The organism is Ramlibacter montanisoli (assembly GCF_013087525.1).
In the GTDB taxonomy this organism is placed as follows: Bacteria; Pseudomonadota; Gammaproteobacteria; order Burkholderiales; family Burkholderiaceae_C; genus Ramlibacter; species Ramlibacter montanisoli.
The window spans coordinates 1,682,953-1,912,485 of the sequence record NZ_JABFCS010000001.1; the positions used below are offsets into that span (position 1 = coordinate 1,682,953).

170 protein-coding genes, 3 tRNA genes, 1 other RNA gene and 49 pseudogenes (2 of these 223 cut by a window edge) are annotated in these 229,533 nt (G+C 69.5%); 92 read left to right on the forward strand and 131 right to left on the reverse strand.

Annotation, left to right across the window (positions count from 1 at the left end):
• The 12 genes and pseudogenes from HK415_RS08435 to glgA all read left to right on the forward strand — a co-directional run.
• Positions 1 to 496 (forward strand): annotated as a pseudogene (locus tag HK415_RS08435) (branched-chain amino acid ABC transporter permease); it begins 367 nt to the left of the window's first position.
• Positions 493 to 1,490, forward strand: a pseudogene (locus HK415_RS08440) (branched-chain amino acid ABC transporter permease). The pseudogenes HK415_RS08435 and HK415_RS08440 overlap by 4 nt, the downstream one beginning before the upstream one ends.
• Complete coding sequence (locus HK415_RS08445) at positions 1,483 to 2,235, forward strand: ABC transporter ATP-binding protein (RefSeq protein ID WP_171558121.1); 753 nt, start codon at positions 1,483 to 1,485, stop codon at positions 2,233 to 2,235. The pseudogene HK415_RS08440 and the gene HK415_RS08445 overlap by 8 nt, the downstream one beginning before the upstream one ends.
• A complete protein-coding gene (locus tag HK415_RS08450) occupies positions 2,228 to 2,941 on the forward strand; it encodes an ABC transporter ATP-binding protein (protein ID WP_171558124.1) in 714 nt (237 codons plus the stop codon). The genes HK415_RS08445 and HK415_RS08450 overlap by 8 nt, the downstream gene beginning before the upstream one ends.
• Positions 2,942 to 3,115: 174 nt before the next feature.
• Positions 3,116 to 5,065, forward strand: coding sequence for a 1,4-alpha-glucan branching protein GlgB (gene glgB, locus HK415_RS08455; RefSeq protein ID WP_171558126.1), 1,950 nt, complete (start codon positions 3,116 to 3,118; stop codon positions 5,063 to 5,065).
• A complete protein-coding gene (locus HK415_RS08460; RefSeq protein ID WP_171558128.1) occupies positions 5,052 to 6,353 on the forward strand; it encodes a glucose-1-phosphate adenylyltransferase in 1,302 nt (433 codons plus the stop codon). Before glgB ends, HK415_RS08460 begins: the two co-directional genes overlap by 14 nt.
• Positions 6,354 to 6,474: 121 nt before the next feature.
• Positions 6,475 to 7,997, forward strand: a pseudogene (gene glgX, locus HK415_RS08465) (glycogen debranching protein GlgX).
• On the forward strand, positions 7,994 to 8,527 hold the full coding sequence (locus HK415_RS24805) for a GlgX family protein (protein WP_253261819.1): 534 nt from the start codon (positions 7,994 to 7,996) through the stop codon (positions 8,525 to 8,527). Before glgX ends, HK415_RS24805 begins: the two are co-directional and overlap by 4 nt.
• Positions 8,524 to 10,353 (forward strand): malto-oligosyltrehalose trehalohydrolase, encoded by a 1,830-nt coding sequence (treZ, locus tag HK415_RS08470; RefSeq protein ID WP_309246628.1) that lies wholly within the window; start codon positions 8,524 to 8,526, stop codon positions 10,351 to 10,353. Before HK415_RS24805 ends, treZ begins: the two co-directional genes overlap by 4 nt.
• Before the next feature lie 134 nt (positions 10,354 to 10,487).
• Positions 10,488 to 12,773: pseudogene (gene malQ, locus HK415_RS24810) on the forward strand (4-alpha-glucanotransferase); the annotation flags it as partial.
• Between the two features lie 857 nt (positions 12,774 to 13,630).
• Positions 13,631 to 15,418 carry a malto-oligosyltrehalose synthase gene (treY, locus tag HK415_RS24815; RefSeq protein WP_309246629.1) on the forward strand — a complete coding sequence of 596 codons (1,788 nt, stop codon included), beginning with the start codon at positions 13,631 to 13,633 and terminating at the stop codon, positions 15,416 to 15,418.
• Positions 15,415 to 16,946: pseudogene (gene glgA / locus HK415_RS08480) on the forward strand (glycogen synthase GlgA). The gene treY and the pseudogene glgA overlap by 4 nt, the downstream one beginning before the upstream one ends.
• On the opposite strand, the gene HK415_RS08485 reads toward glgA, so the two are convergent.
• Positions 16,943 to 17,863: a LysR substrate-binding domain-containing protein gene (locus tag HK415_RS08485; protein WP_171558132.1), complete on the reverse strand. Its 921-nt coding sequence runs from the start codon at positions 17,861 to 17,863 to the stop codon at positions 16,943 to 16,945. The pseudogene glgA and the gene HK415_RS08485 overlap by 4 nt on opposite strands.
• A 114-nt stretch (positions 17,864 to 17,977) precedes the next feature.
• On the opposite strand from HK415_RS08485, the gene HK415_RS08490 reads away from it, so the two are divergent.
• Positions 17,978 to 18,628: an FMN-dependent NADH-azoreductase gene (locus HK415_RS08490; protein ID WP_171558135.1), complete on the forward strand. Its 651-nt coding sequence runs from the start codon at positions 17,978 to 17,980 to the stop codon at positions 18,626 to 18,628.
• Between the two features lie 49 nt (positions 18,629 to 18,677).
• Here the strand turns inward: HK415_RS08490 and HK415_RS08495 are convergent, their stop codons facing one another.
• A complete protein-coding gene (locus tag HK415_RS08495; RefSeq protein ID WP_171558137.1) occupies positions 18,678 to 19,712 on the reverse strand; it encodes a sulfate ABC transporter substrate-binding protein in 1,035 nt (344 codons plus the stop codon).
• Positions 19,713 to 19,832: 120 nt separating this feature from the next.
• On the opposite strand from HK415_RS08495, the gene HK415_RS08500 reads away from it, so the two are divergent.
• On the forward strand, positions 19,833 to 20,105 hold the full coding sequence (locus tag HK415_RS08500) for an oxidative damage protection protein (protein WP_171558139.1): 273 nt from the start codon (positions 19,833 to 19,835) through the stop codon (positions 20,103 to 20,105).
• Between the two features lie 4 nt (positions 20,106 to 20,109).
• On the forward strand, positions 20,110 to 21,861 hold the full coding sequence (gene mnmC1, locus HK415_RS08505) for an FAD-dependent 5-carboxymethylaminomethyl-2-thiouridine(34) oxidoreductase MnmC1 (RefSeq protein WP_171558142.1): 1,752 nt from the start codon (positions 20,110 to 20,112) through the stop codon (positions 21,859 to 21,861).
• On the opposite strand, the gene HK415_RS08510 is transcribed toward mnmC1, so the two are convergent.
• Complete coding sequence (locus tag HK415_RS08510) at positions 21,830 to 22,561, reverse strand: response regulator (protein ID WP_171558144.1); 732 nt, start codon at positions 22,559 to 22,561, stop codon at positions 21,830 to 21,832. The genes mnmC1 and HK415_RS08510 overlap by 32 nt on opposite strands.
• Before the next feature lie 209 nt (positions 22,562 to 22,770).
• Between HK415_RS08510 and HK415_RS08515 the strand changes: the two genes are divergently transcribed.
• The 9 genes from HK415_RS08515 to HK415_RS08555 all read left to right on the forward strand — a co-directional run bounded on the left by HK415_RS08515 (position 22,771) and on the right by HK415_RS08555 (position 29,977).
• A complete protein-coding gene (locus HK415_RS08515; RefSeq protein WP_171558146.1) occupies positions 22,771 to 24,600 on the forward strand; it encodes a nitrite/sulfite reductase in 1,830 nt (609 codons plus the stop codon).
• Between the two features lie 5 nt (positions 24,601 to 24,605).
• The gene (locus tag HK415_RS08520) at positions 24,606 to 24,980 is read left to right on the forward strand and encodes a DUF934 domain-containing protein (protein WP_373684638.1); all 375 of its coding nucleotides are present in this window, start codon (positions 24,606 to 24,608) and stop codon (positions 24,978 to 24,980) included.
• A gap of 1 nt (position 24,981) precedes the next feature.
• Positions 24,982 to 25,710 carry a phosphoadenylyl-sulfate reductase gene (locus HK415_RS08525; protein ID WP_171558151.1) on the forward strand — a complete coding sequence of 243 codons (729 nt, stop codon included), beginning with the start codon at positions 24,982 to 24,984 and terminating at the stop codon, positions 25,708 to 25,710.
• Positions 25,707 to 26,639, forward strand: a complete 933-nt coding sequence (cysD, locus tag HK415_RS08530) for a sulfate adenylyltransferase subunit CysD (protein ID WP_171558153.1) — start codon at positions 25,707 to 25,709, stop codon at positions 26,637 to 26,639. The genes HK415_RS08525 and cysD overlap by 4 nt, the downstream gene beginning before the upstream one ends.
• Positions 26,639 to 27,922, forward strand: coding sequence for a sulfate adenylyltransferase subunit 1 (locus HK415_RS08535; protein ID WP_171558156.1), 1,284 nt, complete (start codon positions 26,639 to 26,641; stop codon positions 27,920 to 27,922). Before cysD ends, HK415_RS08535 begins: the two co-directional genes overlap by 1 nt.
• A 95-nt stretch (positions 27,923 to 28,017) precedes the next feature.
• Positions 28,018 to 28,347 (forward strand): ferredoxin FdxA, encoded by a 330-nt coding sequence (fdxA, locus tag HK415_RS08540; RefSeq protein WP_171558159.1) that lies wholly within the window; start codon positions 28,018 to 28,020, stop codon positions 28,345 to 28,347.
• A 6-nt stretch (positions 28,348 to 28,353) separates the two neighbouring features.
• A complete protein-coding gene (locus HK415_RS08545) occupies positions 28,354 to 29,469 on the forward strand; it encodes an NAD(P)/FAD-dependent oxidoreductase (protein WP_171558161.1) in 1,116 nt (371 codons plus the stop codon).
• A 66-nt stretch (positions 29,470 to 29,535) separates the two neighbouring features.
• A tRNA-Asn gene (locus HK415_RS08550) sits at positions 29,536 to 29,611 on the forward strand.
• Between the two features lie 159 nt (positions 29,612 to 29,770).
• The gene (locus tag HK415_RS08555) at positions 29,771 to 29,977 is read left to right on the forward strand and encodes a hypothetical protein (RefSeq protein ID WP_171558164.1); all 207 of its coding nucleotides are present in this window, start codon (positions 29,771 to 29,773) and stop codon (positions 29,975 to 29,977) included.
• A 6-nt stretch (positions 29,978 to 29,983) separates the two neighbouring features.
• Here HK415_RS08555 and HK415_RS08560 read toward each other — a convergent pair whose 3' ends face one another.
• The 4 genes from HK415_RS08560 to HK415_RS08570 form a co-directional block, all read right to left on the reverse strand.
• Positions 29,984 to 30,154, reverse strand: coding sequence for a hypothetical protein (locus HK415_RS08560; RefSeq protein ID WP_171558167.1), 171 nt, complete (start codon positions 30,152 to 30,154; stop codon positions 29,984 to 29,986).
• Between the two features lie 38 nt (positions 30,155 to 30,192).
• Positions 30,193 to 31,053 carry an ABC transporter substrate-binding protein gene (locus HK415_RS08565; protein ID WP_171558169.1) on the reverse strand — a complete coding sequence of 287 codons (861 nt, stop codon included), beginning with the start codon at positions 31,051 to 31,053 and terminating at the stop codon, positions 30,193 to 30,195.
• Positions 31,054 to 31,320: 267 nt separating this feature from the next.
• Positions 31,321 to 31,446: a hypothetical protein gene (locus HK415_RS25885; RefSeq protein ID WP_256373045.1), complete on the reverse strand. Its 126-nt coding sequence runs from the start codon at positions 31,444 to 31,446 to the stop codon at positions 31,321 to 31,323.
• 189 nt (positions 31,447 to 31,635) lie between these two features.
• On the reverse strand, positions 31,636 to 31,806 hold the full coding sequence (locus tag HK415_RS08570) for a hypothetical protein (protein ID WP_171558171.1): 171 nt from the start codon (positions 31,804 to 31,806) through the stop codon (positions 31,636 to 31,638).
• A 304-nt stretch (positions 31,807 to 32,110) separates the two neighbouring features.
• On the opposite strand from HK415_RS08570, the gene aat reads away from it, so the two are divergent.
• From aat to HK415_RS08585, 3 genes and pseudogenes are all read left to right on the forward strand, one after another.
• Entirely contained in the window at positions 32,111 to 32,857 is a 747-nt protein-coding gene (gene aat / locus HK415_RS08575) for a leucyl/phenylalanyl-tRNA--protein transferase (RefSeq protein WP_171558174.1), read from the forward strand.
• Entirely contained in the window at positions 32,854 to 33,600 is a 747-nt protein-coding gene (locus HK415_RS08580) for an arginyltransferase (RefSeq protein ID WP_171558177.1), read from the forward strand. Before aat ends, HK415_RS08580 begins: the two co-directional genes overlap by 4 nt.
• A gap of 122 nt (positions 33,601 to 33,722) precedes the next feature.
• Positions 33,723 to 34,461, forward strand: a pseudogene (locus tag HK415_RS08585) (IclR family transcriptional regulator).
• Positions 34,462 to 34,503: 42 nt separating this feature from the next.
• Here HK415_RS08585 and HK415_RS08590 read toward each other — a convergent pair.
• The 7 genes and pseudogenes from HK415_RS08590 to HK415_RS08620 all read right to left on the reverse strand — a co-directional run bounded on the left by HK415_RS08590 (position 34,504) and on the right by HK415_RS08620 (position 43,440).
• Positions 34,504 to 35,562, reverse strand: a complete 1,059-nt coding sequence (locus tag HK415_RS08590) for a serine hydrolase (protein ID WP_171558179.1) — start codon at positions 35,560 to 35,562, stop codon at positions 34,504 to 34,506.
• Positions 35,563 to 35,702: 140 nt separating this feature from the next.
• A pseudogene (locus tag HK415_RS08595) lies at positions 35,703 to 37,252 on the reverse strand (2-isopropylmalate synthase).
• Positions 37,237 to 38,931: a 2-isopropylmalate synthase gene (gene leuA / locus HK415_RS08600; RefSeq protein ID WP_171563254.1), complete on the reverse strand. Its 1,695-nt coding sequence runs from the start codon at positions 38,929 to 38,931 to the stop codon at positions 37,237 to 37,239. The pseudogene HK415_RS08595 and the gene leuA overlap by 16 nt, the downstream one beginning before the upstream one ends.
• Positions 38,932 to 39,113: 182 nt before the next feature.
• Positions 39,114 to 39,929 (reverse strand): CDP-diacylglycerol--serine O-phosphatidyltransferase, encoded by an 816-nt coding sequence (gene pssA, locus HK415_RS08605; RefSeq protein WP_171558182.1) that lies wholly within the window; start codon positions 39,927 to 39,929, stop codon positions 39,114 to 39,116.
• Positions 39,930 to 40,000: 71 nt separating this feature from the next.
• Positions 40,001 to 41,017, reverse strand: coding sequence for a ketol-acid reductoisomerase (ilvC, locus tag HK415_RS08610; RefSeq protein ID WP_171558184.1), 1,017 nt, complete (start codon positions 41,015 to 41,017; stop codon positions 40,001 to 40,003).
• Between the two features lie 46 nt (positions 41,018 to 41,063).
• Positions 41,064 to 41,555, reverse strand: coding sequence for an acetolactate synthase small subunit (gene ilvN, locus HK415_RS08615; protein ID WP_171558187.1), 492 nt, complete (start codon positions 41,553 to 41,555; stop codon positions 41,064 to 41,066).
• A gap of 109 nt (positions 41,556 to 41,664) precedes the next feature.
• Positions 41,665 to 43,440 carry an acetolactate synthase 3 catalytic subunit gene (locus HK415_RS08620; protein ID WP_171558189.1) on the reverse strand — a complete coding sequence of 592 codons (1,776 nt, stop codon included), beginning with the start codon at positions 43,438 to 43,440 and terminating at the stop codon, positions 41,665 to 41,667.
• Positions 43,441 to 43,737: 297 nt separating this feature from the next.
• Here HK415_RS08620 and HK415_RS08625 point away from each other — a divergent pair, with 297 nt between their 5' ends.
• The 6 genes and pseudogenes from HK415_RS08625 (at position 43,738) to HK415_RS08650 (ending at position 46,922) form a co-directional block, all read left to right on the forward strand.
• Positions 43,738 to 44,304, forward strand: a complete 567-nt coding sequence (locus HK415_RS08625; RefSeq protein WP_171558192.1) for an RNA polymerase sigma factor — start codon at positions 43,738 to 43,740, stop codon at positions 44,302 to 44,304.
• Positions 44,301 to 44,717: a DUF3619 family protein gene (locus tag HK415_RS08630; RefSeq protein WP_171558194.1), complete on the forward strand. Its 417-nt coding sequence runs from the start codon at positions 44,301 to 44,303 to the stop codon at positions 44,715 to 44,717. Before HK415_RS08625 ends, HK415_RS08630 begins: the two co-directional genes overlap by 4 nt.
• A 184-nt stretch (positions 44,718 to 44,901) precedes the next feature.
• Positions 44,902 to 45,423 carry a DUF3106 domain-containing protein gene (locus HK415_RS08635; RefSeq protein ID WP_309246631.1) on the forward strand — a complete coding sequence of 174 codons (522 nt, stop codon included), beginning with the start codon at positions 44,902 to 44,904 and terminating at the stop codon, positions 45,421 to 45,423.
• Entirely contained in the window at positions 45,420 to 45,917 is a 498-nt protein-coding gene (locus HK415_RS08640) for an RDD family protein (RefSeq protein WP_256373046.1), read from the forward strand. Before HK415_RS08635 ends, HK415_RS08640 begins: the two co-directional genes overlap by 4 nt.
• Before the next feature lie 15 nt (positions 45,918 to 45,932).
• Positions 45,933 to 46,340: a diacylglycerol kinase gene (locus HK415_RS08645; protein ID WP_171558196.1), complete on the forward strand. Its 408-nt coding sequence runs from the start codon at positions 45,933 to 45,935 to the stop codon at positions 46,338 to 46,340.
• Positions 46,337 to 46,922 (forward strand): annotated as a pseudogene (locus HK415_RS08650) (LOG family protein). Before HK415_RS08645 ends, HK415_RS08650 begins: the two are co-directional and overlap by 4 nt.
• A gap of 1 nt (position 46,923) precedes the next feature.
• Here HK415_RS08650 and HK415_RS08655 read toward each other — a convergent pair.
• Complete coding sequence (locus HK415_RS08655; RefSeq protein WP_171558199.1) at positions 46,924 to 47,262, reverse strand: P-II family nitrogen regulator; 339 nt, start codon at positions 47,260 to 47,262, stop codon at positions 46,924 to 46,926.
• A gap of 36 nt (positions 47,263 to 47,298) precedes the next feature.
• The gene (locus HK415_RS08660) at positions 47,299 to 48,849 is read right to left on the reverse strand and encodes an NAD+ synthase (protein ID WP_373684549.1); all 1,551 of its coding nucleotides are present in this window, start codon (positions 48,847 to 48,849) and stop codon (positions 47,299 to 47,301) included.
• A gap of 152 nt (positions 48,850 to 49,001) precedes the next feature.
• On the opposite strand from HK415_RS08660, the gene HK415_RS08665 reads away from it, so the two are divergent.
• Positions 49,002 to 50,117, forward strand: a complete 1,116-nt coding sequence (locus HK415_RS08665; RefSeq protein ID WP_373684550.1) for a GNAT family N-acetyltransferase — start codon at positions 49,002 to 49,004, stop codon at positions 50,115 to 50,117.
• Positions 50,118 to 50,120: 3 nt separating this feature from the next.
• Here HK415_RS08665 and ppa read toward each other — a convergent pair whose 3' ends face one another.
• The gene (ppa, locus tag HK415_RS08670; RefSeq protein ID WP_171558204.1) at positions 50,121 to 50,663 is read right to left on the reverse strand and encodes an inorganic diphosphatase; all 543 of its coding nucleotides are present in this window, start codon (positions 50,661 to 50,663) and stop codon (positions 50,121 to 50,123) included.
• Positions 50,664 to 50,893: 230 nt separating this feature from the next.
• Here ppa and HK415_RS08675 point away from each other — a divergent pair.
• The 3 genes and pseudogenes from HK415_RS08675 (at position 50,894) to HK415_RS08685 (ending at position 55,529) form a co-directional block, all read left to right on the forward strand.
• Positions 50,894 to 53,127 (forward strand): annotated as a pseudogene (locus tag HK415_RS08675) (sodium-translocating pyrophosphatase).
• 124 nt (positions 53,128 to 53,251) lie between these two features.
• Positions 53,252 to 54,070 (forward strand): metal-dependent hydrolase, encoded by an 819-nt coding sequence (locus tag HK415_RS08680; protein WP_171558206.1) that lies wholly within the window; start codon positions 53,252 to 53,254, stop codon positions 54,068 to 54,070.
• 25 nt (positions 54,071 to 54,095) lie between these two features.
• Positions 54,096 to 55,529 (forward strand): aldehyde dehydrogenase family protein, encoded by a 1,434-nt coding sequence (locus tag HK415_RS08685; protein WP_171558209.1) that lies wholly within the window; start codon positions 54,096 to 54,098, stop codon positions 55,527 to 55,529.
• 30 nt (positions 55,530 to 55,559) lie between these two features.
• Here HK415_RS08685 and HK415_RS08690 read toward each other — a convergent pair whose 3' ends face one another.
• The 6 genes from HK415_RS08690 to HK415_RS08715 form a co-directional block, all read right to left on the reverse strand.
• A complete protein-coding gene (locus HK415_RS08690) occupies positions 55,560 to 56,135 on the reverse strand; it encodes a hypothetical protein (protein WP_171558211.1) in 576 nt (191 codons plus the stop codon).
• A 2-nt stretch (positions 56,136 to 56,137) separates the two neighbouring features.
• Positions 56,138 to 57,325: a M48 family metalloprotease gene (locus HK415_RS08695; RefSeq protein WP_171558214.1), complete on the reverse strand. Its 1,188-nt coding sequence runs from the start codon at positions 57,323 to 57,325 to the stop codon at positions 56,138 to 56,140.
• The gene (locus tag HK415_RS08700) at positions 57,322 to 58,053 is read right to left on the reverse strand and encodes a hypothetical protein (protein ID WP_171558217.1); all 732 of its coding nucleotides are present in this window, start codon (positions 58,051 to 58,053) and stop codon (positions 57,322 to 57,324) included. Before HK415_RS08700 ends, HK415_RS08695 begins: the two co-directional genes overlap by 4 nt.
• A gap of 41 nt (positions 58,054 to 58,094) precedes the next feature.
• On the reverse strand, positions 58,095 to 58,715 hold the full coding sequence (locus HK415_RS08705) for a hypothetical protein (protein WP_171558219.1): 621 nt from the start codon (positions 58,713 to 58,715) through the stop codon (positions 58,095 to 58,097).
• A complete protein-coding gene (locus HK415_RS08710) occupies positions 58,715 to 59,524 on the reverse strand; it encodes a M48 family metalloprotease (protein ID WP_171558221.1) in 810 nt (269 codons plus the stop codon). The genes HK415_RS08705 and HK415_RS08710 overlap by 1 nt, the downstream gene beginning before the upstream one ends.
• Positions 59,525 to 59,904: 380 nt before the next feature.
• Positions 59,905 to 60,630 (reverse strand): hypothetical protein, encoded by a 726-nt coding sequence (locus HK415_RS08715; protein WP_171558224.1) that lies wholly within the window; start codon positions 60,628 to 60,630, stop codon positions 59,905 to 59,907.
• A gap of 187 nt (positions 60,631 to 60,817) precedes the next feature.
• On the opposite strand from HK415_RS08715, the gene HK415_RS08720 reads away from it, so the two are divergent.
• The 4 genes from HK415_RS08720 to moeA all read left to right on the forward strand — a co-directional run bounded on the left by HK415_RS08720 (position 60,818) and on the right by moeA (position 64,653).
• Positions 60,818 to 61,576 (forward strand): SDR family oxidoreductase, encoded by a 759-nt coding sequence (locus tag HK415_RS08720; protein ID WP_171558226.1) that lies wholly within the window; start codon positions 60,818 to 60,820, stop codon positions 61,574 to 61,576.
• A gap of 74 nt (positions 61,577 to 61,650) precedes the next feature.
• The gene (moaA, locus tag HK415_RS08725; protein WP_171558229.1) at positions 61,651 to 62,766 is read left to right on the forward strand and encodes a GTP 3',8-cyclase MoaA; all 1,116 of its coding nucleotides are present in this window, start codon (positions 61,651 to 61,653) and stop codon (positions 62,764 to 62,766) included.
• Positions 62,767 to 62,773: 7 nt separating this feature from the next.
• Positions 62,774 to 63,388 carry a molybdenum cofactor guanylyltransferase MobA gene (gene mobA / locus HK415_RS08730; RefSeq protein WP_171558232.1) on the forward strand — a complete coding sequence of 205 codons (615 nt, stop codon included), beginning with the start codon at positions 62,774 to 62,776 and terminating at the stop codon, positions 63,386 to 63,388.
• Positions 63,385 to 64,653 (forward strand): molybdopterin molybdotransferase MoeA, encoded by a 1,269-nt coding sequence (moeA, locus tag HK415_RS08735; protein ID WP_171558234.1) that lies wholly within the window; start codon positions 63,385 to 63,387, stop codon positions 64,651 to 64,653. Before mobA ends, moeA begins: the two co-directional genes overlap by 4 nt.
• Positions 64,654 to 64,724: 71 nt before the next feature.
• Here the strand turns inward: moeA and HK415_RS08740 are convergent.
• The 6 genes and pseudogenes from HK415_RS08740 to HK415_RS08765 form a co-directional block, all read right to left on the reverse strand.
• Positions 64,725 to 65,811: pseudogene (locus HK415_RS08740) on the reverse strand (WD40/YVTN/BNR-like repeat-containing protein).
• A gap of 1 nt (position 65,812) precedes the next feature.
• Entirely contained in the window at positions 65,813 to 66,082 is a 270-nt protein-coding gene (locus tag HK415_RS08745; protein ID WP_171558237.1) for a MoaD/ThiS family protein, read from the reverse strand.
• A gap of 52 nt (positions 66,083 to 66,134) precedes the next feature.
• Positions 66,135 to 69,279: pseudogene (locus HK415_RS08750) on the reverse strand (efflux RND transporter permease subunit).
• 16 nt (positions 69,280 to 69,295) lie between these two features.
• On the reverse strand, positions 69,296 to 70,609 hold the full coding sequence (locus tag HK415_RS08755; RefSeq protein WP_171558239.1) for an efflux RND transporter periplasmic adaptor subunit: 1,314 nt from the start codon (positions 70,607 to 70,609) through the stop codon (positions 69,296 to 69,298).
• A 172-nt stretch (positions 70,610 to 70,781) separates the two neighbouring features.
• Positions 70,782 to 71,227 (reverse strand): annotated as a pseudogene (rnhA, locus tag HK415_RS08760) (ribonuclease HI).
• A pseudogene (locus tag HK415_RS08765) lies at positions 71,224 to 71,990 on the reverse strand (class I SAM-dependent methyltransferase). Before HK415_RS08765 ends, rnhA begins: the two co-directional pseudogenes overlap by 4 nt.
• A gap of 19 nt (positions 71,991 to 72,009) precedes the next feature.
• On the opposite strand from HK415_RS08765, the pseudogene gloB reads away from it, so the two are divergent.
• The 5 genes and pseudogenes from gloB to HK415_RS24830 all read left to right on the forward strand — a co-directional run bounded on the left by gloB (position 72,010) and on the right by HK415_RS24830 (position 75,547).
• Positions 72,010 to 72,785, forward strand: a pseudogene (gloB, locus tag HK415_RS08770) (hydroxyacylglutathione hydrolase).
• Complete coding sequence (locus HK415_RS08775; protein WP_171558241.1) at positions 72,782 to 74,317, forward strand: transglycosylase SLT domain-containing protein; 1,536 nt, start codon at positions 72,782 to 72,784, stop codon at positions 74,315 to 74,317. The pseudogene gloB and the gene HK415_RS08775 overlap by 4 nt, the downstream one beginning before the upstream one ends.
• A 154-nt stretch (positions 74,318 to 74,471) precedes the next feature.
• Positions 74,472 to 74,804 carry a YXWGXW repeat-containing protein gene (locus HK415_RS24820; protein ID WP_171558243.1) on the forward strand — a complete coding sequence of 111 codons (333 nt, stop codon included), beginning with the start codon at positions 74,472 to 74,474 and terminating at the stop codon, positions 74,802 to 74,804.
• A gap of 7 nt (positions 74,805 to 74,811) precedes the next feature.
• Positions 74,812 to 74,931 carry a thrombospondin type 3 repeat-containing protein gene (locus HK415_RS24825; RefSeq protein WP_171558246.1) on the forward strand — a complete coding sequence of 40 codons (120 nt, stop codon included), beginning with the start codon at positions 74,812 to 74,814 and terminating at the stop codon, positions 74,929 to 74,931.
• A gap of 157 nt (positions 74,932 to 75,088) precedes the next feature.
• Positions 75,089 to 75,547 (forward strand): thrombospondin type 3 repeat-containing protein, encoded by a 459-nt coding sequence (locus tag HK415_RS24830; RefSeq protein ID WP_171558248.1) that lies wholly within the window; start codon positions 75,089 to 75,091, stop codon positions 75,545 to 75,547.
• Positions 75,548 to 75,612: 65 nt separating this feature from the next.
• Here HK415_RS24830 and HK415_RS08795 read toward each other — a convergent pair whose 3' ends face one another.
• From HK415_RS08795 to dnaX, 7 genes and pseudogenes are all read right to left on the reverse strand, one after another.
• The gene (locus HK415_RS08795; RefSeq protein ID WP_171558252.1) at positions 75,613 to 76,446 is read right to left on the reverse strand and encodes an ABC transporter permease; all 834 of its coding nucleotides are present in this window, start codon (positions 76,444 to 76,446) and stop codon (positions 75,613 to 75,615) included.
• A gap of 1 nt (position 76,447) precedes the next feature.
• Positions 76,448 to 77,259 (reverse strand): annotated as a pseudogene (locus HK415_RS08800) (ABC transporter ATP-binding protein).
• Positions 77,260 to 77,267: 8 nt separating this feature from the next.
• Positions 77,268 to 78,313 (reverse strand): annotated as a pseudogene (locus HK415_RS08805) (ABC transporter substrate-binding protein).
• A 116-nt stretch (positions 78,314 to 78,429) separates the two neighbouring features.
• Entirely contained in the window at positions 78,430 to 78,849 is a 420-nt protein-coding gene (locus HK415_RS08810) for an MAPEG family protein (RefSeq protein WP_171558255.1), read from the reverse strand.
• Positions 78,846 to 79,439, reverse strand: a complete 594-nt coding sequence (gene recR / locus HK415_RS08815) for a recombination mediator RecR (RefSeq protein ID WP_171558257.1) — start codon at positions 79,437 to 79,439, stop codon at positions 78,846 to 78,848. The genes HK415_RS08810 and recR overlap by 4 nt, the downstream gene beginning before the upstream one ends.
• Positions 79,440 to 79,443: 4 nt before the next feature.
• Positions 79,444 to 79,767, reverse strand: a complete 324-nt coding sequence (locus tag HK415_RS08820; protein ID WP_171558260.1) for a YbaB/EbfC family nucleoid-associated protein — start codon at positions 79,765 to 79,767, stop codon at positions 79,444 to 79,446.
• An 11-nt stretch (positions 79,768 to 79,778) separates the two neighbouring features.
• Positions 79,779 to 81,560 (reverse strand): annotated as a pseudogene (dnaX, locus tag HK415_RS08825) (DNA polymerase III subunit gamma/tau).
• Between the two features lie 65 nt (positions 81,561 to 81,625).
• On the opposite strand from dnaX, the gene ffs reads away from it, so the two are divergent.
• The 3 genes from ffs to HK415_RS08840 all read left to right on the forward strand — a co-directional run bounded on the left by ffs (position 81,626) and on the right by HK415_RS08840 (position 83,165).
• Positions 81,626 to 81,722, forward strand: an RNA gene (ffs, locus tag HK415_RS08830) — signal recognition particle sRNA small type.
• Positions 81,723 to 81,909: 187 nt separating this feature from the next.
• Positions 81,910 to 82,380 carry a hypothetical protein gene (locus HK415_RS08835; RefSeq protein ID WP_171558262.1) on the forward strand — a complete coding sequence of 157 codons (471 nt, stop codon included), beginning with the start codon at positions 81,910 to 81,912 and terminating at the stop codon, positions 82,378 to 82,380.
• A 497-nt stretch (positions 82,381 to 82,877) separates the two neighbouring features.
• A complete protein-coding gene (locus HK415_RS08840) occupies positions 82,878 to 83,165 on the forward strand; it encodes a hypothetical protein (RefSeq protein WP_171558265.1) in 288 nt (95 codons plus the stop codon).
• Between the two features lie 63 nt (positions 83,166 to 83,228).
• On the opposite strand, the pseudogene HK415_RS08845 reads toward HK415_RS08840, so the two are convergent.
• The 3 genes and pseudogenes from HK415_RS08845 to HK415_RS24835 all read right to left on the reverse strand — a co-directional run bounded on the left by HK415_RS08845 (position 83,229) and on the right by HK415_RS24835 (position 88,942).
• Positions 83,229 to 86,464, reverse strand: a pseudogene (locus HK415_RS08845) (UvrD-helicase domain-containing protein).
• A 1-nt stretch (position 86,465) separates the two neighbouring features.
• Positions 86,466 to 88,550 carry a PD-(D/E)XK nuclease family protein gene (locus HK415_RS08850; protein ID WP_253261820.1) on the reverse strand — a complete coding sequence of 695 codons (2,085 nt, stop codon included), beginning with the start codon at positions 88,548 to 88,550 and terminating at the stop codon, positions 86,466 to 86,468.
• On the reverse strand, positions 88,445 to 88,942 hold the full coding sequence (locus HK415_RS24835) for a hypothetical protein (RefSeq protein ID WP_253261821.1): 498 nt from the start codon (positions 88,940 to 88,942) through the stop codon (positions 88,445 to 88,447). Before HK415_RS24835 ends, HK415_RS08850 begins: the two co-directional genes overlap by 106 nt.
• 154 nt (positions 88,943 to 89,096) lie before the next feature.
• Between HK415_RS24835 and trxA the strand changes: the two genes are divergently transcribed.
• The 5 genes and pseudogenes from trxA (at position 89,097) to HK415_RS08875 (ending at position 94,430) form a co-directional block, all read left to right on the forward strand.
• A complete protein-coding gene (gene trxA, locus HK415_RS08855) occupies positions 89,097 to 89,429 on the forward strand; it encodes a thioredoxin TrxA (RefSeq protein WP_171558267.1) in 333 nt (110 codons plus the stop codon).
• Positions 89,430 to 89,614: 185 nt separating this feature from the next.
• Positions 89,615 to 90,879: pseudogene (gene rho / locus HK415_RS08860) on the forward strand (transcription termination factor Rho).
• 177 nt (positions 90,880 to 91,056) lie between these two features.
• Positions 91,057 to 91,314: a type B 50S ribosomal protein L31 gene (locus HK415_RS08865; protein WP_171558270.1), complete on the forward strand. Its 258-nt coding sequence runs from the start codon at positions 91,057 to 91,059 to the stop codon at positions 91,312 to 91,314.
• An 85-nt stretch (positions 91,315 to 91,399) separates the two neighbouring features.
• Positions 91,400 to 93,082 (forward strand): hypothetical protein, encoded by a 1,683-nt coding sequence (locus tag HK415_RS08870; RefSeq protein ID WP_171558273.1) that lies wholly within the window; start codon positions 91,400 to 91,402, stop codon positions 93,080 to 93,082.
• A gap of 4 nt (positions 93,083 to 93,086) precedes the next feature.
• Positions 93,087 to 94,430, forward strand: a complete 1,344-nt coding sequence (locus HK415_RS08875; RefSeq protein WP_171558275.1) for an MATE family efflux transporter — start codon at positions 93,087 to 93,089, stop codon at positions 94,428 to 94,430.
• Here HK415_RS08875 and phoR read toward each other — a convergent pair.
• The 8 genes and pseudogenes from phoR to pstS (HK415_RS08915) all read right to left on the reverse strand — a co-directional run bounded on the left by phoR (position 94,378) and on the right by pstS (HK415_RS08915) (position 102,099).
• A pseudogene (phoR, locus tag HK415_RS08880) lies at positions 94,378 to 95,737 on the reverse strand (phosphate regulon sensor histidine kinase PhoR). The gene HK415_RS08875 and the pseudogene phoR overlap by 53 nt on opposite strands.
• 10 nt (positions 95,738 to 95,747) lie before the next feature.
• Positions 95,748 to 96,449 carry a phosphate regulon transcriptional regulator PhoB gene (phoB, locus tag HK415_RS08885; RefSeq protein WP_171558277.1) on the reverse strand — a complete coding sequence of 234 codons (702 nt, stop codon included), beginning with the start codon at positions 96,447 to 96,449 and terminating at the stop codon, positions 95,748 to 95,750.
• 7 nt (positions 96,450 to 96,456) lie between these two features.
• Positions 96,457 to 97,161 (reverse strand): phosphate signaling complex protein PhoU, encoded by a 705-nt coding sequence (phoU, locus tag HK415_RS08890; RefSeq protein ID WP_171558280.1) that lies wholly within the window; start codon positions 97,159 to 97,161, stop codon positions 96,457 to 96,459.
• Positions 97,162 to 97,175: 14 nt separating this feature from the next.
• Positions 97,176 to 97,960: pseudogene (gene pstB, locus HK415_RS08895) on the reverse strand (phosphate ABC transporter ATP-binding protein PstB).
• Positions 97,961 to 97,969: 9 nt separating this feature from the next.
• Positions 97,970 to 98,814: pseudogene (gene pstA, locus HK415_RS08900) on the reverse strand (phosphate ABC transporter permease PstA).
• Complete coding sequence (gene pstC / locus HK415_RS08905) at positions 98,811 to 99,734, reverse strand: phosphate ABC transporter permease subunit PstC (RefSeq protein ID WP_309246819.1); 924 nt, start codon at positions 99,732 to 99,734, stop codon at positions 98,811 to 98,813. The pseudogene pstA and the gene pstC overlap by 4 nt, the downstream one beginning before the upstream one ends.
• A 130-nt stretch (positions 99,735 to 99,864) precedes the next feature.
• Positions 99,865 to 100,959 carry a phosphate ABC transporter substrate-binding protein PstS gene (pstS, locus tag HK415_RS08910; RefSeq protein ID WP_171558282.1) on the reverse strand — a complete coding sequence of 365 codons (1,095 nt, stop codon included), beginning with the start codon at positions 100,957 to 100,959 and terminating at the stop codon, positions 99,865 to 99,867.
• Positions 100,960 to 101,061: 102 nt separating this feature from the next.
• Complete coding sequence (gene pstS, locus HK415_RS08915) at positions 101,062 to 102,099, reverse strand: phosphate ABC transporter substrate-binding protein PstS (protein WP_171558285.1); 1,038 nt, start codon at positions 102,097 to 102,099, stop codon at positions 101,062 to 101,064.
• Positions 102,100 to 102,434: 335 nt separating this feature from the next.
• On the opposite strand from pstS (HK415_RS08915), the gene HK415_RS08920 reads away from it, so the two are divergent.
• The 4 genes from HK415_RS08920 to HK415_RS08930 all read left to right on the forward strand — a co-directional run bounded on the left by HK415_RS08920 (position 102,435) and on the right by HK415_RS08930 (position 105,431).
• On the forward strand, positions 102,435 to 103,037 hold the full coding sequence (locus HK415_RS08920) for an ABC transporter substrate-binding protein (RefSeq protein ID WP_309246633.1): 603 nt from the start codon (positions 102,435 to 102,437) through the stop codon (positions 103,035 to 103,037).
• Positions 102,989 to 103,414, forward strand: a complete 426-nt coding sequence (locus HK415_RS24840) for a type 1 periplasmic-binding domain-containing protein (protein ID WP_253261823.1) — start codon at positions 102,989 to 102,991, stop codon at positions 103,412 to 103,414. The genes HK415_RS08920 and HK415_RS24840 overlap by 49 nt, the downstream gene beginning before the upstream one ends.
• A gap of 51 nt (positions 103,415 to 103,465) precedes the next feature.
• A complete protein-coding gene (locus HK415_RS08925; protein WP_171558288.1) occupies positions 103,466 to 104,950 on the forward strand; it encodes a Ppx/GppA phosphatase family protein in 1,485 nt (494 codons plus the stop codon).
• Positions 104,951 to 105,041: 91 nt separating this feature from the next.
• Positions 105,042 to 105,431, forward strand: a complete 390-nt coding sequence (locus HK415_RS08930) for a hypothetical protein (protein ID WP_171558290.1) — start codon at positions 105,042 to 105,044, stop codon at positions 105,429 to 105,431.
• Between the two features lie 3 nt (positions 105,432 to 105,434).
• Here the strand turns inward: HK415_RS08930 and HK415_RS08935 are convergent, their stop codons facing one another.
• The 5 genes and pseudogenes from HK415_RS08935 to HK415_RS08955 all read right to left on the reverse strand — a co-directional run bounded on the left by HK415_RS08935 (position 105,435) and on the right by HK415_RS08955 (position 110,796).
• Positions 105,435 to 105,896, reverse strand: coding sequence for a SixA phosphatase family protein (locus HK415_RS08935; protein ID WP_171558293.1), 462 nt, complete (start codon positions 105,894 to 105,896; stop codon positions 105,435 to 105,437).
• Positions 105,887 to 107,977: a polyphosphate kinase 1 gene (ppk1, locus tag HK415_RS08940; RefSeq protein WP_253261824.1), complete on the reverse strand. Its 2,091-nt coding sequence runs from the start codon at positions 107,975 to 107,977 to the stop codon at positions 105,887 to 105,889. Before ppk1 ends, HK415_RS08935 begins: the two co-directional genes overlap by 10 nt.
• Positions 107,978 to 108,024: 47 nt before the next feature.
• The gene (locus HK415_RS08945; protein ID WP_171558297.1) at positions 108,025 to 109,107 is read right to left on the reverse strand and encodes a glycosyltransferase family 4 protein; all 1,083 of its coding nucleotides are present in this window, start codon (positions 109,105 to 109,107) and stop codon (positions 108,025 to 108,027) included.
• Positions 109,104 to 109,966: pseudogene (locus HK415_RS08950) on the reverse strand (UDP-2,3-diacylglucosamine diphosphatase). Before HK415_RS08950 ends, HK415_RS08945 begins: the two are co-directional and overlap by 4 nt.
• Positions 109,966 to 110,796, reverse strand: a complete 831-nt coding sequence (locus HK415_RS08955; protein WP_171558300.1) for a GNAT family N-acetyltransferase — start codon at positions 110,794 to 110,796, stop codon at positions 109,966 to 109,968. The pseudogene HK415_RS08950 and the gene HK415_RS08955 overlap by 1 nt, the downstream one beginning before the upstream one ends.
• Before the next feature lie 130 nt (positions 110,797 to 110,926).
• Between HK415_RS08955 and HK415_RS08960 the strand changes: the two genes are divergently transcribed.
• Entirely contained in the window at positions 110,927 to 111,427 is a 501-nt protein-coding gene (locus HK415_RS08960) for an arsenate reductase ArsC (RefSeq protein ID WP_171558302.1), read from the forward strand.
• 128 nt (positions 111,428 to 111,555) lie between these two features.
• Positions 111,556 to 113,841: a PhoX family protein gene (locus HK415_RS08965; RefSeq protein ID WP_171558304.1), complete on the forward strand. Its 2,286-nt coding sequence runs from the start codon at positions 111,556 to 111,558 to the stop codon at positions 113,839 to 113,841.
• 6 nt (positions 113,842 to 113,847) lie between these two features.
• Here HK415_RS08965 and HK415_RS08970 read toward each other — a convergent pair whose 3' ends face one another.
• The 5 genes and pseudogenes from HK415_RS08970 to ftsH form a co-directional block, all read right to left on the reverse strand.
• Entirely contained in the window at positions 113,848 to 114,339 is a 492-nt protein-coding gene (locus HK415_RS08970) for a hypothetical protein (RefSeq protein ID WP_171558307.1), read from the reverse strand.
• 88 nt (positions 114,340 to 114,427) lie between these two features.
• Positions 114,428 to 114,970 carry an MOSC domain-containing protein gene (locus HK415_RS08975; protein ID WP_171558309.1) on the reverse strand — a complete coding sequence of 181 codons (543 nt, stop codon included), beginning with the start codon at positions 114,968 to 114,970 and terminating at the stop codon, positions 114,428 to 114,430.
• Positions 114,967 to 116,301 (reverse strand): annotated as a pseudogene (gene glmM / locus HK415_RS08980) (phosphoglucosamine mutase). Before glmM ends, HK415_RS08975 begins: the two are co-directional and overlap by 4 nt.
• Positions 116,298 to 117,155, reverse strand: a complete 858-nt coding sequence (gene folP, locus HK415_RS08985; protein ID WP_171563263.1) for a dihydropteroate synthase — start codon at positions 117,153 to 117,155, stop codon at positions 116,298 to 116,300. The pseudogene glmM and the gene folP overlap by 4 nt, the downstream one beginning before the upstream one ends.
• A gap of 77 nt (positions 117,156 to 117,232) precedes the next feature.
• A pseudogene (gene ftsH / locus HK415_RS08990) lies at positions 117,233 to 119,136 on the reverse strand (ATP-dependent zinc metalloprotease FtsH).
• Positions 119,137 to 120,092: 956 nt separating this feature from the next.
• On the opposite strand from ftsH, the gene HK415_RS25890 reads away from it, so the two are divergent.
• The 9 genes from HK415_RS25890 (at position 120,093) to HK415_RS09035 (ending at position 141,193) form a co-directional block, all read left to right on the forward strand.
• Positions 120,093 to 125,063 (forward strand): hypothetical protein, encoded by a 4,971-nt coding sequence (locus HK415_RS25890; protein ID WP_171556293.1) that lies wholly within the window; start codon positions 120,093 to 120,095, stop codon positions 125,061 to 125,063.
• Positions 125,008 to 127,194 carry a peroxidase family protein gene (locus HK415_RS09000; protein ID WP_171556294.1) on the forward strand — a complete coding sequence of 729 codons (2,187 nt, stop codon included), beginning with the start codon at positions 125,008 to 125,010 and terminating at the stop codon, positions 127,192 to 127,194. The genes HK415_RS25890 and HK415_RS09000 overlap by 56 nt, the downstream gene beginning before the upstream one ends.
• Positions 127,086 to 132,638, forward strand: coding sequence for a peroxidase family protein (locus HK415_RS09005; RefSeq protein ID WP_373684639.1), 5,553 nt, complete (start codon positions 127,086 to 127,088; stop codon positions 132,636 to 132,638). Before HK415_RS09000 ends, HK415_RS09005 begins: the two co-directional genes overlap by 109 nt.
• A 13-nt stretch (positions 132,639 to 132,651) precedes the next feature.
• Positions 132,652 to 135,219: a M10 family metallopeptidase C-terminal domain-containing protein gene (locus HK415_RS09010; RefSeq protein ID WP_171556296.1), complete on the forward strand. Its 2,568-nt coding sequence runs from the start codon at positions 132,652 to 132,654 to the stop codon at positions 135,217 to 135,219.
• Between the two features lie 75 nt (positions 135,220 to 135,294).
• Positions 135,295 to 136,452, forward strand: coding sequence for an ABC transporter transmembrane domain-containing protein (locus HK415_RS09015; RefSeq protein WP_171558311.1), 1,158 nt, complete (start codon positions 135,295 to 135,297; stop codon positions 136,450 to 136,452).
• Positions 136,449 to 137,342 carry a type I secretion system permease/ATPase gene (locus HK415_RS09020; protein ID WP_171558313.1) on the forward strand — a complete coding sequence of 298 codons (894 nt, stop codon included), beginning with the start codon at positions 136,449 to 136,451 and terminating at the stop codon, positions 137,340 to 137,342. Before HK415_RS09015 ends, HK415_RS09020 begins: the two co-directional genes overlap by 4 nt.
• A gap of 16 nt (positions 137,343 to 137,358) precedes the next feature.
• Positions 137,359 to 138,696 (forward strand): HlyD family type I secretion periplasmic adaptor subunit, encoded by a 1,338-nt coding sequence (locus HK415_RS09025; RefSeq protein ID WP_171558315.1) that lies wholly within the window; start codon positions 137,359 to 137,361, stop codon positions 138,694 to 138,696.
• A 186-nt stretch (positions 138,697 to 138,882) separates the two neighbouring features.
• A complete protein-coding gene (locus HK415_RS26260) occupies positions 138,883 to 140,535 on the forward strand; it encodes a multicopper oxidase family protein (protein WP_309246634.1) in 1,653 nt (550 codons plus the stop codon).
• A 25-nt stretch (positions 140,536 to 140,560) separates the two neighbouring features.
• Complete coding sequence (locus HK415_RS09035) at positions 140,561 to 141,193, forward strand: SCO family protein (RefSeq protein WP_171558317.1); 633 nt, start codon at positions 140,561 to 140,563, stop codon at positions 141,191 to 141,193.
• Here the strand turns inward: HK415_RS09035 and HK415_RS09040 are convergent, their stop codons facing one another.
• Positions 141,194 to 141,853: an RlmE family RNA methyltransferase gene (locus HK415_RS09040; RefSeq protein ID WP_171558320.1), complete on the reverse strand. Its 660-nt coding sequence runs from the start codon at positions 141,851 to 141,853 to the stop codon at positions 141,194 to 141,196.
• Positions 141,854 to 141,885: 32 nt separating this feature from the next.
• Here HK415_RS09040 and HK415_RS09045 point away from each other — a divergent pair, with 32 nt between their 5' ends.
• Entirely contained in the window at positions 141,886 to 142,359 is a 474-nt protein-coding gene (locus HK415_RS09045; RefSeq protein WP_171558322.1) for a YhbY family RNA-binding protein, read from the forward strand.
• Here the strand turns inward: HK415_RS09045 and HK415_RS09050 are convergent.
• The 5 genes and pseudogenes from HK415_RS09050 to HK415_RS09070 all read right to left on the reverse strand — a co-directional run bounded on the left by HK415_RS09050 (position 142,337) and on the right by HK415_RS09070 (position 148,300).
• Complete coding sequence (locus HK415_RS09050; protein WP_309246635.1) at positions 142,337 to 142,768, reverse strand: DUF4149 domain-containing protein; 432 nt, start codon at positions 142,766 to 142,768, stop codon at positions 142,337 to 142,339. The two genes, HK415_RS09045 and HK415_RS09050, sit on opposite strands and share 23 nt — an antisense overlap.
• A 2-nt stretch (positions 142,769 to 142,770) precedes the next feature.
• Complete coding sequence (gene greA / locus HK415_RS09055; RefSeq protein ID WP_171558324.1) at positions 142,771 to 143,250, reverse strand: transcription elongation factor GreA; 480 nt, start codon at positions 143,248 to 143,250, stop codon at positions 142,771 to 142,773.
• A gap of 74 nt (positions 143,251 to 143,324) precedes the next feature.
• Positions 143,325 to 146,593, reverse strand: a pseudogene (carB, locus tag HK415_RS09060) (carbamoyl-phosphate synthase large subunit).
• 2 nt (positions 146,594 to 146,595) lie between these two features.
• Positions 146,596 to 147,764 (reverse strand): annotated as a pseudogene (carA, locus tag HK415_RS09065) (glutamine-hydrolyzing carbamoyl-phosphate synthase small subunit).
• 158 nt (positions 147,765 to 147,922) lie between these two features.
• Positions 147,923 to 148,300 carry a hypothetical protein gene (locus HK415_RS09070; RefSeq protein ID WP_309246636.1) on the reverse strand — a complete coding sequence of 126 codons (378 nt, stop codon included), beginning with the start codon at positions 148,298 to 148,300 and terminating at the stop codon, positions 147,923 to 147,925.
• Positions 148,301 to 148,644: 344 nt separating this feature from the next.
• Between HK415_RS09070 and HK415_RS09075 the strand changes: the two genes are divergently transcribed.
• Positions 148,645 to 148,995: a hypothetical protein gene (locus HK415_RS09075; RefSeq protein WP_171558329.1), complete on the forward strand. Its 351-nt coding sequence runs from the start codon at positions 148,645 to 148,647 to the stop codon at positions 148,993 to 148,995.
• Here HK415_RS09075 and HK415_RS23875 read toward each other — a convergent pair.
• From HK415_RS23875 to HK415_RS09095, 5 genes are all read right to left on the reverse strand, one after another.
• Positions 148,953 to 150,368, reverse strand: coding sequence for a YDG domain-containing protein (locus HK415_RS23875; RefSeq protein WP_216369756.1), 1,416 nt, complete (start codon positions 150,366 to 150,368; stop codon positions 148,953 to 148,955). The two genes, HK415_RS09075 and HK415_RS23875, sit on opposite strands and share 43 nt — an antisense overlap.
• Positions 150,302 to 151,276, reverse strand: a complete 975-nt coding sequence (locus HK415_RS23880; RefSeq protein WP_216369757.1) for a filamentous hemagglutinin N-terminal domain-containing protein — start codon at positions 151,274 to 151,276, stop codon at positions 150,302 to 150,304. Before HK415_RS23880 ends, HK415_RS23875 begins: the two co-directional genes overlap by 67 nt.
• 12 nt (positions 151,277 to 151,288) lie before the next feature.
• Positions 151,289 to 152,683, reverse strand: a complete 1,395-nt coding sequence (locus HK415_RS09085) for a ShlB/FhaC/HecB family hemolysin secretion/activation protein (protein ID WP_253261826.1) — start codon at positions 152,681 to 152,683, stop codon at positions 151,289 to 151,291.
• A gap of 259 nt (positions 152,684 to 152,942) precedes the next feature.
• Positions 152,943 to 153,254, reverse strand: a complete 312-nt coding sequence (locus tag HK415_RS09090) for a BON domain-containing protein (RefSeq protein ID WP_171558332.1) — start codon at positions 153,252 to 153,254, stop codon at positions 152,943 to 152,945.
• A gap of 44 nt (positions 153,255 to 153,298) precedes the next feature.
• Positions 153,299 to 154,123, reverse strand: coding sequence for a beta/gamma crystallin-related protein (locus HK415_RS09095; RefSeq protein WP_171558334.1), 825 nt, complete (start codon positions 154,121 to 154,123; stop codon positions 153,299 to 153,301).
• 144 nt (positions 154,124 to 154,267) lie between these two features.
• On the opposite strand from HK415_RS09095, the pseudogene HK415_RS09100 reads away from it, so the two are divergent.
• Both HK415_RS09100 and HK415_RS09105 read left to right on the forward strand, forming a co-directional pair.
• Positions 154,268 to 154,986: pseudogene (locus tag HK415_RS09100) on the forward strand (Crp/Fnr family transcriptional regulator).
• 59 nt (positions 154,987 to 155,045) lie between these two features.
• Positions 155,046 to 156,308 (forward strand): sensor histidine kinase, encoded by a 1,263-nt coding sequence (locus HK415_RS09105; RefSeq protein WP_171558336.1) that lies wholly within the window; start codon positions 155,046 to 155,048, stop codon positions 156,306 to 156,308.
• On the opposite strand, the gene HK415_RS09110 is transcribed toward HK415_RS09105, so the two are convergent.
• The 16 genes and pseudogenes from HK415_RS09110 to rpsB form a co-directional block, all read right to left on the reverse strand.
• On the reverse strand, positions 156,305 to 157,084 hold the full coding sequence (locus HK415_RS09110) for a TrmH family RNA methyltransferase (protein WP_171558339.1): 780 nt from the start codon (positions 157,082 to 157,084) through the stop codon (positions 156,305 to 156,307). The genes HK415_RS09105 and HK415_RS09110 overlap by 4 nt on opposite strands.
• Positions 157,081 to 157,671 (reverse strand): ribonuclease HII, encoded by a 591-nt coding sequence (rnhB, locus tag HK415_RS09115; protein WP_216369936.1) that lies wholly within the window; start codon positions 157,669 to 157,671, stop codon positions 157,081 to 157,083. The genes HK415_RS09110 and rnhB overlap by 4 nt, the downstream gene beginning before the upstream one ends.
• A gap of 94 nt (positions 157,672 to 157,765) precedes the next feature.
• Positions 157,766 to 158,910, reverse strand: a pseudogene (gene lpxB, locus HK415_RS09120) (lipid-A-disaccharide synthase).
• A gap of 2 nt (positions 158,911 to 158,912) precedes the next feature.
• Complete coding sequence (gene lpxA, locus HK415_RS09125) at positions 158,913 to 159,701, reverse strand: acyl-ACP--UDP-N-acetylglucosamine O-acyltransferase (protein ID WP_171558341.1); 789 nt, start codon at positions 159,699 to 159,701, stop codon at positions 158,913 to 158,915.
• A gap of 17 nt (positions 159,702 to 159,718) precedes the next feature.
• Entirely contained in the window at positions 159,719 to 160,156 is a 438-nt protein-coding gene (fabZ, locus tag HK415_RS09130; RefSeq protein WP_171558343.1) for a 3-hydroxyacyl-ACP dehydratase FabZ, read from the reverse strand.
• A gap of 9 nt (positions 160,157 to 160,165) precedes the next feature.
• Positions 160,166 to 161,134 (reverse strand): UDP-3-O-(3-hydroxymyristoyl)glucosamine N-acyltransferase, encoded by a 969-nt coding sequence (gene lpxD / locus HK415_RS09135; RefSeq protein ID WP_171558346.1) that lies wholly within the window; start codon positions 161,132 to 161,134, stop codon positions 160,166 to 160,168.
• A 13-nt stretch (positions 161,135 to 161,147) separates the two neighbouring features.
• Complete coding sequence (locus HK415_RS09140; protein ID WP_171558348.1) at positions 161,148 to 161,660, reverse strand: OmpH/Skp family outer membrane protein; 513 nt, start codon at positions 161,658 to 161,660, stop codon at positions 161,148 to 161,150.
• On the reverse strand, positions 161,660 to 163,954 hold the full coding sequence (bamA, locus tag HK415_RS09145; protein ID WP_171558351.1) for an outer membrane protein assembly factor BamA: 2,295 nt from the start codon (positions 163,952 to 163,954) through the stop codon (positions 161,660 to 161,662). The genes HK415_RS09140 and bamA overlap by 1 nt, the downstream gene beginning before the upstream one ends.
• Positions 163,955 to 164,002: 48 nt before the next feature.
• Positions 164,003 to 165,377 (reverse strand): annotated as a pseudogene (rseP, locus tag HK415_RS09150) (RIP metalloprotease RseP).
• Between the two features lie 10 nt (positions 165,378 to 165,387).
• Positions 165,388 to 166,577: pseudogene (gene ispC / locus HK415_RS09155) on the reverse strand (1-deoxy-D-xylulose-5-phosphate reductoisomerase).
• Positions 166,574 to 167,427, reverse strand: a pseudogene (locus tag HK415_RS09160) (phosphatidate cytidylyltransferase). The pseudogenes ispC and HK415_RS09160 overlap by 4 nt, the downstream one beginning before the upstream one ends.
• 13 nt (positions 167,428 to 167,440) lie before the next feature.
• The gene (uppS, locus tag HK415_RS09165; protein WP_373684553.1) at positions 167,441 to 168,187 is read right to left on the reverse strand and encodes a polyprenyl diphosphate synthase; all 747 of its coding nucleotides are present in this window, start codon (positions 168,185 to 168,187) and stop codon (positions 167,441 to 167,443) included.
• Positions 168,188 to 168,194: 7 nt separating this feature from the next.
• Positions 168,195 to 168,760: pseudogene (frr, locus tag HK415_RS09170) on the reverse strand (ribosome recycling factor).
• A gap of 16 nt (positions 168,761 to 168,776) precedes the next feature.
• A complete protein-coding gene (gene pyrH, locus HK415_RS09175) occupies positions 168,777 to 169,499 on the reverse strand; it encodes a UMP kinase (protein ID WP_171558353.1) in 723 nt (240 codons plus the stop codon).
• Positions 169,500 to 169,569: 70 nt separating this feature from the next.
• Positions 169,570 to 170,493, reverse strand: a complete 924-nt coding sequence (gene tsf, locus HK415_RS09180; RefSeq protein ID WP_171558355.1) for a translation elongation factor Ts — start codon at positions 170,491 to 170,493, stop codon at positions 169,570 to 169,572.
• 87 nt (positions 170,494 to 170,580) lie between these two features.
• A pseudogene (rpsB, locus tag HK415_RS09185) lies at positions 170,581 to 171,332 on the reverse strand (30S ribosomal protein S2).
• A 208-nt stretch (positions 171,333 to 171,540) separates the two neighbouring features.
• Here rpsB and HK415_RS09190 point away from each other — a divergent pair.
• The 3 genes and pseudogenes from HK415_RS09190 to HK415_RS09200 all read left to right on the forward strand — a co-directional run bounded on the left by HK415_RS09190 (position 171,541) and on the right by HK415_RS09200 (position 175,633).
• Complete coding sequence (locus tag HK415_RS09190; protein WP_171558357.1) at positions 171,541 to 172,884, forward strand: amidase; 1,344 nt, start codon at positions 171,541 to 171,543, stop codon at positions 172,882 to 172,884.
• Positions 172,884 to 174,159 (forward strand): annotated as a pseudogene (locus tag HK415_RS09195) (D-amino acid dehydrogenase). The gene HK415_RS09190 and the pseudogene HK415_RS09195 overlap by 1 nt, the downstream one beginning before the upstream one ends.
• A gap of 51 nt (positions 174,160 to 174,210) precedes the next feature.
• A pseudogene (locus HK415_RS09200) lies at positions 174,211 to 175,633 on the forward strand (NAD(P)H-hydrate dehydratase).
• Between the two features lie 80 nt (positions 175,634 to 175,713).
• On the opposite strand, the gene HK415_RS09205 reads toward HK415_RS09200, so the two are convergent.
• On the reverse strand, positions 175,714 to 176,475 hold the full coding sequence (locus HK415_RS09205) for an SDR family oxidoreductase (RefSeq protein ID WP_171558359.1): 762 nt from the start codon (positions 176,473 to 176,475) through the stop codon (positions 175,714 to 175,716).
• A 21-nt stretch (positions 176,476 to 176,496) separates the two neighbouring features.
• A pseudogene (rnr, locus tag HK415_RS09210) lies at positions 176,497 to 178,763 on the reverse strand (ribonuclease R).
• 18 nt (positions 178,764 to 178,781) lie between these two features.
• Between rnr and HK415_RS09215 the strand changes: the two are divergent.
• Positions 178,782 to 178,866 (forward strand) — tRNA-Leu (locus tag HK415_RS09215).
• A 117-nt stretch (positions 178,867 to 178,983) separates the two neighbouring features.
• Here the strand turns inward: HK415_RS09215 and rimO are convergent.
• The 5 genes and pseudogenes from rimO to HK415_RS09240 form a co-directional block, all read right to left on the reverse strand.
• Positions 178,984 to 180,375: a 30S ribosomal protein S12 methylthiotransferase RimO gene (rimO, locus tag HK415_RS09220; RefSeq protein ID WP_171558364.1), complete on the reverse strand. Its 1,392-nt coding sequence runs from the start codon at positions 180,373 to 180,375 to the stop codon at positions 178,984 to 178,986.
• Positions 180,376 to 180,403: 28 nt separating this feature from the next.
• Positions 180,404 to 180,891, reverse strand: a pseudogene (phaR, locus tag HK415_RS09225) (polyhydroxyalkanoate synthesis repressor PhaR).
• A 155-nt stretch (positions 180,892 to 181,046) separates the two neighbouring features.
• Positions 181,047 to 181,123: transfer RNA gene (locus HK415_RS09230), tRNA-Val, on the reverse strand.
• A 33-nt stretch (positions 181,124 to 181,156) separates the two neighbouring features.
• Positions 181,157 to 183,358 (reverse strand): RelA/SpoT family protein, encoded by a 2,202-nt coding sequence (locus HK415_RS09235; protein WP_171558366.1) that lies wholly within the window; start codon positions 183,356 to 183,358, stop codon positions 181,157 to 181,159.
• The gene (locus HK415_RS09240) at positions 183,330 to 184,274 is read right to left on the reverse strand and encodes an alpha/beta fold hydrolase (protein WP_171563276.1); all 945 of its coding nucleotides are present in this window, start codon (positions 184,272 to 184,274) and stop codon (positions 183,330 to 183,332) included. The genes HK415_RS09235 and HK415_RS09240 overlap by 29 nt, the downstream gene beginning before the upstream one ends.
• Positions 184,275 to 184,351: 77 nt before the next feature.
• On the opposite strand from HK415_RS09240, the gene HK415_RS09245 reads away from it, so the two are divergent.
• Positions 184,352 to 185,122, forward strand: a complete 771-nt coding sequence (locus HK415_RS09245) for a 3-hydroxybutyrate dehydrogenase (RefSeq protein ID WP_171558368.1) — start codon at positions 184,352 to 184,354, stop codon at positions 185,120 to 185,122.
• Between the two features lie 4 nt (positions 185,123 to 185,126).
• On the opposite strand, the pseudogene HK415_RS26945 reads toward HK415_RS09245, so the two are convergent.
• From HK415_RS26945 to HK415_RS09270, 4 genes and pseudogenes are all read right to left on the reverse strand, one after another.
• A pseudogene (locus HK415_RS26945) lies at positions 185,127 to 185,941 on the reverse strand (metallophosphoesterase family protein).
• Entirely contained in the window at positions 185,938 to 186,933 is a 996-nt protein-coding gene (locus tag HK415_RS09255) for a diacylglycerol/lipid kinase family protein (protein WP_171558371.1), read from the reverse strand. The pseudogene HK415_RS26945 and the gene HK415_RS09255 overlap by 4 nt, the downstream one beginning before the upstream one ends.
• Before the next feature lie 63 nt (positions 186,934 to 186,996).
• Positions 186,997 to 187,696: pseudogene (locus HK415_RS09260) on the reverse strand (SIMPL domain-containing protein).
• A 19-nt stretch (positions 187,697 to 187,715) separates the two neighbouring features.
• Positions 187,716 to 187,934, reverse strand: coding sequence for a hypothetical protein (locus HK415_RS09270; RefSeq protein WP_171558376.1), 219 nt, complete (start codon positions 187,932 to 187,934; stop codon positions 187,716 to 187,718).
• Positions 187,935 to 188,097: 163 nt separating this feature from the next.
• Here HK415_RS09270 and ompR point away from each other — a divergent pair.
• Together ompR and HK415_RS09280 are read left to right on the forward strand one after the other, a co-directional pair.
• Positions 188,098 to 188,828: pseudogene (gene ompR / locus HK415_RS09275) on the forward strand (osmolarity response regulator transcription factor OmpR).
• Positions 188,829 to 188,892: 64 nt separating this feature from the next.
• Positions 188,893 to 190,364 (forward strand): annotated as a pseudogene (locus HK415_RS09280) (sensor histidine kinase family protein).
• Between the two features lies 1 nt (position 190,365).
• On the opposite strand, the pseudogene ispF reads toward HK415_RS09280, so the two are convergent.
• Positions 190,366 to 190,846: pseudogene (ispF, locus tag HK415_RS09285) on the reverse strand (2-C-methyl-D-erythritol 2,4-cyclodiphosphate synthase).
• The gene (gene ispD / locus HK415_RS09290) at positions 190,843 to 191,538 is read right to left on the reverse strand and encodes a 2-C-methyl-D-erythritol 4-phosphate cytidylyltransferase (protein WP_171563278.1); all 696 of its coding nucleotides are present in this window, start codon (positions 191,536 to 191,538) and stop codon (positions 190,843 to 190,845) included. The pseudogene ispF and the gene ispD overlap by 4 nt, the downstream one beginning before the upstream one ends.
• A 94-nt stretch (positions 191,539 to 191,632) precedes the next feature.
• Here ispD and mfd point away from each other — a divergent pair.
• Together mfd and serB are read left to right on the forward strand one after the other, a co-directional pair.
• A pseudogene (gene mfd, locus HK415_RS09295) lies at positions 191,633 to 195,080 on the forward strand (transcription-repair coupling factor).
• A 117-nt stretch (positions 195,081 to 195,197) separates the two neighbouring features.
• Positions 195,198 to 195,905: a phosphoserine phosphatase SerB gene (gene serB, locus HK415_RS09300; protein ID WP_171563279.1), complete on the forward strand. Its 708-nt coding sequence runs from the start codon at positions 195,198 to 195,200 to the stop codon at positions 195,903 to 195,905.
• Here the strand turns inward: serB and HK415_RS09305 are convergent.
• The 3 genes and pseudogenes from HK415_RS09305 to HK415_RS09320 form a co-directional block, all read right to left on the reverse strand.
• Positions 195,862 to 197,523 carry a sensor histidine kinase gene (locus HK415_RS09305; protein ID WP_171558378.1) on the reverse strand — a complete coding sequence of 554 codons (1,662 nt, stop codon included), beginning with the start codon at positions 197,521 to 197,523 and terminating at the stop codon, positions 195,862 to 195,864. The genes serB and HK415_RS09305 overlap by 44 nt on opposite strands.
• Positions 197,484 to 198,598: pseudogene (locus HK415_RS09315) on the reverse strand (7TMR-DISM family protein). Before HK415_RS09315 ends, HK415_RS09305 begins: the two are co-directional and overlap by 40 nt.
• A gap of 17 nt (positions 198,599 to 198,615) precedes the next feature.
• Entirely contained in the window at positions 198,616 to 199,836 is a 1,221-nt protein-coding gene (locus HK415_RS09320; protein ID WP_171558385.1) for an MFS transporter, read from the reverse strand.
• 224 nt (positions 199,837 to 200,060) lie between these two features.
• Between HK415_RS09320 and HK415_RS09325 the strand changes: the two genes are divergently transcribed.
• Positions 200,061 to 200,690, forward strand: a complete 630-nt coding sequence (locus HK415_RS09325) for a CDP-alcohol phosphatidyltransferase family protein (protein ID WP_171558387.1) — start codon at positions 200,061 to 200,063, stop codon at positions 200,688 to 200,690.
• On the opposite strand, the gene HK415_RS09330 is transcribed toward HK415_RS09325, so the two are convergent.
• The 3 genes from HK415_RS09330 to HK415_RS09340 are packed head-to-tail and all read right to left on the reverse strand — an operon-like array spanning position 200,687 to position 201,595.
• Positions 200,687 to 200,950 carry a DUF5985 family protein gene (locus HK415_RS09330; RefSeq protein WP_171558392.1) on the reverse strand — a complete coding sequence of 88 codons (264 nt, stop codon included), beginning with the start codon at positions 200,948 to 200,950 and terminating at the stop codon, positions 200,687 to 200,689. The genes HK415_RS09325 and HK415_RS09330 overlap by 4 nt on opposite strands.
• A 1-nt stretch (position 200,951) precedes the next feature.
• On the reverse strand, positions 200,952 to 201,224 hold the full coding sequence (locus tag HK415_RS09335) for a DUF5985 family protein (protein ID WP_309246639.1): 273 nt from the start codon (positions 201,222 to 201,224) through the stop codon (positions 200,952 to 200,954).
• Positions 201,221 to 201,595: a hypothetical protein gene (locus tag HK415_RS09340; protein ID WP_171558394.1), complete on the reverse strand. Its 375-nt coding sequence runs from the start codon at positions 201,593 to 201,595 to the stop codon at positions 201,221 to 201,223. Before HK415_RS09340 ends, HK415_RS09335 begins: the two co-directional genes overlap by 4 nt.
• A 65-nt stretch (positions 201,596 to 201,660) precedes the next feature.
• Between HK415_RS09340 and thpR the strand changes: the two genes are divergently transcribed.
• Entirely contained in the window at positions 201,661 to 202,182 is a 522-nt protein-coding gene (thpR, locus tag HK415_RS09345; protein WP_171558396.1) for an RNA 2',3'-cyclic phosphodiesterase, read from the forward strand.
• On the opposite strand, the gene HK415_RS09350 is transcribed toward thpR, so the two are convergent.
• The 6 genes from HK415_RS09350 to HK415_RS09375 all read right to left on the reverse strand — a co-directional run bounded on the left by HK415_RS09350 (position 202,167) and on the right by HK415_RS09375 (position 206,392).
• A complete protein-coding gene (locus tag HK415_RS09350; protein WP_171558399.1) occupies positions 202,167 to 202,487 on the reverse strand; it encodes a hypothetical protein in 321 nt (106 codons plus the stop codon). The genes thpR and HK415_RS09350 overlap by 16 nt on opposite strands.
• A 102-nt stretch (positions 202,488 to 202,589) precedes the next feature.
• Positions 202,590 to 203,804, reverse strand: a complete 1,215-nt coding sequence (locus HK415_RS09355; RefSeq protein WP_171558401.1) for a DUF4382 domain-containing protein — start codon at positions 203,802 to 203,804, stop codon at positions 202,590 to 202,592.
• 184 nt (positions 203,805 to 203,988) lie between these two features.
• Positions 203,989 to 204,645, reverse strand: a complete 657-nt coding sequence (locus HK415_RS09360) for a hypothetical protein (RefSeq protein ID WP_171558403.1) — start codon at positions 204,643 to 204,645, stop codon at positions 203,989 to 203,991.
• A gap of 110 nt (positions 204,646 to 204,755) precedes the next feature.
• On the reverse strand, positions 204,756 to 205,271 hold the full coding sequence (locus HK415_RS09365) for an FHA domain-containing protein (protein ID WP_253261829.1): 516 nt from the start codon (positions 205,269 to 205,271) through the stop codon (positions 204,756 to 204,758).
• Between the two features lie 36 nt (positions 205,272 to 205,307).
• Complete coding sequence (locus HK415_RS09370) at positions 205,308 to 205,796, reverse strand: DUF2721 domain-containing protein (RefSeq protein ID WP_171558405.1); 489 nt, start codon at positions 205,794 to 205,796, stop codon at positions 205,308 to 205,310.
• Positions 205,797 to 205,843: 47 nt separating this feature from the next.
• Complete coding sequence (locus HK415_RS09375; RefSeq protein ID WP_171558408.1) at positions 205,844 to 206,392, reverse strand: hemerythrin domain-containing protein; 549 nt, start codon at positions 206,390 to 206,392, stop codon at positions 205,844 to 205,846.
• A gap of 125 nt (positions 206,393 to 206,517) precedes the next feature.
• Here HK415_RS09375 and HK415_RS09380 point away from each other — a divergent pair, with 125 nt between their 5' ends.
• A complete protein-coding gene (locus tag HK415_RS09380) occupies positions 206,518 to 206,955 on the forward strand; it encodes a universal stress protein (protein WP_171558410.1) in 438 nt (145 codons plus the stop codon).
• A gap of 9 nt (positions 206,956 to 206,964) precedes the next feature.
• Here HK415_RS09380 and HK415_RS09385 read toward each other — a convergent pair whose 3' ends face one another.
• Together HK415_RS09385 and HK415_RS09390 are read right to left on the reverse strand one after the other, a co-directional pair.
• Entirely contained in the window at positions 206,965 to 207,516 is a 552-nt protein-coding gene (locus HK415_RS09385; protein WP_171558413.1) for a hypothetical protein, read from the reverse strand.
• A complete protein-coding gene (locus HK415_RS09390; RefSeq protein WP_171558415.1) occupies positions 207,489 to 207,869 on the reverse strand; it encodes a hypothetical protein in 381 nt (126 codons plus the stop codon). The genes HK415_RS09385 and HK415_RS09390 overlap by 28 nt, the downstream gene beginning before the upstream one ends.
• Positions 207,870 to 207,940: 71 nt before the next feature.
• Here HK415_RS09390 and HK415_RS09395 point away from each other — a divergent pair.
• Positions 207,941 to 209,178 (forward strand): annotated as a pseudogene (locus HK415_RS09395) (YbfB/YjiJ family MFS transporter).
• Between the two features lie 3 nt (positions 209,179 to 209,181).
• Here HK415_RS09395 and HK415_RS09400 read toward each other — a convergent pair.
• The 8 genes from HK415_RS09400 to HK415_RS09435 all read right to left on the reverse strand — a co-directional run bounded on the left by HK415_RS09400 (position 209,182) and on the right by HK415_RS09435 (position 216,652).
• Entirely contained in the window at positions 209,182 to 210,183 is a 1,002-nt protein-coding gene (locus tag HK415_RS09400) for a M23 family metallopeptidase (protein WP_253261830.1), read from the reverse strand.
• Positions 210,180 to 211,241, reverse strand: a complete 1,062-nt coding sequence (locus HK415_RS09405; RefSeq protein WP_171558418.1) for a L,D-transpeptidase family protein — start codon at positions 211,239 to 211,241, stop codon at positions 210,180 to 210,182. The genes HK415_RS09400 and HK415_RS09405 overlap by 4 nt, the downstream gene beginning before the upstream one ends.
• Positions 211,242 to 211,361: 120 nt before the next feature.
• Positions 211,362 to 212,147: a 2-keto-4-pentenoate hydratase gene (locus HK415_RS09410; protein WP_171558420.1), complete on the reverse strand. Its 786-nt coding sequence runs from the start codon at positions 212,145 to 212,147 to the stop codon at positions 211,362 to 211,364.
• 10 nt (positions 212,148 to 212,157) lie between these two features.
• Positions 212,158 to 212,940, reverse strand: a complete 783-nt coding sequence (locus HK415_RS09415) for an SDR family NAD(P)-dependent oxidoreductase (RefSeq protein ID WP_171558422.1) — start codon at positions 212,938 to 212,940, stop codon at positions 212,158 to 212,160.
• Positions 212,937 to 213,584 carry a glutathione S-transferase family protein gene (locus tag HK415_RS09420; RefSeq protein ID WP_171558425.1) on the reverse strand — a complete coding sequence of 216 codons (648 nt, stop codon included), beginning with the start codon at positions 213,582 to 213,584 and terminating at the stop codon, positions 212,937 to 212,939. The genes HK415_RS09415 and HK415_RS09420 overlap by 4 nt, the downstream gene beginning before the upstream one ends.
• 13 nt (positions 213,585 to 213,597) lie before the next feature.
• The gene (locus tag HK415_RS09425; RefSeq protein WP_253261831.1) at positions 213,598 to 214,617 is read right to left on the reverse strand and encodes a Bug family tripartite tricarboxylate transporter substrate binding protein; all 1,020 of its coding nucleotides are present in this window, start codon (positions 214,615 to 214,617) and stop codon (positions 213,598 to 213,600) included.
• Positions 214,618 to 214,706: 89 nt separating this feature from the next.
• Positions 214,707 to 215,435, reverse strand: coding sequence for a pilus assembly protein (locus HK415_RS09430; RefSeq protein ID WP_171558427.1), 729 nt, complete (start codon positions 215,433 to 215,435; stop codon positions 214,707 to 214,709).
• Positions 215,423 to 216,652: a pilus assembly protein gene (locus HK415_RS09435; protein WP_171558429.1), complete on the reverse strand. Its 1,230-nt coding sequence runs from the start codon at positions 216,650 to 216,652 to the stop codon at positions 215,423 to 215,425. Before HK415_RS09435 ends, HK415_RS09430 begins: the two co-directional genes overlap by 13 nt.
• Before the next feature lie 242 nt (positions 216,653 to 216,894).
• Here HK415_RS09435 and HK415_RS09440 point away from each other — a divergent pair, with 242 nt between their 5' ends.
• The 3 genes from HK415_RS09440 to HK415_RS09450 all read left to right on the forward strand — a co-directional run bounded on the left by HK415_RS09440 (position 216,895) and on the right by HK415_RS09450 (position 217,755).
• Positions 216,895 to 217,149: a hypothetical protein gene (locus HK415_RS09440; protein ID WP_171558432.1), complete on the forward strand. Its 255-nt coding sequence runs from the start codon at positions 216,895 to 216,897 to the stop codon at positions 217,147 to 217,149.
• A gap of 21 nt (positions 217,150 to 217,170) precedes the next feature.
• Positions 217,171 to 217,311: a hypothetical protein gene (locus HK415_RS09445; protein ID WP_171558434.1), complete on the forward strand. Its 141-nt coding sequence runs from the start codon at positions 217,171 to 217,173 to the stop codon at positions 217,309 to 217,311.
• A gap of 279 nt (positions 217,312 to 217,590) precedes the next feature.
• Positions 217,591 to 217,755: a hypothetical protein gene (locus HK415_RS09450; RefSeq protein ID WP_171558436.1), complete on the forward strand. Its 165-nt coding sequence runs from the start codon at positions 217,591 to 217,593 to the stop codon at positions 217,753 to 217,755.
• Between the two features lie 231 nt (positions 217,756 to 217,986).
• Here HK415_RS09450 and HK415_RS09455 read toward each other — a convergent pair whose 3' ends face one another.
• The 5 genes from HK415_RS09455 to HK415_RS09475 all read right to left on the reverse strand — a co-directional run bounded on the left by HK415_RS09455 (position 217,987) and on the right by HK415_RS09475 (position 221,146).
• Positions 217,987 to 218,577, reverse strand: coding sequence for a hypothetical protein (locus tag HK415_RS09455; protein ID WP_171558439.1), 591 nt, complete (start codon positions 218,575 to 218,577; stop codon positions 217,987 to 217,989).
• Positions 218,578 to 218,683: 106 nt separating this feature from the next.
• A complete protein-coding gene (locus tag HK415_RS09460; protein WP_171558442.1) occupies positions 218,684 to 219,787 on the reverse strand; it encodes a PilW family protein in 1,104 nt (367 codons plus the stop codon).
• On the reverse strand, positions 219,784 to 220,236 hold the full coding sequence (pilV, locus tag HK415_RS09465; RefSeq protein WP_171558443.1) for a type IV pilus modification protein PilV: 453 nt from the start codon (positions 220,234 to 220,236) through the stop codon (positions 219,784 to 219,786). Before pilV ends, HK415_RS09460 begins: the two co-directional genes overlap by 4 nt.
• On the reverse strand, positions 220,236 to 220,727 hold the full coding sequence (locus HK415_RS09470; RefSeq protein WP_171563287.1) for a GspH/FimT family pseudopilin: 492 nt from the start codon (positions 220,725 to 220,727) through the stop codon (positions 220,236 to 220,238). Before HK415_RS09470 ends, pilV begins: the two co-directional genes overlap by 1 nt.
• A complete protein-coding gene (locus HK415_RS09475; protein WP_290427340.1) occupies positions 220,721 to 221,146 on the reverse strand; it encodes a type IV pilin protein in 426 nt (141 codons plus the stop codon). Before HK415_RS09475 ends, HK415_RS09470 begins: the two co-directional genes overlap by 7 nt.
• Before the next feature lie 403 nt (positions 221,147 to 221,549).
• On the opposite strand from HK415_RS09475, the gene HK415_RS09480 reads away from it, so the two are divergent.
• Positions 221,550 to 221,939, forward strand: a complete 390-nt coding sequence (locus HK415_RS09480; RefSeq protein ID WP_309246640.1) for a 3'-5' exonuclease — start codon at positions 221,550 to 221,552, stop codon at positions 221,937 to 221,939.
• Here HK415_RS09480 and HK415_RS09485 read toward each other — a convergent pair.
• From HK415_RS09485 to HK415_RS09515, 7 genes and pseudogenes are all read right to left on the reverse strand, one after another.
• A complete protein-coding gene (locus HK415_RS09485) occupies positions 221,929 to 222,147 on the reverse strand; it encodes a hypothetical protein (protein WP_171558448.1) in 219 nt (72 codons plus the stop codon). The two genes, HK415_RS09480 and HK415_RS09485, sit on opposite strands and share 11 nt — an antisense overlap.
• Before the next feature lie 38 nt (positions 222,148 to 222,185).
• Positions 222,186 to 223,007 carry an ATP-binding protein gene (locus HK415_RS09490; RefSeq protein ID WP_171558450.1) on the reverse strand — a complete coding sequence of 274 codons (822 nt, stop codon included), beginning with the start codon at positions 223,005 to 223,007 and terminating at the stop codon, positions 222,186 to 222,188.
• Positions 222,947 to 224,014, reverse strand: coding sequence for a PAS domain-containing sensor histidine kinase (locus tag HK415_RS23885; RefSeq protein WP_216369758.1), 1,068 nt, complete (start codon positions 224,012 to 224,014; stop codon positions 222,947 to 222,949). The genes HK415_RS09490 and HK415_RS23885 overlap by 61 nt, the downstream gene beginning before the upstream one ends.
• A gap of 9 nt (positions 224,015 to 224,023) precedes the next feature.
• Positions 224,024 to 226,259: pseudogene (locus tag HK415_RS09500) on the reverse strand (penicillin-binding protein 1A); the annotation flags it as partial.
• 91 nt (positions 226,260 to 226,350) lie between these two features.
• Positions 226,351 to 226,705, reverse strand: a pseudogene (locus tag HK415_RS09505) (translation initiation factor Sui1).
• 35 nt (positions 226,706 to 226,740) lie between these two features.
• Positions 226,741 to 226,890 (reverse strand): hypothetical protein, encoded by a 150-nt coding sequence (locus tag HK415_RS09510; RefSeq protein WP_171558453.1) that lies wholly within the window; start codon positions 226,888 to 226,890, stop codon positions 226,741 to 226,743.
• A gap of 68 nt (positions 226,891 to 226,958) precedes the next feature.
• The gene (locus HK415_RS09515) at positions 226,959 to 227,147 is read right to left on the reverse strand and encodes a hypothetical protein (RefSeq protein ID WP_171558456.1); all 189 of its coding nucleotides are present in this window, start codon (positions 227,145 to 227,147) and stop codon (positions 226,959 to 226,961) included.
• Between the two features lie 164 nt (positions 227,148 to 227,311).
• Here HK415_RS09515 and HK415_RS09520 point away from each other — a divergent pair, with 164 nt between their 5' ends.
• Positions 227,312 to 228,418: a chitosanase gene (locus HK415_RS09520; protein WP_216369759.1), complete on the forward strand. Its 1,107-nt coding sequence runs from the start codon at positions 227,312 to 227,314 to the stop codon at positions 228,416 to 228,418.
• Positions 228,419 to 228,557: 139 nt separating this feature from the next.
• A pseudogene (locus tag HK415_RS09525) lies at positions 228,558 to 229,533 on the forward strand (tripartite tricarboxylate transporter substrate binding protein); it runs 7 nt beyond the window's last position.

Sequence of the window (229,533 nt, forward strand, 5' to 3'; positions counted from 1 at the left end):
CATCCCGCAGGTGCTGTCAGCCTCGCTGCCGCTGACCGACAACCTGTCCTACCCGGTCTACCGGCTGTTCATGTCGGGGCTGTGCATCGTGCTGGCCGTGGCGCTCTACCTGCTGATCTCGAAGACGCGCCTGGGGATGAAGATCCGCGCCGGCGCCTTCAACCACGAGATGACCGAGGCGCTGGGCGTCAACGTCAAGCTGATCCACATGGTGGTGTTCGCCTTGGGCGTGGGCCTGGCCAGCATCGCGGGGATGATCGCCTCGCCGATCTCGAGCGTGTACCCGAACATGGGCTCGCAGGTGCTGATCATGTGTTTCGTGGTGGTGGTGATCGGCGGCATCGGCTCGGTGCGCGGCGCCCTGATCTCCGCGCTGCTGGTCGGCCTGGTGGACACCTTCGGCAAGGTGCTGCTGCCGCAGGTGGCGGGCATGCTGGTGTACATGCTGATGGCGGCGGTGCTGCTGTGGAAGCCGGAAGGGCTGTTCCGGCAATGAGCGCGCCCGGCACCCACCTCGAACGCCTGCCGCGCGGCCTGCAGGTCGCGCTGGCCCTGGGGCTGGTCGCGCTGCTCGCCTTCCCCTTCTTCGGCACCGACTTCTACACGCAGATGGTCGCGCGGATGATGATCCTCGCGATCTTCGCCATGAGCCTCGACCTGCTGCAGGGCGTGACCGGCCTGGTGTCGCTGGGCCACGCCGCCTTCTTCGGCCTGGCGGGCTACGCGCTCGCCTTCCTCACGCCCGAGGGCCAGGCGGTGAGCGTCTGGTGGACGCTGCCGGCGGCGATGGCCGCTTCGGGGCTGGCGGCGCTGGTCATCGGCTTCTTCGTGGTGCGCACGCGCGGCATCTACTTCATCATGGTCACCATGGCCTTCGCGCAGATGGTGTTCTTCCTGTTCTTCGACAACAAGGCGCTGGGCGGCTCCGACGGCGTGTACATCAACTTCAAGCCTTCCGCCGGCCTGTTCGACCTGGAGAACAAGCGCGTCTTCTACTACTTCACGCTGGCGGTGCTGGTGCTGGTCTACTTCTTCCTGCGGCGCCTCCTCTTCAGCCCCTTCGGCCGCGCGCTCGCCGGCATCCGCGTGAACGAGCACCGCATGCGGGCGATGGGCTTCGGCACCTTCGGCTACAAGCTGGCCGCCTTCACGCTCGCCGGCGCGCTGGCGGGGCTGGCGGGCTACCTTTGGGGGCGCAGACCGGCTTCGTCAACCCCGAGCTCATGGGCTTCCACATGAGCGCGCACGCGATCATGATGGTGATCCTCGGCGGCATGGGCAACTTCGCCGGTGCCATCCTCGGTGCCTTCGCCTTCGAGTTCCTGCTGGACGAATTCAAGGGCCTGCCGGCGATCGGCAAGTTCGAGACCGGCAAGCACTGGCAGCTGTGGATGGGCCTGTTCATCGTGCTGGTGGTGGCGTTCGCGCCGCGCGGGCTGCTCGGCCTGCTGGAACGCGTGCTTCGGCGCAAGGAGCCGCACCGTGACTGAGGCCCTGCTCTCCGCGCACAAGGTCACCCGGCGCTTCGGCGGGCTGGCCGCCGTGAACGACGTGACGCTGGACCTCTGGCGCGACCGCATCCACGCCGTGATCGGCCCCAATGGCGCCGGCAAGTCCACGCTGACCAACCTGCTCTCGGGCGACCTGGCGCCCAGCGCCGGGACCATCACGCTCGCCGGGCGCGAGGTCACGGGCTGGAGCCCGGAACGCATCTCGCGCGCCGGTCTCGGGCGCAGCTACCAGAAGACCAACATCTTCCTGCCCTTCACCGTGTGGGAGAACATCCGGCTGGCCGCGCAGTCGCGAACGCCGCACGCGGCCGGCTGGCTGCGCCGTGCCGACGGCATCGCCGCGGCCAACGAACGCGCCGAACGCGCGCTCGAACTCGCCGGCCTGCAGGCGCGCCGCCATCACGTCGCCGGCGCGGCCAGCCACGGCGAGCAGCGGCAGCTCGAGATCGCGATGACGCTGGCCACGGATCCACAGGTGCTGCTGCTCGACGAGCCGCTCGCCGGCATGGGCACGGCCGAAGCCGAGCGCATGGTCGAACTGCTGCTGCGCCTGAAGAAGGACCACGCGATGATGCTGGTGGAACACGACATGGACGCCGTGTTCACGCTGGCCGACCACCTGACGGTGATGGTCAACGGGCAGGTGATCGCCAGCGGCACGCCGCCGCAGGTGCGCGCCGACGCCAACGTGCAATCGGCCTACCTCGGGGAAGAGCATGTCTGAAAGGCTGGTCGACGCGCGCGGCGTCCACAGCTACTACGGCTCCAGCCACGTGCTGCGCGGCATCGACTTCCACGTGGACCGCGGCGAGACCATCGGCCTGATGGGACGCAACGGCATGGGCAAGAGCACGCTGCTCAAGACGCTCATGGGGCTGGTGCAGCCGCGCGAAGGAACCGTCGAGGTGAAGGGCCGCAACATGGTGGGCCGGCCGTCCTACGAGGTCGCGCAGCTCGGCATCGCCTACGTTCCCGAAGGCCGGGGCATCTTCGGCAACCTGAGCGTGAAGGAAAACCTGGTGATGGCGGCGCGGCCGGGCACGCGGGGCCAGCGTGACTGGACGTACGAGCGCGTGCTCGACACTTTCCCGCGGCTGCAGGAACGCCTGGGCCACGGCGGCCAGCAGCTGTCCGGCGGCGAGCAGCAGATGCTCACCATTGGCCGTGCACTGATGACCAACCCCGACGTGCTCATCCTCGATGAAGCCACGGAAGGACTGGCACCCCTGATCGCGCGCGAGATCTGGCGCATCTGCGGCGTCATCCGTGACAGCGGCATCTCGAGCGTGATCGTCGACAAGAACTGGAAGCACGTGACGCAGGTGAGCGACCGCAACGTGATACTCGTCAAGGGCGAAGTCGTGTTCCAGGGAAGCTCTGCCGAGCTGCGCGCGCAGCCTCATCTGCTGGACCAGCACCTCGGCGTGTAGCGCACTGCTCGTCGTCTGATGCATTCCATCTCGGCGTCGGCACCGTGACTACGGGCGCCTGACCGCGCGCGCCCCGCGCGAATGTAGGTTCCGGCCTACGCCGCTTGATCTGCGCTTCCTTCACGCCTTCATTCGGGGCGCCAACACAATGGCCCGCTCACGAACACGAAGGCCATGAAGCCCCATCTGCCCGACGAGGAGAAAAGTTCTGCATTGGAGGCGCGGCCGCAAGTGCAGCCCCGGCGACTCGCCAGCCACCACCACCGCCAGTTCGAAGTGATGGGCGCGCATCCCGCGGAGCGCGGCACGTGGTTCACCGTGTGGGCGCCGAATGCGCGCAGCGTGGGCGTGATGGGCAACTTCAACGACTGGCAATGCGTGCCGCTGCAGCGCGTGGACGACGGCAGCGGCCGCTGGAGCGGTTTCGTCGAGGGCGCGCGCGCCGGCCACTGCTACAAGTTCCGCATCCAGGACGCCTGGGGCCACTGGATGGACAAGGCGGATCCCTATGCCTTCCGCATGGAGCATCCGCCCGGCACGGCCTCGCAGATCTGGGACCTGTCGCACGAGTGGGGCGACGGCGAGTGGATGCGCACGCGCTGGCAACGCCAGTCGCACCGTTCCCCGATCTCCATCTACGAAGTGCACCTGGGCTCCTGGCAGCGCGAGGAGGACGGGCGCTTCCTCAACTACCGCGACATCGCGCAGCGGCTCGCGGTGCACTGCCACAACCTCGGCTTCACCCACGTGGAGCTGATGCCGGTGACGGAACACCCGTTCTACGGCTCCTGGGGTTACCAGACCACGGGCTACTTCGCCGCGACCTCGCGCTACGGCACGCCGCAGGACCTGATGGCCTTCGTCGACACGCTGCACCAGCAGGGCATCGGCGTGTTCCTCGACTGGGTTCCATCGCACTTCCCGGCCGACCCGCACGCGCTGGCGCGCTTCGACGGCACGGCGCTGTACGAGCACGAGGATCCGCGCCTGGGCTTCCACCCGGAGTGGAACAGCCTGATCTTCAACTACGGCCGCTACGAGGTGCGCGACTTCCTGATCAGCAACGCGCTGTTCTGGCTGGAGAAGTACCACTTCGACGGCCTGCGCGTGGACGCGGTCGCATCGATGCTGTACCTCGATTACGGCCGGCGCCACGGCGAGTGGATCCCCAACGCGCAGGGCGGCAATCAGAACCACGACGCGGTGCGCTTCCTGCAGGACCTCAACACCTCGGTCTACGCGCAGTTCCCCGACGTGCACATGATCGCCGAGGAATCGACGGCATGGCCGGCGGTGTCGCGCCCCGTGGACTGGGGCGGCCTGGGCTTCGGCATGAAGTGGAACATGGGCTGGATGAACGACACGCTGCGCTATTTCTCGCGGCCGCACTTCTACCGGCACTGGCACGGCGACGACATCCGCTTTTCCGCGGTGTACGCGTTCCACGAGAACTTCATCCTGCCGCTGTCGCATGACGAGGTCGTCTACGGCAAGGGCAGCCTGCTGGGGCGGCAGCCCGGGGACGAGTGGCAGCGTTTCGCCGGCCTGCGCAACCTGTACGGCGCGATGTGGACGCACCCGGGCAAGAAGTTGCTGTTCATGGGCGGCGAGTTCGGGCAGGCCGAGGAGTGGCACCACGAGCGAACGCTGGACTGGCACCTGTGGGCGCGGCCCTACCACGCCGGCCTCGCGCGCTGGGTCTCGGACCTGAACGCGCTGTACCGGTGCCTGCCCGCGCTGCACGCCAACGATTTCGACGCCGAGGGCTTCAGCTGGCTGCCCTGCGAACGCCACGAGAACACCATCCTGAGTCTTCTGCGGCGCGGCGGCCCGGACGATGCGCTGGTCGTCGCCATCTGCAACATGACCCCGGAACCGCGCACTGCCCTGCGGGTGGCGATGCCCGAGGCGGGGACCTGGCATGAACTCCTCAACAGCGACGCCGCCTTCTATGGCGGAAGCGGGGTCGGCAACCTCGGGCGCGTGCAGGCCACGGCCCACCCGGTGGGCGGCTGGCCGGCCAGCGCTCTCGTCGCCGTGCCGCCCCTGGGCACCGTGATCCTCTCGAACCGCCCGATTCCAACGACAGCCCTGACCCTGGGAGATTCTCATGCCCGCCAATAGGAACGTTCTGGCCTTCGTGATGGCCGGCGGCGAAGGCGCGCGACTGCATCCGCTCACCGCCAACCGCTGCAAGCCAGCCGTGCCCTTCAACGGCAAGCACCGCATCGTGGACTTCGTGCTGTCCAACCTGGTGAACTCGGAGATCTATTCGACCTACCTGCTGGTGCAGTACAAGTCGCAGTCGCTGATCGAGCACGTGCGCCAGACCTGGACCATGGCGCGCTTCATGCCGCAGCACTTCATCACGGTGGTGCCGCCCCAGATGCGCCACGGCCCGGCCTGGTTCCAGGGCACCGCGGACGCGGTGTACCAGAACATCCACCTCATCGAGAGCATGCAGCCGGACATCGTGGCGGTGTTCGGGGCGGACCACATCTACCGCATGGACGTGCGGCAGATGATCGATTTCCACGTCAAGAGCAACGCGCATGCGAGCGTGGCGACCATCCCGGTGGAACTGGGCGAGTGCGACCAGTTCGGCATCGTGGACATCGACGAGCGCCACCGCATCACGGACTTCCGCGAGAAGCCGAAGAGCACGCGACCCATGCCGGGCAGCCGCACCCATGCGCTCGCGTCGATGGGCAACTACATCTTCAACGCCGACGTGCTGCTGGCGCAGTTGAAGCGCATGCACGAAAGCGGCGAGACCGACTTCGGCAAGCACATCCTGCCTTCGATGGTGAAGAGCCACAAGCTGGTGGCCTATGATTTCGCCACCAACATCATCGACGGCACCGAGCCCTACGAGGAGCACGCCTACTGGCGCGACGTCGGCACCATCGACGCGTACTACCAGGCGCACTTCGACACGCTGGGCGCGCAGCCGAAGTTCCGCATGACCAACAGGCACTGGCCGATCTACGCCAGCCCGGACCAGGCCGAATCCGCGCAGATCGAGAACGGCGTGATCAACCGCTCCGTCGTCGGCTCCGGCAGCATCGTCGACGGCGCCACGCTCGACCACGCGATGTTGCGGCGTTCCGTGCTGGTGGAACGCGGCGCGAGGCTGGAACACTGCATCGTGATGGAGCGCTCGCGCATCGGCCGCGGCGCCCAGGTGCGGCGCGCGATCATCGACCAGGACAACGACATTCCGGCGGACGAGCGCATCGGCTTCGACTTGGAGCAGGACCGCAGGCGCTTCCCGGTCACCGCCTCCGGCATCGTGGTCGTGCCGGCCGGCGCGTTCCCGGCGCGCAAGGCCGCGAGTTCGCCCATCCCCGGAACCGTGCCGGGCACTTCGCGGCTGGAGGAGGCGGTGTCCCGGATGGAGATGCTTGCATGACGGCGCAAGCCGTCAGCAAGACCCACGCGCATCGCATCAGCAGCCTTCCGGCGCGCGCCGGTTCGGCAGCCTGCCCCGCCGGCAGGCCCTGGCCCCTGGGGGCGACCCCTGCGACGGCGGCGTGAACTTCGCCGTCTTCGCGAGCAACGCCGACCGCGTCGAGGTCTGCATCTTCGACGCCGGCGGCTCCCGCGAGGAACGCCGCATCCCCTGCCGGCGCGCACGGACGACATCTGGCACGGCTTCGTCCCGGACCTGGCCCCCGGCACGCGCTACGGACTGCGCGTGCACGGCCCCTACGACCCGCAGCACGGCTGGCGCTGCAACCCGCACAAGCTGCTGCTGGATCCCTACGCGAAGGCGATCGACCGGCCGCTGCGGGGCGCGGCGTGGCAGTACGCCTACCCGCTCGGCCACGACCGGCGCGACCTGCACATGGACCTCGAGGACAACGCGGAGCATGCCGCCAAGTGCATCGTGGTGGACCCGGCGTTCGACTGGGACGGCGACCGGCACCCCGCCATTCCCATGGAGGACAGCGTCTTCTACGAGGTGCACGTGCGCGGCTTCACGAGGCAGATGCCCGAGGTGCCCGAACACCTGCGCGGCACCTTCCTGGGCCTGGCGAGCGAGCCCGCGATCGCGCACCTGAAGCAGCTGGGCGTGACCTCCGTGGAACTGCTCCCCGTGCAGGCCTACAACGACGAGCGCCGGCTGGTCGACCTGGGCTTGGGGAACTACTGGGGCTACAACACCATCGGCTTCTTCGCTCCCGAACCCCGCTACCTGAGCGGGGGCGACCCGAACGAGTTCCGCCAGATGGTCAAGGCCCTGCACGCCGCGGGCCTCGAGGTGATCCTCGACGTGGTCTACAACCACACCTGCGAAGGCAACCACCTGGGCCCGACGCTGTCCTTCAAGGGCATCGACAACCGCAGCTACTACCGCCTCACCGAGGACCACCGGCACTACCTGGACTTCACCGGAACCGGCAACACGCTCAACGCCAGCAGCCCGGCGATGCTGCGCCTGATCATGGACAGCCTGCGCTTCTGGGTCGAGGAGATGCACGTCGATGGCTTCCGCTTCGACCTGGCGCCAGCCATCGCGCGCAACGGCCATGGCGCCTTCGACCACCGCGGGCCCTTCCTCTCCGCGGTGGCGCAGGACCCGGTGCTCAAGCGCGTGAAGCTGGTCGCCGAGCCCTGGGACCTGGGCGACCACGGCTACCAGGTCGGCGGCTTCCCGCAGGGATGGAGCGAGTGGAACGGCCAGTACCGCGACCGGGTGCGCGACTACTGGCGCGGCATCGAGGGCAGCCTGGGGGACTTCGCCGCGGCGCTGTGCGGCTCGCACGACATCTACGGCCCCTCGCGGCGGGGCCCACGCGCCAGCGTCAACCTGGTCACGGTGCACGACGGTTTCACCTTGCACGACCTGGTGAGCTACAACGACAAACACAACGAAGCGAACGCGGAGGACAACCGCGACGGCGAGAGCCACAACCGCAGCTGGAACTGCGGGGCCGAAGGCCCGACCGACGACGCGAAGGTGCTCGCCTTCCGCGAACGGCAGAAGCGCAACTTCCTGACGACCCTGTTCTGCTCGCGCGGCGTGCCCTTGCTGCTGGGGGCGACGAGATGAGCCGCACCCAGGGCGGCAACAACAACGCCTACTGCCAGGACAACGCGGTCAGCTGGTTCGACTGGTCCGAGGCGCGGCGCGACGACCCGATCCTGTCCTTCACCCAGTCGCTCGTCCGATTGCGGCGCGAACTGCCCGTGCTGCGCCACAATGCCTGGCTCACCGGCAAGCCCGACGAGGACAGCCGGCGCGACATCGTCTGGTACAGCGTCTGGGGACTGGAGATGACATCGGAGGAATGGACGAATCCCGCGGTGCGCTGCGTGGCCGCCGTGCTCGACGCCCGCTTCGCACCCGCGGGCGCGGACCCTGCCGCGACCCGCTCGGTGATGCTGGTGTTCAACGCCACCGGTGAGGACGTGACCTTCACCTTGCCCGTGGTCGCCAGCCACACCGGCGAGTGGGCGCTGCGGATCTACACCCCCGAGGGCTGTTTCGAGGAAGCCGGGGCGCCCACCTACGCGCCGCCGGGCAAGCTGCAACTGGTGTCGCATTCCATGGCCCTGCTGACGCAGGCGCCCGAGGAGTGAAGGTGCATTGCCAGCACGACATGCCTTTCGGCACCCGCCTCGAAGCGGGTGGCGGCGTCACCTTCCGCCTGTGGGCACCGGCGGCACAGCAGGCACAGCTGGCGATCGAGACCGGCAGCGCGGCCCCCGAACTGCACCCCGCGGAAGCGGACGCGCAAGGCTGGTGGGAATGCACGGTGGCACATGCGACCGCCGGCACCCTGTACCGCTGGCAGATCGACGGCAAGCTGCTGGTACCGGATCCCGCCTCGCGCCAGAATCCCGAGGGGCCGCACGGCCCGAGCTGCGTGGTCGACCCGAAGCAATTCGCATGGGAAGTCAGCTGGAGCGGCCGGCCCTGGCACGAGGCCGTGCTGTACGAACTGCACGTGGGCAGCTTCACGCCGGAGGGGACCTTCGCGGCCGCGGCCGAGCGGCTGCACGCGCTGGCCGACACCGGCATCACTGCGATCGAGCTGATGCCGGTGGCCAGCTTCGGGGGCCGCTTCGGCTGGGGCTACGACGGCGTGCTGCCGTACGCGCCGCACCATGCCTACGGCACGCCGGACGACCTCAAGCGCCTCGTGCAGCAGGCGCACCGGCTGGGCCTCATGGTCTTCCTCGACGTGGTCCACAACCATTTCGGGCCGGAGGGCAACTTCCTGCATGCCTACGCGCCGGAGTTCTTCTCCAGGACCAAGGACAGCCCCTGGGGCAAGGCGCTCAACTTCGACGGGCCTGACAGCCGCACGGTGCGTGATTTCTTCATCGAGAACGCCGTGTACTGGGTGCAGGAGTACCGCTTCGACGGGCTGCGGCTGGACGCGGTGCACGCGATCCGGGACGACAGCCCGGTGCACCTGCTGCAGGAACTGTCCGAGCGCGTGCGCGGCGCCACCCACGGGCGGCACGTGCACCTGGTGCTGGAGAACGAGGACAACGGCCACGATCTCCTGGCGGCCACGCCGCAGCCAGGACGCTACGACGCGCAGTGGAACGACGATTTCCACCACGCGCTGCACGTGGTGATGACCGGCGAGACGCAGCGCTACTACCACGACTATGGCGATGCACCCATGGACCTGCTGGCGCGGTCCTTCACGCACGGCATGGTGTTCGAAGGATCCAAGCGCAAGGAAGGCGGCGCGCGCCAGGTGGTGCGGCCGGCGCCGGCGCAGGTCCTGACGACGCTGGTGAACTTCGCGCACAACCACGACCAGGTGGGCAACCGCGCGCGCGGCGAACGCCTGCGGCAGCTGGTGCCGGCCGAAGCGGCCATGCTGCCGACGCTGCTGGCCCTGCTGACCCCCGCCATCCCCATGCTGTTCTTCGGCGAGGAATGGGGCGCGACCGAACCCTTCCTCTACTTCGCGGACTGGAAGGGCGAACTGCGCGAGGCGGTGCGCGCCGGCCGCCGCCGCGAGTTCGGCCACGGTAACGCGACCGACCTGCCCGATCCCTGCAGCGAGAAGACCTTCGCGGCCAGCCGGCCGGACCTGGCCCATGCCAAGGCCGACGCGGCGCGTGCGTGGCGCGAGGAAGTGCACGCCGCGCTGGTGGCGCGCAAGCGCTGGATCACGCCGCGCCAGCCGCAGTTGCTGACCGGCCGCCACTCCGCCCAGCGCGTGGCGGAGCGCGGCATCGCGGTGCAATGGCGCTACGAGGACGGCAAGATGCTGAGCCTCGAGCTGAACCTGGGACCCGACCTGCTGCAGGTGGAACCGCAGCACCTGGGGCCGGTGGAGGCGCAAGCGGTGTTCAGCCATCGCTGTCCGGCGGAAACGCCGCGCGGCACCTGGCCGGCCTGGAGCGCGCGCTGGACGCTGGGCGAGGAAATCACACAATGAACGCGCCCGGGGAACGCGGCTCGCTGTCGATCGCCGAGCAGGCGCGCCGGCTGGGCGTGGCCGACCGCTATCACGGCTTCTGGGGCAAGGAGGAAATCGTTTCCGAAGCCGTGCTGGAGCGGGCGGTGCAGGCGATGTCCGGGGACGGCCATGGCGCCCCGCCGCAGCACTTCGGCCTGCCGGTGGTGCAAGTTGCGCGTGAAGGCGAAAGCGCCGTGGTGCGCTGGTCCAGCCACGACAGCGGCGGCGCGCGCTGGCGGCTGGTGGTGGAGGACAAGGGTTTCGAGGTCGCGAGCGGCGAGCTGCAGCGCAGCTACCAGGAAGCTGCCATCGTGCTGCCGCCGGCCCTCGCCGCCGGCTACTACCGCCTCACGCTGGAAGGCGCCCCGGCCCACGAACACTGCCGGCTGATCGTGGCGCCCCGGCACTGCCACGTCGCGCCTGCCCTGCAGCAGGGCGAACGCTGGTGGGGTTGCACCATCCAGCTCTATGCGCTGCGCTCCTCGCGCGACTGGGGCATCGGCGATTTCGGCGACCTGCGGCGCCTGTGCGACGCAGCGGCGCACCAGGGCGCGTCCTTCATCGGCCTGAGCCCGCTGCACGCGCTGTTTCCGCACAACCCGGCGGCCGCCAGCCCCTACAGCCCTTCCAGCCGCAAGGCGCTGAACCCGATCTACCTGGACGTGCAGACCCTGGTGGACCTGGGCGGCTGCGAGGAAGCCGTGCAGAAGGTGCAGTCCGAGGGCTTCCAGGAAAGGCTGCAGGCGCTGCGCGAAGCCGAGATGGTGGACTACGAAGGCGTGGCGCAAGCCAAGCTGGAAGTGCTGCGCATCCTGTGGCGGCACTTCGAGCAGCACGAGCTGGACAAGGACCGCTCGCGGGGCGCGCACTTCCTCGCGTACATGCGCGAGCGCGAGCAGACCATAGGCCGCCACGCGCTGTTCGAGGCGCTGCAGGACCACCTGTTCGCGCAGGACCCGAACGTCTGGGGCTGGCCGGCCTGGCCCGAGGAATACCGCGACCCCTCGGGGCCGGCCGTGAAAGCCTTCCAGGAACGCAGTACCTCCGCCGTGCGCTTCCGCTTCTGGTTGCAGTGGCTGTCGGAGGTGCAGCTGGAGTCCTGCCAGCGCTACGCGCGCACCCGCGGCATGGGAATCGGCCTGTACTGCGACCTCGCCGTCGGCGTGAACGGCGGCGGCGCCGAGACCTGGGTGGAACACGAGCTGTTCGCCCTGGGCATGCACGCAGGCGCGCCGCCCGATCCGCTCGCGCCCACCGGGCAGGACTGGGGCCTGCCGCCCTGGAGTCCGCAGCGGCTGCGGCAGGCTCGCTACCAGCCCTTCATCGACACGCTGCGCGCCAACATGCGGCACTGCGGCGCGCTGCGGCTGGACCACGTGATGGCGCTCATGCGGCTGTACTGGACCGGTCCCGACGGCGGCACCTACGTCGAATACCCGCTGGAGGAACTGATGGGGGTGCTGGCGCTGGAGAGCCAGCGCCACCAGTGCATGGTGATCGGTGAGGACCTGGGCAACGTCGCCCCGCGCATGCGCGATGCAATGCGCGAGGGCAACCTGCTGTCCTACCGCCCGCTGCTGTTCGAACGCGAGGAGGACGGCGGCTTCCGGCGGCCCTCCCAGTGGCAGCCCAAGGCGCTGGCGGTGGTCAGCACGCACGACCTGCCGACGCTGCGCGGCTTCTGGATGGGCGAGGACATCGAACTGGCCGGCAAGCTGGAGCTGTACCCCGACCAGGCCGCGCACGAGGGCCAGGTGCTGAACCGCGCGCAGGACCGCGCGCGCCTGCTGCTGGCGCTGCAGCGCGAGGACCTGCTGCCCGAGGGCACCACGGTGCAGCCCACCTCCCTGCCCGACGCCACCCAGCCGCTGGTGGACGCGGTCTATGCCTTCCTCGCGCGCACGCCATGCTGGCTGGTGGGCGTGCAGCTGGAGGATGTCACCGGCCAGATGCTGCAGGTGAACGTGCCCGGCACCACCGAGGACCGCTTCCCCAACTGGCGGCGCAAGCTCTCGGTGACGGTGGAAGGCCTGGGCAGCGATGCGCGCTGGGCCTCGCTGGCGGCAGTGCTGCGCGCCGAACGCAGCGGGCCGAAGCCACTGGCGACGGCGCCGCTGGAACTCCCTGCCCTGGCCACCGCCAACGTGCCCTGCGCCACCTACCGCGTGCAGTTCCACGAGGGCTGCACCTTCGAGCACATCACGCAGGCGATTCCCTACCTGAAGGCGCTGGGCGTGAGCCACCTGTACAGCTCGCCCTACCTGCGCGCGCGTCCCGGCAGCACGCACGGCTACGACATCATCGACCACGGCCAGCTGAACCCCGAAGTCGGCGACGAACTTGCGCATTCGAAGATGTGCCAGGCGCTGCGCCGCAACGGCATGGGGCAGATCCTCGACATCGTCCCCAACCACATGGGCGTGCTCGAAGCCGACAACGCCTGGTGGCTCGACGTGCTGGAACACGGGCGTGCGTCCAGCCATGCCGAGACCTTCGACATCGAGTGGACACCGGCGCAACCGGAAATGGCCGGCCGCGTGCTGCTGCCCGTGCTGGGCGACCACTTCGGCAAGGTGCTGGAAGCGGGCGAACTGCAGCTGCACTTCGACCCGGAGCCTGGCGAGTTCGTGCTGCGCTACTGGGACCACCGCTTCCCGGTCGATCCGCGCAGCTATCCCGAGATCCTGTCCGCGCTGCCGGCGCCGCCCGCGCGCGACGACAGCGAAGGGGACAGCCACGCGGTGGTCGCGGCCCTGCTCGATGCCTTCGGCCGCCTGCCCGCACGCGACGACGCCGGCGAGGATGCGCGGCGCTCGCGCGTGCGCGACAGCACCGTGTACAAGCGCCAGCTGGCCCGCCTGGCTTCGCGCCACGAATGGCTGTCCCGCTGGATCGAGGCCTGCGTGCAGCGCTTGAACGGCCAGCCCGGCGAGCCCGCGAGCTTCGACGCGCTGGAGCAGCTGGTCTCGACGCAGGCCTACCGCCTCGCTGACTGGCGGGTGGCCAGCGACGACGTCAACTACCGGCGCTTCTTCGACGTCAACACGCTGGCCGGCCTGCGCATGGAGCGCCAGGAGGTGTTCGAGGCGACGCACCGCAAGGTGCTGCACTGGCTGCAGGACGGCCTGCTCACCGGCCTGCGCATCGACCACCCCGACGGCCTGAGCGATCCGCTGGCCTACTTCGAGCAGCTCAGTCCCGCCATGCGTCGCAGGCGGAAGTGGTCGGGCACCAGCCGCGCGCCCTGTACCTGGTGGTGGAGAAGATCCTCGCCGAGCACGAGGCGCTGCCCGAGGACTGGCCGGTGCACGGCGACACCGGCTACCGCTTCGGCAGCCTGGTCAACGGCCTCTTCGTGGAGACGGCGAACGAGGAAGCGCTGCTGGCCGCCTGGCAGGCCTTCACCGGCGACACGACCGACTTCGACGAGCTGCTGTACCAGTGCAAGAAGCTGATCATCGAGACCTCGCTGTACTCGGAGCTGAACTGGCTGGCGCACACGCTGCACCGGCTCACGCGCGGCAACCGGCGCCGCTGCGACTTCACCCGCAACCGGCTGCGCTGGGCGCTGGCGGAGGTGGCCGCCGCCTTCCCCGTCTACCGTACCTATCTCCGTGTCGGCGAACCGGCCAGCGCCATGGACCGGCGCCACATCGACTGGGCGATCGCGGCGGCGGAACGGCGCCTGGGCAAGTCGGAAGCGACGGTGCTGGAACACCTGCGCGAGGTGCTGCTGGGTGAAGGCGAAGCGGCGCACCTGCCGCAGGACGCCCGCAAGCGCTTCCTGGCGCGCTGGCAGCAGTTCACTGCCCCGGTGACGGCCAAGGCGATGGAAGACACGGCCTTCTACCGCTACATCCCGCTGCTGTCGCTCAACGAGGTGGGCGCAGACCCGCGCAGCTTCGGCATGTCGGTGTCGGCCTTCCACTTCGCCAACCTCACGCGGCAGCGGCACCGGCCGCACTGCCTGCTGGGCACCTCCACGCACGACAGCAAGCGCGGCGAGGACCTGCGCGCGCGCCTCAACGTGCTGTCGGAACTGCCGGCGCAGTGGGAGGACTGCCTGCTGCGCCTTTCGGGCTGGGCCCAGCTTTACCTCACGCGCACGCCCAAGGAAAGTTGGCCGATCCACAACGACATCTGGCTGCTGTTCCAGACGCTGGTGGGCCTGTGGCCCGCGCTTCCGCCCGACGACGCGGCGCGCGAGGACCTGCGCACGCGCGTGCAGGCCTACATGCGCAAGGCGATCCGCGAGGCGAAGACGAAGACGACCTGGGTGTGCCCGGAGAGCGACTACGAGGGCGCGGTGGAACGCTACGTCGACGGCGTGCTGCGCCTGGGGCCCAGTCCCTTCGCCGACGAACTGCAGAAGGTGACGGCGCGCATCGCCCCCTTCGGCTTCCGCAACAGCCTGGCGCAGCTGGTGCTCAAGTTCACGGTCCCGGGCGTGCCGGACCTGTACCAGGGCTGCGAGCAATGGAACTTCAGCCTGGTCGATCCGGACAACCGCCGGCCCGTCGACTATGCGGCGCTGGCGCGCGAGCTCGAAGGGCTGGAGGCCGTTTGCCGCCAGGGCTATCCGATGCGGGAGCACTGGCAGGCCTTGAACCGCAACGCCGCCGACGGCCGCATCAAGCAGCTGGTCACCTGGCGGCTGCTTCGCCTGCGGCGCGAACGCAGCACGCTGTTCCGCAACGCGAACTACGTCGCGCTCGGCGTGGACGGGCCCGCTGCCGACCATGCGGTCGCCTTCGCGCGCGTGCACGAGCGGGAAGCGGTGCTGGTGGTGGCGGCCCGCCTCACCTGCACGCTCTGCGGCGGCGAAGACGAGGCCTGGAGTCCGGAGCTCTGGAAGGGCACGAGCGTGCGCTGCGGCGGCGAAGGCGGCGTGCGCCGCTTCCGGCGCTGGCGCAACTGGCTCACCGGCGAGGAAACAACCTTGTCGCAGAGTGAGGAAACCGTGATGGACCTGCAGGCGCTGTTCGGCGCGGCGGGCGGCCTGCCCTTCGCCGTGCTGGTGGCGGACGCGGAGGCCGCCGCATGAAGATCCTGTTCGCCACGCCCGAGTGCGCACCCTTCGTGAAGACCGGCGGCCTGGGCGACGTCAGCGCGTCGCTGCCGGCGACGCTGGCCGGGCTCGGGCACGACGTCCACCTGCTGATGCCCGCCTACCGCGGCATGAAGGTCAGCGGCGAGATCGGCGACGGCGTCGAACTGCCGCCCTGGGGACCGTGGCCCGCCGCGCAGCTGGTGCCGGTGAAGATCGACTCGGGAGTGACGCTGCTGCTGCTCGCGTGCCCCAGCCTCTACCAGCGGCCTGGCGGGCCCTACGTCGATGCCAGCGGCCGCGATTACCACGACAACGCGTTGCGCTTCGGCCTGCTGGCGCGCGTGGCCGCGCAACTGGGCACCGTGCATTCGCCCCTGAAGGGCTGGACCGCGGACGTCGTGCACGCGAACGACTGGCCCTGCGGCCTGGCGCCGCTGTACCTGGCGCAGTCGCGCATGATCTCCCCGCAGGAGCCGACCGCCGCGAGCGTGCTCACCATCCACAACCTCGCCTTCCAGGGCGTGTTCCCCATGGACAGCGCGGAGGTGCTCGGCATCCCGCACCACTGGCGCGGCATGGAGGGCGTGGAGTTCTGGGGGCAGCTCTCGATGCTCAAGGCGGGCATCCAGTACGCCGACGCGATCACCACCGTGAGCCCGACCTATGCGCGGGAGATCCAGACCCCGGCGCACGGCGTCGGCTTCGACGGCATCCTCCGGGCGCGGTCTTCGCGCCTGCGCGGCATCCTCAACGGCATCGATACCAGGCTGTGGGATCCGGCCAGCGACCCGCTGCTGCCCTACCACTTCTCGCGCGACGAGTTGCAGGGCAAGGCTTCCTGCAAGACCGCGCTGCAGGCACGCGTGGGCCTGCCGACGGACCGCAACGCGATGCTGCTGGCCGTGGTCAGCCGGCTCACGCCGCAGAAGGGGATCGACCTGGTGCTGGGGCGCTGCCGCGCATCCTGGCCTCGGGCATGCAGCTCGTGGTGCTGGGACAGGGCGAGCCGGGCCTGCAGCAGGCGCTGAAGGACGCGGCGCAGAAGAACCCGAAGCAGGTGTCGGTCACGCTGGGCTTCGACGAGGGCCTGGCCCACCTGGTCGAAGCCGGCGCAGACCTGTTCCTGATGCCTTCGCGCTTCGAGCCCTGCGGCCTGAACCAGATGTACAGCCAGGCCTACGGCACCCCGCCGATCGTTGCGCCCGTGGGCGGGCTGCTGGACTCGGTCACCGACGCGAGCGCGGATCCCGTGCACGGCACCGGTTTCGTGATGACGGGCTGCGACCCGGCGGGCTTCGACGATGCGATGGCGCGCGCACTGCGCATGTGGCGCGAGCAGCAGCGCTGGCGCCGCATCCAGGCCAACGGCATGGCGCGGCATTTCGGCTGGGAAGACAGCGCGATGCAGTACGTGGAGGTGTACGAGCGCGCCGCGATGCAGGCCAGCGGCGGCACGCCCGAAGGACCAGTGAGCGGCGCCGGCACGGGGACCGTGCAGCGCGACGCGGGCCTGCGCGGCTAAGCGACGACGGCCGGCACGATCCGCTCGCCGACCACGTTGGCGCCCAGGAAGTCCAGCAGGCGCCGCACCGCCGGCACCATGCCGCGGCGCGATGCATACACGGCCAGCACCATGGCCACGCGCGGCTCCCATCCGGGCAGCACGGTCACCAGTTCGCCCCGCCGCAACTCGTCGCTGCAAAGGTAGTCCGGCAGGACGCACATGCCGGTGCCCTGCAGCACCGCGTACTTCAGCGTCAACAGGTCGTCCGCCGTGTACACCGGACGGTGCTGCAGGTCGAACTCCGCTGCGCGCGGGCCGTGCAGGTGCCAGCTGGCGCGGCCATCGGCGGCCGACATCGCCACCGTCGGCAGGTTGCGCAGCGACTCCACGTCGTGAGGCGCGCCAAAACGCTGCAGCAGCTGGGGGCTGGCCACCAGCACGCCCTTGGTCTCGCCCAGGTTCTTGGCGACCAGGCTGCCGCTGTCGTCCAGGTTGGAGCGCACGCGCAGCGCGACGTCCACGCCTTCCTGCACCAGGTCGATCACGCGGTTGGTGACCAGCATCTCGATGCGCACCTGCGGATGGGCCGCGAGGAAGCGCGGCAGCACCGGGCCGATCGTGGTCTGCGCCAGCGTCAGCGGACAGGACACGCGCACCGTGCCGCGCGGCTCCGTCTGCACCATCGCGACCGCCTCGTCGGCGGCCTCGGCCTGCTCGCGCATCGCCACGCAGTGCCGATGGTAGATCTCGCCGGCCTGCGTCAGCGAGAGCTTGCGCGTGGTCCGCTGCAGCAGGCGAACGCCCAGGCGCGCTTCGAGGTCGGCCACCCGGCGCGACAGCTTCGACTTCGGCACGTTGAGCGTCCGCCCCGCCTCGGCGAAGCTGCCGCGGTCGACGACCTCGGCAAAGAAGAGCATGTCGTTGAGATCCTGCATGATTGTCCTACTGGCGCAACAATCTATCCCGGAATTGCCGACTTATCAAGGATTCGCTTCATTCGCACAATCTTCCCCATGGCTGCACCGCGGCCGACCCACAGGAGAAGAGCCTTGAAACTGCTGCACATCGATTCCAGCCCGCTGGGCACCCAGTCCGTCTCCCGCGAGCTCACCCGCCGCACCGTGGCCCAGTGGCAGGCCAGCCACCCCGGCACGGTCGTCGAGTACCTGGACCTGGCCGCCAACGCGCCATCCCACCTGGACATGGATTCGCTGGGCTTCCGCCTCGGCCTCGACGCCGGCAGCCTGACCGAAGCGCAGAAGCGAGAGAACGCGCTGACCGAGCAGCTGCTCACGCAGTTCCTCGCCGCCGACGTGGTGGTGGTGGGCGCGCCCATGTACAACTTCAGCATCCCCAGCCAGCTGAAGGCCTGGATCGACCGCATCGCGCAGGCCGGTCGCACCTTCAAGTACACCGAGACCGGCCCCGTGGGCCTGGCCGGCGGCAAGACGGTGATCGTCGCCTCCACCCGCGGCGGAGCGTATGCAGGCAACCCCTCGCTGGCCTTCCTGGACCACCAGGAAAGCTACCTGAAGGCGGTGCTGGGCTTCCTGGGCGTGACCGACGTGCGCTTCGTCCGCGCCGAGGGCATGGCCATGGGTGATGCCGCCAAGGCGAACGGCATCGCCGCCGCCGAAACCGACATCCAGGCGCACGCTTCCGAAGCCGCCAACGAGGGCAAGGCCGCCCTGCGCGCCTGAGCGTGGATGCGCAAACGGCGGCCCTCGGGCTGCCGTATTTCGTGGGGCCTCAGCGGCTTCCCATCCTGCGCGTGTAGATCTGGTCGAAGCTGCCGCCGTCGGCGAAGTGCTCGCGGTCGGCCTGCGACCAGCCGCCGAAGGCCTGGTCTATGGTGAACAGGTTCAGCTTCGGGAACTGCTTCGCGTACTTCGCCTGCGCCTTCTGCGAGACGGCGGGCCGGTAGAAGTTCTTGCCGATGATGTCCTGGCCTTCTTCGGTGTAGAGGTACTTCAGGTATTCCTCGGCCACCGCGCGCGTGCCCTTGCGCTCCACGTTGCGGTCCACCACCGCCACCGGCGGCTCGGCCAGGATGGACAGCGAGGGATAGACCACGTCCACCTTGCTGCCGAATTCCTTTTCCAGCAGGTAGGCCTCGTTCTCCCAGGAGATGAACACGTCGCCCTGGTTGCGCTGGGCGAAGGTGATCGAGGAGCCGCGCGCGCCCGTGTCGAGCACCGGCACGTTGGCGTACAGCTTCGCGACGAATTCCTTGGCCTTCGCCTCGCTGCCGAACTTGCGCTTGCCGTATTCCCACGCGGCCAGGTAGTTCCAGCGTGCGCCGCCCGAGGTCTTCGGGTTGGGCGTGATGACGCTCACGCCCGGCTTCACCAGGTCGTCCCAGTCCCGGATGCCTTTCGGGTTGCCCTGGCGCACCACCAGCACGATCGTGGAGGTGTAGGGCGCGGCGTTCTGCGGCAGGCGCTTCTGCCAGTCCTTGGCCACCCAGCCGCCATGCGTGGCCAGCGCGTCGATGTCGCCGCCCAGGGCCAGCGTCACCACATCCGCCTGCAGCCCGTCGATGACCGAGCGCGCCTGCTTGCCCGAGCCGCCATGCGACTGCTTGATGGCGATGTCCTGCCCGGTCTTGCCCTTCCAGTACTTCGCGAAGGCCTGGTTCAACTCGACGTAGAGCTCGCGCGTCGGGTCGTAGGAGACGTTGAGCAGCTGCACCTGCTGCGCGATCGAAGGCAGCCCGGTCAGGCCCAGGGCCGCCGCCGCGGCGATGGCCAGGGGAATCTTGATAAAGTCGCGGCGAAGGCTCATGGATGCGTCCGGTGTGTTCGGCGCATTCTGGAAGCCGGCGAGCTGAACGCGAACGACAGAGTTTTCAGTTCCTTATCCGCATAAGCTAATCCAACGTCCCCGTCCCCCTGAAGGCGCTCCATGGCACGCACCGTCCAATGCATCAAACTCGGCCGCGAAGCCGAAGGTCTCGACTTCCCTCCCTATCCCGGCGAGCTGGGCAAGCGCATCTACGACAGCGTCAGCAAGGAAGCCTGGCAGCAGTGGCTCAAGCAGCAGACCATGCTGGTGAACGAGAACCGCCTGAACCTGGCCGACCAGCGCGCCCGCGAATACCTCAAGCGCCAGATGGAGAACCACTTCTTCGGCAGCGGCGCCGACACCGCGGCGGGCTACGTTCCGCCCACGAATTGAGCGCATGAACCCGGGCGGCCTCGAGCAGGCCGGCCACGTCTTCCTGCAAGGCTGCGGACTGCCGGGACGCTGGGCGGGGCGCGCGCGATGGTGCGTCCTGGAAACCGGCTTCGGCGCCGGCATGAACTTCCTGGCGACCTGGCACGCCTGGCGCAGCGACCCGCAGCGGCCGCGGATGCTGCACTACGCCGCCGTCGAAGGCAGCCCGGTGACGCTCGACGAGCTGCTGGGCGCCGCAGGGACCTATCCCGCGCTGCAGCCGCTGGCGGACGCGCTTGCGAGCCAGTGGTCCGGTCTCGTGCCCGGCTTCCACCGGCTCTCCTTCGAGCGGGGACGCGTGCTGCTGACGCTGTGCGTCGGCGAGCTGCAGGCCGCGCTGCGCGAACAGTCTCTGCGCGCCGACAGCGTCTACCTCGATGGCCCGGCCCCGAACCTCGACACCGTGAAGGCGGTGACCCGCCTGTGCCGCCGCGACGCGGGACTGGCCACGTGGACGACCTCCCCGGAGGTGCAACGCGACCTGCAGTCCTGCGGCTGGCGCGTGGAGAAGCGCCCCGGGCCCGGCGCGCAGCGGGAGTGCCTGGCCGGCGTCCATGCGCCCGCGTGGGAGGTGAAGGGCCTCGACGGGGAGCAGGCCGTCGAACCGGGTGAATGCGTCGTGGTCGGGGCCGGCCTGGCCGGCGCGGCCGCCGCCGCCAGCCTGGCCCGGCGCGGTTGGCGCGTGCGCGTCTTCGACACGGCCGCGGGCCCCGCCACCGGTGCGTCCGACCTGCCTGCCGGCCTGCTCGCCCCGCACCAGTCGCCCGACGACAACCTGCTGTCGCGGCTGTCGCGTGCGGGTGTGCGCGTGACGCTGCAGGAGGCGGAGCAGCACCTCGCGCGCGGCCTCGAATGGGACCGCACCGGCGTGCTCGAGTGGCGTGGCGAGGACCACCGGCCGCTGCCGGAACTGGGCGAGGCCTTCGCGGTGTGGAGCCGCGAGGCCACGGACGCGCAGAAGCGCGCGGCGGGCCTGCCTGCGGGCGACGCTGCGTGGTGGCACGAGCACGCCGCCTGGATCGAACCGGCGGCCCTGGTGCGCCTGTGGCTGCGCGAGCCCGGCGTGCGCTTCGCCGGCGGCCGCAAGGTGGCGCACCTGCGGCGCGAGCAGGAGGAGTGGGTGCTGGAGGATGCCGCCGGAACCCGCATGGGTTCGGCCCGCCTGGTCGTCCTCGCCGCCGCCCTCGGCACGGCCGCCCTGCTCGACGAACAGGTTCAGCTGCACGCGGTGCGTGGACAGGTGACCTGGGCGCCGCGCGACGGGGACGCCGCTGCCCTGCCGCCCTTCCCCGTGAACGGCCATGGCCACTTCCTGCCGCGCGTGCCCCTGGTGGACCGCGACGCCTGGATCACCGGTTCGACCTACGGGCGCGGCGACGCGGACGAGACGCTGCGCCGGGCGGACAACACAGCCAACCTCGAGCGCGTGCGCGAAGTCATGCCACGCGCAGCGCAGGTCATGGACGGGGCGTTCGCGCGCCGCGAGGTGCAGTGCTGGAGCGGCGTGCGTTGCGCATCCAGCGATCGCCGGCCGCTGGTGGGCGAATTCGCGCCCGGCCTGTGGGTGAGCACGGCGATGGGATCACGCGGCCTGACCTTCGCCGCGCTTTGCGGGGAGCTGGTCGCCGCCCGGCTGCACCGCGAGCCCCTGCCGCTGGAAGCGCGCCTCGCGCAGGCGCTGGATGTCAGGCGGCAGGCCCGAGCTCGATCCGGCTGAGCCAGGCGTCCAGCCGCTCCGCATCGGGCGGATGTTCCAGCAGCGCCGTGCCTCCCACCCAGGCGCGCATGCGCTCCGACACCGAACGCGCCGCCTTGGTCAGCGCGATGTGGCGGATCGGCTTGCGACCGTTCTTCAGCTGGCGCAGCAGCGCCCAGGCATCCATGTCGCCCAGGCCGGAGTCGACCAGGGCCACGTCGTACTGCTTGCCGCGCGCGAGTTCCACGGCCTGCGAGCCGCTTTCGGCCTCGTCGGCGAAGGTCAGGCGCGCCAGGGCCAGGCGCGCGCGCAGGTAGAGGCGCTCGTCACGGTCGCTGCTCACGATCAGCGCGTGCCTCTGCGACATGGGGGAATCGTCCTCCTTGGCCACCCCGACCTCAGTGCCTTCGCCGAACAAGGCGTCCAGCCCCTCGATCACCTCCGGCCAATGGATCGGCCGCTGCAAGGCACGGCACGCGTTGGCAGGAGCGTTGGGTCCAACCCACAAAAAGGGCAGTTGGCGGTGCAGCGGCGACTCCGCCTCCACCCGCGCCTCCCAGCTCAGGCCGTCCAGCAGGGCCACCCGGGCCGGCTCTGCCGCCTGGGTCGTCCACAGTTGGTACATGGTGCGGCACTGCTCGGACAGGCGGAACACGGTGTTCAGCGCGTGCCTCTCCTCGTCGGAGAAGCCCACGACCTTGATGTAGACCCGTTGCGCCATGCCTTGTCTCTGCCCTCCCAACTGTTGAGGGGAATGCGCCGCAAACCGCCCTTATCCGGCTTGCCGCCGGAATGGCCGGCGGGGGCGCTTCCCGCTTCGTGCATAAGCTTATCCGCATAAGGCCCGAATTAAAAAATAGTTTGGATCCATATGGGCCCTCCCTACAGTCTCGGCTCCGGCCCTCTTTGGGGGCCACCACGCCCGCTTCCATGTACCAATATTCAGAATTCGACCGGCAGTTCGTGCGTGCGCGCGCGGCGCAGTTCCGCGACCAGCTCGAACGCTGGCAGGCCGGCACCCTCGGCGACGACGAACTGCGCCCGTTGCGGCTGCAGAACGGCTGGTACATCCAGCGCTACGCCCCCATGGCGCGCATCTCCGTGCCCTACGGCGAGCTCTCCAGCGCGCAGCTGCGCGTGCTGGCCAAGGTGGCGCGCGAATACGACAAGCCCGACGCCGCCCTGCTGCAGGAAGCGCAGGACAAGCAGCTGGCCCTGGGGCCGGTGCCAGTTCCCGGGACCAACCGCCAGGTCGTCACCAAGCTGACCTGGGGCTACGGCCACTTCACGACCCGCACCAACGTGCAGTTCAACTGGATCCCGATCACCAAGGCCGCCGACGTGATGGAGCTGCTGGCCGACGTGAACATGCACGGCATCCAGACCAGCGGCAACGCGATCCGCAACATCACCACCGACGAACTCGCCGGCATCGCCGTGGACGAGATCGCCGATCCGCGCCCGTTCGCCGAGATCCTGCGCCAGTGGGGTGCCCTGCACCCCGAATTCGCCTTCCTGCCCCGCAAGTTCAAGATCGCCCTCAACGGCGCGAAGGAAGACCGGGCGGCGTTGGGCTGGTACGACATCAGCCTGCAGCTGCTGCGCAACGACACGGGCGAGCTGGGCTTCAAGGTGATGGTCGGCGGCGGCATGGGCCGCACCCCCATCATCGCCACCGTGGTGCGCGAGTTCCTGGAGTGGAAGCACCTCCTGAACTACCTGGAAGCCTGCATCCGCGTCTACAACCGCTACGGCCGCCGCGACAACGTCTGGAAGGCGCGCATCAAGATCCTGGTGAAGTCCGAGGGCCAGCGCTACATCGACCAGGTCGAGGAAGAGTTCCGCCAGATCGTCGAAGTCGACGGTGCCCAGCACACGCTGACGCAGGCCGAGCTCGATCGCGTGTCGGCCTTCTTCGTGGAACCGGAGCTGAAGCCGCGCCGCCGCGACGCTGCCGAAGCGCGCGTGCACGAGATCATCCGCGCCGACGCCGAAGCCGATCCGCTGTACGACCGCTGGCTGCAGCGCAACGTGGCGCCGCACCGCAATCCGCAGCTGCGCGCCGTGACGCTGTCCTTCAAGCGCCTGGGCCACAACCCGGGCGACTGCACCGCCGACCAGTTCGACGCCTGCGCCGACCTCGCCGAGCGCTTCTCCGCCGGCGAAGCGCGCGTGACCCACGAGCAGAACCTGCTGCTGCCCTGGGTGCACCAGGACGACCTGCCCGAGCTGTGGGCCGCTGCCCGCAAGCTGGGCCTGGCACGCCCGAACATCGGCCTGATCACCGACATGATCGCCTGCCCCGGCGGCGACTTCTGCTCGCTGGCCAATGCGCGTTCGCTGCCGATCGCCGAGGCCATCACCGAGCGCTTCCAGGACCTCGACGAGGAATGGGACATCGGCGAGATCGACCTGAACTTCTCGGGCTGCATCAACTCCTGCGGCCACCACCACGCAGGCCACATCGGCATCCTCGGCGTCGACAAGGACGGCAAGGAGTGGTACCAGATCACGCTGGGCGGCTCCAACGGCTCCGACCTGTCCGGCCCCGCGGGCCCGGGCAAGATCATCGGCCCTTCCTTCGCCAAGGAGGAAGTGCCGGCCGTGATCGAAGCCATCGTCGACACCTATCGCCAGCTGCGCCAGCCGGTGGCCGGCGGCAAGTACGAAACCTTCATCGCGACCTTGCGCCGCACCGGCCCCGACGCGTTCAAGGCGGCGGCCAATGCCTGCCGCCTGGCCGAAAAGGAAACCGCATGATCCCGCTGCAACTGATCGCCGCCGGCAGCGCGGCACCCGAAGACGACCCCCGCGTCCTGGTGCTGGCCAACGACGCCGACCCGATGGAAGCCTCGCTGGAGGGTGTGGAGCGCATCGAGCTGAACTTCCCCAAGTTCACCGACGGCCGCGCATTCAGCCAGGCCTACCTGCTGCGCCGCCGCCGCAAGTTCACGGGCGACATCCGCGCCACCGGCGACGTGCTGATCGACCAGCTGGTACAGATGTACCGCACAGGCTTTTCCAGCGCGGTCCTCAAGGAAGGCAAGGACCCGGTGGAGGCCGAGCGCCAGTTCACCCGCTACGCCGCGTTCTACCAGGCCGATGCGCGGGTGCCGCAACCTCACTTCGCGCGGGGCTGAGATGGGCGCGATCGACCTGAACGCGCGTCCTTCGAAGGACTACGAAGCCAAGCTGGCGGAAACGCAGAAGCTGCTGATCCAGGCCGCTTCCGAATTCACGCCGCTGAAGCAGGCGTCCAGCCTGGGCGCCGAGGACGTCGTCATCACGCACCTGATCAACAGCCTGGAGCTGGCCATCCCGGTGTTCGTGCTCGAGACCGGCGCCCTGCATCCGGAGACCCTGCAGCTGCTGGAACGCACGCAGGCGGATTCGCGCGCACCGGTGGAGGTCTACCGGCCGGTGAACGAAGCCGTGGTGCAGTTCGTGGCGCGCGAAGGCCAGGACGCGATGTACCGCAGCATCGAGCTGCGCAAGGCCTGCTGCGGCATCCGCAAGATGGAGCCGCTGGAACGCGCGCTCGCCGGCCAGAAAGCCTGGATCACGGGCCTGCGGCGCGAGCAGTCGAATGCCCGCGCCGAGGTGCCGCTGGTGGACACGGCGGACGCCAGGCGCGTGAAGCTGAATCCCCTGGCCAACTGGACCTGGGGCGACGTCTGGCACTACATCGCCGCCAACGGCGTGGACTACAACCCGCTGCACGACCAGTTCTTCCCCAGCATCGGCTGTGCGCCCTGCACGCGGGCAATCAGCCTGGGCGAGGACTTCCGCGCCGGGCGCTGGTGGTGGGAGGACGAGGCCGCGAAAGAGTGCGGCCTGCACGTGAAGAACGAAGAGAAGGCTGCCGCATGAACGCCCGCACGGAACCGCAACTGCTGACCCGCATCAGCAACCGCCACCTCGACGCGCTGGAGGAAGAAGCGATCTTCGTCCTGCGCGAAGTGGCCGGCGCCTTCGAGCGCCCGACGCTGCTGTTCTCCGGCGGCAAGGATTCGCTGGTGCTCCTGAAATGCGCGGAGAAGGCTTTCGGCAGCGGGCGCATCCCCTACCCGCTGCTGATGATCGACACCGGCCACAACTTCCCCGAGGTGACGGACTTCCGCGACTTCCGGGCGAAGGAGCTGGGCGCCGAGCTGGTGGTGCGCAGCGTGGAAGACTCGATGAAGCGCGGTACCGTGCGGCTGGCGCATCCGGGCGAGAGCCGCAACGCGCACCAGTCGGTGACGCTGCTGGAGGCGATCGAGGAGTTCCGCTTCGACGCGCTGATCGGCGGCGCGCGCCGCGACGAGGAGAAGGCGCGCGCCAAGGAGCGCATCTTCTCCCACCGCGACAGCTTCGGCCAGTGGCAGCCCAAGGCGCAGCGCCCCGAGCTGTGGACGCTGTTCAACACGCGCCTGCAGCCCGGCGAGCACTTCCGGGTGTTCCCCATCTCCAACTGGACCGAGCTGGACGTGTGGCAGTACATCGAGCGCGAGCGGATCGCGCTGCCCTCGATCTACTACGCGCACCAGCGCCAGGTGGTCGAACGCCGCGGCCTGCTGGTGCCGGTCACCGAGATCACCCCGCCCAAGGACGGCGAGGAGGTCGTGACCCGCACTGTGCGCTTCCGCACGGTGGGCGACATCACCTGCACCTGCCCCGTGGAAAGCCCCGCGGCCAACGCCGCCCAGGTGGTCGCCGAGACCCTGCTGGCCGACGTGAGCGAGCGCGGTGCCACCCGCATGGACGACAAGACCTCCGACGCCTCGATGGAAAAGCGCAAGAAGGACGGGTATTTCTGATGGACACGACCGCCACCGCCACCGCCACCGACCACGACGCCGCCCTGCGCTTCATCACCTGCGGCTCCGTCGACGACGGCAAGAGCACGCTGATCGGCCGCCTGCTGGTGGACAGCCGCGCCGTGCTGCAGGACCAGCTGGCCTCCGTCTCGCGTTCCGGCGAGACCGACCTGGCGCTGCTGACCGACGGCCTGTCCGCCGAGCGTGAACAGGGCATCACGATCGACGTCGCCTACCGCTATTTCGCCACGCCGGCGCGCAAGTTCATCATCGGCGACGCGCCCGGCCACGAGCAGTACACGCGCAACATGGTGACGGCCGCCTCGAGCGCCGACGCCGCCGTGGTGCTGGTGGACGCCACCAAGCTGAAGTGGCAGGAACCGGGCCTGGAGCTGCTGCCGCAGACCCGCCGCCACACGCTGCTGGCCAAGCTGCTGCGCGTGCCCTCCATCGTGTTCGCGGTGAACAAGCTGGACGCGGTGGAGGACCCCGCGCTCGCCTTCGCCAACATCCTCGGCGCCCTCGAGACATTCACCCAGGCCGCCGGCATCGCGCCGCGCGCCGTGGTGCCGATCTCCGCGCTCAAGGGCTTCAACGTGGTCGAAGCCAGGCCGGGCTGGTGCGGCTACCAGGGCCTGTCGCTGCTGGCGCTGCTGGAGCAGCTCGATGTCACGCCGGCCGAAGCGGCGGAAGCCTTCGCCTTCCCCGTGCAATGGGTCGAGAAGTTCTCGGGCTCCGCCGACACGTCGCAGGGCCGCCGCGTGTTCTGGGGCCGCGTGGCCACCGGCCACGTGCAGCAGGGCCAGGAAGTCACCGTGCTGCCCAGCGGCCAGACGGCGAAGGTCGCCCAGGTCCTGGACCACGTGCGGGAACCGGGCGCCGTGGCCGCGCGCCACAGCGCCGGCATCATCCTGGACCGCGAGGTGGACGTGTCCCGCGGCGACTGGCTGCTGGCGCCGGGCGCTTTCACGCCCTCGCGCGAGGTGTCCGCCACCATCGCCTGGATGGACGACGAACCGCTGGTCGCCGGCCGCGTGTACTGGGCGCTGCATGGCCATCGCTGGGTCAAGGCGAAGGTCAGGCGCATCGTCCACAAGCTGGACGTGAACACCCTGGCAGAGGAGGATGCGGACCACCTGGAGCCCAATGGCATCGGCCACGTGGAGCTTGCGCTGCAGGAGCCGCTGGCCACTTTGCCCTATGAACGGTCGCGCGCGCTGGGCGCTCTGGTGCTGGTGGACACGGCCAGCCACAAGACGTCCGGGGCCGTGCTGGTTCGTTGACGAAGCTCAAACCCTGCAGGCCGTACGGCCACGTTCGCAGGTGCAGTTTGAAAACCCAATAAAATCGAGGGTTTCCCCGATCCCTCGGCACAACAATGACCCACGTCGTCACCGAAACCTGTATCCGCTGCAAGTACACCGACTGCGTGGATGTCTGCCCCGTGGACTGCTTCCGCGAGGGCCCGAACATGCTCGTGATCGACCCGGACGAATGCATCGACTGCGCGGTCTGCATCCCCGAGTGCCCGGTCAATGCGATCTACGCGGAGGAGGACGTGCCCGCCGACCAGGTCGCTTTCACCAAGCTGAACGCCGACCTCTCGCACGCCCCCGGCTGGAAGAGCATCACCAAGCGCAAGCCGGCCCTGCCCGACGCGGAGGAATGGAAGGACAAGCCGGGCAAGTTGTCCGAGCTGGTCAAGTAAGTGACTATGGAACCTCAACTGAACCAAGAAGTGATCAAGACCGCAGCCGCCCACGACGGCCCGATCGAGACCGACGCGGTCATCGTTGGCGCGGGCCCGGTGGGCCTGTTCCAGGTGTTCGAGCTCGGGCTGCTGGAGATCAAGGCGCACGTGATCGACTCGCTCGCCTATCCCGGCGGCCAGCCGATCGAGCTGTACCCGGACAAGCCGATCTACGACATCCCGGCCATCCCGGTGTGCACCGGCAAGGAACTGACCGACGCACTCCTCAAGCAGATCGAGCCCTTCGGCGCGACCTTCCACCTGGGACAGACGGTCACCGTGGTGCAGAAGCAGGACGACGGCCGCTTCTACGTGGAAACGTCCAAGGGCACGCGCTTCCTGACCAAGACCATCTTCATCGCCGCCGGCGTGGGGGCCTTCGAGCCGCGCACGCTGAAGGTCGACGGCCTGGACAAGTTCGACGGCTCGCAGCTGTTCTACCGGGTGAGGAACCCGGCCGACTTCGCCGGCAAGAACCTGGTGGTGGTGGGCGGAGGCGACTCCGCGCTGGACTGGGCACTGAACTTCACGGCCGGCAACGTGGACGGCAACCCGCACAAGGCGGAGAGCGTGATCCTGATCCACCGCCGCGACGGCTTCCGCGCCGCGCCCTCGTCTGTGGCGCGGATGCACGAGCTGTGCGAGCAGATGGAGATGCAGTTCATCGTCGGCCAAGTGAGCGGCTACGAGGAACAGGACGGCAAGCTGGTCGGCGCCAAGGTCACGGGCTCGGACGGCGTGACGCGCGTCGTGCCGCTGGACGTGCTGCTGGTGTTCTTCGGCCTGTCGCCCAAGCTCGGCCCGATCGCCGACTGGGGCCTGGACATCGAGCGCAAGCAGCTGAAGGTGGACACCGAGAAGTTCTCCACCAACGTGCCGGGCATCTTCGCGGTGGGCGACATCAACACCTACCCGGGCAAGAAGAAGCTGATCCTCTCGGGCTTCCACGAGTGCGCGCTGGCGGCCTTCGGCGCCGCGCCCATCATCTTCCCCGAGAAGGGCAAGATCCACCTGCAGTACACGACCACCAGCCCCAAGCTGCACAAGGTGCTGGGCGTCGAGACGCCGGTGTTCGACTGACGATTTGCTGAAGCATGGCAGAGCTGCCGGAACGGCGCGAAAGCCACGCTATAATCTAAGGCTTGTTCCCCGATAGCTCAGTCGGTAGAGCGCCGGACTGTTAATCCGTAGGTCCCTGGTTCGAGCCCAGGTCGGGGAGCCAAGACATCGAGAGGCACCTGTCGCAAGGCAGGTGCCTTTTTCGTTGGCGCGCGGGCCCGGGTCCCGGACAAACCCGGATAGGCCCCGGCATCAGCGCCGTCCTACACACGCGGCCGCGGATCCGGCCTCAACATTCCCCCAGCCAAGCCATGGAGCCGCCATGCGAGCCGACGAGGGCATCGATCCGTCGAACGCCGAAGACGCACTGCAGCCGCCGGTGTGGCGCAACTTGCGCCTGAGCCCTTGCGAGTGCAGACCGCGCGACCTCGTTCGCCTGCGGCGTCCCGAGTGGCTGCGCTGGCTGGTCCCCTCGCGCAGGCTGTACCGCTGCCGGCACTGCGGCAGCACCGTGTTCTACGGTCGCTAGCGCCCTTTACTTCGACGCGTCGGCGGTCTGCTTGCGGCGGATGATGCTGGCACGGCGCTCGTCTTCCTTGTAGAAGTAGGCGCGCTCCTGGTTGCGCCAGGTGCCCAGCCACAGCATGTTCGCCGAGATGGCGTCGTGGTCGGTCGGCGAGAACGCCCGGTCGTAGGTGGTGACCACGCCGCGGTAGATGCCGGAGGGATTTTCCAGCGCCTTCTTCAGCGCGGGTCCGCTGAGGTCGCCCTTGAGTCGAACATGGCGCGCAACAACAGGTACACGCTGTCATAGGTCTGGGCGCCCGACATCATGGAGCCGATCGGCGTTTCCTTGCTCAGCTTCGTGTAGTTGCGCAGGAAGGCGCTGTTGCGTTCCAGGAAGACGTTGGGCAGCACCGTCTGCACCATCAGCGCGCCGTCCACCTTGCCCTGCGACACGGCATAGGCGGAGGCATGCGACAGCCCCCAGGGGCCGAACTGCGGCACCTTCCAGCCGATGGTTGCGCGCGCGGCGGAGATCACGCCCTCCTCCGGGCCGACGGTCCACCCGATCAGGGCGTCGGCGCCCGAATCGCGCAGCTGCTTCATCTCCGCTTCGAGGTTCTGAACGCCCACCTTGAAGCGCACCACGGCGGCCGCCTTCAGGCCCGCGCGCCCCAGGGCGGCCTCCAGGTCCTTCAGCCCGGCGTCGCCGTAGCCGGAGGTGTCCACCAGCAGGGCCACCTTGCCGAGGCCGCGCTTGGCGATCTCGTCCACCAGGAACTGCGTCTGCAGCTGGTCGCGCGCCGAGGTGCGGAAGATGTAGCTCTCCGCGGGCGGGTACTTGGCGGTGATCGCGGTGCCGGTGGCGCAGGTCACGATCAGCACGCTCTTGCGGGTCTGGAACACGTCCAGGGCCTTCATGGCCACGCCGGTGTTGCAGTAGCCGATGCTGGCGATGACCTTCTCCTTCTCGACCAGCTCCTTCGCGTGTGCCAGGCCGGTGTCGGGGTCCGCCTTGTCGTCGCGGATCACCAGTTCGAGCGGCCGTCCGAGGTAGCCGCCCACCTGGTTGATCTCCTGCACGGCGACCTGGGCGCCCACGCGCGCTGTTGCCCATGTCCGCGGAGCCTCCGCTCAGGGGAAGATCAGGCCGATGCGGATCGGCTGGGGCACTCCCTGCGCCGGGGCGAGGCCAGGCAGGGACACGGCGGCGGCAAGGAGAGCCGACGCGAGGACAGCACGCTTCATGGGAATCCCCTCCAAGTAGTAACATGAAGTTACATCGAAAGGGTTCTTGTCGCAATGGACGAGCTCACGCCCCCGGGATTTTTCGTCCCGGCGGTCAGTTTCGCTTCGAAATGGAACCCTTCAGTTCCCTTGGCGCAACGCCCGCAGGGCATCCGCCATGGAGGGGAAAACCGGGTTGCGGATGGTCCCCACCATGTCGTCCTCGGTGCCCGGACGCGACTGCAGCGCCATCGTCAGGTAGGGCACCAGCGTGTGCGCGCCGAATCCCCAGCGCCGGCCTTCGGGCAGGAGGCGTGCCTGGTGTTCGGGGGGCGGGGCGCGCGCATCATGGGAGGATGGCACCCAGTGTCGCACAGCGTCCGCGCCGGAACCACGGTTTTTGGAGGGTGCGCCGCGCTGGCGCGGGAATAAATCCGCCCCGGGGGCGCGGCGCCTTCAGGCGGTCGTGAGCAGCAGCGCGATCGCCGTCCACAGCAGCAGCGACGCACCGCCGGTCAGCCACAGCGTGGCACCTCCGGGCAGGCCTTCGCGCATGTCCGACTGCATGTCCCAGGGCAGGAACGAGGGGGCGGCTTCGGCGCGTGCTTCGCGGGTCTGGTTCTGCATGGTGGCTCCTTCACCAAGGAACGGCGATGCTAGGAAACGCCGCCCGGGCCGGGTTGTGGGAGAAATCCTTCGCCTCGCGTAGTCGCGCCTCTGCCGGGCAAGCCCGCCGGCCGCGTCCGACGCACCGGCTGGCACGACGCCTACATGCACGCACCGCGTCGGCCATGTGGTGCGAGGCTCGACGCGAAGAAGCGATGGCTGGCGAAGTGCTCACGATTGCGGGTCCCCTGCACACCCGGCCGAAGAGGTCCGCTGCCACCCCGCAGTCGCTTCGCGGGCCGCGGCGACGGCACAATGGTCCCCGATGCACCTGCCCTGGCTCCAACCCGGCGACCCCTTTCCCGATCCTTCCCAGGCATGGGACCTCCAGCAGCCGGCGCCCGGCCTGCTCGCCGCCGGCGGCGCGCTCGACGTCGACAGCCTGCAGCGCGCCTACGCCAGCGGCATCTTCCCCTGGTTCAGCGAGGGGCAGCCCGTCCTCTGGTGGAGCACCGACCCGCGCATGGTGCTGTTCACCGAGGAGTTCCGGCTGCACCGTTCGCTGCGCAAGACCGTCGCGCGCTTCGCGACCGGCGCGCGCTGCGAAATCCGCTTCGACGGCGACTTCGACGCCGTGATCCGGGCCTGCGCCACCAGCCAGCGGCCGGGCCAGTCGGGCACCTGGATCGTCCCGCAGATGGTCGCGGCCTACCAGGCTTTCCACCGCGCCGGCTTCGCCCACAGCGTCGAGACCTGGATCGACGGCCGCCTGGCCGGCGGCCTGTACTGCGTGGTGATGGGCCGCGCGGTGTTCGGCGAATCCATGTTCACCCACGTGCCCGATGCGTCGAAGATCGCGCTGGCTGCGCTCGTGGCATGGGGCCGCCACGCGCAGGTGCGGATGATCGACTGCCAGCAGAACACGCGGCACCTCGCGTCGCTCGGCGCGCGCGAGATCCCGCGGGCGGATTTTGTGCAACAAGTCGCCCTCGAGTCGCGCAAGCCCCCTGCCCCGTGGCAATTCGAGCCCGTATACTGGAACGCACTCCCGCTGCATCCGACACCCGCGTGACGCATCTCAAGGACCTTCCGCTCCAGACGCTGCAGTTCTACGCGACGGCGCCGTATCCTTGCAGCTACCTGCCCGGCAAGCAGGCCCGCTCGCAGGTCGCGACGCCGAGCCACCTGATCCACAACGACGCGTATTCGGACCTGGTCACCAGCGGCTTCCGCCGCAGCGGCATGTTCACGTACCGCCCCTATTGCGACGGCTGCCGCGCCTGCGTGCCGCTGCGCGTGGCGGTGGACGCCTTCCGCCCCACCCGCAGCCAGCGCCGCGCCTGGAAGCAGCACGCCAACCTGCAGGCGCGCGTGCTCAAGCTCTGCTTCGTGCCGGAGCACTACCACTTGTACCTGCGCTACCAGACCGGCCGCCACGCGGGCGGCGGCATGGACCACGACAGCATCGACCAGTACACGCAGTTCCTGCTGCAAAGCCGCGTGAACTCGCGGCTGGTGGAGTTCCGCGAGAAGATGCCCGATGGCAGCGCCGGGCCGCTGCGCATGGTGTCCATCCTCGACGTGCTGAACGACGGCATCTCCGCGGTCTATACGTTCTACGAACCCGATGCCACCTCCAGCTACGGCACCTACTCGGTGCTCTGGCAGGTGGACCAGGCACGGCGCCTGAAGCTTCCGCACGTGTACCTGGGCTACTGGATCGCCGAGAGCCCGAAGATGAACTACAAGTCACGCTTCCACCCCCACGAGGTGCTGGTGGACGGCGAATGGCGGCCGGGGCAGGCCGAAAACTGATTTGGAGCGGCGCACCCAACGCGCCCGCTTTTCACAAGATAAAATGGGCTGGAGGACACCGCCCATGCGACAAAAAAGACTCCCAAGGCCCCGCCACCCCCACCATCCAGGTGATCGAGCGCATGTTCGCGCTGATCGACGTGCTGGCTTCGAGGGAAGACGCGATCTCGCTCAAGGAGATCAGCGAGAAGACCGGCCTGCACCCCTCCACCACCCACCGGATCCTCAACGACCTGGCGACCGGCCGCTTCGTGGACCGGCCGGAGGCGGGCAGCTACCGGCTCGGCATGCGCCTGCTGGAACTGGGCAACCTGGTGAAGGCCCGCCTGAACGTGCGCGACGCCGCGCTGGTCCCCATGCGCGAGCTGCACAAGCAGATCCAGCAGCCGGTGAACCTCAGCGTGCGCCAGGGCGACGAGATCGTCTACGTGGAGCGCGCGTACAGAGCGTTCCGGCATGCAGGTGGTGCGCGCCATCGGCGGCCGCGCGCCGCTGCACCTGACGTCCACCGGCAAGCTGTTCCTGGCGGCGGACGATCCGCAGCGCGTGCGCGCGTACGCCACGCGCACCGGCCTGGCGGGCCACACGAAGAACAGCATCACGCAGCTGCCGGTGCTGGAGCGCGAGCTGGGCAAGGCCAGGCAGTACGGCATCGCCCGCGACAACGAGGAGCTGGAACTGGGCGTGCGCTGCATGGCCGCCGGCATCTACGACGACCAGTCCAAGCTGGTGGCGGGCCTGTCGATCTCAGCGCCGGCCGATCGGCTGGACGAGAACTGGCTGCAGAAGCTGCAGTCCACCGCGGAAGAGATCTCCGCGGCGCTGGGCTACAAGTCGTCCACGCAGCGCCTGGCTGCATGAAAAAGGGCCCCGAGGGGCCCTTTTCGTTTCCGCGCAGGGAACTTAGCTGTTCACCTGCCGGATCAGGACGTTGCCGTTCGGCATCGGCACGCCGGTCGGCGAATTCGTTTCCACCCAGCGGCGCACGCGCTCGGCGTCGCCGATGCGGCTCAGCTTGCCGGCGGAATCCAGGAACACCATGATCAGCTTGCGGCCCGCCACCTTGGCCTGCATCACGAGGCACTGGCCGGCTTCGGAGATGTAGCCCGTCTTCTGCAGGCCGATGTCCCAGGCCGGGTTCTTGACCAGGCGGTTGGTGTTGCCGAAGCGCACGGTGCGGCGGCCGACTTCGACGTCGTGGCCGGTCGAGGTCGACAGCTCGCTGAGCATCTTGTCGTTGGAGGCGGTGGCCACCAGGCGCGCCAGGTCCTGGGCGCTCGACTGGTTGCGGCTGGACAGGCCGGTGGGCTCGACGTACCTGGTGTCGCCCATGCCCAGGATCTGCGCCTTCTGGTTCATCGCTTCCACGAAGGCGTTCATGCCGCCCGGATAGGTGCGGCCCAGCGCGTGGGCGGCGCGGTTCTCGCTGGACATCAGCGACAGGTGCATCAGCTCGCCGCGGGTGAGCGTGGTGCCCACGCGCAGGCGCGAGCTGCTGCCTTTCTCGGTGTCCACGTCGTCCTGCGTGATGGTGATCGTCTCGTCCATCGGCAGCTTGGCCTCGCTGATGATCAGGCCGGTCATCAGCTTGGTGATGGAGGCGATCGGCAGCACGGCCGAGTCGTTCTTGCGCAGCAGGATCTGGCCGTTGTCCTGGTCGATCACCAGGGCCACGCTGGACTTCAGGTCCAGCTCGTCCTCGGTGGAGTGCAGGCCGGCGAGCTTGCCGAAGGAAGGACGAGCGGGAGCCAGCCGGACCACGGAGCGCGCCTGGCGCGCCGACAGCTGGCGGCCCACGGCGTAGCTCTTCGCCACCCGGGAGCGCTTGACCACGCTGGTGGCTTCCTTCTTCGTCACGCGCTTGACCTGCGCAGCTTCCACGGCTGCGGGGGTCAACGCCAGAGCCAAGACACTCAGGGCGATGGTGTGAACGAATCGAATCAAGTTCGGTACTCCTGGCAACGACGTCCTGGGATGTAGGAGACTGCTTACACCCCTAACGCAGAGTGTACTTCGGCCGTGTACTTGGGGGTGCAAAAGTTACACAAATCAATGACTTAGCAGACTAAGCTCACAGCTGAGCTTCGGAATAGGTACTAACCCTAGACGTTACCCCCTCCCTGCGCCGCCACCCGCTCCACCTTGCTGCGCAGCTTGTTGAGCGCGCTCAGGTAGGCCTTGGCCGAAGCCACCACGATGTCCGGGTCGGCCCCGACGCCGTTGACCACGCGGCCGGAGTTCTGCAGCCGGACCGTCACCTCCCCTGGCTCTCGGTGGAGCCGCTGATGGCGTTGACCGAGTACAGGACCATTTCCGCCCCGCTCTGCACTTGCGTCTCGATGGCCTTGAGCGACGCATCGACCGGGCCGTTGCCGTCCGACTCGCCCCGCACTTCCTTGCCGTTGGCCGTGAAAACCACCTCGGCGTGCGGGCGCTCGCCCGTTTCGCTGTGTTGCCGAAGCGAGACAAGCCGGTAGCTTTCCTCCTCCTTGGTCACCGACTCGTCGCTCACCAGGGCCAGGATGTCCTCGTCGAAGATCTCGCTCTTGCGGTCGGCCAGCTCCTTGAACCTGGCGAAGGCCGCGTTGATCTCGACCTCGCTGTCGAGCGCCACTCCGAGCTCCTGCAGGCGCTGCTTGAAGGCATTCCTGCCCGACAGCTTGCCCAGCACGATCTTGTTGGCCGACCAGCCCACGTCCTCGGCCCGCATGATCTCGTAGGTGTCGCGCGCCTTGAGCACGCCGTCCTGGTGGATGCCGCTGGCGTGCGCGAAGGCGTTGGCGCCGACGACCGCCTTGTTCGGCTGCACCACGAAGCCGGTGGTCTGGCTGACCATGCGGCTGGCCGCGACGATGTGCTTGGTGTCGATGTTCAGCTCGAGGCCGAAGTAGTCCTTGCGCGTCTTCACGGCCATGACGATCTCTTCGAGCGAGCAGTTGCCGGCCCGCTCGCCGAGCCCGTTGATCGTGCACTCGACCTGGCGCGCGCCACCGATCTTCACGCCGGCCAGCGAGTTGGCCACCGCCATGCCCAGGTCGTTGTGGCAGTGCACCGACCAGACCGCCTTGTCGGAGTTGGGCACCCGCTCGCGCAGCGTGCGGATGAAGTTGCCGTACAGCTCGGGCACGGCGTAGCCGACGGTGTCGGGCACGTTGATGGTGGTGGCGCCTTCCCTGATCACCGCTTCCAGCACGCGGCACAGGAAGTCCACCTCGCTGCGGTAGCCGTCCTCCGGCGAGAACTCGATGTCGCCGCACAGGTTGCGCGCGAAGCGCACCGACTGCGTGGCCTGCTCCAGCACCTGCTCGGGCGTCATGCGCAGCTTCTTCTCCATGTGCAGCGGCGACGTGGCGATGAAGGTGTGGATGCGGGCGCGGCCGGCTCCCTTGAGCGCCTCGGCCGCGCGCGAGATGTCGCGGTCGTTGGCGCGCGACAGCGAGCACACCGTCGAGTCCTTGATGGCGTTGGCGATGGCCTGCACCGCCTCGAAGTCGCCGTTGGAGCTGGCGGCGAAGCCGGCCTCGATGACGTCCACGCGCAGGCGCTCGAGCTGGCGCGCGATGCGCAGCTTCTCGTCCTTGGTCATGGAGGCGCCGGGCGATTGCTCGCCGTCGCGCAGCGTGGTGTCGAAGATGATCAGTTGCTCTGCCATGTGGATTCCTCTTGTTCGCAAGCGAGTCCGGCGCGCTCCAGGCCCGAGACGATGGCCTTGAGCGATGCCGACACGATGTTCGCGTCCATGCCGACGCCGAACAGCGTCCGGTCGCCGACGCGCAGCTCCAGGTAGGCCACGGCACGGGCGTCGGCCCCGGAGGCGATCGCGTGCTCATGGTAGTCGAGCACGCGGATGGATTCGGCGGTCGCCTGGGCGATGCCCTCGACGAAGGCGTCGATCGGGCCGTTGCCCGCCCCTCGCACCGCGATCTCGCGCTCGCCGATGCGCACGTCGGCCGCCAGCCGCACGAGCTCGCTGGAGGCCCCCGCTTCGGAGGCCAGCACCTGGTGCGCCACGCTCGCATGGCCGAGGCGGTATTCCCGCTCGAACAGCGCCCACAGGTCGCGCGCGCCCAGCTCCTTGCCGCTGGCATCCATCACGGCCTGCACGACGCGGCTGAATTCGATCTGCAGCCGCCGCGGCAGCTCCAGCCCGTACTCCGCCTCCAGCAGGTAGGAGATGCCGCCCTTGCCGGACTGGCTGTTCACGCGGATCACGGCTTCGTAGCTGCGGCCCAGGTCCTTCGGGTCGATCGGCAGGTAGGGCATGTCCCAGAGGTCCCCGTCCTTGCGGGCGGCGAAGGCTTTCTTGATCGCGTCCTGGTGCGAGCCGGAAAACGAGGTGTAGACCAGGTCGCCGACGTAGGGATGGCGCGGATGCACCGGCAGCTGGTTGCAGTGCTCCACGGTGCGGCGGATCTCGTCGATGTCGGAGAAGTCCAGGCCCGGGTGCACGCCCTGGCTGTACAGGTTGAGCGCCACGTTCACCAGGTCGAGGTTGCCGGTGCGCTCGCCGTTGCCGAACAGGCAGCCTTCCAGGCGATCGGCGCCCGCCATCACGGCGAATTCGCCGGCGGCCGTGCCGGTGCCGCGGTCGTTGTGGGGATGCACCGAGAGGACGATGCTGTCGCGGCGCGCCAGGTGCCGGTGCATCCACTCGATCATGTCCGCGAAGATGTTGGGCGTGGAATGTTCCACCGTGGACGGCAGGTTGACGATGCACTTGCGCGCCGGCGTGGGCTGCCAGACCTCGGTGACCGCATCCACCACGCGCTTGGCGAAGGCGAGCTCGGTGCCGGAGAACATCTCGGGCGAATACTGGAACACCCAGTCGGTGCCCGGGTGCTGCGCCGCCAGCTCCTGGAACAGCCGCGCCTGCGAAGTCGCGAGCTTCACGATGCCGTCCTCGTCGAGGCCCAGCACCACCTTGCGCATCACCGGCGCGGTCGCGTTGTACAGGTGCACGACGACGCGGCGGGCGCCCTGCAGCGCCTCGAAGGTGCGGCGGATCAGTTCCTCGCGCGCCTGTGTCAGCACCTGGATGGTGACGTCGGGCGGGATCAGGTCCTCGTCGATCAGCTTGCGCACGAAGTCGAATTCCACCTGCGAGGCCGAAGGGAAGCCCACCTCGATCTCCTTGAAGCCGATGGCCACCAGCGCCTGGAACATGCGCAGCTTGCGGGGAATGTCCATGGGCTCGATCAAGGCCTGGTTGCCGTCGCGCAGGTCCACGCTGCACCACACCGGCGGCTGCGTGATCACGGCATCGGGCCAGGTGCGGTCCGCCAGGCGCACGGGCGCGAAGGGGCGGTACTTGCTGGCGGGGTTCTTCAACATCGGCATGGTCGGGTCTCTCGAGGGGGTGAACCAGCAGCCCCAAAAGCAAACGGCCCGCTGCTGGTGCAAACGGGCCGTCTACGGGAATTTAAAGCGCGCGCGCTACCGTCTCCGCCCGTGGGGGATTAGCAGTAGGGCAAGCGCAATGCGGTTCATGGAGCCGACTCTAGCACATCGCCCCGTCACCGGTGCAAGCCGGACTCTTCGGGCTCGTCGGTGGAGGTGCTGATCATGCTGGCGCGCTGCCCGCGCGCCTTGCGCCAGCCGTACACGGCGTAGCCGGACAGGCCGTACACCACGAACACCGCGAACAGCACGAAGGGCGGGTGGATGTTGATGACGGCGATGCCCAGCGCGATCAGCACGATCACGGCGAAGGGCACGCTCTTCTTCATCTGGATGTCCTTGAAGCTGTAGAAGGGCACGTTGGTCACCATCGTCAGCCCCGCATAGAGCGCCACGCCGAACATCACCCAGGCCACCTCGTAGGGCTTGTAGGTGCTCTGCTCCGTCATGATCCAGATGAAGCCGGTGACCAGCGCCGCGGCGGCAGGGGACGGCAGGCCCTGGAAGTAGCGCTTGTCGACCACGCCGGTGTTCACGTTGAAGCGCGCCAGGCGCAGCGCCGCGCAGGCGCAGTAGACGAAGGCGGCGATCCAGCCCCAGCGCCCCAGGCCCTTGAGCGCCCACTCGTAGGCGATCAGCGCGGGCGCGGCGCCGAAGGACACCATGTCGGACAGCGAATCCATCTGCTCGCCGAAGGCGCTCTGCGTGTTGGTCATGCGGGCCACCCGCCCGTCCAGGCTGTCCAGCACCATGGCGCTGAACACGCCGATGGCCGCCAGGTCGAAGCGGCCGTTCATGGCCATCACCATGCCGTAGAACCCGCCGAACAGCGCGGCCAGGGTGAAGAGGTTGGGCAGGATGTAGATGCCCTTGCGGCGCTTGCGCACCACCAGTCCCTCGGCAGGCATCTCGTCTTCGTGTCCGTCGTGCATGGGCAGAGTGTAAGGGGTCGCGCAAGAATGAAAAAGCCGCCCGCAGGCGGCTTTCGCGGTGCACGCGCGCTTCAGTTGCGCGTCTGGTCCACCAGCTTGTTCTTCTTGATCCAGGGCATCATGGCGCGCAGCTGCTCGCCCACCACCTCGATCGAGCTTTCCGCGTTCAGGCGGCGGCGCGACTGCAGCGTCGGGGCGCCGGCGCGGTTCTCGATGATGAAGCTCTTGGCGTATTCGCCGGTCTGGATGTCCTTCAGGACCTGCTTCATCACCTTCTTGGTCTCCTCGGTGATGATGCGCGGGCCCGTGACGTACTCGCCGTACTCCGCGTTGTTGGAGATCGAGTAGTTCATGTTCGCGATGCCGCCTTCGTAGATCAGGTCGACGATCAGCTTGAGTTCGTGCAGGCACTCGAAGTAGGCCATCTCGGGCGCGTAGCCGGCTTCCACCAGCGTTTCGTAGCCGGCCTTGATCAGCTCCACGGTGCCGCCGCACAGCACGGCCTGCTCGCCGAACAGGTCGGTCTCGGTCTCCTCGCGGAAGTTGGTCTCGATGATGCCGGCCTTGCCGCCGCCGTTGGCCATCGCGTACGACAGCGCCAGGTCGCGGGCGCGGCCGGACTTGTCGGCATGCACCGCCACCAGGTGGGGCACTCCGCCGCCCTGGGTGTAGGTGTTGCGCACGGTGTGGCCGGGGGCCTTGGGCGCGACCATCCACACGTCGAGGTCGGCGCGGGGCACGACCTGGCCGTAGTGCACGTTGAAGCCGTGGGCGAAGGCGAGCGAGGCGCCCTGCTTGATGTTCGGCTCGACGTCGTTCTTGTAGACGGTGGCGATCTGCTCGTCGGGCAGCAGGATCATCACGACGTCGGCGGACTTCACGGCCTCGCCCACTTCGGCGACCTTCAGGCCGGCCTTCTCCACCTTCGGCCAGCTGGCGCCGCCCTTGCGCAGGCCGACGATGACCTTGACGCCGCTGTCGTTGAGGTTCTGCGCGTGCGCATGGCCTTGCGAGCCGTAGCCGATGATGGCAACCGTCTTGCCCTTGATCAGGCTCAGGTCACAGTCCTTGTCGTAATAAACCTTCATGAGTCTCTCCAGAAAAATTCGTTGGGGCGGGGGTGGATGGGGTGGGTCACACCCTCAGGATTCTTTCGCCGCGGCCGATGCCGCTGGCGCCGGTGCGCACCGTCTCGAGGATGGCGCTGCGGTCGATGGCCTGCAGGAAGGCGTCGTTCTTCGCCTGGTCGCCGGTCAGCTCGATGGTGTAGCTCTTGTCGGTGACGTCGATGACGCGGCCGCGGAAGATGTCCGCCATGCGCTTCATCTCCTCGCGCTCCTTGCCCACCGCGCGCACCTTCACCATCATGAGCTCGCGCTCGGTGTAGCTGCCCTCGGTGAGGTCGACCACCTTCACCACCTCGATCAGGCGGTTCAGGTGCTTGGTGATCTGCTCGATCACGTCGTCGGAACCTGCGGTGGTGATCGTCATGCGCGACAGCGACGGGTCTTCCGTCGGCGCCACGGTGAGCGACTCGATGTTGTAGCCGCGCGCGGAGAACAGGGCCACCACGCGGGACAGGGCACCGGGCTCGTTCTCGAGCAGCACGGCAATGATGTGCTTCATGTCTGATTCCTCTTTTCGGTGCCCTCCCCGGCCGGCGGTAACCGGTCGGCTTGGCAGCCAATAGATTCGTCCTGGGGGATGTGCGGCGGGCGCGCCCGCCGCGTCGTTCTTAGAGGTCCTCGCTCCCGAGGAGCATCTGCGTGATGCCCTGCCCGGCCTTCACCATCGGCCAGACGTTCTCCGTCGGGTCGGTGCGGAAGTCCATGAACACGGTGCGGTCCTTCAGCTTGCGGGCTTCCCGCAGCGCCGGTTCCACGTCCGCCGGCCGCTCGATCAGCATGCCGACGTGGCCATAGGCCTCGGCCAGCTTCACGAAGTTGGGCAGCGCGTCCATGTAGCTGTGGCTGTAGCGGCCCTCGTAATCGAGTTCCTGCCACTGGCGCACCATGCCCAGGTAGCGGTTGTTCAGCGCCAGGATCTTGATCGGCGTGTTGTACTGCAGGCAGGTGGAAAGCTCCTGGATGCACATCTGCACCGAGCCTTCGCCGGTGACGCAGTACACCTCCGACTCCGGCTTGGCCAGCTTGATGCCCATGGCGTAGGGGATGCCCACGCCCATCGTGCCCAGGCCACCGGAGTTGATCCAGCGGCGCGGCTCGGGGAACTTGTAGAACTGGGCCGCCCACATCTGGTGCTGGCCGACGTCGGAGGTCACGTAGGCCTCGACATCCTTGGTCATGTTCCACAGCGTCTCGATCACGTGCTGCGGCTTGATCACGTCGCGGTTGTTGCGGTCGTAGCGCAGGCAGTCCTTGCCGCGCCAGCCCTGGATGGTTTCCCACCAGGCGCCCAGCGCCGACGCGTCGGGCTTCATGCCCGATTCGCGGATCTGCGCGATCAGTTCGGCCAGCACGTCCTTCACGTCGCCCACGATCGGGATGTCGACCTTCACGCGCTTGGAGATGCTGGAAGGATCCACGTCGATGTGGATGATCTTGCGGTCGCTGGAGGCGAAGTGCTTGGGGTTGCCGATCACGCGGTCGTCGAAGCGCGCGCCCACGGCCAGCAGCACGTCGCAATTCTGCATCGCGTTGTTGGCCTCGATCGTGCCGTGCATGCCCAGCATGCCCAGGAACTTCGGGTCGGTGCCGGGAATGGCGCCCAGCCCCATCAGCGTGTTGGTGCAGGGGTAGCCCAGCAGGTTGGCCAGGGTGCGCAGTTCGTCGCTGGCATTGCCCAGGACCACGCCGCCGCCGGAGTAGATATAGGGCCGCTTGGCCGTCATCAGCAGCTGCAGCGCCTTGCGGATCTGGCCGCTGTGGCCCTTGCGCACCGGGTTGTAGGAGCGCATCTCCACCTTGTCCGGGTAGCCGGTCCAGGGCGTCTTGTTGAAGGACACGTCCTTCGGGATGTCCACCACCACGGGGCCGGGGCGGCCGCTGCGGGCGATGTGGAAGGCCTTCTTCATCACCATGGCCAGGTCGCGCACGTCCTTGACCAGGAAGTTGTGCTTGACGATCGGGCGCGTGATGCCGACGGTGTCGCATTCCTGGAAAGCGTCGAGGCCGATCGCCGCCGTCGGCACCTGGCCGGTGACGATCACCATCGGGATCGAGTCCATGTACGCGGTGGCGATGCCGGTGACCGCGTTGGTCACGCCGGGGCCGGAGGTCACCAGGGCGACGCCGACGTCGCCGGTGGCGCGCGCATAGCCGTCGGCCGCGTGCACGGCCGCCTGCTCGTGGCGCACCAGCACGTGCTGGATGGTGTCCTGCTTGTAGAACGCGTCGTAGATGTGCAGCACCGCGCCGCCCGGGTAGCCCCAGACGTACTTCACGTTCTCGGCCTGGAGGGCCTTGACGAGGATTTCGGCGCCGCGGAATTCGGTGGTCTGGCCGGCCGAGACGGCGGCCGCGGAGCTGAGCTCCGTGCGGGAGATTTCCATGATCAACCTTTCGGGTTTCGAACAACGAACCTTGGGGTGCCCCTTCGCCCGCCCTCGTGAGGCTGCGTCGGGACTTAGAGCACCGGGCCATGGGCGGGCGCGTCGCACCGCCGGATCCGGACTCGTTTGCCTTTTGACTTGCAGCGCGCATTATCGCACTGCAACACGACCGTTCCAAAGCCCGACCGCGGCGATGCCATAATTTCCGGCTGCCCATTCCCCGCCGCATGCGGAGGGCGGGCCCTTCCGCCGCTTCGGCGCGACCCAGAACAAAGCTGCACTCAGCCGCACGGACACTTGGCCACCGAACGCGAACTCTCGGATTTCCTGCTCAGCGTCGAGAAGCGCGCCTTCAAGCGCACCGTTTATCACGTACGCGAGGAGGAGTCGGCCCTCGACATCGTGCAGGACAGCATGATGAAGCTGGCGGAGCACTACAGCGACAAGCCGCCGAACGAGCTGCCCATGCTGTTCCAGCGGATCCTGTCCAACTGCACCCTGGACTGGTTCCGGCGGCAAAAGACGCGAAATGCGCTCTTTTCCAACCTGAGCGACTTCGAATCCGCCTCCGACGACGGAGATTTCGACCTCCTGGAAACTTACACGTCGCCCGAGAACTCCCAGCAGGTCGAGAGTGCCGAGGACGCCACCCGTCGGGCGCAGGTCCTGCGCGAGATCGAAACCGAGATCATGGAACTGCCCGCCCGTCAACGCGAAGCGTTTCTGATGCGTTACTGGGAGGACATGGACGTGGCCGAAACTGCGGCCGCCATGGGCTGCTCCGAAGGCAGTGTCAAGACCCACTGTTCAAGAGCGGTCGCAGCCCTGAGCAAGGCGCTGCGGGCAAAGGGAATACAACTATGACCACAACGGATCCACTGCGCGCCCGGCAGGCTGACCAGTTCGGCCGCCGTGTGGCGATGCGCCTCGACGCGGCCACGCGCGAGATGCCCTATGAAGTGAACGAGCGCCTGCGCGCCGCACGGGTGCGCGCGCTGCAGGTGCGCAGGCAACATGAAGTTGCACCGGTCATCGTTGGCCGTGGCGGAGCCGCCACACTTGGTTTCGGCCAGCGCAGCTGGTTCAACCGCCTGGCTTCCGTGCTGCCGCTGGTGCTGCTGGCCGCCGGCCTGGTGCTGATCCACATCGCCCAGAGCGACCGCCGCGCCACCGAGCTGGCCGAGGTCGATGCCGCCCTGCTGACCGACGACCTGCCCCCGGCCGCCTACGCCGACCCCGGCTTCGTCCAGTACCTGAAATCCGGCGGCGGCGACTGAACGGGGCGCCCAGCATGACGCCGCCCCGCCGCCGCGCTTTCGCTGCCGGCCTGCTGGCCGCGGGTCTCGCCGTCCAGGTGTCCTGGGCTGCCGACCCCGTGCCACCGCCCCTGCCCGCCGGCACCCGCTGGCGCAGGCCACCAAGCCCTCCGTCTCCACCCAGGCGCCGATCCGCCCCGCCCAGGTGCGCACCGCGCCGGCGACGCGGGCCGAAAGCAAGCCTACCTGGGCCGAACTCACGCCGCCGCAACAGCAGGCGCTGGTCCCGCTCACCGGCACCTGGCGGGTGCTGGGCGAGGCGCACAAGCGCAAGTGGCTGGCCCTGTCCGAGAACTTCGCGACCATGCCGCCGGCCGAACAGTCCCGCCTGCACAGCCGCATGACGGAATGGGCGGCCCTGTCGCCGCAGCAGCGCACGCTGGCCCGCCTGAACTTCGCGGAAGCGCAGAAGGTCGACCCGGCGACCGACAAGCGCGCCAAGTGGGAGGCCTACCAGGCCCTGCCCGCCGAGGAAAAGCGCAAGCTGGCGGCCGCCGCCGCCAAGACGCCGGCGCCGCCCACTGCCGCGGCCGTCAAGCCGGTGCCGCAGCAGAAGCTGGCCAAGATCCCGAAGAAGAAGGCCGAGAGCGCCAAGATCGCCGTGCTGCCCGGCCAGGTGGACAACAACACCCTGCTGCCGCAGCCGCTGGCTCCCATCCTGCCTTGACCGTTCCGGATCCCCTGGCCGCACCCAGCGTGCGGCGCCGCATGGCCGCGTGGTTCTACGAAGCCGTGCTCCTGTTCGCGATCGGCCTGATCGCCACCCTGCTGTTCTCCGTGCTGGTCCAGATGCGCAGCGGCATCGACACGCGGCGCTGGCTGCTGCAAGGCTTCCTGGCCGTCGTGTTCGCGATCTACTTCTCCTACCTGTGGACGCGCGGGCAGACGCTGCCGATGAAGACCTGGCGCATCCGCGTCGTCGATCGGCACGGCCGGCGGCTCACGCAGGGGCGCGCCCTGCTGCGCTACCTGTTCTGCTCGGTCTGGTTCGCCGCCCCGCTGGCCGCCTACAACTCGGGCCGCTTCAGCCTGCCGCAACTGGGCTTCATCGCCGCCGGCTGGGTCGCCTTGTGGGCCATGCTCAGCCACCTGCACCCGCAGCGCCAGTTCTGGCACGACGCCTTCGCCGGCACGCGCCTGGTCGATGCGCCGGAGCGGTAGGAGACAATCCCGCGCATGTCGACTCCCGACGAACGCCTCTCCGAAGTCGTCAATCCGCAGAAGGGCCGCACCGGGTTCAGCCGCATGTGGCATGCCACGGGCTATTCGCTCGCCGGCCTGCGCGCCGGCTGGGACGAAGCGGCCTTCCGGCTGGAGGCCTGCCTGGCCTTCGTGATGCTGCCGCTGTCCCTCTGGATCGGCCGCAACTGGGTCGAGGTGGCGCTGCTCGCCGGCTCCATCCTGCTGGTGCTGATGGTGGAACTGCTCAACACCGGCATCGAGGCGGCCATCGACCGCGTCGGGCTGGAACGCCATCCCCTGTCCAAGCGCGCCAAGGACATGGGCAGCGCCGCCGTCTTCCTCTCCCTGCTGCTCGCGGGCGGCATCTGGGCCGCCGGGCTCTGGCAACTCTTCTTCGCATGACCCCCAATTTCTCGCTGTGCGTCTACTGCGGCTCGCGCCCGGGCGCGGATCCCCGCTTCGCCGAGGTGGCCACCGAGGTGGGCCGCTGGATCGGCCGCTACGGCGGCCAGCTGGTCTACGGCGGCGGCAACAACGGCCTGATGGGCATCCTGGCGGATGCGGCGCTGCAATCCGGCGCGCGTGGTGGGCGTGATCCCGCACTCGATGGTCGAACGCGAATGGGCCAAGCGCGAATGCACCGAGCTGCACGTCGTGGAGAACATGCACCAGCGCAAGATGCTGATGGCCGAACGGGCCGACGCCTTCCTCGCCCTGCCGGGCGGCATCGGCACCTTCGAGGAAGTGTTCGAGGCCTGGAGCTGGCGCATGCTGGACTTCCACCGCAAGCCGGTGGCCCTGCTGGACCAGGACGGCTACTACCAGCCGCTGCTACAGTTTTTGCAGCACAGCGTGCGCCACGGCTTCATGAACGCGGGGCAGATGGAGCTGCTGACGGTGGGCGAGGACCCGGCGACGCTGCTGCCGCAATTGGTGCAGGCCGCGGGGTTCGATCCGCGGCCGGTGGACGTCTCGCAGATCTAGGTCAGACCGCCGATTCGTCGATCTCGCCGGTGCGGATGCGGACCACGCGTTCGACCGTGGTCACGAAGATCTTGCCGTCGCCGATCTTGCCGGTGTGGGCGGCCTTGATGATGGCGTCCACGCAGCGGTCCACGTCGTCGTCCTTCACCACCACTTCCACCTTCACCTTGGGCAGGAAGTCCACCACGTACTCGGCACCGCGATAGAGCTCGGTATGGCCCTTCTGGCGGCCGAAGCCCTTGACCTCGGTGACCGTCAGGCCGGTCACGCCGACTTCCGCCAGCGCCTCGCGCACCTCCTCCAGCTTGAAGGGCTTCACGATGGCGGTGATCTGTTTCATGGACTCTCCAGGGATGTCGTCGTTGTCGGATCGCGTCTAGGCGCGGAACTTGCCGGTAATAGGATAGCGCCAATCCTTGCCGAAGCTGCGGTGCGACACGCGTATCCCCACGGGCGCCTGCCGGCGCTTGTATTCGTTGATGCGGATCAGGCGGGCCACCCGTTCCACCGTGGCGCGGTCGAAGCCGGCGGCCACGATCTCCTCGATGCCCTGGTCGTTCTCCATGTAGCGCTGCAGGATCGCGTCCAGCACCTCGTAGGGCGGCAGGCTGTCCTGGTCCACCTGGTCCGGCCGCAGCTCCGCGCTGGGCGGGCGCGTGATGATGCGCTCCGGGATCGGGTTCGCCCCCGTTCCGTAGGGATCGTTGGCGTTGCGCCAGCGCGCCAGCTTGAACACCACCGTCTTGAGAACGTCCTTGATCACCGCGAAGCCGCCCGCCATGTCGCCGTAGAGCGTGCAGTAGCCGGTGGCCATCTCGCTCTTGTTGCCGGTGGTCAGCACGATGCCGCCGAACTTGTTCGACAGCGCCATCAGCAGCACGCCGCGGATGCGCGCCTGGATGTTCTCCTCGGTCGTGTCCTCGGGCAGGCCGGCGAACTCCTTGGCCAGCGAGGCCTTGAAGGCCTCGAACTCCGGCTTGATCGAGATCTCGTCGTAGCGCACGCCCAGGCGCTGCGACATCTCGCGCGCATCGATCCAGGAGATGTCGGCCGTGTAGGGCGAGGGCATCATCACCGCCCGCACCTTGCCGGCGCCCAGCGCATCGACGGCGATCGCCAGCACCAGCGCGGAGTCGATGCCGCCGGAGAGCCCCAGCAGGACGCTGGGGAAGCCGTTCTTTCCGATGTAGTCGCGCACGCCCAGCACCAGCGCATGCCACAGCTCCTCCTCGTCCGCGAGGTCGGGCGCGATCGGGCCGGAGAGCTGGAACGAAGTGGGGCCGGGCGTCGCCTCCACGTAGAACAGGTCCTCGCAGAAGGCGGGCGCGCGGGCGGCCAGCGCGCCGTCGGCGTTCACGGCGAAGGAGCCGCCGTCGAAGATCACCTCGTCCTGCCCGCCCACGAGGTGCGCGTAGATCAGGGGCAGGCCGACCGCCCGGGCGCGCGCGCCCATCTGCGCGATGCGCTCGCTGACCTTGCCCACGTGCATGGGCGAGGCGTTGGGCACCACCAGCAGCTGCGCGCCGGACACGCGGGCCAGCTGCGCCGGCTCCTCGAACCACGCGTCCTCGCAGATCAGCAGGCCGACGTTGACGTCTTCCACCTGGAACACGCAGGTGCCCTGCCCGCGCGTGAAGTAGCGGTATTCGTCGAAGACCTGGTAGTTGGGCAGTTCGCGCTTGGCATAGGTCTCGATGACCTTGCCTTCGCTGAGCACGCTGGCGGCGTTGTAGCGCATCTGCACCTGCACCGACTTGCCCTTGATGCCGGTGCCGTGCGGGTGGCCCACCACCACGTGCAGGCCCTTCAACCCCGCCAGCTCGCGGGCCACCGTTTTCACGGCATCATCGCAGGCAGCGATGAACGCGGGCCGCAGCAGCAGGTCTTCCGCCGGGTAGCCGCAGATGGAGAGTTCGGGCGTGAGCACGAGGCGCGCGCCCTGCCCGTAGGCCGTGCGCGCGGCGGCGATGATCTTTGCGCGTTGCCCGCCATGTCACCCACCGTGACGTTCAGCTGGGCCGTACAGATTTTGAGTGTCATTGAGACGTGCCGGACCTATCGACCGATTATGTTACCCGCGTGCTCGCGTCGCCGTGCGACGTGGAGGCGGACGCATGGAACGCGCTGCTCGCGCTCGCCGGCGGCTCGCCCTTCATGCGGCACGCGTACCTGGCGGCGATGCACGACAGCGGCAGCGCGGTGCGCGACACCGGCTGGACGCCGCAATTCCTGACCCTCTGGCGCGAGGGCGAGCTGCAGGCCGCCTGCCCGCTGTACCTGAAGAGCCATAGCTACGGCGAGTACGTGTTCGACTGGGCCTGGGCCAACGCCTACGAGCAGCACGGCCTGCGCTACTACCCCAAGGCGCTCACCGCCGTCCCCTTCACGCCGGTACCCGGCCCGCGCCTGCTGGCGCGCGACGCGGCGGCGCGCGCAGCGCTGGTGCGCTCCATCATCGCCTGGTGCAAGCAGAAGAAGGTGTCTTCGTACCACCTGCTGTTCGGAACCGAGGACGACATCGCCGCCTGCGCCGACGCCGGCCTGATGCTGCGCCACACGGTGCAGTTCCACTGGACGAACGCGGGCTACCCCGACTTCGACGCCTTCCTCGCGACGCTCACGCAGGAAAAGCGCAAGAAGATCCGGCAGGAGCGGCGCAAGGTGGCCGAGGCCGGCGTCACCTTCCGCCACGTGCAGGGCAGCGCGATCGCCGAAGCGGACTGGGACTTCTTCTACCGCTGCTACGAGCGCACCTACCGCGAGCACGGCAACCCGCCCTACCTCACGCGCGACTTCTTCCGCCGCATGGCGGCGACCATGCCGCAGAACTGGCTGCTGTTCGTGGCCGAGCGCAAGGGCCGGCCGATCGCCACCAGCCTGATCGGCATCGGCGGCGACGTGGCCTACGGCCGCTACTGGGGCGCGCTGGAGCGCGTGGACTGCCTGCACTTCGAGGCCTGCTACTACCAGCCGCTGCAGTGGTGCATCGCCAACGGATACCGCAGCTTCGAGGGCGGGGCGCAGGGCGAGCACAAGATGGCGCGCGCGCTGATGCCGGTGAAGACCAGCAGCGCGCACTGGCTGGCGCACCCCGCCTTCGCCGACGCGGTGGAGAAATTCCTGGAACGCGAAGGTCGGGGCGTGGAGAACTACGTGGAGCACCTCGAGCAGCGCTCCCCGTTCCGCCAGGGCTGAGGCTCAGCCCGCCGGGTGTTCCTTGCGGTAGTTCTCGATGCCGTCGAGGACCTCGCGCTTGGCCGACTCCGGGCCTTCCCAGCCCAGCACCTTCACCCACTTGCCGGGCTCCAGGTCCTTGTAGTGCTCGAAGAAGTGGGAGATCGTCTTCAGCCGCAGCGGATTCAGGTCTTCCGGCTTCTGCCACTGCGTGTACAGGCTCAGCACCTTCTCGATCGGCACGGCCAGCACCTTGGCGTCGTCGCCGGCCTCGTCCTGCATCTTCAGGATGCCGATCGGGCGGCAGGTCACCACCACGCCCGGGATCAGCGGCACGGGCGTGATCACCAGCACGTCGACCGGGTCGCCGTCGCCGCTGATGGTCTTGGGCACGTAGCCGTAGTTGGTCGGGTAGTGCATCGCCGTGCTCATGAAGCGGTCGACGAAGATGGCGCCCGTCTCCTTGTCCACCTCGTACTTCACGGGGTCGGCGTTCATCGGGATCTCGATGATCACGTTGAAGGCGTCGGGAACATGCTTGCCGGGGGTGACTTGGTCGAGGGACATGGTTGTTTCGTTCTGACTGCGAAGGGGGGATCGGATCGGGGGAAACCCTGATTTTAGTCAATGACACTACCGACGCCTTACACAGTCATTTCTGTGTAAAGCCTTTACTGATAGAGTGCGCCGGTTGGCCAATCGCCTCCTGTGCGGAGTGACGAGGAAGCAACGCAGCGGGGGTTCCGCGGCGTTGGCGCCCCCTCGAAGACTCAAGCGAAACGACAGGAGAAACTTCAATGACTGGCAACTCGGCGCTGATCCTGGCGCTCGTCTGCGGCTTTGCGGCCGTGGCCTACGGCTTCTGGGCCCCCAGCTGGATCCTCTCGCAGGACGCGGGCAATCCCCGGATGCAGGAAATCGCGGCGGCCATCCAGGCCGGCGCAGCCTACCTGGCGCGGCAGTACCGCACCATCGCGATCGTCGGCGTCGTCCTGGCGATCCTGATCGCCGTCTTCCTCGACATGCAGACCGCCGTCGGCTTCATCATCGGCGCCATCCTGTCGGGAGCCTGCGGCTTCATCGGCATGAACGTGTCGGTGCGCGCCAACGTGCGCACGGCGCAGGCGGCCACCCGCGGCATCGGCCCGGCGCTGGACGTGGCCTTCCGCGGCGGCGCCATCACCGGCATGCTGGTGGTCGGCCTGGGCCTGCTGGGCGTCACGGCCTTCTACTGGTTCCTGGTGGGCAACGGCAACCTGACGCCGGACCGCAAGCTGGCCACGCTGCTGAACCCGCTGATCGGCTTCGCCTTCGGCTCCTCGCTGATCTCGATCTTCGCCCGCCTGGGCGGCGGCATCTTCACCAAGGGTGCGGACGTCGGCGCGGACCTGGTGGGCAAGGTGGAAGCGGGCATCCCGGAAGACGACCCCCGCAACTTCCCGCCGTGATCGCCGACAACGTGGGCGACAACGTGGGTGACTGCGCCGGCATGGCCGCCGACCTGTTCGAGACCTATGCCGTGACGCTGATCGCCACCATGGTGCTGGGCGCCCTGCTGATCACCGCCGCGCCCGTGAACGCCGTGCTGTACCCGCTGGCGCTGGGCGGCGTGTCCATCATCGCCTCCATCATCGGCTGCTTCTTCGTCAAGGCCTCGCCCGGCATGAAGAACGTGATGCCGGCCCTGTACAAGGGCCTGATCGTCGCCGGCGTGCTGTCGCTGATCGCCTTCTTCTTCGTCACCAAGTGGCTGATCCCCGACAACGCGGTCACCGCCTCCGGCAGCCAGATGCGCCTGTTCGGCGCCTGCGTCGTGGGCCTGGCCCTGACCGGCCTGCTGGTGTGGATCACCGAGTACTACACCGGCACGCAGTACAAGCCGGTGCAGCACGTGGCGCAAGCCTCCACCACCGGCCACGGCACCAACATCATCGCCGGCCTCGGCGTGTCGATGCGTTCCACCGCCTGGCCCGTGATCTTCGTGTGCGGCGCGATCATCATCTCCTACTGGCTGGCCGGCCTGTACGGCATCGCCATCGCCGCGACCGCCATGCTCTCCATGGCCGGCATCGTGGTGGCCCTGGACGCCTACGGCCCGATCACCGACAACGCCGGCGGCATCGCCGAGATGTCGGAAATGCCCGCCTCCGTGCGTGACATCACCGACCCGCTGGACGCCGTGGGCAACACCACCAAGGCCGTGACCAAGGGCTACGCGATCGGTTCCGCCGGCCTGGCCGCGCTGGTGCTGTTCGCCGACTACACGCACAAGCTGGAGACCTACGGCCGCCAGATCAGCTTCGACCTGTCGGACCCGATGGTGATCGTGGGCCTGTTCATCGGCGGCCTGATCCCCTACCTGTTCGGCGCCATGGCGATGGAGGCCGTGGGCCGCGCCGCCGGTTCCGTGGTGGTGGAAGTGCGCCGCCAGTTCCGCGAGATCAAGGGCATCATGGAAGGCACCGCCAAGCCGGAATACGGCGTCGCGGTGGACATGCTGACCAAGGCGGCGATCAAGGAAATGATGATCCCGTCGCTGCTGCCGGTGGTGGTGCCCATCGTCGTCGGCCTGGTGCTCGGCCCCAAGGCCCTGGGCGGCCTGCTGATGGGAACGATCGTGACGGGCCTGTTCGTCGCCATCTCCATGTGCACGGGCGGCGGCGCCTGGGACAACGCCAAGAAGTACATCGAAGACGGCCACCACGGCGGCAAGGGCTCGGAAGCGCACAAGGCGGCCGTGACCGGCGACACCGTGGGCGACCCCTACAAGGACACGGCCGGTCCGGCGGTCAACCCGCTGATCAAGATCATCAACATCGTGGCGCTGCTGATCGTGCCGCTGGTGGTGAAGTTCCACGGCGCCGATGCGACGGCCGCGACGCCGCCTGCTCCCGTGTCGGCCACCGCCCCGGCTGCGGGCGTGTCCTATCCCGCCCCGGTGACCCCTGCCCCCGCGCCCGCGACGGCCGCCGCTCCGGCTGCCGCGCAGGCAGCCGCACCGGCCGCATCGGCTGCATCGGCCGCGCGATGAAGCAAGGCCCGCTGTCGCGGGCCTTGTTCTTTCGTGCATTCCCCGGCGTTGACACCGCCCGCTCCAGCATGCGAAGCTGCCGCCCGCGCCTGCCCGTGCGGCGGGCCTTTCCCTTCCCGACTGCATGACCGACCTCGTCGTCCGCCGCCTCCTCGTCGACATGGAGCAGCCCGTCGCGCGCCACTGGTGCGCGGGCGATGCGTTCCGCACCGCGTTGTTCAACGCGCTGTCGATGAGCTTTCCCGTGGGCGAGCAGTTCTTCATCGACTCCGTGCGCAACGGCTTCAAGGCGCTGCCTGCGCAGAAGCAGGAGCAGTTCCGCGCCGAAGTCCAGGGCTTCATCGGCCAGGAAGCGACGCACCGCCGCCTGCACTCGCTCTACAACGCGCACCTGGACAGGCTGGGCCTGGTGAACGACTGGGAGCCGCGCGCCCGCGAGCGCCTCAAGCAGATGGAAGGCCTGGACGTGCGCCACTGGCTGGGCATCACCGCCGCCAACGAGCACTTCACGGCGATCTTCGCGGACTTCATGCTGCGCAACGCCGACCTGCTGGGCGAGCAGGACCCGCGGCTGGCCACGCTGTGGCTGTGGCACAGCGCCGAGGAGTCCGAGCACAAGAGCACCGCCTTCGACCTGTACCAGGCACTGGGCGGCAGCCACGAATGGCGCGTCAAGTGGATGCGGCAGGTGACCTTCTTCTTCCTGACCGACACGCTGCGCCAGACCGCCAGCAACCTGCGGCGGGACGGCACGCTGTGGAAGTGGAGCACATGGAAGAGCGCGGCCAGCTACCTGTTCGGCCGGCGCGGGCTGGTCACCCTGACGTACCAGCCCTGGCGGGCGTATTTCCGCCGGGATTTCCATCCCAGCCAGCAGGATTCCAGTGCCTCGGTGGCCTGGCTGCGGGAGCACGGCGACAGCTTCGTGCCCGTGGGCGGCTGAGCGCGTTCAGGGGCAAAATCGCCCCATGCAACTCCATTACATCGGCAACTCCGCCGTGCGCTCCTCCAGCGAGCGCACCCTGCCCGTCATCGACCCGTCCGACGGCCAGACCTACGACACCATCCAGCGTGGCACGCCGGAAGACATCGATGCGGCCGTGCGGGCCGCCCGCCAGTGCTTCGACGGTCCCTGGAGCAAGCTGAGCGCCGCCGAGCGCGGCCGCCTGCTGATGCGCTTGTCGCTCAAGGTCAGCGAGTGCGTGGACGAACTCGCCGCCATCGAGCAGCGCGACTGCGGCAAGCCCACCAAGCAGGCCCGCGCCGACGCGGTGGCGCTGGCCCGCTACTTCGAGTTCTACGCCGGCGCCTGCGACAAGCTGCACGGCGAGACCCTGCCCTACCAGGACGGCTACACGGTGCTGACCTGGCGCGAGCCGCACGGCGTCACGGGCCACGTCATCCCGTGGAACTACCCGATGCAGATCTTCGGCCGCAGCGTGGGCGGCGCGCTGGCCGCGGGCAACGTGTGTGTGGTCAAGCCTTCCGAGGACGCCTGCCTGTCGCTGATCCGCGTGGCGCAGCTCGCCGCCGAAGTGGGCTTCCCCGCCGGCGCCATCAACATCGTCACCGGCTTCGGCCACGAGGTCGGCGACGCGCTGGCGCGCCATGCCGGCATCGACCACATCAGCTTCACCGGCAGCCCCAAGGTCGGCACGCTGATCCAGCAGGTGGCGGCCGAGCGGCACTGCCCGGTGACGCTGGAACTGGGCGGCAAGAGCCCGCAGATCGTCTTTGCGGATGCCGACGTGGAACAGGTGCTGCCGGTGGTGATCAACGCGATCGTGCAGAACGCGGGACAGACCTGCTCCGCCGGTTCGCGCCTGCTGGTGGAACAAAGCCTGTACGAGCCGCTGCTGGCCCGCCTGGGCGAGGCCTTTTCGAAACTGCGCGTCGGCCCGGCGGCGATGGACCTGGACGTCGGCCCGCTGATCCGCCAGTCGCAGCAGCAGCGCGTGTGGGACTTCCTGTCCGACGCGCAGCACGTGGGCATCCCGGTCGTCGCGCAGGGCACCGTGGTGGACGAGGCGCCCGAGTCCGGCTTCTACCAGGCCCCCACGCTGCTGCGCGACGTGCCCATGACGCACCGCCTGGCGCAGGAGGAAGTGTTCGGGCCGGTGCTGGCCGCCATGAGCTTCCGCGACGAGGACCATGCGGTGGAACTCGCCAATGGCACGCACTTCGGGCTGGTGGCCGGCATCTGGACGCGCGACGGCTCGCGCATGCTGCGCATGGCCAGGCGCGTGAGGAGCGGCCAGGTCTTCATCAACAACTACGGCGCCGGCGGCGGCGTGGAACTGCCCTTCGGCGGCGTGAAGTCCTCGGGCTACGGCCGCGAGAAGGGCTTCGAGGCACTGTACGGGTTCACCACGCTGAAGACGGTGGCGATCAAGCACGGCTGAAGCCGCGCGCCGCCACCGCGCATCTGTGCGCTACTTGATCATCGCCGTCTTCACCACCGCCTCCGCCTTGGGCGCCAGGCGCTTGAAGAAGGCGAGGTCGGGCGCGTGGTAGGTGGCGGCGTAGAGCTCGTCGTTGCGCACCGCGGCCCAGCCCATGCCGCGCATCTGCAGGTCGGTCCTCTTCGTCGTCACCAGGAACTCGAAGCGCACGCCGGAAGTGCCGGCGAAGGTGCCCGGCTCGATGCGGGTGATCTTCACCTGCGAGCCGTCGGCGGCGTACATGATCTCGAACAGGCTCACCAGCTGGTCCGGCGTCATCTTGCCGGTGAAGGTCGGCACGCGCGCGTCCTTCTTGCCCGCCGCGGCCGGCGGCAGCGTGACGATCGGCTTGCCCGCCGGCAGGCCGGCCCACAGCCGCAGCTGGTCCAGCGCCGCGCCTTCCTGGGTCCACACCTCGTAAGGCTGGCCCGGGGAGTTGAGGCGGTTCCAGGCGTCCGGCAGCTTGACCGCCAGCTTGTTGTTCACCGTCTGGTCGCCCTCGACCTTGACGACGGCCGCACAGCCGGCCAGCAGCACCGCCAACACGATCGCAAGAATTCTTTGCATGGTCATTTCACTTCCGTCAGGTAGGTCTGGATGAGGGCCGCGTCGCCCGCGTCGGGCGCCAGCGCCAGGTATTTCTCGAAGGCCGCGTTGGCAGCTGCGCCATCCTCGCGCCGGCGGTGCAGCAGGCCCAGGGAGCGGAACAGCTCGGCCGGCGCCTTCTCCAGCGCGGCGCCCTTTTGCAGGTCGGCCAGCGCCGGGGCGAGATCCTCGTCCTTGCCGCGCTGGCGCAGGACTTCGCCGCGCCCGTAGAGGAACTGCGGGTCCTCGGGACGCAGCTTCAGCTTGCGGTTGAACAGCTCGAGGCTTTCCTCGAACTGGCCGCGCCGCAGTTCTTCCTGCAGCCAGTCCAGCCGGTGCGGCGCCATCACGCGATCGAGTTCCTCGGCGCCCAGCTTGCCGCCGCCGTCCCCGGCGATCTTCAGCAGGGCGTTGCGGCGGTCGCCGGCCGGCGGGTGCGAGGCAAACAGCGCGCTGCGCTGGCCGACGTCGTCGCCGCCACGGATCTTAAGCTCCGCCAGCAGGTCGTCCCAGATCTGCGCCGCCTGCCGGCCGTCGTAGCCCGCTTCGCGCAGCAGGCGCATGCCGATCTGGTCGGCGCGCAGTTCCTGGTCCCGCGAGAAGCCCATGGCGCTGGCCGCCACCCCGAGGCTGGCGACGGCGCCGGCCAGGCCGAACATCGCCAGCGCGGTCATCGCCGCCGCCTTGTTCTTCAGGTCGCGCAGGCGCTCCACCGTGTGGCGCTCCAGGTAGTGACCCAGTTCGTGCCCCAGCACCGCGGCGAGCTGCGCCTCGTTGTCCACCCGCAGCAGGAGGCCGGACCAGACCTGCATGGCGCCGTTGGGCGCCATCGTGGCGTTGAACTGCGCCGTCCGCACGACGTAGACGCGCACGTCCGCGCAATGCTGCTCGCCGCCCAGGCGGCAGACGATGTCGCGCAGGTAGGCGGTCAGCGCGGGATCGCGCACGACCAGCGGGCTGCGCCGCATGCGGGTCTCCTCGCGGTCCATCATCGACCAGAGGCCGCCCTCGTCGGTGTCGAGCGAGGGCCGCAGGAAGCGCGGCGGCGACTTCCATTCCGCGGGCGCCTGCGCCAATGCGCCGGTGCCGAGCCCGAGCGCGCCGAAGGCCGCGCAATGCCGGCAGGCCGAACGCAGGAAGGCGCGCCGCCCGCCCTGCTCCACGGCGCTCATCGCAGGGCGGGGAAAGTCTTGAGCAGGGCCTCGACGGTCTCTTCGGCCGCCTTGGGCTCGCGCAGGTCGCCCGAGGCGCGCGCGAGGTTGTTGAACCAGACGATGCGGCCGCTCTTGAGGTCCACCAGCGAGGCGTAGCCGACCTGCTGGCCGCCGGCCGGGATGATGGCCAGGCCGAAGGCCGCGCCGACGATGGTCATCGCCACCATGGCGGCCTTGCGTTCGGCGCTGGCGTAGCTGTCGCGCACCCAGAAGAACAGCGCGTAGTCGGCACTGGTGCGATCGTGCAGGGGCTTCACCGCTTCGCCGAGCGTCCAGTCGAGGGCGTCGTTCTTGGTGGGCAGCGCCGGCATCTTCATCATGTGGTGCAGGAACACGGCCTCGGCCACGGTGCCGTGCAGGGCATTGAGCTGCCCGAGTTCGTCAAGGTCGGCTTCCTTCAGCTCCTGGATGTCGCCGGCGACCACTTCCTTGCGCGCCATGAGAGCGGTGCGGAAGTGCTTGTGCGCGGCGTCGGTCCAGTCCGCGCGGGGTTCGATCACGCCGCCGCCGCTCACGGAGAACAGCTCCATGTCGGCCGGGACGATCACCAGCCTGGAGCCGGCGGGCCGGCTGCTGAAACCCGGCGCCAGGTTGCGCGAAGGCGTCTGCGCTTCGGCGACCGTGCCCCACATGGTTGCGACTGCCAGCAATGCCGCTGCCGCGGCGCGAATCCGCTTCTTGTCCATCTTCCCCTCCGTGCTTGTAGGGGAATTCTAGGAGCGTCCCGTCAGGACTTGCGCGGGACTTCGCGGATTCGTGCGCTTTTCACCACCGTCTCCGCCATCGGGAGGAGGCGCTGGTAGAACGCCAGCCTGGGCGCCACGAAGGTCGCCGCATAGAGCTCCTCGCCCCAGGTGGCGTCCGGCCTCACCGCGACCCAGCCCACGCCCTGCATCTCCAGATCGTCGCGCCGGCGGGACAGCGTGAACTCGAAGCGCACGCCGTTCTGGCCGGCAAAGACCGCCGGCTGCACCCGGGTGATGGTCACCGTGCCGGCCGTGGCGTACAGCTCCTCGAACAGGCTCACCAGCTTCTCCGCCGGCAGGCCCGGACGGAAGGTGGGCACGCGCGGCTCCTTGGCGTCGGAGGCGCGCGAGAACACGGCGGGCTTGGTCATGAGCGGCTGCCCCGGCCGCACGCCGCCCCAGAAGCGCAGGTGGTCGAGCGGGATGCCTTCCTGCGTCCAGGTGTCGTAGGGGTCCACGTCCCAGGGATCGCTGACCCGGTTCCAGGCGTCGGTGAGGTGCACCACCAGCCGGTCGTTGACGACCTGCTCGCCGTCCATGCGGCTCACGTTGGCGCAGGCGGCCAGCAGCAGCGCCAGCACGATGGGGATCAGGCGCTTCATCACTTCATCTCCGCCAGGTAGCCGCGCAGCAGGTCGGCGTCGGGCGCCTGCGGCGCCTGCGCCAGGTAGGTTTCGAAGGCCTTGACGGCGGCCCCGCGGTCGTTGCGCTGCCGGTGCAGCAGGCCCAGCGAACGGAAGGTCTCCGCCGGCGCCTTGGCCAGCCGGCTCGCGCCGTCCAGGTCGGCCAGCGCCTTCTCCACGTCGCCTCCGTCGTCGCGCAGGCGGTACACCTCGCCGCGCGAGAACAGCACGTCGGCGTCGCGTGCGTCCTTCTTCAGCATGCGGTCGAACAGCACCAGGCTCTCCTCGTACTGCCCGCGCTTGACCTCGTCCTGCAGCCAGCCGAAGCGCAGCGGCGCGATCGCCTTGCGGTAGCTGTCGGCGCCCAGGTTGCCGCCCGCATCGCCCGCCATCTGCAGCAGCTCGTCGCGCCGGCCGGCGGTGGTGGGATGGGTCTCGAACATGTCGCCGCGCTTGCCCGCGTCCTTGCCGCCGGTCACGCGCAGTTCGGCCAGCAGGTTGTCCCAGACGGCGGCGGCTTCCCGTCCGTCGTAGCCGGCGTGCCGCATCAGGCGCATGCCCATGCGGTCGGCGCGCGTCTCGTGCTCGCGCGAGAAGGCGAACATGTTGGCCAGCAGGCCGATCTGGCCGACGAAGGTGCCGATGCCGCCCACCATGCCGACCATGGTGGAGAGGATGGCGCGGTCCTTGGCGGCCCGCAGCTGCTCCACCTGGTGGCGCTCCAGGTAGTGGCCCAGCTCGTGGCCCAGGATGGCGGCCAGCTGCGCCTCGTTCTCCACCCGCAGCATCAGGCCGCTCCCACACCAGCATCATGCCGTTGGGGGCCATCAGCGCGTTGAAGTGCGGCACCCGCACCGCGTGCACGCGGATGTCGGGGCAGTGGCCGTCGCTCAGGCGGCAGACCATGTCCGTCAGGTAGTTCTTGAGCGAGTCGTCCTTGATCACCAGCGGGCTGCGCTTGATGCGCGTTTCCTCGCGGTCCACCAGGCCCCACAGGCCGCCCTCGTCGGTGTCGGCGGCCGGACGGCTGAAGCGGGGCGGCACCTTGATGGCGGAGAGGTCCTGCGCGAGCGAGGGCAGGCCGGCCAGGGCACCGAAGCCCAGGCAGTGGCGGCAGGCCGAGCGCAGGAAGCCCCGGCGGCCTTGTTCAGGAGGGTTCATGGCGGCCTCAGGGCTGGATGGCGGGGAAGCCCTTGAGCAGGGTGTCCACCGTTTCGAGTGCGGGTGCGGGCTCGCGCAGGTCGCCGGACATGCGGTCCAGCCGGTTGAACCAGACGATGCGGCCCGTGTTCAGGTCCACCAGCGAGGCGTAGCCCACCTGCTCGCCGCCCAGGCTGATCGCCCCCAGCGCCGCCAGGCCGATCATCATCGCCTTGCGCTCCTTGCTGGCGTAGCTGTCGCGCATCCAGGTGAAGAGCGCGTAGTCGGCGCCGGTGCGCTGCTGGAGCGGCCGCACCGCATCGCCCAGCGACCAGTTCAGGCGCTCCTGCTTGGTGGGCAGCTGCATCAGGCCGCGGCCGTAGTGGTGGATCATGACGGCGTCGGCCACGGCGCGATGCAGCGTGGTGATGTCGGCGAACTCGTCGGCCTCGGCGGCGTTCATGCGCGTGACCTTGCTGCCCAGGCGCGGGCGCTGCGCCTCCAGGGCGGCGGCGAAATTGGCCTGCGCGGCGCGCGTCCAGTCGTCGCGCGGCTCGACCACGCCGCCGGCGCTCATGGAGAACAGCTCCATGTCGGCGGGCAGGATCAGCAGCCGCGAATCGGCGCTGCGGGCGGTGAAGCCGGGGGCGAGCTGCCTGGAGCTGGCCTCCTGGGCCTGGGCGGTGACGGTGGCGGTGGCCAGCAACGTGGCCAGCAGCAGCGGTCGGGTGGTGCGCGATGCGAATGCGGGCATGTGGTACTCCTGCCTCGGACGGGAAGCCGCGGCACCCGAGAAAAGCCGCGGCGGAAATCAGCAACAATCGCACTTTATGCAGGGCTACGCCGGGGTCCAGTGACTGAGCGCTGCCCCGGGTAAATCTGTGCCGCCGCCACTAATTTTTCACGGGCGCGCGGGTTCCCCACATCGCGAAGGAAGCAACATGCGCGTCAAGGACAAATCCATCATCGTCACCGGTGCCGGCGGCGGCATCGGCGAAGGCATCGCCCATCGGCTCGCCGAAGAGGGCGCGCAGGTGCTGGTGAACGACATCGATGCGGCCAAGGGCGAAGCCGTGGCGGCCGCGATCCGCGCCAAGGGCGGGCGGGCCAGCTTCTTCCGCGCCGACGTCACCCGGTCCGCCGAGGTGAAGGCGCTGGTGGAGGCCGCCGTGCAGCGCCACGGCAAGCTGGACGTGGTGGTGAACAACGCCGGCTGGACGCACCGCAACCGCCCCGCGCTGGAAGTCAGCGAGGAGGAGTTCGACCGCGTCTATGCCATCAACATGAAGAGCATCTACCTGTCGACCATCCACGCGGTGCCGGCCTTCCGGGCGAACAAGGGCGGCGTCTTCATCAACATCGCCTCCACCGCCGGCGTGCGGCCGCGCCCGGGCCTGACCTGGTACAACGGCTCCAAGGGCGCGGTGATCACCACCAGCAAGTCGCTGGCCGCCGAATTCGGGCCGGACAACATCCGCGTGAACTGCATCAACCCGGTGTTCAACCCGGACACCGGCCTGTCGGCGGAGTTCGCCGGCGGGCCCGTGGACGAGGCGCGGCGCGCCAGGTTCCTGGCCACCATCCCGCTGGGCCGCTTCTCGACGGCCCTGGACGTCGCCAATGCCGCCCTGTACCTCTCCAGCGACGAGGCAGCCTTCTCCGGGGTCTGCATCGAGGTGGACGGCGCCCGCTGCGTCTAGGGGGAAGCCCTAGGCCGGGTCGGAATTGACCTGGGTCCATTGGAATCGGCGGGCCCCGCCCGCACAATCCGCCCATGGCTGAACGCGTGATCCCGCTGGTCGACCAGCGCCTGACGGCGCTGCGCGCCGCCCTGCCCGCGCAACCCGTCGCCGCCACCGGACTGGTGGCCGACACGCTGGGCCGGCCGTTGCGCGACCTGCGCATCAGCGTCACCGACCGCTGCAACTTCCGCTGCAGCTACTGCATGCCCAAGGAGGTGTTCGACAAGGACTACCAGTACCTGCCGCATGCCTCGCTGTTGAGCTTCGAGGAGATCACGCGCGTGGCGCGCCAGTTCCTGGCCCACGGCGTGCGCAAGATCCGCCTCACCGGCGGCGAACCGCTGCTGCGCAAGAACATCGAGATCCTGGTGTCGCAGCTGTCCGAGCTGCGCACGGTCGAAGGCACGCCGCCGGAACTGACGCTCACCTCCAACGGCTCGCTGCTGGCGCGCAAGGCGCGGGCGCTGAAGGACGCCGGCCTGCAGCGCGTGACGGTCAGCCTCGACGGGCTGGACGACGCCGTGTTCCGCCGCATGAACGACGTGGACTTCCCGGTCGCCGAGGTGCTGGAAGGCATCGCGGCGGCGCGCGAGGCGGGCCTGGGGCCGGTCAAGGTCAACATGGTGGTCAAGCGCGGCACCAACGACCACGAGATCCTGCCGATGGCGCGCCACTTCCGCGGCACCGGCATCGTGCTGCGCTTCATCGAATACATGGACGTGGGCGCCACCAACGGCTGGCGCATGGACGAAGTCATGCCGTCCGCCGAAGTGCGCGAGCGGCTCGCCTCCGAATTCGCGCTGACCGCGCTGGAAGCCGCCGCGCCCGGCGAAACCGCGGAGCGCTGGGGCTACGCCGACGGCGCCGGCGAGGTCGGCTTCATCAGCAGCGTGACCAAGGCCTTCTGCGGCGACTGCAACCGCGCACGCCTGTCCACCGAAGGCAAGCTCTACCTCTGCCTGTTCGCCAGCAACGGCTGGGACCTGCGCTCGCTGGTCCGCGGCGGCGCCTCCGACGAGGAACTGGCCTCCGCCATCGGCCACATCTGGCAGGGACGCTCGGACCGCTACTCCGAGCTGCGCGGCACCATGGCCGCCGACCCCGGCACCGGCGGCCGCCGCGTGGAGATGAGCTACATCGGCGGATAATCCGCCGATGATTTCCAAGGAAGACGTGACCGGCGTGATCCTCGCCGGCGGCCGCGGCTCGCGCATGGGCGGGGTCGACAAGGGCCTGCAGAATTTCCGCGGCATGCCCATGGGGATGTTCACCCTGATGCGCCTGGCACCGCAGGTCGGCGAGGTGATGATCAACGCCAACCGCAACCTGTCCGCCTACGAATCCTTCGGCGTGCCGGTCTGGCCCGACGGAATCGGCGACTACGCGGGCCCGCTGGCCGGCTTCCTGACCGGCCTGGAGCACTGCGAAACCGAATACCTCGTCACCGTGCCCTGCGACACCCCGCTGTTCCCGCAGGACCTGGTCGCACGGCTGGCCGAGGCGCTGGAACGCGAGGACGCCGAGATCGCGATGGCGGCGGCGCGCGAGGACGACGGGCAGGTCCGCTCGCAGCCCGTGTTCTCGCTGATGAAGCGCGAGCTGATGGAAAGCCTGGTGCGCTTCACGCAGGGAGGCGGCCGCAAGATCGACGCGTGGACGGCGCAGCACCGCACCGTGCTGGTTCCCTTCGACCGCGAAGGCGACGCGCCTTCCGGCTTCTCCAACGCCAACACGCTCGCGGAGCTGCACCAGCTGGAAGAGAAGCGATGACGCGCAGCATCGCCGAAATCGCGGCGCAGCTGCAGGGCTACGACCCGCAGGCGCTGTCCGCCGACGGCGTCGGCGACTTCCTCTCGCGCCTGGTCGCTCCGGTCTCTGAAACCGAAAGCGTGGGCGTGCTCGACGCATTGGGGCGCGTCCTGGCGAAGGACCTGGTCTCCCCGATCAGCGTGCCGCCGCACGACAACTCCGCCATGGACGGCTATGCCTTCGACGGCGCGCAGCTCGCGCAAGGCGCGCTGCAGCTGGAAGTGGTGGGCACGGCGCTGGCCGGCAAGGCCTGGCAAGGCAGCGTACGCCCCGGCCAGTGCGTGAAGATCATGACCGGCGCCGTGATGCCGGCCGGCCTGGACACCGTGGTGCCGCAGGAGTTCACCAAGACGCAGGCCGACGGCCGCGTGGAGATCCCCGCCGGCCTGCTGCAGCCGGGCGACAACCGCCGCTGCAAGGGCGAGGACCTGATGGAAGGCCGCCCTGCCCTGCGCGCCGGCGAGCGCATCGGGCCGGCCGCATGCGGACTGGTCGCGAGCCTCGGCGTCCCGCGCGTCGACGTGTTCCGCCGGCTCAAGGTGGCCTACTTCTCCACGGGCGACGAGATCCTCAGCTTCGGCGAGCCGCCGCGCGAGGGTGCCGTCTACGACAGCAACCGCTACACCGTGCACGGGCTGCTGACGCTCCTCGGCTGCGAGGTGATCGACCTGGGCGTCGTGCGCGACGAGCCGGCCCTGCTGGAACAGGCCTTCCGCGACGCGGCCGCCCGCGCCGACGCGCTCATCACCAGCGGCGGCGTGAGCGTGGGCGAGGCCGACTTCACCAAGGCCATGATGAAGAAGCTGGGCGACGTGGCGTTCTGGAAGATCGCGATGCGTCCCGGGCGGCCGATGGCCGTGGGCCGCATCGGCCAGGCCGCACTGTTCGGCCTGCCGGGCAATCCGGTCGCCGTCATGGTCACCTTCCTTGCCTTCGTGCGCCCCGCGCTGCTGCGCATGATGGGCGCGCGCGTGACCGAGCCGGTGCTGCTGAAGGCGCACAGCGCCGAAGCCATGCGCAAGAAGCCGGGCCGCACCGAGTACCAGCGCGGCATCGTCATGCGCACGCAGGACGGCCGGCTGGAAGTGCGCACCACGGGCAACCAGGGCTCGGGCGTGCTCAGCTCCATGGTGCAGGCCAATGGCTTGATCGTGCTGCACCACGCGCAGGGGAACGTCGCGGTCGGCGACGAGGTGGACGTGATGATGTTCGAGGGAGTGATCTAACTGGGGTTCGCTGCGCTCACCACCAGCCTACGCGCCGGCAGGCTGGCGGTGAGGCAAGGCCGAACCCCAGCTCACGCGAACCGCACCACCGCGATCGGCGGCAAGTCCCGCGACAGGCACTCCCACCGCTCCCCGCCGTCCTCGCTGACCCACAAGCCCCCGGTCGTCGACCCTATCGCCAGCGTCTGCCCGTCGGCCGCGCAGGCGAGGCCGTGCCGGTACACCAGGTGGTACGCATCCCGCGCCGGCAGGCCCTCGCCGTGCGCCTGGAAGCTCGCCGCGCCGTCGCGCGTGACCGTCACCACCATGCGGCCGTCCACCGGCATGCGCTGCGCGTCCGAATGCGCCGGCACGAACCAGGCGGTGTGCGGGTCCACCGGATGCGCGGCCACCGCGAAGCCGAAGCCGCTCGGCTGCGGCGCGGGGACGTTGCTCCAGTGCAGCCCGCCGTCGGTGGAGCGGTACATGCCGCAATGGTGCTGCGCCCACAGCATGTCGGGCTGCGCGGCGCAGGCGGCGATGCGGTGCACGTCCTGGATGTTTCCGTCGAAGCGGCGCTCCTGAGGCATGTAGGCGCCGGCGTCCATGCCTTCCGAGGTGTTGGTCCAGGTGGTGCCCCCATCGCGGGTCTGCCACACGCCGGCGCAGGACACGGCGATCGTGACGTGGCCGGCGTCGCGCGGGTCCACGAGGATCGAATGGATGCCGGCGTGGTCGTAGCCGCCGCCGAACCAGTCCTTGCGGTCCGGGCGGTACCAGAGGCTCTCGACCAGGCGCCAGCTCGCGCCGCGGTCTTCCGACACGAACAGGCCGGCCGGCATCGCCCCGGCCCACAGGCGTCCGGGGCCTGCTTCCAGCGCCCACAGCAGGTCCACCGTCAGGGGGCGTGGCATCGTCCTTCCACGGCCCTTCGGTGGGCTTGGGCGGGAAGGCGGGCGTCGCCACTTCCTCCCAGCTCGCGCCGCGGTCGCTGCTGCGCTTGAGCTTCACGCCGAAGTGGCCCAGGCGCAAAGCGGCGTACCAGTCGCCGCCCTGCGGATCGACCAGCACCTGGGTCACCGGCTCGCCCGGGAAGTGCGGCTGGCCCAGGCGCCAGCCGGCGGCCGTGCGCTGGACGACGAACAGGCCCTTGCGGGTTCCCACCTGCAGCTGCTGCATCTCAACCTCCGGTCAGGGCCTGGATCACCATCACGCGGTCGCCGCGCTCCAGCCCGCGGTCGAGCGCGCCATCGCGCTGGAGCATGTCGCCGTTGACGAACACGGCCACGTGCTTGCGCACGCCACCCTGCTCGTCCAGCACGTAGCCCTTCAATGCGGGAGCCGCGGTGAACGCGGCCTCGAGCGCGGCGCGCACGGTCGGTGCCTGCACCTCCTGGGGCGGACAAGCCACGTGCCGCGTCAGGGCGGGTGCGAAGGTGACCGTGGGCATGCGCGGGATTGCACACCCGCGCCGCGCGCCGGTCAACCGCGGACGTACGGTGTTACTTGGCGACCAGCTCGCCGTGGGGATGCGCCTGCTCGCGTGCCTCGGCCTTGTTGGCCCCGGGCACTTCCCTGCGCGCGAACAGCATGTACATCGTCGGCACCACGAAGATGGTGAGCAGCGTGCCCAGGGACATGCCGCCCACGATCACCCAGCCGATCTGCGTGCGGCTCTCGGCACCGGCACCGGAGGCCAGCGCCAGCGGCAGTGCGCCCAGCACCATGGCGCCGGTGGTCATCAGGATCGGTCGCAGGCGCTGCGAAGCGGCCTTGATGATCGCCTCCACCATCTCCAGCCCCTGCTCGCGCAGCTGGTTGGCGAACTCCACGATCAGGATGCCGTGCTTGGTGATCAGGCCCACCAGCGTGATCAGGCCGATCTGCGAGTACACGTTGAGCGAGCCCCGGACCACTTCAGCGCCAGCAGCGCGCCGATCATCGACAGCGGCACCGACAGCATGATCACCAGCGGGTCGACGAAGCTCTCGAACTGCGCCGCCAGCACCAGGAAGATGAAGAACAGGGCCAGCACGAACACGATGGCCAGCGCGCCCTGCGAGTTGCGGAACTCGCGCGAGGTGCCGTTCAGTTCGGTGGTGTAGCCGGTCTTCAGCACCTTGCTCGCGGTCTGGTCGAGGAAGGTCAGCGCCTGCCCCAGCGAGTAGTCGGGCGACAGGCTGGCCGTGATCGACACCGAGCGCCGCTGGCCGAAGTGGTTCAGCTCGCGCGGGCTCACGCTCTCGCGCACCTTCACCAGCGCCGACAGCGGGATCATGGTGTCGTTGCGGCCGCGCACGTTGATGCCGTCGATGTCCTCCGGCGTCGAGCGGCCGCTGGCCTGCGTCTGCACGATCACGTCGTACTGCTCGGCGTCGCGCTTGTAGCGGGTGACGATGCGGCCGCCCAGCATGGTCTCCAGCGCCTTGGCCACCACTTCCACGCTCACGCCCATGTCGGCGGCCTTCTCGCGGTCCACGTCGATGCGCAAGCTCCGGCTTGTTCAGGCGCAGGTCGATGTCGGGCGAGACGATGCCCGGGTTCTTCGCGATCTCGTCCATCATCTGCCGCGCCACGCGGCTCAGGTTCTCGTAGCTGTCCGAGGTCTGGATCACGAAGTTCACCGGCCGCTCGCGGAAGCCCTGTCCGAGCGAGGGCGGCGTGATGATGAAGGCATTGACGCCCGGCAGCGAGTTGGTCTTGGGCCCCAGTTCGCGCGCCAGGTCCAGCGTGGTGCGCTCGCGCTTTTCCCAGTCGATCGTGCGGTACACCACGCTCGCCTGCGACACGGTCGGATTGCCGACGTTGGCGAAGATGCGGTCGAATTCCTTGTAGGGCTGGCCGATCTTCTCCAGCGCCTGCGCGTAGCGGTCGGTGTAGTCCAGCGTCGAGCCGTCCGGCGCGTTGACGCTGGCCAGGATGGTGCCGCGGTCTTCCAGCGGCGACAGTTCCTGCTTCATGGTCGGCCAGACGGCAGCGATCGCCAAGGCACTGGTGACCATCACGCCGATCACCAGCCAGCGCGCCTGCAGCACCCGGCCCATGAAGGCGCCGCTGCCCGGGCGCGGCTGCCAGCGCTTGAGCAGCACCCAGCGCAGCACGCGCTCGTAGCCGCCGGACAGCGCGTTCAGCCAGCGCTCCATGTGGCCGTCGAACCAGGTCGGGTTCGGGTTGTGGCGCAGCAGCTTGGCGCACATCATCGGCGTGAGCGTCAGGGCCACGAAGCCCGACACCACCACCGAGCCGGCCAGCGCCAGCGCGAATTCCACGAACAGGCGCCCGGTGCGGCCCGGCGTGAAGGCCAGCGGCGCGTACACGGCCACCAGCGTCAGCGTCATCGTGATCACCGCGAAGCCGATCTCGCGCGCGCCCTTGATCGCCGCCGAGAACGGGTCCAGCCCCTCCTCGATGTGCCGGAAGATGTTCTCCAGCATCACGATCGCGTCGTCCACCACCAGGCCGATGGCCAGCACCAGCGCCAGCAGCGTCAGCGTGTTGATGGTGAAGCCGGCCAGCGCCATCATGGCGAAGGTGCCGATCAGCGAGACCGGGATCGTGACGATGGGGATGATCGAAGCGCGGAAGGTCCGCAGGAACACGAAGATCACCAGCGCCACCAGGAGGATGGCCTCGCCGATGGTCGTGTACACGTTCTTCACCGAGCGGTCGATGAACAGCGAATTGTCGTTCGCCACCTCGATGTTGACGTCCGCCGGCAGGTCCGCCTTCAGCTTGGGCATCATCTCGCGCACGCCCTCGGACAGCTGCAGCGGGTTGGCCGTGGCCTGGCGGATGACGCCCGCGGAAATCGCGCTCTTGCCGTTCAGGCGGACCCGGCTGCGCTCGTCGGCAGCCGCCTCCTGCACGCGCGCCACGTCGCGGATCTTCACCGGGAAGCCGTTGACGTTGCGGATCACGATCTCGCCGAACTGGGCGGGACGGACCAGGTCGGTCTGCGAGGTCACGCTGAACTCGCGCTGCTGCGACTCGATGCGGCCCGCGGGCGCAGCTCAGGTTGCTGCGGCGGATCGCGTCTTCCACGTCCTGCGTGGTCAGGCGGTAGCCGGCCAGCTTGTCCGGGTCCAGCCACACGCGCATGGCGTACTTGCGCTCGCCGTAGATGCGCACGTCGGCCACGCCGGTCACCGTCTGCAGCCGCGGCTTGGCGATGCGGTTGACCAGGTCGTTGATCTGCAGCGGATTGAGCGTGTCGCTGGTGAAGGCCAGCCAGATCACCGGGAAGGCGTCGGCCTCCACCTTGGCGATCACCGGCTCCTCGATGGCCTGCGGCAGGCGGTTGCGCACGCGCGAGGTTCGATCCCGCACTTCCGCCGCCGCGGCGTCGGCATCCTTCTCCAGCCGGAAGCGCACCGAGATCTGGCTCTGCTCGGCGCGGCTGATGGAGGTGATCACGTCCACCGCGTCGATGCCGGCGATGGAGTCCTCCAGCGGCTTGGTCACCTGCGACTCGATCACCTCGGCCGACGCGCCCGGGTAGCGCGTCGTGACCGTCACCATCGGCTCGTCGATCTTGGGGTACTCGCGCACCGACAGGCGCGTGAAGCTCACCAGGCCGACCAGCAGCACCAGCAGCGACAGCACCGTGGCGAACACGGGCCGCCGGATCGCGATCTCGGGCAATTGCATGGAAAGCTCCTGGGCTTCAGCGGCCCTGGCTGCCGCGGCTGGTGTTGGGCCCCTGGCCCGAGCGGCTCAGGGCCGCCACCGTGCAGGGGTTGCCGGGCGCCTCGGCGGCCGGTGCGAGCGTCACGGCGGGCGGGCGGCGCAGCGCCCCTGCTTCCGCCGGGCCGGCGCCGGCCGCGGCCGTGCCGCCGTTGCCCGCCTTGAGGTCCAGCACGCGCACCGGCGTGCCGTCCTTCTGGATGCGCTGCTGGCCGGCGGTGACGACCACGTCGCCGTGCACCAGCCCTTCGAGGATCTCCACCTTGCCCGGCTGGCGGGTGCCGACCCGCACTTCCACGCGCTGCGCGATGCGCGTGTCCTGGTCGGGGCCGTCCACCAGCTTGTAGACGAACTGGCGGCCGCCCTGCGGCACGATCGCCTCCTCGGGGATCACCTTGGCGCCCTCGCGCACGCCGAACACCGGCGTCACGCGTGCGAACATGCCGGGGCGCAGGTCCAGCCGGCGGTTGTCGATGCAGCCGCGCACGCCGACCGAGCGGCCGTTCGCGTCCACCAGCGGGTCCACCGCCAGCACCAGCGCGCTGAAGCGCCGGCCCGGCAGCGCGTCCACGTCGATCAGCGCCGTCTGGCCCGGCAGGATCTTGGTCTGGTAGCGCTCGGGCAGGCGGAAGTCCACGAACATCGCATCGAGGTCCTCGATGTTCACGATGTCGGCGCCGTCCTTGAGGTAGTCGCCCACGCTGATGTTGCGGATGCCGGCCACGCCGTCGAAGGGCGCGACGATCTTCAGCCGGGCGAGCGTGGCCCGTGCCAGGGAGAGCTTGGCCTCCGCGACCTGCAGGTTGGCGGCGCTCTCGTCGACCGCGCGCTGCGCGATGAACTTCTCTTCGACCAGCTCCTGGTTGCGCTTGTGGTTGGCGCGGGCGATGGAGACTTCGGCCTCGGCCTGCTTCACCTGCGCCAGCGGCAGCTGGTCGTCGAGCTGCACCAGCAGCTGGCCGCGGCGCACGCGCTCGGCATCGCGGAAGTTGATCTGCACCACCCGCCCCGACACTTCGGGACGCAGCATCACGCTCTGGCGCGAACGCAGGCTGCCCACGGCCTGGGCGTCGTCGGTGATGCGCAGGGATTCGACCCGGGCCACCTCCACCTGCGGCGCGCGCGCCGGCCCCGCGGCGGCCGGCGCACTGCCGCCACCGGTGGGCGCCAGCGGCCGGGCGGCCGCGGCCTTCTCGCTCGCGGTCTGCTGCGGCTTGTGCTGGTACCACCAGGCGGCGCCGGAAGCGGCGACGATCCCGACGACGGCCACCACGCTGTAGAGGGACTTCGACATGAATTGCTGATCCGTGGACAATACTGACGCGCGCAAGCGCTCCCCTGCGGCCAGGGTCACGTCGCAATGTAACAGCGAGTGTGCGGCCGGGCATCGGCAGTGCCCCTTACGCCCTGCGATCCGCTGCCTTTGCCCTGCCTTTTACCCGCGCTTTACAGGCTGCTGCCCGGTGCTAGCGCCGGTGGACGCTCGCCACGCCCATGTTGGCCAGCGCGTCCGCCCGCTCATTGCCGGCGTCCCCGTTGTGTCCGCGCACCCAGCGCCAGTCCACGACGTGCCCGCCCTGCAGGAGCAGATCATCGAGGCGCTTCCAGAGTTCCACGTTCTTCACCGGCTGCTTGCTGGCGGTCTTCCAGCCCTTGGCCTTCCAGCCGGGCAGCCACTCGGTGATGCCCTTGAGGACGTACTGGCTGTCGAGATAGAGCGTGACGGCGCAGGGGCGCTTGAGCGCCTCCAGCGCCTGGATCACCGCCATCAGTTCCATGCGGTTGTTGGTGGTGCTGGGCTCGCCGCCATACAGCTCTTGACGGTGGCGCCGGAGCGCAGGATCACGCCCCAGCCTCCCGGACCGGGATTGCCCTTGCAGGCCCCGTCCGTGTAGATCTCGACCTGGTTCATTCGGTGGGAGTCAGTTCGCGCGACTCGCGGTGGCTGCGGTTGGCGATGGGGACGGGCGCGGTGGCGATGCGCTTCGGCCTGGACCAGGTGGCGCCGATCAACTTGATGCCGCGCACCCGCTTGACGGCGACGATGAAGTACACGGCGCCGAAGATCGGCCAGGAGCGCTCCCCACGGGGTCCATCCAGGAGAAGCGTTCCAGCCATTTCTCGCTGGCGAAGGCGGGCCGGTAGCAGCCGAAGCTGCTGGTCTCCACCTCGAAGGACAGCAGGCGCAGCCAGTCGCGCAGCCGCCAGTAGCCGATGAACTCCCCGGCATCGGGCAGGTAAAGCTCGCCGAACCCGAGGCGCCGGTACACGTGCGCGCGCCGCTGCCGCAGGCCCCAGAGGCTGGCCGGGTTCAGGCAGCAGATCACCACCTTGCCTTCGGGCACCAGCACGCGCTCCACCTCGCGCAGCGTGGTGTGCGGATCCAGGTTGAGCTCCAGCGAATGCGGCAGCACCACCAGGTCCAGGCTGTTCTCCTCGAACGGGAGGGCGCCGAAGTCGGTGATCAGGTCCGGCTTCACCAGGCCTTCGGCGGCCTCGGCCTCGCTGAGCGCAAGCCACTTGTGCGGCATGCGGTTGGCCTGCAGGGCGTCGAATTCGGGCAGGCCCATTTGCAGGGCGTGGTAGCCGAAGATGTCGCCCACGGCCCGATCGAACTCGGCCCGCTCCCACGCCAGCAGGTATCTGCCAGGCGGAGTCTCGAACCACTGGTGCATTCCTATAATCCGGTCGCTCATGAAGTTGATACCGCTGCCTGCTTTCCAGGACAACTATCTCTGGCTGCTGCACGACGGACAGCGGGCGCTGGTCGTCGACCCCGGGGATGCCGGTCCGGTGCAGGCGCATCTCGCCGCCCACGGCCTGCAACTGACGGCGATTCTAGTCACCCACCACCATCCCGATCACATCGGCGGCGTCGATGCCTTGCGCGAGGCCACCGGCGCCGCGGTCTTCGGCCCGGCGCAGGAACCGATCCCGCGGCCCTACGTCCACCTGGCGGAAGGCGACGAGGTCGATGCGCTCGGCCTGCGCTTCCACGTGTTCGACGTCCCCGGCCACACCGCGGGCCACATCGCCTACTACTGCAGCAGCATGGACGGCGCCCCCTCCTGTTCTGCGGCGACACGCTCTTTTCCGGCGGCTGCGGCCGCCTGTTCGAGGGCACGCCGCCGCAGATGCTGTCCTCCCTGGACAAGCTGGCGGCCCCCCCCGGGAATACCCGGGTGTGCTGCACACACGAATACACGCTCGGAAACCTGAAATTTGCCACGGCGGTGGAACCTGGCAATACACAGCTGATCCATTACAGGCAACAATGCGAGGCAAGGCGCTCGCGTGGCGAGCCCACGCTGCCCTCCACCATCGCGCTGGAGAACAGCATCAATCCTTTCTTGCGCACCCGCCAGGCGGCGGTGGCGCAGGCCGCCAGGGCCCACGACCCGGCGGCGGACCCGGCAGACCCGGTCGCGGTTTTCGCGACGCTGCGCCAATGGAAGAACGAGTTCAGATGAAGAAGTACAACCTGCTCGCCCTCGCCGCCCTCCTGGCACTCGCCGGCTGCGCCACCACGTCCGGGCCCGCGGGTTCGGATGCGGCGGTGGAAAGCCGGGAGAAGAAGGTGGCGGCCACCGAGGCCAGACCGGCGCAAGCGGCCGTCATCCCCCAGGGGCCCCTGTCGGCGATCCAGCCCTCGGAACTGAGCTCGCAGTCGGTCACTGCGCTGGAACCGCCGCCCGATCTCTGGCACCGCATCCGCCGCGGCTTCAAGATGCAGAACCTCGAGACCGACCTCGTGAAGCGGCAGGAACAGTGGTACGCCACGCGCCCGGACTACATCCAGCGCATGACGGACCGCTCGCGCAAGTACCTGTTCCACATCGTCGAGGAACTCGAGCGCCGCAACATGCCCACCGAGCTGGCGCTGCTGCCCTTCATCGAGAGCGCGTTCAACCCGCAGGCCGTCTCCAGCGCACGCGCCGCCGGCATGTGGCAGTTCATGCCCGCCACCGGCAAGGACTACGCGCTCAAGCAGAACGTGTTCCGCGACGACCGCCGCGACGTGCTGGCCTCCACCCGCGCGGCGCTGGACTACCTGCAGAAGCTGCACGGCATGTTCGGCGACTGGCACCTGGCGCTGGCCGCCTACAACTGGGGCGAAGGCAACGTGGGGCGCGCCATCCAGCGCAACCAGCGCGCCGGGCGCGAGGCCTCGTACACCGACCTGAACATGCCGGACGAGACCCGCAACTACGTGCCGAAGCTGCAGGCGGTGAAGAACATCGTCGCCAACCCGGACCAGTTCCGTGCCGAACTGCCGCTGATCGACAACCACCCCTACTTCCAGACGGTCACCCTCAGCCGCGACATGGACGTCGAACTGGCCGCGCGCCTGGCCGACGTGAACCTGGACGACTTCAAGGCGCTGAATCCGCAGCTGAACCGGCCGGTGATCCTGGCCGCGGGCACGCCGCAGATCCTGCTGCCCTGGGACAACGCCACGGTGTTCAAGCGCAACTTCGAGGCGCACAGCGAAGGCAAGTTCGCCTCGTGGACCGCATGGAGCGCTCCGTCCACCATGTCGGTCGCCGAAGCGGCACGCCGCGTGGGCATGAACGAGGGCGAGCTGCGCACGGTCAACGCGATCCCGCCGCGCATGCTGATCAAGGCCGGCTCGGTGCTGATCGTGCCGCGCAGCAAGTCCAGCCAGGCCGACGTCACGGAGCACGTGGCCGACCACGGACAGCTGAGCCTCGCCCCCGAGTACCTCACCCGCCGGACGGTGGTGCGCGCGGGCAAGCGCGATTCGGTGGCCAGCATCGCGCAGCGCTACCGGCTCAGCGCGACGCAGGTCGCCGACTGGAACAACGTCGGCACGTCCGCCGCGTTCCGCGCGGGCCAGCAGGTGGTCCTGCACCTGCCGGTGCGCAGTGCCGCCCGTGCCCCGGTGCGTGTGCCGGGCAAGAACGTGCGGCAGGTCTCCACCCGTTCCACCGCCAAGGCGACCGCGCCACGCAAGGCGGTCCAGCCGAAGAAGCGCCGCTGAGCCTCGGAACCGCGCCTTGCGTAAAGGCGCGGTGTCCCGATGTAAGCCGCTCGTCCCGTTGCAGGACGACTCCGACGGATGCTGCCGTCGCAGGCTGATGCCCGCGACGCGCAACAGGCCCGACAGTGGATGCATCCAATCCAAGGAGTCACACATGCAACGCAAGCCTCTTCTCGCCGCTGCCTTCGCGGCAGCCCTGATGGGTTTCGGTGCCGCCGCCCAGGCGCAGTACACCGCCATCGTCTCCACCGCGCCGCCGGCGCCCCGCCATGAAGTCGTGCCCGCCCCGCGCGCCGGCATGGTCTGGGCGCCGGGCCACTACGAGTGGCGCGGCAGCGAGTACGTGTGGGTGGAAGGCCGCTGGATGCGTGATCGCGACGGCTACGAGTACCGCGAACCGCGCTGGGTGCAACGCGCCGACGGCAAGCTGGATCCTGGTGGGCAACAACTGGGAGGAGCGCAGGGCCGAACGCCAGGCGCGTCGTGAAGCCCGCATGCACCCGGACGCCGACTTCGACCGCGACGGCATCGCCAACCGCTACGACCGCGACATCGACGGCGACGGCGTGCGCAACCGCCGCGACCAGTTCCCGTACAACCCGCGCCGCAGCTGAGCCAGCCAAGCTGAGCGAAAGGGCCCCCGAGGGGCCCTTTTTCATGCCCCGCGGCCGCCTGTGGGCCTGCTCCGACCCGCTTAACAGCGGGATGCTGATGGGCACGGCCCGCTGGCCGGGCCAGAGTGGATGCATCTCCAACATCAGAGGTGAAAACATGAAGAAATCGATTCTTGGCGCGGCGGTTGCCGCTTCCCTCCTGGCCTTCGGCGGCCTGGCCCAGGCGCAGGGCTTCGACCCGCACGGCGACATCGACCGTGACGGCATCCACAACCGCGCCGACAGCGACCGCGACGGCGACGGCATCGCCAACCGCAGCGATCCCAACCCGAACGTCTGGAACCGCACCTACGTGGCGCCCCGTGCGCGCGACATGGACCGTGACGGCATCGCCGACCGCAGCGACCGCGACCGCGACGGCGACGGCGTCGCCAACGCCCGCGACCCGGCTCCGAACGATCCGCGCATCCCGGGCCGCGTGGCGCGCGTGGACCGCATGGGCCCCAACGGTGACATGGACCGCGACGGCATCGCCAACCGCGTCGACCGCGACCGCGACGGCGACGGCGTGCGCAACGGACGCGACGCCTTCCCGAACAACCCGCGCCGCGCGTAAGGGCAGCTTCCCGGGAGCCTGGCTCCCGGCGGCGACCAAAGGGGCCTCGCGGCCCCTTTCCTGTTTCAGAGCTTCTCGGTCTCGCCCTGGCGCGGCTGCCACTTCATCAGCCGCCGCTCGATGCGCCCGACCAGGGCGTCGAGCCCGAGGGCGAAGGCGGTGAGCACCACGATGCCCGCGAACACCGTGTTCACGTCGAAGGTGCCCTCGGCCTGCAGGATCAGGTAGCCCACCCCGCGCGCGGACCCGAGGTACTCGCCCACCACCGCACCCACGAAGGCCAGGCCCACCGAGGTGTGCAGGCTGGAGAACACCCAGCTGGTGGCGCTGGGCAGGTACACGGTGCGCAGCAGCTGCTTCTGGTTGGCCCCCAGCATGCGCGCGTTGGCCAGCACCACCGGGCTGACTTCGCGCACGCCCTGGTACACGTTGAAGAACACGATGAAGAACACCAGCGTCACGGCCAGGGCCACCTTGCTCCAGATGCCCAGGCCGAACCACAGCGCGAAGATCGGCGCCAGGATCACGCGCGGCATGGAGTTGAGCGCCTTGATGTAGGGATCGAGGATCGCGCTGGCGGTCGGCGCGAGCGCCAGCCAGAGCCCCACGGCGAGCCCGAGCACCGTGCCGATGCCGAAGGCCAGCACGGTCTCCAGCAGCGTGACGCCCAGGTGCACGTAGATGTCCGCGCGGCCCGACAGGCCCTCCGGGAAGAAGGCGTTGGGCGCCACTTCCACCGGCAGGAACCAGGACCAGATGCGCCCCGCCACCTTCACCGGCTCGCCCAGGAAGAAGGCCGTCTGCTCGTTGCGTGACACCAGCTGCCACAACAGCAGCATGAACACCAGCACGGCGAGCTGCCAGATGCGCAGGTTGCGCTCGTTGGGCTTCAGCTGCATCTCAGGCGGCCTTCTTCAGCTGCTGCGCGTAGCCCTTGAGCACCTCGTCGCGCAGCACCGCCCAGATCTGCGAATGCAGCTCCACGAAGCGCGCGGCTGGCTGCGCACCTCGGCCACGTCGCGCGGCCGCGGCAGGTCGATGGTGAACTCGCCGATCGGGTGCGTGGCGGGCCCGGCCGAGAGGACCACGACGCGGTCGCTCATGGCGATCGCCTCGTCGAGGTCGTGCGTGATGAACAGCACCGCCTTCCTTTTCGCCGCCCACAGCTCCAGCACCTCGTTTTCCATCAGCTGGCGTGTCTGCACGTCGAGCGCGCTGAAGGGTTCGTCCATCAGGATGATGTCGGGGTCGAGCGCCAGCGTCTGCGCCAGCGCGGTGCGCTTGCGCATGCCGCCGGAGAGCTCGTGCGGGTAGCGGTCGCCGAAGCCGGTGAGGCCCACGCGGGCGAGCCAGTCCTGCGCCTGCGCGCGGGCATCGGCATCCGGCAGGCCGCGGTACTGCAGGCCGACCATCACGTTGTCCAGCGCGCTGCGCCAGGGCATCAGGGCGTCGGACTGGAACATGTAGCCCGCGCGGCGGTTGATGCCCGCCAGCCGCTCGCCGAACACCAGCACCTCGCCGCCGGAAGGCTCCAGCAGCCCGGCGCCGACGTTCAGCAGCGTGGACTTGCCGCAGCCGGTGGGGCCGACCACGGAGACGAACTCGCCGGCGGCGACCTTCAGCGTGGTGCGGGCGACGGCGGTGTAGCGCGCGTCGCGCTCCTCGCGCGAGCGGAACGTGACCGTGATGTCGTTCAGTTCGAGCGCGTGCAAGGCGGTCTTCAGGCCTTGTACTTCTCTTTGGCGCGCCGGGCGAAGTCGTTGGTGTAGGTGCGGGACAGGTCGATCTTGTCCGCCTTGATCGACGGGTCGAAGCTGGTGAGCGCCTTGAGCGCCGTCTTCGCGCCTTCTTCCGGCAGCAGGCCGTCCAGGGCGATGGCTTCCCGCACCTTGTTGAAGGAGGCGAGGTACAGCGCGCGGTCGCCCAGCAGGTAGCTTTCCGGCACGGTCTTGATGATGTCGCTCGGGCCCGCGGTCTGCAGCCACTTCAGGCCGTGCACGATGGCGTTGGCCAGGGCCTGGCAGGTGTTGGGGTTGCTGCGCACGAACTCCGCGTGCGTGTAGAAGCAGGCCGCCGGCATCGGGCCGCCGAAGACCTCGTGCGTGCCCTTGAGGGTGCGCGTGTCGCTGATGATGCGCACGTCGCCCTTCTGCTCCAGCATGGTCATCACCGGGTCGGTGTTGCTCATGGCGTCGATCTGGCCCGAACGCAGCGCCGCCAGCGCGCCGGCCGAAGTGCCGACGCCCACATAGCTCACTTCGCTGGCCTTCACGCCGGCGCGCGAGAGCACCAGGTTGGCCACCATGTTGGTCGAGGAGCCCGGCGCGGACACGCCGATGCGCTTGCCGCGCAGGTCGGCCGGCGCGCGGTACTGCGGCATGGCCTTGGTGGACACGCCCACGGCGATCTGCGGCGCCCGCCCCATGAGGACGATCGCCTGGATCATCTGGTTCTTGGACTGCATGTTGATCGTGTGCTCGTAGGCACCGCTCACCACGTCGGCCGAACCGCCGATGAGGGCCTGCAGCGACTTGGCGCCGCCGGCGAAGTCGGAGATCTCGACGTCCAGGCCCTCGGCCTTGAAGTAGCCCAGTTGCTCGGAGATCGTCAGGGGAGGTAGTAGAAGGCGGCCTTGCCGCCGACCGCGATGGAGATCTTGCTCTTCTCGGGCTTGCCCTGGGCGCGCAGCGACGGCGCCGCGATGGCCGCGGCCCCCGCGGCGGCGAGCAGCGTGAAACGCCGCCGGTTCAGCGATGTCCTCGTCATGGCAGACCTCTCTTCTCTCTTCTTCTATGGATGAAGCGAGCTTAGGAGCCGTGCTGCAATGCCGCATCGGGACGATCCCGTGCGGGTTTTCACGTAACGTGGAAGGAGTAGCTCGCCTAGCGCCACGCGCTGAGGAAGATCCCCAGATTGGCGAGGAAGGCCAGGGCCCACATGGCCGAGCGCGCGGTGGGCAGGCCCGCCACGTACATGGCGATGTAGATGATCCGCAGCGTGACGAACAGCACCGCGAGGATGTCGATGCGCGTCTGCGGTGCGCCCAGCTGGTGGGCGATGATGACCGCGCCGATGAAGAAGGGCAGCGCCTCGAAGCTGTTGGCCTGCGCGGCGTTGGCGCGGCCCTGCCAGCCGTCCTGGCGCGCGAGCCAGGCGCGCGGGTCGTTGTTGTCGTAGCCGCCCTGGCTGCGCGGCTTGCCGAAGCCGCGGTACTTGGCGAGATACGCGCACGCGTAGGGCAGCAGCGCCGCCAGCAGCACGCAGGCATACGCCACCGTGAAGCGCGCGTAAGTGATGTTCATTTCGTCCTCCTGTCCACCAGCGCGTGCGCGATGGTCCCCAAATCGACGTATTCGAGTTCGCTGCCGGCCGGCACGCCGCGTGCGAGGCGCGTGACCTTCAGCCCCTTCTGCTTCAATGCCTCCGCGATCACGTGCGCCGTGGCCTCACCCTCCGCGGTGAAGTTGGTGGCGAGGATCACCTCCTGGACCTCGCCGTTGGTGGCGCGCGCGAACAGCTTGGCCAGCCCGATGTCCTTCGGGCCGATCCCGTCCAGCGGGCTGAGCTTTCCCATCAGCACGAAGTACAGGCCGTTGAAGGCCTGCGTGCGCTCCACTGCCGCCTGGTCGGCCGGCGTCTCCACCACGCACAGCTTGCTGCGGTCCCGCTGCGGGCTGCGGCAGGTGGCGCACACCTCGTCCTCGGTGAAGGTGTGGCACTCGCTGCAGTGGCGGATGTGGCCGGCGGCCTGCTCCAGCGCGCGCGCGAGCACGTGCGCGCCCTCGCGGTCGTGCTGCAGCAGGTGGAAGGCCATGCGCGACGCGGACTTCACGCCCACGCCGGGGAGGCGGCGCAGCGCCTCGATCAGTGCCTGGAGGGAAGGTTCCGCCAAGCGCTCAGAAGGGCAGCTTCATGCCGGGCGGCAGGCCCGCCGTGAGCTTGCCCATCTTCTCCTGCGTGGTCTCTTCGGCCTTGCGCACCGCGGCGTTGAAGGCGGCGGCGACCAGGTCCTCCAGCATGTCCTTGTCCTCGCCCAGCAGGCTGGGGTCGATGGTGACGCGCTTGACGTCGTGCTTGCAGGTCATGACGACCTTCACGAGGCCGGCGCCGGATTCGCCGCTCACCTCGACGAGGGCCAGTTCGTCCTGCGCCTTCTTCAGGTTGTCCTGCATCGCCTGCGCCTGCTTCATCAGGCCGGCCAGCTGTCCCTTGTTGAACATGATGGGTCTCTCTAGTGTTTCTCTACGGGTTTGATGCTGCCAGGGACGATTTTCGCCCCAAAGTCACGTTGCATCTGCTGCACGAAGGGATCGTTCAGGATGATCTGTTCCGCCGCCTGCTGGCGCTGCGCCGCGGCCACGGCCTGGCGGCGCGCCGGGCTGTCGGTGACGGGGCCGACCTCCACGGTGAGGTCCACCGCGTGGCCCGCGGCGTGCAAGGCGGAGCGCAGGCGCTCGCGGGTGGCCGGCTGGTTGAGCGACTCGCGCTCCACCCGCAGCATCCAGTGGCCTTCGTCGCGCGCGACCAGCTGGGCCTGCAGCGCGAGCTCGCGCACCAGCGCGGTGACGGCTTCGCGCTCCACCAGCTGCTGCACGGTGGCCTGCCAGAAGTCGCCTTCGGGCGTGGGCACCACGGTGGGAACGGCGGACGCGGCTTCGCGCAGCGGCTCGGGTTGCACGCGCACGGGCACACCCATGACGTCGCCGGTGTTGCGGGTGGGCGCGCCGGGGCGCGGCGGGGTCTGGCGCGCTTCGACGACGGGGAGGACGTGGCCGGGGGGGAGCGGCGGGGCGTTGGGCGGGTGCGGGAACGCTGGGGTTCGCGTTGCTCACCGCCAGCCTACGCGGCTCGTCCCTCGTAGGCTGGGGTGACGAAGGAACCCCAGCAGGCCGCGCCTCATTCAGAGTTTTTTTGAGCCGAAGGCTTGAACGCCAGCAGCCGCAACAGCACCATCGTCAACGCCGCGTATTCATCCGGCGCCAACCCCAGTTCCGCCCGCCCGTGCAGGCAGATGCTGTACAGCAGCTGCGTCTCGTCGGCCGGCATCATGGCCGCGAGGCGCGCGATCGCCGCCGCCTCTTCGTCGCTGGTGTCCGCCGCCTCCGGCACCGCCTGCAAGACCGCCATGCGCTGCAGCACCAGGCTCATCTCCTCCAGCGCCGCCGCGGCGCTCAGGCCATGCAGGCGCAGCGCCTCCGAGGTTTCGACGACCGTCTTGCCGTCGCCCTGCGCGAGCGCCTCGACCAGGCGGAACACATGGCTGCGGTCCACGCTGCCCAGCATCTGGCGCACCGCGGGCTCGCGCAGCTCGCCGCCGCCGAAGGCGATCGCCTGGTCGGTCAGCGAGAGCGCATCGCGCATGGAGCCGCGCGCGGCGCGCGCGAGCAGGCGCAGCGCCTGCGCGTCGGCCGGCACCGCCTCGGTTTCCAGCACGTGCGCGAGGTGTTCCTGCACCGTCTCCGGCGCCATCGGCCGCAGGTTGAACTGCAGGCAGCGTGACAGCACCGTCACCGGCACCTTCTGCGGATCGGTCGTGGCCAGCACGAACTTCAGGTACTCGGGCGGCTCCTCCAGCGTCTTGAGCATGGCGTTGAAGGCATGGCCGGTGAGCATGTGCACTTCGTCGATCATGAAGACCTTGAAGCGGCCCTGCACCGGCTTGTAGACGGCCTGTTCCAGCAGCGACTGCACTTCGTCCACGCCGCGGTTGGAGGCGGCATCGAGCTCGGTGTAGTCGACGAAGCGGCCGCTGTCGATGTCGGTGCAGGCCTGGCACACGCCGCAGGGCGTGGCGGTGATGCCGCCCTGGCCGTCGGGGCCCTGGCAGTTCAGCGACTTGGCCAGGATGCGCGACACCGTGGTCTTGCCCACGCCGCGCGTGCCGGTGAACAGGTAGGCGTGGTGCAGCCGCTGCTGCTCCAGCGCGTTCGTCAGGGCCTGCACCACGTGCTCCTGGCCGACCATCTGGGTGAAGGTCCGGGGCCGGTTTCCGGGCGAGCACGAGATACGACATTCGGGCGATTCTAAACATCGCCCCTGCCCGCTCTGCCTCGTCCCGCGTCGCCTACAATCCTCCGTGACGGGCCTCCCCGCATGGTGAAGCGGCCAACCGGGTCAGGTGGGGAACCAAGCAGCCCTAACTGTGGAGCCAGTGCCGGGGGTAAGGCTCGTCAACTTCTTTCCCCTCCATGCCATGCGGACCCTGCGCCGGCGTGGCGGAACCACCCCTTCCTACCGCCTCCACGACCTTCCATCCGCGCTCGGCGACCGCTGCGGGGGATTCAGCGCGCGCGCGCCGCCCGGTGGTTCCCCGCGCCCCCGAGCGCGTACATTCGGTCACAAACGAGGGTTGGGGGCATTCCGTGAGCAAGGACAAGAAGGGCCACGGCCAGGCGCACGTGCCGGACGGGCGCGGCGTGGACGTGGTCGAAAAGAACACCGATACGTCCTGGGCGATGTTCCAGGCGCTGCAGGGCCAGCAGCAGCATGGCTTCGAGAAGACGCGCCCGACGGGCCTGCCCACGCACGGCGCGCCACAGGCGGGCGGCGAGCACGTGACCATCGACGACGTGCTGGTGGAAGCACGCCGCAACAACCGTGTCTGCCCGCTGCCGGCGATCTGGCAGCGCCTCTACGCCTACCTGCCGAACACCGGCCCGCACCTGACCAAGGTTCCCGCGACACATGCCGAATGGGCGCAGGTTCCCGCCTTGCAGAAGCGCGCGCGCCTGCGCGAACACATCGAATGGGCGGCCAGCCAGGGCGTCCTGAAACAGGTGTACGAAGCGCTTCGGAAGCTGCCGGAAAACCGCTGGCACCATATCGGCGAGTAGCGGCGCCTGCCTGCATGGCCCGTGCAAGGGGCCTACCGCTGTCCGCCGCCGGCTTTCCTGCGGCCGGGTTCCTTCTTACAGAACCCGGACGCAAACTCCCACAAACTTCCTTCTGCTGCCGCGCCTAGACTGCGTCCCATCACTGGGAGGTGAGTCATGGAGAAAGCCGCAGTCACCGGCAACCTGGCCGGTTCTCGTTGGGAGGTGTCGCAGGCACGCTGCAAGGCGGTGCTGCTGGCGGCATGCGTCGCCTGCCCGGCCGTGGGCTGGGCCGACGACCTGGGTCAGGCGTCCGCCGAAGTGCTCCTCGCAGAGGCACGGGTGGACCAGCCTGGCGTGAAGGTGCAGGTACGCACGAGCACGCTGCCCCGGCTGGAAGCGCAGGACAGCGGATTCCAGGCACCGCGCATCGACCTGTCCCTCACCCCCGCAACAGCCATGGCCTGGGCGCCGTCGTCGGCGTCAGCGGCTTCAACTCGAGCGCGCTGCCGCTGGGCTTGCAGCCGCAACGGCCGAGCGTGGACGTCGGGCTGCGCTGGAGCCAGAAGCAGGTGGACGTGATGGCGTGGCGGCGGATGACCGGCCCGGACGACGCGTACTCGCTGATCCAGATGCAGCAGCCGGTGTACGGCGCCCGCGTGGAGATGAATCTCGGGCGCGGCAGCAAGAAGGGCCCGTTCGCGCTCGACCGCGGCCTCATCGGCATGCAGCTCGAAAGCGGCGCCCGCATCTCCATCAAGCGCAAGAACGGCGGCCCGATGATCTACTACCGCACGTCGTTCTGAACCTCCCTCCAGACTTTCCGAAAGGGGCCGCAAGGCCCCTTTTTCATGGGCGGGCGGATCTCGTCACGCCGGAACCAGCCTGCCCTGCGCCGTGAGGAAGGCGCTACGCACCACGGCACCGTCCTGCGCCGCGGCCACCGCCTCGCGGTAGCGGCGCATCTGCTCGCGCAGTTCCGGCTGGCGCTCCGGCTGGGCCGCCGACTTGTAGTCGAGAACCCACCATTCGCCGGTATCGCGCCGCCGCACCAGCCGGTCCAGCCGCAGCAGTTCGCCCTGGTGGAGCAGTTCCACTTCGTTGGCCTGCCAGTCCACCGCCGCCGCATCCCAGGCCCAGGACCCTTCGCCTTCGACGATGCGCTGCGCCATGGCCGCGGCCTGCTGCGCCGCCACAGCGTCGAGAGCGAACAGCCGTTCCACTTCGCGCAGCTGCGCGGGGGCCACACCGGCACGCGGTCGCCAGGTCTCCAGCAGGCGGTGCATGGCTTCGCCCAGGCGCGAGGCCTCGTTGCCGGGCGGCGCCGCGGGGCGCAGCCACTCGAGGCTGGCGGCTTCGGTCGCCCCGGGCACCACCCGCAGCGTGAAGCGCAGTTCGGCGCCGTCCGCGACGTTCAAGGCGGTGGCGGACTGCGGGGCCGGCAAGGGCGTCGCGCAGGGCAGCAGCCTTTGCCACCACGTCATGGCGCCCGATCCGGACGGGACCACCGAGGAGATCACCAGCTGGCGCTCGGCGCGCGTCATCGCGACGTAGAGCGCATTGAGTTCCTCGCGCAAGCGCGCCGCCTGTTCCACCGCCAGCGCATCGACGTTGCAGGCCGGCGGCCGCGTCTCGCTGGCGAGGAAGGCGAAGCGCCAGGGCGACGGCGCCTCGCCCGGCCATTCGCACAAGGCACCCATGCTCTCCGGGCGCGCGGGGGCGCTGTCGGTGTCGAGCATGACGACGATGCCCGCCTCCAGGCCCTTGGCGCCGTGCACCGTCAGCAGGCGCACGACCCCTTCGGCGGCGATGGCGGGGCCGCGGATGCCGCCGGCCTTGAGCGCGCGCACGAAGGCATAGGGCGTGAGGTAGCGGCCGCCGCCCACCTGCAGCGCGGCCCCGAGCAGGGCCTGCAGGTTGGCCAGCACGCCGGCGCGCAAGGGTGGCGGCGCCTGCCGCGCGAAACGGGCCAGCACGTCGCCATGGTCGTAGATGGCCTGCAGCGCGTCGTGCGGCGGCAGCGCCTGCACCCAGCGCTGCCACTGGCGCAGCGTGCGGGCGATTCCGGGAAGGGGCCCGGGCAGGTCCTCGCCCTGCTGCAGCAGTTCGTACCAGGCCCGCGGCGGGCCCTCGGCCGCGGCCGCGCGGGCGCGCAGCGCCAGGGCCACCAATGCGTCGTCGGCGCAGCCGAACAGCGGCGAGCGCAGCACGCGCGCCAGCGACAGGTCATGGCCGGGCGACACCAGCACGTCGAGCAGCGCCGCGAGGTCCTGCACTTCGGGCGCTTCGCACAGGTCGGTCTTCTCCGGCTGCTGCGCCGCGATGTGCAGCGCGCGCAGTTCATCCTCCATGGCGGCGAGCCGCTCGCGCCGGCGCGCCAGCACCATCACGTCGCCCGGCCGCACGCCGGCGCGCAGCTGCTGCGCGATCCAGGCGGCGGCCTGGCGGCATTCCAGAGTCACCAGCCGCTCCTCGGGCAGCTCGCGCGGCACCGTGAGGCTGTCGCGCCAGGCCAGGGCCTCCTCCTGCGCGGCTTCCTTGGTGGGGCGCGGGATCGGCGGCAGCGCCAGCACGGCCCCGGCGTGGCGCGACTGCGTCGTGTGCGCGCGAAAGCCCGAGTACAGGCCCTCGCGCTCGGCCGCCAGCATGACCGTGTTCACGGCCGCCAGCACCGCCGGTGCGTTGCGGTGCGTGTGGTCGCAGCCCAGGCGGTCGCCCTGCAGCTCGCGGGCGATAAAGTCCTGCGCCGCCCGGAACACCTGCGGCTCCGCGCGCCGGAAGCGGTAGATGCTCTGCTTGGGATCGCCGACGATGAACACCTTGGGCCCTTCGCCGCCGGCGCCGGCATAGCTGGCCAGCCAGGAGTGCAGCGCCTGCCACTGCAGCGCGTTGGTGTCCTGGAACTCGTCGATCAGCAGGTGGCGCACCCGCAGGTCCAGCCGCTCCTGCACCCAGCCCGCCAGCACCTCGTCGGACAGCAGCACGTGCGCCGTGCGCTCCACGTCGCTCATGTCCACCCAGCCCTGTTCGCGCTTGAGGGCCGCATAGGCGACCAGCAGGTGCCGCGCCAGGCGTGCGGTGCGGCGGTGGTGCAGCCAGGCTTCGTGCTGGTGGAGCGCGCCGCAGAGGCGCTGCGCCAGGGACTGCGCGGTGCGGACGTCGTCGATGCCCGCCAGCTTGTCGCTGAACTTGCGGGACTCCTGCTCCTTCGTGAGCAGCGCGGCGAAAACACCTTCCAGGCGCCCCGCAGTGACCGCTTCCTCGAGCTCGCGTCCCTTGGCCGAGAACGTCGGCGCCGATGCACGCCCCAGGGTGCGTGCCGCTTCGTGGAGGGTGTCGCGCACCCAGGGCCAGGACAACAGCTCCTGCGGATGCGGCGCGCCGCGGAATTCCTCGAACACCTCGGTGAAGTACCGCACCGAGTCGTCCACCACGCCGACGGCATCGGCCATGCCGAACTCCACCCGCTTGGACAGCGCCGACTCCAGCGCCTTGAGCGTGTTGAAGCGGCCGTGCGCTGCCACCGACGCTTCGTAGTCCGCGCGCGCCTCGGCATCGCGCTCCACCGCGGCATGAAAGCGCCGCCAGACGCGCGCGACCGCTTCCTTGTCGTCCTCCAGCAGGTCGAAGCGCGTGGGCAAGCCCAGGTCCTGCAGCACCGACACCGGCGCCCGCGCAGGAGCGCGGCGAACCAGCTGTGGAAGGTGCGGATCTGCACCGGCCGGCCGGCCTGCAGCAGCGCGCCATAGAGGCCGCGCAGGGTCTCGCGGGTGGCGGCATCGGCCTGCGGCAGGCCGCGCGCGCGCAGCGCTTCGGCCAGTTCCGCGTCGGGGGCCGTGCTCCACTGCGCCAGCCACTCCTGCAGGCGCTGGCGCATCTCGCCCGCCGCCTTGCGGGTGAAGGTGATGGCCAGGATCTCGTGCGGCTGCGCGCCCGCGAGCAGCGCCCGCAGGATGCGCGACACCAGCATCCAGGTCTTGCCGGCGCCGGCGCAGGCCTCCACCGCGACGTGCCGGCGCGGATCGCAGGCGATCGCGTAGAACTGCTCGCGCGTGACCGTGCGGCCGTTGTGCTCGTAGGCCGGTTCGACCGGCAGCGCGTGCACTTCACTCACTCCAGCTGTCCCTGCGGCACAGGCCGCGCGCCGCGCAGAACTCGCACACCCTGCCCTCGCCCAGCGCCGGCAGCGGCGCGCCGCCGGCGACCCGGCGCAGTTCCGACTGCACGGCCTCCTGCAGCAGCTGCGCGCCCAGCGCCAGCTGTTCGTGGTCCACGCGCCGGACCTCGCCGCGCTCGCTGATGTTCAGGTAGGCGGCGTGCAGCTCGCGTTGCGGCAGCAGCGCCGCGTAGAAGGCCAGCTGCGTGTCCTCCAGCGGCGAGGCCATGCGCGCGCGCGTGAGTTGCAGGCTTTCGGTCTTGTAATCCATGACCAGGCTGCCGCCGGTGGGCAGGCTGTCGATGCGGTCGATGCGCCCCTGCAGCTTCAGTTCGCCCAGCTGCACCTCGTGCTCGCTCTCCGCGGTGTCGAACACCGCGCCCGTCGCCTCGTGCTGCGCGAGCCAGTCCAGGTAGCCCTCGCGCACGGCCGGCCAGCCGGCGGCGAAGGGCAGGAACTCGCCCTCGTCCAGGCGCTGGCTGGCAATGCCCTCGCGGGCCGCGGCATCCAGCAGCGTCGCGCGCTGTTCCCGCGTGAGCGCCGCGCCGTCCTGCATGCTTTCGTGGAAGGACTTGAGCACGCCGTGCAGCCAGGTGCCGAAGTCGCGCTTGTCCACCTCGGCCTCGATCTCGTCGGCCTCGCGCAGGCCCAGCATGCGCAGCGCGAAGAAGCGGTAGGGACAGCGGCGCAGGTCCTCGTAGCTGCTGGCGGACAGCTGCTGCGGCACCAGTTGCGGCGCCTGCGGCGAAGGCGGCAGCACGCCGGTGCCAACTTCCTCGCGTGCCTGGCGCGGATCCTCCGCCCGGGCGCCGGCGCCTTCGAGCACCAGCGCCTGCACCAGCGGGCTGGGCAGGCTGCGCTCGCCGGTGTCGTCGCTGGCGCGCCACAGGACGTGCGCCACCGGCGTCTGCAGCGCGTGCTTCCAGGCCGCGCGCTGCGCCTGTTCGAGTTCCTCGCGCGACGGCAGTCCGAGCAGGCGCCGCTGCGCCTGCGTCCAGCCGGCCGGCGGCTCGGGCGCGGCGGGCAGGCTGCGCTCGTCGCATCCGGGCAGCACCAGCGAGGCGAAGGGATGGCCCAGCAGCTGGCTGAGGGGCAACACCACCACCTGTTCGTCGCCGGAGTGCGGCGGCACGAAGCTCACGCTTTCCAGCACGTCGTTGGCCCAGGCCGTGAATTCGCGCAGGGTCATGCGGCGCTGAGCGTGCGGCCAGTGCTGCCACTCGCTCGCGGAGGAAGCGTCCAGCCGCAGGGCCTCGATGGTCTTCATGCCCGCCGCGTCGGCGCGCAGCAGGTCCCACTGGCCGGTCTCCGCGAGCAGCGCACGGGCGGCGCCCATCCACTCCAGCAGCGTGCGGCTGGTCTGCATCGCCTCGCGCCAGTCGGTGATGCGGCGCGCCGCGTCCTGCAGCGAGGCGGCCTCGCCCCAGTCGCCACCGCGCAGCATGCGCCACTCGCGCTGCGCGCTGCGCCGCACGCGCCGCTCCAGCCCCTGCACGACGCCGGAGCCGATCGCCGGCAGGTTCTTCAGCCAGTCCAGCACGGCATCGCTGCCCACGTCCCAGGCGCAGGCGCGCAGGGCCGCCATCACGTGGGCGGCGGCGCGCGTGGTCGACAGCTTCCAGCCGGTCTCGTCGCGCAGGCGCACGCCGCGCGTGAACAGCAGCGCGCCGATGCGGCGGGTGAGCACGCGATCGGTCGCGGCCAGCGCCACCGGCACCTCGCCGGCGGCCAGCCGCTGCAGCACGCAGGCCGCGGCACGCTCCGCTTCCTCGGTCGCATCGGCGGCGGCATGCCACGCGATCGCACCCGTGGCGGCCTGGGTCGCCAGCGGCCAGGTCACGGCACGCTCGCCGAGCTGCAGCGCCAGCGCCGCCGGGATGGGCTCGGCCTGGAAGCCTTGCAGCACCACCAGCAGGTCCACGTCCGCGGTCAGGGTGCCGTCCAGCAGCGGGTCGGTCGCATACGCCGACGCGGCCGCCCATTCGAAGGCGATCCGCGCGATCGCCGCCTCGGTGGCCAGCGCGGGCGCTTCCATGCCCTGCGAAAGCAGCGGCCGCAGGCGCGCCGCCCAGGCGCCGCGCCGCTGCGGCGGGGGACGGCGCGCGCGGCATCGGCGGCCTGCCAGGCCGCGTCCACCAGCAGTCCGGCGAGCGCGTCGGCCTGGCCGCGCAATCCGCCCTGCTCCAGCCAGCCGCGCGCCGTCAGCAGGTCGCGGCCGATGTCGAAGGACAGGTCCAGCTCGCCCGGCTCCCAGGCGATGCCGCGCGCCCAGTTCATGCTGGTCTCGAAGCGGGGCGCGAAGCCGGTGGGGGCGAGCGCGGCCCAGAACTGCCGCGCCACCGGCATGAGCTGGGCATAGGGCAGCAGCACGACGGTGCGCGCGGCATGCACGCCGCGGGCCTGCAGCTCGCGCTGCAGCCCTTGCATGAGTTCCTGCCAGTGGCGCGCGGCCGGATGGTGAATTGCTATCGCATCCATAGCGCGTGCCCGCCGTCCCGCTCCCGGCGAGGGGTCTTCGTTTCTGTCACAATGACCTCACTGTAGCCGTAGCGGGAATGGCCCCGCCCACAGAGAGGAACCCATGGCCAGCGACCTGATCAAGCACATCTCCGACAGCTCCTTCGAATCCGACGTTCTGAAGGCAGACAAGCCGGTCCTGGTGGACTACTGGGCGGAGTGGTGCGGCCCGTGCAAGATGATCGCGCCCATCCTTGACGAGGTCTCCCAGACCTACAAGGACAAGCTGCAGGTCGCCAAGATGAACGTGGACGAGAACCGCGACATCCCGGCCAAGTTCGGCATCCGCGGCATCCCCACCCTGATGCTGTTCAAGGACGGCCAGCTGGCCGCCACCAAGGTGGGCGCCATGAGCAAGGCGCAACTGACCGCCTTCATCGACCAGCAGCTGGCGTAAAAGGCGCCGGGACCACACGCAAACGGGGCCACGGCCCCGTTTTCGTTTTTTTTGCTGCATAATCCCTCGCATTCGCTGATCCGCCAACACAAGCGGGCAGTTCGAGTTCCGGTTCGCAGGGCACCTCTCGCCCGCCGGCGAACCTCCCCCAGACACCAAGAACACTACCCCCAAGGGGTCACTCCATGCACCTGAACGAACTCAAGGCGCTGCACGTCTCGGAAGTCCTCAAGCAGGCCGAAGAGCTCGAGATCGAGAACACCGGCCGCATGCGCAAGCAGGAGCTGATGTTCGCGATCATCAAGAAGCGCGCGCGCGCCGGCGAGCAGGTCTTCGCCGACGGGGTCCTGGAAATCCTGCCGGACGGCTTCGGCTTCCTGCGCAGCCCGGACACCAGCTACACCGCGAGCACGGACGACATCTACATCTCGCCCTCGCAGGTGCGCCGCTTCAACCTGCACACCGGCGACATGATCGAAGGCGAGGTCCGCACGCCGAAGGACGGCGAGCGCTACTTCGCGCTGACCAAGCTGGACAAGGTCAACGGCGGCCTGCCGGAGGACAACAAGCACAAGATCATGTTCGAGAACCTGACGCCGCTGTTCCCCGGGAACAGATGCGCCTGGAACGCGACAACCTCAAGGGCGAAGAGAACATCACCGGGCGGGTGATCGACATCATCGCCCCCATCGGCAAGGGCCAGCGTGCCCTGATCGTCGCGCCGCCCAAGAGCGGCAAGACGGTGATGATGCAGCACATGGCCCACGCGATCGCGGCCAACTACCCGGACAGCTACATGATGGTGCTGCTGGTGGACGAGCGCCCGGAAGAAGTGACGGACATGCAGCGCTCGGTCAAGGCCGAAGTGATCGCGTCCACCTTCGACGAGCCGGCCGCCCGCCACGTGCACGTGGCCGAGATGGTGATCGAGCGCGCCAAGCGCCTGGTCGAACTGAAGAAGGACGTGGTGATCCTGCTGGACTCGATCACGCGTCTTGCCCGCGCCTACAACAACGTCGTGCCTTCCTCCGGCAAGGTGCTGACCGGCGGCGTCGACGCCAACGCGCTGCAGCGCCCCAAGCGCTTCCTGGGCGCGGCGCGCAACGTGGAAGAAGGCGGCTCGCTCACCATCATCGCCACCGCGCTGATCGACACCGGCTCGCGCATGGACGAAGTGATCTTCGAGGAGTTCAAGGGCACCGGCAACAGCGAACTGCACCTGGACCGCCGCCTGTACGAAAAGCGCGTGTTCCCCTCGATCCAGCTCAATCGCTCCGGAACCCGCCGCGAGGAACTGCTGCTGGCCCCCGAGATCCTGCAGAAGACCCGCATCCTGCGCCAGTTCATGTACAACATGGACGAGATCGAGGCGATGGAGATGGTCCTGAAGTCGATGAAGGCCACCAAGACCAACGTGGAGTTCTTCGACATGATGCGGCGCGGCGGCTGAGCCTCCGCGCATCGCCCCAAAGCCCGGCCCTGGCCGGGCTTCTTGCTGGCGGCGCCGCCTGTGCCAGGGTGGGCCGGCCCGGCCGAGGCATGCCCCCGGGACTGAAGCTATAATCGCAGGCTTTCCGGAAAGTACGCCAGATGTCCTGGCGCGGCTGCCGTACCTGACGAGGACACCATGAAAGAAGGCATTCACCCCAACTACCGCGACGTCTGCTTCGTGGACCTGTCGAACGGTTTCAAGTTCGTGACCCGTTCCTGCGTGAGCACGCGCGAGATGGTCAAGATGGACGACGGCCGCGAGCTGCCGCTGTTCAAGCTGGACACCTCCAGCGAATCGCACCCGTTCTACACGGGCACCCAGAAGTCGGTGAACGACATGGGCGGCCGCGTGGACAAGTTCTTCAAGAAGTTCGGCAAGGGCGCCGGCAAGTAAGCCCTGCGGACCCTGCGCAAAAGGCAGCCTCGTGCTGCCTTTTTCTTTGCCGGCAAGGCGCCCCTCCTGTGACACACTCCCGCGCGTGAAACAGCCCAGCCCCGCGATCGTCGCCCAGAGCGCCGTGCGCCGCCTGCCGCGGGTGGCGCTGCTGCTGCTGTGCGCCGCCTACGTGCTGCCCGGCTTCCTGGGGCGCGAGCCCTGGAAGAACGCGGACATCATCTCCTTCGGGTACATGTTCGAGCTGGCCACGGGCCGCACGTCCTGGATCGACCCCACGCTCCTGGGTCACGCCCCCGATTTCGACGCCCTGCTGCCCTACTGGCTGGGCGCCTGGGCGATCCAGCTCGCGCCCGCCTGGATCCCGGCCGACTTCGTCGCCCGCATCCCCTTCATCGGCCTGCTCGTGATCACGCTGCTGGCCACCTGGTACGGCGTGTACTACCTCGCGCGCACGCCGCGCGCCCAGCCGGTGCCCTTCGCCTTCGGCGGCGAGGCCCACCCCACCGATTACGCCCGCACGATCGCGGACGGCGGCCTGCTGGCGCTGATCGCGTGCCTGGGCCTGATGCAGCTGTCGCACGAGACGACGCCGGCGCTGGCGCAGCTGGGATTCACGGCCCTCGCCTTCTATGCCCTGGCGGCGCTTCCCTACCGGATCCTGCTGCCCACCGTGGCGCTCGCCATCGCGCTGCCCGGCCTGGCGCTCAGCGGCGCGCCCGCCATGGGCGTGGTGTTCGCCGTCGGCGGCGCCCTCATCCACTGGACCGACACCCCGGCCGATGCGGAGGCCGAGGGACGCGGCCTGCGCGGCGCCGTGCTGGTGATCCTGATCGCGCTCGCGGCCGCCGCCATCGCCGCGGCCTTCCACACCTGGCACTGGCGGCTGGAGCCGGGCACCGGCCCGGGCCGCGAGGCGAAGTCCATTGCCCGCCTGATCGTCTGGTTCACCTGGCCCGCATGGCCGCTCGCGCTGTGGACCGTGTGGCGCTGGCGCCGGCAGCTGGGACGCCGGCACGTGGCGCTGCCCCTGTGGTTCGCCACCGTGTCGCTGGTGACCACCGTGCTCGCACCCAATCCGGACCGCGCCCTGCTGCTGGGACTGCCCGCGCTGGCGGCGCTGGCGGCGTTCGCGCTGCCCACCTTCGAGCGCAGCGTCTCCGCGCTGATCGACTGGTTCACCCTGCTGTTCTTCAGCGGCTGCGCGCTGGTGATCTGGGTGATCTGGCTGTCGCTGCAGACCGGCGTGCCGGCCAAGCCCGCGGCCAACGTCGCCAAGCTCGCCCCCGGCTTCGAACCCAGCTTCGGCTGGGTGGCCTTCCTGGCGGCCCTGCTGGCCACCGTCGCCTGGCTGTGGCTCGTGCGCTGGCGCACCAGCCGCAGCCGCGAGGCGATCTGGAAAAGCCTGGTGCTGCCTGCAGGCGGCGCCGCGCTGGGCTGGCTGCTGGTGATGACGCTGTGGCTTCCGGTGCTGGACTACGCGCGCAGCTACGCGCCGGTCGTGCAGGGCATCACCAGCCGCATGGACGCGCCCGGCTGCGTGGAAGTCTTCGGCCTCACCCGCCCGCAGATCGCCGCCTTGCGCTACCACGGCAAGCTGGACGTGCGCAACGCGCAGATCCCCAGCAACTGCCCCTGGCTGGTGGCCGCGCAGGACCTGCAGGGCTCGCTGCCGATGGCGCTGAACCTGCGCCAGTGGCGCCTGGTCACCACCGTGCGCCGCCCCACCGACCAGCGCGAGAACCTGCTCCTGTACAAGAAGCGCTAGCCCGATGTCGGAACGAGGCGTCATCGCCCGCCACGCCGGCACCGTGCTGGCCGGGCAGCTGGCCACCATGGCCTTCGGCATCACCGACACCGTGGTGGCCGGCCGCTATTCGCAGGAGGCGCTCGCCGCGCTGTCGGTGGGGGCCGCCGTCTACATCACCGTGTTCGTCGCCCTGATGGGCGTGCTGCAGGCCCTGCTGCCGATCTGGGCCGAGCTGCACGGCGCGAGGCGGCACGCCGACGTCGGGCGCTCGGTGCGGCAGGCGCTGTACCTGGGCGTGCTGGCTTCCATCGCGGGCGTGTTCGGCCTGCTGTTTCCCAACGCATTGCTGCAGGCCACCGAAGTGCCGACTGCGCTGCAGCAGGACGTGCGGCAGTACCTGGGGGTGCTGGCGCTGGCGTTGCCGCCCGCGCTGCTGTTCCGCATGTACAGCACGCTGAACCAGAGCCTGGGCAAGCCGCAGCTGGTCACCTGGCTGCAGCTCGCCTCGCTGGTCGCCAAGGTGCCGCTGACCGTCTGGTTCGTCTTCGGCGGCCTGGGCGTGCCGGCCATGGGCGCGGTCGGCTGCGCGTGGGCCACGGTGGTGGTGAACTGGGTGTTCGTGGGCGTGGCGCTCTGGCTGGTGCGCACCGATGCGCTCTACCGGCCCTATGCCATCTGGCGGCCGCTGGAGCGCCCCCACTGGGCGACCATCGCGCAGTTCGCCCGGCTCGGCATCCCGGCGGGGCTGGCGATCATGGTGGAAGTCACCTCCTTCACCCTGATGTCGCTGTTCATCGCGCGGCAGGGCACCCTCTCGGCGGCCGCGCACCAGGTCGCCGCCAACCTGGCGGCCGTGATGTACATGGTGCCGCTGTCGATCGCCATCGCCACCAGCGCGCGGGTGAGCTTCTGGCTGGGCGCGGGCGACACCAAGAAGGCGCGCGGCAGCATCCGCACGGGCTTTCGCATGGGACTCTCGTTCGCCGTGCTGCTGGCCTGCCTCGTGCTGCTCACGCGATCCGGCATCGCCTCGCTGTATTCGGCCGATCCCGAAGTGGCCGCGGTCGCCGCCGGCCTGCTGGCGATCGTTGCCCTGTACCACTTCGGCGATGCGATCCAGGCGCTGTGCGTGTTCGTGCTGCGCTCGTACCGCGTGGCGGTGGCGCCGCTCGTGGCCTATTGCGTGCTGCTCTGGGGCGTGGGCGTGGTGGGCGGCTACCAGCTCGCGTACAAGGGCCTGGGCGGCTGGCCGGCGCAGCACAGTCCCGCGGCCTTCTGGCTGGCCAGCAGCTTCGCGCTGGCGCTGCTCGCGCTCATCCTGCCGCTGATTCTGTGGCGGGCTGTGCGGCGCTTCCGTCCGGCGTGAGCGCCAGCGGCCGCACCCGTGCCGGCGGCAGCACGATGGTGAAGGTCGAACCCGCCCCCGGCGTGCTGGCGACCTGCAGCTCGCCGCCGTGCCGCTGCACCACGTGCTTCACGATGGCCAGGCCCAGCCCGGTCCCCCCGTTTCGCGCGAGCGGCTGCGGTCCACGCGGTAGAAGCGCTCCGTCAGGCGCGGCAGGTGCTCGGCGGCGATGCCGGGCCCGGTGTCGCGCACCGTGAACTCCAGGCGGCCTTCGGGTGTCTGCCCGGCTTGCACCTCCACCAGCCCGCCGGCCGGTGTGTAGCGCACCGCATTGCTCACCAGGTTGGAGAAGGCGCTTTGCAGCTCGCTCGCGATCCCGCCGACCGCGAGCGGCGGCGCCGGCGGGAAGCGCAGGTCCAGCGCCTTGCCCAGGCTGGTGGCGAGCGCGCGCGCTTCCTGCTCGCACTGCGCCTGCAGGCTGGCCACGGCAGTCCATTCGCCCGCGCCGGGCAAGGGGCTGCCCTCCAGCCGCGACAGCGTCAGCAGGTCGTTCACCAGCGTCTGCATGCGCTGCGTCTGCTGCCCCATGAGGCCGAGGTAGCGGCCACGCTCGTCTTTCGGCAGGTCGAGCGTGCGCAGGGTCTCGACGAACCCGGATAGCACGGTCAGGGGCGTGCGGATCTCGTGCGACACGTTGGCCACGAAATCGCGCCGCATGATCTCGGCCTGCTCCACCGCGGTCACGTCGCGCGACAGCAGCAGCAGGCGGCCTTCGCCATAGGGGTGCAGGCGCAGCGAGAGCTTGCGCGGGCGCGAGGCGGTGCTGCCCGGCGCCGGGATGATGACGTCCTGCGCGTAGTTGCGGCTGCCATGGAAGGCGGCGAAGTCGGGGTCGCGCAGCAGGTGCACCACGTGCTGCTGCAGGTCGCGCGCCGGATCGAGCCCGAAGTGCGCCGCGGCGGTGTCGTTCACCCACTCGATGCGGCCGTGCGCGTCGAGCAGGATCACGCCGTTGGGAGACGCGCGGATCGCGTCCAGGAAGTCTGCCAGCCGGCCTTCGGCCTCCTGCAGCCGGCGCTCGCGCACCAGCACGGCGCGGCGCGCGCGGTCGACCGCCTCGCCCCAGACCCGCCCAGGCGGGGCGCGTCCCGCAGCTCGCCCGTGCGCAGCCAGGCCAGCACGCGCGCGGCGGCCACGGCGTCCGTCACGAACCAGACCAGGGCGCCACCCGCGATGCCGATGGCCGCTCCCGTCTCGCCGCCGACCAGGGCACCGAGCACGGCACCGCCGACCAGGCAGGCAAGGAAGCTGGCGATGCGCAGGGTCACGTCGGCGTGCTCAGGCGGCGGTGGGCAGCGCGGTGATGCGGTAGCCGGCGCCGCGCACGGTCTCGACCAGCGCACCGGCGGCGGGGCCCAGCGCTTCGCGCAGGCGCTTCACGTGGACGTCCACCGTGCGCTCCTCGATGAACACGTGGTCGCCCCACACGCGGTCCAGCAGCTGCTGGCGGCTGTGCACCCGTTCGGGATGCTTCATCAGGAAGTGCAGCAGCTTGAATTCGGTGGGGCCCAGCTTCACCGGGCGGCCCTGCCAGGTGACGCGGTGCGCCGCGGCATCCAGCGCCAGGCCGGCCAGCGTGACGGTCTCCTCGCTCTTTTCCGGCGTGCGCCGCCGCAGCACGGCGCGGATGCGCGCCAGCAGCTCCTGGGTGGAGAAGGGCTTGGTGATGTAGTCGTCGGCCCCCGCGTCCAGGCCGCTCACCTTGTCGGCCTCGTCGCCGCGCGCGGTGAGCATCAGGATGGGCACGGCCTTGGTCCGCGCCTCGCCGCGCCAGCGCCGCGCCAGCGCGACGCCGGTCTGCCCGGGCAGCATCCAGTCCAGCAGGATGGCATCGGGGAGGACGGCGTCGATCTCGCGCTGCGCCGAGTCCCCGTCTTCCGCCCACACCGGCGCCATGCCGTTGTGCCGCAGGTTGACGGCGATCAGTTCGGCGATCGCGGGCTCGTCCTCGACGATCAGGATGCGGGGCTGGTGCTTCATGGGCTCGCTAGCGGATGGCGGACTCGATGTTCTCCATCGAGCTGTGGCGCACGTCCGCGCCCTTGACGACGTAGATGATGAACTCGGCGATGTTCTTCGCGTGGTCGCCGATGCGCTCGATGGCCTTGGCCACGAACAGCAGGTCCAGCCCGCTGGAGATGGTGCGCGGGTCCTCCATCATGTAGGTGATCAGCTTGCGCACGAAGCCGTCGAACTCGCGGTCCAGGATGTGGTCTTCCTTCATGATCGCCACGGCGGCGGTCACATCCAGGCGCGCGAAGGCGTCCAGCACCTTGCGCAGCTGCGCGGAAGCGAGGTCGGCGGCCACCCGCAGTTCGCCCGCGGGCAGCGCGCGCGCCGCCCCGCCCTTTTCCAGGATGGACTGGACCATCTTGGCGATGCGGCGGGCCTCGTCGCCCACGCGCTCGAGGTTGGCCGTGGTCTTGGAGATGGCCATCAGCAGGCGCAGGTCGCGCGCCGTCGGCTGGCGGCGGGCGATCACCGAGGACAGCTCGCGGTCGATGTCCACTTCCATCTGGTTGACGCGGTGCTCGGTCTCCAGCACCTGCCGCGCGACGTCGCCGTTGAACTCCGCGAGCGCCACCATCGCCTGCCGGATCTGGGATTCGACCAGGCCGCCGAGCTCCATGACGCGCGAGGACAGCGAGTTGAGCTCGCTGTCGAACTGGGTGGAGAGGTGCTTGTCTGCCATCGTGTTTCCTGCTTTCAGCCGAACCGGCCGGTGATGTAGTCCTCGGTCTCCTGGCGCTTGGGCTTGAAGAAGATCTGCTCGGTCTCGCCGACTTCGACCAGGTCGCCCAGGTACATGTAGGCGGTGTAGTCGGACACACGCGCGGCCTGCTGCATGTTGTGCGTGACGATCACCACCGTGTAGTCCTTCTTCAGCTCCACGATCAGCTCCTCGATCTTGCCGGTGGAGATCGGGTCCAGCGCGGAGCACGGCTCGTCCAGCAGCAGCACCTGCGGCTTGATCGCGATGCCGCGCGCGATGCACAGGCGCTGCTGCTGCCCGCCCGACAGGCCCGAGCCGCTCTGGTTCAGCTTGTCCTTCACCTCGTCCCACAGCGCCGCCTTGCGCAGCGCCCATTCGACGCGGTCGTCCATGTCGGCGTCGCGCAGGCTCTCGAACAGGCGCACGCCGAAGGCGATGTTGTCGTAGATGGACATGGGGAAAGGCGTCGGCTTCTGGAACACCATGCCCACCTTGGCGCGCAGCAGCGCCACGTCCCGCTGGAGGTCAGCAGGTTCTCGCCGTCCAGGATGATCTCGCCGGTGGCGCGCTGGTCCGGGTACAGCTCGTACATGCGGTTGAAGGTGCGCAGCAGCGTGGACTTGCCGCAGCCGGACGGGCCGATGAAGGCCGTCACCTTGTGCTCCGCGATGTCCAGGTTGATGTGCTTGAGGGCCAGGAACTTGCCGTAGTAGAAGTTCAGGTTGCGTACCGCCAGCTTGGGGCGCACGGTCTGTTCGGGGGCGAAGGTTGCGTCCATGGTTTCGCTTCAGATCCGGCTGCGCGTGAGGATGCGCGCCAGGATGTTCAGGCCGAGCACGGCCAGGGTGATGATGAAGACGCCGGCCCAGGCCAGCTGCTGCCAGTTCTCGTACGGGCTCATGGCGAACTTGAAGATCGTGACCGGCAGGCTGGCGATCGGCTCGTTCATGTTGGAAGTGAAGAACTGGTTGTTCAGCGCGGTGAAGAGCAGCGGCGCCGTTTCGCCGGCGATGCGCGCCACGGCCAGCAGCACGCCGGTGACCACGCCCCGCGCGCGGCGCGCAGCGTGATGTTGGAGATCACCTTCCACTTGGGCGCGCCCAGGGCATAGGCGGCCTCGCGCAGGCCGGACGGCACCAGCAGCAGCATGTTCTCGGTGGTGCGGATCACGATCGGGATCACGATCAGCGCCAGCGCGATCGCGCCGGCCCAGCCGGAGAAATGCTTGTAGCGCGCGACCACCACGGCGTAGACGAACAGGCCGATGACGATGGACGGCGCCGACAGCAGGATGTCGTTGACGAAGCGGGTCGTGTTGCCCAGCCAGCCCTTGGCGTCGTACTCGGCCAGGTAGATGCCGGCCATGATGCCGATCGGCGTGCCCACGAAGGTCGCCAGCAGCACCATCAGCAGCGAGCCCCACATGGCGTTGAGGATGCCGCCCGCCTCGTTGGGCGGCGGCGTCATCTGGCTGACGGTGGCCCAGGTCAGTCCCGCGAATCCCAGGCGCACCGTCTCCCACAGGATCCAGACCAGCCAGAACACGCCGAAGGCCATGGCGGCCAGCGACAGGGCCAGCGCCACCTTGTTGACACGCTTGCGCCGCAGGTACTTCTTCTCGCGATCGTTCATGTCCGCGTCCCCTCGTTGCGCCGCAGGCGCGCCAGCAGCACCTTGGACAGGGACAGCACCACGAAGGTGATGAAGAACAGCACGAGCCCCAGGTAGATCAGGGCGGCCTGGTGCTGGCCGTCCGCCGCTTCGGCGAATTCGTTGGCCAGGGCGGAGGTGATGCTGTTGGCGGGCGCGAACAGGCTCAAGGTGTCGAGCTGGTTGAAGTTGCCGATCACGAAGGTGACCGCCATGGTCTCGCCCAGCGCGCGCCCCAGCCCCAGCATGATGCCGCCGATGACACCGCCCTTGGTATAGGGCAGGACCACGCGGTACACCACCTCCCAGGTCGTGGAGCCCAGCGCGTACGCCGACTCCTTGAGCATGGGCGGCGTGACGTCGAACACGTCCCGCATCACCGCCGCGATGAAGGGGATGATCATGATCGCCAGGATGATGCCGGCCGCCAGGATGCCGATGCCCACGGGCGGCCCGGAGAACAGCTGCCCCAGCACCGGCACGTTGCCGAACAGGGACTGCAGCGGCTGCTGGACATACTTCGCCAGCAGCGGGCCGAACACCAGCAGGCCCCACATGCCGTACACGATGGAGGGCACGGCGGCGAGCAGCTCGATCGCCGTCCCCAGCGGCCGCTTCAGCCAGGCCGGGGACAGCTCGGTGAGGAAGACCGCGATGCCGAAGCTCACCGGCACGGCGATGACCAGCGCGATCAGCGAGGTCGCGATGGTGCCGTAGATCATCACGGCGCCACCGAAGTTGCCGGCGACCGGGTCCCACACGGTGTTGGTGAAGAAACCCAGCCCGGACTTCTCGATCGCGGGTTGCGCGCCGATCACCAGCGACACCAGGATGCCGGCCAGCAGGGCCAGCGTCACCAGCGCCGCCGCGCAAGCGGTCCAGCCGAAGATGCGGTCGATGATCGCTCCTCCGCGCGCGGGCCTTTGCGCGGGCGGGGCGCGGCTCCCGGAAGGGTCCGCCGGTGCCTGTTCGGCGTCGCCCAGCCGCGCCGGGTCGGGAATGGTGGTGGAGGACACGCGGGCCCTTTTCTTCTTATTTGTAGGCGACGGCACTGCCCGCGCCGTCCTTGATCTGCGCCGACCAGAGCTTCTCCACCTGCGCCTTCACCGCCGCAGGCATCGGCACGTAATCGAGTTCGTCGGCGGTCGTGTCGCCGTTCTTGTAGGCCCAGTCGAAGAACTTCAGCGTCGCGGCGGCGGCCTGCGGCTTGTCTTGCGCCTTGTGCATCAGGATGAAGGTGGCGCCCGTGATCGGCCACGCCTGCGCACCCGGCTGCTCGGTGAGGATCTGGTAGAAGGACTTCGCCCAGTCCGCACTGGCGGCGGCGGCCTGGAAGGCCTTGTCCTCGGGCGCCACGAATTGGCCGGCCGCGTTCTGCATCAGCGCGTAGTTCATCTTGTTCTGCTTCACGTACGCGTACTCGACGTAGCCGATGGCGTTCGGCAGGCGGCCGACGAAGGCGGCGACGCCTTCATTGCCCTTGCCACCGGCACCGGTCGGCCAGTTGACGGCCGTGCCTTCACCGACCTTGGCCTTCCACTCCGGGTTCACCTTGGACAGGTAGTTGGTGAAGATGAAGCTGGTGCCCGAGCCGTCGGCGCGGCGCACGGGAGCGATCGCCGCATCGGGCAGGTTCAGCGTGGGGTTCAGCGCCTTGATCGCGGGGTCCGTCCACTTGGTGACCTTGCCCAGGTAGATATCGCCGAGCACCTGGCCGTTCAGCCGAAGCTGGCCGGGGGACAGGCCCTGGATGTTGACCACGGGGACGACCCCGCCGATCACCGTGGGGAACTGGACGAGGCCCTTCTGCGCGAGCTCCTCGTCCTTCAGCGGCATGTCGCTGGCGCCGAAGTCGACGGTCTTGGATTCGATCTGCTTGATGCCGGCACCGGAACCGACCGACTGGTAGTTGATCCGCACGCCGGTGGCCTTGTTGTAGTCGGAGGCCCACTTGGTGTACAGCGGTGCGGGGAAGCTGGCACCGGCGCCGGTGACGCCGGCACCCGTCGGGGCGGGTGCCGCGGGCGCAGCGGGCGTGGGGGAGGCCGGCGAGGCCGGCGCATCGGGCTTGCCGCAGCCGGCCAGTGCGGCGGCGGCGAGCGTGGCGAGGACGATTCTTGCGTTCATGCGGAGCTTCCTGGTTTCAGGCGTTGCCGCGAACTTTATGGCAGTTCCGTGACAGTTCGGTGACACGGAACCGCGCTCCCTCGCCAGCCCCCGGTTCCGGGCTTACTTGAACGCGACCGTCTTGCCCGAAGCGTCCTTGATCTGGTTGGACCAGAGCTTCTCGACCTGGGCCTTCACGGCGACGGGCATGGGCACGTAGTCCAGCTCATCGGCGGTCTTGTCGCCATTCTTGTAGGCCCAGTCGAAGAACTTCAGGGCGGCCACGGCCTGTTCCGGCTTGTCCTGCGCCTTGTGCATCAGGATGAAGGTGGCGCCGGTGATGGGCCAGGACTGCGCGCCCGGCTGGTTGGTCAGGATCTGGTAGTAGCTCTTCGACCAGTCCGCGCCGGCAGCGGCCGCCTTGAAGGCGGTGTCGTCCGGCGCCACGAACTGGCCGGCGGCGTTCTGCATCAGCGCGTAGTTCATCTTGTTCTGCTTGACGTAGGCGTACTCGACGTAGCCGATCGAATTGGGCAGGCGTCCCACGAAGGCCGCGACGCCCTCGTTGCCCTTGCCGCCAGCGCCGGCCGGCCAGTTGACCGCCGTGCCCTCGCCGACCTTGGCCTTCCACTCCGGGTTCACCTTGGACAGGTAGTTGGTGAAGATGAAGCTGGTGCCCGAGCCGTCGGCGCGGCGCACCGGGGCGATCGCCGCATCCGGCAGGTTCAGCGAGGGGTTCAGCGCCTTGATCGCCGGGTCGGTCCACCTGGTGATCTTGCCCAGGAAGATGTCGCCCAGGACCTGGCCATTGAGGCGCAGCTGGCCCGGGGCCACGCCCTGGATGTTGATCACCGGCACCACGCCGCCGATCACGGTGGGGAACTGCACCAGGCCTTTCTGCGCGAGCTCTTCGTCCTTCAGCGGCATGTCGCTGGCGCCGAAGGCGACCGTCTTGGCCTCGATCTGCTTGATGCCGGCACCGGAGCCGACCGACTGGTAGTTGATCTTGACGCCGGTGGCCTTGTTGTAGTCGGAGGCCCACTTGGCGTACAGCGGCGCGGGGAAGGTGGCACCGGCGCCGGTGATGTCCTGGGCGGCGGCCAGGCCCGAGAAGGCGACGGTGGCGATGCCAAGGGCAAGGGTCCGGAAGCGAATGGTCATGCGATCCTCTTGTGGGTTGGGGAATGAAGCGATGAGCGGACTCTAGGTTGCGCATGTGACAGGGGCGTGACGCCCCTTGCGCGGCGAGAGCGCTTGCGCGTCACGCTGCCGTCATGCATTCGTCACGGGTGTGTCACGGGCGCTTCCTAAGCTCGCCGCGGCTCCCACAACGAAAACCACTGCACGATGAACCGCAGCCTGCCCGCCCTGCGCCGGCGCACCCTGCTCGCAGGCGCCGCCGCCTGCCTCGCCCTGCCCGCCGCGGCCCAGCGGCCTTCCCCCAGCGCGCCCTGCTCGTCGCGCAACTGCACGACACGTCCGCCGCGGGACAGGACGTGGCCAAGGACTTCCTGGTCGGCGCGCGCGCCGCCTGGCAGGACATCAACAGCCGCGGCGGCATCCGCGGGCGGCCCGTGGAGCACCTGGCCGTGGAAGTCGACGGCACGCCGGCCGGAACGCGCCAGGCTTGGCGCGCGCTGCGCGACAACCCCGCCTGCGTCGTCCTCTCGGGCACGGCCGGCGACCCGGTCGCGACGCAGCTCACGGCGCTGCTGCGCGAGGAAGGCGCCAGCATCGCGCATGCGGCGCCGTGGCTGCAGAATTCCAGCGTGGAGGTGGACGATCGGACCTTCCCGATCTTCGCCGCGCGCCAGGAGCAGGTCGCGCATGCGCTCAAGTCGTTGAGCGTCGCCGGCATCCAGGAAGTCGGAGCGGTGTTCGCATCCCCGCGCGAGGCGGACCTGTACCGCGGCGACCTCGCCCGCGCCGCCACCGCGCTGAAGCTCAGGCTGGCCACCTGGACCGGCACGAGCAACCTCGCGCAGCTGGGCCAGCGGCTCGGCCCCTCCACGCCGCCGCTGCTGCTGTTCGTGGGCGGCACCCCGAGCTCGTGCAGTTCACGCAGGGCCTGGACCGCCAGGCACGGCAGCGCTACGTGATCGCGCTGGCCGACGTCAACCTGCAGACCCTGGCACAGATGGGTGGCGGGCGTTCGACGCCTGTGATCGCCACGCAGGCGGTGCCCATGGTGAATGCCTCGCTGCCGATCGTGCGGCAATACCGAGCGGTGCTCGCGCGCCTGTTCGACGAGCCGCCGGTGGCGCTGAGCCTCGCCGGCTTCATCGCCGCGCGGTACACCTACGAAGTGCTGGCGGACGTCGATGGCGTACCCTCGCGCGCCGGCGTGCTGGCCGCCTTCCAGCGCCGGCGGGACATCGACCTCGGCGGCTTCCACGTCAGCTTCGACGCCCAGCGCCGCAGCGCTTCCTACGTCACGCAATCCATGCTCGCCGCGGACGGCCGCGTGGTGGGCTGAAGCACCGCGCCGCACGGCCCGGTGCTATGCTGGCCCGCCCCGGCCCCACCCATGCAAGACGGTACCCTCCTCGCGGCTGTCGACCTCGGCTCCAACAGCTTCCGGCTGGAGATCGGCCGGCTGGACCTCGGGCACATCGACCGGGTCGAATACCTCAAGGAGACGGTCCGCCAGGGCAACGGGCTGGATGACGCGCGCAACCTCACGACCGAGGCGATGGAGCGAGGCTGGGACTGCCTGGCCCGCTTCGCCGAGCGCCTGGCCGGCTTCGGCCCGCGCCAGGTGCGCGCCGTCGCCACGCAGACCCTGCGCGAGGCGCGCAACCGCGACGTGTTCCTGTTGCGCGCCCGCACCATCCTCGGTTTTCCCATCGACGTGATCCCCGGCCGCGAGGAAGCGCGCCTGATCTACCAGGGCGTGGCCCGCCTGCTGCCGCAGTCCGACGAGAAGCGGCTGGTGGTGGACATCGGCGGCCGTTCCACCGAGTTGATCCTGGGCCGGCAGTACCGGGCCGAGGTGATGGAGAGCTACCGCGTCGGCAGCGTCGCCTGGTCGATGCGCTATTTTCCGGAGGGACAGTTCACCCCCGAGGCCTTCCACGGCGCCGCGATCGCGGCGCAGGCCATCCTGGACGAGGCCCTGAGCGCCTATGCGCCCGGCAGCTGGGACGTGGCCTACGGGTCCTCCGGCACCATAGGCGCGGTGGGCGACGTGCTCGCGGCGACCGGGCATGACCCTGGAGTGGTCACGCGAGACGGCCTCCTGTGGCTGGAGGCGCAGCTGCTGCAGGCGCGCAGCGCCGACCGGGTGCGCCTGCCGGGGCTCAAGGAGGACCGGCGGCCCGTGATCGGCGGCGGCCTGAGCGTGCTGCGCGCGGTGTTCGACCTGCTCGGTATCGACACGCTGCACACCGCGCAAGGCGCGCTGCGCCATGGCGTCCTGTACGACCTGCTCGATCGGGAGCACACCGACACGGACGTGCGCACCGCTACGGTGGCGCGGCTGGCCACACGCTTCGAGGCCGATCCGGCGCAGGCTGACCGCGTCGCGCGCGTCGCCTGCGCCCTGTTCCGGCAGCTAGGCGCCGGCACCCCCGCGGAGGAACTGCAGCGGCTGGAGCGTAAGCTGGCCTGGGCGGCGCAGCTGCACGAGATCGGCGCCCTGATCTCGCACAGCGACGCGCACAAGCACGGCGCCTACATCCTGGAGAACGCAGACGCGCCCGGCTTCGCGCAAAGCGAGCTGCACCGCCTGAGCCAGCTGGTGCTGGGCCACCGCGGCAAGCTGCGCAAGCTGGACCTGGATTTCGCGGACACGACAATGGTGCGGCAGCTCGCCTGCCTGCGCATCGCCGTGATCCTGTGCCACGCGCGGCGCGACCCCGACGTGGCGGGGCTGCGGCTGGCCGGCACCGGCCAGTCCCTCTCGCTCACGCTGCCGCGCGGCTGGACGACGCAGTGGCCGCAATCGGCCCACCTGCTGCGAGAAGAAGTCCTGGCATGGCAGAAGACGCCCTGGACCCTCGCGCTGGCCTGAATCCGGGGGCGGTGGCGGATCGGCGTGCCCTTTTTCGCATAAACCGTATAAACCGTTTATATTGTTTATCCCGAACTAGAGAGAGGCCTCCATGGGCACCCGTACCAAGACCGCCGCGAAGTCGGCCGCACCCGCCGGCAAGACGACCGCACGCAAGCCCCGCGCCGCCGCCGCGCCACCGGCGCAAGAGGCCGGCAAGGTGAAGGCGAAGCCGGCCAGGCCGGCGAATGCAGAAAAAGGCGGGAAAGCCGACAAGCCGAAGAAGCCCAAGCTGGTCCGCGACAGCTTCACCATCCCGAAGGCGGAATACGCCGTGATCGAGGCGCTCAAGCTGCGCGCGGCGACGCTGGGACGACCGGCCAAGAAGAGCGAGGTGCTGCGCGCCGGCGTGCAGGCGCTGGCGGGCATGGGCGACGCCGCCTTCCTCGCGGCCGTCGGCGCCGTCCCGGTGGTCAAGACCGGCCGGCCGGCCGGCAGCTGAAGATCAGGCGGTTTCCGCCGACTGCACCGCCCAGACCACGGTCTGGCCGGCGCCGTCGCGCTCGCGGGTGCGCAGCCACCACACCGCGCCCTTGCGCACCGCGCAGTTGTCCGCCTGCAGCCGCAGCAGCTGCGCGAGCGTCGCGCCGATCACCGGCTGGTGCCCCACCAGCATGACCGGGTGGCGGGCCGCCGGCCATTGCACCAGTTCGAGCAGGTCCGAGGCCTGCGCGCCGGGCGCCAGTTCGTCGCGCAGCTTGAACTTGCGCCCCAGGGCGAGCGCGGTCTGCTGGCAGCGCAGCGCCGGGCTGCACAGCACGCGCGTGCCTTCCGGCAGCGTCCGGTCCAGCCACTTGCCCACGCGGGCAGCCTGCTTCTCGCCGCGCGCGGTGAGCGGGCGGTCCAGGTCGTCCCGGCCTTCCTGTTCGTCCTCGGCTTCGGCATGGCGCCACAGGATCAGGTCCACCGCCGCACCTCGTCGTCCCCGGGCGGGGCGGCATAGCGTTCCATGAGGGCGGCCTGGGCGCCGGGCCCGCGCGGCTCCTCGGCACCCTTCACGCGCCGGTAGCCGCCATCGGGCTGCAGGTCCCACGCGTCGCGGCCGTCGTGCAGGTAGGCCTGCAGGCACTCGTCGATGACGCGCTGGCGCAGCCTGGGGTCCAGCACCGGCCAGGCCAGCTCCACGCGCCGCAGCATGTTGCGGTTCATCCAGTCCGCGCTGGACAGGTAGAGCTGCTCCTGCGATCCCGCGCGGAAGTAGAAGACGCGCGAATGCTCCAGGAAGCGGCCGATGACGGAGCGCACGCGGATGTTCTCGCTCAGCCCCGGCACCTGCGCGGGCAGCATGCAGGCGCCGCGCACGATCAGGTCGATGCGCGCGCCGCGCCGGCCCGCGCGCACCAGCGCCTCCATCAGCGGTTCGTCGGTCAGCGCGTTCATCTTCAGCACGATGCGGCCGTCCAGGCCGCCGGCGGCGGCGTGCCCCACCAGGTCGATCTGCTCGGCCAGCTTGCGCTGCAGCTGGAAGGGCGCGAGCCACACGTGGTTGAGCCGCGGCAGCTTGCTCTGGCTTGCGAGGTGCACGAACACCTGTTCGACGTCGGAGGTCAGCTGCGGGTCGGCCGTGAGCTGGCTGATGTCGGTGTACAGGCGCGCCGTGCGCGGGTTGTAGTTGCCGGTGGACAGGTGCGCATAGCGCACGAGGCCGGAACTCTCGCGCCGCGTGACCAGCAGCAGCTTGGCGTGCGTCTTGAGGCCGACCACGCCGTACACCACCTGCGCGCCCACGGCTTCCAGCGCCTCGGCCCAGTTGATGTTGGCCTCCTCGTCGAAGCGCGCCTTGAGTTCGACGACCAGGGTGACTTCCTTGCCGCGCCGCACCGCTTCGCGCAGCAACTCCATCATCTCGGAGTCGTTGCCGGTGCGGTAGATGGTCTGCTTGATCGCCAGCACCTGCGGGTCCACCACCGCCTCGCGCAGGAAGGCCAGCACGCCGTCGAAGCTCTCGAAGGGCTGGTGGATCAGCACGTCCGCCTTCTTCAGCTGGGCGAAGATCGGGCGGCCGGGAACCAGGCCGCGCGGATAGCCGGGCACGTACGCGGGAAAGCGCAGCCTGGGTGCCTCCACCAGGTCCACCATCTGCTGCAGCCGCACCAGGTTCACCGGCCCGTGCACGCGGTACAGCGCGCCTTCGGGCAGCTCGAACTGCGTGAGCAGGAAGCGCGAGAGGTGATCGGAGCAGCCGGCGGAGACCTCCAGGCGCACCGCCTGGCCGTAGTGCCGCTGCTGCAGTCCCAGGCGCAGCGCCGTGCGCAAGTTGCGCACTTCCTCCTCGCCCACGGCCAGCTCCGAGTGCCGCGTGAGGCGGAACTGTGAGAACTGCCCGACTTCCCGGCCGGCGAACAGCAGGTCCAGGTGGGCCCGGATCACGCTCGACAGCGACACCAGCAGGGTGCGCTTGCCGGAAACCTTGGCGGGCATCGGGATCAGCCGCGGCAGCACGCGCGGGACCTTGACGATCGCGATCTCGTTCTCGCGGCCGAAGGCGTCCTTGCCGGAAAGCCGGACGATGAAGTTCAGCGACTTGTTGGCCACCTGGGGAAAGGGATGCGCGGGATCCAGCCCCACGGGAATCAGCAGCGGGCGCACCTCGCGCTCGAAGTATTCGTGCACCCATTCCCTCTGCTGCGCGCTGCGCTCGCCGTGGGAGACGATCGCGATGCCTTCCTTGGCGAAGGCCGGCATCAATTCGTCGTTGTAGAGCGCGTACTGCCGCTCCACCAGCTGGTGTGCCGCCTTGGCCAGCCGCTCGAAGCTGTCCACCGTGTAGGGGCCCTTGTGCTCGCCCGCCAGGGCCGCCGAGAGGTGGTCCGCCGCGCGGACCTCGAAGAACTCGTCGAGGTTGGAGGAGACGATGGCCAGGAAGCGCAACCGCTCCAGCAGCGGCACGCTCGCGCGCTGCGCCCAGTCCAGCACCCTTTCGTTGAAGGCAAGGATGCTGTGGTCTCGGTCGAGGAAGGGAACGACCGTCGGGATGGCATCGCACATGCTGGGCGGAGGGGAGGATGACGCAACCGTGACAGTGTCACGATCGTTCATGACACTTCCGTGACGATCGCCGCCGCTTCGCCGCGCGCCGTCACGGGCCGCGCCGGCACGAGATAGCCGGCGAACAGCGAGGCCGCATGCTCCCAGCTGAAGTCCAGCGCGCGCAGCCTGGCCTCGTGGCGCTGCACGGTCAACGCGGCGAAGCAGGCCTTCTGCAGGTCCTCGTGCATCGCGCCGCCCAGGCTGCCCGCGCCGGCGCGGTTTCCGCGGCCCAGCACCGTCAGGGGGCCGTCCACCGGGTACGCGGCGACCGGCGTGCCGCAGGCCATGGCCTCGGCCATCACGAGGCCGAAGGTGTCCGCGCGGCTGGGGAACACGAAGAGGTCGGCGGCCGCATACAGCTTCGCGAGCTCCGGCCGGGGCAGCAGCCCGACCCAGCGGGCTTCGGGATAGCGCTTTCGGAGCTGGTCCTCCACCGGCCCCACGCCGCAGACCACCTTGGTGCCGGCGAAGGGCATGCGCAGGAAGGCCTCGATGTTCTTCTCGTAGGACACGCGGCCGACGAACAGCAGCAGCGGCCGAGGAGCATCCTCCAGGCCGGGGAAGGTGCGCGGTGCACCGCTGAACGCGAACAGCCTGGTGTCCACGCCGTGCGTCCAGGCGCGCAGGTTGCGAAAGCCCCTGGCCTCCAGCATCTGCAGCACGCTGGGCGTGGGGACCATGACGCCGGAGGAAGGCGCGTGGAAGTGCCGCATCAGCGCGTAACCCCAGCGCAGGGGGACCTTGACCGCGGCGTTCACGATCTCCGGGAACTTGGTGTGGAAGGCCGTCGTGAACGCCAGGCCGCGGCGCAGGCAATAGCGGCGCGCCGACCAGCCGAGGGGTCCCTCCGTCGCCAGGTGGATCGCATCGGGCACGAAGGCGTCGAGCTTGTCGGCCAGCGCCGCCGCCGGCGCGATGGCCAGGTCGATGCCTGCATAGCCCGGGCAGGGCCGGGTCCTGAACTGCCCGGGCTCGACGACCTGGACCTGGTGGCCGGCGGCGCGCAGCTCGCGCACCAGTTCCACCAGCGTGGTCACCACGCCATTGACCTGGGGCATCCAGGCATCCGTCACCAGCGATATCTTCATGCGGTCTCCGCGAGGGTTTCGTGTTCGTTGAAGCTGCGGTCCGCGGCGGGGCACCAGTGCAGCAGTTCGAGGCGGCCGTCGTGGTGTTCCACCAGGGCCGTGCGGCTTTCCACCCAGTCGCCGTCGTTGCAGTACAGCACCCCGTCGATGCGCCGCATCTCGGCGCGATGGATGTGCCCGCAGACCACGCCCTGGTGGCCGCGCCGGCGCGCCTCGTGCGCGACCGCCGTTTCGAAGTCGGTGACGTAGTTGAGCGCCTTCTTCACCTTGTGCTTCAGGTAGGCGGACAGCGACCAGTAGGGCAGGCCCATGCGTCCGCGCAGGCGGTTCAGGTGCCGGTTCAGGCGCAGCGTGAATTCGTAGAGCGTGTCGCCCATGTGCGCGAGCCATTTGGCGCACTGGATCACGCCGTCGAAGCGGTCGCCGTGCAGCACCCACAGCTGCTCGCCGGCGGCCGTCACGTGCACCGCCTCGGACACCACCTCGATGCCGCCGAAGCTGTGGCCGACGAACTGGCGCGCGAATTCGTCGTGGTTGCCCGGGACGTAGACGACGCGGCAGCCCTTGCGCGCGCGCCGCAGCAGCTTTTCTGCACCACGTCGTTGTGCGACTGCGGCCAGAACCAGCGCTTGCGCAGCTGCCAGCCGTCGAAGATGTCCCCCACCAGGTACAGCTGCTCGCTGGGATGGGTCTTCAGGAATTCGAGCAGCGGCCCCGCCTGGCAGCCCGCGGTGCCCAGGTGCAGGTCGGAGATGAAGACGGTGCGGTAGCGCGGATGCTCGGCGGCCTCGCCGCGCTCGTCCGGCGCCAGGCCGAAGCCGGCGACCAGGGGTCCGAAGGCATCGAACGCCGCGCGCATCAGGCCCCCAGGAAGTGCTTGCGGTAGCGCGCGGGCATGTCCTGCATCCGCATCATCATCGGCAGGTCCGCGGTGTTGAAATCCGGATCCCATGCGGGTGGTCCGAGCACCTTGGCGCCCAGCCGCAGGTAGCCCTTGATCAGGGCGGGCGGCTCGGCGTGCCGGCTCGCATCGAACTGCTCCACCGGCAGCGGCAGCCGCGGCGTGACCTGGACATCGATCGCGGCGAGGTGGGTGTCCTTCAACTGCCGCCAGATGCTCGCCGCCGCGTCGCCGCCGACCACGCCGTTGTGCAGCATGGGGATGCTGGCGCAGCCGACCATCGTGTCCAGCCCCTTGCACTGCATGAATTCGCCGAGTGCGCCCCACAGCGCCAGGATCACGCCGCCATGCCGATGGTCCCGATGCACGCAGCTGCGTCCCATCTCCACCATGCGGGGGCGCAACGCGCGCAGCCGCCAGAGGTCGAATTCGGTGTCGCTGTACAGGCCGCTGACCCCGCGGGCCTGCGCCGGCGTCAGCACGCGGTAGGTGCCGATCACCTGCCGCGTTTCCGTCGAGCGCACCAGCAGGTGCTCGCAGTGGCCGTCGAACAGGTCGGCGTCGTGCCCCGGGACGCGGGTTGCCAGCCGCGCCCCCATCTCCCCGCAGAACACCTCGTAGCGCAGGCGCTGGGCTTCCCGGACCTCGTCGAGGTGCCGCGCCCAGGAGACGGTGATCCCGGGGCCGGCCTCCGGGCCCGCCACGGCTGCAGGGAAAGGCCGGTGCAGCACCCTCCGAAGCGGCGGGACCGGCGACAGCGGAAAGGTCGGCGTGGGCAGCTCGTTCATGTTCGCTCCTGCGGCATGGAGGCAGTCTTGCGCCCGCGCGTGACGCCCTCGTGGCGTTTGCTTGGCAGTTCCGTGACGGTGCCGCCACCGTCATGCAGCTGTCATGGAGGCCCTGGAAAATGGCCCCCTCATGCGTACCGAACCCCTGCGCGTCCTCTTCCTCTGCACGCACAACTCCGCGCGCAGCATCCTGGCCGAGGCCCTCCTGAACCACCTCGGCGCCGGGCGCTTCCGCGCCTTCTCGGCCGGCAGCAGCCCGCGGGCCCACCAGCAGCCGAACCCGCTGGCATTGCGCGTGCTGCAAGGCGCGGGCATCGCCACCACCGGCCTGCGCAGCAAGAGCTGGGACGAGTTCGCCGGGCCCGGGGCGCCGGCGGTCGACCTGGTGATCACCGTCTGCGACAACGCCGCGGGCGAGCAGTGCCCGTTCTGGCCCGGCGCGCCCGCCACCGCGCACTGGAGCTATCCGGATCCCTCGGAAGTGCAAGGCAGCGAGGAGCAGAAGCTCGAAGCCTTCCGCAGGACCATGCATGCGATCCGCACCCGCGTGCAGCTGCTGCTGGCCGTTCCGCCCGAGCGGCTCGCCAGGGAAACGCTGCAGCGCGAGGCCCGCGCGCTCGCCGGCCACTGAAGATTCGCCCCCGCGCGGCCCCGCGCGCCCACCGTCATCGTTCTGCCACCCGCTTGCCACGCTGCTGTCACGCGCGCTTCCTAAGCTTCGCGCCGACTGCATCCCTCTCCAAGAAAGGCAAGCCAACGATGAACGCGTCCACGCGCAATGAGATCGCCGCACTGCACGGCGCCGATGAGGAAGACTGCAACGGCAGCGGCAACCGCTCCCTGATGGAGGTGCTGGAAGAAAGGCTGTCGCGCCGCAACGTGCTGCGCGTCGGCATGGGCTCCGCGGCGGCGGCGGTGCTGGGCACGGTCGCCGGCTGCGGGGGCGGCAGCGATGCGGTGGCGGCTCCGGCCCCGGCCCCGGCCCCCACGCCTGCTGCCGGTCCGCAGCCGCTGCGGCTGTCCTTCGCCGCAGTCGCCAAGAGCACGGCGGACGTTGTGAGCGTGCCGGCCGGCTACACGGCCACGGTCCTCTACGCGGTGGGCGACCCGCTGGACGCGGCCACGCCGGACTACCGCAACGACGGCACCGACACGGGCTTCGAGAACCGAGCCGGCGACCACCACGACGGCATGGAGTACTTCGGCCTGAACGCCGCCGGCACGGCACGCGACGCGGCCGGCTCGGACCGCGCCATCCTCGCGATGAACCACGAGGCGCTGACGGACCAGTTCCTGCACGCCGCCGGCACCACGCCCAACCCACGCCCGGCCGCCGAGGCCGACAAGGAGATTCCCGCGCACGGGCTGTCCTTCGTCGAGGTCCGCAAGCAGAACGGCCGCTTCGCCTACGTGAAGGGCTCGGCGTACAACCGCCGCGTGACGCCGCTGACCCCCATGCGCATCCACGGCCCCGCGCGGAGCAGCACGCTGATGAAGACGCTGTTCTCCAGCGTCGGCACCGACTGCCGTGGCACCATCAACAACTGCGGCACCGGGATCACGCCCTGGGGCAGCTTCCTGACCGGCGAAGAGAACTGGGCCGGCTACTTCACGCGCTCGTCCACCGACAACACCGCGCGCGGCGGCGCCACGGCGCGCAGCGTGGTGTCCCTCAACCGCTACGGGCGCGCACAGGGCGCGGCCAGCCGCCACGGCTGGGAGACGGCCGGCGCGGCCGACGCCTACGCGCGCTGGAACATCAGCCAGGTGGGGGCCTCCACCGACGGCACGGACGATTACCGCAACGAGCTCAACACCTTCGGCTGGATGGTGGAAGCCGACCCCTATGACGGCACGCAGGCGCTGCGCAAGCGCACCGCGCTCGGCCGCTTCGCGCACGAGAGCGCCGCCTTCGGGCTGCGCGCGCCGGGCCGGCCGCTGGCGGTCTACATGGGCGACGACTCGCGCGGCGAATACATCTACAAGTTCGTCTCCGCCGCCAACTGGGACGCGGCCGATGCCAACCCGGCCAACCGCATCACCACCGGCGACAAGTACCTGGATGCCGGCAAGCTGTACGTGGCGAAGTTCAACGCCGACGGCACCGGCCAGTGGATCGAGCTGGCCATCGCCAACCCGGCGATCTCCGGCTACGCCACCTACACCTTCGCCGACCAGGCCGACGTGCTGGTGAACGCGCGGCTCGCCGCCGACGCCCTGGGCGCGACGAAGATGGACCGTCCCGAGTGGTGCGCGGTGCACCCGGTGACCGGCGAGATCTACTACACGCTCACCAACAACAGCAACCGCAAGGTGGAGCCGACGGGCACGCAGATGGCCCTGGACGCCGCCAACCCGCGCGCCTACACCGACGCGCCCACCGCGCCCAGCGCGCCGGGCAACATCAACGGCCACATCGTGCGCATGCGCGAAACCGGCGGCGATACGGCCGCGACCGGCTTCACCTGGGACATCTACCTGTTCGGCGCCGAGGCCGGCATGGACCCGGCGAAGGTGAACCTCTCCAGCCTCACCGCGGACCAGGACTTCTCCAGCCCCGACGGCCTGTGGTTCAGCGCCAAGACCGGCTTCGTCTTCATCCAGACCGACGACGGCGCCTTCACCGACGTCACCAACTGCATGATGCTGGTGGGCAAGCCGGGCCAGGTGGGCGACGGCGCGACCCGCGTGCTGCAGTACACCAAGGGCGACGGCAGCACGCTGGACGTACAGACCCGCGTGGGCGCCACGCCCGGCGCCGACACGCTGCGCCGCTTCCTGGTGGGCCCCGCCGACTGCGAGATCACGGGTATCTGCGAAACGCCCGACGGGCGCGCGCTGTTCGTGAACGTGCAGCACCCCGGCGAGTCCATCAGCAAGGCCAACGTCACGGACCCGACCAAGTACCTGAGCCACTGGCCGGGCAATGCGGGCTACGGGGCCGGCGGTGCCGGCGCGCGTCCGCGGTCCGCGACGATCGTGATCACGCGCGACAACGGCGGCCTGATCGCCGCCGATGGCGACGCGGTGCTGAACGCGTTCTGAAGGCGGCTAGAAGCGCACGCCCGCCGAGAAGCGCAGCCGGTCGCTCTCGTGCTGGCTGCGCAGCGGCTGGTCGTAGGAGAAGCGCAGGTAGGACCAGCGCCAGTCGTAGCGCACCGCCAGGCCCAGGCCTTCCTGCCCGAACTGGCGCGTCACGTGCATGGACAGCGCGTTGCCGCCCGGGAAGCGGTAGCCGCCGCCCACGCTCATCACGTCGGTGACCAGGCTGCGGCCGATGCCGGCGCGCGCGAACCACTTCTCGCCGGCTTCCAGCGACAGGCCGCTGCCGGTGTGGGAGCCGGCCGCCGACAGGCGGACCGGGCCCACGGCCGCCAGCGGCTGCCGCGGCGTGAGCTCGGCCTCCGGAACCCAGGCCGGGCGGGTCAAGGTGTAGTCGGCGGCCACCGCCTGGGCGCCTGCCGGCAGCAGCGGCGCGACCGCGAGCACGCCGGCCAGCAGGAGGCGGGCGGCGGTCTGGCGGAGCGGATGGGCGGGTCGCATGGGAACCAATGTAGACCCTGGAACGGGCCGCTGCCCAGTGACTCATTTCCTCTGTGGCAGCTTCGCGACGAGGACCCGCCAGGCGGTGCTAGACCGGCTCCAGCGGGTGGTGCGGTGTTTCCGGAAGTTGCAGCACGATGGCGTCACCGGCCCGGACGGTGCCGCCCCGGCGGACCACGGCCATCACCCCGGTTTTGCGGACAACGCGGCCGTTGGCGTCACGATCGAGCACTTTGGCCATCAATCCGGGCTGGAAGCGGTCGATCTGCCTGCACGGATTGCGCAGGCCGGTGACCTCGACTTCGGCCTCCGCGCCCAGCCGCAGGCGGGTTCCCGCGGGCAAGGACAGCAGCTCGATGCCGCGCGTGGTGATGTTCTCGCCCATGTCGCCGGGGAACACGGCGTGGTCCCGTTCCACCAGTTCGTCGAACAGTTCGGCGTGGATCAGGTGCACCTGCCGCAGGTTGGGCGCGGATGGGTCCCGGGCGACGCGCGAGCGGTGTTTCACGGTCGCGCCCGCATGGGCGTCGCCCTCCACGCCCAGGCCGACGACGAGCGTGATGCTGTCTTCCTGGAACTTGCTGAAGCTGTGGCTGCTGCTGCGGTGGACCGCCAGCACGCGTGGGCTCATCCGCCGCGCACCGCCTCGGCCAGCCGTTCGGCGGCGCTTTGCGCGACCTGCGCGTCGCTGGCTTCCACCATCACGCGCAGCACGGGCTCGGTGCCGCTGGCGCGGATCAGCACGCGGCCGGAGCCATCCAGCTCCTTCTGCAGCGTGTCGCACTCGGCGGAAAGCTTCGTGTTCTTCTTCCAGTCCTGCCCGGCGGCCAGACGCACGTTGATCAGCGTCTGCGGGAACAGGGTCACGCCCTCCAGCAGCTGCGCGACCGACTTGCCGCTGCGCGCGCAGGCCTTGAGCACCTGCAGCGCGCTGATCAGGCCGTCGCCCGTCGTGTGCTTGTCCAGGCACAGGAGGTGGCCGGAGCCCTCGCCTCCCAGCAGCCAGCCGCGCTTTTCCAGTTCCTCGAGCACGTAGCGGTCGCCGACCTTGGCGCGCACGAACTCGACGTCCTTCGCTTTCAGCGCCAGTTCCACAGCCATGTTGGTCATCAGCGTGCCGACGGCGCCCGGGACGCGTTCGCCGTTCTGGATGCGGTCCATCACCATCACGTACAGCAGCTCGTCGCCGTTGAAACAGGCGGCCGTTGGCATCCACCACCTGCAGCCGGTCGGCGTCGCCGTCCAGCGCGATGCCGAAGTCGGCGCGGTTGGCGCGCACCGCGCTGACCAGCGCTTCCGGGTGCGTGGCGCCGACCTTGTCGTTGATGTTCAGGCCGTCGGGCGAGCAGCCCAGGCAGAAGACCTCGGCACCCAGCTCGTGGAACACCTTGGGAGCGATGTGGTACGCCGCGCCGTGCGCCGCATCCACGGCGATCTTCATGCCCTTGAGCGTGAGCTCGTGCGCGAAGGTGCTCTTGCAGAACTCGATGTAGCGGCCCGCGGCATCCTCCAGCCGGCGCGCCTTGCCGATGGTGGCGGAGTCGGCCCATTGCGGCGGCTTGTCCAGCTCCGCCTCGACGTCCAGCTCCCACGCGTCCGGCAGCTTGGTGCCCTGGGCGCTGAAGAACTTGATGCCGTTATCGGGATACGGGTTGTGGCTGGCGCTGATCACCACGCCCAGGCTCGCGCGCTGTGCCTTCGTGAGGTAGGCCACGCCCGGCGTCGGCAGCGGGCCGAGCAGCACGACGTCCACGCCGGCAGAATTGAAGCCGGACTCCAGCGCGCTCTCCAGCATGTAGCCGGAGATGCGCGTGTCCTTGCCGATCAGCACCGTGGGGCGCTCTTCGGTGCGCTTGAGCACCCGGCCGACGGCGTGCGCCAGGCGCAGCACGAAGTCCGGGGTGATCGGGGCTCGCCCACCGTGCCGCGGATGCCGTCGGTGCCGAAATAACGTCTGCTCATGTCTTGCTTCCTGCATGGCCCGCCAGGGCCGACTGGGTGGCGCCCCATACCTTCAGCGCGGCCACCGTTTCCCGGACGTCGTGCACGCGCACGATCGCCGCCCCCTTGTCCACCGCCAGCAGCGCCGCGGCCACGCTGGCCGTCACGCGCTCGTGCGCGGGCGCGCCGCCGGTGACCGCGCCCAGCGAGGACTTGCGCGACCAGCCCGCCAGCAGCGGATAGCCTTCGTGCAGCAGCTCCCGCTGGCGCGCCAGCAGCGCGAAATTCTGGTCCACCGTCTTGCCGAAACCGATGCCCGGGTCCCAGGCGATGCGCGACACCGAGACGCCGCGCCGGCGCAGCTCCTCGCTGCGCTCGCGCAGGAACTCCAGCACCTGCGGCACCGCGTCGCCTTGCATGGGCGTGCGCTGCATGGTCTGCGGCTCGCCGTGCATGTGCATCAGGCACACGCCGCAGGACGGATGCGCCGCCACCACGTCGGCCGCGCCCGGCTGGCGCAGCGCCCAGATGTCGTTGACGATGTCGGCGCCGAGGTCCAGCACCTCCTGCATCACCTCCGGCTTGTAGGTGTCCACCGAGATCGGCACGCCGAACTTCACGGCTTCGCGCACCACCGGCAGCACCCGGGCGCGCTCCTCGTCCAGCGGCACCGGGGCGATGCCCGGGCGCGTCGATTCGCCGCCGATGTCGAGGATGTCCGCGCCCTCGCGGATCAGCTGCTCGCAGTGCTCCAGCGCCGTGCGCGTGCTCACGAAACGCCCGCCGTCCGAGAAGGAGTCGGGCGTGACGTTCACGATGCCCATGACCCGCGGACGGTCGAGCGCGATCGCGAAACGGGAGGTCTGCCACTGCAGGTTCATGGGGGAATTGTGCGCTACGGGGCAAAGCGAAAGGGGCCCAGAGGGCCCCTTTGTCGCGATTCACGGCGATTTTACGCGGCGTTCGGCGCCGGGTCCGGTCCCACCGTGGGGCCGCCGGTGCCCGAGCTGGGCGTGCGGGGCGTGAAGTCCTTGGGCGGACGCGGCTCCTTGCCGGCCATGATGTCGTCGATCTGCTCGGCGTCGATGGTCTCCCACTCCAGCAGGGCCTGCGCCATGCGGTGCATCTTGTCCTTGTTGTCCTCGATCAGGCGGCGGGCCAGCGTGTACTGCTCGTCGATGATCCGGCGGACTTCCATGTCCACCTTCTGCATGGTCTGCTCGGAGATGTTGGTGGTCTTGGTCACCGAACGGCCCAGGAAGACCTCGCCCTCGTTCTCGGCGTACACCATCGGGCCCAGCGCGTCGGTCATGCCGTAGCGCATCACCATGTCGCGGGCCAGGTGCGTCGCGCGCTCGAAGTCGTTGCTCGCGCCGGTGGTCATCTGGTTCATGAACACCTCTTCCGCGATCCGGCCGCCGAACAGCATGGCGATCTGGTTGAGCATGTACTCGCGGTCGTAGCTGTAGCGGTCCTTCTCGGGCAGGCTCATGGTCACGCCCAGCGCGCGGCCGCGCGGGATGATCGTCACCTTGTGCACCGGGTCGCACTTGGGCAGCAGCTTGCCGATGATGGCGTGGCCGGCCTCGTGGTAGGCCGTGTTGCGGCGCTCTTCCTCGGGCATCACCATGGACTTGCGCTCCGGGCCCATGATGATCTTGTCCTTGGCCTTCTCGAAGTCCTGCATCTCGACCACGCGCGCGTTGCGGCGGGCGGCCATCAGGGCGGCTTCGTTGCACAGGTTCGCCAGGTCGGCGCCGGACATGCCGGGGGTGCCGCGGGCGATGATGCCCGGGGCCACGTCCTGGCCGATCGGGATCTTGCGCATGTGCACGTTCAGGATCTGCTCGCGGCCGCGGATGTCCGGCAGCGTCACGTAGACCTGGCGGTCGAAGCGGCCAGGGCGCAGCAGGGCGGCGTCCAGGATGTCCGGGCGGTTGGTCGCGGCGACCACGATCACGCCCAGGTTGGTCTCGAAGCCGTCCATCTCGACCAGCATCTGGTTGAGGGTCTGCTCGCGCTCGTCGTTGCCGCCGCCGAGGCCGGCGCCGCGCTGGCGGCCGACCGCGTCGATTTCATCGATGAAGATGATGCAGGGGGCGTTCTTCTTCGCGTTCTCGAACATGTCGCGCACGCGGGCCGCGCCCACGCCGACGAACATCTCGACGAAGTCGGAGCCGGAGATCGAGAAGAAGGGCACCTTGGCCTCGCCGGCGATGCCCTTGGCCAGCAGCGTCTTGCCAGTGCCGGGAGGGCCGACCAGCAGCAGGCCGCGCGGGATGCGGCCGCCGAGCTTCTGGAATTTCTGCGGGTCCTTCAGGAAGTCCACGACTTCCTTGACCTCTTCCTTGGCCTCGTCGCAACCGGCGACGTCGGCGAAGGTAATCTGGTTGCTGCTCTCGTCGAGCATGCGGGCCTTGCTCTTGCCGAAGCTGAAGGCGCCGCCCTTGCCGCCGCCCTGCATCTGGCGCATGAAGTAGATCCACACGCCGATCAGCAGCAGCATCGGGCCCCCGCTGACCAGCAGGGTCATGAGCAGCGAGCCCTCTTCGCGCGGCTTGACGTCGAACTTGACGCCGTTGTTGATCAGGTCACCGACCAGGCCGCGATCGAGGTAGGTGGCGGTGGTGCGCACCTTGCGGTCATCGTTGGTGATGGCCACGATCTCGGTGCCGCCCTGCCCCTCCTGGATGACCGCGTTCTTGATCTGCTTGTTGCGCACCTGCTCCAGGAAATCCGAGTAGCCGACGACGGAAGCTCCCGCGGCCCCCGGGTATCGAACTGCTTGAAAACGGTGAAAAGCACCAGGGCGATGACCAGCCAGACGGCGATCTTGGAAAACCACTGATTGTTCAAAACGAGTCTCCGGGACGTATGGCCCACCTAGAGGGGGCAGTTGGTCCTCATTCTAGAGGTTTCAAGATACGGAATGATCTGATTTCGCTCGGCGCCCCCATAGGGGAGGCCCTTGACTGGTGTCGGACATGGCGCACACCCCCGCCCTCCGGTTCAGTCCGCGCCCCAGGAACCTTACACACCCCTTAAGGCCGCAGGGTCAATACTTACGAAAAGTAAGCAACCGCGAGATTCCGTACTTGTTCCGTTGAGAAAAATCAAGCCACCAAAAGGGGTGCTGTACAGCCTATAGCACCTTCATGTCAATTGATGAGCACGTTTCTTTTCGATGCTTTTAATGTTTATTCCACTAAAGTTGCAACATATTTATTTCATTCTGCATTTTCAGTAACCCTCGAAACCAGATGATTCAATCGGTGGATACGTTTTGAGATCAGCCGTATAACTAGCCCCTCACCGATGGATACACATCGGACGCAAGTGTCGGATGCCGGCTGTTGTTCAGTCCGGAGGGAGGGTTCGAAACCTTTATGGATTTCGAAAGGGCATGGCCAACAGCCATCCCCGAGGAGGTGGACATGCAGACCTATTCCGGTCGCGAAGCCTTGGTCCCACTCCGGCGCTGCAGCCGATTCGCGCGCTTGCGCGCACGATCGGGCGCCGCGCTCACGGCCCACGCCATGGCCCGACATTGCCCGGCAACGGCTTCTTCAGGCCGTCCCACGCTCTTCTTCCCGCAGCCGCCGGGCAGCTTCCTGCCCAGGGCGTCCACCCGCTCCCGCCGAGGCCATCCGGGGCTTCGAAGTCGCTGGCGCAGGTCCTAGCTCTCCCCCTGATTTTTCATAGCTGGGCTGATCGGCCCGGCCGAGTGCCTGCCCGTGCGGTCGGCGTTGGCGCAGCTTGCCCATCGGGAGCGCGTCAAGCCGGGACCGCTTGTCCCCTAGGAGATTTGAATTATGGCTACCTTGATTCGGTCAGATCTGGAATTCATCCTTCAGCAGATCCTGATAGCCGAGGCGCATGCGGCCGGCGCGGACCTGACCACGCTGGTGCCCAACGCCTTCGCGCCCATGGGGCTGCGGACGGTGGACGGCTCGTACAACAACCTGGTGACGGGGCAAGTCCAGTTCGGGTCAGCGGACCAGCCCTTCCCCAGCATGGTCGACTCGACGTCCGCGTATGCCAACGGGAGCGCGATCGACCCGCAGCCCCGCATCATCAGCAACCTCATCGTCGACCAGACAGCCAACAATCCGGCAGCCTTGGAGGCGGCGATCCTGGCCAACGGTGAGCTCGGCGCCGCGCTCGCCGAGGCCCTCGCGTTGAGGAACGCGACGGCGGAAGCTGCCGCGGCAGCTCAGGCGGCCGAGGAAGCTGCGACCGCAGCCAGCGATGCCGCCGATGCGGCACTCGCGCAGGCACAGGCCGCGCTGGTGCTCGCTCAGGACAATGCCACGGCGGCCGCCGCTGCCAGCAACACCGCCGACGCGGACCTTGCTGCCGCGCAGGCCGCACTGCTCGCCGCGCAGGACGCCGCCGCCGCCGCCACCTCCGCCAGCGACGCCGCCGACGCCGACCTGGCCGCCGCCCAAGCCGCGCTGCTGGCCGCGCAGGACGCCGCCACGGCCGCCACTGCCGCCAGCGACGCCGCCGACGCGGACCTGGCCGCCGCCCAAGCCGCGCTGCTGGCCGTGCAGGACGCCGCCACGGCCGCCACCGCCGCCAGCGACGCCGCCGATGCAGACCTGGCCGCCGCTCAAGCCGCGCTGCTGGCCGCGCAGGACGCCGCCGCCGCCGCCACCTCCGCCAGCGACGCCGCCGACGCGGACCTGGCCGCCGCCCAAGCCGCGCTGCTGGCCGCGCAGGACGCCGCCACGGCCGCCACCGCTGCCAGCGATGCCGCCGATGCGGACCTGGCCTCTGCGCAAGCTGCGCTGCTGGCCGCGCAAGACGCCGCCACGGCCGCCACCGCCGCCAGCGACGCCGCCGATGCGGACCTGGCCTCTGCGCAAGCTGCGCTGCTGGCCGCGCAAGACGCCGCCACGGCCGCCACCGCCGCCAGCGACGCCGCCGATGCGAATCTGGCTGCAGCGCAGGCCGCGCTGCTGGCCGCGCAGGACGCCGCCACGGCCGCCACCGCCGCCAGCGACGCCGCCGACGCGGCTTTGGCCTCTGCCCAAGCTGCGCTGCTGATCGCGCAGGACGCTGCTGCCGGCGCCACCGCGGCCAGCGATGCGGCCGATGCCGACTTGGCCGCCGCGCAGTCAGCGCTGCTGGTCGCTCAGGACAACGCCGCGGCCGCCACTGCCGCCAGCGATGCGGCGGATGCCGCCCTGGCCGCTGCGCAAGCTGCGCTGCTGGCCGCGCAGGACGCCGCGGCTGCCGCGACCGCCGCCAGCGACGCCGCCGATGCGAATCTGGCTGCAGCGCAGGCCGCGCTGCCGGCCGCACAGGACGCCGCCACGGCCGCCACCGCTGCCAGTGATGCCGCCGACGGGGACCTGGCCGCTGCGCAGGCAGCGCTGTTGATCGCGCAGGACGCCGCCACGGCGGCAACCGCCGCCAGCGACGCCGCCGATGCCAGCCTGGCCGACGCGCTGGCAGCGTTGCTGATCGCGCAGGACGCCGCCACGGCTGCCACCGCTGCCAGCGACGCCGCCGACGCGGACCTGGCCGCCGCGCAGGCCGCGCTGCCGGCCGCGCAGGACGCCGCCACGGCCGCCACCGCCGCCAGCGACGCCGCCGACGCGGACCTGGCTGCGGCGCAGGCAGCGCTGGTGATCGCCCAGGACGCTGCCGCTGCCGCCACCGTCGCCAGCAATGCCGCCGATGCCGCCCTGGCTGCCGCGCAGGCCGCGCTGCTGACTGCGCAGACCAATGCCACCGCTGCCGTCGCCGCCAGCAACGCCGCCGATGCCGCCCTGGCCGACGCGCAGGCCGCGCTGCTGGCCGCGCAGACCGATGCCATTGCCGCCACCGCCGCCAGCGATGCCGCCGATGCCGCCCTGACTGCCGCGCAGGCCGCGCTGCTGGCGGCGCAGACCGATGCCACCGCTGCCACCGCTGCCAGCGATGCCGCCGACGCCACCCTGGCCGCCGCGCAGGCGGCGCTACTGGCCGCGCAGGACGCCGCCACGGCCGCCACCGCTGCCAGCGACGCCGCCGACACGGACCTGGCCGCTGCGCAGGCAGCGCTGGTGATCGCGCAGACCAATGCCACCGATGCAACCGCCGCCAGCGATGCCGCCGACGCGGCCCTGGCCGCTGCGCAGGGCGAAGCAGCCGCTGCCCAAGCTGCGGAAACCGCGGCCATCGCGGCGAGCGGCGCCGCAGACGGCGCCGCAGCCGACGCGGCAGCGCTTGTCGCCATCCTGGACGGGGCTGCCGGCGACTTGCTGACCGCCGCGCAGAGCGCCCTGGACTCGGCAAATGCCGCCCTTCTGGCGGCCGAAGCTGCGGAAGCTGCTGCCGCGCTCACGGGCAATGCAACAACCCTCGCGGCCGCCACCGCCAGTACGGCGGCAGCGGAGACAGCGGCGGCTGATGCGCTCGCCGCCTTCACGGCACTGCAGGCCGATCCCACGGCAAGCAATGCGGCCACGGGCGACGCCATCCGCGCAGCCGACCAATCCGCCTCTCTGGCGGCGATCGCCGCCCAGGACGCCGAACTTTCGGCCACTGCCGGGAGCGACCTGGCCGACGCGGCCGTCACCAGCGCTCAAGCCGCCGCCGATGCCGCCCAGGCTGCCGAGACTGCGGCCCTGCTCGCTGTCGCCGACGCCGAGGCTGATGTCCTGGCTGCGCAAGCCGCCGCCGATGCCGCCCAGGCTGCCGAGACCGCAGCCCTGCTCGCCCTGGCCGACGCCGAGGCCGATGTCCTGGCTGCGCAAGCCGCCGCCGATGCCGCGCAGGCTGCCGAGACCGCAGCCCTGCTCGCCCTGGCCGACGCGCAGGCCGATGTCCTGGCTGCGCAATCCGCCGCCGATGCCGCCCAGGCTGCCGAAACCGCAGCCCTCCTCGCCCTGGCCGACGCCGAGGCCGATGTCCTGGCTGCACAAGCCGTCGCCGACGTCGCCCAGGCTGCCGAGACCGCCGCCCTGCTCGCCCTGGCCGGCGCCGAGGCCGATGTCCTGGCCGCGCAAACCGCCGCCGATGCCGCCCAGGCTGCCGAGACCGCCGCCCTGCTCACCCTTGCCGGCGCCGAGGCCGATGTCCTGGCTGCACAAGCCGTCGCCGACGTCGCCCAGGCTGCCGAGACCGCAGCCCTGCTCGCCCTGGCCGATGCCGAGGCCGCCATTCCGGTGGCCCAGGCCGCCGCCGATGCCGCCCAGGCTGCCGAGACCGCAGCCCTGCTCGCCCTGGCCGGCGCCGAAGCCGATGTCCTGGCTGCGCAAGCCGCCGCCGATGCCGCCCAGGCTGCCGAGACCGCCGCCCTGCTCGCGCTGGCCGACGCCGAAGCCGATGTCCTGGCTGCGCAAGCCGCCGCCGATGCCGCGCAGGCTGCCGAGACCGCAGCCCTGCTCGCCCTGGCCGACGCGCAGGCCGATGTCCTGGCCGCCCAAGCCGCCGCCGATGCCGCCCAGGCTGCAGAAACCGCGGCCCTGCTCGCCCTGGCAGATGCCGAGGCCGCCGTTCCCGTGGCCCAAGCCGCCGCCGATGCCGCGCAGGCCGCCGAGACTGCGACCCTGCTCGCTGTCGCCGACGCCGAAGCCGATGTCCTGGCTGCGCAAGCCGCCGCCGATGCCGCCCAGGCTGCCGAGACCGCAGCCCTGCTCGCCCTGGCCGGCGCCGAGGCCGATGTCCTGGCTGCACAAGCCGTCGCCGACGCCGCCCAGGCTGCCGAGACCGCAGCCCTGCTCGCCCTGGCCGATGCCGAGGCCGCCATTCCGGTGGCCCAGGCTGCCGCCGATGCCGCCCAGGCTGCCGAGACCGCAGCCCTGCTCGCTGTTGCCGATGCCGAGGCCGCCATTCCGGTGGCCCAGGCCGCCGCCGATGCCGCGCAGGCTGCCGAGACCGCAGCCCTGCTCGCCCTGGCCGGCGCCGAGGCCGATGTCCTGGCTGCGCAAGCCGTCGCCGACGCCGCCCAGGCTGCCGAGACCGCAGCCCTGCTCGCCCTGGCCGGCGCCGAGGCCGATGTCCTGGCTGCGCAAGCCGCCGCCGATGCCGCCCAGGCTGCCGAGACCGCAGCCCTGCTCGGCCTGGCCGACGCCGCGGCCGCCATTCCCCTGGCCCAAACCGCCGCTGATGCCGCCCAGGCCGACGAGGCCGCAGCCCTGCTCGCTCTTGCCGACGCGCAGGCCGATGTCCTGGCAGCGCAAGCCGCCGCCGATGCCGCGCAGTCCGCGGAGGCCGCAGCCCTGCTCGCCCTGGCCAACGCGCAGGCCGACGCCCTCTCGGCGCAGACGGCTGCCAGCAACGCCCAGGCCGCGGAAGAAGCCGCCCTGCTTGCACTGGCCGGCGCCCAGGCGGCCGTTCCGGTCGCGCAAGCCGCCGCCGTCGATGCCCAGGCCGCGGAAGAAGCCGCCCTGCTTGCCCTTTCCGATGCCCAGGGCCAGGTGGCGACGGCAGGTGCGGCTGCGGGTGATGCCCAGGTCGCCGAAGACGCTGCCGTCAGCGCCAGTGATCAGGCGGATCTCGAAGCAGCCGCTGCGACCACCGCCTTCAACACGGTGCTGGGCGAACTGTCCAGCGAAAACGGCTCCCTGAGCATCCCGAACGCGGCCCCGGACGTAGGGCTGTCAGCGCCGTTCAACTCGTGGTTCACCTTCTTCGGCCAGTTCTTCGATCACGGCCTGGACCTGGTCAACAAGAGCAGCTCTCGAAATCGTCTTCATCCCTCTGCAGCCGGACGATCCGCTGTACCAGGAGCCCGTGCCGGGCAATCCTCCGCCCGCCAATTTCATGATCGTCTCGCGGATCATCCGTGACGAGAACGGCGACGGAACGAACCAGACGACCCCCTTCGTCGACCAGAACCAGACCTACACCTCGCACGCCTCGCACCAGGTGTTCCTGCGCGAGTACGCATTCGACGCAGGTGGCAGACCGGTCGCCACCGGCAAGCTGCTCGAGGGCGCGGACGGAGGCCTCGCGACCTGGGCCGATGTGAAGCAGCAAGCGCTGGAGAAACTCGGCATCGCACTCGACGACTCGGACGTGCTCAACGTGCCGCTGCTCGCAACCGACCAGTACGGCAAGTTCATTCCCGATCCCGTCACGGGATTCCCGCAGCTCGTCACGCTGTCCGGGACACCGCCGCTGCAATCCGGCACGCCCGGCGCACCCGTGGACGCCTCCCTGGCCGTGCGTACCGGACATGCGTTCATGGACGACATCGCGCACGCCGCCGCACCGAGGCCCGGGCTGGTGGCGGACGAGGATACGGACATCAACGTGGGGCCGCCGCCCGCCGGGACCTACGACAACGAACTGCTGGACCGCCACTTCATCACGGGAGACGGTCGCGGCAATGAAAACGTCGCCCTGACCGCCGTGCACCACGTGTTCCACTCGGAGCACAACCAGCAGGTCGACGACATCAAGGCGACGATCCTGGCCAGCGGAGACGCCGCCTTCATCGAGTCCTGGCAGCTGCCCGACGGATCGTGGAACGGGGAACGCCTGTTCCAGGCGGCGCGCTTCGCCACCGAGATGCAGTACCAGCATCTGGTGTTCGAGGAATTCGCGCGCAAGCTGCAACCGACGATCGACGCCTTCCTGGCGCCCACCGGGTACGACGCGACCATCAACCCGGCCATCGTCGGCGAGTTCGCCCATGCCGTGTATCGCCTCGGCCACTCGATGCTCACGGAGACGGTGGATCGCCTGGACCCGAACTTCGTGCCGAACGACATGACGCTGCTGCAGGCGTTCCTGAACCCCGTCGGGTTCAACAACGACGGGGCGCTCACGCCCGATCAAGCAGCCGGCGCCATCGTGCGCGGGATGACCCGCCAGGTCGGCAACGCGATCGACGAGTTCGTGACCGACGCCGTGCGCAACAGCCTGCTGGGCCTGCCGCTCGACCTCGCGGCCATCAACATCGCCCGCGGCCGCGACGCCGGCGTGCCGACCCTGAACGAGGCCCGTCGCGAGTTCTTCCAGATGACGGGCGACAGCCAGCTGAGGGCGTACACGAGCTGGGTGGACCTCACCCAGCATCTCAAGCACCAGGCGTCGGCCATCAACTTCATCGCCGCCTACGGCACGCACGAGGCGCTGCTCAACGCAGACGTCAACGCGGTCGCCGAGAAGCGCGCCATCGCCGTGGCCCTCGTGTTCGGCGGCACGGCCGTCTACACCGACAGCAGCGGCGTCCAGCACACCTTCGATGCCGACGCCGTGGGAGTGGACCGCCTTGACTTCCTGAACAGCACGGGCCGCTTCGCCAACACGGCCACCGGCGTGACGGTCACCGGGGTCGACGACATTGATCTCTGGATCGGCGGGCTGGCGGAACAGACGATGCCCTTCGGCGGCATGCTGGGCTCCACCTTCGGCTTCGTCTTCGAAACCCAGCTCGAATCGCTGCAGAACGGCGACCGGTTCTATTACCTGTCGCGGCTGGCGGGCCTGAACTTCCTGACCGAGATGGAGAACAACTCGTTCGCCAAGCTGGTGATGCGCCACACCGACGTCACCCACCTGCCGGCGGACATCTTCTCCACGCCCGGCTGGATCCTTGAGGTCGACACGACGCGGCAGTACACCGGCATCGGCGACGGCAATGACGATCCGACCGAGGGCGGAACGGCCCTGCTGCCCCTGGTGATCCGGGACGATCCCGCGACGCCGGAGCTCGACACGAACTACCTCCGCTACACCGGCGGCGACCACGTCGTCCTCGGCGGCACCGCGGGCAACGACACGCTCATCGCCAGCATCGGCGACGACACGCTCTGGGGGATGGCGGAAACGACAGGCTGGAAGGCGGCGCCGGCAACGACAACATCGAGGGCGGTGACAGCGACGACATCATCACCGACACCGGTGGCGACGACGTGCTCAAGGGCAACGCGGGCAACGACGTCATCCACGGCGGGCCGGGCTTCAACCTGATCCTCGGCGGCGACGGCAGCGACTTCATCATCACCGGCGAGGACGTGTCCGAGACTTTCGCCGGCCAGGGCAACGACTTCATCCTGGGCGCCCAGATGAACCTGCCCACCTTCGGCAACGAGGGCGACGACTGGATCGAGATCGGAACCTCGGACGGCGCCGGCGGCGACAACTTCGACCCGCTGGAGGCGGGCACCATCCTCGGCCACGACGTCTTCATCACCGGCGGAGGATTCGACGAGGCCGACGGCGAAGGCGGCGACGACATCATGGTGTTCTCCGACGGTTCGGACCACTTCGGCGGCGGCGGCGGATTCGACTGGGCCAGCTACGCAGCCGACCCGCTGGGCGTGTCGGCCGACCTGCTGGTCAGCGACCGCATCGAACCTCCCGTGACGCCATCGAACCAGGGCATCCTGGACGCATTCGCACAGGTCGAGGGGCTGTCCGGCTCCGCGTTCAGCGACATCCTGCGCGGCGACAACGAGGACGCATTGAGCATCGCCACCGGGGATGCGCAGGACAGCACGCTGACCAACGTCGCCCTCTACAGCAACGTGCAGCCGCTGCTGGGTGCCGGGGTGGCCACGTTCAATTCCGGCAACATCATCCTGGGCGGTGGCGGCAACGACATCATCGAGGGCCGCGGCGGCAGCGACATCATCGACGGCGACCGCTGGCTCAACGTGCGCATCAGCGTGCGACAGAACGTCGACGGCACGGGGCCCGAGATCCGCAGCGTGAACAGCCTGACCGAGCTGGTGCCCGACATGCTGGCCGGCACCTACAACCCCGGCCAGCTCCAGATCGTGCGCGAGATCCTGACAGCGGCGCCAGGATTCGACACCGCCGTCTTCACCGGCAACCGCGCCGACTACACCGTCACCACGGCTGCCGACGGCACCGTGACTGTGGCCCACGTCACGCCGCTGACGCCGGCCTGGGACGACGGCACCGACACGCTGCGCAACATCGAGCGGCTGCAGTTCAACGACGGGGCTGTCGTTCTCACGCCCGGCCTCAATGCGGAGCCCGTGGGCTTGCTGACCCTGAACAACGGAACGCCGGCCGTCAACCAGGTGCTGACCGCATCCGCAGCCGGCATCAGCGACGGCGACAGCCCGGCCGGGATCACCGGCCCGATCAGTTTCGTCTGGCAGGCCGAAGTCCTGCCCGGTACCGGCATCTTCCAGGACATCGTCGGCGTCGGCGGGGCCATCGAAGACACGGCGGTCGGCCCCAACTTCCGCGTCACGCAGCAGTTCGACGGCCTGGCCCTGCGCGCGCGCGCCGTCTACAAGGACGGCCATGGCGTCCTGGAGAACGTCTATTCGGCGGCCACCGCCCCTGTCGATGGCGTGGTGGCCCCGCCTGCGACCGGCGGGCCCCTGCCCGTGGAGACTCCGGTGGACAGCGCCGGCGTCCGCTTCATCCGGGCGGACCTCGACTTCATGCTCCAGCAGATCAGGATCGGGGAGGCCCATTCGGGCGCCTACGGCACGGAGTCCCAGGACCTGCGTTCCCTGCTGCCCAACACGCGCCTGCCCTTCGGGCTGCGGACCGTGGACGGATCCTTCAACAACCTGGTGCCCGGCCAGGAGCAGTTCGGAGCGGCGGACGGGAGCTTCCCGTTCCTGCTGGACCAGGTGTTCCTCAACGACGCGGACGGCGACACCTTCGACGCGAACGGCCCGGCGCCCGGCGGACTGGTGAACAACACCAACTACGCGACGACCACGAATGTCGCCGATGCCGACCCGCGCATCATCTCTAACCTGATCTCCGACCAGACCGCCAACAACCCCGCCGCCGTCGCTGCCAACGGTGGCGCCGAAGCGGTGATGAGCCCGGGCATGGACGGGGTGTTCGGCACCGCGGACGACCGGCCGGTCTTCTTCATCCCCAACACGGCCCCGGACGAAGGACTGTCGGCGCAGTTCAACTCCTGGTTCACACTGTTCGGCCAGTTCTTCGACCACGGCCTGGACCTCGTGGACAAGGGCGGGAACGGCACGGTCTTCATCCCGCTGGAGGCGGACGACCCGCTGATCGCGGGGGCCGATGGCATCTTCGGCAATGGCGACGACCTCTCCGTGAACCAGCGGTTCATGGTCGTGACCCGTGCCACCAACGCGACCGATGCCCTCAGCATCGCCACCCAGGCGGGCGCCGACAACATCCTCAACACGGCGGACGACGTCCATTTCCACAACAACCAGACGACCCCCTTCGTCGACCAGAACCAGACCTACACGTCGCACGCGTCCCACCAGGTGTTCCTGCGTGAGTACGAAATGGGCGCTGGCGGCAGGCCCGTGGCCACGGGCCGGCTGCTCGACGGCGTCAATGGCGGCATCGCCAACTGGGCCGAAGTCAAGGCGCACGCGCTCGAGTTCCTGGGTCTTCGCCTGTCGGACACCGACGTCCTCAACGTGCCCCTGCTGGCCACTGACGCCTACGGGAAGTTCATTCCCGGCGTCAACGGTTTTGCCCAGGTCGTCACCAACGTGGGACTGGTCGAGGGCACGGCCACCGGACTCGACCTGAACAACCTGCCCGACCAGGTGGTGAACGGGGTGCCAGTCGAAGTCTTCGCAGCACGCACCGGCCACCCCTTCCTTGCGGACATCGCGCACACCGCCGCGCCCCTGGGCATGGTCGACCACGACCGCAACCCGGCCACGGCCCCGGTGCAAGGCACCGCGGATGCCGACACGGACACCGGCAATGCGATCCCGCTCAATGCGTTCGGCGTGGCGACCACCTACGACAACGAACTGCTGGACGCCCACTTCATCACCGGCGACGGCCGTGGCAACGAGAACATCGGCCTGACCGCCGTCCACTTCATCTTCCACGCCGAACACAACCGGCTGGTGGACCACGTCAAGTCGGTCATCCTCGCCTCGAACGACCCGGCATTCATTGCCCAGTGGCAATACCCGGACGGATCGTGGAACGGGGAACGGCTGTTCCAGGCGGCCCGCTTCGGCACCGAGATGCAGTACCAGCACCTGGTGTTCGAGGAGTTCGCGCGCAAGGTGCAGCCGCAGGTGGACGTGTTCCTGCTGGAGGGCCAGGGCTACGACTCGACGATCGACGCGTCGATCGTCGCCGAGTTCGCCCACGTCGTCTACCGGTTCGGGCACTCCATGCTCACCGAAACGGTGGACCGGTACGACCCGGAGTTCAACGTGATCGGCGGCGAGCAGCTGGGCCTGATCGCGGCCTTCCTGAACCCGCTCGAATACACCGCGAGCGGAGCGAACGACGCGGCGGCGGCCGGGGCGATCGTGCGCGGCACGACACGGCAAGGCGGCAACGAGATCGACGAGTTCGTGACCGAGGCCCTGCGCAACAACCTGCTGGGTCTGCCGCTCGACCTGCCCGCCATCAACATCGCACGCGGCAGGGACACGGGGGTGCCGACGCTGAACCAGGCGCGCGCCCAGTTCTTCGACATGACCGGTGACACCCAGCTCAAGCCCTATGCAAGCTGGGCCGACCTGGCCGGCAACCTGAAGCACGAAGCCTCCCTGGTCAACTTCATCGCGGCCTACGGCACGCACGACTCGATCACCGAGGCGACCACGAACGCCGGCCGGCGCGCCGCCGCCTACGCCCTGGTCTATGGCGCCAATGGCATGGACGGCCTGGCCGACAGCGGCGATGAACCGACCGTGGCCGTGCCGGCCGACCGGCTCGACTTCCTGAACGGCCCTGCCGCCAGCACTGGAGTGGACGCGATCGACCTCTGGATCGGCGGTCTGGCCGAAAAGCAGATGCCGTTCGGCGGCCTGCTGGGGTCCACCTTCAACTTCGTGTTCGAAAACCAGATGGAGAAGCTCCAGAACGGCGACCGCTTCTATTACCTGGAGCGGACCGCGGGGCTCAACTTCTTCAACGAGCTGGAGAACAACAGCTTTGCCAAGGTGATCATGGCGAACACCGACGCCAAGCACCTGGCCGGAGACGTCTTCTCGACCCCCGGCTTCACGCTGGAAGTCAATCAGGCGCACCAGTTCACGGGCCTGGGTGCCGATGGCCGGGGCGACCCGCTCGGCGACGTCATCCGCGACGACCCGCAGACGCCGGACCTCGACACGAACTTCCTCCAGTACACCGGCGACCAGCACGTCGTGCTGGGCGGCACGTCCCTGAACGACGTCCTCATCGCGAGCGAGGGGGATGACACCCTCTATGGCGACGAGGGCAACGACAGGCTCGAAGGAGGCTTCGGCAACGACATGATCCTGGGCGGCGACGGCGACGACATCATGACCGACGTCGGCGGGGACGATAACCTGCAAGGCGGCGACGGCAACGATGCGATCCACGGCGGCCAGGGCCTGAACCTGATCCTCGGCGGCTTCGGCAACGACTTCATCGTGCTCGGCCCGGACGGCGCCGAAGCCTTCGGCGGCGGGGGCAATGACTTCATCATGGGGACCCGCTCGGCCGAGATGCTGTTCGGCAACGAGGGCAACGACTGGATCGAACACGGCATGGCCGACGGCAGCGCGGGCGAGAACTTCGACACGCGCGGCCTCGATGCGATCGTTGGTCACGACGTCTTCATCGGCGACAGCGTCTCCGATCGCATGGGCGGCGAAGGCGGCGACGACATCATGCAAGGCAACGGCGGCCAGATCGACCGCTACCTTGGCGGTTCCGGCTTCGACTGGGCGCTGTTCAAGCACCCCACCAACGGCACGACGGCCGACCTGAACCTGAGCGCCTTCAACGAGGCGCCCCAGCCGCTGTCGGTCGCCTCCGTCCTGGCCCGGTTCGAATCCGTCGAAGGCCTGTCGGGCTCCGCGTTCTCCGACGTGCTGATCGGCGACGACATGGACGCGACCACGATCCCGACGTCCGGCTTCACCGGCAGCGTGCTGACCAACTTCTGGCTGATCGACGGCCTGCAGGAATTCGTCGGGGCCGGCGTCACCTCGTTCAGCTCGGGCAACATCATCCTGGGCGGCGACGGGCACGACCTGCTCGAAGGCCGTGGTGGCGACGACCTGATCGACGGCGACCGCTCGCTCAACGTCCGCATCAGCGTGCGCTCCAACAGCGACGGCACCGGCGACGAGCTGTTCAGCGTCGACACGATGAGCGAACTCGTGGACGAGATCTTCGCCGGCACGGTCAATCCGGGTCAGCTGGTGGTCGTCCGGGAACTGCTGTCCGGCAACCCCGAGGCACCCGGCTTCGACACGGCGGTGTTCCGCGGCACCCTCGCAGAGTACGAGTTCATCACGGATGACCTGACCGGGGTCACCACCGTGACGCACAACCTGCTGGATGGCGACGGCCTGGTGGTGGGCATCGGCATCGATGGCGTGACCCCTCACCAACATCGAGCGCCTGCAGTTCTCCGACCAGTCGATCATCCTCGATCCCTTCTTCGAGAATGCGCCGGTTGGCCTGCTGACGATCAATGACGACACGCCGGAAGTGGGTCAAGCGCTCACCGTGTCGACGGCAGGCGTCACGGACGACGACAACATCAGCCCGACCAACCCGACGGGCACGATCACCGGCCCTGTCTCCTACTTCTGGCAGGTCGAACTGGTCCCCGCTTCCGGAATCTTCAGCGACATCATCATCCCCACCGGTCTCGGCGACCAGTTCGCGATCGGCTCCAGCTACACGCCGCGCACGGATGAAGGCGGGCTTGCGCTGAGGGTGCGGGCGGTGTACCAGGACGCCCTGGGCGTGCTGGAAACCGTGTTCTCTGCGCCGACCGCGGCGGTGGTCGACGGTACGCCGGGCGGCACGCTCACGATCTCCGACTCGACGCCGACCGAGGGCCAGCCCCTCACGGTGGACAACCAGATCACCGACGCCAACGGCCTGGACGCCGTGGTCTTCAACTACCAATGGCAACAGAGCCAGCTGGGCGGCGGCGGTGCGTTCAGCAACATCGCCGGAGCGACCGACGCGAGCTTCACGCCGGAACAGGCGCAGGTCAATCGCCAGTTGCGGGTCGTGGTGAACTACATCGACAACGCCGGGAACCTGAATTCATTCACTTCGCCGGCCACGATCGTGACCGGCGACCTGATCGCTCCGAACGGTGCCCCCGATACGCTCAACGGCACGGCGGGGCAGGACAACATCAGCGGCGGCGGAGGTGCGGACATCCTGAACGGGCTTGACGGCGCCGACCTCCTTTCCGGCGGCACGGGCAACGACGTCGTCAATGGCGGAGCCGACAACGACCTCATCCACTACGCGATCGGAGACGGCATCGATGCCGTGGACGGCGGGCTCGGCCTGGACGTGCTGAACATCACCGACGGCAACACGGCCAGTTCCCTGAACGTTGTCTACGTGGCTGGCGCGCTGACCCTGGTGGCGGGCGGCACGGTGGTCAACGTGGAGTCCGTGGCGGCCAACCTGCAGGGCGGAACCGATACCCTGAGTTATGCCGGCACGACGGAAGCCGTGACGGTGAACCTGGGCGCGGGCACGGCCTCCGGCTTCGCCTCCATCGCCGGCATCGAGAACGCGATGGGTGGCAGCGGCAACGACACGATCATGGGCTCCGCAGGCGTCACCAACAGCCTGAACGGCGGAGCGGGCAACGACGTGTTCGTGGTCGATGACACCGCAGACGTGGTCACCGAAGCCGCCGGCGGCGGAACGGACGAGGTTCGCTCACTCGCCGCCAGCTACACGATCGCCAATCCCAACGTGGAGAACCTGACGTATATCGGCACGGGGAACTTCACCGGCACGGGCAACACCGCGGCCAACGTGGTCACAGGCGGCAATGGCGCCGACGTGCTGTCCGGCGCCGCCGGCAACGACACGGTGAACGGCGGCATCGGCGCCGACACCCTCAGCGGCGGCACCGGCAACGACACCGTCTCCGGTGGCGACGGCAACGACACGATCAACTACGCCCTCGGCGACGGCGTCGATACCTGGGACGGCGGATCAGGCCTGGATCGGGTCAACGTCACGGGCACCGCTGCGAACAACACGCTGAACGTGACCTACAACGGCAGCGTGCTCACCACCGTGGCTGGCAACACGATGGTCGGTGTCGAGCAAGTCGTCGCTGATCTTCTTGGCGGGTCCGACACGCTGATTTACACCACGACCGCCGCCGTGACCGTGAACCTGGGCCTGGGAACGGCGTCCGGATTCACGCGCCTGGTGGGGATCGAGAACGTGCTGGGCGGCAGCGGCAACGACACGCTGGTGAGCGCGGCAGGCGTGGTCAACTCGCTCAACGGCGCCGGCGGCAACGACGTCTACGTGGTGCACGAGGCCACCGACATCGTGACCGAAGCGGCCGGGGGCGGGACGGACGAGGTCCGCTCGGTGGGCGCCAGCTACACGCTGCTCAATGCCAACGTGGAGAACCTGACGTTCATCGGCGCCGGCAGCTTCACGGGCACCGGCAATGCCGGGGCGAACGTGGTCACCGGGGGCAGCGGCAGCGACACCCTCAACGGCGGGCTCGGCAACGACACGCTGTTCGGCAACGCCAGCAACGACACCCTCAACGGGGACGCGGGCAACGACTCGCTGAACGGCGGAACGGGTGCCGACGCGCTCAATGGCGGTGACGGCAACGACCTGCTCGATGGCGGCAGCGAAAGCGACACCTTGAGCGGCGGTGCCGGCAACGACACGCTGCTCGGGGGCGCGGGCAACGACGCACTCAATGGCGGCGACGGTGTCGATGTGATCAACGGCGGTTCCAACAACGACATGCTCACCGGCGGGCTTGCCAACGACACCTTCGTCTTCCAGGCTGGCTTTGGCATCGACCGGATCATCGACTTCGACGCCAACGTCGCAGCGGGCGGACAGGACCTGATGGACATCAGCGCGCTCGGGATCACCGCGGCCAACTTCGCCGCCTCGGTGGCCATCGCGGTGGTCAACATCGACGGGGTCGGCCCGCTCGACACGCTGGTGACGATCGGTACCAACTCGATCGGCGTGCTCGGCGTGAACGGCGCCGGCGCCAACGCCATCGGCCAATCCGACTTCATCCTGTCCTGACCTGGCCCCCGCGCCTCCACCGTCGGCATGCCGAAGGCTGGAGGCGCAGGGTTCCCTCACCCGAGGAGAGACGACATGAGCACGCAGAGCAACCAGTCCGGACCGGCAGAGAGGGACGGCACGGGAGACAGCGCAGCACAGCCGGCGGAACACAAGCCGGCCGTCCGCGCGGCCTCCGACCCGCGCGAAGTGGCCTCCCTGTTCATGACCCGCATGAACATGATCAACGGGAAGAAGGACGAACTGTCGATGGCGATGAACGGCATGTTCGACCTTACGCGCCAGTTGATCCGCAACTACGCCGAGCAGCAGCTGGCCATCGAGAACCTGCGACGGCGCGTGAAGACGCTGGAAGCGGCGGTGCCCGGGCAGCCCCTTCGCCCCTGCAGTAGCCAGCAGCCTCGTCACAGCAGAAGTCCTCGAACCAGCCGTTGGAGTGCCATGAAACCCTTGCTTTCCGAACTGCGACCCATGATGGGTGCCATCGCGGCGTTCTCGTTCGTCATCAACCTCCTGTTTCTCGTGCCGGCGTTCTTCACGCTGCAAGTATTCGACCGTGTGATCTCGACCAACAGCAGCGATACGCTCCTGGTCCTGCTGGCCGGCACAGCGGTGGCGCTGCTGATCCTCATGTTCCTCGACTACGTTCGCACGCGGCTGCAGAACGTGGTGGGCAACCTGGTGGACGAACGCCTGTCCCCGCCCGTGGTGAACGCCATCGTGGTCCGCGCCGCGCGCTCCTCGAGCGCGGCCCGCATCGACGGCATCCGTGACGTCGCGTCGCTGCGCGCCATGTTCTCCGCCAACGGGTTGATCGCGGTGTTCGACGCGCCATGGGTGGTGATCTACGTCCTGGTGATCTGGATGTTCCACCCCTATCTGGGCATCGGAGCGGCCTTGTCCGCGCTCCTCATGCTCGGCCTCGCATGGCTCAACGACCGCCTGAGCCGCGGCGCGCTCGAGCACCTGCAGAAGGAAGGGCGCCGCGCGTCCCAGTACGTGGAGAGCTCCCTGCGCAACGCGGAAGTCCTGCAGGCGCTGGGCATGACGCACCGCCTGCTGGCCCGGTGGCGCACCCTGCAGAACAAGGTCGCCGCGCTCCAGACCAGTGCCAGCCGCAGCACCGCGACCTTCACGGTGGCGACGAAGACCGTGCGCCAGGCGATCCAGATCCTCATGCTGGCGCTGGGTGCCTACCTGGTGCTGACGCAACAGGCCTCCCCGGCATCATGATCGCCACCAGCATCCTGCTGGGCCGGGCCGTTCAGCCGGTGGAGCAGGTCGTGGGCAGCTGGCGCGTGCTGACGGACGCGCGTGCCGCCTATGCGCGCCTGTCGGAGCTCGCGAAGGATTTCGACCAGGGCGAGCAGCGTGTGTCGATGCCGGCCCCGGAAGGCAGGCTGACCTCCGAGAACCTGTCGTTCCGGCTTCCGGGCTCCGAAACGATGGTTCTGGCCAACATCACCTTCGCCCTCGCCCCGGGCGAGGCACTGGCGATCGTCGGGCCGAGCGCGGCCGGCAAGTCGACGCTGGCACGCCTGCTGACGGGCGTCTGGGCTCCGAGCAGCGGCCACGTGCGGCTCGACGGCGCGGACATGGCCTACTGGCCGCGCGAGGAACTCGGGCCGCACATCGGCTACGTTCCGCAGGACGTTGAACTGTTCGACGGCACCGTGGCGGACAACATCGCCCGCCTCGGCACGGTGGATTCGGCGGCGGTGGTCGCTGCGGCCCAGCGCGCGAACGCGCACGAGATGATTCTCACGCTGCCGCAGGGATACGACACGCCGGTCGGTGAGCATGGCGCACGGCTGTCTCCCGGGCAGCGCCAGCGGGTCGCGCTGGCCCGTGCCCTGTACGGCGATCCCCAGCTCGTGGTGCTGGACGAGCCGAACTCGAACCTGGATGGCGCCGGTGAAGTCGCGCTCGCGCAGGCCATGAGCGCGTTGCGCAGCGCCGGCGTCACCAGCGTCGTGGTCACCCACCGGCCTTCGCTGATCGCGCACGTGGACAAGATCATGGTGCTGGGCGCCGGGCGCATCCAGCAGTTCGGCCCGGCGGGCGAGGTGATGAAGGAAATGCAGCGGCAGTCACAAGCCATCGTGGAGCGCAAGGCGGCCTGACCGCGAGGAGGATCACATGAGCACAGAAATTCTTACGCCGCTCGCTGTCCCGGCCGCCCGCAGCAGCCAGGAGCACGCCGTGCGCCTGGTGCGATCGGGCTGGTGGGTGATCGCCGGGGCGGTGCTGCCGATCGGGCTGTGGATGGGACTCGCGCCGCTGTCGATGGCGGTGGTTGCGCCCGCCGTGGTGAAGGTGGACCTGAACCGCCGGCCCGTGCAGCACCTGGAAGGCGGCACCGTGCGCGAGGTCCTGGTGCGCGACGGCCAGCACGTGAAGGCCGGCGACCCGGTGCTGATCCTGGGCGACGTCCGGGTGGACGCAGACCGCAACCGCCTGGACTATCGCGTCCACGTGGAGCGCGCTGCGCTCACCCGCCTGGAGGCGGAACAGGCGATGGCCGGCGCACTGCGCTTCCCCGACGACCTGGTGCGCGTGGGGAGGCATGACGAGCGCATCGCCCAGGCGATGGCGAAGGAATCCGCGCTGTTCCGGGCCCAGCGCCACTCCCTGGACAGCGGCACGGCGCTGATGCGCACGCAGCGCGAGCACGTGGAGAAGGAGCTGGCGGCCGTGCGGGCGCAGATCCAGCAGGCGCAGAAGTCGCTGGAGCTGCAGCGCAGTGACCTCGAGGCCAATCGCGGCCTCGTGAACCAGGGTTTCGTGTCCGCCAGCCGGATCTCGCAGCTGGAAGCAGTCGTGGTGGACTACGCAGCCAAGCTGGAGGAGCGGCGCACGGAACTCGCGCGGGCCGATCAGCGGCTTGCGGAGATCGACCTGAAGATCCAGTCGGCCCGCAACGACTACGTCAAGGCGGCCAGCGACCAGCTGAAGGCCGCCGCGCAGCGGCTGAGCGAAATCGAACAGGAGCAGCGCAAGTCGGAAGACGCCGCGACCCGGCAGGTCGTCGTGGCTCCGGCCACCGGGGAAGTGATCGACCTCAAGTTCACCTCGCCGGGCGCCGTCGTGCGGCCGGGCGACCCGATCGCGGACATCGTCCCGAGCAACACACAGCTCATGGTGGAGGCGCGCGTGCGCCCCGAAGACATCGCCAACGTGCAGCTGGGACAGGCGGCACGGGTGAAGTTCACCGCCCTGAAGTATCGCAACAGCATGATGGTGAGCGGCAAGGTCACCTATGTCTCCGGTGACCGCCTGGTCGAGCGCCAGACGGGCGAGCCGTACTACAGCGCAATGATCCTCGCCGATTCGGTGGCGCTCGCGGCCAGCGGCGACTTCAAGCTCCAGGCGGGCATGCCTGCGGAGGTCTACATAGAAGGATCCAAGCAGACGGCCCTGCAGTACCTGGCCGAGCCGGTCACGACCACCCTGCGCCGGGCCGGCCGGCAGATGTGAAGGACGTTTCCTTTCGATGTGTGAAGCGAGACAGAGAGAAAGTGAGAGAGCCATGAAAGACCACGACATGCAACCAGGCACCAGCGGCGGAGGCGGCATCAGGCGGCGCTCGATGTTGAAGGCTTCGCTGGCTGCGGCGGCGGCCCCGATGGTCATCACCCCCGCCGGACGGAGGCGCAGGTCCTCGTGCTCCCGCCCAGCCCGCCGGTGACGCCCTGGGTGGAGGAGTTGCCCCTGCAGGACACGCCCCTGACCCCGCTGGCCGCCCTGGACCCGGCACCCACCTTGGGGGCCAATCTCGCGGGTGGCGAGGTCGGACGCGCCATGCACCAGCGCATGGGCGAGATCTGCGGGCCCGGGTCGCGCACGGCAAGGGAGCCGCTGCTGTACCAGCTCAGCGCCCGGGAGAACCCCTCCTGGCGCTTCAATGGCGACAACGCCTACTACCCGCCGCAAGCGATCTGGGGTTTCAGCGGCGGCAGCGGGCCCGCGGTCACCCCCGGGCCGACCATCCACGCGCGCTACGGGCAGCCGATCATGTGCCGCATCCGCAACGAGCTGCCCGCGTTCTCCACCGGCTTCGGCTCGCCCGAGATCTGCACCCACCTGCACAACATGCACACGCCGTCGGAAAGTGACGGCTTCACGGGGGACTTCTACAGCGCCAGCAAGAAGGGGCCGACCCTGTTCGCTCCCGGCGCGTACAACGACCATTTCTGGCCCAACCTCTATGCCGGCATCGACGAGTTCGGCGGCATCGGCGATCCGCGCGAGGCGCTGGGCAGCCTCTTCTACCATGACCACACCGAGGGTGTGACGGCGCCCAACGTGCTGAAGGGACTGGCCGGGCGCTACAACATCTTCGACGACCTGGACAGCGGCAACGAGCAGACCGGGCTGCGGCTTCCCAGCGGTCCGTACGACTATCCGCTCACCTTCGGTGACCGGCGCTTCGACGTCAATGGCCAGCTCACCTTCGACCAGCTGAACCCCGAAGGCGTGCTGGGCGACCGGTACCTGGTCAACGGCAAGATCGCGCCGGTGCTGCGCGTCGCCCGCCGCAAGTACCGCTTCCGCCTGCTCAATTCCGGCCCCACGCGCTATTACGAGCTGTACTTGCAGAACAAGGGCGCGAACGGGATCTTCACCTTCACGCAGATTTCCGCCGACGGCAATCTCCTGCCCAATCCGCTGACCAACCAGACGCGCGTGCGGCTCGCTCCCGCGGAGCGCGCCGACATCGTCATCGACTTCGCGCGCTTTCCGTTGGGCACCGAGTTGTACGTCGTGGACCAGATCGTGCAGAGCACGACCCGACGGCCGGACAAGGTGCAGGCGCCCGGCACCCGCCTGCTGAAGCTGGTGGTGGACCGCAATCCACCTGAGCCCGACACGAGCATGGTGCCCAGCGTGCTGCGGCCCTTGCGCGATCTCCCCAGTGCGGCGGAACTCGCTGCGCTGCCGGTGCGCAGCTTCAACTTCGAGCGATCCGGCGGCATGTGGGCCATCAACGCACGGTTCTTCGACGTCTTCACGCCCGCGGTGCAGGTTGCCAGGGGCAGCGCCGAGATCTGGGAGCTCACCAATCTGAACGACGGCTGGCAGCACCCGGTGCACGTGCACTTCGAGGAAGGCCGCATCCTGAGCAAGACGGTGAACGGCGCCCCCGTGCCGATTCCGCCGCACGAGCGCGGCCGCAAGGACGTGTTCAACGTCGGTGAGCGCATGACGATTCGCGTGCTGTTCCGGTTCCGGGACTTCAACGGCAAGTACCTGATGCACTGCCACAACCTCACGCACGAGGACCACTCCATGATGCTCAGGTGGGACATCGTGTGAGCTTGCGAACCGAAGGAGAAGAATCATGGACACGCGCAGACATTTCGTCGCCGGTGCGGGGACTCTTTCCGTGCTCGGCCTCACCACCAGCCTGCTCGACACCCCGGCCTGGTCGGAACCCGAGCCGGCCCGGCGCCCGGCCACCGGCGCCGTTCCAAACGTCCCCTTGACGACCCACACGGGCGCAAGGGTCCGCTTCTACGACGACCTCGTGCGCGGCAAGGTCGTCCTCATCAACATGATGTACGCGGGCTGCAACAGGACCTGTCCGCCCATGACGTACAACCTGGTGGAGGTCCAGAAGCAACTGGGCCAACGCGTCGGCAGGGACATCTTCATGTATTCGATCACCCTGCGGCCGGAGCAGGACTCACCGGAGGATCTGGCGCACTACGCCAGGCTGCACCAGGTCAAGCCGGGCTGGCTGTTCCTCACCGGCGCAAAGGCCGACATCGAGAAGTTGCGCTTCGCTCTCGGTTACTACGATCCGGACCCGGCCGTGGACCAGGAGGAAGGCCGGCACGTGGGCATGGTGCGCATCGGCAACGACCCGTTCAAGCGATGGGGCATGGCACCCGCGCTGGCGAGTCCGAGGCAGATCGTGTCCATGGTCGAACACATCGACCGCAGGCCGCCGCCCGCACGTCGAACCGGCTGATCACTCCGGCTTGGGCCCGATGCCGACCAGGAAGGTCTCGGACGACTTGTCGCGCGAGGCCTTGGGCTTGATCGGCTTCGCGACCTTGAAGCTCTCCTTGAAGAGCTTCACGAGCTGGCTGTAGCCGCTGCCGTGGAACACCTTGCACACCAGGGCGCCCTGGGGCTTCAGGTGGGCCTGCGCGAATTCGACGGCGATCTCGACCAGGTGCCCCACCCGGGCGGCGTCGGAGGCGGGGATGCCGGACAGGTTCGGCGCCATGTCCGAAACCACGGCATCCACCTTCCGGCCGGCGAGCAGCCCCTCCAGCCGGGCTGCCACTTCGGGATCGTGGAAGTCGCCCTGGATGAAGGTGACGCCTTCGATCGGCTCCATCGGCAGGATGTCCAGCGCCAGGATCTGGCCGTCCAGCACGCCGGCGGCCGCCCCTTCGGGCGCGAGCTTGCGCCGCACGTACTGGCTCCAGGCCCCCGGCGCCGAGCCCAGGTCGACCACCAGGTAGCCGGGCTTGATCAGCCCGAGCGCCTCGTCGATCTCCTTGAGCTTGTAGGCGGCACGGGCGCGGTAGCCCTCCTTCTGCGCGAGCTGGACGTACGGGTCGCGGACATGGTCGTTCAGCCATGCCTTGTTGACCTTCTTGCTCTGTGTTCTGACTTTCATGTGCCTGTGTGCCCAAAGCTGATAATACGGGGATGCCAGCGATCCAATTGACCATAGCCGAGCGCAAGGCGCATCGGTCCGAAGCCCATCACCTCGATCCGGTCGTGATGATCGGCAACGACGGCCTCACCGCCGCCGTGAAGAAGGAAACCGACGCCGCCCTCAGCGCCCACGGCCTGATCAAGGTCCGCGTGCTGGGCGACGACCGTGAAGCGCGCGAAGCCATCTACCAGCGACTGGCCGAGGAGCTGAACGCCGCGCCCATCCAGCACATCGGCAAGCTGCTGGTGCTCTGGCGCCCCAAGCCCACCAAGGTGAAGGCGGAAGACGAGGAGCGCAAGCCCGGTCCGCGCGAATTCAAGGTCATCAAGAACTCCAGCCGCGGCGGCCAGCGTCCCGAGGTCAAGCGGGTGCGCGTCCTGGGCAACCAGCGCCTGACCACCGGGGGCATGGTCAAGAAGGCCAAGCCCAAGCAGAAATCGGTCAAGAAGTCGCGGACCGACTGAAGCCCGCCACCTTCCACAGCACCAGCAAGGCACACAGCCACTGCGCTGCATAGACGGCCGTCCCGGCCGTGTGCCAGAACCTCAGGTCCTGCCGCGCGACGATGCGCGGCGCGATCGCGAATTCCTGCAGCAGCGCCGCCAGCATCCCGAGCAGCACGTAGGCCACCGCGCCGGCCGCCCAGCCCAGGGTCGCCGTGCCGTCGGCGTGGCGCGCCCCCATCAGGATCAGGAGGCCGCAGCCCATGCTGAGCCAAGCCTGTCCCTGGAACAGTTTCGCCGCCAGGCTGCCGGCCAGGGCCGGCGAGGAGGCATTGGTGAACAGCAGCGGCACCGCCATGAAGCCGATCGCCGTCAGGCTGCCCCACCAGAGGGCCGCCGCCAGGAGGGGGAGCCGCGCCTTCCAGTCCACGTTCAGGCGTAGTGGACGGCGACGATCTCGTAGCGCTTGGTGCCGCCGGGCGCCTGCACTTCGGCGGTGTCGCCCTCTTCCTTGCCGATCAGCGCGCGCGCGATCGGGCTGGACACGTTGATCAGCCCCTGCTTCAGGTCGGCCTCGTCCTCGCCCACGATCTGGTACTTCACGGTCTCGCCGGAGCTCTCCTCCTCCAGTTCCACGGTGGCGCCGAAGACGACCTTGCCGCCCGCGTCGAGCGAGGACGGATCGATGATCTGCGCGGCGGCCAGCTTGCCTTCGAGCTCGCGGATGCGGCCTTCGATGAAGCCCTGGCGGTCCTTGGCGGCGTCGTACTCCGCGTTCTCGGACAGGTCGCCCTGCGCGCGCGCTTCGGAGATGGCATTGATCACCGCCGGACGATCGACGGTCTTCAGGCGATGCAGTTCGGCCTTGAGCTTCTCCGCGCCGCGGGTGGTGATGGGAATCGTGGTGGCCATCTCGAGGTGTCTCCAAAAGCAAACCGCCGAACGTTGCCGCTCGGCGGTTTTTGTGATGCCCTGATTATAAAAGCTTAGGCGGTCAGCTGCGCGTGCATCTCCTGGACGGAAATCACGTCCAGGTTTTCCATGGCGAGCATGCCTTCGACCGCGGCTTCCGCCCCGGCGATGGTCGTGAAGGTCGTCACGCGGGCCAGCAGCGAGGAGGTGCGGATCGCACGCGAGTCGGCGATGGCGTTGCGGCGCTCTTCCACCGTGTTCACCACCATGATGATCTCGTTGTTCTTGATCATGTCGACCACGTGCGGGCGGCCTTCGGTCACCTTGTTCACGGTCTCGCAGGGGATGCCGGCGGCGTTGATGGCCGCCGAGGTGCCCTTGGTGGCGATGATCGGGAAGCCCATGGCGTGCAGCTGGCGCGCGACTTCCACCGCGCGCGGCTTGTCGCTGTTCTTCACCGTCAGGAACACCTTGCCGGTGGACTTGCCCTCGGCATCCTTGGGCACCGGCAGCTTGGTGCCGGCACCAAGCTGGCTCTTGACGAAGGCTTCGCCGAAGGTCTTGCCCACGCCCATCACCTCGCCCGTAGACTTCATCTCCGGGCCCAGGATGGTGTCCACGCCCGGGAACTTCACGAAGGGGAACACGGCTTCCTTCACGCTGAAGTAAGGCGGCGTCACTTCCTTGGTGATGCCCTGCTGCTCCAGCGTCTGGCCCACCATGCAGCGGGCCGCGACCTTGGCCAGCTGGATGCCGGTGGCCTTGGACACGTAGGGCACGGTGCGCGAGGCGCGCGGGTTCACTTCCAGCACGAAGATGACGTCCTGGCCGTCCTTCTCCTGGATGGCGAACTGCACGTTCATCAGGCCGATCACGTTCAGCGCCTTGGCCATGGCCGCGGTCTGCTTCTTCAGTTCGTCCACCGTCGCCTTGGACAGCGAGTAAGGCGGCAGCGAGCAGGCGGAGTCGCCCGAGTGCACGCCGGCCTGCTCGATGTGTTCCATCACGCCGCCGATGAACACGGCGCCGGTGGAGTCGGCGATGCAGTCCACGTCGCATTCGACCGCGTCGTTCAGGAAGCGGTCCAGCAGCACGGGGAGTCGTTCGACACCTTCACGGCCTCGCGCATGTAGCGCTCCAGGTCGCGCTGCTCGTGCACGATCTCCATCGCGCGGCCGCCCAGCACGTAGGAGGGTCGCACCACCAGCGGGTAGCCCAGGGCCTCCGCCTTCTGCAGCGCTTCGGCTTCCGTGCGCGCGGTGGCGTTGGGCGGCTGGCGCAGGCCCAGCTCGTTGAGCAGCTTCTGGAAGCGCTCGCGGTCTTCCGCGGCATCGATCATGTCGGGCGAGGTGCCGATGATCGGCACGCCCTCGGCTTCCAGGCCCAGCGCGAGCTTCAGCGGCGTCTGGCCGCCGTACTGCACGATCACGCCGGTGGGCCTCTCCTTGTCCACGATCTCCAGCACGTCTTCCAGCGTCAGCGGCTCGAAGTACAGGCGGTCGGAGGTGTCGTAGTCGGTCGAGACCGTCTCCGGGTTGCAGTTGACCATGATGGTCTCGTAGCCGTCCTCGCGCAGGGCGAGCGCGGCATGCACGCAGCAGTAGTCGAACTCGATGCCCTGGCCGATGCGGTTGGGCCCGCCGCCCAGCACCATGATCTTCTTCCTGCTGGTCGGCTCGGCCTCGCACTCGTCCTCGTAGGTCGAGTACATGTAGGCGGTGTTGGTGGCGAACTCCGCGGCGCAGGTGTCCACGCGCTTGTACACCGGGCGCACGCCCAGCTTCTTGCGCAGGTCGCGCACGGCCTTGTCGGTCGTCTTGAGCAGCTTGGCCAGGCGGCGGTCGCTGAAGCCCTTGCGCTTGAGCGCGCGCAGCGTGGTGGCGTCGATCGCCGCCAGCGCCTGGGCGCCCTTCTCTTCCACCAGCTTGTCCAGGTCGAGCTCGATCTTCACGATCTCCTCGATCTGCACCAGGAACCACTTGTCGATCTTGGTGAGGTCGTGGACCTCGTCGACGCTCAGACCCATGCCGAAGGCGTCGCCCACGTACCAGATGCGCTCGGGACCGGGTTCGCCCAGTTCCTTTTCCAGCACTTCGCGGTCCACCGTCTTCTGGTTCAGGCCGTCGACGCCCACTTCCAGGCCGCGCAAGGCCTTCTGGAAGGATTCCTGGAAGGTGCGGCCCATGGCCATCACCTCGCCCACGGACTTCATCTGCGTTGTCAGGCGGTCGTTGGCGTCCTTGAACTTCTCGAAGGCGAAGCGCGGGATCTTGGTGACGACGTAGTCGATCGAGGGTTCGAACGATGCGGGCGTCGCGCCGCCGGTGATCTCGTTGCGCAGTTCATCGAGCGTGTAGCCCACCGCCAGCTTGGCCGCGACCTTGGCGATCGGGAAGCCAGTGGCCTTGGAGGCCAATGCGGAGGAGCGCGACACGCGCGGGTTCATCTCGATGACGATCATGCGACCGTCCTTCGGGTTGATCGAGAACTGCACGTTGGAGCCGCCGGTGTCCACGCCGATCTCGCGCAGCACCGCGAGCGAGGCGTTGCGCATGATCTGGTATTCCTTGTCGGTCAGCGTCTGGGCCGGCGCCACGGTGATCGAGTCGCCGGTGTGCACGCCCATCGGGTCCAGGTTCTCGATGGAGCAGACGATGATGCAGTTGTCCTTCTTGTCGCGGACCACCTCCATCTCGTACTCCTTCCACCCGAGCAGCGATTCCTCGATCAGCAGCTCGCTGGTGGGCGAGGCTTCCAGGCCGCGCTTGCAGATGGTCTCGAACTCCTCGGAGTTGTAGGCGATGCCGCCGCCGGTGCCGCCCAGCGTGAAGCTGGGGCGGATGACGGTGGGGAAGCCCACAGTCTTCTGCACGCCCCAGGCCTCTTCCATCGAGTGGGCGATGCCCGAACGCGCCGAGCCCAGGCCGATGCGCGTCATCGCCTCCTTGAACTTCAGGCGGTCCTCCGCCTTGTCGATCGCCTCCGGCGTGGCGCCGATCAGCTCGCACTTGTACTTGTGCAGCACGCCGTTGCGCCACAGGTCCAGCGCGCAGTTCAGCGCCGTCTGGCCGCCCATGGTGGGCAGGATCGCGTCCGGCTTTTCCTTGGCGATGATCTTCTCGACCGTCTGCCAGGTGATCGGCTCGATGTAGGTGACGTCGGCGGTGGCCGGGTCCGTCATGATCGTCGCCGGGTTGGAGTTGATCAGGATGACCTTGTAGCCCTCCTCGCGCAGCGCCTTGCAGGCCTGCACGCCGGAGTAGTCGAACTCGCAGGCCTGGCCGATGATGATCGGGCCGGCGCCGATGATGAGGATGCTCTTGATGTCTGTGCGCTTGGGCATGTTTACTTCTTCTTCTCGTCCATCAGGCCGGTGAACCGGTCGAACAGGTACCCGATGTCGTGGGGACCGGGCGAGGCTTCCGGGTGGCCCTGGAAGCAGAAGGCGGGCTTGTCGGTGCGCGCCAGTCCCTGCAGCGTGCCGTCGAACAGCGAGATGTGCGTGGCGCGCAGGTTCGCGGGCAGCGTCTTCTCGTCCACCGCGAAGCCGTGGTTCTGGCTGGTGATGCTGACGCGGCCGGTGTCGAGGTCCTTGACCGGATGGTTGGCGCCGTGGTGGCCGAACTTCATCTTGAAGGTCTTCGCTCCGGACGCCAGCGCCATGATCTGGTGGCCCAGGCAGATGCCGAAGGTGGGGTAGCCGTCTTCGATCAGCTCTCGGGTGGCGGTGATCGCGTAGTCGCAGGGCTCCGGGTCGCCGGGGCCGTTGGACAGGAACACGCCGTCGATTGAGCTTCCTCACGTCCGCGGCGGGCGTCTTCGCCGGCACCACGGTCACCTTGCAGCCGCGCTCGGCCAGCATGCGCAGGATGTTCTTCTTCACGCCGTAGTCGAAGGCGACCACGTGGTACTTCGGGTTCTCCAGCTGGCCGTAGCCGGTGCCCAGCTTGCCACTCGGTCTGTTCCCAGTCGTAGGGCTTGCCGACCGTCACTTCCTTGGCCAGGTCCAGGCCGGCCATGGACTTCTCGGCGCGCGCCTTGGCCACGGCCTGTTCGACCAGCGCCGGCGTCACCTGCTCGCCCTGCTTCAGGCCGACCAGGCAGCCGTTCTGCGCGCCCCTGGTGCGCAGAACGCGGGTGAGCTTGCGGGTGTCGATGTCCGCGATGCCGACGGTGTTCTCGCGCTGCAGGTACTGCTGCAGCGTCATGTCGGCGCGGAAGCTGGAGGCGATCAGCGGCAGGTCGCGGATGATCAGGCCGGCGGCGTACACCTTGCTCGCCTCGACGTCCTCGGCGTTGACGCCGTAGTTGCCGATGTGCGGGTAGGTGAGCGTGACGATCTGGTGGGCGTAGCTCGGATCGGTCAGGATTTCCTGGTAGCCGGTCAGGGCCGTGTTGAACACGACTTCGCCGGTGGTGGTGCCGGTGGCACCGATCGAGCTGCCGATAAAGACCGTGCCGTCTGCGAGCGCCAGGATGGCGGGCGGGAAAGCTCCCTGAAGCGACGAAAGCACTGGGTTCTCCGATGAGTCGGGTACGCCCACAACGCGACCAAGAGGGAACTCTCGATGTTGCTTTTGTCGGGGAAAGTGCTGGCTGCGCTAGGCGTACGCGGGGGTTTGCGGGAAAGCCCTTGATTATAGCCCGAGGGGCCGCGGACGCCTGCGTGGGGTTACTTGGACGACTCGGTGCTGCGGATCAGCCCGCCGCCCTGCACGCTGCCCTCGGCGGCGCCCCCGCCCAGGATCCGCTGCACGCAGGCGTCGCGGTCGGCCGGCGGCTGCGCTTCGCACCGCTGCGTCGCGTTGCGCGACAGGTCGGCGCCAGCGGGAGCGGACAGGGTCCCGCGGCGCGCCTCCTGGTAGGCGGCGCCGGCTTCCTTCAGGCAGGTGGCGCGGTCCTGGCCGGACTCGCCGCGCAGGCAGCGCGCGCGCTCCTGCCGGTAGTCGATCTGCGCCTGCGAGGGCTTCGCCGGCCCGGCCGCCCAGGCAGGTGCGGCGGCGAGGAGCAGTGCGATGGCCAAGGCGGCGGGGGTGCGGATGGGGTTCACGGTGTTCTCCTGGGATGTCATAGGAGCCGAACACCACGCGCGACGAGCGGGTCTCCGGCAGGATGTAGACCACGCCGCTGCTGTGCCGGAACAGGGGCGCCAGCACGGTTTCGAAGAAGCCCACCGGCACGTTGATGCAGCCGTAGGTGATGCGGTGGTCGGCGGGCACGACGCTGGCCAGCCGCTGCAGGCGCCGCTCGCTGGCCACGGTATCGACCACCGTGTGCAGCGCGACGCCCGCGTCGTAGTCGATCCACAGGATTTCGCCGCCCTTCAGGCTGGGACCCAGGGCGGCGACGAAGCGCCCGGCCGGCGTGGTGCGTTCCGCGGGCAGGATCTTGTGCATGGCGCGCTGGCCGATGCCGGGAACCGAATCGTCCCCGGTGGCCATGCCGGTCAGCACGGGCGCCGAACCGCGCAGCACGCCCAGCGCGTCGAACACGAACATGCGCGAGCGGACCTTGTCGACGATCACGAAGGGCCCGTTGCCATGGTCGCGCGAGTGCAGCACCCAGTCGGCGACGTGCCGGCTTTCGGCCGAGGGCGTTTCGAGGACGAAGTCGGCCGGCTTCGCCGCCGCCCCCGTCCAGGCAAGGCAGGCCCAGGCCGCGAGCAGCCAGGACCCGCGCAGCAAGGTGGATCGGGCCACCGGTCAGTTCCGGTACGGCCGTGCGGGGCGATCCGGCGCGCGGTAGGGCGCCGCGGGCGCCGGTGCGGCGGGCGCGGCCGCCGGTGCCTCGATGGCGGCCGGCGCCGTGATCGTCGGGGCGGGCGCGGGCGCGGGTGCCTGCACCACCACGAGCTGCATGGCGGGCGGCGTGTCCGGTGCCACCGTCAGCAGCGGGGTCGGCGCGCGCAGCAGCAAGGGCGCCACGACGAAGGGGATGAACTGCGGCAGCACGGTGTCGGACGTGGCGACCGGGGTGTCGACGCCCGGGACGACCACGACCGGCGGTGCCACCACCGGCACCGGCACCGGCACGGGGACGACCACCGGCGGCACCGTCGGCAGGACGGCGGCCAGCACCGCGCCCGTGGTCTTCGCCACGGCCGGGCCGCAACAGGCCACCGGCAGGGCGAAGGCCGCGGCGTTCGGTCCCGCCAGCGTGTAGCCCGTGAAGGAGATCACCTTGCCCAGGCCCGGCGCCGGTGTGTCGAAGTTCGCAGTGCTGCCGGGACCGGCCACCAGCGTGACGCCGGCCGGATTGCCCTTCAGCCCCACCAGCGTCGTCGCCGTCGTGCCGTCGAAGGCCTTGGGCGCGCTGTCCGCGAACACCAGCATGTGCTGGGTGAGCGACGCACCGCCGGTCAGGGTGAAGTTGCCGGAGTAGTCGGTCGGGGTCGTGTAGGCGGGCGGGTTGTAGTTCACCGTGACCGCGGCGTTGGGCCCCGTCACCGCCGCCGGTGGCGTGAGCGGCGCGAACACCACGGTGCCGCCGATCAGGCCCGGGCCGGTGCCGCCGGTGCCCGCGGTCAGCGTCATCCCGGTGGGCAGGCCCAGGCTTTGCGCGGGAATGCTGCTGCCGCGCGTGAGCGTCAGCGCGGAAGCGATTCGCACGTCGTTGGCCGCGCAGATCATGATGTTGCCGTCGGTGGTGGTCATTGCCGCCGGGGTGGTGAGCACCGCGTTGCGGCCGGCGGCCAGGAGCACGCTGCCGTTGGTGGTGGTGATCGCGGCGTTCACGTTCACGTCGCGGCCGCAGCAGACGACGAAGTTGCCGTTGACGGCGGTGACCGCGGCGTTGATGTTCACGTCACGGGTGGCGTTGAGCGTCAGCGTGGTGGTGCTCGGCGCGGCAGTCCAGCTGACGGCGTCGTTGACGTGGATGTCGCCGTTCGCCTCGGTGGCCGTGTTCAAGTTGGTCAAGGGCGGAGTGCCCGGCGTGGTCACGTCCGGGCCCGTCGCCGTGGTGATGGTGACGCTGTTGGTCACGAGCAGCGCGGAAAGCGTGGCACCGCTGATGTTGCCGCCGGCGCCGATGGTGAAGTCCTGCGGATCGATCAGCCAGTCGCCGGTGCGTCCCAGGGCCGCCGCGGTGGTGACGATGGCGCCTTCCTGCACCCGCACGCGCGCGGCGGAGGTCTCGATGAAGCCGCCGTCGCCGCCACGGGGGCGCTCGCATCCAGCGTGCCGGCCACGTCCACGGTGCCGTTCACCATGGTGCCCATCAGCATGATGCTGCCGTTGCGCGTCGACAGGGTCTGCGCCTGGATCACGCCGGTGTTGTTCACCACCGTGGACAGCAGCGAGCCGGCCGCCTGCGTGGTCAGCAGCACCCGGCCGCCGTCGGCCTGGATCAGCCCGCCGTTGCTGGCCAGCGCATCGACGGCCGCGCGATCGACGACCGCATGCAGCAGGTTGTCGCCCAGCACGTCGAGCGTGATGGCTTCACCGGCCGCCAGCACCACGCTGCCGCGGTTCGCCGAGATCACGCCCTGGTTGGCGACGGTCGCACCCAGCAGGGCCACGTAGCCGCCTTCGGCGGCGGTGATGGTGCCGCGGTTGACCACGCTGGCGCGGCTGCTGCCGCTGAAGGCGTGGCGGCCGCCCAGGAAGTCGGCGTCGGCGATGTCGAGCGTGGAGGCGACCAGGCCGCCGACGTTCACGGAGGCACCGGGCCCGAACAGCACGCCGGCGGGATTGACCAGGAAGACCCGGCCGTTCGCCGACAGGTTGCCGAAGATCGCCGAAGGATCCGGGCCGGTCACGCGGTTCAGGGTGACCGAGCTGCTGCCCGGCTGGCGGAACTGCACCGCCTCGCCCGCGCCGATGCTGAAGCCCTGCCAGTGGATGATGGCGTTGCCCGTGCTCTGGGTCACGGTGGTCAGCGCGCCGGTGTGCGCGATGACGGCGGCACCGGCCCGTACCTCGCCGCCGACCGGCGCCGCCTGCGCGGGAAACGCCAGCAGCAGGGACAGGGCCAGGGTGGCAAGGGCACAGGGCGGGCCGAAGCGGCCCGGTTGGGGGTGGTTCATGGTGGGTACTGCCTAGAGGTATTTGACGAGCTGGATCCAGAAGCGGCCGGAACGGTCCGGGGCGGAGGTCGCATCCTCGCTGCCCAGCTTGCGTGCGTAATAGGCGCGCACCAGGAAGTTGCCCGGGTCGGCCCAGTTCAGGCCCACGCCGGCGCCGCTGAGGGTGCGGCGGTTGTCGCCCGGTGCCCAGGGCTCCTTGTTCAGCCGCACGCTGCCGCTGTCGGCGAAGACGGCGAGCTGCATGCGTCCGGGCACGTTGGCCGGCAGCGGCGGCAGGTCCATGCGCAGTTCCAGCGTCGCCAGGTAGCCTTCGTCGGCATACGCCTCGCCTTCCGGATAGGCCCGCACGCCGTTCATGCCGCCCAGGGACATCTTTTCGGACACGTCCAGGTTCTTCGACGCCACCTGGCCGTTCACCCCCGCGTACAGCGAGAACGGTCCGCCCAGGCGCTGCAGCCGCAGCGCGTTGAACGACAGCTTGTCGAAGTGCCCCTGCGTGCGCGCGGTGAGCGCGTCCTGCGCGCGCGCCGCCGGCGTCTCGATGTCGATGTCGCCGCTGGCCCAGGTCAGGAAGTACGAGTTGACGCCGCCGCCGCCGAAACCGTCGCGGTGGTCGCCGAACACGCTGGCCATGAGGACGCGCGAGTTGCGGTCGGTCTGCGCCGGGATCGCATCCAGGTGGTCCTCGAACTTCTTGGCGTCGAAGGCGAGCTGCAGGTACAGGTTGCTGTTGCGGCTGCGGATCACGGGGTAGCGGCCGTAGACGCTGGCGATCTGCGCCGTGCCGTGCGCGCCGAGGCTGGCGAACTCCTTGCCCAGCTCGTACTCCAGGCGGCTGTAGGCCACGCCGACCTGGCCTTGGCCCACCTGCAGCTGGTACGACAGGCGCCCGTACTTCAGGCCCTGGCCCGAGGTCAGCAGCCGCAGGCTCGCGACGTCGCCCAGCCCGAGCGGATCGTTCAGGTTGATGGTGGCGCCCAGGCGCCAGGCCCCGGTGTAGCGGTTGCCCGCGTTGTCCAGGTCCACGCTGCCCGTGACGCGCCGGCCCGGCAGCACGTCCACCATGAGGTCGGAAGTGCCGACGGAAGCGCCGGGCACGAGCGTCGAGCGCACCTCCACGCCCGGGATGTCGGACAGCAGCAGCAGGCCCCGTTCCAGGGGCGGCGTGGTGATCACCTCGCCGGGCGTGAGCCCGGACAGCACGCCGTGGGCGACGCCGTCCCGCAGGTTCGACTGGTTGCGCAGCTGCACCTTGCCCAGGCGGCCTTCGCTGACCGCGATGGTGACGACGCCGTCACGGATCTCCTGCGCCGGCAGGTAGGCCTGTGCGACGAAGTAGCCGTTGCGGCGGTAGTGCCCGGTGATGCGGCCGGCCATCGCCTGCAGGTCGGCCAGGGAGTGCTGCATGCCCCCTGGAAACCCGTCATCGCGAGCAGCTGCCCGGGGTCGAACACGGTCGCCCCCTCCAGCCGCAGCGTGTTGACGACGATCCGCACGTCGCTCGGCACGCCGGCGGGCGGCATGCCTTGCGGCTCGATGCGGATCGCGGGCTCCGCGCGCGGCGGTGTGGGCGCCGGCGGCACCTGGAGGGCGCCGCCGGTAGGAGGTTGCTGCGCCAGGGCGGCCTGGGCCAGGCCGAACAAGGCCAGCGTGAGCAGTGACTTGTTCAAGGCCTGACGGAGATTTCGTTGCGCACCGAGCGGACGCCCGAGACGTTGCGCGCGATCGCTTCGGCGGTGGAGCGCTCGGTCGCGTTCTTGGCGAAGCCGGACAGCAGGACCGTGCCGTTGAGGGTCTCGACCTTGATGCTGGCCGCATCGACGTTGCGGTTGTCGATGAAGCGGGCCTTGACCGTGCTGGTGATCGCGGTGTCGTCGACGTAGGCGCCGACGGTTTCCTGGCCGCGCGTGACGGCGCAGCCGGACAGGGCAACGAGGGAAGCGGCCAGCGCGGAGGCGATGAGGGTGCGGATGTTCATGGAGTTTCTTTCGGTGATGGGAGGGTGGTGAGCGTGGCGGCGCGTCAGACGCGCGGCTCGCCGGCGCGGTTGACGGTGATGGTGCGGCCGGGAGCGGTGGCCGTCTGGATGCGGTGCTGCTGGCCGCGGAATTCGTAGGTCACGTCCCAGTAGCTGGGCTTCGCCTCGGCCGCGTTGTTGTCGCAGCGGCGCACGTCCTGCGTCAGGGGAGCCGGCGCGGCGCCGCCCCGGCCGTACTGCGAGCCCAGGGCCGCGCCGCCGACGGCACCGCCCACGGTGGCGATCTGCTTGCCGCTACCGCCGCCCACCTGGTGGCCGAGGATGCCGCCGATCACCGCGCCGATGGCGGCGCCCGGCAGGTTCAGGTTGCCCTGCGCCTGCGGCTGCTGCACGACCTGCTCGCGCTCCATCCAGCAGCGCTGGGCCGGCGTGCCGACCACGGCGCGGGCGGACGTCACCTCGGCGTCGAACAGGCGCTCGTTCCTGCGGCGGCGGAAGTCCTGCGCGACCACCGGCATGGGCGCATAGTCGGCTTCGGCGATGCGCTCGTTGGCCGGCAGCGGACGCACGGAGGAGATCCGGTCGTTCAGGCCCATGGCCTGCAGCGACGGGTACTGCCCGGGGCGCAGCACGGTGCAGCGCCCGTCGAAGCGGACGTCCTCGCAGGCCTGCCAGCGCTGGCCGGTGACGATGACGGAGGAGGCGCGGTCGCTGAAGCCGGAGCGCTCCATGTTGCCCACGCGCTGCTGCGTGCTGAAGCTGCGGCCCTGGAAGCCTTCCTTCTCGTAGAAGGTGACCTGGGCGGAAGCCTGGGCGGCGAAGGCGAGCACGGTGGTGGCGAACAGCGTGCGGACGGTGATGTTTTTCATGGGACCTCTTTCAGCCCGCAAGGTACGCAGCCGCGCCAGCCCGGTCTGTCCGCCAGCGTACCGAACGACGCCGAACGAGCGCTCCTCCTACACCTGCTCCCCCACCCGCTGCTCCTCCTATACTGCAGGCCACTTCGCCCCTCCATGGAACCCACCCCGGACCCCCGACAGAACTGGCTGCTCGCCGCGCTCGCCGATGCCGAGTGGGATCGCTTCGAACAGCACCTGCAGCCGGCCACCCTCCCCTCGGTGCCGTGCTCTACGAGCCTGGTTCCACCCCCACGCACGTGTTCTTCCCGACCACGGCGATCGTGTCGCTGCTCTACGTGATGGAGGACGGCGCGTCGGCCGAGATCGCCGTCGTCGGCAACGAGGGCCTGGTCGGCATCTCGCTGTTCATGGGCGGGCACTCGACCTCCAGCCAGGCCGTGGTGCAGGCGGCGGGCCAGGGCTTCCGGCTCGACGCGGGGATCATGCTGCAGGAGTTCAACCGCAGCGGCGCGGTGATGCACCTGCTGCTGCGCTACACGCAGGCGCTCATCACGCAGATGGCGCAGACCTCGGTGTGCAACCGGCACCACGCGCTCGACCAGCAGCTGTGCCGCTGGCTGCTGCTGACGCTCGACCGGCTGCACTCCAACGAGCTGGTGATGACCCAGGACCTGCTGTCGAACATCCTCGGCGTGCGCCGCGCCAGCATCAGCGACGCGGCGGGGCGGCTGCAGAAGGACGGCCTGATCCGCTACGAACGCGGCCGGGTCACCGTGCTGGACCGCCCAGGGCTGGAGGGCCGCTCCTGCGAGTGCTATGCGGTGGTGAAGAAGGAGTACGACCGGCTGCTGCCCGACATCAAGGCAACGTAAAGACGCGCAAAGGCCTACACTGGACGTTCCACTGACTCGGCTCCCTCGTGCCCTAGCCGATGGGCGCGAGCCCCGTCAGTCCGCATCCGCACCTTCTCGATGGGTGCAGCCATGCAGTCCTCCGGTTTCCTCGCCACCAGCGTGCCCGCCCCCGCGCGGCCGGTTCCCTCCCCGCATCGCAGTCCACCCCACCGCGTCCGCGGCTCTCGGACTTCCTGCGCTCGCACGCGAACGAGATCCTGGAGGCCTGGGACGAGTTCGCGGCCACCGTGAACCACGACGGCAAGGCGCTGGACGCGGTGGCCCTGCGCGACCACGCCGCGGAGATCCTCCAGACCATCGCCAAGGACCTGGCGCAGCCGCAGTCGCCCCACCAGCAGGACGAGAAGGGCAAGGGCCGCGGCCCCAGGGGCATCGACCCCACGCCGGCGGAGACGCACGCGGACTTCCGGATGGTCGCGGGCTTCGCGGTCGACGCGATGATCACCGAGTACCGCGCGCTGCGCGCGAGCGTGCTGAAGATCTGGGCCAAGGACGGCGGCGGCACCGAGCCGGAGGACCTGACCGACCTCACGCGCTTCAACGAGGCCATCGACCAGTCGATCGCCGAATCGGTGGCGCGCTACACCCGGCAGACCCACTCGGCGAGCGAGCTGTTCATCGGCGTGCTCGGCCACGACATCCGCAACCCGCTGGGCACCATCATGATGAGCGCCGAGTACCTGGTGCGCTCGGGCCAGCTGTCCAAGGGCGCCGCGGCGCCGATCGTGAACGCCTCGGTGCGCATCAAGGCGATCATCGAGCAGGTGGTGGACTTCACGCGGGCCCAGGCCGACGGCGAGATGCCCATCCTGCGCGTGCCCGGCAACCTCGCGGACCAGCTCGCGAAGATCGTCGAGGAAACGCAGGTGCGCCACCCCACGCGGACGGTGCGCTTCGAATCCTCGGGCGATTTCGAGGGCAGCTGGGACGAAGGCCGCATGGGCCAGTTGCTGTCCAACCTGCTCGGGAACGCGCTGATCTACGGTGCGCGCGACGGCGAAGTCACCGTCCGGATGTGGAACGCAGGTGCGGAAGTGGGCTTCTCCGTGCACAACCACGGCAAGCCGATCCCCCTCGCGGAACAGGAGCGCATCTTCCAGCCGCTGGAACGGGGCCTGCACCAGCAGCTCAGCGGCGAGCACCGCGAGCCGACCGGGCTCGGGCTGGGCCTCTACATCTGCCGCGAGATCGTGATGGCGCACGGCGGGACCCTGCAGGTGGACTCCCGCGAAGGGAAGGGAACGACCTTCAGGGTGTCGCTGCCTCGGACCGTGGCCTAGCGAGCGTGCGCCGCGGCGCTTGCGTGCAGGCAGATCGCCGCCGCCGCGGCGACGTTGAGGGACTCCTCGCCACCGGGCTGCACGATGCGCACGAACTGCGTCGCCCGCGCCGACAGCACGGCGCCCACGCCCTGCCCTTCGTGCCCCAGCACCCACGCGCACGGCCAGGGCAGCGCCGCCCGGTGCAGGTAGTCGCCCTGGTGCGAACTGGTCGCCAGCAGGGGCACCTGCAGCCCGTCCAGCCGCTGCGGCTCCAGGCCTTCGACGAGGCGCAGCCCGAAGTGCGCGCCCATGCCGGCACGCAGCACCTTGGGACTCCACAATGCCGCCGTGCCCTTCATCGCCAGCACCTGCGGGAAGCCGAAGGCACCGGCGCTGCGCAGGATGGCGCCCACGTTGCCGGCGTCCTGCAGGCCGTCGAGGATCACGGTGGGTGCGTCCGGCTGGAGCGCGGGCTGCGGCGGCAGCGGCAGCACGAAGGCCATGCGGCCGGGCGACTCCAGCGCGCTGACCGTGGCGAACAGTCCGTCCTCGATGGTGACCACCTTGCCGGCCGCGTCGGCCCACTGGTGGCCCGCGGTGCCGAAGTAGGAGGCCTGGAACACCGCGTGCGAGGGCTGCAGGCCGCGCTGCAGCGCGGCGCGGCACAGGTGGTCGCCCTCCAGCCAGATGCGGCCCTGCTTGCGGTAGGCGTGGCTGTCCTGCGCCAGCCGGCGCAGGTCCTTCAGCAGCGCGTTGTCGCGCGAGTGGATGTGCTGCGGGGCCGTGTCGGTCACTGGACCTGCACGGAGACCGTGACGCCCTCTTCCAGCAGGAACTGCGCGGCCACCGGCGCGAAGTGCCGGCGGTGATGCACGCAGGGGCCGTGCACGCGCAGGGCTTCCAGGTGCTCCGGCGTGCTGTAGCCCTTGTGCGCGGCGAACCCGTACTGCGGGAACTGTTCGTGCAATTCCACCAGCATGCGGTCGCGCGTGACCTTGGCGATGATCGAGGCCGCCGAGATGGACCGGACCTTGGCGTCGCCGTCGACGATGGCTTCCGAGAGGATGTCCAGCTTGGGCAGGCGGTTGCCGTCCACCAGCACCTTCACCGGCTTCAGCCGCAGGCCCTCCACGGCGCGCTTCATGGCCAGCATGGTCGCGTGGAAGATGTTCAGGTCGTCGATTTCCTCGACCGAGGCCATGCCGACCGAGCAGCACAGGGCCTTCTCGCGGATCTTGTCGTACAGCCTGTCTCGCTGCAGCGGCGACAGCACCTTGGAATCCGCCAGGCCGAGGATGCGCTTCTTGTCGTCGAGGATCACCGCGGCGGCGACCACGGGGCCGGCCAGCGGGCCGCGGCCCGCTTCGTCCACTCCGGCCATCAGGCCCACCGGTTCCGGGAATACCAGCGGCACCTGCCGCGGCCGCACCGCCGCCCGGGTGCGGATCGTCGTGGTCCGGATGCGCCTGTCGGTCTCAGGAGGCGAGGACTTTTTCGATGGCATCGGTGGCGAGTTGGGCGGTGTCGCGCTGCAGCAGCTGGTGCAGGTCGCGGAATTTCGCCTGCACGGCCTGCATTCTGTCAGGGCTGTCCAGCCATGCGGCAATGGCCCCGCGGAGCAACTCGGGTTTTGCGTTGGACTGCAGCAACTCGGGCACCACGAAATCCCCGCACAGGATGTTGGGCAGCCCCACCCAGGGCTGCAGCTGGCGCGGCTTCATCAGCGCGTAGGTGAGCCAGTGCGTGTGGTAAGCGATCACCATCGGCCGCTTGAACAGCGCCGTCTCCAGCGTGGCGGTGCCGCTGGCCACCAGGGCCACGTCGCAGGCGGCCAGCACGGCGTGCGACTGGCCGGTGACGATGGTCAGGTGCCGCGGGGAGGGCCCGGTGCGCGCGAGCTGGCTGATGCGCGCCTGCAGCGCCGGCATCGCGGGAATGATGAACCAGGCGTTCGGGCGCTGCTTCTGCAGCAGCGCGGCGGCCGCCAGGAAGCGCGGCGTCATGGCCTCGACCTCGGAGGCGCGGCTGCCGGGCAGCAGCGCGATCACCTCGCCGTCCGCCGGGACGCCCAGGGCCTTGCGCGCACCGGCCTTGTCGGGCTCCATCGGGATCACGCTGGCCAGGGGTGGCCGACGTAGGTGCTGGCTACGCCGTGCTTCGCCAGCAGCTCGGGCTCGAAGGGGAAGATGCACAGCACGTGGTCGCAAGCCTTCTTCAGCTTCTCCACGCGCTTCATGCGCCAGGCCCAGATCGAGGGGCAGACGAAGTGCACCGTCTTCACGCCGGCGGCGCGCAGGCCGGACTCCAGGCCCAGGTTGAAGTCGGGCGCGTCGACGCCGATGAACACGTCGGGACGGTCCTGCAGCAGGCGGTCGCGCAGCGCGTTGCGGATGCCGGCGATCTCGCGGTAATGCCGCAGCACCTCGGCGTAGCCGCGCACGGCCAGCTTCTCGTAGGGCCACCAGGGTTCGAAGCCATGGGCGGCCATGTGCGGGCCGCCGATGCCGCCGGAGGCCAGCTGCGGCCAGCGCTGGCGCATGCCCTGCAGCAGCAGGCCGGCCAGCAGGTCGCCCGAGGCTTCGCCCGCGACCAGCGCGGCGCGCGGTGCCCTGTTCTCCATGGTCAGCGGACGATGCCGCGGGTGGCGGCGGCGAGGAAGGCGCTCATGAGAGCGACGTCCTCCTTCGCCTCCGGCACGGACTGCGCGAGCGCGTCGATCGCGCCGCGGGCGGCGTCCAGGGTGCGGCCTTCGCGGTACAGCAGCTTGTGCATCTGCTTGACCGCGGCGATGCGCTCGGCACTGAAGTCGCGCCGGCGCAGGCCCACGGCGTTGAAGCCGCGCACGGCCAGCGGATTGCCGTCCACCAGCATGAAGGGCGGCACGTCCTGCGAGACCGCGCTCTGGAAGCCGACCATGGCATGCGCGCCGACCTTGACGAACTGGTGGATGCCGGTGAGGCCGCCGACCGTCACCCAGTCGCCCAGCTCCACGTGCCCGGCCAGCGTCGTGTTGTTGGCCAGCGTGGTGCGGTTGCCCACCACGCAATCGTGCGCGACGTGGGTGTAGGCCATGATCCAGTTGTCGTCGCCGATGCGCGTGACCGCCTTGTCCTGCACCGTGCCCACGTGCAGCGTGACGAATTCGCGGATGGTGTTGCGGTCGCCGATCACCAGTTCGGTGGGCTCGCCCTGGTACTTCTTGTCCTGGTTGGCCGCGCCGATGGAGCCGAACTGGAAGATGCGGTTGTCGCGGCCGATGGTGGTGTGGCCCTCGATCACCACGTGCGCAGCCACCGTGGTGCCGGCGGCGATCTTCACGTACGGGCCGATCACCGTATAGGGACCGACGGTGACGCTGGCGTCCAGTTGCGCCTTCGGGTCGACGAGCGCGCTCGGGTGGATGTTCGCCATGCGGCCCCTCCTCCCGCTCAGGACACCGTGCGCATCGTGCACATCAGCTCGGCCTCGCAGGCGATGTCCTCGCCCACGCGCGCCGTGCCCTTGAACTTGTAGATGCCGGCCTTGTGGCGCAGGATCTCGACGTCCATGATCAGCTGGTCGCCCGGCTCCACCGGCCGCTTGAAGCGCGCGCCGTCGATGCCCGCGAAATAGATGACCGAATTGGCGTCGCGCGTGGCGGTGTCGCCGGCGAAGGCGAGCAGGCCCGCCGTCTGCGCCATGGCTTCGAGCATTAGCACGCCCGGCATCACCGGCCGGTGCGGGAAGTGGCCGGTGAAGAAAGGCTCGTTGATGGTGACGTTCTTCAGCGCCTTGATCGACTTGCCCGGGTCGACGGCCAGCACCCGGTCCACCAGCAGGAACGGGTAGCGGTGCGGAAGCTTCTTCAGGATCTGGTGGATGTCCATGACTGCGTTTCAGGTTTTCTTTTCCAGCGCCTTGATCCGGTCGCGCAGCGTGTGCAGCTGCTTGAGCGTGGCGGCGTTCTTTTCCCAGGACGCATTGTCGTCGATGGGAAAGATGCCGGTGTACAGGCCGGGCTTGAGGATGGAGCGCGCCACGAAGGAGCCGGCCGAGATGTTCACCTTGTCGGCGATGGTGAGGTGGCCCAGGATCATCGCGGCGCCGCCGATCATGCAGTGGGCGCCGATGTTCGCGCTGCCGGCGATGCCGGTGCAGCCCGAGACCACCGTGTTGCGGCCGATGCGGCAGTTGTGGCCCACCTGGATCAGGTTGTCCAGCTTCACGCCGTCCTCGATCACGGTGTCGGCCAGCGCGCCGCGGTCGATGCAGGTGTTGGCGCCGATCTCCACGTCGTCGCCGATGCGCACGGCGCCCAGCTGCTCGATCTTCTCGTAGCCGCCCTGGCTGGGCGCGAAGCCGAAGCCGTCGGCGCCGATCACCACGCCGGCGTGCAGGATGCAGCGCGCGCCGATGACGCAGCCTTCCGCCACGTACACGCGCGCCTTCAGCACGGTGCCCGCGCCGATGCGCGCGCCGCGCTCCACCACGCAGTGCGGGCCGATGCGCGCGTCGGGCGCCACCACCGCTTCGGGGTCGATGACCGCACTGGGGTGGATGGCGGGGCCCGCCGGCCGCGCATGGGCCCGCTTCCACAGTTGCGTGACGCGGGCAAAGTAGGCGTAGGGGTCGTCGGCGACGATGCAGGCGCCGCGCGCCAGCGCCGGCTCGCGCATCGCCGGCGCGACGATCACGCAGCCCGCGCGCGAGGCCTCGAGCTGCGGGCGGTAGCGGGGGTTGCTCAGGAAGGCGAGCTGGGAGGGCTGGGCCGATTCGAGCGGCGCGAGGCCCTCGATCGCCAGCGCGGAGTCGCCATGAAATTCGCCCCCGAGGGCCGCGACGATCTCGCCGAGTTGGAGCGCCACGCCCGGGTGCGCGTCAGCGCGCGGAGTTGAGCGCCCTGATCACCTTGTCGGTGATGTCGTGCTTCGGGTTGATGTAGACGGCTTCCTGCAGGATCAGGTCGTACTTCTCCTGCTCGGCCACCTGCTTGACCACGCGGTTGGCGCGGTCCAGCACCGCCTGGAGTTCCTCGTTCTTGCGCGCGTTCAGGTCTTCCTGGAACTCGCGGCGCTTGCGTTGGAACTCGCGGTCCTGGTCGACCAGCGACTTCTGGCGCTGGCCGCGCTGCGCCTCGGACAGCGTGGCCGCCTCGCGCTCGAACTTCTCGGAGGCCGCCTTCAGCGTGGTGCCCAGGTCGTTGAGTTCCTTCTCGCGCCGCGCGAATTCCTGTTCCAGCTTGGCCTGCGCCTGCTTGGCGGAATTCGCTTCCCGGAAGATCCGGTCGGTGTTGACGAAACCCACGCGGAAGTCCTCGGCCTGCGCCTGCGCGCCGAACACCAGCGCACCCAGCGCGAGCGCCAGGCAGTGACGGGAGAAGGTCTTCTTCATCAGAAGGAGGTTCCGATCTGGAATTGGAATCTCTGGATTCTATCCCCAGGCTTCTTGCGCACGGGCTGGGCGATGGCGATGCGCAGGGGGCCGATCGGCGACAGCCAGGACAGGCCCAGGCCCGCCGACGCGCGCAGTTCCTGCACTTCGAAGGGGTCGTTCTCGCCGAACACGTTGCCCACGTCGGCGAAGGCGTACCAGCGCAGCGTGCGGTCGTTGCCGGTGCCGGGGAAGGGGGCGATGAATTCCGCGTTGAGCGTGAGCTTCTTGGCGCCGCCGATGCTGGAGCCGGTCACGTCCTTCGGGCCCAGGGTGCCCTGGTCGAAGCCGCGCACGGAACCCAGGCCGCCCGAGTAGAAGTTCTTGAACACCGGGAACGGGCGGTCGTTGAAGCCCTTGCCCCAGCCCAGCTCGCCGTTGAAGGCCAGCGTGTAGAGGCGGCTCAGGGCGAAGTACTGCTGGTACTGCAGGTTGGTGCGCAAGTAGCGCGCGTCGCCCGCGACACCGGCTTCACCGGCCACGCGCATCAGGCGGCCGGTGGTGGGCACCAGGGCGCTGTCGCGGTCGTCGCGCGACCAGCCGACGGTAACGGGCACCGTGGAGCTGGTGAAGCCGAAGCGGTCCGCGTACGCCAGGTACACGGCGGGGATGTTGGTGCCCGGCTTGATCTGCGTGCGCTCGAAGCCCAGGCCGAAGAAGACCGTGTCCACCTCGCTGAAGGGAATGCCGAAGCGCAGGCCGGCGCCCGAGGTCACCAGCTGGTAGTTGCCGCCCTGGTCGTTGTAGGGCCGCGAGCTGCGGTGGTACAGGTCGAAGGCGCGCGAGATGCCGTTGGGCGTGAAGTACGGGTTGACCGAACTGAACGCGATGGTGCGGTTGAACTTGCTGGTGTTCACCTCGATGCCGAGGTAGTTGCCGGTGCCGAAGGCGTTTTCCTGCTTCACCGAGAACGACAGCGCCAGCTTCTCGGCGCTGGAGAAGCCGGCGCCCAGTTGCAGGCTGCCGGTGGGCTTCTCGGCCACGACGATGTTCAGGTCCACCTGGTCGGGCGAGCCGGGCACGTCGCTGGTCTCGACGTTGACTTCCTTGAAGAAGCCCAGGCGGTCGATGCGGTCGCGCGAGAGCTTGATCTTCTCGGCGTCGTACCAGCTCGATTCGAACTGGCGGAACTCGCGGCGCACCACTTCGTCGCGCGTGCGGTTGTTGCCGGAGATGTTGATGCGGCGCACGTAGGCGCGGCGCGAGGGGTCGGCCACCAGCACGAAGGCCACGCGGTTGTTGGCGCGGTCGATCTCCGGGCGGGCCTCGACCTGCGCGAAGGCATAGCCGAAGTTGCCGAAGTACTCGGTGAAGGCCTTGGTGGTCTCCGTCACCTGGTCGGCGTTGTAGGGCTCGCCCGGCTTGATCTTCACCAGGGTCTTGAACTCCTCGCCCTTGCCCAGGTAGTCGCCCTCCAGCCGCACGCCGGAGACGACGTAGCGCTCGCCCTCGGTGATGTTGACCGTCACGCTGATGTCCTGCTTGTCCGGCGAGATCGCGACCTGCGTCGAATCGATGCGGAACTCCAGGAAGCCGCGGCGCAGGTAGTAGGAGCGCAGCGCCTCCAGGTCGGCGTTGAGCTTGGTGCGCGAATAGCGGTCCGACTTGGTGTACCAGGAGAGCCAGCCGCCGGTGTCCAGGTCCATCTGGTCGCGCAGCGTCTTCTCCGGGAAGGCCTGGGCGCCGATGATGCGGATGTCCTTGATGCGGGTGGGCTCGCCTTCGCTGACCGTGAAGGTGAGGTTGACGCGATTGCGCTCGATCGGCGTGACCGTGGTGACCACCTCCGCGCCGTACAGGCTGCGGTTGATGTACTGGCGCTTGAGCTCCTGCTCGGCGCGGTCGGCCAGCGCCTGGTCGTAGGGGCGGCCTTCGGTCAGGCCGATGTCGCGCAGCGCCTTCTTCAGCGTGTCCTTGTCGAACTCGCGGGTGCCGACGAAGTCGACGTCGGCCACGGTCGGCCGCTCTTCCACCGCCACGATCAGCACGTCGCCCTGCACTTCCAGGCGCACGTCCTTGAACAGGCCCAATGCGAACAGGGCCCGGATGGCGGCCGAGCCCTTGTCGTCGTTGTACTGGTCGCCCACGCGGAAGGGCAGCGAGGCGAACACGGTACCGGGCTCGACCCGCTGCAGGCCCTCGACACGGATGTCGCGCACGGTGAAGGGGTCGACCGCCCAGCTGTTCGCCGCAAAGGCCAGGACGCACACGGCCGCAACGGTACGCACGCGCAAGCGCTTGATTTGTTTCTTCATTGATTCAGGAAAGACGCCGGCGGGACCGGCGGCGGCAGCAACGTTGTTCTATCCAAAGAGCCGGGCGACGTCGTTGAACAGCGCGATCGACATCATCACCAGCAGCACCGCCACGCCACCGCGCTGCAGGCGCTCCATCCAGGCGTCGGAGACGCTCCTGCCCGTGACGGCCTCCCAAAGATAATACATCAGGTGCCCCCGTCCAAGACCGGTAGAGGCAGCAGGTTGAGCACGCCCAGGCTCACGCTGATGAGGGCGAGGAAGGTCAGGTACTGGGTGAAGCCGAGGCTGGCGGACTTGCCGGCATAGTCGGCGATGGTCAGCGGGCCGCTCAGGTTCTTCACCGAAGCTTCGCCGATGACCATGCGGCCCATCATGCGCAGCGTCAGCGCGGACACCTCCCAGGTGCGCACGACGCCGTTCCACAGGCCGTCCACGGGACCGTGGCGCACGGTCACCATGGCCGGCGGCACGCCCACGAAGGCGGAGATGCGGCCCACCGGCGGCTGGCCGCCGTCGGTGACGACGTCCGGCGTCACCGGCAGCTGCAGGCGCTGGCCGGCGCGCTCGATGTCCCAGCTGGAACGCACCGCCTGGCCGCCCTGCACCTGCGCGCGGATCAGGTCGCGCAGCTGCTGCGCATCCCCCACCTCCTTGCCGTCCACCCGCAGCACGACGTCACCCTTGCGCAGGCCGGCGCGTTCGGCGGCCCCGCGGGCCATCACCTCGCCCAGCACCGGCGGGCTCCAGGGCGCGACGATGCCGACCTTGCGCAGCAGCTGCGCATCGGCCTCGCGCGAGCTCAGGCGCGACAGGGGCAGCAGCACCTCGCCGCCGCGGCTGGCGCCCTCGCGCGCCAGCACCAGGCGCAAGTCGCGCCCGTCGAGCGCGCCGCGCGTGAGCATCCAGCGCAGTTCCTCGAAGGAGCGGATGGGCTCCACCGCATCGCCTTCCAGCCCGGCACTGGCCACGCGCTCGCCGCCGCGCAGGCCGGCCTCGGCCGCCAGCGAGCCGGCCACCGGGCTGCCCAGCACGGGCTGCGGCTCCTGCACCCCGATCCAGTTGACCGCGGCATAGAGCAGGATCGCCAGCAGCAGGTTGGCGGCGGGACCGGCGGCGACGATGGCCGCGCGTGATTTCAGGGGTTGGGTGTTGAAGGCCTGGTGGCGCTCGGACGCGGGCACGTCGCCTTCGCGTTCGTCCAGCATCTTCACGTAGCCGCCCAGGGGAAGGCGCCGATCACGAACTCGGTGTCCTGGCCCGGGCGCGGCTTGCGCGGTTTCCAGCTGTAAAGGGTCTTGCCGAAGCCCACCGAGAAACGCAGCACCTTCACGCCGCAGGCGACGGCCACGCGGTAGTGGCCGTATTCGTGGACCGCGATCAGCAGGCCCAGGGCGACGATGAAGGCGACGACGGTCAGCATGGGGGCTCCCTCAGTGGGCCAGCCGGCCGATGGCCCGGTCCGCGGCGCGGCGGGCCTCGGCGTCCAGCGCCAGCAGGTCCTGCAGGGTTTGCGGCTTGGAGGGCTGCAGGGCCTCCAAAGTTGCAAGGTTTACCGAGTGGATCTGGTCGAAGCGGATCCGCCGGTCCAGGAAGGCGGCGACCGCCACCTCGTTGGCGGCGTTCAGCACCGCGGTGGTGCCGGGTGCGGCCGCCAGGCTGTCCCAGGCGAGCTGCAGGCCGGGGAAGCGCTCGCGGTGGCCGCGGCTGTCCAGCGACTCGAAGCTCATGTCGGCCAGCGCGCCGAAGTCGAGTGCCTGCGCGCCGGACGCCACGCGCTCCGGCCAGGCCAGGCCATAGGCGATCGGCACGCGCATGTCGGGGTGCCCAGTTGCGCCACCACCGAGGTGTCCCGGTACTGCACCATCGAGTGGATCACGCTCTGCGGATGGATCACGACCTGCAGCCGCTGCGGCGCCAGCCCGAACAGCCAGCGCGCCTCGATGATCTCGAGCGCCTTGTTCATCATGGTCGCCGAGTCCACCGAGATCTTGCGCCCCATCACCCAGTTGGGATGGGCGCAGGCTTCCTCGGGCGTGACGTCGCGCAGCGTCGCCGGGCTGCGGGTGCGGAACGGGCCGCCGGACGCGGTGAGGATGATCTTCTCCACCCGCGCGTCCCAGGTCGCCGGGTCTTCCGGCAGCGACTGGAAGATCGCCGAGTGCTCGCTGTCGATCGGCAGCAGGCGGGCGTCGCCCTGCTTCACCGCCGCCAGGAACAGTTCGCCGCCGACGACCAGGGCTTCCTTGTTCGCCAGCAGCAGCTTCTTGCCGGCGCGCGCCGCGGCGATGCAGGAGGACAGGCCGGCGGCGCCGACGATGGAGGCCATCACCGTGTCCACCTGCTCGTGCGACGCGATCGTGTCGAGCGCCGACGCGCCCCAGAGCACGCGGGTGGGCAGGCCGCTCGATTCGATGCGAGCGGCCAGCGCGCGGCCGGCCTCTTCCTGCGCCATCGCGGCGAAGGCAGGCCGGAACTGCAGGCACTGCTGCAGCATGAGGTCCACCTGCGAGGACGCGCTGAGCGCGAACACCTCGAAGCGGTCCGGATGGCGTGCCACCACGTCCAGCGTGTTGGCCCCGATCGATCCGGTGGAGCCGAGGACTGCTATGCGTTGCTTCATCGTTGGGCCAGGGTGGCCAGCATCATCGCCAGGGGGAGCGTGGGAAGCAAGGCGTCGACCCGGTCGAGCACGCCGCCGTGTCCCGGCAGCAGCTGGCTCGAATCCTTGATGCCGGCGCTGCGCTTGACGAGCGACTCGGTCAGGTCGCCGATCACGCTCATGGCGCCCAGGAAGACCGCGGCCAGCACCAGCACCAGCCAGTTCATGGAAGCCAGGCGCGAGTACAGGCTGGGCACCTGGGCCTGCGCCGCGCTGTCGGCCAGCGTCCAGGCGATCGCCAGCACCACCACGCCGGCCAGGCCGCCCCAGACGCCTTCCCAGCTTTTCTTCGGGCTGATCACGGGGCCAGCCTGCGCTGGGTGAACTTGCCGCCGAAGGCGCGGCCGGCGAAGTAGGCGAAGATGTCCGCGACCCACACCAGCACCAGGATCGACAGCAGGAAGTTGGGCCCGATCACGCGCGCCTGCGCCATCGCGAGCCAGGCCAGCACCAGGGCCAGCACGCCGCCCACCACGCGCACGCCGCGCGGGATGCGCGGCCAGCCGTCGACGCCCGCGCGCACCAGGGCGGCGCCGGCGAGCACCCAGGCCGCGCCGACCACCAGCCAGAGCATACTGGAGGGCGCGTGCGTCCAGCCCAGCGCCCAGGTCGCCGCGCACAGCGCCAGCGTGACCACGCCCAGGGCGATGTTGGCGCCCTGCGGCAGGCCGTTCAGGCGGCCCCACTCCCAGCCGCCGGCGGCGATCATGACGAGCGCGATGAACAGGAAAGGCTCCGGCGTCTTCCAGAACAGCGCCGGCAGGAGGATCGCCAGCAGGACCAGGGCGGTGATGACGCGCTGCTTCAGCATCGCGGCACCGCCTTCAGGCGGCCTTCCTGTTGGCGCGCGCTGAAGGTGCGAGCTGCTCGGACGTGCGGCCGAAGCGGCGTTCGCGCCGGCTGTAGTCGGCGATCGCCTTGTCGAGCGCCGCGGCGTCGAACTCCGGCCACAGCTTGTCGCTGAAATAGAGCTCGCTGTAGGCCGCCTGCCAGAGCAGGAAGTTGCTGATGCGCAGTTCGCCGCCGGTGCGGATCACCAGGTCCGGATCCGGCACGTGGGCCAGCGCCATCGCGCGCGACAGGCTCAGTTCGGTGATGGCTTCGCCGCCGCGCGCCGCCAGCTGCGCCGCCGCCTGGGTGATGTCCCAGCGGCCGCCGTAGTTGAAGCAGACGTTGAAGACCAGGCGGTGGTTGCCGGCGGTCAGCGCCTCGGCCTGCGCGAGGCCGCTGCGCACCTTCTCCGACAGCGCCGAGCGGTCGCCCACGAAATGGATGCGCACGCCTTCGGCCTGCAGCTGCGGCACCTCGCGCGAGAGCGCGGCGGCCAGCAGTTCCATCAGGCCCGAGACCTCGTCGGCCGGCCGGTTCCAGTTCTCCGAGGAGAACGCGAACACGGTGAGCACCTTCACGCCCAGGTCGCCGCAGTGCCGCACGCAGGCGCGCAGGACGTCCAGCCCCTTCTTGTGGCCGGCCACGCGCGGCAGGAAGCGCTTCGTCGCCCAGCGGCCGTTGCCATCCATGACGATGGCGATGTGGTGCGGGACGGTGCGGGCCGTGCCCATGCGGGTCATGGAGGCCTCAGACCTCCATGATCTCCTTTTCCTTGGAGGCCACCAGCGCATCGATCTCGTTGATGTGCTTGTCGGTGAACTTCTGCACGTCGCCTTCGGCGCGCTTCAGGTCGTCCTCGGTCGCCGTCTTGTCCTTGACCAGCTTTTCTTCACGTGCTCGTTGGCGTCGCGGCGCAGGTTGCGGATGGCGATCTTGGCGTTCTCCGCCTCGTGCCGCACCAGCTTGGTCATCTCCTTGCGGCGCTCCTCCGACATCGGAGGCATGGGCACGCGCAGCAGGTCGCCCATCGAGGCGGGGTTCAGGCCGAGGTCGCTCTCGCGGATGGCCTTCTCGATCTTGGCGCCCATGCCCTTCTCGAAGGGCTGGACCGAAATGGTCCGGGCGTCCAGCAGGTTGACGCTGGCCACCTGGCTGATCTTCATCATGGTGCCGTAGTACTCGACCTGCACCGTGTCCAGGATCGCCGGGTTCGCGCGGCCCGTGCGGATCTTGGTCAGGGTGTTCTTGAAGGCGGCGATGGACTGGTCCATCTTGGCCTGCGCGTTCTGCTTGATTTCAGCGATCGTTGCCATTCTTGTGCTCCTCTCTTCAGGCGTACACCAGGGTGCCCTCGTCCTCGCCCAGCACCACCCGCTTGAGCGCGCCGTTCTTGAAGATGGAGAACACCTTGATCGGCAGCTTCTGGTCGCGGCACAGCGCGAAGGCCGTGGCGTCCATGATGCCCAGGTTCTGCTGCATCGCCTCGTCGAAGCTGATGCGGGTATACCGTTTGGCCGAGGGATCCTTCTGCGGGTCGGCGGAATAGACGCCGTCCACCTTGGTGGCCTTGAGCACCATCTCGGCGCCGATCTCGGCGCCGCGCAGCGCGGCGGCGGTGTCGGTGGTGAAGAAGGGGTTGCCGGTGCCGGCCGCGAAGATCACGACCTTGCCCTCTTCCAGGTACTGCAGCGCCTTGGGCCGCACGTAGGGCTCGACCACCTGCTCGATGGCGATGGCCGACATCACGCGCGGCACCAGGCCCTGCTTCTGCATCGCGTCGGACAGCGCCAGCGCGTTCATCACCGTGGCCAGCATGCCCATGTAGTCGGCGGTGGCCCGGTCCATGCCGACCGAGCCCGTGGACACGCCGCGGAAGATGTTGCCGCCGCCGATCACGACGGCGACCTGCACGCCCATGTGCACCACTTCCGCGACCTCCTCCACCATCCGCACGATGGTCGCGCGGTTGATGCCGAAGGCGTCGTCCCCCATCAGGGCCTCGCCCGACAGCTTGAGCAGGATGCGCTTGTGGGCTGGCTGGGCGGGAGGCATGAAACGGATCTCCTGATGTGACGTTGCGTCGAGTGTAATGGGCGCGGCCTCCGGCGGGACGGCGTGAGGCTTACGCCGCCTGCTTGGCCGCGGCCACCTGGGCGGCCACTTCGGCGGCGAAGTCGTCGGCCTTCTTCTCGATGCCCTCGCCCACCACGTACAGCGTGAACGCCTTGACCGTGGTGTTGGCGGCCTTGAGCATCTGTTCGACCGTCTGCTTGTCGTTCTTCACGAACGGCTGGTTCAGCAGAGAGACTTCCTTCAGGTACTTCTGCACGCCGCCCTCGATGCGCTTGGCGACGATCTCGGCGGACTGCGCCGGCTTGCCGGCGGCTTCGGCGGCCTTGCGGTCTTCGTCCGCCTTGCCGGTGGCCACGGCGCGCTCCTTGGCGATCAGGTCGGCGGGCACGTCGGCGCTGGACAGCGCGACCGGCTTCATGGCGGCGATGTGCATGGCGACGTCCTTGGCGGCGACCTCGTCACCCGTGTACTCCACGACCACGCCGATGCGGGTGCCGTGCAGGTAGCTCACCAGCTTGCTGTCGCCGGCGAAGCGCTTGAAGCGGCGGAAGCTCATGTTCTCGCCGATCTTGCCGATCAGGCCCTTGCGCACGTCTTCCAGGGTGGGGCCGAAGCCGTCCTGGCTGTAGGGCAGCGCGCCCAGCGCCGCGACGTCGGCCGGGTTGTTCTTCGCGATCAGCTCGGCGGCCGCGCGGGCCATGCCCAGGAAGCTGTCGTTCTTGGTGACGAAGTCGGTTTCGCAGTTGACTTCCAGCAGCGCGCCCGTGGTGCCCGCGATCGACGCGGTGACCACGCCTTCGGCGGTGATGCGGGAGGCGGCCTTGCCGGCCTTGTTGCCCAGCTTGACGCGCAGCAACTCCTCGGCCTTCTCCATGTCGCCATTGGCCTCGGTCAGGGCCTTCTTGCATTCCATCATGGGCGCGTCGGTCTTCGCGCGCAGTTCGCCGACCATGCTTGCGGTGATTGCAGCCATCTTGTCCTCTACTCGGTTCTGTTCAGTTGGATCTTGGTGTGCAAAGGGGGCTCAAGAGCCCCCTTCGTCGCGGCTTGGGGCCGGAGTTCAGGCGGCAGCGCCTTCCTTGACTTCCACGAACTCGTCGCCACCCTGGGCCACGGCGCGCTGGACGTCGCCGGCGGGGTTGCTCTTGCCTTCCAGGATGGCGTCGGCCATGCCGCGGACGTAGAGCGTGACGGCCTTGGAGGAGTCGTCGTTGCCGGGGATCACGTAGTCGATGCCCTCGGGGAGTGGTTGGAGTCCACCACCGCGATGATCGGGATGCCCAGCTTCTGCGCTTCGGCGACGGCGATCTTGTGGTAGCCGACGTCGACGATGAACAGGGCGTCCGGCAGGGTGTTCATGTCCTGGATGCCGCCGATGTCCTTCTCCAGCTTGTCCAGCTCGCGCTGGAACATCAGCTGTTCCTTCTTCGACATGGCTTCGAGGCCGGCTTCCTGCTGGGCCTTCATGTCCTTCAGGCGCTTCAGGGAGATCTTCACGGTCTTGAAGTTGGTCAGCATGCCGCCCAGCCAGCGCTGGTTCACGAAGGGCATGCCGGCGCGCTGCGCCTCGGAGGCGACCAGCTCGCGCGCCTGGCGCTTGGTGCCGACCATCAGGATGGTGCCGCGGTTGGCGGCCAGCTGCCGGGCGAACTTGGTCGCCTCCTGGAACATGGGCAGCGTCTTTTCCAGGTTGATGATGTGGATCTTGTTGCGATGGCCGAAGATGAACGGGGCCATCTTGGGGTTCCAGAAGCGGGTCTGGTGTCCGAAATGGACACCGGCTTCCAGCATTTCGCGCATGGACACAGGCATGGGGAGCTCCGAAGGTTGGGTCTAGAATCCCGCCCAGAAATCGCAACGTGTTGGAGTTGCGACACCTCGAGGGGGCGGGATCCGCGATTTGTCCTGCTGACAGCGGCCTCGCCATCGTGCGAGTCGAAAGCCGACCCACTTCGTGCGTGCCACCCAGCAAAACCGCGAGATTCTAGCACAGGCCCCTTCGCCAGACCCTGCCTCATCCATGCCCCGACCCGACCTGCACACCACCCGCGAGCGCCTGCGCCAGGGCCTGACCACGGCCGCCGCCGAACTGGCCGCTGCCCGGGAGATCGCCCACTCCGCGGCCAGCACCCACGTGTTCGTCAAGACCCGCTTCGAGGCGGCCGAGGCCGAGGCGAAGCAGGCGCCGGTCCAGTCGCTGCTGGCCGGGCTGCCGGTCACCGTCAAGGACCTGTTCGATTGCGCCGGCGACGTGACCACTGCCGGCTCGGTCGCGCTGGTCGACGGCGCCCCGGCCGCCCGCGACGCGGTCGCCGTCGCGCGGCTGCGCGCCGCCGGCGGCGTGGTCGTGGGCCGCACCAACATGACCGAGTTCGCTTTCTCGGGCGTGGGCATCAACCCGCACTACGGCACGCCGCCCAATCCCTGCGACGCGGCCACGCCGCGCATTCCCGGCGGCTCGTCCTCGGGCGCCGCGGTCTCGGTGGCCACCGGCGCGGCCTTCATCGGCCTGGGCTCGGACACGGGCGGCTCGATCCGCATCCCGGCGGCCCTGTGCGGCATCGTCGGCTTCAAGAACACGGCGCGCCTGACGCCGCTGGAAGGCGCCTACCCGCTGTCCACGACGCTGGACACGGCCTGCGCCATGACCCGCAGCGTGCGCGACGCGGTGCTCGCGCACGAGGTGCTGGCCGCGCGCAAGGTGGTGCGGGACGACACGCCGCTGGCCGGCTACCGCCTCGCGGTCGCCACCACGCAGATGCTCGAGGGCCTGGACGCCACCGTGGCGCGCGCCTTCGAGCGGACGCTGAAGATGCTGCGCGCCGCCGGCGCGCGCATCGACGAGATCCCGCTGACGCAGATCCAGGACCTGGGCGCGATCCAGTCCACCGGCGGCTTCACCGCCGCCGAAAGCTACTCCTGGCACCGCCGCCAGCTGCTGGCGCAGGAAGGCACGCGCTACGACCCGCGGGTGCGGGTGCGCATCGAACGCGGCGCGCAGATGAAGGCCTGGGAATACCTCGACCTGCAGCGCGCCCGCGGCGCCTGGATCGCCGGGGTGGAACAGGCGCTGGCCGGCTATGACGCGGTGCTGTCGCCCACGGTGCCCGTGGTGGCGCCCACGATCGCGGAGGTCGCCCCCGGCGCCGAGCGCGACGAGGCCTTCTTCCGCACCAACGCGCTGCTGCTGCGCAACCCGAGCGTGGTGAACATGCTGGACGGCTGCGCGCTGTCCCTGCCCTGCCAGGCGGCCGGCGAACTGCCGGCGGGCCTGATGGTTTGGCACGGCGCCCTGCATGACGATACGATCCTGAACATCTCGCTGCAGATCGAACAGCTGCTCTCTTCCGCTTTCCCCAACTGATGAAAATCGCCATCGTGGGCGCCGGCATCATCGGCGTGACCACCGCGTACGAACTCACCGCCGACGGCCACGAAGTGACCGTCTTCGAGCGGCACGGGGCCGCAGCGCTGGAAACCAGCTTCGCCAACGCCGGCGTGGTGGCGCCCGGCCTACGTCACGCCCTGGGCCGCGCCCGGCATGACCGCCAAGGTCGCCCGCTACCTGTTCAGCCGGCATGCGCCGGTGCGCCTGTGCTGGCCGCTGGCCGCGCACGAGCTGCGCTGGATGATGCGCTGGCGGCGGGCCTGCGACCTCGACACCTACCTTGCCAACCGCGGCCGCCTGCAGCGCCTGGCCTTCTACAGCCGCAGCCGCCTGCACCAGCTCACCGAGGACCTGCAGCTCGAATACGACCGCAGCACCGGCTACATGGTGCTGCTGCGCTCGGAGAAGGACCGCAAGATGGTGCAGCCCGGGCTGCAGGTGCTGCGCGACGCCGGCGTGAAGTTCCAGGAGATCGATGCCGCGAAGGCGCGCGTGCTGGAGCCGGCGCTGAATCCGGACACGGACTTCGCCGGCGCCGTGCACCTGCCGGAGGACGAAGTGGGCAACTGCCGGCAGTTCGCCCTGCTGCTGAAGAACCAGACGCAGGCGCTCGGCGCCCGCTTCGAGTTCAACTGCTCGGTCGCGCCGCTGGACGCGGCGCAGCCGACGCTGCTGCGCATCACCCAGGGCAACGATGCCGCACCCGTCACGCAGCGCTACGACGCCGTGGTGGTCTGCAGCGGCCTGGCCTCCGCGGCCATGCTGCGGCCGGTGGGCCTGCGCGTGCCACTGGCCGCCGTGCACGGCTACTCGATCAGCGCGCCGATCCGCGAGCCGCTCAACGCGCCGCGCAGCGGCGTGATGGACGACCGCTACAAGGTGGCGATCTCGCGCCTGGGCAACCGCGTGCGCGTGGCCGGCAGCGCGGAGATCGGCGGCCAGCCGAACCACAAGCGGCCGGGCGCGCTGCAGACCCTGTACAAGGTGCTGCACGACTGGTTCCCGGGCGCCGCGCAGCTGGCCAACACCGGAAGCGCGGTGCAGGAGTGGAAAGGATCGCGGCCCATGCTGCCCGACGGCCCGCCCGTGCTGGGCGCCACCGGCATCCCGGGCGTGTGGATCAACATCGGCCACGGCTCCAGCGGCTGGGCGCTGGCCTGTGGCAGCGCGCGCGCCGTCGCCGACCTGATGTCGGCGCGCGCGCCCGACGTGGACCTCGAAGGCCTGGGCGTCGAGCGGCTGGCTCCTTAGGGTGGGCTCCGCGCAGCGGACCCCACCATCCGGCGCAGGCACAATCGACGCATGCAGCGCGTCACCCCCGATCGCCCCTGGCCCCTGCACGACGTGGCGGCCATCCGCCGGCTCGAGCAGGCCGCATCGGCGGCGCTGCCCCCCACACGCTGATGCAGCGCGCCGGCCTGGCGGTCGCCCGGCTGGCACTGGCGCTCGCCCCCATGCGCGCACCGTCTGGGTGGCCTGCGGGCCGGGCAACAACGGCGGCGACGGATTCGAGGCCGCCATGCACCTGAAGCGCTGGGGCAAGGAGCCGGTCGTGACCTGGCTCGGCGACCCGCAGCGCGCGCCCGAGGACGCGCGCACCTCGCTGCAGCGCGCCCGCGCGGCCGGCGTCTCCTTCGCGGCGCAGGCCCCGACGAGTGTGACCTGGCGCTGGACGCCCTGCTGGGGATCGGCAGCACGCGCGCTCCCGATGGCGCCATGGCGCAGCACATCGAGCGCCTCAATGCCTGCGGCGCACCCGTGCTTGCGGTGGACGTCCCCTCCGGCCTCGACGCGAACACCGGCCATGCGGGCCTGGTGGTGCGCGCCTCGCACACCATCGCCCTGATCGCGCTCAAGCCCGGCCTGTTCACCGCGCATGGCCGCGACGCCGCCGGCTGCGTCTGGCTGGACGAGCTGCAGCTCTCCCTGGCCAGCGAGCCGGCGGTGGGCACGCTGGCGCCGCCACCGTTGCAGCCGGCGCGGCTGCACGCGAGCCACAAGGGCAGCTATGGCGACGTGGCGGTCATCGGTGGCGCCCCGGCATGGCGGGGGCTGCCGTGCTGGCCGCGCGCGCTGCCCTGCACCATGGCGCCGGCCGGGTCTTCGTCGGCTTCCTGGATGCCGATGCGCCGGCGCTCGACGCGCAGCAGGCGGACCTGATGGTGCGCCCGTGGGAGAGCCTGGAGCTCGCGCAGATGGCGGTGGCCTGCGGCTGCGGCGGCGGCGAGGCGGTGCGCCTGGCGTTGCCGCGGGCCCTGAATGCCCGCGCGCTGGTGCTGGATGCCGATGCGCTCAACGCGATCGCGGCCGACGCGCGCTGCAGGGCCTGCTCACGGCGCGCGGCCGGCGCGGCGCGCCCACGGTGCTGACGCCGCATCCGCTGGAGGCGGCGCGGCTGCTGGAGCTGGACACGGCGATGGTGCAGGCCAACCGCCTCGACGCCGCGCGCGAACTCGCGCGCAAGTTCGCCAGCGTCGTGGTGCTCAAGGGCTCGGGCAGCGTGATCGCTGCACCGGACGGGGCGTTGCGGATCAATCCGACGGGGAACGCGCGGCTGGCGGTCGCGGGGACCGGCGACGTGCTCGCGGGGATGGTGGCCGCGCGGCTGGCGTCAGGGGAGGATGCGTTCGAGGCGGCGAGTGCGGCGGTTTACCTGCATGGCTTGGCGGCGGACCGGTGGGCGGCAGACCAGCCTTTGACCGCCGACCGGCTCGCAGCCACGTAGGCTGGGGTGACGAAGGAACCCCAGCGCTGGGGTTCGCCTGCGGCTCACCACCAGCCTACCCACGCACCGGCGATCCGACCTTAACCACGACCCACGAACGGCATCTTCGTCGCCATCACCGTGTGGAACAGCACGTTGGCCTCCAGCGGCAGGCTGGCCATGTACAGCACCGACTGGCCGACGATCTTCACGTCCATCAGCGGCTCCGCGGCGATTTCGCCGTTGGCCTGCGGCACGCCCTTGGCCATGCGCGCGGCCAGGTCGGTCATCGCGTTGCCGATGTCGATCTGGCCCACCGCGATGTCGTGGCGGCGGCCGTCGAGCGATGCCGCTTTCGTCAGCCCGCTCACGGCGTGCTTGGTCGCGGTATAGGCGATCGAGTGCGGCCGCGGCGCATGCGCCGAGATCGAGCCGTTGTTGATGATCCGCCCGCCCTTGGGGTTCTGCGACTTCATCACGCGGAAGGCGTTCTGGATGCCGTAGAACATGCCGTTGAGGTTGGTGTCGACCACGCTCTTCCAGTCCTCGACGGACATGTCTTCCAGCGGGTTGGCGGGCAGCCCGCGGCCGGCGTTGTTGAACAGCAGGTCGAGGCGGCCGAAGGCCTTCACCGCCTGGTCGAACAGCGCGCGCACCGCATCGGGGTCCGTCATGTCGGTGGGGACCGCCAGCGCCCGCTCCGGCGCCAGCTTCACCACTTCCTGGAGCGGCTCGGGCCGGCGCCCGGCCACCACCACGCGCCAGCCGGCGCCCAGCAGGGATTCCGCGGCCGCCCGGCCGATGCCGGTGCCGCCGCCCGTGACGATCGCGACCTGGCCGGCCGCCGCTGCATTGCTTGCCATGGATGTCTCCTCGTTGCGCTGTCAGCGCCGGCTCTTGCGGGCCGTGCGCGGCTTGGCCGAAGCCTTCTTGGCGGTGGCCTTCACCGCGTCCAGCGGCGCTTTCCGGGTCTTGGCGGCGGCCTTCTTGGCCGCACGCTTGGTGGAGGCCTTGGCCGGCACGCCCTCGCGTCCCGGCGCCACGCCCTTTTCCTTCATGGCGCGGGCCATGAACTCCTCGTCCTCGCGCACGAGGCGGAAGTCGATCTTGCGGCCGTCCAGGTCCACGCGGCTCACCTGCACGCGCAGGCGCGTGCCGATGGCGTAGCGGATGCCGGTGCGCTCGCCGCGCAGTTCCTGGCGCGCTTCGTCGAACTTGAAGTACTCGCCTCCCAGTTCGGTGATGTGCACCAGACCCTCGACGTACATCGCATCCAGCGTGACGAAGATGCCGAAGCTGGTGGCGGCCGTGACCACGCCGGAGTACTCCTCGCCGAGGTGGTCGCGCATGTACTTGCACTTGAGCCAGGCCTCGACGTCGCGGCTGGCCTCGTCGGCGCGGCGCTCGTTCGCGCTGCAGTGGAAGCCCGCCGCTTCCCAGGCCTGCAGCTCGCGCGGCGAGGCGGCCACCTTGGCCCTGGGCTTCTGCGTCGGCGGCGACACGCGCGAGGCGAGCCGGCGGGCCAGCTTCTCGTGTGCCTCGCCGGGCGTCGGCAGCACGGGCAGCTGGTAGCGCTCCTTCGTGAGGATCGCCTTGATCACGCGGTGCACCAGCAGGTCCGGATAGCGGCGGATCGGGCTGGTGAAGTGCGTGTAGGCCTCGTAGGCCAGGCCGAAGTGGCCGCTGTTGTGCGGCGAGTAGATCGCCTGCTGCATGGAGCGCAGCAGCATGGTGCTGATCTGCTGCGCGTCCGGCCGGTCCTTGGTCGCCAGCGCGATCTTCTGGAACTCGCCCGGCGTCGGGTCGTCCGAGATGGTCATGCCCACGCCCATGGCCTTGAGGTAGCCGCGCAGGATCTCCTTCTTCTCCGGCGTCGGGCCTTCGTGCACCCGGAACAGGCCCGGGTGCTCCGCCTGCAGGATGTAGTCGGCGGAGCAGACGTTGGCGGCGAGCATCGCCTCCTCGATCAGCTTGTGGGCGTCGTTGCGTACCCGCGGCACGATCTGCTCGATGCGGCCGTTCTCGTCGCAGATGATCTGCGTTTCCACCGTGTCGAAGTCCACCGCGCCGCGCAGGTTGCGCGCCTTGAGCAGCGCGCGGTACACGTCGTGCAGGTTCAGGAAGTGCGGCACCAGCTCCTTGCGGCGCGAGGCTTCCGGCCCGCGCGTGTTCGCGAGGATCGCCGCAACTTCCGTATAAGTCATGCGGGCGTGGCTCCACATGACGGCGGGGTAGAACTGGTAGGCGTGGATCTCGCCGGCGGCCGTGACCAGCATGTCGCAAACCATGCAAAGGCGTTCCACCTCCGGGTTCAGCGAGCACAGGCCGTTCGATAGCTTCTCCGGCAGCATGGGGATGACCCGCCGCGGGAAATACACGCTGGTGGCGCGGTCGTAGGCGTCGATGTCGATCGCGCTGCCGGTCTCCACGTAGTGGCTCACGTCGGCGATGGCGACCAGCAGGCGCCAGCCCTTGCCGCGGCCGACCTTGGCCGGCTCGCAGTACACGGCGTCGTCGAAGTCGCGCGCGTCCTCGCCGTCGATGGTCACCAGCGGCACGTCGGTGAGGTCCACGCGGCCCCGCTTGTCCTGCGGCCGCACCTTGTCCGGCAGCGAGCGGGCCTGCGCGATGCAGCCGTCGGAGAACTCGTGCGGCACGCTGTACTTGCGCACCGCGATCTCGATCTCCATGCCGGGGTCGTCGACCTCGCCCAGCACTTCCTTCACCCGGCCCACGGGCTGCCCGTACAGGCTGGGCGGCTCGGTCAGTTCGACCACCACCACCTGCCCCGCCTTCGCCAGGCCCGTCGCGCCCTTGGGGATCAGCACGTCCTGGCCGTAGCGCTTGTCTTCGGGGGCCACCAGCCACACGCTGCTTTCGTGCAGCAGGCGGCCGATGATGGGATGCGGCGGCCGCTCGATGATCTCCACCACGCGGCCCTCGGGGCGGCCCCGGCGGTCGCTGCGCACGATGCGCGCGCGCACGCGGTCACGGTGCAGCACCGCGCGCATCTCGTTCGGGGGAGGTAGATGTCGGCTTCGCCGTCGTCGCGCACCACGTAGCCGTGGCCGTCGCGGTGTCCCTGGATCACTCCCTCGATCTCGTCGAGGAGGCCGCTGCCGTTGTTCAGTTCTCTATTTTTGATATACAATCTTGTTTTTCCTGAAATGCCCAGGTGGCGGAATTGGTAGACGCACTAGTTTCAGGTACTAGCGGGTAACTCCGTGGAGGTTCGAGTCCTCTCCTGGGCACCAACTCTCGACACACGAGAGGAATGATAAGGCCGGCTCCGCCGGCTTTGTTGTTTTCGAAGCAGATAAAGAAGGCCGGCCGCACCAGCGCGCCGGCTTTGTCGTTTGCGCGGGAATCGATCAGACCGGCTCGGCGACGAGGTCGTGGCCGTCCGTGGCGACGATGCGGGCCTGCGTGAACTCGCCCACCACCAGCCGCTTGCTCAGCTTTTGCGGGGCCAGCAGCCTGACCGTCCCGTCGATCTCCGGTGCGTCCGCGTAGCTGCGGCCGACGCCGCCCTTCCTGCCGAGCGCCGGCGCCGAATCCACCAGCACCTGCATGGTGGCGCCCACGCGCCGCTGCAGGCGCGCCGCGGAGACTTCCTCGGCCACCGCCATGAAGCGCGCGCGGCGTTCCTCGCGCACTTCCTGCGGCAGCATGCCGGGAATCTCGTTGGCGGCGGCGCCCTCCACCGCGCTGTACGCGAAGCAGCCGGCGCGGTCGATCTGCGCTTCCCGCAGGAAGTCCAGCAGGTGCTGGAATTCCGCCTCGGTCTCGCCGGGGAAGCCGGCGATGAAGGTGCTGCGGATCACGAGCTCCGGGCACAGTTCGCGCCAGCGCGCGATGCGCTCCAGGTTCTTCTCGCCGCTGGCCGGCCGCTTCATCCGGCGCAGCACGTCGGGGTGGCTGTGCTGGAAGGGCACGTCCAGGTAAGGCAGCACCTTGCCCTGCGCCATCAGCGGGATCACGTCGTCCACGTGCGGGTACGGGTACACGTAATGCAGCCGCACCCAGGCGCCGTAGGGCTCCGCCAGTTCGCCCAGCGCCTGCACCAGCTCCAGCATGCGGGTCTTGACCGGCCGGCCCTCGTGGAAACCCATGCGGTACTTCACGTCCACCCCGTAGGCCGAGGTGTCCTGGCTCACCACCAGCAGTTCCTTCACGCCGCCCTCGAACAGGGCCTTGGCTTCCTTGAGCACGTCGCCGATCGGGCGGCTGACCAGGTCGCCGCGCAGCGAGGGGATGATGCAGAAGGTGCAGCGGTGGTTGCAGCCCTCGCTGATCTTCAGGTAGGCGTAGTGCTTGGGCGTCAGCTTGATGCCAGCCGCCGGCACCAGGTCCACGAAGGGATCGTGCGGCTTGGGCAGGTGGGCATGCACCGCGTCCATCACTTCCTGCGTCGCGTGCGGGCCGGTGACGGCCAGCACCGAAGGATGGACCTGCGAGACCATGTTGCCGCCGGCCTCGCCCTTGCGCGCGCCCAGGCAGCCGGTGACGATCACCTTGCCGTTGGCGGCCAGGGCCTCGCCGATGGTGTCCAGGCTCTCCCGCACCGCGTCGTCGATGAAGCCGCAGGTGTTGACGATCACCAGGTCCGCGCCCTCGAAGGTCTTGGACGTGGCGTAGCCTTCCGCGCTCAGCTGCGTGAGGATCAGTTCGGAATCGGTCAGCGCCTTGGGGCAACCGAGGCTGACGAAGCCCACCTTGGGAGGGGTGGTCGTCGGGGTGTCGGGGACGGCAATCTCGCTCATCCCCCTATTGTCCCTGTTATGGAAAGTCCTATTTCTTGAGCACGAATGCGCCGAACATCTGCTCCGTGTTCTTCTGCATCTGTTCCTGCATCTTCTCGAACATGGCCTTGGACTGCTCGGCGTAGCTGCCCAGGACGCCCTGCACGGGGTTCTGCACGCTCATGAACTGCGTCAGCATCTCGGGCGTGAAGTTCTTCGTCTGCTCCGCCATCTGGCTCTGCAGGTCGGTGAAGGCCTGCACGTTCTTCTCGAGGTAGTTGCCCATGAAGCCCTGCATCGCATGGCCGTAGAAGCGGATGATGTTGGCCAGCGCCGCCTCGGTGAACATGGGCGCGCCCCCGCCTCTTCCTCCAGGATGATCTGCAGCAGGATGCTGCGCGTCAGGTCCTCGTTGCTCTTGGCATCGCGCACCACGAAGGGCAGCGCGTCCATCACCAGCTGCTTGACTTCGGCCAGCGTGATGTAGGTCGATGTCTCCGTGTCGTACAGCCGGCGATTCGGGTACTTCTTGATCACGCGCTGCGCGGCTTGCCGGCGGCGTTGGCCTTCTTGGTCACGAACGGGACTCCTCTGGGCGGGCTGGAGCCCGCACTGTTGCGTTGCAGCAGATTCTAGGGAGGGGTGTTGCGGCCGGTCCGGGGGAACCCTTACGGTGGAGCCACGGGAGAAACTGGTAGGCGCGATTGGACTCGAACCAACGACCCCCACCATGTCAAGGTGGTGCTCTAACCAGCTGAGCTACGCGCCTGTCGTTGAAGCCCGCGATTGTAGCAGAGGCGGATCAGCGCCTTCGCGCCGACTGCACGCCCGGCACGTCGCGCACCACCGCCAGCACCTTGCCGAGCTTGTGCGAATCGGCGATTTCCACCGTGAAGGTCATCCAGGCCGTGCCCTTCACGGACTGGGTCTGGACGCCGATCACGTTCATCTTCTCCTTGGCGAAGACTTCCGAGATGTCACGCAGCAGCCCCTGCCGGTCGGAGGCCTCGATCGAGACGTCCACCGGGTAGACCGCCCCGCCCTCGCCCTTGGGCACTCCCCACGTCACCGTGATCACTCGCTCGGGATTGCGGTGCGCGATCTCGCGGAAGTTGGCGCAGTCGTTGCGGTGGATGCTCACGCCCTTGCCGCGCGTGACGAAGCCGCTGATGGTGTCCGGCGGCGCCGGCTTGCAGCAGCGGGCCAGCTGGGTCATGAGCGAATCCACGCCCACCACCAGGACGCCGCCCTTGGGCGACTTGGCCTGCACCGGCTTGTACTTCTTCGCCAGCACCGCCTCGTCCTCGGTCGGCAGTTCGGCGCGCGGGTGCAGCAGCACCTCGATGTTGCGCAGCGAGAATTCTTCCTTGCCGACCACGGCGAACAGGTCCTCGGCGGACTTGAACCCGAGCTGCGAGGCGAGGTCCTCCAGCTTGATCGCCGTCTTGCCCTCGCGCTGCAGCAGCCGCTCCACCATCTCGCGGCCGCGCGCCACCGTCTCGTGCCGCACCTGCTCGTTGAACCAGGCGCGCACCTTGGCGCGGGCGCGGTGGCTGGCCAGGAAACCCAGGTGCTCGTTGAGCCAGTCGCGCGAGGGCCCGCCCTCCTTGGCGGCGACGATCTCCACCGTCTGCCCGTTCTTCAGCGGCGTGTTCAGCGGCACCATGGCGCCGTCCACGCGCGCGCCCCGGCAGCGGTGGCCCAGGTTGGTGTGCACCGTGTACGCGAAGTCCACCGGCGTCGCGCCGCGCGGCAGTTCCACGATGGAGGCCTGCGGCGTGAGCACGTAGATGCGGTCCTCGAACAGGCCTTCGGCGGAATCGGCCAGGTCGCGTTCCCAGGCCAGCAGCTGGCGCAAAACGGCGATCTTGGTGTCGTACACGGTGGAGGCGCTGACGCCGGCGTAGCCCTTGTGGCCTGCCTCCTTGTACGCCCAGTGCGCAGCGACGCCGTGCTCGGCGTGCTCGTGCATCGCCTGCGTGCGGATCTGGATCTCGATCGGCCGCCCGCCCGCGTCGCGCACGATCGTGTGCAGCGACTGGTAGCCGTTCGGCTTGGGCTTGGCGATGTAGTCGTCGAACTCCTCGAGCAGCGGCGAGAAGTGCGCGTGCACCCAGGCCAGCGCGCCGTAGCAGTCCCGCACGTCCGGGACGATCACGCGCAGCGCCCGCACGTCCAGCACCTGCTCGAAGTCCAGCGACTTGCCGCGCATCTTCTTGACGATGCTGTAGATGTGCTTGGGCCGCCCGTGCACCTGCGCGTGGATGCCCTGCGCGCGCAGGTCGGCCTCCAGGTCGCTCCGCAACTGCTCGACGTACTGCTCGCGCTCCACGCGCTTCTCGTCCAGCCAGCGGGCGACGCGCTTGTAGGTCTCGGGTTCCAGGAAGCGGAAGGCGAGGTCCTCCATCTCCCACTTCACCTGCCAGATGCCCAGGCGGTTGGCCAGCGGCGCGAACACGTTGAGCGCCTCGCGCGCCACCGCCGGCTGCACCACCTGCTTGGTGGCCGCGTAGTAGCGCAGGGTCTGCAGGCGCGAGGCCAGCCGCAGCATCACCACCCGCAGGTCGCGCGAGAACGCCAGCAGCATCTTGCGCACGTTCTCGGTCTGCACCCGGGCGTCGTCGCCCAGGGCATCGCCGCCGCGCGCCTGCTGCTGCACGCGCACCAGCTTGTTGGTCTCCACGGCCAGGGCCGCATAGCTCTCGCCGAAGGCCTTGGCGATCACCTCCTCGGGCTTGTTCAGGTGCGCGCAGGCGTAGACCAGGTAGCTGGCGGCCTGCATGGCCTCGGAGCCGCCCATGGACTTGAGGATGTGGGCGACGGCGTCGGCGTGGGCGAGCGTGTTCTCGCCGGTCTCCAGCGTCTCGCCCGCGATCAGCGGCTCGGCGAAGGCGCGGGCGCGCGCCAGCGCGTTGGCCTGCTGCGGCAAGGCCTGCTCGGCGGCGGCGACCAGGTCGGGCACCGCGACGGCGGCGTCACCCTGTTCCGCTGTATGGCTTTTCATGGGAAGCGGATTCCGTGGCCAGCAGGAAGCCGGTCACGGCGTCCACCTGGTCCTGTGCAATGAGCGTGGGGGCATGGCCCACGCCGGGAAATTCGATGAGTTGCGGCCTGGGGCCGCGGCGCACCATCTCCTGCGCCGTCGCGTGCGACAGCAGGTCGGAGTCGGCGCCGCGCAGCAGCAGGGTGCGCGCCGTGATCGCGTCGTACGCCTGCCAGAGCGCGGCCTGCCCGGCCGCCGCGGCCTGTTCGTCCAGCGCTCGAAAGGGCACGGCGATGGCCGGATCGTAGTGCAGCGTGAAGCCGCCGCCGGGCAAGGCCGTCACCATCGCCTGCGACAGCTCCAGCCATTGCTGCGGCGTGTGCGGCCCGAAGCCCTGCGAGATCTGCCACATCGCGTCGGCCGCCTGCTGCACCGACTCGAAGCGGCCGGTGTTCCCGAGGTAGGTGCCGATGCGCTGCAGCGCGCTCCACTGGATCACCGGGCCCACGTCGTTGAGCACCAGCCGCCGCACCGGTGCGGGAAGCGGCAGCTTCGGCGTGCCGGCGATGCCCATGCCGATCAGACCGCCCATGCTGGTGCCCACCCAGTCCAGTTCCCGGATGGGTGCGGCCGCGTGCAGCTGGTTCAGCATCTGCAGCATGTCTCCCACGTACGTGGGGATGCCGTAGCCCATGGGATCGGCGAGGCGGTCGCTGCGGCCGCGGCCGACGACGTCCGGGCAGGCGACGCGCACGGCGCCGCCGCTGCGCTCGACGAGGGCCCTGGCCAGCGTGTCGAAGTCGCGCCCCTGCCGCGACAGCCCGTGCACGCACACCACCAGGTGCGGCGCGCGCTCGTCGCCCCACAGCCAACAGGCCATGCGATGGCTGCCGCCGGCGTCGGGGCAGGATACGTAGTTCAGCGTAGGGGCGGTCATGGGTACGGTCGCCGCCAGGAAGCAGTTACGCTCGGCGGTCACGTCATCCTAAATCATCCCGCTGCAGGAGAATCACCATGCTCAAGGGCAAGACCGCACTCGTCACAGGCTCCACCAGCGGCATCGGGCTGGGGATCGCCAAGGCCCTCGCGCGCCAGGGCGCCAACATCGTGCTCAATGGCTTCGGCGACGCCGAGGGGCCCAAGGCGGAAGTGGCGGCGCTGGGCGTGAAGGTCGGCTACCACGGCGCCGACATGAGCAAGGCCGCGGACATCGAGGCCATGATGAAGTACGCGGCCGAAACCTTCGGCAAGGTCGACGTTCTGGTCAACAACGCCGGCATCCAGCACGTGGCGCCGGTGGAGGACTTCCCGCCGGAACGCTGGGACGCGATCATCGCGATCAACCTCACCAGCGCCTTCCACACCACGCGGCTGGCACTGCCCGCGATGAAGAAGGCCAACTGGGGCCGCATCATCAACATCGCCTCGGTGCACGGGCTGGTCGCCTCGGCGCAGAAGTCGGCCTACGTGGCGGCCAAGCACGGCATCGTCGGCCTGACCAAGGTCACGGCGCTGGAGACGGCCACCACCGGCATCACCTGCAACGCGATCTGCCCCGGCTGGGTGCTGACGCCGCTGGTGCAAAAGCAGGTGGACGCGCGCGCCGCGCAGTCCGGCGTCTCCAACGAGGAGGCGAAGAAGCAGCTGCTGGCCGAGAAGGAACCCTCGCTGCAGTTCACGACACCCGAGGAACTGGGCGAGCTGGCCGTGTTCTTCTGCTCCGACGCCGGCAAGAACGTGCGCGGCGTGGCCTGGAACATGGACGGCGGCTGGGCGGCCCAGTAAGCCGCTATTCGGCCAGGTTCAGCGCGTACGGGTGCGTCAGCTCGAACGCGCTGTCCGCCAGGTCGTAGTCCCAGCGCTCCACGCTGCAGTGGCGCGCGTCGCCGTTGGCCGGCGGGCTCCAGCGGATGATGTTCACCGAGTTGGGCGAACCGTGCCGCACCCGGTGCGACAGCGCGGTGCCGGCCTGCACGCAGTACATCGTGCGCGGGGCCTCCTGCACCAGCGCGCACACGTCGCTCACGTAAGGCAGGTGGATGTGCCCGCCCAGCACCAGGTCGGCGCCGGCGCCGGCCCAGGCCTTCACCGCCTCCGGCCCCCGTGCAGCCGGTCCTTCTCGTCTTCCGGCCGCATCACGCAGGCGGGCTGGTGCGTCACCACCACCCGCAGCTGCTCGCGGCGCGCCCGGTGCAGCCGCTCGACCACGCGCTCGATCTGGCGCGGCGACACCTCGCCGTCCTTGTGCCGCTCCGGCCGGGTCGTGTTGACGCCGATCAACAGCACGTCGGCGAACTCCAGTTCCGGCTCCAGCTCGTCGCCGAAGCTGGCCTTGTAGCCGGCGTAGGGCGCGAACAGGCGCGCGGCCACGTTGTACAGCGGGATGTCGTGGTTGCCCGGCAGCGCCAGCAGGCGCTCCACGCCGAGTGAATCGCAGAAGCGGCGCGCGGCCGCGAACTGCGCGCCGCGCGCCCGCTGCGTGATGTCGCCGCTCAGGATCACGGCGTCCGGCTTCTGATCGCGCACCATCGCCTGGAGCGCCGCGACCACGGGCGGCTCCTCCGTGCCGAAATGGGTGTCGGAGATGTGCAGCAGGACCGTCATTCCGGCGCCAGTCGTTCTTCCGGCGGCGGCAGCATGACGCGCAAGGGGCGGGGCGACACGGTGAAGCGCACCGGCAGCGACATCCACTGCACCTCGCCGTCGGTGGCCACCTTGATGCGGCGCGCGTGGCGGGCGGCCACGGTGAGCGAGCGCATCGGGAAGCTCTGGAGCCGGCGCTCGTCGCCCAGGTTGCCGAGGGCGGCCGCCAGCACCATGCGCAGCTTGGCCCACCAGGGCATCGTGGGCAGCAGCATGCAGGCCATGCGGCCCTGCGCGAGCTGCTCCACCACGTATTCCTGGATGCCCAGGCGCTGCAGCTGCACGCGGTTGTTGCACAGGAACACGCTGGCGGTGCGCAGCTTCGCCAGCTCGCCGTCCATCTCGGTGTCCAGCACCAGCTGCAGCCGCCACTCCAGCAGGCTCTTGAGCGCGGACAGCATCGCGATCCAGCGCCGCCGGCCCAGCTTCTCCTTCACCTCTTCCCGGTCCGACAGCAGCTTCGGGTAGAGGCCGAGCGATGCGTTGACCAGGAAGATGCGTTCGTTGACCAGGCCCACCTGCACCGGCTCCGGCCGGGCGCGCAGCAGCATGCGCGTGGCTGCCACGGGCTCCAGCGAGAGGCCGAGGTCGCGGGCGAACAGGTTGAAGGTGCCCTGCGCGATCAGGCCCAGCGGACAGTCCTGTGCCAGTGCCGCCTGGGCCGCGGCGTTGATGGTGCCGTCGCCGCCGGAGGCGACCACGACCCCGCCGTGTTCCCTGGCCAGGCGCGCCGCCTCCTGGCAGGCCTGGACCACGTCGCCGGGTTGCACCGGCACGAAGCGGTAGCGGCGCCCGGCGCGCGTCAGTTCTTCCTCGACGGCCTGGCGCACCTCGTCCTTCTCGGAGGCGCCGGACGCGCGGTTCATCACGATGAAGAACTCGGCGTCCGCCCGCGGGGCTTCGGGGGCGCCGGCGGCTTTCTCCTCGGACGCGTTGGACAGGACTGCGGACATCCGGCCAGCTTAGCGGCAGGACGGCGGCTGTCCTGTCGGACTGCAGCCAGCGCCGGGGTGGTCCTAGCGCAGCTGCACGGAACCGGACACCGTGACCATCACGGTGCTCTTGCCCGGCTCCACCGGCACCGCCGCATCGGCGGACGCAGCGCGCGCTTCCTGGGCGGCCATGCGCATGCGCGGCGCGAAGCCCGGCTCGTTCGCGTTCACCGCCACCTCGCGCAGGGTGTAGCCGCTGAAGCCGAAGCCCTTGGCGAGTTCCGCCGCCTTGGCCTTGAAGCGCTCGATCGCGATCGCCTGAGCCTCGCCTTCCACGCGGGCGCGCTGCTCACGGCTGAGCCCGAAGCTCACGCCCCCAGCGTCATGGTCTGGACGCGGCCGGCCGCCTGCGTGATGCGCGCGAGGTCGCGGCCTTCCAGGATCAGCTCGGCCGTCCCGGTCCAGCCGCTGATGCGCCCTTCCCGGTTGTGGCGCGGGTAGAGCGCGAAGTTGCCGGTCCGCACATCCAGCTGCCCCGGCTGCGCGGTCTTGCGCGCCTCGGCCAGCGCCGCATCGAGAGCAGTCTTCAGCTGGGTCTGCACCGCCGCCGGGTCGGTTCCGTCGCGCGCCGTGGTCAGGTTCATCTGCAGCAGGTCCTGCTGGACCTCCACCGTGCCCGTGGCCTGCAGCGCAGCACGTTCTGCGGCGGCGGGAAGGTCTGGGCGGGCAGCGTGGTGGACGCGGCGGCCAGCGCAAGGCCGGCGAGCAGGTTCTTCTTGTTCATGGATCTCCAGGTGGCAGGTTCATCGTCGCCGCGGCGGCTGCCGCTGCGGCACTTGCTTGTACTCGTTGAGCTGGCGCCGCAGCTCCGCCCTTTCGCCGGGCGAGAGCTCGCGCGGTCCCGGGCTTCGGGTCGGATGGTATTGCTGGAGGGTGCGCCTCAGGTCGGCCGAGGGCTGCAATCCTGGCGCGGCCACGGCAGCCGCGCCGGCGAACGCGAGGGCGGCGGCAAGGTACTTCATGCCCTGTAGAACGGCTGGGGACGACCTCCGTTCACTTACCCCTTGTCAACGGCGCACCGCTGGGGCAACATTTGTAACAGGGGGAAAAACCACCCCAAAAACGGAAATCCGGGCAAACCCGCCTTCAGAATCGGCGCTGTTACAAATTGGCTTCTGGAGAACCATGACGCAAGCAGCAGCACGGACCGACAAGATCCTGGTGGTCGACGACGACGCACGCATCCGCGACCTGCTCCGCCGCTACCTCACCCAGGAAGGCTTCGAAGTCATCCTGGCCGAGGACGGCAAGGCCCTCAACCGACTGATGCTGCGGGAGACCGCGGACCTGATCGTCCTCGACCTGATGATGCCGGGGAAGACGGCCTATCGATCTGCCGCCGCCTGCGGGCCGCCAACGACCGCACGCCGATCATCATGCTGACCGCCAAGGGCGAGGACGTGGACCGCATCGTCGGCCTGGAAGTCGGCGCCGACGACTACCTGGGCAAGCCCTTCAACCCGCGCGAGCTGCTGGCCCGCGTGCACGCGGTGCTGCGCCGCCGCCCGGCGCAGGAAGCGCCCGGCGCGCCGTCCTCGGACAACGAGGTGGTGAACTTCGGCCCCTTCGCCTTCGACCTGGGTGCCCGCACCCTGCGCAAGAACGGCGAGGAACTGCCCCTGACCACCGGCGAATTCGCCATGCTCAAGGCGCTGGTGCGCCACCCGCGCCAGCCGCTGTCGCGCGAGAAGCTGGCCCAGCTGGCCCGCGGCCGCGAGTTCGAGCCCTTCGACCGCAGCCTGGACGTGCAGGTCTCGCGCCTGCGCAAGCTGATCGAGGCGGATCCGGCCTCGCCGCGCTACATCCAGACGGTGTGGGGCGTGGGCTACGTGTTCGTGCCGGACGGCGCGGGCTGATCGCCATCCGAGGGAAGCCGCCGATGACAAGGCCGCTTCCCTTGCGATGCAATCGGCTTCTGCCATGATCAGAGCCGTCATGAACAATGTTGAAGTCACCAACCCCGCGCCGCTGGAAACCGCGCCCGCGCCGCTGGAAATGCGCCCCCGGCTGGGGCTGTCCCTGTTCTGGCGCACCTTCTTCCTGCTGTCGCTGCTGCTGATCGGCTCCATCGTCGCCTGGCTGCAGACCTTCCGGCAGCTGGAATTCGAGCCGCGCGCGGTGCAGACGGCGCAGCAGATCGCATCGCTGGTGAACCTCAGCCGCGCGGCGCTGGTCCACGCCGACCCGATCGCCCGCGTCTCCCTGATCAAGACGCTGGCCGACCAGGAAGGCGTGCGCATCCTGCCGCGCGAGCCGGCGGACAAGTTCGCGGCGCTGTCCGGCAGCGCCATGGACAAGCGCATCGTGGATGAACTGGTCAGCCGCCTGGGCACCGGGACGGTCATGGCCAGCAGCGTGAACGGCGACGACGGCCTGTGGATCGGGTTCAAGATCGACAAGGACGACTACTGGATGCTGCTGGACCGAACGCGGTTCTCGCAGGTGGGCGGCACGACCTGGCTGGTCTGGCTGATCACGGCGGCGGCCTTGTCGCTCGCGGGCGCGGCGGTGATCGCGCGGCTGATCAACCGGCCGCTCAAGCAGCTGTCCTTCGCGGCCAGCCGCGTGCGCGACGGCGACTTCGACGCCAGCCGCCTGGATGAAAAGGCGGTGACCAGCGAGATCCGCGAGGTGAACATCGGATTCAACCGCATGGCGCAGCAGCTGGCCAAGATCGAGCAGGACCGCGCGGTCATGCTGGCGGGCATCTCGCACGACCTGCGCACGCCGCTGGCCCGGCTGCGGCTGGAAACCGAGATGAGCGTGGTGGACCCGGACGCGCGCGACCACATGGCCGCCGACATCGACCAGCTCGACGCCATCATCGACAAGTTCCTGGATTACGCGCGCCCGGACCACGCGGAGCTCAAGCCCGTGGTGCTGAACGACGTGATCGAGGCCTGCATGTACGCCATCGAGGACCACGGCGACATCAAGGTCAACCTGGACATGCCCAAGAACATGCAGGTGCTGGCCGACGAGGTGGAACTCGCCCGCGTCGTGTCCAACCTGCTGGAGAACGCGCGCCGCTACGGCAAGACGCCGGAGACCGGCATCGCGGTGGTGGACATCACCGCCCGCGCCCGCAACGAGTGGGTGCTGCTGAAGGTGCGCGACCACGGCATGGGCGTGTCGCCCGAAGCATTGCCCAACCTGGTGAAGCCCTTCTTCCGCGGCGACGCGGCCGCACGGCGGCCACCGGCGCGGGCCTGGGCCTGGCGATCGTGGACAAGACGGTGCAGCGCATGGGCGGCATCTTCGCGCTGTCGAACACCACCTCGGGTGGGCTGGCCGCGCACATCAAGCTGCAGCGTCCGCGGATGATGCCGCCGGTGCCTGGCGGCGGCGTGGAGGCGGAACGCAAGCTTCCGGCCAAGGAAGCGACGGCCTGAATCAGGGCTGCGTCAGCAGCACCACCGCCCTCGCCTCGATGCTCTGCCCCATGCCCACGGGGCCGAGCTTCTCCGCCGTCTTGGCCTTCACGTTCACGTGCGTCGCCGGCAGGTCCAGCGCCTGGGCGATGCGCTCGCGCATGGCGTCGATGTGCGGCGCCAGCCGGCGCCTGCGCGATCACGGTGCTGTCCACGTTGGCGATCTGCCAGCCCGCCTGGCGCGCGCGCAGCGCGGCCTCCGTCAGCAGCAGGATCGAATCCGCGCCGCGGAAGCGCTCGTCGGTATCGGGGAAGTGCCGGCCGATGTCGCCCAGCCCCGCGGCGCCGAGCACCGCATCGGTGATCGCATGCAGCAAGGCGTCGGCATCGGAGTGACCGAGCAGGCCGCGGTCGTGCGGGATCTCGACCCCGCCCAGCAGCAGCCTGCGCCCGGGCACGAGTGCGTGCGTGTCCCAGCCTTCGCCGATGCGGACCTGCATCAGCGGCGTCCGCGCAGGACCGCCTCGGCCATCGCGAAGTCTTCCGGGTAGGTGACCTTGAAGTTCTGCGCGCCGGCTTCCACCAGCAGCGGCTTCAGGCCCATGGCTTCGATGGCGCCCGATTCGTCGGTGACCTTGTCGCCGGCCGCTTCCAGCGCCTGGCGCAGCATGCCCAGGCGGAACATCTGCGGCGTCTGCGCCTGCCATTTGTCGCCGCGGTCTATGGTGGCGGCCACGCGCCCGTCCTCGCCGATCTTCAGCGTGTCGGCCAGCGGGTGCGCCAGCAGGCCGCCGACCTCGTCCTTGCTGCAGGAATCGATCAGCCGGTCGATCAGCTCCGGCGTGATGAGGCAGCGCGCCGCATCGTGCACCAGCACCCAGTCGTTGTCGGTCGCGCCGGCGCGGCGCAGCTCGCGCAGGCCGTTGGCCACGCTGGCTGCGCGCGTGGCGCCGCCGCAAGGCACGACCAGTGCCGACGTGGTGGGGTTGCGTTCGAAGAAGCCGTCGCTCGGCGCCACGACCACCAGCGTGCGGGCGATGCGCTTGACGCCCGCGAAGGCCGACAGCGTGTGCCACACCATGGGCTGGCCACCCACGCGCTCGTATTGCTTGGGACCGGCGGTGCCGGCCCGGCTGCCGTTGCCGGCGCAGGGGATCAGTGCGAAATACCGCGGTGTCGAAGGAGTGCCGTTCATGTCCGTCCCCTGGATTCTATTCACCCTACAATCCTTGCACACCCCGCCCTGGCTGTGAGCGGGGTGTTTTGCATTTTCGCGCGCGAATCCCCTGATGGACCTCCCGAAGTTATTACCCGGACGCCGCATGGCGGTACCGCGTCCCGCCGGCTCGGCCGATGCCCTGCTGCTGGCGCAGCTTGCCCGCCGCGAGCTGAAGGACGGCAAGCTCACCGCCATCGTCACGGCCGACGCGAACGATGCGCAGCGGCTGCTCGACGAGCTCGCCTTCTTCGCGCCCGAGCTGCGCTGCGCGCTCTTCCCCGACTGGGAAACGCTGCCGTACGACACCTTCTCGCCGCACCAGGACCTGATCAGCGAACGGCTCGCGACCCTGTGGCGCATCCTGCAGCGCGAAGCCGACGTGGTGCTGGTGCCGGCGAGCACCGCGCTGTACCGCGTGGCGCCGCCGAGCTTCCTGGCCGGCTACACCTTCCACTTCCGCGTGCAGCAGAAGCTGGACGAGGCCAAGCTCAAGGCACAACTGACACTCGCGGGCTACAACCATGTGACGCAAGTGGTGAGCCCCGGCGAGTACGCGGTGCGCGGCGGCCTGATCGACCTGTTCCCGATGGGTTCGCCCGTGCCCTATCGCGTGGACCTGTTCGACGACGAGGTGGATTCGATCCGCACCTTCGATCCGGACTCGCAGCGCAGCCTTTATCCCGTGCCCGAGGTCCGCCTGCTGCCGGGCCGCGAATTTCCGATGGACGACGAGGCGCGGGCGCGCTTTCGCAGCCGCTGGCGCGAGCTGCTGGAAGGCGACCCGACCAAGAGCCGCATCTACAAGGACATGGGCAACGGCGTCGCCACCGCCGGCATCGAGTACTACCTGCCGCTGTTCTTCGAGGAGACGGCGACGGTGTTCGACTACCTCGGCGAGCAGTCCGCGGTGGTGCTGCACGGCGACCTGGAACCGGCCTTCCAGCGCTTCTGGCAGGACACGCGCGACCGCTTCCGGCTGGTGCACGGCGACCCGGAGCGCCCGGTGCTGCCGCCCGAGGCGCTGTTCCTGAGCGCGGAGCAGTTCTACACGCGCGCCAACGCGCACGCGCAACTGGCCGTGCGCAACACCGCGCAGGACGTCGCGGACAGTGCCTGGGTGCAGGCGCTGCCGGACCTCTCCGTGGTGCGAGGTGCCGACGATCCGCTGGCGCGCTTCAAGCAGCACACCGAGCGCACGCCCAACCAGGTGCTGGTGCTGGCCGAGAGCGCGGGCCGGCGCGAAAGCCTGCTGGACTTCCTGCGGGCGAGCCACCTCACCCTGCCCGCCTTCGACTCGCTGGCCGAGTTCCTGGCCAGCGACGAGAAGCTGGGCATCGCCACCGCGGCGCTGGCCAGCGGCTTTTCCTGGGTGGAGGAAGCGGTCGACCTGGTCACCGAGACCGAGCTGTTCGCGCAGGCGCCTACCGCGCGCCGCCGCAAGAAGCAGGAACAGGTCAGCGACGTCGAGGCGCTGATCAAGGACCTGTCGGAGCTGAACCTGGGCGACCCGGTGGTGCACGCGCAGCACGGCATCGGCCGCTATCGGGGCCTGATGAGCATGGACGTCGGCCAGGGCAGCACCGAGTTCCTGCACCTGGAATACGCCGACAAGGCGACGCTCTACGTGCCGGTCAGCCAGCTGCACCTGATCAGCCGCTACACCGGCGTCGGCGCCGAGGAAGCGCCGCTGCACAAGCTGGGCTCCGGCCAGTGGGAGAAGGCCAAGCGCAAGGCGGCCGAACAGGTGCGCGACACGGCCGCCGAACTGCTGAACCTGTACGCGCGCCGCGCCGCCCGCCAGGGCCACGCCTTCCGCTTCTCGGCGCAGGACTACGAGACCTTCGCCAACGACTTCGGCTTCGAGGAGACCGCCGACCAGAACGCCGCGATCCACGCCGTGATCCAGGACATGGTCTCGCCGCATCCGATGGATCGCCTGGTCTGCGGCGACGTGGGCTTCGGGCAAGACCGAGGTCGCGCTGCGCGCCGCCTTCATCGCCATCACCGGCGGCAAGCAGGTGGCCTTCCTCGCGCCGACCACGCTGCTGGCGGAACAGCATTTCCAGACCCTGGTGGACCGCTTCGGCAAGTGGCCGGTGAAGGTGGCCGAGATGAGCCGCTTCCGCTCCACCAGGGAGATCAACACGGCGCTCAAGGGCCTGGAGGACGGCAGCATCGACATCGTGGTCGGCACGCACAAGCTGCTGTCGCAGTCGACGAAGTTCAAGAACCTGGGCCTGCTGATCATCGACGAGGAGCACCGCTTCGGCGTGCGCCACAAGGAGGCGATCAAGGCCATGCGCGCCGAGGTCGACGTGCTCACGCTCACCGCCACGCCGATCCCGCGCACGCTGGGCATGGCGCTGGAGGGCCTGCGCGACCTGTCGGTGATCGCCACCGCGCCGCAGCGCCGGCTGGCGATCAAGACCTTCGTGCGCAACGAAGGCAACGGCGTGATCCGCGAGGCCGTGCTGCGCGAACTGAAGCGCGGCGGGCAGGTCTATTTCCTGCACAACGAGGTGGAGACCATCCAGAACCGGCGCGAGGCGCTGGAGCGGCTGCTGCCGGAGGCGCGCATCGCGGTGGCGCACGGCCAGATGCCCGAGCGCGACCTGGAACGCGTGATGCGCGAGTTCGTGCAGCAGCGCCACAACGTGCTGCTGTGCTCCACCATCATCGAGACCGGCATCGACGTGCCGACCGCCAACACCATCGTGATCGCGCGCGCCGACAAGTTCGGCCTGGCGCAGTTGCACCAGCTGCGCGGCCGCGTCGGCCGCAGCCACCATCAGGCCTATGCCTACCTGATGGTGCCGGACATCGAGGGCCTGACCAAGCAGGCTTCGCAGCGGCTGGACGCGATCCAGGCGATGGAGGAACTGGGCTCGGGCTTCTACCTGGCGATGCACGACCTGGAGATCCGCGGCGCCGGCGAGGTGCTGGGCGAGAACCAGAGCGGCAACATGCTGGAGGTCGGCTTCCAGCTGTACAACGAGATGCTGTCGGAGGCGGTGAGGTCCCTCAAGGCCGGCAAGGAGCCCGACCTGCTGGCGCCGCTGTCGGTCACCACCGAGATCAACCTGCACGCGCCCGCGCTGCTGCCGCACGACTACTGCGGCGACGTGCACCTGCGGCTTTCCTTCTACAAGAAGCTCGCGACCGCCAAGAACGTCGACCAGATCGACCGCCTGCTGGAGGAGATCGTGGACCGCTTCGGCAAGCTGCCGCCGCAGGCGCAGACCCTGGTGGACGTGCACCGCCTGCGCGTGCTGGCGCGGCCCTACGGGGTGGTGAAGGTCGATGCGGCGCCCACCGTGATCCACATCACCTTCAAGCAGAACCCGCCGATCGAGCCGCTGGCCATCATCCACCTGGTGCAGAAGAACAGGCACATCAAGCTGGCAGGGAACGACAAGCTGCGGATCGAGAAGGAGCTGAAGGATCCGAAGGAGCGGGCGCAGATGGTGCGGGATGTGTTGCGTTCGCTGGGGCAGCCGAAGGTGGCGGAGACGGCTTGAAGTCCGCTGGGGTTCGCTGCGCTCACCACCAGCCTGCCAGCGGCACCCACGTAGGCTGGCGGTGAGCAGAGCGAACCCCAGCACGAATGCGAAAATCCCGCCCATGCCCGCCAAAGAATTCTCCCCGGCCTCGAAATCCAGGGCTTCACCCCGCCCCTGTCCCTGAAGGACTTCAGGCTCATCGCCTTCGACATGGACTCCACGCTCATCAACATCGAGTGCGTGGACGAGATCGCCGATGCGGTGGGCCGCAAGGAAGAAGTGGCGGCGATCACCGAGGCCGCCATGCGCGGCGAGATCGCCGACTACAAGGAGAGCCTGCGCCGGCGCGTGGCGCTGCTCAAGGGCGTGACCGTCGCCGACATGGAGAGGATCTACACCGAGCGGCTGCAGCTGAATCCCGGCGCCGAGCGGCTGGTGCAGGCCTGCAAGGCCGCCGGCCTGAAGGTGCTGCTGGTCTCCGGCGGCTTCACCTTCTTCACCGACCGCATCCGGGACAAGCTCGGGATCGACTTCACCCGCTCCAACGTGCTGGAGATCCGCTCCGGCCCGAACTGCGGCGAGCTCACCGGCCGCATGGTCGACCAGCCCTGGGGCGACATCTGCGACGGCGCGGAGAAGCGCAAGATGCTGCTGGAGACCTGCGCGCAGCTGGGGATCTCGCCGCAGCAGGCGATCGCCATGGGCGACGGCGCCAACGACCTGCCCATGATGGGCGAAGCCGGCCTGTCCGTCGCCTACCACGCCAAGCCCAAGGTGCGCGAGCAGGCGATGGTGGCGATCAATGCGGGCGGGCTCGATCGCCTGCTGGAAGTCGTACGGTAAAGGCGGTGCCGGCGCCGAGCCGGCTGTCCACGGAGATCCTGCCTCCGTGCATGTCCACCGCGTTCTTCACGATCGCCAGGCCCAGGCCCGTGCCCTGGATGTCGCCCACGTTGCTCGCGCGATGGAAGGACTCGAACAGGTGCGGCACCTCCTCGGGCGGGATGCCGATGCCCTGGTCGGCCACGCGGAACACCGTGTCCGCGGCATCGCGCAGGATCTCGAAGTGCACCTCCCCGCCCGCCGGCGAATACTTGATCGCGTTGGACAGCAGGTTGCCGAAGATGTGCCGCAGCAGCTTCTCGTCGTAGAGGCCCGGCGGCAGGTCGGGCGCCACCCGGCACTCCACTTTCGCGCTGCCCTGCGGATGCTGCTGCCTGGCCTCCTCCACCAGCCTGGGGCACAGCGCGTGCAGGTCCACCTCCTGCGGGCGGAAGTCCAGCATCTGCGCATCGGCGCGCCCGAGCAGCAGCACCCGGTCCAGCATGCGCGACATGCGCTGCACGCCGGCCGCGATGCTGTCCAGCGTCTCGCGCCGCTCCTGCGGCGGCAGGCGCTCGCCGTAATGCCGCAGCAGCTCCTCGGCGGAGAGGATGGCGGCCAGCGGCGTGCGGAACTCGTGGCTGGTCATCGCCACGAAGCGCGAGCGCAGCTCGTTCAGCGCCTTCTGCTGCTCCAGCGCCTCGCGCATCTCCGCTTCCGACTTCTTGCGGCCGGTGATGTCCAGGAAGGTCCAGATCACGCCCGAGTCGGGGTCGTTGGGCTTCACGCAGCTGCCGCCCATCTCCACCCAGAACAGCTCGCCGGTGCGGCGCTTGAGCTGCATCTCGCAGTTGTAGCCGTTGGTGGCCTGCAGGGCCGCGCGCGCCTGCACGCCGAAGCGCTGCCAGGCTTCGGTGTCCGGGTGCAGGTAGTCGGAGCCCTGCCCGATCAGCACCTGGCGCGGATAGCCGAGCATCTGCGCGAACTTCTCGTTCACCCATTCGTGGCGGCGCTTCACGGACAGCACGATGCCGACCACCGCGTTGTTCAGGATCGCCTCGCGCTCCGACATCGTGCGTTGCAGCTGCGCCTCCAGGTCCTTGCGGCGCGTGATGTCGCGGATGATCCAGACGGTGCCCTGGTGCAGCGCATCCTGGCCGACCGCCTTGCCGGTCAGCAGGATCCACAGGCGGCTGCCGTCGAAACGCTGCACCTGCAGTTCGCGCTCGTAGGTCCTGCCGTGGGCGACCGCTTCGGCGACCTCCGCCCCGACCTCCAGGTATTCCGCGCGCGACAGGTAGAAGGGCTCCATCGACACGATCGGCCGCCCGCCCGCGCCGAACATCTCCATCATCGCCCGGTTGGCCCAGCGCAGCCGGCCGTCGGCGGTCAGGAAGCAGATGCCGACGATGGAGTTCTCCAGCACGATCTCGCGCTCCTCCAGCACCGTCTTCAGGCGCCGCTCGGAGTCCGACAGCATCTCCACCATCGCGTGCTCCGCCGCGATGCGCGCCTGCGCCTGCTCGCTCGAGCGGCGCGCCACGTTGATGCGGTCGGCCAGCGCGAAGGACAGCAGCACCATCTCCAGCGCCGATCCGATCAGCAAGGCATTGGCGGTGAAGCCGTTGGAGGGCAGCACGCCGTGTTGTGCAGGAAGAGGGTCAGCACGCCCACCAGCAGCACCGCCCAGGCGGCGAGATAGTGGGTGGCGCCGCCGTGGCCGCGGCGCACCGCGACCACGCCCGAGACGATCAGCGCCAGCACGCTCAGCGGCGCGAGCAGGGTCACCAGCCAGGTGGACACCACGTAAGGCAGGCCCACGGCGGTGGCGAAGGTCAGCCCCACAGCACCGCGAGCGCGAGCAGCACGCGGTCGATCACCGGCATGCCGACGCGGCTCTCGAGGAAGCGGCGCGCGAAGAACAGGCCGAACATCGCCGCCAGGCACAGGCCCGCCGGCGGCGACACGCTGTTCCACCACAGCTGCCCCGGCCACAGGAACTGGTAGCCCAGGCCGGTGAGGGCCGCCTGCGCCGTCGCCATGCCGGCGACGAACAGCACGTAGATCACGAAGGCCGGATCGCGCACGGCGACAAACAGCAGCAGGTTGTACAGCAGCAGCCCCACCAGCAGGCCGAAGTACAGGCTCAGGAGCGCGTAGCTCGCCTGGTCGCTTTGCCACAGCGCGCCGGGTCGCCACAGGCGCAGCGGCGCCGCCATGGTGCCTTGCGAGCTCAGGCGCAGGTAGACCGCGGTGGTCTGGCCGGAGGGGATCCAAACGGGCAGCACGTGGTTGCGATGCGGGATGGCGCGGCTGGCGAAGGGCTCCAGGTCGCCGCCCACCTGCCGCTGCCAGCCGCCGTGCCGCGTCGGCGAGAACAGCTCCAGGTGGTCGAGCGGCGGATAGGCGAGTTCCAGCAGCCAGTCCGGGTCGCTGCCCGGTGGCGCCCAGATCTCCACGCGCAGCCAGATCGCGGAACGGGTGAGGCCGAAGTTGGCCGAAGGGCCGCTGCCCCGCATGGGACGGAAGCGCTCTTGCTGCGCGGGCAGCAGGATGTCGTTGAGCGCGAGCCGGCCTTCCGGGTCCTCCAGGGCGGTGACGTAGGGCGCGAGGTTGTAGCGGTCCTGCGTGCCGGTGACGAGCGGGTTGCCCTGCGCCCACGCGGGCGTGGCCAGCAGCCAGAGCAGCAGGATGCGGAGGAAGCGCGCCGTCATGCCAGCTCGACTATAGATCAAGCCGTGGCGCGCCCTCCCGCGCGCGGCCAGCCCGTGATCAACCCCAGCGCGGACGCGCGCCACAGGAGGAAGCCGACGATCGAAAGGTTCAGCAGGTTCCAGGCGATGCCATTGAGGAAGGCGGCGCGGTAGGAGCCGGTGAGGTCGAACACCGCACCGGACATCCAGCCGCCCAGCGCCATCCCGAGCAGCGTGGCCATCAGCACCGTGCCCACGCGGGCGCCGGCCTCCTCGGGCGGGAAGTACTCGCGCACGATCAGCGCATAGGACGGCACGATGCCGCCCTGGAACAGGCCGAACAGGCCCGACACCACGTACAGCGACACCAGGCCGTCGGAAGGCAGGAACAGGAGCAGCGCCACGCCCTGCAGCAGCGAGCCGAGCAGCAGCGTGCGCAGGCCGCCGATGCGGTCGGAGATCCAGCCGGACACCAGCCGGCTCACCACGCCCAGGCCCAGCATCAGCGACAGCATCTCCGCGCCGCGCGCCGCGCCGAAGCCGAGGTCGCCGCAATAGGCGACGATGTGCACCTGCGGCATCGACATCGCGACGCAGCACGACACGCCGGCGAGCGACAGCAGCGCGAGCAGCACATTGGGCGGCAGGCCCAGCGGCCGCTTCGAAGCCGTCGCGGGCGCCGCCGCCGCGCCGCCACTCGCGGGCACGGGCACGATCTCCACCACCGGTGGCCTGGGCCGCAGCATCAGCGCCAGCGGCACCATGCTGGCGATGCAGAAGAGGCCCATGCCCAGGTAGGTCTGGCGCCAGCCCACCTGGTCGATGAAGTACTGCATCACCGGCGGCCAGAAGGCGCCGGCGGTGTAATTGCCGCTCATGCAGATGGCCAGCGCGATGCCCCGCCGGCGGTCGAACCAGCGCGTGGTGTCGGCCACCAGCGGCGCGAAGGTGGCCGAGGTCCCGAGCAGGCCGATGAACAGGCCCTGCGCCAGGCAGAACAGCGCCAGCCCCGGCGCGAAACTCGCCGCGATGTAGCCCACGCCCAGCCCCACGGCGCCCACCATCACCACCAGCATCACGCCGAAGCGGTCCGCCAGCCGCCCCATCAGAATGCCGCCGATGCCGAAGCCGATCATGGTCAGCGTGTAGGGCAGCGAGGCACCGCCACGGTCGATGCCGAAGTCCTGCTGGATGCGCGGCAGCACCACGGTGATGGAATACATGCCCGAGCCGCCGATGGTCATGAGCAGCAGAGACATCGCCAGCCGCGCCCAGGCGTACGGTGATTCGATGGCGTCGCTGCGGGCGGGGGCATGGGTCCCGATTGGATACGATGGCCGGGCCCCGGTGCAACCCGGCAGGACCCGCGGTCCGTCTTCCGCCCCGGGAACCGTCGGCGCGCGACTACAGTCCACCCTGCCCCCTGCCGACGCCCGCGAGCCCAGCGGGACCTTAAGGTGCCGTGAGAACGAAGGACAACAGCATGGAACGCAGCGCGCCCCGCCACTTCTCGATGGTCCGGGAATTCCACCTGGCCGACTTCTTCACGCTCGGCAACGCCGCCTGCGGCGTCGGCGCCATCCTGCTGGCCATGATGTTCATGGCCTCCGGCGACCGCACGCATTTCTACATCGCGGCCGCCTTCGCGCCGGCCGCCTTCATCTTCGACGTGCTCGATGGCCGCATCGCGCGCGCGCGCCACCAGCACTCGGCGCTGGGCCGCGAACTCGACTCGCTGTCCGACGTGATTTCCTTCGGCATGGCGCCGGCGGCGCTGGCCTTCGCGGCCGGCCTGCAGGGCGGCTGGGACGCCGCGGCGCTGGCGTACTTCGTGTGCTGCGGCGTCAGCCGGCTGGCCCGCTACAACGTGACGGCCGAGAGCCTGGCCGGCGACGAGTCGGGCAAGGTGAAGTACTTCGAGGGCACGCCGATCCCGACCAGCGTGGTGCTGACCGGCCTGCTCGCCCTGGCCGCTTCGCAGGGCGCCCTGGGCGACCGCGTCTGGGGCGGCGTGCTGGAACTCGGCCCCTGGGAACTGCACCCGCTGTCCCTGCTGTTCGTGCTGTCCGGCAGCCTCATGATCAGCAAGACGCTGCGCATCCCCAAGCTCTAGGGAGACTTGCGCGGCCGGTTCTTCTGCCACACGGCCAGCAGGATCAGTCCGTACGCCACCACCCGCAGTCCGTACAGGAAGGGGTTGTGCTCGCTGGCGCCCGACCACAGGCCCAGCGCGACGCGGTTGGCGGACTCCAGCCAGAACGACAGCGCGAACCACAGGAAGAAGCGGTCGCGCGTGTGGCGCCAGAAGCGGAAGAAGAACAGGCCGGCCACCAGCCAGCCGGTGGCGATCGCGCCGGTGAGCATCAGCTCCATGTCAGTCCTCCTCCCAGACCAGCCCGAACAGGAGCAGCAGCACGGCGATGAGCGCGGCGACCAGCCGCGCCATGCCCAGGTCGATGTTGGCGAACACCAGGTTGTCCAGCACCAGCAGCACGTTGTTGACGCTCAGCGCCGCGAAGCACAGGGCGCTCCAGAACAGGATGCGCGCCCCGCTCTGCCGCCAGCTGCGCCACAGCAGCACGAAGCACAGGATGGAGGTGAGTGCGCAGAGGGTATAGATCGCGGCGGCCATGGTTTCGCGCGTCACTCCTTGCGGAAGCGGAAGGCATCGGCGAAGCGCTGCGCGCGCCGGTCGATGCGGGAATGGATCAGCTCGGTGACAGTCAGCAGGTCGGTGGCATAGGCCTGCGCCACCCGGTCGAGCAGTTCCGCCAGCTCGGCCGTGGGAGCATAGCGCACGGCGTCGCCCTCGGCGGCGGCGGTGCCGCTGTCGCGCAGCAGCTGCACGAGCTCGGTGCCGCTGCGTTCCGGGACGTACAGCCGACGGGCCAGCTGGACGGCATCCCACGACCGCGAAGGCTCGGCGCGCAGCAGCAGCAGGGCCTCCAGGTAGGGGACCGAAGGCACGCTCGTCAGGATGAACCGGCGGACCTCGGCCGGCAGCTCGGGAGATGTCATCGTTGTTGTGGGCAGCACTGTAGCGGCTGGCGCCCTCTTTCGGGGCGCTCGCGACAGAATGGCGCATGACGCAGCCCGACCCCGCGACCCTGCGCCTGTTCATCGGCCTCTGGCCGCCGCCCGAAACGCACGCTGCCTTGGTCGCAAGTTCGCAGGCGTGGTCCTGGCCGGCACAGGCCCGCCGCACGCGGCCGGAGCGGCTGCATGTCACGCTGCATTTCCTGGGCGAGGTCGCCAGCGCACTGCTGCCCGCGTTGCGCCGGGAGCTGGCGGTCGAATGGAGCGGATGCGAACTGGTGCTGGACCAGCCGGTCGTGTGGCCGGGCGGGATCGCGGTGCTGGAAGCTTCCGTCGTGCCGGCGCCGCTGGCGGCCTTGCACGGTGTGCTCGCAGGGCGTTTGCGCTGCCTGGGTGTTCCAGTGGAGGAAAGGCGCTACCGGCCGCACGTCACGCTCGCGCGCAAGGCTTTGGGCGCGCGGCCACCCGCAACCCTGGAACCCGTCGCCTGGCGGGCGGGTCCTGGTTTCGCGCTGGTGCAGTCCCTCCCGGGCGGCCGGGGCTACGAGACCCTTCAGTCCTTCGGCTGAGCCGCTTTCGCCCGCGCCGCGTCGATCACCGAACGGGCGGCCAGCTCCGCGTTCAGGGCGCGTTCCAGCGGCGAACGGCACAGGCCGGCGTGCTGGTACTGCAGGTTCTCGTAAAGCTCGGCGGTGGCGGGAGACGCCTCGAGCACCGCATGCAGGGCCGCATCGTCCGGGACCGTGCGCAGCACTTCGCTCAAGGCCTCCACCACCCCGCGGTACTGCTGCGGGTCCACCGCAACGGCGCTGCGGTCCAGCCGCTCGAGCATGCGGGCCAGCAGGACCAGGTTCCTGGAAACGGTGGTGTTCATGCTTTCGAGCTGGGGATGGGCCGGCCCGATTGCAAGAGGTTGGAGCGCCCATGAAAAAGGGCCTGCCGGCTGGCAGGCCCTTTCGTGGCCGGAGCGCGAGGCTCAGGGGAAGGTGAAGTTCACCGGGGTCGTCGTGGTGGCGACGGGCACCAGGGTCGAGATCGGCGCCTCGCCCGGGCTGGTGGCGGTCAGCGTGTACCTGTCCGCGACGGCTGCATCGGTCAGCAAGGTGCCAAGGGTCGTGGAATACGTGACCTTCGCGGGCGCCGTGACGGGCAGCGTCATGGAGTAGGTGCCGGTCCCCGTGGCTGCATTGGTCGTCACCACTTCCGCGGTCTTCACGGTGATGGTCGGGCCGCCGGTCAGCGTCTGCGTCGCCGTGACGTCGGCATCGACGGTGCTGATCGCGTTGCTACCCGTGCCGACGATGATCACGCTCGCGCCCGATACCGTCCCGTTCACGGTGGCGGTCGCCGAAGTGGCCAGCGGCAGCGCGGACGCGGAGGTGTTCAGCGTCGTCGTGGTCGTTCCGACGGGAACGCTGGTGACCACCGTGGTCTGGCGCGCATCCGAGGTGATCACGACCGTGTACGTCCCGCTTTCCAGGTAGGGCAGCACGAACTTGCCGGTGCCGTCCACGATGGCGGTGCGGTAGATCTCGCCCGTGGGCAGCTGCGCGGAGACGGAGGTGTTGGTCCCCAGGGTGCCGGTGCCGACGAAGCCCTCGATCGCGCCGGTGAACTTCGGCGTCAGGCGCACGACCGGCTTCAGGATCCACTGGCCGGAGTTGCCCGCCACCACGATGGACTTGCAGGCGTCGAAGTCCAGCAGGAAGTCGCTGGTGGTGTTCGGCGCCACCGTGTAGGGCGCCTTGATCTTCAGGCCGCTTTGCTGCGCGCTGGGGGTCTTCAGCGGCTGCGCGACGCCGGTGTTGAGGACCACCTCGTTGCCGGTGTCCTCCAGGACCAGCCGCAGCTGCTCATAGGTCCCGGCCTGCACGGTGGCGCCGCCCAGGTCCAGCAGCGTGCCGTTGGTGAGCGTCAGCAGGTCCACCCGCTTCGGGCCGCCCGGCACCGGGATGGTGATCCAGCCGCCGTCGTTGTCGCCCGCGGTGGGGCTGCGCTGGATGCGCACCTCGCGCACGTTGACGAAGACGTTCCGGTAGCCGCACTGCGCGTCGATCATCGACATGCGCACGGTGCCGGTGGCCGGCGAGCCGCCCCCACCGCCGCCGCCGCAGGCCGCGAGGCCCAGCAGGGCCGCAATGCTTCCCAGCCGCGCGAGCCAGCGCGCGGCGTTCCCAATCGACTTCTCCATTTGGACTTCCTTTGGTTGAACACGCAGGCGCATGCTCCATGGGAAGTTCCGGCCGGAAGTGTCCGGGCGTAACGCGGTCGCCTGGAACGGGGGTGCCGTAGCGTTTGCGCCTCGGCTGTTGCGCCTTGACACATGCCTTGCGGCGACGAGGCCACAACGCCGCGTTGCCGCAGGCGCTACTTCTTCACGTCGTCGTCGTCGTCGAAGGGCTGCGTGGCTGGAAATCCTTCTGGCCTTCCGGCTCGCGGCCTTTCCTCGGCCCGGTCTGCGCGATCGCGGCATCGCGGATCGCGAACAGTGCCTTCAGGTCGTGCTGCACGTCCTCGTCGCCCTTCGGCGGCTCCTGGGCGGACAGTTCGCCGAAGCCGCTGTTGTGCGGGCGCCAGTCCGCCTGCACCAGCGGCGCCGGTCCGCTTTGCGCCCACATCTTCGGGTCGGGCATCTCCGCCGCGTTGAAGCCCTGGAACTCCCAGCCGAGGCTGAGCAACCAGTCGCGCGCGCGCGGCTCGAAGCGCGCGAGTTCGCGTTCGAAGCTCTCCTGGAAGGCGAACACGTAGGCCAGCAGGCGATCGTGCGCCTGCTTGACCACGAAGTTGACGTGCAGGCCGTGGCGGCCCGTGCTGCTGACGGTGGAGAGCAGGCGGCACTCGATCCAGTCGGAGGGGATGCCGTGCTTGCGCTTCGTGTCGCGCAGCACCACCTGCACCAGCTCCCTGCGCGTGCTGTCGCGCGAGCCGGGCTGGTCGGAGTCGGGCTCGCTCTCGCGGTACTGCGTGGTGGCGGACGAACCCGCCCCCTCGCGCTCCTTGCCGCTGCCGAAAATCCGGTCGATCAGGCCCATGGGTTCATTGTGCCCTCATTCCCTCAGCTGGAACCGCATGCGGGTCCCCGCGAGGTCCAGGACGTCCTGATCCGACAACATCACCGGGTCGTTGCCCATCGTCAGCCCGTTCAGGACGGGCGGCGTGCTGCCCCCAGGTGCGTGACGAAGTAGCCGCCGCGGCGCTGCGCCACCGACACCACCGACACCCCGGGCTTGCCGAAGGTGGTGACCGCCTTGACCACCGGTACTTCCAGGCCGCTGGACGTGCCGGATTCGATGGTGAACACGCCGTGCAGCTGCGGCGCATCGGGCATGAAGGACATGGTGCCGCCGAAGGTGCTGGGCTCCTCGCTCGCCTGCAGGTACTTGATGCGGTAGGGGCCGATCGCGATCACGTCGCCGTCGTTCAGGCGGGTGCGATCCTTGACCATGCGGTCGTTCACGTAGGTGCCGTTGGTGCTGCCCAGGTCCACCAGGAAGACGTCGGCGACGCCCACGAGGTCGAACGCGCAGTGCTGGCCGCTGACCACCATGGTGTCCAGCACGATGTCGTTGCCCGGCTTGCGCCCCAGCGTCGTGCGGTCCTTGTGCAGGTACACGTGCTTGACCTCGACGCCTTTGACACTCGCAATCAGCTGCGGCATATGCACCTCCATGACCGCGCGGGCGGCGGGGACATGCTAAACCCGCGCGCTGCGCGCTTCAAGCGGGCGGACCTCCCCGGGCGGATGAACCCGGAAATCGAGCAGGCGCGTGGCCAGCACGGTTTCGGCGAGGAAGCACAGGAGCGCCGCGAGGAAGCACACCACCCCGAGCAGGAAGCTGCCGACGGCCCACCGGCTGATCTGGATGCCGCCGGCCTCGCCCAGGAACAGCACGATGATGGTCACGCCGATCAGGAAGCCGCAGCTGGTAAGCAGCGCGATGCAGCCGTTGGCGAGCATGCCGCGCACGCGCAGCTGCTGCAGCTCGCGCTGCGAGCGGGCCAGCCAGGCGGCGTCGGTGGAGCCGCGCGCGCGGTCCTCCACCAGCCGGGCGCGGTCGATGATGCGCGCCAGCCGGCCGGCCACCGCGGCGATCATGCCGGACACCGCCGTGAGCAGGAACACGGGCGCCACGGCCAGCTGGATGCCGTGGGTGATGGAGGAGGCTTCGAGGGGGAAGGCCATGGCCGCGGATTATCGCGGCCCGGCGCGGCGCGGCGCGCCGGCGCACTTCAGATGTAGCCCACCACCAGCGGTGCGTGGCGCAGGTGCAGCGCCAGGCCCAGGGCGGCCATGTGGTCGCCGTTGCGCGAGAGGATGCGTTCGGCCAGCGGCAGGAACACCACTTCCTCGTAGCGCGCGTGGCGCAGGACCTTGCGCACGATCTCTTCCATCATCTCGGCGTCCACCTCGGGCGAGCTGCCCCTGGCGGCGGCGCGGATCGAGGGCTCGATCTGCTTCCACAGCGCTTCGACCGTGCGGTGCTCGCTGGTCAGGCGCTCGATGATCGGGCGCACGCGCTCCTTCTCCGCCGCGTTGCAGGCCAGCAGCACGGCGGGGAAGAGTTCGGCTTCCTCCTCGGCGTGGTGCGGCAGCAGGGTGTTGCGAAACAGGTCCAGCGTGTCGGCGGCCGTCTGGCGCGCGCGGTTGGCCGCCTCCACCAGCTCCGGCAGGCGAGCGGAGACCTCCAGCTGCGACACGATGCCCAGGTGGGCGCGCGTGAAGTTCGTCAGCGGCAGTTCGGCTTCCCTCGGGGATACGTCGGTGAATTCGATGGGCATGGGTGCTCCACACTCTGATCTCGCAATCTTGCCCCCACGGCCGGCGGGGCAATTGACCCACGTCAACCGGTGCGCGCAGCGTCGATTGCACGATGGCGGGCATGCAACCACTGGAGAGTTCCACCATGTTCCAGCACATCCTCCTCGCCACCGACGGCTCTCCCGCCTCCGAGCACGCCGCGCAGCTCGCCGTGGACCTCGCCCGCGTCCACAAGGCCAAGCTGACCGCCCTGTACGTCGTCGATCCCTATCCCTACCTGGGCATCGGCGAAGCCAACCCCCTGGGCTTCCAGGCCTACATGTCCGCCGCCCTGCAGCATGCGGCCGACGCGCACCACAAGGTCATGGTCCTGTGCGACCAGGCTCCGGCCGTGCCCTTCCAGCCCCGCCTCGCGGAGGAAGTGGGAGCCGCTTCCGGCATCGTGCAATCCGCGAAGAACGTGGAAGCCGACCTGATCGTGGTGGGTTCGCACGGCCGCACCGGCGTCGCCCGCCTGATGCTGGGAAGCGTCGCCAGCAAGGTGGTCGCGGAGTCGCCGATCCCGGTGCTGGTCGCGCGATAAGGAACTGCCCTAGGCCGTGACGCCGGCCCCGGCCCCCTGGAGGGTGCCGAGCAGGTCGTCCCAGCGCTGCGTGTGCTCCGCGTGCAGGCGCGTGCCCGCGTGCAGCACCGGCTGGAATTTCCATCCCCGCACCTGCTGCGCGTCGAACCAGGCGCGCGCGCGCTGGCGCACGATCCACACCGGCGTGCGCCAGGCGCCCCAGGGCTCCGCCGTGCGGGCCAGGTCCGCGCTGTCTTCCAGCGCACCCGCGGCGTAGCTCAGGAGACCGTAGCGGCGCGGCGTGGAAGGCTGGCGGGGGCCCTCGTCGAAGGTCTCGAAGGTGGTGGCGTCTTCCAGCGCCGCCGGCAGCAGCTCGCGCGCCACCAGGTGCTGGGCCAGCTCGCCGGATTCGCCGCCGCGGTGGTGCAGCACCGGGCGCAGCTCGAAGCCGGTCAGGCCGCTGCTGCGCAGGGCCTGCGCCGCCTGCGGGCCCACCACGTACTCGCCGGTCCATTCGTCCACGTGGATGATGGCCGCTCCCGCCACCGGCTTGCTCAGGTAGATGCGCTGCGGCAACCGCACCGCCCAGCGCGGCTGGAGGTGGGATGCAGGCTCTCCTGGTGGTACGCCGCCATGGTGGCCTTGGAGTCGGCCCGGGTCTGGCCGATGGTGGCGCGACACACGGCCTCGAAGTGGCTGCAGGCCTCCAGTTCGGAGGGGCTGCACTGCAGGTCGCGCAGGAAGCTCACCGGCTCGCCTTCCGCCAGGGCCAGCAGCTTGGGCAGGACGGGGCCGCCCGCGTCGAAGAAGCGGGGGAACAGGAAGCCGACGGCCGGATTCGGCTTGGCGCCCAGCGCCTTGGCGAGGCCTTCGTCCGCGCCGAGGCGGCGGGCCAGGCCGGGGCTGCAGGGACGCAGCGCAAGCAGGATCTTCATGGGCCGCCATCCTAGCGGCTGGGCCGCCACGGCCGCGTCAGCCAAAGCCGCGTGCGACACTTGCGCGCCGCATGAACGCCGCTTCCCCTGCCCTCCGCCCCGTCGCCCTCGCCCTGGCCGGCCTCGTCTCCCTCGCCGTCGCCATGGGGCATCGCCGCTTCGCCTTCACCCCGCTGCTGCCCGTGATGCTGGCCGAGCGCTCGGTCACGCTGGCCGGCGCCAGCCTGCTGGCCAGCGCGAACTACCTCGGCTACCTGCTGGGCGCGCTCGCCTGCACCTTCCAGCCCTGGATCTGGCGCCGCTTCGGCTGGCCGGCCACCGTCAACGGCCCGAAGATGGTCCGCGGCGGCCTGGTGGCGACGGTCCTGCTCACCCTGGGCATGGCGCTGCACCTGCCGGGGTTCTGGACCCTGCTGCGCTTCGCCGCCGGCGTGGCCAGCGCGGTGGTCTTCCTCTACACCTCCGGCTGGTGCCTGGAGCAGCTGGCCCGCCGCGAGGTGCCGGCGATGGGCGCCCTGATCTACGTCGGCCCCGGGGCCGGCATCGTGGTCAGCGGCCTGGCGGCCAGCGGGCTGGTCTGGCTGCAGGCGCCGGCCGCGGCGGGCTGGCTGACCTTCGGCGTGCTGGCGGCCTTGCTCACGGCCTCGGTGTGGCGGGTGTTCGATGCCCGCCTGGGCATCGCTTCGCCGGGCGTGGCCGCGGGCAACGGGGCAACGGCTGCGCTGCCAGTGCGAGCCGGCGCGACGGAGATGGGCCTGCTCACGGTCGCGTATGGCATCGCCGGCATCGGCTACATCATCACCGCCACCTTCCTTCCGGTGATCGCGCGCCAGGCCCTGCCCGGCTCGGCCTGGCTGGACCTGTTCTGGCCGCTGTTCGGAGCGGGGGTGATGCTGGGCGCGATCGGCGCCTCGCGCCTGCGCGCGGCGGCGGACCTGCGGCTGCGCCTGGCCGCCTGCTATGCGATCCAGGCCGCCGGCGTCGCCGCCAGCCTGGTGAGCCCGACGCTGGCCGGCTTCGCCATCGGCAGCCTGCTGCTCGGGTTGCCGTTCACCGCGATCACCTTCTTCGCCATGCAGGAAGCCCGCAGGATCCGCGCGCAGCAGGCGACCAGCTTCATGGGCCTGCTGACGGCGATGTACGGACTGGGGCAGATCGCGCCGGGCCGCCGCTGGCGGCGTGGCTGGTGGCGCGCAGCGCGACGCCCGCGCAAGGCTTCGCGACCTCCTTGTGGATCGCCAGCGGCCTGCTGGCTGCGGGCGCCGTTCTGTACGTGGTGCTGGCCCGCGCGTTCCCGGTCGCGCGCTGAGCCTCAGCGCACCGCCACCTGGTCCGCGGGTTCCGCGACGGCCAGCGCCGGGTATGGATTCACCGCCTCGCCCTGCCACCACTTGGGCGGCGTCCCCAGCTTGAAGACCGCGAAGTGCAGGTGCGGCGCGTTCGCGGCGGAATTGCCGCTCACGCCGACGTAGCCGATCAGGTCGCCGCGGCGCACGTCCTGGCCTTCGCGCAGGTTGTCCGCGTAGCGCTGGAGGTGCGCGTAGTAATAGGCCAGCTGCGCCTTGGGGTCGAACTGGTAGATCGTCAGGCCGCCGGCCTTGCTGGTGAACAGCTTGGCGATGCGGCCGTCGTCCACCGCCACCACCGGCGTGCCCATGGGCGCCATGATGTCGATGGCCTCGTGCCTGCGCGAACCGCGGCTCTGCTCGTAGTTGTCCGAGAGCGCGGTGCGGGCGATGCCGGCCACCGGAATTTCCAGCGAACGCTGCGCGAGCAGGCGGGCGCCTTCCGGGTCGCCCGGATTGCGCACGGCCGGCAGCGCGGACACCTTGTCCTTGCGCCTGGCCGGCTCCGGCTTGGCTTCGCTGCTCCTGGCGGGGGCGTTGGCGCGGCGCTCGGTCTCCTCCAGGAAGCGCGAGAGCTCGGTGGGGGCGGCGATGCCGTCCGGGACCGGGACGGCTGCCGGCGACTGGCCCGGCTGGGCGCCCATGGCCGCCGTGTCGGGCGAACTGGCCGCGGCGAGTGCGGGATCGGCGGCCGGGGCCGGCGCCGACGCCGACGCCATCGTGTTGTCGCCCGACGTGGTCGGCGTGGTCGTGGATTCCGTGGCGGCGACCGGCGGCGGCGTGGTGGAGTCCGCGCCAGCCACGGCCGGCGGCGTCGCGGCCGGCTGGCCGTTCATGGGCGTGCTGTCCGGCAGGGAGGACGTCGGTGCGGTGACCGTCGTGCGCGGCTCCTCGCGCACCGATACGTCGCAGGCCTGCAGGCCGAGCACGGCCAGGGCGGCGGCGAGAGGCAGCTTCCAGTGTTTCATGACTGCACCTCCACGCTGATGCCCTTGTCGGCGACCGTCGACAGCCGCACCACGTCCCAGTTGGTCAGGCGCACGCAGCCGCTGCTTTCGGCGCGCGACATCTGCGAGGGCTCGGCGGTGCCGTGGATGCCCAGGTGTTCCTTGTTCAGCGCCAGCCACATCACGCCCACCGGGCTGTTCGGGCCGGGCGGCAGCTTGAGCTTCTTGTCGCTCTTCGGGTTGCGCAGGAGCGCGGGGTTGTAGCTGAAGTCGGGGTTCTTCGCGTGCGCGGAGATCTGCAGCGTGCCTTCGGGCAGCGGGAATTCCTGGCCGCCGATGGTCACCGGGAAGGCGCCCATCACCTTGCCGTCGCCGCCCAGGATGTAGAGCATCTGCTCGGACTTGTCGATGCGCAGCGAGGCAGCCTTGGCAGGCATCGCGGCGGCGCGGCCGACGTCGGTGACGACGATCGCCTGCCCCGCCTGCATGGTGCGCCCGCCGTTCAGGGCGGCGAGCAGCTTGGGGCTCATGTGGAAACGCTCGCTGATCGCCTCGGCCATGGTCTGGTAGCCCAGCGCGGGCAGTTGCGACTGCGCCTCGGGGTCGTCCTTGGGGATGGTCACGTAGGGGCCGTTGACGTCCTTGTCGGTCACCGTGTAGCTGGCGAAGGCCGGGGCCTGCTGGCCCAGCGCCTGCCAGGTCGCGGCGTCGACGATGCCGCTGGCCGGCAGGCTGCGCGAGGACTGGAAGGCGGCCAGCGCCTTCTTCATGTTGCTGCCGAAGCTGCCGTCGATCTCGCCCACCGAGAACCAGTTGCGGTCCAGCAGGACCTGCGCGCGGATCACCGCCGGCCCCTTGTCGCCCTGCTTGAGTTCCGGCGTCGACGTGTCGGCATTCAGCTGCTGGACGTGTTGTCCCGCGTCGGGCGGGAACGGCGTCGGCACCACGGCGGCGGCCTTCTTCGGCGCTGCGGCCTGCGACTTCTTGGCCGCCTGCGCCTGGACCAGCGGTGGCACGGCCAGGAAGCTCAGGGGAAGGGCCAGCGCGAGGGCGCGCAGGATCGGCGATTGTTTGTGCATGGGCAAGGCTCCATCGGGGCGATGCCTGACCGTAGCGTTGCGGCCGTGCTGGCCTTGTAGTCGTGCGGCGACGCGCTGGGTCGGCGCGGTCCGGCTTGCCGCGAATGCCGAGCTGGACCGTTACACGAAACGGACGGACAGGGGCGCCAGCGGCGCGCCGAACTCGGCGCGCCACTGCTCCCCGCGCTGCACCGGCCAGGCGTCGGTCCAGGTGCCCGTGGTCACGACGTCGCCGGGCTGCAGGTCGGTGGCACCCGGGCAATCGCGCAAGGCCGCCAGGAAGTGCGCCAGCGCATGCAGCGGGCCGTCGAGCACGTTGCTGCCCACGCCCTCGTCGATGCGCTGGTCGCCGCGGTACAGCGTGATGCGGTCGGCGGCAAGCTGCGCGTCGAAGGCGGCGGCGTCGCGCGGGAGTGCGTCCACCGGGATCCGGCGGCCCACCAGCAGGCGCGCATGCAGGCCGCTGTCGGCCACCGTGTCGGCCGCCGTGAACTTCCAGTCCGGCATGTGCGACTGCACGATCTCGAAGCCGGGCGCGATCCATTCCACGCAGGCCAGCAGCTGGGCTAGCGTGGCGCGGGCCGGCGGCGTGGCCTTCAGCCCGAACACGCATTCCGGCTCGATCCGCGGCTGGCAAGTGCCGGCCAGCGAGATCTCGCCCTCGCCTTCACAGAAGTGCAGCGTGGTGTTCCACACCGTCCCCCAGATCGGTGCGTAGACGCCATAGCGTTCCCAGATCGTGCGGTTGGTGAAGCCTATCTTGTAGCCGCGCGGCTGTTCGCCGCGGCGCAGGCGCAACTGGCGCACGCTCAGCGCGCGTTCGTAGGCCTGGGCGACGTCGAGCCCGCAGCCCGAGGGCCAGGGCGTGGCCTCGTCGATGTGCCGAAGCAGCAGTTCCGGAGTCATGGGACGCAGCTTAGCGCGCCGGCCGCGCGCCCATGTGCATGCCGCTGTCGAGCATCAGCAGCTCGCCGGTGGTGGTGCGCGCGCCTTCCACCAGCCAGGTGATCGCATCGGCCACGTCTTCCGGCGTCGAAGGACGTCCCAGCGGCGCGGTGCGTTCGTAGTTGGCGGCCAGCTTGTCGGCGGCCTCCTGGCCCACGCCGTCGACGAACCAGCGGCTGGTGATCAGGCCGGGGCAGACGGCGTTGACGCGGATCTCCGGCGCCAGCGTGCGCGCCAGGTGCAGCGTCATGGCATTGAGCGCCCCCTTGGAGGCGATGTAGGGCACCGAGGATCCGATGCCCAGCACGCCGGCGATCGAGGACACGTTGACGATGCAGCCGCGGCTGGCCTTCAGGTGCGGCACGCAGGCGCGCGCCATCTGGAAGCTGCCGACCGTGTTGACGGAATAGATGCGCTGGAAGGCCTCGAGGTCCAGCGCATCCCAGCCCGCGGCCGCGCCGAACACCGACACCCCGGCGTTGTTCACCAGCGCGTCGATGCGGCCCCAGCGTTCCATGGTGGTGGTGGCCAGCGCGCGGCAGTCGGCGTCCTGCGCCACGTCGGCGCGCAGCAGCAGCGTGTCGGCACCCGCGGCGCGGCAAGCCGCCTCGGACGCTTGCGCCTCGGTGGCGCTGCGCGAATAGTTGATCACCACGTTCCAGCCGCGGCCGGCCAGCTGCAGCGCCGTCGCCGCGCCGACGCCGGTGCCCGAACCGGTGACGATCGCCACCTTGCGTGATGGCTTTGCGCTCATGGCCTGGCCTGCATCGCGGCCTTGCGGTCGGCCACCACCTTCTGGGCCGCGGGACGTTCGCCGATGAACTTGACGTAGGGCTTGTAGTCGATGCCGGCGGCCAGCAGCAGGTCCTCGCCATAGACGGCCTTGGTCGCCATGCCCACCAGCGGCAGGTCGGCGAAGGCGGAGCAGTCGGCCATGGTGAAGGTGTCGCCGGCTGCATAAGGGGCGAGCTTGAGGATGCGCTTGAGGCCCGCGATCTTCTGCTCCACTTCCTTGCGGATGCGCGCCGCATTGCTTTCGGACAACGGCGCGGCGCCGAAGAAGGCGACGCCGTACAGCTGGCGCGCGGCCATCTCCAGGTGCCAGTCGAGGAAGGTCACCAGCTCGCGCACCTTGGCGGCCGCGAACGGGTCCTTGGGCAGCAGCGGCGGCTGGGGATGCGTGGCCTCGATGTATTCCAGCAGCACCTGGCTTTCGGCCACGCAGCCCTGCTCCGCGGTCAGGAAGGGGATCTTGCCCATGGGCGAGAACGCCAGCAGCGCCTCGTCCTTGTCGCGGAAGTTCACCAGCCTTTCCTCGAAGGGCACGCCCTTCTCCAGCAGCGCGAGCTTGACCTTGTTGTGGTAGTTGCTGATCGGCGAGCCGTGCAGGGTGAGCATCGTGCGTCCTTCCTCAGTCGGCCTTGGCGCCGGATTCCTTGACGACCTTGGCCCACTTCACGGTCTCGGCCTGCATGAAGGTGTTGAGCGCCTCGGGCGTGCCGGCATTGATGTCCAGGCCCAGGGCCGCGAGCTTGGCCTTGACGTCCGGCATGGCCATGACCTTGAGCGTCTCGGCGTTGATGCGCATCTGCACCTCGCGCGGGATGCCGGGCGAGCCGTACAGGCCGAACCAGGAGGTCGCCTCGAAGCCGGGGATGCCCGATTCGGCGATGGTGGGGATGTCGGGCGCGGCCGGCGAACGCTGCGCGCTGGTCACCGCCAGGGCCTTGAGCTCGCCCGACTTCACCAGCGGCAGCGAGGACGGCATGTTGTCGAACATCAGCTGCACGCGGCCGCCGAGCAGGTCGGGGATCGCCTGGGCACGGCCCTTGTAGGGGATGTGCTGCATCTTCACGCCGGCCAGCGTGTTGAACAGTTCGCCGGACAGGTGGATCGAAGTCCCGCTGCCCGCGGAGCCGAAGGACAGCGGCTGCTTCTTCGCCAGCTCGATCAGTTCGCGCACGTTGCTGGCGGGCACGGTCTTGTTCACGACCAGCAGGTTGGGCGTGGACGCCAGGAAGGCGATCGGCGTGAAGTCGCGCAGGTGGTTGTAGGGCATGCGCTCGCCGTACAGCGCGGCGTTGATCGCGTGCGTGCCGACCGTGCCGACCACCAGGGTGTGGCCGTCGCCCGCTGCCTTGGCCACCAGGTCGGCGCCGATGTTGCCGCCGGCGCCCGGCTTGTTGTCCACCGTGACCGGCTGGCCCAGCGACGCCCACTTCTCCGCCAGCACGCGGGCCAGCGTGTCGGGCGCCCCGCCGGGCGGGAAGGTGACGACGATGCGCACCGGCTTGGTCGGCCAGGCCGCCTGGGCGTGGACGGCGCTGGCCGGCAAGCCGGCGGCAAAGGTGAAGGCCGCGAGGGCCGCGAGGGCGCGAAGGCGCGAACGGTGCATCGATTTCTCCTGGAAGGGCAGCAAGCCGGTTGGCATGCAACCATTCTGGTGGCACCGGCGCGCGCCGTGAATGCTGGTGTGCCCTAGGAGCCTGCGCGGCAGAGTCGCTCGCGCGACCCAGCCCTTCAGTTCAGCGGGCGCATGTAGATGCGGCGGAAGGTGCTGATGGCGGTCTCGTCGATCTCGCGGCTCTGCGTCGTCTTGTCGGACAGGCGCAGCAGGCCGCGCGGGCGCCCCGCGGTCGTGACGATCACCGGCCGGCTGGACAGCGCGTCCGCGACCACGAACACCGAGTCGTAGAACTCGGTGCCGCCGATGGTCTTGGGGATCGCGCCGCCGGTGACCGCCGACAGCTGGAAGAAGAAGCTGGAGCCGCCGGGGTTGCAGGTCTCGTTGGTGGGCTTGTTCACCACGACCACCAGCGTGCCGCCCGCCGTGACCGCCACCTGGGTGTTCACCCGGCCGCCCGAAATCGGGATGTCCAGGTAGAAGCCGCGCTTGCTGGTGAGGTCCACCGTGTTGTGGCTCACCCTGAAGCCGCCGCCCGTGGTGGAGGTGGCCACCTGGCAGGCGAAGTCGCCGTTGCCCCCGTTGGCCGGGCAGCTACCGCTGGTGTTGCGGATGTCCGGCAGCGATGGCGAGCTCACCGAGGTGTCGTCGACGATGCCGTAGATCGTCTGCGTCTGGGTGGCGAAGTTGTTGGGCGTGGACGTGCCGGGCACGTCGTCCACGGAGAAATACTGGCCCGTGCCCAGGTAGATGAAGAACCTGGTCGCACTGCCGGCGACAGCGTTCACCACCGGCGGGGCGGAAGCCGGCTGCCGGTTGCCCGAGGCATCCTTCAGTGCCGCCACGCGCACGGGGTCGCTGCCGGTGGAGGCGTCGAGGTCGAAGCGCCAGACGTTGCCCAGCAGGTCGGCCCCCAGACGTAGCGCACCATGGCCGTCGGGCTGACGTTGGAAGCGGTGGCCAGGTGCGCCAGGCCCAGGCCATCGCTCGCGCTGCCGAATCCGTTGGGCGTGGTGAATTCCTTTTCCACCGCGCCGGTGCTCGGGTTGAGCACCCAGACGTGGCCGCGGCCGTCGCCGCCCAGGCCGTCCGCGCCGCCGTCGTTGCGGTAGCCCGAGGCGACCACGACGCGCCAGCCGTCCGCCGTCTTCACGACCAGCGGCGTGCCGAAGGAGTAACCCATGTTCGCCAGGCGCGACTCCCACAGCACCTTGTTGGCCGCCACGTTCTCGCTGGCGGCCGTGCCGCTGGTGATGTTCAGCGCGTAGTAGCCCGAGCCGCCCTTGCCCAGTCCGCCCACGAGGATGCGGCCGAGGCCGGCGAAGCCGGTGATCTGCGCGGTCGCCGGCGTGGCGTCCATCAGGTACTGGTGCGTCGTGAAGGGATCGGCGCGGCTGGCCAGGCTGCCGTGCACCAGGCGCGGCAGGTAGGCCCAGAGCTCCTGTCCCCGCGTGGTCGCGCTGGACACCACCCGCCCGTCGAAGGCGTGCAGCATGCCGTCGTTGGCCGCCTGGAACACCACCGGGTCGACCGCGGTGTAGTTCACCACCACCGGTTCGGCGTTGATGATGTCGCCCAGCACGTGCGCCCGCACGGCGAAGGTGCTGCCCTCGCGGCTGCGGTCGCCGCGGGTGTAGGCGAGCAGGTTGGCGTCGATGCCGGGGAAGTTCGCCGTCGTGAAGGGCACCCCGTTGCTGCCGTCGAAGGAGGCGATCTTGCGGCTGGCCGGGGCCAGCAGGTTGAGCTTGTCGCGCGCCGACCATTGCACCGGCCCGTTCTGCAGGCCGGTGGCCGGGTCGAGCGCATAGGCTTCCAGTTCGCCCCACCAGCTGCCGGAGTTGTAGCTGGAGGCATAGCCGACGGTGCCGGAGGTGATCTGCGTGTTGGTCACGGCCACGGCCGCGGCGGCCGCGTCCTTGCCCAGGGCGTCGGTGATCACGTCGCGGAAGGCCTCGTCCAGCGCGACGCCGTCGGTGGCGGCGATGAACTTGCCGCCGCCCTGGCGCGCCGTGTTGATCAGCAGCGGGTCGTTCTGCACCGTGGTGTCGGCAAAGCCGATCATGTAGGTGCTGATGTTGTTCTTGCTGGTCTTGGTGCCGCGGGTGGGCTGCAGGTCGGGCCGCAGGTCGGTGTCGAACAGCAGCTTTGGCGACGTCGTCCATGAAGTCGCTGCCGTTGCTTTCGTAGCTGCGGTTGTTCTTGCGGTCCAGGCCCGGCAGGTTGGACGGGTTCGGCTGGCCCGAGACCGGCTGGCAGGTCGCCGCGTTCACGCCGGAGCAGTCGCCGTCGTAGTCGAACACGTGGTTGTTGCGCGTGCTCGCGGGGTTGGTCCCCTGCCCTTCGAAGACCCGGTCGTTCTGCGGGCGGCCGTCGGTCAGGGCGAAGATCGAGGTGCGCTGGCACCAGTACTGGATCGGCTTGGTCGCGGTCGTGCGGCAGTTGGGCGCGCCCGCCAGGCAGGCGTTGCGCCCGCCCGCGGGCGTGTCCGCGCCGCGCATGTACAGCAGGTCGTCGATCGGCACGTTGTTCGCGCGCGCGGTGGACACGTTGCCGGTGTAGCCGCTGGCCATGTAGCGGCCGATGTCGGCCAGCGTGCTCGCCAGCGGCGTCACGCCGCCCGGCGTGAGCGCGTCGATGCTGCTCTTGATGGTGCTGCGGGTGCTGGCGTCGAGATTGCCCATCGCGACGCGCAGGGCGCCGCCGGTGGGGTTGGAGGCGTAGGAGGTCAGGCCGACGCGCACCGCCGTGCGTCCGGTGGTGGGCACCGGCAAGGTGTCGATGGCGGCCTTGGCCGAGCGCTTGGCGATCTCCATGCGCGTTTCGACCAGGCCGGCGTTCAGGCGCTTGCGGTCGGTCCAGCCGGTGGCCGGGCTGTCGAAACTGCCGAAGTACCAGTTCAGGAAATGCCCGCTGTACTCGGCGTCGAGGTAGTTGTTGTCGGGCACGCGGTCGGTGGAGGTCCCGCCGTTGGCCAGCAGCTTGGCGCTGTAGGTGGCCGTGTTGTTGAAGCAGAACGCACTGGTGCTCGAGTTCGGACGCAGGCTCACGTGCACGAGGGTGGTGCCCCCGGCGCGCACGCGCGGGGCGCCGCCCTGCACGCGCAATTCCACGGCGGCGGTGGTGGCCACCACGGTGATGTTGGAGCCGGCGCAGTTGTTCTGGTAGGTGGCCGTGGGCGAATAGGGCGCCGCAGGCACGATGTTGTTCATCGAGCCGGAGGTGTCCACCATGAACATGAAGTTCGGGGCGACGCTGTTCTGCACCGCCGGCGGAACGTCGTCGATCTTCTGCGCGCCGGCGGCCAGCGCCGCGAGCAGCAGACCGGCGGCCAGGCCGCAGCGGCCCAGCCGCTTGCCAAGGTGTTGGATCATGGGGACTCCCTGCGCCCTTCTCTTGTCAGGTCGTGGCCGGGCCGCTGAACATGGCCTCGAACCAGGATTCGGTGCCGCGCGGGCCCCGCACGCGGATCAGCACGCGGTAGCGCAGCGCGACGGTGGAGGCCGACACGGCGGTGGCCAGCGGTTCGTATTCGCAGCGGGCGCGGATGTCGGCCATGTCGGTGAACACCGGGTTGGCGGAACAGCGCCGCTCGATCACGTACTGCACGCGGAAGTTGCCGTTGTCCGCCGCGCAGTCGTTGACCAGCACACCCTTGTCGTCCACGCAGGGCACGGCGTTCCAGTCCACCGAGGTCGGCACGCCGTGCGAGTCCACGGTGGTGTCGATCGTGGCCAGGTAGCGGTTGGCCACCGCGGTGTTGCCCTGGCCGCCGGCGATGCGGTTGGCCACCTCGTTCATGGCGTCGCCGACAGCGCGGTCGGAGGCCTGCAGGGCGGACTGGCGGAAGGAGAAATTGCCGGCCTGCGCATTGCCGGTCTGCACCGCGCTCAGCATGCTCATGCCGGCCAGCAGCGTCATCACCAGCACCACCAGCACGGCCAGCAGCACCATGCCTTCCTGGCGGCGGGGTCCGGGGCCGCGCCTCATGAATCGCTCCAGATGACGGTGCGCAGCGGGATCACCGCCGCGTGCACGCGGTAGCGGAAGTTGCGCCAGGTCCGGCCCGCCGGCAGGGCCACGGCGCCCAGGTCGATCACGGGGCGGCCGCATCCTCGAACGAGCAGGGACCGGTGTTGGCGACGCCCGCCCCGTTGGTGCACGGCGCCGTGATGTCGCTCGCCTCGGACTCGCGCGAGCGCGAGACCACCACGATGCGCACGGCCTTGATGCGGGCGATGTCGGCCACGGCCGGCGTGCCGCCCCAGGTGGCGCCGCTGGCATCCACCCACTGCGCCACCACGTCGCTGGAGGCCGCGTTGCTCACGCCGTACTGCGCGTGCATCAGCACGACGTCGGTGGCCAGCGCATCGACGCCGGCACCGAAGGCCAGCGGGCTCTGCGTGCAGGCCGGCAAGGCGGCGGTCGTGAAGGCGTTGAAACGCACCAGCGACTGGCATTGCACCGCGAAGGCGTCCTGCCGGAAGCCATCGGCCACCGAGCCGACGCGGCTGACGACCGCCGGGCCGGTGGCGGTGCCGGCGGTCTCGAAGCCGAAAGTGGGCCGGGTCGTGAAACTGCCGGCGCCGCCGGGCGCCGGATTCAGGCCGGTGTTGGGCGCGCGCACCAGCAGCTGGCACTCATTCGCGTTGCCGCCGCAGGACGCCACCACCGTGGGCGCCTGCGTGATCTGGAACAGGGTGCAGGGCAGGCCCGATCCGGGCGCGCCGATCACGGCGTAGTCGCCGCTCGCCAGTGCGCTGGAGTTGCTCACGTTGATGGACGCCGCGCTGACCGCGTCGGCCAGCACCGGCGCCGCGCCCAGCGGCCGGTTGCCCGCCCCGCCGGTGAACACCAGCGTGTCCGACACGCCGTTGCCGCCGCCGTCGACGATGCGTGCCGGCATCCAGGGCGCGTTGTCCGCCACCATCGCGGTGCCGTTGAAGGCATTCCAGGTCGGGCAGATCGGCTGGCCGGCGCTGTAGAAGCCGGCGCCCGCGTTGCGGCCCGACAGGTCCATCAGCGACACGCCGATCTGCGCATTGCTCTGCGCCGAGACGTTGGCGCTGAGGATCGCGTACTGGCGCCCGGAACTGACGACCACCGACAGCACGCCCAGGGCCACGATCAGGCCCACGGCGCAGGCGACCATCAACTCGACCAGCGAGAAGCCGGCCTGGTGGAGCTTGCGCGTCGTCATGGCCATTGCACCCGGTTGCTGACTTCGAAGGTGTGCGGCTCGCCGGCCTCCCCGTTCTTCCAGCACAGGCGCACGGTGACGTCGGTGCCGTTGACGATGACCTGCTGGTCGTCGGCGCTCACGCTGGGGAAGGCGGCAACCACCTGCGACAGCCACTCGGTGACCTGCGCATTGGCGGAGGCCGCGCCGGTGGGCGCGCAGCCGCTGCCCGAAGGCTTGTGGGCGAAGCTGGCCGCCGTCGTCGGGTCGGAGATCAGCATCCGGGCGAGCAGCTGGTCGGCCAGGAAGGTCGCCTCGGCGCGCTGGCGCGCGTCGGTGGACATGCGCACGGCGGTCGCCTGCAGCCGCACCAGCCCCAGCACGCCGAGCGCGAAGACGACGATGGCCACCAGCACCTCGACCAGCGTGAAACCCTGGTCGGCGCGGCGGCGGCGGTTGGCTGGGCCCATCAGCACCTCCTCGGGTCGTCCGCCACGGCGATGGCCGGGTCGCACATGCGCATCATCCCGCCGCCGTACACGTTGACGCGGCGGCTGGCGGATTGCGCGGCGTGGCTGGAGACGGTCAGCTGCGACAGCTGGGTTCCCGTGGCCAGCACGCCCGTGGGCAGGAAGGTGGCCGAAACGGCGGAACCCGCCGAAGCGAGCTGCAGGCTGCCCCAGTCGGCGTTGCTGTACGCACGCAGCGTGTCGCCCGAACCCACCTGCGTCACGTTCCAGCCGATGCCGTCGGCCCGCAGGGAGAAGCGCACGGACGCATTGCGCCGCAGGGCCTCCGTGCGGGCCTGGGCCAGTCCGTCCATGATGCTCTGCGCGGCTTCCTGGACCTTGCGCCTGGCGATCATCTCCGCGGCGCCCGGCGCGACCAGCGTCGCCATGACGGCGAACACCGTGAGGGCGATCATCAGTTCGACCAGGGTGAAGCCGCGCTGCCTCAGCATGCGTCCCCCTGCTTCTTCAGCCAGCAGGCCGCGTCGACGGCCGCCCCGTCGAACTGCACCGTGCGCTGCTCGTCGCGGTGGTTCACCGAGTACGCGTAGCCGGCCATGCTGTTCACGCCGCCGGCCGTGATGACGAAGGATTGGGAATTGGACGTGCTGCCCCAGCTGCAGGAAAAGCTGAAGCCGTCGGCACTGGGCATGGGCACGGGACAGGTGGTCGCCGTGGAGCCGTAGTTCCGGTTGTCCGCGTAGTACTGCTCGAGCTTGACCCGCGCCGTGCCGAGCTCGCCCAGCGCGACCGCGATCTTGCCCCGGCGGACATAGGCGGTATAGGACGGGTAGGCGACCGCCGCCAACAGGGCGATCACCGCCATGGCGATCACGAGCTCGATGAGCGTGAAGCCCCGCGACCTGCCCAACGCTTTTTCTGCTTTCATCCGTGAGCGTCCCCAGGAACGCCGCCCTTCCGTGATGCAACAGGAAGGAACATTGGCGGCATTCTGTGGTGATCGTATCCCCAGCCGTTAGGGAATTTCGGAAGCAGTCGCGCCATTCAAACAGGTCATCCGTATTCCTAGGTGCAAACCCTTAGTCCGCCCCGCATATCCTCGTCGCCCATGCCCCTGCCCCTGCCCGCCCCCGAGGAGATCGCCCTGCTGGAGCCCTTCGAGCGCCTCGGGCTGGACCGCATCCGGATCGTCAGCACGCAGGCCGCGGCGGAGGACGCCGCCCACGCCCTGGTGCAGGCACCGGTGTGGGGCTTCGACACGGAGTCGCGCCCAACCTTCGAGGCCGGCCAGGGCCTCCGAGGGGCCGCACGTCGTGCAGCTCGCCACCCTGGAGCACGCGTACGTCTTCCAGCTGCACGAGGGCGGCTGCCGCGCCGTGGCCGGCGAGCTGCTGGCGCGCCGCGGGATCGTGAAGGCCGGCTTCGGGCTGCACGACGACAAGCGGCGCATCACGCACAAGCTGGGCGTGGAGCCGCAGGACGTGCTGGACCTGGACACGCTGTTCCGCGAGCGCGGCTACCGGCGGCAGATGGGGGTGAAGGCGGCGGTGGCCGTGCTGTTCGGGCGGCGCTACCTGAAGTCCAAGCGGGCCGCGACCTCGAACTGGTCGCAGCGCAGCCTGTCGGAGTCGCAGGTGCTCTATGCGGCCAACGACGCCTGGGCGGCGCTGCGCGTGTACCACGCGCTGGCGCTCAATCCTTGACCGCCGCCATCATCCGCCTGAAGCGCAGCGCGCATTCGGCGCGCATCTCCTCCACCTCGGTGATGATCGAGTCGGGCCGCGGACCCTCGCCCTTGGCATAGATGGCCAGGGCGTCCGAAAGCAGCTGCTCGTGCACGCGCAGCCGCGAGTGCAGCGCATGCCAGTCGGCATGCAGCCGTTCGAGTTCCTTGTCGGGACCGGGCGCCATGGCCGGAATTGTAATGAGGCTCGCTTCGCGGGCCGATGTCAGGCCGACTTCAGCACGTCCTGCACCTTGCGCAGCAGCACGTCGATCAGCACCGGCTTGCGCAGCAGCTCGATGCGCTGCGCCAGCAGGCCGCCGGCTATGGCTTCCTGCGCATAGCCGGTGATCAGGATCACCTTCAGCTGCGGCCGCGAGGCGCGCGCGGCGTCGGCCAGCTGCTTGCCGCTCATGCCACCCGGCAGGCCGATGTCCGACAGCAGCAGGTCCACCGGGCCGAGCGCATTGAGCAGTCGCACGCCCTCCGCGCCGGTGGCCGCGGCATGCACGTCATACCCCAGGCCGCGCAGCGCTTCGGTGGCGAGCGTGCGCACCACGTCGTCGTCCTCCACCACCACGATGGTTTCGCCGCGCCCCGCCACCACCTCCGCCAGCGGCTGCACCAGGGGCCCCGGCAGGTCCTCGCCCTCGAAGCGGGGCAGCAGCAGGGACACGCGCGTGCCTTCGCCGATCCGGCTGTCGATGGTCGCGAAGCCGCCCGACTGGCGCGCGAAGCCGTACACCATCGACAGGCCCAGCCCGGTGCCCTGGCCGATCGGCTTGGTGGTGAAGAAGGGGTCGAAGGCGCGCTCGATCACGTCCTGCGGCATCCCGGTGCCGGTGTCGCCCACCGTCACCTTGACGTAGTCGCCCGGCGCGAGGAACTCGTCGGGGCCGACCTGCGTGGAGGGCAGCTGCACGTTGGCCGTGGCCAGCGTGAGCCGGCCGCCCGCGGGCATGGCGTCGCGCGCGTTGATGGTCAGGTTCAGGATGGCGCTTTCCAGCTGGTTGGGGTCGCAGCGGGTGGGCCAGGTGTCCGGGTCCACGGCCATGGCCAGCGTGATCGACTCCCCGTGGTGCGCCGCACCAGCTCGCGCAGCGACTGCAGCAGCTGCACCAGCTCCACCCGCTGCGGCGCCAGCGGCTGCTGGCGCGCGAACGCCAGCAGCCGGTGCGTCATGGCGGCGGCGCGCTGCGCCGAGCTCATCGCCATGTCGACGAAGCGCGGGATGCTGGCCGTGCGCCCGGTGGCCTCCAGCTTGCGGATCACGTCGAGGGCGCCGACGATGCCCTGCAGCATGTTGTTGAAGTCGTGGGCGATGCCGCCCGTGAGCTGGCCGATCGCCTCCATCTTGTGGGCCTGGCGCAGCTGCTCCTCGGCCTGCTGCAGCTGCTCGGTGCGCAGGTCCACCTGGCGCTCCAGCTCGCCGCGCGAGCGGCTCAGCACCTCGCGCGCGTCCACGATGTCCTGGATGTCGGTGCAGGTGCCGAACCAGCGCACCACGCGCCCCTGCTCGTCGCGCACCGCCTGCGCGCGTCCCAGCACCCAGCGGTATTCGCCGGAGCGGTGGCGCAGCCGGTACTCGATGTGGTACGGCTCGCCGGTGTTCAGGCTGTGGCGCCACACCGTCCAGGCGCGCTTCTGGTCGTCCGGGTGGAACACGCCGTTCCAGGCCGCGCCGTCGGTGGAGCCGTAGGGAACGCCGGTGTACTCGTACCAGCGGTCGTTGTAGTAGTCGTGGAAGCCGTCCGGCAGCGTCGACCAGATCATCTGGTCCACCGAGTTGGTGATGGCGCGGAACTTGGCCTCGCTCTCGCGCAGCGCCGCCTGCGCGGAGACGCGCTGGCTGACGTCGGTGGCCTGGATGAAGATGCCGGTGGTGTGCTGGCGCTCGTCGCGCACCGGCTGGAACACGAAGTCGACGATGCGCCGCTGCAGCGTGCCGTCGTCGCCGCGGAACTGCACCACGACCTCGTTGCCCACGAAGGACTTGCCGGAGGCGTACACCTGGTCGAGGATGCCGATGAAGCCCTGTTCCGCCAGCTCCGGCAAGGCGTCGGCAACGGACGCCGACGACGATGCGCTGGCGGCCGACCAGCCGCCGGTAGGCCTCGTTGGCGAAGCGGTATTCGTGCGCGGGGCCGTCCAGCCACGCCACCGCCGCGGGCGCGTCGCGGAACAGGCGCTCGATGTCCTCCAGGCCGTAGCGCGAGCGGCCGACGGCGACCGGGTCGCTGCCGTCCTCGTCCCGTTCCTCCCCGCCAGGCTCACTGGATCATCCTGATCAGCCTCCCGAACAGGTCGTTCACGAGGTCCTGCACCGGGTCGCGTGCAGGCTCGGGCGGCTTGGGCCGCGGCCGCGGGATGTCGAACTCCACCCGCGCATCGGCGGCCTTGGTGCGCAGGGCCTGCACGAAGAAGTCGCCGACCATGGGCAGCGCGCTGCGGGCCCCTGCCCCCAGCTCTCGCCCATGGTGACGCGGTTGTCGCTGAAGCCCACCCAGGCGCCCGCCACCAGCTGCGGATGCATGAGGATGAACCAGCCGTCCGAGTTTTCCTGCGTGGTGCCGGTCTTGCCCGCCACGTCCGCCTGGATGCCGTAGCGCGTGCGGATCGCGAGGCCCGTGCCTTCGTCCACCACCCCGCGCATGACGTTGACCAGTTGCAGCGCCTGCGACCGCGGCATCACTTCCATCGGCTTGGCACGGGCGAACAGCACCAGGGTGCGGCCGCTGCGGTCTTCCACGCGCATGATCAGCTGCGGGTCGCCCATGTAGCGGCCGTTGTTGGCCAGCGTGCCGTAGGCGGTGACCATCTCGCGCAGCGTGACCGGGCTGGTGCCCAGCGCCAGCGAAGGCACCATCTCCAGCTTGCTCTCGCGCACGCCGAGGTTGAAGGCGAGCTCGGCCACCTTCTGCGGGCCGACCTTGCTCACCACCTGCGCCGTGATGCTGTTGCGGGAGTGGACCAGCCCGTCGCGCAGCGTCATCGGCTGGTAGGTCGGGGGACTGGAGTCGCGCGGGCTCCACGGGGCGGCGCCCTTGTCGCGGATGGACACCGGCTCGTCGATGAAGGTGTCGTCGGGCGACATGCCGTCCAGGAATGCCGCGCCATAGGCGAAGGGCTTGAAGGTGGAGCCGGGCTGGCGCCGCGCCTGGTTCACGTGGTCGTACTGCGACTCGGCGAAGTCCGTGCTGCCCACCCAGGCCTTGACCTGCGCGGTGCGCGGATCGATCGCGAGGAAGCCGGCCTGCAGCAGCGCGCGTTCCTCACCCTTGCGCCGGGCGCGGTCCGCGTAGTCCTGCAGCTGACGCATCTGCCGCGCCACCGCCGCATTGGCGGCCTTCTGCAGCCGCGTGTCGATGCTGGTGCGCACCACCAGGCCGTCGGCGTAGATGTCGTAGTCCTCACGGTCCGCCCAGGCGATCAGCCACTTGCGCACCTGCTGCGCCACGTGCGGCGCGATGCCGAACTGCTCGGTCTGGCGCTCGAAGTCCAGCCGCAGCGGCCGCGTCGCCAGCAGCTCGGCGCGCTTGGCATCGAGCTTGCCATGCCTGGCCATCTGCGCCAGCACGGTGTTGCGGCGGTCGCGCGCGCGTTCCGGGTTGAGCACCGGGTTGTAGTAGCTGGTGCCCTTGAGCATGCCGATCAGCGTGGCGCTCTCCAGCACGTCGAGCCGGTCGGCCGACTTGTCGAAGTAGGTCCGCGCGGCCATCTCGATGCCGAAGGCGTTGTACAGGAAGGGGACCGTGTTCAGGTAGGTTTCGAGGATCTCCTCCTTGGAGTAGATCGCCTCGATCTTCAGCGCGGTGATCGCTTCCTTGGCCTTGCGGGTGACCGACAGCGAGCGGCCGATCTCGTTCGGGTAGAGGTTGCGCGCCAGCTGCTGCGTGATGGTCGAGCCGCCCTCGCGCCGGCCGCGCAGCGTGTTGAACACCGCGGCGGCGGTGCGGCGGAAATCGATGCCGTGGTGTTGGTAGAAGCGGTGGTCCTCGGTGGCGATCAGCGCGTCCACCACCGGCTTGGAGATCCTGGCCAGCGGCACCCACTGCCGGTTGATCCGCTTGAATTCGGCCAGCACCACGCCGTCGGCGGACATCACCACGGTCGGCACTTCCGACTTGGCCTTGCGCAGGTCGGAGATGCTGGGCGTGAAGGGCACCAGGACCAGGACGTAGAGCAGCACCAGTGCGGGCAGCAGCAGGACCGCGCGCACCGGGTAGCGGCGCGCGAGGTCGCCTGCGCGGCGCAGCAGGACGACGGCCCAGGCCTGGGCCCGGGCGAGGGCCGGGATCATCGGATGAATCTAGTGGCGGCTGTGGTTGAGCCGTGTAGGACCCGTTCGCATGCGCGCGGTTCAGCTGGGTCGGTAAGCCGATGTGACGGGGTCAGCCGCCGGCGCGCTTCACGGTGAAGTTGCGTTGCTGCAGCAGCGCCATGACCTTCTCGACGTGGTCGCCCTGCACCTCGATCGTGCCGTCCTTGACGGTTCCGCCCGAGCCGCAGGTCGCCTTGAGGTCCTGGCCCAGCTTGAGCAGCCCGGCCGCATCCACCGGCACGCCGCGCACCACCGGTCACGGCCTTGCCGCCGCGGCCCTTGGTCTCGCGCTGCACGCGCACGATGCCGTCGGTGGGGGGCGCGGCGGCCTGGCGGCAGGCGCACTGCGCCACGGGCCGGCGGCACGAGGGGCACATCCTGCCGCCCTCGGTGGAATAGACGAGGCCGCCTCCCGTTTTGCGCATCCGGCGATTTTACCGGCGCCGCTTGCGTCCTCCTGTCAGGCGCGGGCGGCGATCACGGCCTGGCCGGCGAGCATCGCGACGCAGTGGTTCGCGTAGAGCAGCTGGCCGCGCGTGGCAGGCGCCCCCTGCGCCTGGACCGGCGCCGTGCCGGCAAGGACGAGGAGGAAGGCGAGGAGTGAACGCATCGGGGACCTGCAAGGCTGTGTCCGCCGATGCTAGGCGGCTGCCCCCGGCCAGCTTGCGTTGCGTCAACTCACCTGCGCGGGTCGCGCCTGCGGCCCAGCAACCACTCGACCAGGACGACGCCCCCGGCGATCAGCACCGCCCAGAGCGGCACCGAGGAGGGGAACAGGCCCTGCGCATAGGCATCGGAGGCGCGCGCGAAGGCGTGCAGGGCCTTGTCGGCGCCCTGGACCAGTGCATCGAACGGCGGGATGTTCATGGCGCCCTCCTTGCAGTCAACTTAGCACCTGCGCGCCAAAGCGCATCACCCTTTCGGGCTGCCTGTGTGCACTAGTTGCTCGGCGGGAGGGATCTCTCCAAACCGGAGGATTGCACCTGCCCTGCGGGTGCCTATCCTCGCTGCAGCATCCCGCGGAGACTGCGATGAGCGATGTCTACAGCATGACGGTCCTGTGCACGGACTGCACCGAGCGCAGGGGCGACCTGGAGCAAAGCGGCCACCAGGTGGTGGACATCCGCGAGGACCCCACCCTGCCCGGCTACTGCACCCTGCGCTACACCCGCCCGGCCGCCAGCAGCGCACGCTCGCTGATGATGCCGGCGTCGCAGGCCGACGCGGCGCGGGCCATCGTCAACATCTTCGAGACCGGCACCGTGCGCGGCCACTACGGCATGGTCACGGTGCTGCCCGGCGACACCGGCCGGCTCACCTACGGGCGCGCGCAGACCACGCTGGGCTCGGGCAACCTGCACCTGCTGATCGAGCGCTACTGCTCCACCGTCGGCGCGCGCTTCGGCGCCCGGCTGCGCGCCTGGCTGCCCGCGCTTTCTTCCCGCAGCCCCGCCGCCGACACCGACCTGAAGCTGCACAACATCCTGCGCGCCTGCGCCGACGACCCGGTGATGCGCGACGTGCAGGACGCCTTCTTCGACGACCTGTTCTGGGACCCGGCGCTGCGGGCCGCCACCCGCATGGGCATCCGCTCGCCGCTGGGCGTGGCGGTGGTGTACGACAGCTGGGTGCACGGCTCCTGGCCGCTGATGCGGGACCGCACGCAGTCCGGCGGCACGCTGCAGAAGCTGGGCGAGCACGAGTGGATCCAGCGCTACGTGCGCACCCGGCGCGACTGGCTCGGCACCCACCCGAACGCGCTGCTGCGCGCCACGGTGTACCGCATGGACGCCTTCCAGCGCCTGATGGCCCTGGACGCCTGGGGCCTGCCGCTGCCGCTGGTGGTGCGCGGCCAGGAGATTTCGCTGGCCACCCTCGGCGAGCTGCCGCCCGGCTGCTTCGACGGTCCCCAGCCCGGCACCCGCGAGCTGAGCGTGCGCAGCCCGCTGCTGCGCGGGCTGGACGTGCGGCTGCTGCAGCTGGCGCTGTCGGACCAGGGCTGCGACATCCGCGCCGACGGCGTCTTCGGCAACGCCACCGCGCGCTTCGTGCGCGCGCTGCAGCGCAGCAGCGACCTGCCCGAGACGGGCGTGGCCGACGCCGGCCTGGTGCAGCAGCTGGTCTCGATGGAAGCCTGAGCCGGCGCGCCCGGCTGGCGGATCAGCTGGGCACCGGCGGCTCGCCAGTGGGTTCTCCCTAGCACGCCCCGGCCCGGCCGCGGCGTAGATTGCCGGCCAGTCGCACCCATTCCCATAGCGACGCCAAGGAGACCCCAGCATGACCCGTCCGTCCCGCCGCTCGCTGATCGCCGGCAGCCTCGCCGCGCTCGCGCTCGCCGCCACCGCCTTTCCCGCCGCCGCGCAGAACTACCCGTCCCGCCCGATCACGCTGATCGTGCCCTGGGGCGCCGGCGGCGGCACGGACGCCACCGCCCGCATCCTGGGCAGCCTGATGGAAAAGGAACTGGGCCAGCCGGTGAACGTGGTGAACCGCACCGGCGGCAGCGGCGTGGTCGGCCACTCCGCGATCGCCTCCGCGCCGCCCGACGGCTACACCATCGGCCTGGCCACGGTGGAGATCGGCATGATGCACTGGCAGGGCCTGACCGAGCTCACCGGCGCCTCGTACACGCCGATCGGCCTGGTCAACGCCGACCCGGCGGGCATCCAGGTGCGCGCCGACGCGCCCTACAAGACCGTGCAGGACCTGCTGGCCGCCATCAAGGCCAACCCCGGCAAGTTCAAGGCCTCCGGCACCGGCCAGGGCGGCATCTGGCACCTGGCGCTGGCCGGGCTGCTGCGCGACCAGAAGATCGATCCCGCCTCCGTGGCCTGGGTGCCGAGCAACGGCGCGGCGCCCGGCCTGCAGGACATGGTGGCCGGCGGCATCGAGATCGCGCCGGTGTCGCTGCCGGAAGCGCGCTCGCTGATCGACGCCGGCAAGGTCAAGAGCCTGGCGATCATGAACGACAAGCCGGCCGCGCTCTACCCGAACGTGCCGACGCTGAAGGCGGCGATCGGCAGCGACTGGACCATGGCGGCCTGGCGCGGCATCGTCGCGCCCAAGGGCATCCCGGCCGACGTGCGCAACAAGCTGGCCGCGACCGTGCAGAAGGTCGCCAACAGCAAGGAGTACCAGGACTTCATGGCCAGCCGCGGCTTCGGCGTGATCTACGCGGGCCCGGACGAATTCGGCAAGTTCATGGCGAAGTCGGACGCGAGCTGGGCGCGACGATGAAGGCGGTCGGCATCGC

Coding starts and splice junctions, on each gene's coding strand:
- HK415_RS08450 (WP_171558124.1), top strand. CDS start 2,228: ATGTCTGAAAGGCTGGTCGACGCGCGCGGCGTCCACAGCTACTACGGC.
- glgB (WP_171558126.1), top strand. CDS start 3,116: ATGAAGCCCCATCTGCCCGACGAGGAGAAAAGTTCTGCATTGGAGGCG.
- HK415_RS08460 (WP_171558128.1), top strand. CDS start 5,052: ATGCCCGCCAATAGGAACGTTCTGGCCTTCGTGATGGCCGGCGGCGAA.
- HK415_RS24805 (WP_253261819.1), top strand. CDS start 7,994: ATGAGCCGCACCCAGGGCGGCAACAACAACGCCTACTGCCAGGACAAC.
- HK415_RS08485 (WP_171558132.1), bottom strand. CDS start 17,863: ATGCAGGATCTCAACGACATGCTCTTCTTTGCCGAGGTCGTCGACCGC.
- HK415_RS08495 (WP_171558137.1), bottom strand. CDS start 19,712: ATGAGCCTTCGCCGCGACTTTATCAAGATTCCCCTGGCCATCGCCGCG.
- HK415_RS08500 (WP_171558139.1), top strand. CDS start 19,833: ATGGCACGCACCGTCCAATGCATCAAACTCGGCCGCGAAGCCGAAGGT.
- mnmC1 (WP_171558142.1), top strand. CDS start 20,110: ATGAACCCGGGCGGCCTCGAGCAGGCCGGCCACGTCTTCCTGCAAGGC.
- HK415_RS08510 (WP_171558144.1), bottom strand. CDS start 22,561: ATGGCGCAACGGGTCTACATCAAGGTCGTGGGCTTCTCCGACGAGGAG.
- HK415_RS08515 (WP_171558146.1), top strand. CDS start 22,771: ATGTACCAATATTCAGAATTCGACCGGCAGTTCGTGCGTGCGCGCGCG.
- HK415_RS08525 (WP_171558151.1), top strand. CDS start 24,982: ATGGGCGCGATCGACCTGAACGCGCGTCCTTCGAAGGACTACGAAGCC.
- cysD (WP_171558153.1), top strand. CDS start 25,707: ATGAACGCCCGCACGGAACCGCAACTGCTGACCCGCATCAGCAACCGC.
- HK415_RS08535 (WP_171558156.1), top strand. CDS start 26,639: ATGGACACGACCGCCACCGCCACCGCCACCGACCACGACGCCGCCCTG.
- fdxA (WP_171558159.1), top strand. CDS start 28,018: ATGACCCACGTCGTCACCGAAACCTGTATCCGCTGCAAGTACACCGAC.
- HK415_RS08545 (WP_171558161.1), top strand. CDS start 28,354: ATGGAACCTCAACTGAACCAAGAAGTGATCAAGACCGCAGCCGCCCAC.
- HK415_RS08555 (WP_171558164.1), top strand. CDS start 29,771: ATGCGAGCCGACGAGGGCATCGATCCGTCGAACGCCGAAGACGCACTG.
- HK415_RS08570 (WP_171558171.1), bottom strand. CDS start 31,806: ATGCAGAACCAGACCCGCGAAGCACGCGCCGAAGCCGCCCCCTCGTTC.
- aat (WP_171558174.1), top strand. CDS start 32,111: ATGCACCTGCCCTGGCTCCAACCCGGCGACCCCTTTCCCGATCCTTCC.
- leuA (WP_171563254.1), bottom strand. CDS start 38,931: ATGTTGAAGAACCCCGCCAGCAAGTACCGCCCCTTCGCGCCCGTGCGC.
- pssA (WP_171558182.1), bottom strand. CDS start 39,929: ATGCACGACGGACACGAAGACGAGATGCCTGCCGAGGGACTGGTGGTG.
- ilvC (WP_171558184.1), bottom strand. CDS start 41,017: ATGAAGGTTTATTACGACAAGGACTGTGACCTGAGCCTGATCAAGGGC.
- ilvN (WP_171558187.1), bottom strand. CDS start 41,555: ATGAAGCACATCATTGCCGTGCTGCTCGAGAACGAGCCCGGTGCCCTG.
- HK415_RS08620 (WP_171558189.1), bottom strand. CDS start 43,440: ATGGAAATCTCCCGCACGGAGCTCAGCTCCGCGGCCGCCGTCTCGGCC.
- HK415_RS08630 (WP_171558194.1), top strand. CDS start 44,301: ATGACCACAACGGATCCACTGCGCGCCCGGCAGGCTGACCAGTTCGGC.
- HK415_RS08645 (WP_171558196.1), top strand. CDS start 45,933: ATGTCGACTCCCGACGAACGCCTCTCCGAAGTCGTCAATCCGCAGAAG.
- HK415_RS08655 (WP_171558199.1), bottom strand. CDS start 47,262: ATGAAACAGATCACCGCCATCGTGAAGCCCTTCAAGCTGGAGGAGGTG.
- ppa (WP_171558204.1), bottom strand. CDS start 50,663: ATGTCCCTCGACCAAGTCACCCCCGGCAAGCATGTTCCCGACGCCTTC.
- HK415_RS08680 (WP_171558206.1), top strand. CDS start 53,252: ATGACCGACCTCGTCGTCCGCCGCCTCCTCGTCGACATGGAGCAGCCC.
- HK415_RS08685 (WP_171558209.1), top strand. CDS start 54,096: ATGCAACTCCATTACATCGGCAACTCCGCCGTGCGCTCCTCCAGCGAG.
- HK415_RS08690 (WP_171558211.1), bottom strand. CDS start 56,135: ATGCAAAGAATTCTTGCGATCGTGTTGGCGGTGCTGCTGGCCGGCTGT.
- HK415_RS08695 (WP_171558214.1), bottom strand. CDS start 57,325: ATGAGCGCCGTGGAGCAGGGCGGGCGGCGCGCCTTCCTGCGTTCGGCC.
- HK415_RS08700 (WP_171558217.1), bottom strand. CDS start 58,053: ATGGACAAGAAGCGGATTCGCGCCGCGGCAGCGGCATTGCTGGCAGTC.
- HK415_RS08705 (WP_171558219.1), bottom strand. CDS start 58,715: ATGAAGCGCCTGATCCCCATCGTGCTGGCGCTGCTGCTGGCCGCCTGC.
- HK415_RS08710 (WP_171558221.1), bottom strand. CDS start 59,524: ATGCTGCGGGTGGAGAACGAGGCGCAGCTGGCCGCCATCCTGGGCCAC.
- HK415_RS08715 (WP_171558224.1), bottom strand. CDS start 60,630: ATGCCCGCATTCGCATCGCGCACCACCCGACCGCTGCTGCTGGCCACG.
- HK415_RS08720 (WP_171558226.1), top strand. CDS start 60,818: ATGCGCGTCAAGGACAAATCCATCATCGTCACCGGTGCCGGCGGCGGC.
- moaA (WP_171558229.1), top strand. CDS start 61,651: ATGGCTGAACGCGTGATCCCGCTGGTCGACCAGCGCCTGACGGCGCTG.
- mobA (WP_171558232.1), top strand. CDS start 62,774: ATGATTTCCAAGGAAGACGTGACCGGCGTGATCCTCGCCGGCGGCCGC.
- moeA (WP_171558234.1), top strand. CDS start 63,385: ATGACGCGCAGCATCGCCGAAATCGCGGCGCAGCTGCAGGGCTACGAC.
- HK415_RS08745 (WP_171558237.1), bottom strand. CDS start 66,082: ATGCCCACGGTCACCTTCGCACCCGCCCTGACGCGGCACGTGGCTTGT.
- HK415_RS08755 (WP_171558239.1), bottom strand. CDS start 70,609: ATGTCGAAGTCCCTCTACAGCGTGGTGGCCGTCGTCGGGATCGTCGCC.
- HK415_RS08775 (WP_171558241.1), top strand. CDS start 72,782: ATGAAGAAGTACAACCTGCTCGCCCTCGCCGCCCTCCTGGCACTCGCC.
- HK415_RS24820 (WP_171558243.1), top strand. CDS start 74,472: ATGCAACGCAAGCCTCTTCTCGCCGCTGCCTTCGCGGCAGCCCTGATG.
- HK415_RS24825 (WP_171558246.1), top strand. CDS start 74,812: ATGCACCCGGACGCCGACTTCGACCGCGACGGCATCGCCAACCGCTAC.
- HK415_RS24830 (WP_171558248.1), top strand. CDS start 75,089: ATGAAGAAATCGATTCTTGGCGCGGCGGTTGCCGCTTCCCTCCTGGCC.
- HK415_RS08795 (WP_171558252.1), bottom strand. CDS start 76,446: ATGCAGCTGAAGCCCAACGAGCGCAACCTGCGCATCTGGCAGCTCGCC.
- HK415_RS08810 (WP_171558255.1), bottom strand. CDS start 78,849: ATGAACATCACTTACGCGCGCTTCACGGTGGCGTATGCCTGCGTGCTG.
- HK415_RS08820 (WP_171558260.1), bottom strand. CDS start 79,767: ATGTTCAACAAGGGACAGCTGGCCGGCCTGATGAAGCAGGCGCAGGCG.
- HK415_RS08850 (WP_253261820.1), bottom strand. CDS start 88,550: ATGGAAGCGCCCGCGCTGGCCACCGAGGCGGCGATCGCGCGGATCGCC.
- HK415_RS24835 (WP_253261821.1), bottom strand. CDS start 88,942: ATGCAAGGGCTGCAGCGCGAGCTGCAGGCCCGCGGCGTGCATGCCGCG.
- trxA (WP_171558267.1), top strand. CDS start 89,097: ATGGCCAGCGACCTGATCAAGCACATCTCCGACAGCTCCTTCGAATCC.
- HK415_RS08865 (WP_171558270.1), top strand. CDS start 91,057: ATGAAAGAAGGCATTCACCCCAACTACCGCGACGTCTGCTTCGTGGAC.
- HK415_RS08875 (WP_171558275.1), top strand. CDS start 93,087: ATGTCGGAACGAGGCGTCATCGCCCGCCACGCCGGCACCGTGCTGGCC.
- phoB (WP_171558277.1), bottom strand. CDS start 96,449: ATGAAGCACCAGCCCCGCATCCTGATCGTCGAGGACGAGCCCGCGATC.
- phoU (WP_171558280.1), bottom strand. CDS start 97,161: ATGGCAGACAAGCACCTCTCCACCCAGTTCGACAGCGAGCTCAACTCG.
- pstS (WP_171558282.1), bottom strand. CDS start 100,959: ATGAACGCAAGAATCGTCCTCGCCACGCTCGCCGCCGCCGCACTGGCC.
- pstS (WP_171558285.1), bottom strand. CDS start 102,099: ATGACCATTCGCTTCCGGACCCTTGCCCTTGGCATCGCCACCGTCGCC.
- HK415_RS08925 (WP_171558288.1), top strand. CDS start 103,466: ATGCAAGACGGTACCCTCCTCGCGGCTGTCGACCTCGGCTCCAACAGC.
- HK415_RS08930 (WP_171558290.1), top strand. CDS start 105,042: ATGGGCACCCGTACCAAGACCGCCGCGAAGTCGGCCGCACCCGCCGGC.
- ppk1 (WP_253261824.1), bottom strand. CDS start 107,977: ATGTGCGATGCCATCCCGACGGTCGTTCCCTTCCTCGACCGAGACCAC.
- HK415_RS08945 (WP_171558297.1), bottom strand. CDS start 109,107: ATGAAGATATCGCTGGTGACGGATGCCTGGATGCCCCAGGTCAATGGC.
- HK415_RS08955 (WP_171558300.1), bottom strand. CDS start 110,796: ATGAACGAGCTGCCCACGCCGACCTTTCCGCTGTCGCCGGTCCCGCCG.
- HK415_RS08960 (WP_171558302.1), top strand. CDS start 110,927: ATGCGTACCGAACCCCTGCGCGTCCTCTTCCTCTGCACGCACAACTCC.
- HK415_RS08965 (WP_171558304.1), top strand. CDS start 111,556: ATGAACGCGTCCACGCGCAATGAGATCGCCGCACTGCACGGCGCCGAT.
- HK415_RS08970 (WP_171558307.1), bottom strand. CDS start 114,339: ATGCGACCCGCCCATCCGCTCCGCCAGACCGCCGCCCGCCTCCTGCTG.
- HK415_RS08975 (WP_171558309.1), bottom strand. CDS start 114,970: ATGAGCCCACGCGTGCTGGCGGTCCACCGCAGCAGCAGCCACAGCTTC.
- HK415_RS25890 (WP_171556293.1), top strand. CDS start 120,093: ATGGCTACCTTGATTCGGTCAGATCTGGAATTCATCCTTCAGCAGATC.
- HK415_RS09015 (WP_171558311.1), top strand. CDS start 135,295: ATGAGCACGCAGAGCAACCAGTCCGGACCGGCAGAGAGGGACGGCACG.
- HK415_RS09020 (WP_171558313.1), top strand. CDS start 136,449: ATGATCGCCACCAGCATCCTGCTGGGCCGGGCCGTTCAGCCGGTGGAG.
- HK415_RS09025 (WP_171558315.1), top strand. CDS start 137,359: ATGAGCACAGAAATTCTTACGCCGCTCGCTGTCCCGGCCGCCCGCAGC.
- HK415_RS09035 (WP_171558317.1), top strand. CDS start 140,561: ATGGACACGCGCAGACATTTCGTCGCCGGTGCGGGGACTCTTTCCGTG.
- HK415_RS09040 (WP_171558320.1), bottom strand. CDS start 141,853: ATGAAAGTCAGAACACAGAGCAAGAAGGTCAACAAGGCATGGCTGAAC.
- HK415_RS09045 (WP_171558322.1), top strand. CDS start 141,886: ATGCCAGCGATCCAATTGACCATAGCCGAGCGCAAGGCGCATCGGTCC.
- greA (WP_171558324.1), bottom strand. CDS start 143,250: ATGGCCACCACGATTCCCATCACCACCCGCGGCGCGGAGAAGCTCAAG.
- HK415_RS09075 (WP_171558329.1), top strand. CDS start 148,645: ATGGCGCGCTGGCCGATGCCGGGAACCGAATCGTCCCCGGTGGCCATG.
- HK415_RS23880 (WP_216369757.1), bottom strand. CDS start 151,276: ATGAACCACCCCCAACCGGGCCGCTTCGGCCCGCCCTGTGCCCTTGCC.
- HK415_RS09085 (WP_253261826.1), bottom strand. CDS start 152,683: ATGCAGCACTCCCTGGCCGACCTGCAGGCGATGGCCGGCCGCATCACC.
- HK415_RS09090 (WP_171558332.1), bottom strand. CDS start 153,254: ATGAACATCCGCACCCTCATCGCCTCCGCGCTGGCCGCTTCCCTCGTT.
- HK415_RS09095 (WP_171558334.1), bottom strand. CDS start 154,123: ATGAAAAACATCACCGTCCGCACGCTGTTCGCCACCACCGTGCTCGCC.
- HK415_RS09105 (WP_171558336.1), top strand. CDS start 155,046: ATGGGCGCGAGCCCCGTCAGTCCGCATCCGCACCTTCTCGATGGGTGC.
- rnhB (WP_216369936.1), bottom strand. CDS start 157,671: ATGGCCGGAGTGGACGAAGCGGGCCGCGGCCCGCTGGCCGGCCCCGTG.
- lpxA (WP_171558341.1), bottom strand. CDS start 159,701: ATGGCGAACATCCACCCGAGCGCGCTCGTCGACCCGAAGGCGCAACTG.
- fabZ (WP_171558343.1), bottom strand. CDS start 160,156: ATGGACATCCACCAGATCCTGAAGAAGCTTCCGCACCGCTACCCGTTC.
- HK415_RS09140 (WP_171558348.1), bottom strand. CDS start 161,660: ATGAAGAAGACCTTCTCCCGTCACTGCCTGGCGCTCGCGCTGGGTGCG.
- bamA (WP_171558351.1), bottom strand. CDS start 163,954: ATGAAGAAACAAATCAAGCGCTTGCGCGTGCGTACCGTTGCGGCCGTG.
- uppS (WP_373684553.1), bottom strand. CDS start 168,187: ATGACCCGCATGGGCACGGCCCGCACCGTCCCGCACCACATCGCCATC.
- pyrH (WP_171558353.1), bottom strand. CDS start 169,499: ATGCCTCCCGCCCAGCCAGCCCACAAGCGCATCCTGCTCAAGCTGTCG.
- tsf (WP_171558355.1), bottom strand. CDS start 170,493: ATGGCTGCAATCACCGCAAGCATGGTCGGCGAACTGCGCGCGAAGACC.
- HK415_RS09190 (WP_171558357.1), top strand. CDS start 171,541: ATGCCCCGACCCGACCTGCACACCACCCGCGAGCGCCTGCGCCAGGGC.
- HK415_RS09205 (WP_171558359.1), bottom strand. CDS start 176,475: ATGGCAAGCAATGCAGCGGCGGCCGGCCAGGTCGCGATCGTCACGGGC.
- rimO (WP_171558364.1), bottom strand. CDS start 180,375: ATGAGCGAGATTGCCGTCCCCGACACCCCGACGACCACCCCTCCCAAG.
- HK415_RS09235 (WP_171558366.1), bottom strand. CDS start 183,358: ATGAAAAGCCATACAGCGGAACAGGGTGACGCCGCCGTCGCGGTGCCC.
- HK415_RS09240 (WP_171563276.1), bottom strand. CDS start 184,274: ATGACCGCCCCTACGCTGAACTACGTATCCTGCCCCGACGCCGGCGGC.
- HK415_RS09245 (WP_171558368.1), top strand. CDS start 184,352: ATGCTCAAGGGCAAGACCGCACTCGTCACAGGCTCCACCAGCGGCATC.
- HK415_RS09255 (WP_171558371.1), bottom strand. CDS start 186,933: ATGTCCGCAGTCCTGTCCAACGCGTCCGAGGAGAAAGCCGCCGGCGCC.
- HK415_RS09270 (WP_171558376.1), bottom strand. CDS start 187,934: ATGAAGTACCTTGCCGCCGCCCTCGCGTTCGCCGGCGCGGCTGCCGTG.
- ispD (WP_171563278.1), bottom strand. CDS start 191,538: ATGAACGGCACTCCTTCGACACCGCGGTATTTCGCACTGATCCCCTGC.
- HK415_RS09320 (WP_171558385.1), bottom strand. CDS start 199,836: ATGTCTCTGCTGCTCATGACCATCGGCGGCTCGGGCATGTATTCCATC.
- HK415_RS09325 (WP_171558387.1), top strand. CDS start 200,061: ATGGAACGCAGCGCGCCCCGCCACTTCTCGATGGTCCGGGAATTCCAC.
- HK415_RS09330 (WP_171558392.1), bottom strand. CDS start 200,950: ATGGAGCTGATGCTCACCGGCGCGATCGCCACCGGCTGGCTGGTGGCC.
- HK415_RS09340 (WP_171558394.1), bottom strand. CDS start 201,595: ATGACATCTCCCGAGCTGCCGGCCGAGGTCCGCCGGTTCATCCTGACG.
- thpR (WP_171558396.1), top strand. CDS start 201,661: ATGACGCAGCCCGACCCCGCGACCCTGCGCCTGTTCATCGGCCTCTGG.
- HK415_RS09350 (WP_171558399.1), bottom strand. CDS start 202,487: ATGAACACCACCGTTTCCAGGAACCTGGTCCTGCTGGCCCGCATGCTC.
- HK415_RS09355 (WP_171558401.1), bottom strand. CDS start 203,804: ATGGAGAAGTCGATTGGGAACGCCGCGCGCTGGCTCGCGCGGCTGGGA.
- HK415_RS09360 (WP_171558403.1), bottom strand. CDS start 204,645: ATGGGCCTGATCGACCGGATTTTCGGCAGCGGCAAGGAGCGCGAGGGG.
- HK415_RS09365 (WP_253261829.1), bottom strand. CDS start 205,271: ATGCCGCAGCTGATTGCGAGTGTCAAAGGCGTCGAGGTCAAGCACGTG.
- HK415_RS09370 (WP_171558405.1), bottom strand. CDS start 205,796: ATGGCCTTCCCCCTCGAAGCCTCCTCCATCACCCACGGCATCCAGCTG.
- HK415_RS09375 (WP_171558408.1), bottom strand. CDS start 206,392: ATGCCCATCGAATTCACCGACGTATCCCCGAGGGAAGCCGAACTGCCG.
- HK415_RS09380 (WP_171558410.1), top strand. CDS start 206,518: ATGTTCCAGCACATCCTCCTCGCCACCGACGGCTCTCCCGCCTCCGAG.
- HK415_RS09390 (WP_171558415.1), bottom strand. CDS start 207,869: ATGAAGATCCTGCTTGCGCTGCGTCCCTGCAGCCCCGGCCTGGCCCGC.
- HK415_RS09400 (WP_253261830.1), bottom strand. CDS start 210,183: ATGAAACACTGGAAGCTGCCTCTCGCCGCCGCCCTGGCCGTGCTCGGC.
- HK415_RS09405 (WP_171558418.1), bottom strand. CDS start 211,241: ATGCACAAACAATCGCCGATCCTGCGCGCCCTCGCGCTGGCCCTTCCC.
- HK415_RS09410 (WP_171558420.1), bottom strand. CDS start 212,147: ATGACTCCGGAACTGCTGCTTCGGCACATCGACGAGGCCACGCCCTGG.
- HK415_RS09415 (WP_171558422.1), bottom strand. CDS start 212,940: ATGAGCGCAAAGCCATCACGCAAGGTGGCGATCGTCACCGGTTCGGGC.
- HK415_RS09420 (WP_171558425.1), bottom strand. CDS start 213,584: ATGCTCACCCTGCACGGCTCGCCGATCAGCAACTACCACAACAAGGTC.
- HK415_RS09425 (WP_253261831.1), bottom strand. CDS start 214,617: ATGCCAACCGGCTTGCTGCCCTTCCAGGAGAAATCGATGCACCGTTCG.
- HK415_RS09435 (WP_171558429.1), bottom strand. CDS start 216,652: ATGATCGGCTTTGCCGACACCACGGTGCAGAACGACCCGCTGCTGATC.
- HK415_RS09445 (WP_171558434.1), top strand. CDS start 217,171: ATGTCGGCCAGCGTGCTCGCCAGCGGCGTCACGCCGCCCGGCGTGAGC.
- HK415_RS09455 (WP_171558439.1), bottom strand. CDS start 218,577: ATGAGGCGCGGCCCCGGACCCCGCCGCCAGGAAGGCATGGTGCTGCTG.
- HK415_RS09460 (WP_171558442.1), bottom strand. CDS start 219,787: ATGACGACGCGCAAGCTCCACCAGGCCGGCTTCTCGCTGGTCGAGTTG.
- pilV (WP_171558443.1), bottom strand. CDS start 220,236: ATGGGCCCAGCCAACCGCCGCCGCCGCGCCGACCAGGGTTTCACGCTG.
- HK415_RS09470 (WP_171563287.1), bottom strand. CDS start 220,727: ATGCTGAGGCAGCGCGGCTTCACCCTGGTCGAACTGATGATCGCCCTC.
- HK415_RS09485 (WP_171558448.1), bottom strand. CDS start 222,147: ATGGCGCCCGGTCCCGACAAGGAACTCGAACGGCTGCATGCCGACTGG.
- HK415_RS09510 (WP_171558453.1), bottom strand. CDS start 226,890: ATGCGTTCACTCCTCGCCTTCCTCCTCGTCCTTGCCGGCACGGCGCCG.
- HK415_RS09515 (WP_171558456.1), bottom strand. CDS start 227,147: ATGAACATCCCGCCGTTCGATGCACTGGTCCAGGGCGCCGACAAGGCC.
- HK415_RS09520 (WP_216369759.1), top strand. CDS start 227,312: ATGAGCGATGTCTACAGCATGACGGTCCTGTGCACGGACTGCACCGAG.